The sequence below is a fragment of the Herbiconiux liukaitaii genome, from assembly GCF_041927495.1.
Taxonomy (GTDB): Bacteria; Actinomycetota; Actinomycetes; order Actinomycetales; family Microbacteriaceae; genus Herbiconiux; species Herbiconiux liukaitaii.
In genome coordinates this window covers 57672-286983 of the sequence record NZ_JBHFHG010000002.1, presented here as the reverse complement: position 1 = coordinate 286983, position 229312 = coordinate 57672, and the positions used below count along the sequence as shown (strand labels likewise).

Sequence of the window (229312 nt, the reverse complement as noted above, 5' to 3'; positions counted from 1 at the left end):
CGGGCGGGCGGGCCTCCACCGAGTACGACTCGATGTAGGGGAAGGCGGCGAGCTCGCGCTCGATGCTGCCGTAGTCCACGAGGGCGAGGGGGCGGCCGAGCTGATCGTCGAGGGCGGTCGAGACCGCGGCGGCGTCTAGGCGCTGGGCGCCCTCCACGGCGATGCTCCGCACGGCGAGGAGCGGCGAGTAGGCCGCGAGCAGCACCACGATCACGAGGCCGGCCACCGAGGCGCCCGCCACCATCCACGCGAGGCGGCGGCGGCGCGAGCGCTGCGTGAAGCGCTTGGCCTCTGCTCGCTCGTAGCGGCGGCGGGTGCGGGTCGCCCGGCGCAGCTCGCGCTTGGCGTCGGCGGAGCGCTTGCCCGACTTCTCGTCGCGGGCGGGGCGCTGCGGCTCACGCCGGGGCAGGTCGGTCTCGGTCAGTCGGGTGACCGGCTCCGTCGCATCCGCGTCGGGCCGACCCGGGCGCTCGGGGCGCTCTGCACGCTCCGCTCGCTGGGGTCGCTTCGTGGGGAGTCGTTCGATCGGCTCGGTGAGCTGCTCGTCAGCCCCGCGCGATGCCCGGGCGGCGGGCTTCGCAGCGGAGGCCTTCGACGCCGAAGCCTTCGGTGCAGCAGACTTCGGTGCAGCGGCCTTCGCGGCCGGCCGCACCTTCTTGGGTGCTCGCTTCTCGGGGGTCGGCGGCGGGGGCGGTGGGGCGGCCGGCGGCGCGGGAGGCGGGGTGATCCCTGGTGGTCGTTTCACTCGGCCGCCGTGCCCGCCTCCGCCGCCGAGCCGGCGCGCTCGAGCGATTCGAGCAGCTGGGGCACGATGAGGTTCACGTCGCCGCAGCCGAGCGTCACCACGAAGTCGCCGGGGCGGGCCACCTCGGCCAGGTGGTCGGCCGCGCGCTGCCAGTCGTCGATGTAGGCCACGTGGTCCTGGTCGCCGAAGCGCTCGGAGACGAGGGCGCCGGTGACACCGGGGATCGGATCCTCCCTGGCACCGCACACCTCGAGCACGATCGTGTAGTCGGCGGTGCGCTCGAGCGTCTCGGCGAACTCCCCGGCCATGAGCTGGGTGCGGCTGTAGAGGTGCGGCTGGTGCACCGCGATGATGCGGCCCTCGCCCACCACGGTGCGGGCCGCCGTGAGCGCGGCGTCGACCTCGGTGGGGTGGTGGGCGTAGTCGTCGTACACGCTCACGCCGTCGACGGTGCCGTGCAGCTCGAAGCGCCGCCCGGTGCCGCCGAACGCTCCGACAGCGGCCACGGCGGCGCCCGGCTCGAAGCCGAGGCCCACGAGCACGGCCACGGCTCCTGCCGCGTTGAGGGCGTTGTGGTGGCCGGGCACACGCAGCTCACCGGGGTAGTCGGTGCCCTGGTGGGCGATGGTGAACCGCACGGGGCCGTCGGTCACGACGGAGTGCACACGGAAGTCGGCGTCGGCCGCCTCGCCGAACGTGAGCACCCGCTCGTGCGCGAGTCGCGACGAGACGCGGAGCGCCCCCGCGTCGTCGGAGGAGATGACCACGAGCTCGCTCGAGGCGTCGGCGAACCGCACGAACGCGTCCTCCACCGCCTCCACGGATCCGTAGTGGTCGAGGTGGTCGGGGTCGACGTTCGTGATGAGCGAGACCGCGGTGTCGTAGAGCAGGAAGGAGCCGTCCGACTCGTCGGCCTCCACCACGAACAGCTCGCCGTCGCCGAGGGCCGAACTCGTGCCGAGGTCGGTGATGACGCCGCCGTTCACGAAGCTGGGCTCGGCGTCGAGCTCCCGCAGGGCCGTCACGATCATGCCCGTCGAGGTGGTCTTGCCGTGCGCTCCCGCCACGGCGATGAGCCGGCGTCGGTTGGTGAGCCAGGCGAGTGCCTGGGAGCGGTGAAGGATGGTGAGCCCCTGCTCCTTGGCGCGCAGGTACTCGGGGTTGTCGGGCCACAGGGCGCTCGTCACCACGAGGGTGTCTGCGGTGCCCACGTTCGCCGCGTCGTGGCCGACGGCCACGGGGATGCCGAGCGCACGCAGCTTCTCGGCCGTCTTCGAGTCGGTGCGATCCGAGCCGGTGACCGTCAGGCCGGAGGCGGCGAAGAGCCGGGCGATGCCGCTCATGCCCGCGCCGCCGATGCCCACGCAGTGCACGGCGCCGAGCGCCTCGGGGATCTCGATGTCGAGGTCGGGTTTGATCACGGGTTCACGCACTTTCACGATTCTCGGGGCGGCGGGGATCCGCCCGGCTACCACGTTACGCGCACCCGTGGCCGCAGACGCTCAGGCACGCCCCAGGAGGGCGGGGCAGTGCCTATGCGCGCCCCGCGAGCGCGGCGTCGACCAGCGTGGTGAGGCGGCTGGCGCCGTCGGGGATGCCGGCGGTGCGGGCGGCGGCGGCCATCGTCTCGATCCGCGCGGGGTCGGCGAGCAGCGGCAGCACCACCTGGGCGAGCCGCTCGGGCGTGAACGAGGCGTCGTCGATGAGCACCGCGCCGCCCGCGTCGAGCAGATCCCGGGCGTTGAAGCGCTGCTCCCCGTTGCCCACGGCGTAGGGCACGAGCACCGAGGGGATGCCCACGGCGCCGAACTCCGAGAGCGTCGAGGCGCCGGCCCGCGAGATGGCGAAGGTGGCCACGGCGAGAGCCAGATCCATGCGGTCGCAGTAGTCGAGGAACACGTAGCCGTCGATCCCCGGATCGGTGACCTCCGCCCGGTTGCCCGCGATGTGCAGCACGTTCCAGCCGGCACCCACGAGTTCCTTGGCCGAGGCGTGCACCGTGGCGTTGATGCGACGGGCTCCGAGCGATCCGCCGGTCACGAGCAGGGTCGGGCGCAAGGGATCGAGACCGAACAGCGTGTGGGCCGAGGCCGCGGCCAGTTCCCGCGCGGCCGGTGAGGCCAGCGCCGTCACCTCGGTGCGGAGCGGCATGCCCGTCACGGTCGCGTGCGGCAGCACCGTGCTCGCGAACGTCACGGCCACCCACGGCGAGAAGCGCGCACCGAGCCGGTTGGCGAGGCCCGGCTTCGCGTTGCCCTCGTGGATCACGAACGGCACGCCGGCCTTCCTGGCACCCAGGTAGCCGGGCGCCGAAGCGTAGCCGCCGAATCCCACCACCACGTCGACCCCGCGCTCGCGCACGATCTGGGCCACGCGGGCGACGGTGCGGCGGAGCCCACCGGGGAAGCGCAGTGCTGCGCCGTTCGGCCGGCGAGGGAAGGGCAGCTTCGGAATGGTGATGAGCTCGTAGCCGCGGTCGGGCACGAGTCGCGCCTCGAGGCCCTCTGCGGTACCGAGCACGAGCACGGTGCACGAGGGATCGCGGCGGCGCAGCTCGTCGGCGGTCGCGAGCAGCGGGTTGACGTGGCCGGCGGTGCCGCCGCCCGCCAGGAGGTAGGTGGTCACTCGGCGTTCTCCCTGGCCACCGCGAGCACCACTCCGATGGCGGCGAGCGTGGTGAGCAGGGCCGATCCGCCCGAGGAGATCAGCGGCAGCGGCACACCGAGCACCGGCAGCACCCCGAGCACCACGGCGATGTTCACGAAGGCCTGGCCGATCAGCCACACCATCACGGCGCCCGTCGCCACGCGCGAGAACATGTCGTTGGTCGAGCGGATGATCCGCACGAACGCGATGGCCAGGGCCACGAAGAGGATGAGCACCACGATCGCGCCCACGAGGCCGAGCTCCTCGCCGATGATGGCGAAGATGTAGTCGTTGTCGGCCGCGGGCAGCCACGACCACTTGGCGCGCGAGTTGCCGAGGCCCACGCCGAGCACTCCCCCGCTCGCGAGCGCCCACTCGCCGTGCTGCGCCTGCCAGTCGGTGCCCTCGTAGTCGGTGTTGGTGCCCGAGAGGAACGACATGATGCGTGTGGTGCGGCTCTCGCTCGAGAAGGCCACGACCACGGCGATGAGCCCGGCGGCGATGATCGGCAGGGCCAGCATCCTAAGCTTGACACCGGCGAAGAAGAGGGCGCCGAACACGAGGCCGGCCATGATCATGACGGTGCCGAGGTCGCCACCGACGAGCACGAGCAGGATCGCACCGCCCGCCACCGGCAGGATCGGGATGGCGACGTGAGCGAAGTTGCCGAGCAGCGGCTCCTTCCTCGTGAGGATCGAGCCCATCCACACCACGAGGGCGAGCTTGACGAGCTCGGAGGGCTGGAAGTTGACGCTGCCGACGCCGATCCAGTTGAGGTTGCCGCCCACCTCGATGCCGAGGGGTGTGAACACGAGCAGCTGCACACCCACGGCCACGAAGATCGCGAGCCAGGCCCAGCGCTTGAAGAAGCGGATGGGCAGCCGCGAGATCACGAGCATGAGAGGTATGCCGATGAGGGCGAACATGCCCTGCTTCCAGAACACGCCGAAGAAGCCCTGGCTGCCGTTGTAGGAGTCGATCGAGCTCGACGAGAGCACCATCACGAGCCCGAGCAGCACCAGGAAGAGCGTGGTGCCGAGCAGCAGGAAGTAGTTGCTCGACTCGGCGGTGAACGCCTGACCGAGCGAGATGCGCGCCGAGTGGGCGCGATCCGATGCCGACTTAGCCGAGGGCAGTCGGGTCGGGGGCCGGGAGGTCGTCGTCACCGTCACTGCCCTCCACGTGCTTCCGTACGGCCTCCGCGAATCGGTCTCCCCGATCGGCGTAGTCCGTGAACTGGTCCATCGAGGCCGCGGCGGGAGCCAGCAGCACGACGTCTCCTGGAGAGGCCGCCGCCGCTGCGAGGGCGACCGCGTCGGCCATCACATCCCTAGTCTCTTCGTGGTCGACCTCGAACAGGGGAACCCCGGGCGCGTGTCGCAGGATGGCGTCGCGGAGCTCCACCCGGTCGACACCGATCACCACGACCGCCCGCACCGGCGAGCTCGATCCGGCCAGCGACGACTGCACGAACGGGTCGACGTCGACGCCCTTCAGCAGGCCGCCCACGATCCAGACGATCGACGGGTAGGCGCGGAGCGACGCGGAGGCGGCGTGCGGATTGGTGGCCTTCGAGTCGTCGACCCAGGTGACTCCCCCGGCCGTCACGACGTGCTCGATGCGGTGCCTGTCGAGCGTGAACGAGGCGAGAGCCGCGCGCACGGCCTCCACCGAGACACCGTAGCTGCGAGCGAGGGCTGCCGCGGCGAGCACGTCGGCGACGGTGTGGGGGGCGCCGAGCCCTCGCGCACCGAGCTCGGCCAGGGTGGCGATCTCGAGGGCGGAGTCGCGGCGCTCCTCGAGGAACGCGCGGTCCACGAGGATGCCGTCGACCATGCCGAAGTCGCTCGGACCGGGCACTCCGAGCCCGAAGCCGATGGCTCGGGCGCCCTCGACCACCTCGGCCTCCTCCACCATCGTCATGGTGAGCGCGTCGGCCTTGTTGTAGACGCACGCGACCTGCACGGCGTCGTAGACCTTGGCCTTCGCGGCCGCGTAGGCCTCGAACGTGCCGTGCCAGTCGAGGTGGTCCTCCGCTACGTTGAGCACCACGGCCGAGTGGGCCGACACGCTCGAGGTGGAGTGCAGCTGGTAGCTCGAGAGCTCCACCACGAGCACGTCGAAGCCCTGCGGATCGCGGATGGCGTCGAGAACGGGGATGCCGATGTTGCCGCACGGCGCCACCCGGTGGCCGCCCGCGAGCAGCATCGAGGCCGTCAGCTGCACGGTGGTGGTCTTGCCGTTGGTGCCGGTCACGGCGATCCAATCGGCGGGGCGGCCCGTGACGGCGTTCACGACCTTGTCGCGCACGCGCCAGGCGAGCTCGACGTCGCCCCACACGGGGATGCCGCGCTCGGCGGCCCACACGAGCAGCGGATCGTCGGGTTGGTAACCGGGCGAGACCACCACGAGCTCCGGGTCGTGCGAGACGAGGGCCTCGGGGATCTCGCCGGCCGGGGCGAGCACGAGCGTCGCGCCGATCACGGGCACGAGGTCGGCGTACTTCTCGGGCGCCTTCTCGGCCACCACGAGCACCGAGGCGCGGAGCTCGGTGAGCGTGTCGGCCACCGAGAACCCGGTCATGCCGAGGCCGAGCACCGCCACGCGGAGCCCCGACCAGTCGGCGTGCCAGCTGGTGAGCGAAGCAGCGCGTGACACCTCGGGCCCGTCCGCCATCAGCGGGAGAGCCACTCGAGGTAGAACGAGCCCACGGCGCCCGCCACGAAGAGACCGGCGATGATCCAGAAGCGCACCACGATGGTGACCTCGGCCCAGCCCTTCATCTCGAAGTGGTGGTGCAGGGGGCTCGCCCGCCAGATGCGCTTGCCCTTGGTGAGCTTGAAGTAGGTGAGCTGCACGGCCACCTGGCCGGCCACGATCACGAAGATGCCACCGATGAGGATGAGCAGCAGCTCGGTGCGGGCGAGGATGGCGAGGGCGGCCAGCGCGCCGCCGAGGGCGAGCGATCCGGTGTCGCCGAGGAAGATCTTGGCGGGGTTGGTGTTCCACCACAGGAAGCCGATGAGCGCCCCCACGATCGTGGCGGCGACCACGGCGAGGTCGAGCGGATCGCGCACGTCGTAGCACTTGTCGAGCACGTCGGTGTCGAGCAGCTCGCTCGCGCACGACTGGTTGAACTGCCAGAAGCCGATGATCACGAACGAGCCGATCGCGAGGATCGACGATCCGGGGGCGAGGCCGTCGAGGCCGTCGGTGAGGTTGACGCCGTTGGAGGTGAACATCACCATGATGCAGATCCACACCACGAAGGCGATGACGCCGAGCACCACTCCCCAGGAGAGGAAGTCGAAGGGCAGGTCGCGGATGAACGAGACCTTGGTCGACGCGGGCGTCTCGCCCTGCGCGTTCGGGAACTGGATCGCGAGCAGCGCGAAGACGATGCCCACGAGCACCTGGCCCACGATCTTCGCCACGGGGCTCAGGCCGAGGCTGCGCTCCTTGTGCACCTTGAGGAAGTCGTCGATGAAGCCCACCACGCCGAGGCCGGTCATGAGGAACAGCACGAGCAGGCCGGAGACCGAGGGCATCTCCTGCGTCACGAGGGCCGAGACGAAGTAGCCGAAGAGCACCGCGAGGATGATGACGATGCCGCCCATCGTGGGCGTTCCGCGCTTGACGTGGTGCGCATCGGGGGTGTCGACGTTGATGAACTGGCCCCAGGCGAACCGCTTGAACATGCGGATGAAGACCGGGGTCAGGAAGAGCGTGAAGGCCAGCGAGAGCGAGGCGGAGGCGAGCAGGGTGATCATGAGTTCTGCCCCGCCGTCGAGTTGGCCTCGGCGATGCGGTCACCGAGAAAACGGAGTCCGGCCGAGTTCGACGACTTCACCAGGATGAGGTCGTCGGCGCGGGTGTCGGCTGCGATGAGCTCGAAGGCCTCGTCGGCCGTCTCGACGAAGAACGCCTCGTTGCCCCAGGATCCCTCGTGCTCGGCGGCCAGGTGCACCGCGCGGGCGCCCTCCCCCACCACGTAGAGCTTCTTGATGTCGAGGCGCACCACCATGCGGCCGATGCGGTCGTGCTCCTCCACCGAGTAGGGGCCGAGCTCGCTCATCTCGCCGAGCACGGCGATGGTGCGCTGCTCGGGCCGGGCGATCTGGGCCAGGGTCTTGAGGGCGGCGGCCATCGAGTCGGGGCTCGCGTTGTAGGCGTCGTTGATCACGTGCACGCCGTTCCTGCCGCCCATCACCTCCATGCGCCAGCGCTCGGCGCGCGTGACGGTCTCGAGCGCGGCCACGATCTCGTCGATCGACACGCCGAGCACGTGCGCCGACGCGGCGGCGGCGAGGGCGTTCATGACGTGGTGCTCGCCGAGCACGGCGAAGCGCACGGCCTTCGAGTGGCCTCCGGGCAGGTGCAGCACGAAGGCGGTGCCCTCCGCGGTCGCGTCGATCTCGGTGGCGCGCACCTCGGCGGCGTCGGAGAGACCGAACCAGAGCACGCGGGCCTTCGTCTTCGAGGCCATTCCCGCCACTCGCGGGTCGTCGATGTTGAGCACGGCCACGTCGGAGGGCAGGAGATCCTCGACCATCTCGGTCTTCGTGGCGAGGGTCGTCTCGATGCCGCCGAACTCACCGGCGTGGGCGAGGCCCACGGTGAGCACCACACCGACGTCGGGCTTCGCCATGCGGATGAGGCGCGTGATCTCGCCCTTGCCGCTCGCGCCCATCTCGGCCACGAGGAAGCGTGTGGTGGCGGTGAGCTTGAGCATGGTGAGAGGCGCGCCCACCTCGTTGTTGAACGAGTCGCGAGGGGCCACGGTCTCGCCCACACGCTCGAGCACGGCGCTCAGCAGGTTCTTGGTGGTCGTCTTGCCGTTGGATCCGGTGATCCCCACGACCCTCAGGTCGCCGCCGGCGCGCACGCGGGTCACCACGTCGGTCGCGAAGGCGCCGAGCGCGAGCACGGAGTCCTCCACCACCACCTGGGGCACGGCCAGCTCGCCGCCGTGCTCCCTGGCGAAGGCGTGCTCGATCACCACGAGAGCGGCGCCCGCGGCGACGGCGGGCTCCACGAAGCGGTGACCGTCGTCGAACTCACCGCGCTTGGCCACGAAGACGTCTCCCGTGCCGATGAGGCGGGAGTCGGTGTCGACGGTGCCGTTCACGATCGTCTCGGGAGTCCAGCCCGCGCGGGCGGCCTGGTCGGTGATCACGAGTTCGCCCTGCAGGGCCTCGGCGATCTCGGTCAGTGTGAGGTCGAGCATGTCTCAGAGCCATCCGTGTTCGTGCAGCGCATTGCGTGCGTCGTCGCGGGCGGAGTAGGCGATCCGCTCCCCCGCGACTTCGTGGTAGTCCTCATGGCCGGGTCCGGCGTAGAGGATGACGTCGCCCTCGTCGGCGATCGAGAGGGCGTGCCGGAACGCCGTGCGCGGGTCGGGGACCTCGTGCACCTCGCGTTCGGGCACGGCCGCGAGGGCCGCGTCGATGAGTGTGCGGCGGATCGAGGCCGCGTCTTCGTAGCGGGGGTGGAAATCGGTGACCACCACGACGTCGGAGAGGCGGGCGGCGATGGCGCCCATGTCCTCGCGCTTCGAGGGGTCCCGGTCGCCGTCGGCGCCGAACACCATGATGATGCGGCCCTCGGCCACCCGGCGGAGCGACTCGAGGATCGACACGAAGGCGTCGGGCGTGTGGGCGTAGTCGATGTAGACGATCGGGCCGCGGTCGCCCGAGACCTTCTCGGTGCGACCCGGGATGTAGACGTCGATGCCGGGGGTCCGCTCGGCGTCGAGATCGCGGTCGTCGCCGTCGTAGGGCTCGTTGAGCGCGTGCGCGATGGCGTCGAGGTCGAAGCCCGACTCCACGAGCATCACGATCGCGAGGGCCGCGTTGCCGGCCATGTAGCTGCCGACGAGCGGCACCGAGGTGGTGAGCGAGCGGTGGTCGGGGCCGTGCAGCGTGAACGTCGTGCGATCGAGGGTCTCCTCGTCGATCTGCAGGGTCCACTCGGCGTCGGCCGCCGCCGACGAGCTGATGGTCGTGAGCGGGATGCGGGACTCCTGCACGAGCCTGGTGCCCCAGTCGCCGTCGACCATCACCACGCCGCGCCTGGCCCTGTCGGGCTGGAACAGCTCGCGCTTGGCGGCGAAGTAGCCGTCCATCGTCTCGTAGTCGTCGAGGTGGTCGTGGCTGAGGTTGGTGAACCCCACCACGTCGAACACGATCCCGTCGACCCGGTGCTGCGTGATGGCCTGCGCCGAGACCTCGAGCACGACCGAGCGCACATCCGCTTCCCGCATGCGGGCGAGCATGGCGTGGATCTCGGTGGCCTCGGGCGTGGTGAGCTTCGCCACGATGGTCTCGTCGCCGATGCGGCGCTCGGCGGTGGTGCTGAGGCCCGCCACGATGCCGAGCTGGCGGAGGATGGCCTCGAGCAGGTACGCCACGCTCGTCTTGCCGTTGGTGCCGGTGACGGCGAACATCGTGGGCGGATCCTCGCGGGTGCGGTGGATCCAGGCGGCGACCTCGCCGAGAGCGAGCCTCGGGTCGGGCGTGATGATGACGGGGAGCCCCGCGCCCTCGGCGAGCTCGGCACCCTCCTCGTCGGTGAGCACGGCGACGGCGCCGCCCTCCTTGGCCGCCGCGGCGAACGAGGCGCCATGGAACCGTGCGCCCTTGAGGCCCACGTAGAGGTCACCAGGCACCACGTCTTTCGACGAGAGGGTGATGCCGCTCACCACGTCGGTCACGGGAGCACCACGGTGCGCGAAACCGAACTCCTCGACCAGGTGCGGGAGCGATCGCGCGATCGGATGCTCCGGTCTGAGTGCCGAAGAGCCGCGATCAGCCACAGGACTCCTTGTTCAAAACGTGGTCGGCATGTCTGGTGCGGGCACCGTGGACGGCAGAACCCGGTTCTGCTTCAGGACCTGCGACATGATCTTCTGGAAGACCGGTGCCGCGGCCAGAGCCGAGTCAATGGTAACCGGCTTCGCGATGGAGACCGAAACGACGTACTGCGGGTCCTCCGCGGGAGCGAGTCCGGCGACCGAGGTGATGTAGCTCGAGCTGTACGCTCCGCTGCCGTCGCTCATCTGCGCGGTACCGGTCTTCGCGGCCACCCGGTAGCCCGGGATCTCGAGGCTGGTCTTGGCGTAGCCGCCCGTCACGACGGTCTCGAGCATGTTGACCACGTCGGTCGAGACGCTGTCGGGCACGATCTGCTCGCCCGCCGAGTCGACCGTGTCGGTCATGGTGCCGTCGGCCTGGCGGCAGCCCTCCACGAGCTGCACGGGCAGACGCACACCGTGGTTGCCCAGGGTCTGGTAGAGGCTCGCGATCTGCACGGCCGTCGTCGAGACACCCTGCCCGAAGGTCGTCGTGAGGTTGGTCTGGTCGTCCCATTCCTCCCAGGGAGCGAGGATGCCGCCGGACTCGGCGGGGAAGCCGACCTCGCTCGGGGTGGTCATGTGGAACTTCTCCATGTACTGGTACCGCTGCTCGGAGGTGAGCAGTTCGCCGAGCATCGCGGTGCCGGTGTTGGAGGACTCCTGCATGACACCCGCGAACGTGAGGTTGAGCGGATCGGCGTGGAACGAGCTGTCCCTCGTGGAGGCGCCGTTGGCATCCGTGTAGATGTAGGGCGCCACGACCTGGGTCTGGGTGGTCGCGAGTCCGGCGTCGAGTACCGAGGCCGCGGTGAGCGCCTTGAAGGTCGATCCGGGCTCGAAGGGGGCCTGGAAGGCCTTGGAACCGCGGTCGGCCTCTGCCGTCGCATCCACGTTGTTGGGGTCGACGCTCGGGTAGTCGGCCACGGCCAGCAGCTTGCCGGTCTTGACCTCCTGCACCACCACGGTGCCCCACTCCGCGCCGACCTCGTTGATGCGGTCGAGCAGGGTCTGCTGGGCGAAGAACTGCAGGTCGCTGTCGATCGTGAGCACCGCGGTGCCACCGGGCTTCGCCTCGACCGCCGTCTCGGTGGTGCCGGGGATGGCCACGCCGTCGGCGCCGCGCTCGTAGGTCTCGAGCCCGTCGGTGCCCTCGAGGCAGTCGTTGTCGAGCTGCTCGACCCCCGCGAGTCCCTCGAGCCCGTTCTCGCCCGGCTCACCGGTGAAGCCCACGATGCTGCCGCCGACCGCGCCGTTGGGGTAGGTGCGCACGGGGTGCGACTCGTAGTAGAGCCAGGGGATGCCGAGGTCGCGGATGGAGCGGAACGCCTCCACGTCGATGCCCTGCGTGATGTAGGCGAAGTTCGACGACGGATCCGTGGTGAGCGCCGCGTACACCTCGTCGGCGGTCTGCCCCGTGATGGCGGCGATCTCGGCGGCGGCCTGGGTGGGGGTCACGTCGACGGTCTTGCCGTCGGCCCCCGTGCGCTCGAAGTCGGTGACCGACCGGGGCGAGGCGGTCACGTCGTAGCGCAGCACCGTGGTGGCGAGCACCGTGCCGTCGTTGTCGGTGATGTCGCCGCGGAGCCCGTAGACCGGGCTCTGCATCGAGAGCTTGTCGAGCGAGGCGGCGTTGAGGGTGTCGGCCTGCACGATCTGGATCGAGACGAGGCGCACGATGAAGACGATCACGACCGCCGCCACGAGGGCGACGGAGAAGGCCGCACGACGGCGGGTGCTGCGGGAGACGGCGGTCACGAGGCGCTAGCGCGTGGTCGGGGAGGGCAGTGCACCCTGCCACGGTACGTCGGCGGTCTGCTCGGCGGCGGGAGGCGCGCTCACGGCGCCGGTACCGGCATCTGCACCGGATGCCGCAGCCGCGGCACCGGCGGCCGGGGTCTCGGCGGCGGGAGCCTCGGCGGCCGGCGCCTCGGTGGCGGGTGCGGCAGCGGCGGGGGCCGCGGCAGCGGCGGCGGGAGGGGTGAGCAGCGAGTTGGGGATCTCCGCTCCCCCGGTGGCCGTGGCGCCCGCGGCGGCCGGGGAGCCGAGCACGGCGCCGTCCGACAGGCGGAGGTAGACGGGAGTGCTGTTGGCGACCATGCCGAGCGCGACGGCGCTCGCGGCGAGGTTCTGCGGCGACGAGAGCGTGTCGTACTGCTCGGTGAGCACCTGGTTGGTGCGGTCGAGCTCCTTCTGGGTCTGCTGCAGCGCCGAGATCTCGTAGGCGCCGTCGGAGAGCCCGACCGAGAGCAGCAGCTGGGTCACCACGATGGCGAGCACCCCGGTCACCACGACCGCGGCGTAGGCGATCCTCGGCCGAGCGCGCTTCTGCGCCCGACTCGGCACGATCTCGATGCGCGGTGCGATCGGCAGATCGATGTCGGGAAGCTCTCCCGGCGTCGACGGGAAGGGGGCACGGGAGGACGGCGACTTGAGCGCGGTGGAACCGAGTGTGCTGCTGGGGCGCGCCATGTAGGCGCCGGCCGCGTTCGTCACGCGATCCTCCTGATCTTCTCTGCGGCGCGGAGGCGCACGGGGATGGCACGGGGGTTGCGGGCGCGCTCGGCGTCGTCGGCGAGCTCGGCACCTCGCACGAGGAGCTTGAGCTCGGGCGTGTGGTCGGGGAGCTCGACGGGCAGCCCGGGGGGCGATGTGGAGACGGCCCGCTTCTGCAGCTCGCGCTTCACGATCCTGTCCTCGAGCGACTGGAACGCGAGCACCACGATCCGACCACCGAGCCGGAGGGCGTCGATGGCCTTCGGCAGCGCCTGCTCGAGCACGCTCAGCTCGGCGTTGACCTCGATGCGGAGGGCCTGGAAGACGCGCTTGGCGGGGTGCCCCTGGTTCGAGAACTTGGCGGGGGTCGCCGCCTGGATGATGTCGACGAGGTGCCCGGAGCGGAGCACAGGGCCGGCGTTCCTGGCCTCCACGATCTTGCGGGCGTAGCGGTCGGCGAGCTTCTCCTCGCCGTAGTCGCGGAAGATGCGGCGGAGGTCGGCTTCCGAGTAGGTGGCGATGATCTCCGCGGCAGCGAACTCCGCCGTGTCGTCCATGCGCATGTCGAGGGGTGCGTCCTTGGAGTAGGAGAAGCCGCGGTCGACCTCGTCGAGCTGCATCGACGAGACGCCGAGGTCGAACAGGATGCCGTCGACCTCCTCGATGCCGAGCCCCTCGAGGGCCTCGTCGATCTCGTCGTAGACGCAGTGCACGAGATCGATCCGGTTCGAGAAGCGCTCGAGGCGCTCCCCGGCGAGCCGGAGGGCGTTGGGGTCGCGGTCGAGCCCCACGAGGTGCAGGTCGGGGAAGGCCTCGAGGAAGGCTTCCGAGTGGCCGCCGAGGCCGAGGGTGCAGTCGACGAGCACGGCACCCGGTCGCTCGAGGGCGGGGCCGAGCAGCTCGAGGCTGCGCTCGAGGAGCACCGAGGTGTGACGCTCGGAGGCGAGACGCTCAGTCGCGTTCTCGGGAGCGTGGGGAGGGGTCTGGTCGTTGTCGGCCATGGCGTCCGGTTCCGGTTCGCAGTCCCTGATCCCCATCCATTCCGACCTGGCACCGGGGAAGTGTGTCAGGGCTTTCGACCTGGCACCGGGGAAGAGTGTCAGGGCGGATGAATGGCTGGGAGTCAGGGACGACGACTCAGAAGAGTCCGGGGATCACCTCCTCGTCGGTCTCGGAGAAGGCGGCCTCCTGGGCGGCCAGGTAGGTGTTCCAGGCCTCGGCGTCCCAGATCTCGGCGCGGGAGCCCGCACCGATCACCACGAGGTCGCGGTCGAGCTTGGCGTAGCCGCGGAGGGCGGCGGGAATGGTGACCCGGTGCTGCTTGTCGGGGGTCTCGGCGCTCGCGCCGGAGAGGAACACACGCAGGTAGTCGCGCGCCTGCTTGCTCGTGACGGGGGCCTGGCGGATCTTCTCGTGCAACTCCTCGAACTCGCGGGTGGAGAACACGTAGAGGCAGTTCTCCTGGCCGCGGGTCATCACGACGCCACCGGCCAGTTCGTCCCGGAACTTGGCGGGCAGGATGAGTCGCCCTTTTTCGTCGAGCTTGGGTGCGTAGGTGCCAAGGAACATCTACCTCCCCTTACTCTCCGGCCAGGAATCGTGGGCTTTCACTCCACTTTACTCCACTCCCCACCACAAACTTGGGAACATCGCCCATTCGACACGCAAAAGACCCTCCGGAGCCCCGTGAACACAGGGATCTGGAGGGTGGAGGGAAATGGAGGGCCAGGGATGCCCAGCGGCGATTCGCGGGCACGAAAAAAGACCGGCCCGAAGGCCGGTCTCGATTCGTGGAGCGGAGTGGAGGGAGGGGCTACTGCCCCCGGTCGTCGTCCCTGCGCTCCCAGCGGTCGTTCAAGCGGTCCATGAAGCCCGACTTGGTCGACGACGACGTGCTCCGACCGGCGGGGCCGGTGGTGGAGGTCGTGGGAGTCACGGGAGTGCCTGCGGTGCCCTTGGTGCGGCGGAGTGCGATGAGCACGCCGGCGAACATCGCCACGAAGCCCACGACACCGATGACCGGCTGTCTGAACACCACTCCGGCGATCACGACACCGAGGCCCACGATCGCCACGAGGATGCCGAGCACCAGGGCACCGTAATTCAGTCGTCCACGGCCACCGCTGACCGCCGACACGAAGTCGGCGTCATTGTGGTAGAGACTGCGCTCCATCTCATCGAGGAGTCTCTGTTCTTGCTCCGAAAGCGGCATCGTTGTTTCACCTCAGGCTCAGGACTGGTGCGTCACTGCCGATTGTAGTGAGCGCAGTCTAGCTAGGCTAGGCGAGTGATGGAAAGCCCGCGCCTAGTCAAACTCGTCGACACTCGGATCACTGAATTCCTTGCGTCGCGTGAGTCCATTCTCCGGCGCATAGCCCCAGAGCTAGCACCCTTCGCGACGTTCTCGCGGGATCTTCTCAGCGGCGGCAAGAGGTTCAGGGCGCAGTTCTGCTACTGGGGCTGGCGAGCGGTGTCTCCGGCGAACTCCGCCACCGCCGTGCCGCGCGAGAGCGAGCTCGATGCGCTCGTCGATCTGTGCGCGGGTCTCGAGCTGTTCCACGCCGCGGCCCTCGTGCACGACGACATCATCGACAACTCCGACACCCGCCGGGGGCTGCCCGCCGCGCACAAGCGCTTCGAGGCACTGCACGCCGAGCAGAACTGGCACGGCCCCGCCCGCAGCTTCGGGGAGGGCAGCGCCATCCTCCTGGGCGATCTCCTGCTCGCCTGGAGCGACGAGCTCATCTCGCGTGCCGTGCTGGGGGCACCGGCGCTCGACGCGCTCCTCGGCGCCCGCGAGGCCGTCGACATGATGCGCACCGAGGTGACCCTCGGCCAGTACCTCGACCTCATGGAGGAGAGGGCCTGGGCGGGTCTCGACTTCGCGCAGGCGCTCGAGCACGCGGAGCGCGTGATCGTCTACAAGTCGGCGAAGTACAGCGTGGAGGCTCCCCTGGTGATCGGTGCCTCGCTGCGCGGGGCCGACGACGATCAGCTCGACTCGCTGCGGCGGTTCGGGCTGCCGCTCGGCATCGCCTTCCAGCTGCGCGACGACGTGCTGGGCGTGTTCGGCGACTCTGCCCGCACCGGCAAGCCCTCCGGCGACGACCTGCGGGAGGGCAAGCGCACCGTGCTCGTGGCACTCACGCGTGCTCGCCTCGACCCGCCGGCCAGGCGCATCTTCGACGAACTGCTCGGCGATCCGGATCTCGGCGAGCAGCAGATCCGCATGATGCAGCAGACCATGGTGGAGACCGGAGCCGTCACCGAGGTCGAGCTCATGATCGGCGAGCGCGTGCGCACGGCCCTCGCCGAGCTCGAACGGGCTCCCCTCGGCGCCACGGCCAGGGCGGAGCTCTCCTCCCTCGCCCGCACCATAACCCAGCGCGAGAGCTGAGCGTCCGGGCCGGGAACGGCCGGGCTAGAGCGCCTGGGCGATCCGGCGCACCTCGGCCTTGCGCCCCGCGAGCAGCGCAGCGATGGGCGAGGTGTCGAGCAGGTCGTTGGGCGTGATGAGCCACTCCACGATCTCGTCGTCGGAGAAGCGCAGGTCGGTGAGCACCGTGATGGTGCCGCGGAGCTCGGTGAGCGGCTCGCCGTCGCGCACGAACACGGCGGGAACCGAGAGCACACCGCCTCGCCTCGTGGCCACGAGGTGCCTGTCCTCGATGAGCCGTCGCACCCTGCTGGGGGTGAGGTCGAGCAGCTCGACGAGGTCGGGAACGGTCAGCCATTCGATGGCGGGCAGATCAGTCACCTCTCCAGAGTGCCACGCCGAGGGGTGCCCGTGCGACCGGCGATGCTCGCTCACGTCACGAATGGATAAATTCCACCCGAATGAACGGTGCCCGGCAGTGTCTATGCGGGGAAGTGGATACGCCGCTCCCTAGACTCGGAGGCGTGACCAGCGCGCCCCCCGATCCCATGATCGGCCGTCTCATCGACGGCCGCTATCAGGTGAGGTCGCGCGTCGCCCGCGGCGGCATGGCCACGGTCTACCTCGCCACCGACCTGCGGCTCGAGCGCCAGGTCGCCATCAAGATCATGCACGGCCACCTCGCCGACGACGCCGCCTTCAAGGAGCGCTTCGTGCAGGAGGCCCGCTCGGCCGCACGCCTCGCGCATCCGAACGTCGTCAACGTCTTCGATCAGGGCCAGGACGCCGAGATCGCCTACCTCGTGATGGAGTACCTGCCGGGAGTCACCCTGCGGGATCTTCTCAAGGACTACGGCAAGCTCACCACCGAGCAGACCGTCGACGTCATGGATGCGGTGCTCGGCGGTCTCGCCGCGGCGCACAAGGCCGGCATCGTGCACCGCGACCTCAAGCCCGAGAACGTGCTGCTGGCCGATGACGGCCGCATCAAGATCAGCGACTTCGGTCTGGCCCGTGCCGTCTCGGCCAACACGGCCACCGGCCAGGCGCTGCTCGGCACCATCGCCTACCTCTCGCCCGAACTGCTCACGCGGGGCACGGCGGATGCCCGCAGCGACATCTACGCGGCCGGCATCATGCTCTACGAGATGCTCGTGGGCGCACAGCCCTACGTGGGCGAGCAGCCGATGGCGATCGCCTTCCAGCACGCCAACGACCAGATGCCCACGCCGAGCCACGCCAACCCGCAGGTGCCTCGGCAGCTCGACGCCCTCGTGCTGTGGGCCACCGCGAAGAACCCGGATGAGCGGCCCACCGACGCGCGCGAGATGCTCGAGCGACTGCGCTCGGCCGAGAACGAGCTCGTGGGCAAGCGCGCCACCAACCCGGCCACCTCGCGCACCGTCGTGATGCCGGCCGACAGCTTCGACGCCGATCTCGACCACGCCCAGACCCAGGTGCTCGAGGAGCGCAGGCGCACGGGCTCGATGGCCGCCGTGAACCAGGGCTCCCCCACTCCCTCCACCTCCGCGTACGGATCGGCCGGCCTGCCGCCCGCTCCCCCCGGCATGCGCCCTCCCGTGGCGAACGCCGGCGGCCCCGGAGCGGGCATGGCGCGCGGCGCCGGTGCCGAGACGCAGGCCAAGCTCGCGCAGAAGGCCTCCGGCCGGCGCAAGCGCGGGTTCTGGATCTTCGGCGTCGTCATCGTGATCGCCGCTCTGCTCGGCACGGCCGGCTGGTGGTTCGGTGCGGGCCCCGGCGCCATGACGAGCATCCCGGATGTCTCCACCATGTCGCCGGACGACGCGGTCAGCACGCTCACCGCCCTCGATCTCGAGGCCGCGCGGCAGGATGCGGCGAACCTCGACGTGCCCGCCGGCTCCGTGATCGGCACCGATCCCCCGGCCGGCAGCTCGGTGCGCAACGGCTCCGCGGTCACCGTGCTCGTCTCGATCGGGCCGGCCATGCTGCCCGTCCCCACGCTCACCGGCCTCGACGAGGCCGCAGCGCAGGCCGCCATCACCGAGGCCGGCTTCACCTACGCCTCCACCACCACGCAGTTCTCAGACGAGGCGGAGGCCGGCATCGTGCTGCAGGCCACGGGTGCCGACGGCGCCCCGCTCGGCGCGGAGTACGGCGAGATGCAGCCGATCTCCCTCGTGGTGTCGCTCGGATCGGTGCCCGGTGTGGTCGGCCAGACGCTCGAGGAGGCCACGGCCACGCTCGCCGCTGTCGGCCTCGTGGGGGTCGAGGGGTCTCAGGACTTCAACGACGAGTACCCCGAGGGTCAGGTCTACGACGCGATCCTGCCCGAGGGCACGATCGTGGAGGGCAGCTCGATCACCCTCAACATCTCGCGCGGCCCGGAGCCCGTGACGGTGCCGAGCGACCTCAACGGCAAGTCCTGGAGCGAGGTCAAGCCCGTGCTCGAGGAGCTCGGGTTCTCGCTGCAGTACAACGCGGTGGCCGACGCCTTCCCCGACACCTTCCGGGTGAGCGCCACCAACCCCGAGGCCGGCACGAGCGTGCCGAAGGGCTCCTCCATCACCGTCAGCTTCAGCGTCTTCTAGCCACCGTTGCCCGCCTGACGCACGACGAAGCCCCCGAGACCAGAGTCCCGGGGGCTTCGTCGTGTCTGGCGGTGGGCGGTCTAGGAGCGGCCGCCGCTCGTGGCCACGAGCTCCTCGGCCACCAGGAAGGCGAGCTCGAGCGACTGCATGTGGTTGAGACGCGGGTCGCAGAGGCTCTCGTAGCGGGTGGCGAGGGTGGCCTCGTCGATGTGCTCCGAGCCGCCGAGGCACTCGGTGACGTCGTCTCCCGTGAGCTCCACGTGGATGCCGCCCGGGTGCGTTCCCGCCGCGCGGTGCGCCTCGAAGAAGCCCTTGACCTCGTCGACCACGTCGTCGAAACGACGCGTCTTGTAGCCCGTGGGTGTCGTGAGACCGTTGCCGTGCATCGGGTCGGTGACCCAGAGCGGCAGCGCGTCGCTGGCCTTGATGGCCTCGAGCAGCGGCGGCAGCGCATCTCGGATCTTGCCCGCACCCATGCGCGTGATGAAGGTCAGGCGACCCGGCTCACGATCGGGGTCGAGCTTGTCGATGAGGCGCAGCATGTCGTCGGCGCTCGTGGTGGGGCCGAGCTTGACGCCGATGGGGTTGCGGGTGCGCGAGAGGAAGTCGACGTGCGCGCCGTCGAGGTCGCGCGTGCGCTCCCCGATCCACACGAAGTGGCTCGAGGTGTTGTACGGTGTGCCCGTGCGCGAGTCGATGCGCGTCATGGGGCGCTCGTAGTCGAACAGCAGCGCCTCGTGGCTCGTGTAGAACTCGGTGCGCTTGAGAGCTTCGAAGTCGGCGCCGCACGCCACCATGAACTTCACGGCGCGGTCGATCTCGCCGGCCAGCTGCTCGTAGCGCACATTCGCGGGGTTCGAGGTGAACCCCTTGTTCCAGGTGTGCACCTGGCGCAGGTCGGCGAAGCCCCCCTGGGTGAAGGCCCGGATGAGGTTGAGCGTCGACGCGGCCATGTGGTAGCCGTCGAGCAGTCGCTTGGGGTCTGCCGTGCGCGACTCCGGGGTGAAGTCGTAGCCGTTCACGATGTCGCCGCGGTAGGCGGGCAGCGTGACGCCGTTGCGGGTCTCGGTGTCGCTCGAGCGCGGCTTGGCGAACTGGCCCGCCATGCGGCCCATCTTGATGACCGGCGTGGAGGCACCGTAGGTGAGCACCACGGCCATCTGCAGGATGGTCTTGACGCGGTCGCGGATCTGGTCCGCGGTCGCCCCGGCGAAGGTCTCGGCGCAGTCGCCGCCCTGCAGCAGGAACGCCTCGCCCCTGGCTGCCGCCGCAAGACGGTCGCGCAGGTTGTCGACCTCGCCCGCGAAGACGAGCGGGGGGAGGTTCGCGATCTCGCGCGAGACGGCCTCGACGGCGTTCTGGTCGGGCCAGGAGGGCTGCTGCTTGACGGGCAGGGTGCGCCAATAGTCCAGACCCGCGATCACCGATTCATCCGCTTCGACGATGAGTTCTGTTGGATCGACCACTGGCTCTGTTCCCGTATCTATTTGGTGATGGTGGTTCGCACGGGTTTCGTGCGTTTCTCCTTGACTGAAGTCGCATACACGTCGGCGTATTCCTGGCCGCCGAGGCGGTGGAGCTCGTACATGATCTCGTCGGTCACGGAGCGGAGGATGAACCTGTCTGATTCCAGTCCTTCGAACCTAGAGAAATCTAGTGGCTCGCCGATGACGATGCCAATCCGGCGGATCTTGGGGAGCTTCGATCCGATCGGCATCACGCGCTCGGTGTCGATCATGGCGACCGGGATGATGGGCACGTGCGCCTCGAGCACCATGCGCGCCACGCCGGTGCGGCCGCGGTAGAGCTTGGCGTCGGGGCTGCGGGTGCCCTCGGGGTAGATGCCGAGCAGGTCGCCCCTCGCGAGCACGCGGAGGCCCGTGTTGAGCGAGGCCTCCGAGGCCTTGCCGCCCGCTCGGTCGATGGGGAGCTGGCCGGAGGCGGTGAAGAACAGCTTCACGAGGAAGCCCTTGATGCCCTTACCGGTGAAGTACTCGCTCTTCGCGAGGAACGAGACCTGCCTGTCGACCACGACGGGCAGGAACACGGAGTCGCTGAACGAGAGGTGGTTGGAGGCCAGGATGGCGCCGCCCTTGGCGGGGATGTTCTCGAGCCCGATCACCCAGGGGCGGAAAAGGGTCTTGAGCACCGGTGCGATGAGCAGGTACTTGGCGAGGAAGTAGAACATGCCGGTCAGACGATCCCTGCGTAGTGGCGGGCGAGGTCGGCGGCGCCCACCACACCGGCGTCGTTGACGAGCTCGGCGATGGCGAACTCGGGCTCCGGGTGGTAACCGCGGGCCGGCAGCGCGTCGAGGAAGGAGGCGCGGATGGGGTCGAGCAGCAGCGAGCCCGACTGGGCCACTCCTCCGCCGATCACGAAGAGCTGCGGGTCGAGCACCGCGGCGAGGCTCGCGCAGGCCTGGCCGAGCCACCCGCCGAGGGTGCGCACGGCGGCCTGGGCGCCGGGATCGCCGGCCTCCACGAGCTGGGCCACGTGCATGCCGGTGAGACCGCCGTCGCGGTCGCGGAGGGCGGCGAGCTCGCGGCCGATGCCGCCCGCATCCGCCAGCTCGCCCGCGATGCGGAGGAGCGCGCGACCCGATCCGTACTGCTCGATGCAGCCGTGCGCGCCGCAACCGCACGGCAGACCGCCTGGCACCATGCGCAGGTGGCCGAGCTCGGCGCCCGCGCCGAAGCCGCCGCGGAAGAGCTTGTCGCCGCTCACGATGGCGCCGCCCACACCCGTGCCGATGGTGAGGATGACCATGTCGCTCACGAGCCGGCCTGCACCGAAGCGGAACTCGGCCCATCCGGCGGCGTTGGCATCGTTCTCGATGATGATCGGCAGGTCGATGCGGCGTTCGAGCTTCTCGCGGAACGGTTCGTTGCGCCAGCTGATGTTGGGTGCGTAGTAGACCGTGGACTGCGAGGCGTCGATGAAGCCGGCCGCGGCCACTCCCACGGCGGCCACGCTCTCGCCCTTGGCGAGCTCCCCCGCCACGAGGTCGTTCACCATCTGCACGACGGTGTCCTCGATGAGCTGCGTGTCGGTCGCGCTCGTGGGGCGGCGGTCGTGGGCCACGATCGTGCCGAGCTCATCGACCACGGCGCCGGCGATCTTGGTGCCACCGATGTCGATTCCGATGGCGCGCATGAGCCGGATCCTCTCGCCGTGATGGGAAAGGTGCCAGGAGTTGCCGCCGGAGCACCAAGTAGAGTGTAGAGGAAGTGAACTCGACCGGTACCGAAGGAGCTGCCGTGGACCAGTATTTCGTTCCCCCCGTCGTCACCGCCGACCCCCAGGCGAATGCGACAGACCTCTTGATCGAGAGGGTCAGACTCACCCCTGACGACGCGCTCTTCGCCGTGCCCGACGGCGCCGGCTGGCGCGACATCACGGCGGCGGAGTTCCTCACTCAGGTGCGCGCCGTGGCCAAGGGCCTCATCGCCTCGGGCATCGAACCCGGCGACAAGATCGGGCTCATGTGCAAGACGCGCTACGAGTGGACCCTCATCGACTTCGCCACCTGGTTCGCCGGTGCCGTGCTCGTGCCGATCTACGAGACCTCATCGCCCGCGCAGGTGCAGTGGAACCTCTCCGACTCCGGTGCCACGGCGATCATCGTGGAGACCGCAGACCACTTCGCCAAGTTCGACGAGATCCGTCCCGACCTGCCCGACGTCACGCGCGCGTGGCAGGTCGACCTCGGCGATCTCGACAAGCTCGCCTCCTCGGGAGGTGCGGTGTCCGACGACGAGGTCGAGCGCCGTCGCAACCTGGCCGTGGGCAGCGACCTCGCCACCCTCATCTACACCTCGGGCACGACCGGCCGACCGAAGGGCTGCGTGCTCACGCACTCGAACTTCGTGGAGCTCAGCCGCAACGCCGCCGTGGTCATGAAGGACGTCGTGGCGCCGGGCGCCTCCACCCTGCTCTTCATCACGACCGCGCACGTGTTCGCGCGCTTCATCTCCATCCTCAGCGTGCACAGCGGTGTGAAGGTCGGCCACCAGGCCGACACCAAGCAGCTGCTCCCCGCGCTCGGCTCGTTCAAGCCCACGTTCCTGCTCGCGGTGCCGCGCGTGTTCGAGAAGGTCTACAACTCCTCCGAACAGAAGGCCGAGGGCGGAGGCAAGGGCAAGATCTTCCGCGCGGCCGCCAAGGTGGCCGTCGAGCACTCCGAGGCCCTCGACGCCGGGCACGTGCCGCTCGGCCTCAAGGTCAAGTTCAAGCTCTTCGACCGTCTCGTCTACTCCAAGCTGCGCGCGGCCCTCGGCGGCCGGGTGCAGCACGCGGTCTCCGGATCGGCTCCGCTCGGTCACCGTCTCGGGCACTTCTACCGCAGCCTCGGGGTCACCATCCTCGAGGGCTACGGTCTCACCGAGACCACGGCGCCCGCCACGGTCAACCTCACCGACAAGTTCAAGATCGGCACTGTGGGCCCCGCGCTCCCCGGCGTCGGTCTGCGGATCGCCGAGGACGGCGAGATCCAGGTGAAGGGCGTCAACGTCTTCGCCGGCTACTGGCAGAACGAGGAGGCCACCGCCGAGGTGATGGACGGCGAGTGGTTCAAGACCGGCGACATCGGCGCGATCGACTCGGACGGCTTCCTCACCATCACGGGCCGCAAGAAGGAGATCATCGTCACGGCCGGCGGCAAGAACGTCGCCCCAGCCGCGCTCGAGGATCCCATCCGCTCCAACCCCGTGGTGGGCCAGGTCGTCGTGGTCGGCGACCAGCGTCCCTTCATCTCGGCGCTCATCACGCTCGATGCCGAGATGCTCCCCGTGTGGCTCGGCAACAACGGGCAGAACGCCTCGATGACCGTGGCGGAGGCCGCCGAGAACCCGGCGGTGCTCGCCGAGGTGCAGCGCGCGGTCGACTCCGCCAACGCGCTCGTCTCGCGAGCCGAGTCGATCCGCAAGTTCGTGGTGATCACCGACGACTTCACCGAGGCCTCGGGCCACCTCACGCCGAAGCTCACGATCAAGCGCAACGTGATCCTCAAGGACTACGCCACCGTCATCGAGAACCTCTACAACGCGGCCCCGGCCACCGAGGGCCAGTCCCTGGTCCACTAGTCACGCGCGGACGCAAGAAGAACGCCCCTCCACCAGCTGGTGCGAGGGGCGTTCTTCTTCGGGTCGCGAGTCAGCAGGATCGAAGTGTCTCGACAGCCGACCCGATGGTGGCTGTTCCGCCGAGGATGATGATCTTCGCGGGCTCGAGCCGCACGATCTCCTGGAGCACGGAATTCGGGACGCAGTTCGGCTGAACGAGGTAGACCGGGTTCTTGTCGCGACCGGCGACGGGCGCGGCACTCAGTGCATCCGCGAAGGCGGTGCCGCTCGCGAGGTAGACCGTGGGTGAAGCGGCGAATGCCGACTTGTTGATCGCCACCGCCGCCTCATAGCGATCAGCCCCGCTCGATCGGCTCACCGAGAACGACCGAGCGAGCGAGGTCTCGAGGGACTGACCGATCGAGGAGGTGCCTCCCGCGATGCGGATCTCCTTCGTGCCCAGTGCGGTCAGCAGTGCGGACTCCTCGGTCGAGAGTGCCGGGGCGGCACCGTTGACCAGCAGCACAGGGCCTCCGGCCGTCACGGCTGCGGGGGACGACGACAGAGCATCTGGGAACGTGGTTCCCGTCGCCAGGTAGGCGGTCGATGCGGTCGGGATGCCGAACCGGGCATCGCTGATCAGAGCACGGGAGACGGCATAGCGGTCCGCACCGCCGATGCGGGTGAGGGAGGCATCGTCGATCTCGCGCTTCAGGGACTCGAGGACCTCGTCTGAGACGGAAGCGGGACCGCCGACCACGACCACGTGATCCGGATCGAGGCGGTCGATCTCTGCGAGGGTCGCCGCAGGGACGGCGCCGCTCGACACGAGCAGGAGTGGTGCGTCGTTGAAGCCCGCGACCGAGCCGGCGCTCAGCGCATCGGGGAACTTCTCCCCGCTGGCCAGGTAGACCGTCTCGGCCTCGGTGAAGGTGCGGGAGACTTCGACCGCCTGCGCGTAGCGGTCGGCACCGGCGATGCGGGACACCGAGCCCGGCGTGCCGACCGTCATGGTGCAGTCGATCGTCTTCGGCCAAGCGTCTTCGAACTCCGCCTTCACGGTGAAAGAGAAGGTGCCCGTCGCCTGCGGCACACCCTGGAACAGGTACGGCTTGCGATCGACATTGCTGCCGACGAGCTCGACCCCACGAGGGAGGGCGCCCGCGATGATCGAGACCCCGCCGTCGCGATCGTAGGGTGACATCGCCGGGGTCGGCGCGATCGCGAGGCCCTGAAGAGCTTTGGGCTGCGGGCAGGCAGGCTCGTAAGGGTTCGCGAGCTGGGTGGCGTGGGCCGGCGACGCCACGAGCAGACCCGCGGCGACGACAAGGCAGGCACACGCGCCTGCGACGGAAGGACGGAGGAGCGAGGACAGAGGACTTTTCACGGGAGCCGCTTTCAGAGGTGTCAGGGACAGATGACACTCTGCGGGGAGCTCGGGGACGGGTGTGAGGAGTAGTTGCTACTCAGAACCAGGGGGACTCGCGCACCTGGCGCATGGCCTCGCGGCGCGTGGGCTTGTCGAGGCGGTCGAGGTAGAGCAGGCCGTCGAGGTGGTCGGTCTCGTGCTGCAGGGCCTGCGCCATGAGGCCCGTGCCTGAGACCTCCACGGGGTTGCCGTCGAGGTCGATGCCGGTTGCGCGCGCGAACGGGTAGCGGCTCGTCTTGAACCACAGGTCGGGCACCGAGAGGCAGCCCTCGTCCACGAGCTCAGGCTCCCCCGAGAGCTCCACGAGCACGGGGTTGATGATGTAGCCCACCTCGCCGTCGACGTTGTAGCTGAAGGCCCTCAGGTTCACCCCGATCTGCGACGCGGCCACACCGGCGCGGCCGGGCACCTGCACGCTGTCGACGAGGTCCTCCACGAGGCCCCGCACCCGGTCGTCGATGTCGACGACCGGGTCGGAGACGGTCTTGAGCACGGGATCGCCGAAAATGCGGATCTCACGAACGGTCACTGCTGAACTGCCTTCTTCTTGTTCACGCGTCGGGGGTGACGACCACGAGGAGGTCACCTGCCTCGACCTGCTGGGTGCTGGGGATGGCGAGGCGCGAGACGGTGCCGGCCACGGGGGTGGTGATGGCGGCCTCCATCTTCATGGCCTCGATGGTCGCGACGCTGTCGCCGGCGGCCACGGTGGCGCCCTCGGCGACCTTGAGGGTCACGACGCCGGAGAACGGGGCGGCGACCTGGCCGGGCCGGTTCGCATCCGCCTTCTCGGCCGCCTTGGTCTCGACCTTCACGGAGCGGTCGCGCACGTTCACGGGGCGGAGCTGGCCGTTGAGGGTGGTCATGACGGTGCGCTCGCCCTTGGAGTCGACCTCGCCGATGGCCTCGAGGCCCACGAAGAGCCGCACACCCGTGGAGATCTCCACGACGTGCTCGACGCCCTGGGTGAGGCCGTAGAGGTAGTCGACGGTGTCGACCACCGAGAGGTCGCCGAACAGGTCGCGCTGCTGCTCGAAGGTGCTCGTGGGCGCGGGGAACAGCAACCGGTTGAGGGTCGACTGCCGGGTGCGGGAATCGCCGGCGAGGCCCTCGCGGTCGCGGTCGTCGAGAGGGGTGACCCCCACGTTCACGGTGCGGCCCTCGAGCACCTTGGAGCGGAACGGCTCGGGCCATCCGCCCGGCAGCTCGCCGAGCTCACCGGCCATGAACCCGATCACGGAATCGGGGATGTCGTAGTTCTGCGGGTTCTCCTCGAAGTCGGCCGGGTCGGCCTTGACCGCGGCCAGGTGCAGCGCGAGGTCGCCCACGACCTTGGAGGAGGGGGTGACCTTCGGGATGCGGCCGAGGATCCGGTTGGCCGCGGCGTAGAGATCCTCGATGAGCTCGAAGTCGTCGGCCAGGCCGAGCGCGATGGCCTGCTGGCGGAGGTTGGAGAGCTGACCTCCCGGGATCTCGTGCCGGTAGACGCGCCCCGTGGGGCCCGGCAGCCCGGACTCGAACGGGCGGTACACCTGCCGCACGGCCTCCCAGTACGGCTCGAGGTCGCTGACGGCCGTGAGCGAGAGGCCCGTGTCGCGATCGGTGTGGGCGAGCGCGGCGACGAGAGCGGATGCGCTCGGCTGGCTCGTGGTGCCGGCCATCGGCGCCGATGCGACATCGACGGCATCCGCACCGGCGGCACTCGCGGCCAGCAGAGCGGCGAGCTGGCCACCGGCGGTGTCGTGCGTGTGCACGTGCACGGGCAGGTCGAACTCGCTGCGGAACGCGGAGACGAGCTTCGCGGCGGCGGCGGGGCGGAGCAGCCCCGCCATGTCCTTGATGGCGAGCACGTGCGCGCCCGCGTCGACGATCTGCTCGGCGAGCGTGAGGTAGTACTCGAGGGTGTAGAGATCCTCGGCCGGGTCGAGCAGGTCACCCGTGTAGCAGACGGCGACCTCCGCCACCGTGGAACCGGTCGCGAGCACGGCGTCGATGGCCGGACGCATCTGGGACACGTCGTTGAGGGCGTCGAAGATGCGGAAGATGTCGACACCGGTGGCGGCGGCCTCCTGCACGAACGCCTCGGTGACCTCCGTGGGGTACGGCGTGTAGCCCACGGTGTTGCGGCCGCGCAGCAGCATCTGGATCGCCACGTTCGGCAGCGCCTCCCGCAGCGTGGCGAGCCGCTCCCAGGGGTCCTCGCCGAGGAAGCGGAGCGCCACGTCGTAGGTCGCACCGCCCCACGCCTCCACACTCAGCAGTTCGGGGGTCATCCGTGCCACGTACGGGGCGACCGCCACGAGGTCCTTGGTGCGCACGCGGGTGGCGAGCAGCGACTGGTGCGCATCCCGCATCGTGGTCTCGGTGACCGCCAGAGCGGTCTGCGCCCGCAGGGCCGAGGCGAACCCCACGGGACCGAGCTCGAGCAGCCGCTGCCGCGACCCCGCCGGCGCGGGCGCCTGCAGGTCGATCGCCGGCAGCTTGTCGACCGGGTCGACCCCGCCCACACGCGGGCCGTGGGGCTGATTGACCGTGACGTCGGCGAGCCAGTTGAGGATCTTCGTGCCGCGGTCCTTCGACTGGTGCCCGCCGAGCAGCTGGGGACGCTCGTCGATGAAGCTCGTGCTGAGATCGCCCGCCATGAAGTCGGGGTCGTCGAGCACACCCTGCAGGAACGGGATGTTCGTCGAGACCCCGCGGATGCGGAACTCGGCCAGAGCACGCCGGGCCCGTCGCACCGCGGCCGGGAAGTCACGGCCGCGGCACGTCATCTTGGCGAGCATCGAGTCGAAGTGCGGCGAGATCTGTGCTCCCACGTCGACCGTGCCGCCATCGAGCCGCACCCCCGCGCCACCGGGCGACCGGTAGGCGGCGATCTTGCCCGTGTCGGGCCGGAAGCCCGCCGTGGGGTCCTCCGTGGTGATGCGGCACTGCAGAGCGGCACCGTGCAGCACGATGCCCTCCTGGGTCAGCCCGAGGTCGGCGAACGTGGTGCCCGAGGCGATGAGCATCTGCGACTGCACGAGGTCGACGTCGGTGACCTCCTCGGTCACGGTGTGCTCGACCTGGATGCGCGGGTTCATCTCGATGAACACGTGCTCGCCCGCACGCGGGCCGACCGTGTCGACGAGGAACTCCACCGTTCCCGCATTGACGTAGGAGATGGACCTGGCGAACTTGATCGCATCCGCGTGCAGGGCCGCCCGCAGCTCGTCCGAGATGTTCGGGGCCGGCGCGATCTCGACCACCTTCTGGTTGCGGCGCTGCACCGAGCAGTCCCGCTCGTACAGGTGCAGCGTCTCCCCCGCACCATCGGCCAGGATCTGCACCTCGATGTGACGAGGCCGCAGCACGGCCTGCTCCAGGAACATGGTGGGATCGCCGAACGCGCTGTCGGCCTCCCGCATCGCCGCCTCCAGGGCGCCGCGCAGCTCCTCCTGGGTCTCGACCCGGCGCATCCCCCGCCCACCACCACCGGCGACGGCCTTCGCGAAGATCGGGAACCCGATCTCGGCCGCTCCCGCCAGCAGCTCCTCGATGTCGCGCGAGGCGGGTGTGGAGCGCAGCACGGGCACACCGGCCGCGATCGCGTGCTCCTTGGCGGTGACTTTGTTGCCCGCCATCTCGAGCACGTGCTCACCGGGGCCGATGAACGTGATGCCGTTCTCCGCCGCCGCCTTCGCGAGCTCAGGGTTCTCCGAGAGGAACCCGTAGCCCGGGTAGATGGCGTCGGCACCCGACTCGAGAGCCACCCGGATGATCTCCGACACATCGAGGTACGCCCGCACCGGATGCCCGACCTCACCGATCTGGTACGCCTCGTCGGCCTTCAACCGGTGCATGGAGTTGCGGTCCTCGTAGGGGAACACCGCGACCGTCTTCGCCCCCAGCTCGTACGCCGCCCTGAACGCCCTGATCGCGATCTCGCCACGGTTGGCCACAAGAATCTTCGTGAACATCGAGACCTTTCGGGTGCACACGCGTACAGCGAACAGTTAGGTTCTCCAAGCCTAGTGAAGGTAACGTTGTCGACTGTGCATGTACTCAGCGTCTCATCCCTCAAGGGAGGCGTGGGCAAGACCACAGTGACGCTCGGGCTCGCGTCCGCTGCGTTCGCCAAGGGCTTGCGCACTCTCGTCGTCGACCTCGACCCGCAGTCCGATGTCTCCACAGGCATGGACATCCGCGTCGCAGGTCACCTGAACGTCGCCGACGTTCTCGCTTCTCCCAAGGAGAAGGTGGTGCGGGCCGCGATCGCCCCCTCGGGGTGGACGAAGGATCGCGGCGGCAAGATCGACGTGCTCATCGGATCGCCCTCGGCTCTCAACTTCGACGGGCCGCACCCGTCGATCCGCGACATCTGGAAGCTCGAAGAGGCTCTCGCCACGGTCGAGAACGAGTACGACCTCGTGCTCATCGACTGCGCCCCGTCGCTCAATGCGCTCACCCGCACCGCGTGGGCGGCATCCGACCGCGTCACGGTGGTCACCGAGCCCGGCCTGTTCTCCGTGGCCGCCGCCGACCGTGCGCTCCGCGCCATCGAGGAGATCCGCCGCGGCCTCTCCCCCCGGCTGCAGCCGCTCGGCATCATCGTCAACCGCGTGCGGTCGCAGTCGCTCGAGCACCAGTTCCGCATCAAGGAGCTGCGTGACATGTTCGGCCCGCTCGTGCTCTCGCCCCAGCTGCCCGAGCGCACCTCGCTGCAGCAGGCTCAGGGTGCGGCGAAGCCCCTGCACGTCTGGCCGGGCGAGGGCGCCCAGGAGATGGCCCGCAACTTCGACCTCCTCCTGGAGCGCGTCATGCGCACAGGCCGCGTAGGCGAATACGCCGAACTGAAGAGCTAAGACCTCGAAACGACGAAACCGCTCAGGATCCGAAGATCCTGGGCGGTTTTCGTTGTTCTACGGGAGGACTTCAGACAGCCTTGCGGGTGGCGCGGCGGGCTGCGAGTTCGTCGGTGGGGTCGAGGGCTACCGAGTCGAGTTCTACCAGGGAGGTCTCGACCTCGCGGAGGACCTTGCCCACGGCGATGCCGAAGACACCCTGACCGCGGCTCACGAGGTCGATGACCTCGTCGTTGGAGGTGCAGAGGTAGACGCTCGCGCCATCCGACATGAGCGTGGTCTGGGCGAGGTCGTTGATGCCGGCCTCGCGCAGCTGGTTGATGGCGGTGCGGATCTGCTGCAGCGAGATGCCGGTGTCGAGCAGTCGCTTGACGAGCTTGAGCACGAGGATGTCGCGGAATCCGTAGAGCCGCTGCGAACCGGAACCGGCGGCACCGCGCACGGTGGGCTCCACGAGCGCCGTGCGGGCCCAGTAGTCGAGCTGACGGTAGGTGATGCCGGCCGCACGGGCCGCCACGGCACCGCGGTAGCCGCTCGCGTCATCGAGTTCGGGGAGGCCGTCTGTGAACAGCAGCCCCTGGTAACGAGAATCGTCGTCCTTGCCCAGGTTGCTGTGACCTGTGTCGCTCATCAGGACCCTTCATCGTCATGACACGGGAATCGGGGCATCCGTTCCGTGAGTGCTTCTTCCACGCTATCGACCGCGACACCCCTGAGCAACGACATCACCCTTTCCGGGTGCGGCGTGTCGCCGTGGGAACCGGATCGTTACCTCACGGGTCGATGCGACCGAGCGCCGAGCGGATGAGACTGGAGCGCACGATCTCGAGCTGCCCCGCGATCTCGACCGCCAGCTCGGCCACCTTCGCCCGGCTCGACGGATCGCGGCGCCGTGCCACGGGCATGAGCGCGCTCTCGATGAGCCCGAGCTCGCGTTCCGCCGTCTGGCGGAAGCCGCGCAGGTGCCGGGGCTCGATACCGGAGCGCTGGAGCTCCACGAGGGCCTTGAGCACCACGAGGGAATCCTCGCCGTAGCTGTCGGCGGGGATCAGCAGGGAGGAGGAGAAGGCGTCCTGCACGAGCATGGGGGTGGCCCCGGCCGCACGCGTGAGGTCGTCGCGGCTGAGCCGCCGACCCGTCTGCAGGATGGACGCACCGTTGGCCAGACCCGTGCCCGGCATCGGCGGGTTGAGCCCTGCATCGACATCGGCCAGGTAGTCCTTGATGACGGCGAGCGGCAGGTAGCAGTCCCGCTGCATGGTGAGGATGAGGCGCAGCCGACTCAGGTCGTTCTGCGAGAACTTGCGGTACCCGGAGGGGGTGCGGGCGGGGTGCACGAGCCCGCGCTCCTCGAGGAAGCGGAGCTTCGACGGGGTGAGGTCGGGGAACTCGGTGGTGAGCTTGGAGAGCACCTGACCGATGCCGAGCAGCGGCGCCGGGTTGGAACCGGTCGCCGGAGAAGCGGCTGCCACTACTCTCCCGCTGCGGTCACCACGTCGATGCGCGATGGGTAGAACGTGAGGCGGAACTTGCCGATCTGCACTTCGGCGCCGTCTTCGAGCAGCGCCTCGTCGACCCGCACGCCACCGACGTAGGTGCCGTTGAGCGAGCCGCGGTCGCGCACCGAGAAGCTGTGGCCGTGCCTGGTGAACTCGGCGTGCCGGCGCGAGACCGTGACGTCGTCGAGGAAGATGTCGGCATTGGGGTGACGGCCGACCGTCGAGACCGTGGTGTCGAGCAGGAAGCGGGCACCCGAGTTGGGGCCGCGTCGCACGATGAGCAGGGCGGAGCCCGAGGGAAGGGCGGCGATCGACTCGAGCTCCTCGCTCGTGACACCGCCTTCGAGCGCGGCGAGCTGCGCCGCGAACTCGCCCGTGAGCGACATCGTGGTGTCTGCCCCGGAGGGGGTGACGGGGATGCTCGTGGTGTGATCGTCGTTCGTGTCGTTCATCGTCCGGCTGCCCTCCTTGCTCCCTCCAGCGTAGCCGATGGGGGCACCGCTCCGAGCCGGGATTTCCGTCTCGGAGCGACGGGTGTGCCCTACACTTCCAGCATGCTTCCGTTGATGGCGTCGGTGTGGGTTCTCGCCGCGAGCTGCCTCGTGGTGTGGGTGCTCTCGCTCGTCACGAGGGAGTACTCCTGGGTCGACCGGATCTGGTCCATCATCCCCGTCGTCTACGTCTGGATCTTCGCGGGAGCGGCGGGCTTCACCGACCTCCGCCTCGACCTGCTCGCCGTGGTCGTCACGCTGTGGGGCGCCCGGCTCACCTTCAACTTCTCCCGCAAGGGCGGGTACGCGCCCGGCGGGGAGGACTACCGCTGGGCCGTGCTGCGCGGGCGCATGCCGAAGGGCGCGTTCCAGCTCTTCAACCTGTTCTTCATCACGATCTACCAGAGCGTCATCCTGTGGCTCATCGCCATGCCCGCGTACACGATGTTCGAGAACCGGGCCACGCCCTTCACCCTGCTTGACATCGCGCTCGTGGCGCTCTTCCTCGTGTTCCTGGTGGGCGAGACCGTGGCCGACCAGCAGCAGTGGGATTTCCACCAATGGAAGAAGAGGGAGGTCGCCGCCGGTCGCGAGCCCCACCCGCGCTTTCTGCAGACCGGCCTCTTCCGCTTCTCCCGGCACCCGAACTTCTTCTTCGAGCAGGCGCAGTGGTGGGTCGTGTTCCTGCTGGGGGCGAGCGCGGCCGGCTCCGTGCTGCAGTGGACGGCGGCGGGGCCCGTGCTGCTCACCCTGCTCTTCATCGGGTCGACGGCCTTCACCGAGAGCATCTCGCGTTCCAAGTACCCCGAGTACGCGGAGTACACGAGAAGGACGTCGGCGCTCATCCCCTGGTTTCCCGGGAGAAGGAGCGCCGACGTCCCCGTCGAGGCCTAGCGGCGGAGCCGCAGGAGCCTAGTTGACCTCGAGCGGGTCGGCGCCGTTGCGGCCATCGGCTCCGCGGTCGAGCGAGGCGATGCTCGCGATCTCGGAGGCGCTCAGCGAGAAGTCGAGCACGTCGAAGTTCTCGGCCATGCGCTCCTTGTTGTTGCTCTTCGGGATCACGATGTTGCCCACATCGAGGTGCCAGCGGATGATCGTCTGCGGCACCGACTTGCCGTGGGCCTCCGCGATGGCGGAGAGCTCGGGCGAGTCGTTGATGCGGCCCTGACCCAGGGGGCCCCACGCCTCGGTGGCGATGCCCTTGCCCGAGGCGAACGAGCGCAGCTCGGTCTGCTGGAAGTCGACGTGCAGCTCGACCTGGTTGACGGCGGGCACCACGTCGGTCTCGGCGATCAGCCGCTCGAGGTGGTCGATGTTGAAGTTCGAGACGCCGATGGCCTTGGCGCGACCGGATTCGAGGATTTTCTCGAGCGAGCGCCATGCGTCGAGGTAGGTGTCCTTCTCGGGGGTGGGCCAGTGGATGAGGTAGAGGTCGACGTAGTCGGTGCCGAGGCGCGAGAGGCTCTTGTCGAAGGCCGTGAGCGCATCCGTCTGGTCGTCGTTCCACAGCTTGGTGGTGATGAAGAGGTCGCCGCGGTCGATGCCCGACTCCTTGACGGCTCGGCCCACGCCCTCCTCGTTGTGGTAGATCTTCGCGGTGTCGAGGTGGCGGTAGCCCACCTCGAGGGCGTCGCGCACGACGCGGGTGGTCTTGTCGGGATCGACCTTGAAGACACCGAATCCGAGCTGGGGGATCTGGGTGCCGTTGTTGAGGCCGACCGTGGGGACTGCGTTTTCCGTCATGCCCCAACCCTATTCGGGGCGGCTGCCGAGCGGGCGGCTAGTGCTCAGGATCGTCGGCCACGAGGCTCTGCACGATGAGGTCGAGCACCGCTTCGGCGTAGGCGTCGACGGCGCTCTCCGCCTCGTACTGGCGCGTGCGCCCGCGGATCAGAGCCGTGACGACGTAGAGGGTGGTGGGCTCCCCCTCGTCGGGCTCGAGCGGTTCCGCGGTGAGCGAACGGAACCCGTCGCGGAGGATCTCGCGCAGCTGATCCTCCCTCGGGAGCCACAGGGTGTCGGCCAGATCCACCGAGTCGAGGGCCCACTCCGTGGTGCCGTTGAAGCCGATGAGCGAGCCCGTGGGGAACTCGTGCACCTCCGCCGTCATCTCGCTGACCGTGAAGACCTCGTCGGCGTCGACCGCCTCGATCACGAAGGCGTCGCCCGAGCGAGGGTGCCAGCGCAGCCCGGCGGTGCGGAGGGCCCTGGCGAGTTCGACGGCGATCATCAGCCCATCATTCCAGCGTTCCGCGCACCCGCCTGCGCGGAAAAGCGGATCGTTGGCTAACGTGGAGGTGATCGGCTCCCCGATCGTCCCCGACGACAGAGACGGCACCGCAGACTGTGGCAATCGCGCGACGCACCTTCCTGGCGGGAGCGGTCTCGGCGCTCTCGCTCTCGGCGCTGGCGGCCTGCACTCCCGACTCCCCCGTGCCGCCCACCCCCACGCTGACCCCCACCGAGCTGCCGCCTGGGCCCGTGCCGAACCCCTCCGCCTTCTTCCGCAGCGCCTGGGCCGACGATCCGTTCTCCCTCGGCTCGTTCAGCTCGATGCCGGTCGGGGCCACGCCGGCCTCGCGCACGACTCTGCGCGAGACGGTCGGCACCCGCCTGTTCTTCGCGGGAGAGGCGACATCGAGCGAGTTCCCCGGCACGGTCGTGGGAGCCGCCGCCTCGGGCGAGTCCGTGGCCGAGCGGGTCGCCGCCGTGGCGCAGCCGGAGGAGCGGATCGGCATCGTCGGTGCGGGCCTCGCCGGTGCGACGGCCGCTCGCCTGCTGAGGGAGCAGGGGTTCGACGTCGTGGTCATCGAGGCGCGCGACCGGGTGGGCGGGCGCATCGACACCCGCGAGGCCGACGGCTGGCCGTTCCCCGTGGAGCTCGGCGCGGCATCCGTCTCGGCCGAGGGCCTCGCCGAGCTGCTGCGCCTCAACGACATCGACACACTCTCGCTCGAGTCCGACGCCGAGACGCGCACGGCCTCGGGTCTCGTGGTGCCGCCGAGCAGTGTGGGGCCCGATGCCGTCGCCCAGGCCGTGGCGTGGTCGAAGCAGCAGGGCTCCGACGCCTCGCTCGCCTCGGCGCTCTCCGCCTCGGGGGCCGACGCGGTCTCCACCGAGCCCGGCGCATCCGGGGTCTCACCGGCCGACGAGCTCGTGCACTACCTCGACACCGCGGTGGCCAGCCGCTACGGAGCGAGCCCGTTCGAGCTCTCGGCGAGCTACGGTCTCGACCGCCAGAGCCAGGGCGGCGGAGGAGCCGGGGGCGCGGGTCTCGCGGAGGGCACCCGACTCATCGTGGGCGGGCTCGACACCGTCGTCTCCACCTCGCTCGAAGACGTCGACGTGCTGCTCTCGAGCACCGTCATCCGCATCTCGCACACCGACGACGGGGCGAGCCTGCGCCTCGGCACGGGTGAATCCCTCTCGGTCGCCCGCGTGATCGTGACCGTGCCGATCGGGGTGCTGCAAGCCGGCACCATCGAGTTCGCGCCGGAGCTGCCCGAGTCGACGACCTCGGCCATCGAGGAGCTCGGCATGGGCTCGCTCGAGCAGCTCTGGCTGCGGTTCGACGAGCCGTTCTGGTCGACCGAGGCGACCGTGCTCTCGGTGGTCGACGAGACCTCCGAGATCGCGGAGTGGATCAACCTCATGCCGGCGACCGGTCAGCCGATCCTCATCGGCCTCACGGCGGCGGACGACGTGGCGGTCGCCCTCAAGCAGAACGACCAGGAGTTCCTCGAAGCGGCGCTCCAGACGCTCGTGCCGTTCGTGGATCCGGAGGCGACGTCGACGCCCTCCCCCACGACTCGGCCCACGGTCGGCGCCGGCTGATCAGCACGAGCAGGGCCATGAGGCCCGCGAAGAGCCCCAGGGCGATGCCGGAGTAGAGCGCGAACTCGAGCGGTCCGCTCACCTGGGCGGGGTCGAGGAAGAAGTAGGGGTACCAGCCCACCTCGGCGCCGCGGAGAAGTGTGAAGATGCCCCACACCACGGGGAACACGAGCACCACGGCCACCGAGCGCCAGCGCAGGCGCTGCCTGCCCACACCGAACAGCCAGTCCGCCACCACGAGCGGCGGCAGGTAGAAGTGCAGCACCTGGCTCGGCCAGGGCACCTCGATGCGGTAGTTGTGGCTGCCCGCTTGCGACACGATGAGGCCGAAGACGATGCCGGAGACCACGACGTAGCAGATGGTGGCCGCGCGCACGTTGAGCAGCAGCCGGTTCACCTCGCGCCCCCGCAGCAGCAGGACCCCTGCGAGGGCGAGCACGAGCACGTTGAGGAGGTTGCTCTGGAAGGTGAAGTAGCTGAAGTAGTTGATGGTGGAGAAGGTGCTGAACCCGAGCACGTAGTCGAAGTCGAACACGAGGGCCACCGCCCCGATGAGCGCGATCACGAGGCGTGCGATGCCGACAGCGCGCTGCGTGCCGGTCGAGATCATTCCTCCGAGGGTAGTCGCATCGCCTCGGACCGCCTGCCTGGCCGCCTGCCGGTCCGTCCCGGTGTCCGCCCGCCGTTGGGGCCCGCCGCTCCGAACACCGGGCATGACCTCTGAGGCGCTCATCGCCGCGACCGTCCTCACCCCACTCGGGCCGGTGACCGTGCGCTGCTCGGCGCGCCGGCTCGGCGACGAGGCCGTGGTGCTGCTGCACGGTGCCGCCGGATCGTGGACGACCTGGCTGCCCCTCCTCGAGGCCGCTCGCCGGCGTGGCGAGCCCCTGCACGACGTGGTGCTGGTGGATCTGCCCGGCTGGGGTGCGACACCGCTGCCCCCGCACGGTCGCTCGGTCGATGCCTACGGGCGAGCGGTCGCCGAGGTGCTGCGCGCCCTGGGCTACGACAGGTGGCACGCGGTGGGCCACTCGCTCGGCGGGGTCATCGCGCTGCACCTGGCCTCGATCGAACCCGCCGCGACGCTCTCGGTGGGGCTCGTCTCCCCCACGACCTTCAGCATCGCCCGTGCGGCACGGCATCCGGTGCGTGGTCTCCGCAGGGCGGCTCCCTTCGTAGCGCTCCGGGCCGCCATGATCACGATGGCGGCGCTGTCGCCCACCGGCACGGGGACGGCGAGGGCACTGGCCGCCTTCCGTCGCCTCCACCTGCTGCGGCCGATCTTCGCCCCGCTCTTCGTGCGCCCCTCACAGGTGCCCGCCGCCGTGCTCGAGACGCTCGCCGCCGAGGTGCGGCCCGCGGCCTTCGCCGCAGCGGCACGGGCCCTCGCGGACTACCGGCCAGGCGCCAGGTGGGCGGGCATCCGCTGCCCCGTGGTCTCGGTGCGGGGTGCGCGCGACGTGTTCGTGTCGGCGGATGACGATCGGATGCTGCGACGCACGATCGAGGGCGCCGTCACGCGAGTGCTGCCCGATGCGGGCCACTTCGCCCACATCGAGTCGCCCGACGCCGTGCTCGACGCGCTCGGGGCTCCGCTCGGCGGGATCAGGAGCGGTCGCGCAGGAGCGTGCGCCCGAGCGCGAGGGTGACCGCAGCCGCCACCACGCACCCGACGGCCACGAGGAGCAGGGTCGTGAACAGACCGAACGCGGCCTGCACGAGCGGGAACGCGAAGACCCCGATGGCCGCACCCGCCTTGCCCGCCGCCGCGGCGAACCCGGCTCCCGCACCCCGCGAGATCGAGTCGAACGCCACCGTCGGCAGCGCGAACGTGGTGGAGTTGGGCCCCGCGTTCATGAAGAGGTTGAACGCCGCGAAGCCCACGAAGAGCAGCCCGAGCTGCACGGCCGACCCCTGCGGCAGCGTGATGCTGAAGGCGAGCACCACGAGGCCCGCCGCCATCACCACGAAACCCCCGACCTGCAGGGTGAGCAGTCCGAACCGTCGCACGAGCAGCAGGGCCGCGAGGAAGCCCACCACGAGGAAGAGGTCGAGGAACGCGGCCCCCTCGGTGGAGACGATGTCGGCGCCGACCGTCTTGTCGGCGTTCGCCGAGGAGAGGGCGATCGACGCGATGATGGTGGGCGTGAAGACGCCGACACCGTAGGTGGCGATGTCCATGAAGAACCAGGGAACGCTCGTGAGGATCGTGGCCCGGCGGAGCGGTCTCGAGAACAGCGAGGTCTTCGGGATGTCGCGCGGCGCATCCGCGGGCCGCACGACGCCGGAGATGACGGGGGCGGGCAGCGGCAGCGCCGTGACCTCCCCGCGCTCGAGCGCGTCGACCGCGATCTCGGCGGGCGTCGACATGATCTCCTCGACCTCGACCCGGCGGCCCACGAAGCTCTGCAGCGAGAGCGCCGCCTCCTCGTAGCGCGAGGTGGAGGCGAGCCACAGGGGGCTCTCGGGCACGCCACGGCGCAGGATGACGATCACGATCGCGGGCACGACGCCGGCGGCGAGCATCCACCGCCAGGCATCCGGTGACGGATCGAGCGTGAACACGAACAGGCCCACGAGGGCCCCGAGCAGCTGGCCGACCGCCTGGAAGCTGAACGCGCCGATGAGCAGTCGGGATCGCAGCCTCCGCGGGGCGATCTCGGAGACGTAGCTCGCGCTGATGGGGTAGTCGGCACCGATCCCGACCCCGAGGAGGAAGCGGAAGGCGATGAGCCACCACACGCCGGGCGCGAGCGCCGAGGCGAGCGCGAACACCACGAAGAGACCGAGGTCGATGCGGAAGGCGAGGCGCCGCCCTATGCGGTCCGAGAGCGGCCCCATCACCGCTGCACCGACGATGGCGCCCAGGATGGCGGCCGAGCTGATGAGGCCCGTCTCGAGCGGACTCGTCGACCACTCCGCCACGATGAGCGGGATGGCGACGCCCATCACGAAGAAGTCGAAGCCATCGAGCATGATGCCGAGGCTCGAGAGCAGCCAGACGCGACGATGCGACGAACCGAAGCTCAAGCCGTCGAGCAGTCGCTGCATCGAGGATTCCGCCATGGCTGGATTATGGTGCACGCGGGGGAAGCGTGGCGGGGGCGCCCGGTTAATGGGGGGTGAACTCGGCCGAGGTGCGACCTCGGCCGAGGGTGAGCCCCGTCACCGGTCCCCGCCGCCCGCCCCGGTCAGTCGGCCAGGAGGAGGTAGAGGGCCTTGCGGGCCTCGTCGATCTTCTCGGCCGCCTGCGCGCGCTGCTCGGCAGTGGCCGCGAAGCGGAACTGCTGCACGACCCCCAGGAACTTCGTCACGCTCGCGTGGAACTCGCCGTCGGCCTCGGACTGGCCGGCCGTGGCCTCCCAGGCGCTCGAGAGCTCCTCGGCGTGCTCGGCCACGTAGCCGCGGCCCGCCTCGGTGAGCTCGAACTCGGTGCGCTTGCCGTCTCCGGTGGGAGCGATGAGCTCCTCGTCGACGAGCTGCTGGAGCGTGGGGTAGATGGAGCCGGGGCTCGGGCGCCAGACCCCTCCGGTCTTCTCGGCGATGGCCTTGATGAGGCCGTAGCCGTTCGAGGGCGACTCGGCGAGCAGCGAGAGGATGGCCGAACGCACGTCTCCGCGGTTGGCCCTCCCCCGGCCGCCCGGGCCGAAACCGGGGCCGAAACCGCCGAACCCGGGGCCGAAGCCTCCGAAGCCGGGGCCGCCCTGTCGGCCTGCGCCGTGACCGCGGGGGCCGCGGCCGTAGGGGAAGAAGGGATGGTCGTGCTGGTTGTGGATCTCTGGATGGCGTTTCATGTCGCATCCGCCTTTCTGTCGTGAACGATAAGCCAACGATATATCGGCGCAAGTCATCTGTCAATAGGTCTGCGATATATCGTTGGGCTTTCCGAGAAGGAGATCTAGAATCGCCCCATGCACGAGGAATCCTGGGACCGCACGCCCATCGAGCCGCAGAGCGTCAACGCTCCCCTGTCACGCGCCGCCGTCTTCCTGGTGGTCACGATCGGCGACTCCGTCGAGGCCGCGGCGCGGGTGCGCTCGGTGATCGCCGACATCGGAGGGCTCGTGCGCGCGGTGGGCTTCCGCGACCTCGATGCTCACCTCTCGTGCAACGTGGGCATCGGATCCGACGCCTGGGACCGCTTGGGCCAGGAGGCCAGGCCCGCGCAGCTGCGACGGTTCTTCGAGGTGCGCGGTCCGGTGCACACCGCCCCCTCGACCCCGGGCGACCTGCTGTTCCACATCCGGAGCGAACGGGGCGACCTCACGTTCGAGCTCGAACGGCTGCTGCTGCAGAAGCTCGGCGATGCCGTGACGGTCGTCGACGAGGTGCAGGGCTTCCGCTACTTCGATGCGCGTGATCTGCTGGGCTTCGTCGACGGCACCGAGAACCCCACCGGGCCGGCCCTCGCGAACTCCTCGCTCGTGGGCGGCGAGGATCCGGCGTTCGCGGGCGGCAGCTATGTGGTGGTGCAGAAGTACCTGCACGACCTCACCGCGTGGGGTGCCCTCGGCACCGAGCAGCAGGAGCGCATCATCGGCCGCACGAAGGCCGACAACGTGGAGCTCGACGACGAGCCTGGCGAGCGCAAGTCACACAAGGCGCTCAACACCATCACGGATGCGAACGGCGTCGAGCACGACATCCTGCGCGACAACATGCCGTTCGGGCGGCCGGGTGCCGGCGAGTTCGGCACCTACTTCATCGGCTACGCGCGGGAACTCTGGGTGATCGAGCAGATGCTGCGGCACATGTTCGTGGGCGATCCGATCGGCTCGTACGACCGCATCCTGGACTTCTCGACGGCGGTCACCGGGTCGACGTTCTTCGTGCCCTCGAACGACGTGCTCGAGGCGCTCGACGACTGAGCGGCGGTCTCGGTGGCCCGGCTCAGCGGCCGGGCCCAGCGGCCGGACTCAGCGGCCGGACTCAGCGGCCGGGCTCAGCGGCCGGCGCGGAACCCGTGACCGCGGTGCGTCGCCGGCAGGTGCGGCCCACCCCCGGGGAACAGCCGCTCACGCAGCGTCGCGACCGGCTCGCCGTCCTCCGGTGCCGGAGCCGCGAGGCCCCGCTCCCGCAGCACGGGCAGCAGCAGGTCGATGAGGTCGTCGTAGGTGCCCGGGGTCATGTGCGGCTGGATCAGGTACCCGTCTACATCCGTCAGCTCGGCGAAGCGCTCGATCTGGTCGGCGACCTCCTCGGGCGATCCCACGAAGACGCTCCCGTTGATGCCCGTGCGACGGAAGTTCTCGAGGATGTCGCGCACGAGCGGCGCGGGCTTGCCGTCCTTGCCGAGATACCGCTCGAGGTTCGACTGGCCCATCTCGGTGCTCTTCTGCGGAATGGGCAGATCGGGATCGAGCGCGAGCAGATCGACCCCGGTGTTGCCCGCGTAGATGGCGGCGGCGCCCTCTGGGCTCGACATCGCGAGCATCTCGGCGTGCTTCTGCCAGGCCTCCTCGCTGGTCGGGGCCGTGATGAAGAGGGCGCCCACGAGGATCCTGATGGCATCGGCCGGTCGGCCCTCCTCCACGGCGCTCGCACGGATGCTCGCGACGTTCGCGGCCACGACCTCGGGCTCGCCGCCGCCCACGAACACGGCCTCGGCGTTGCGCCCGGCGAAGCGGCGGCCTCGACCCGAGGCGCCCGCCTGCACGAGCAGCGGGGTGCGCTGCGGTGACGGCGGCAGGTTGAGGATGCCGTCGGTGCGGTAGTACGGCCCCTCGTGGTGCACCATGTGCACCTTCGCGGGGTCGGCGTACACGCCCGTCGCCTTGTCGCGCACGAGGGCGTCGTCCTCCCACGAGCCCTCCCAGAGGGTGAGGTCGACGTCGACGTAGTCCTCCGCCATGTCGTAGCGCAGGTCGTGGGCGATGAGCTCCTTGCCCATGAGCGCGGCCGCGGTGGCTCCCGACGATCCCGTGACGATGTTCCAGCCGATCCTGCCGTCGGTGAAGTGGTCGAGGGTCGCGAAGCGCCGCGCATTGGCGGCGGGCGGCTCCACGGTGGTGGAGGTCGTGAGAATGAAGCCGAGGCGCTCGGTGGCGGCCGCGAGGGCCGAGATGAGGGGCATCGGATCGCCGTGCGGGATGCCGCGCCCCTCGCGCACGGCGGCCTCGAGCAGTTCGCCGTCGAGGGCCGGGAAGCCGTAGCTGTCGGCCAGGAAGAGGAAGTCGAGGCCGGCCTCGTCGAACTTCTTCGCGAGCGCGATCCAGTGCGAGAGCTTGGTGAAGTCGGCCGACCGGTCGTCCGGGTGCTGCCATGCCGACCCCACGGTGCCGTTGGGGCCGATGTACTGGAAGATGCCGAACGTCAATGCACTCATGCTGCAGTTATCCCACACCCACTTTTCGGGGGTGTTTCGAACGTGCGTCGCGCGCCCCCTCGGAGGCGCATCCGGGTGCTACGGGCAGCGGGCGAGGGTGCCCACGGCGGGGGTGAGCGAGGCGGTTCCGCCGAGCAGCGTGACCTTCGACACACCCCACTGCGAGAGCGCCTCCCTCGTGGTGGCCGGGACGCAGTCGCCCCGCACCACCAGCAGAGGGGCGCCCTTGCCCGCCGCGAGCACTCCGCCTGCGAGCGCATCCGGGAAGTTGAGCCCCGTGGCCAGGTAGGCCTCGGTCGCGGTGGAGAAGTACTGCTCGTTGATGTTCACGGACGCCTCGAACCGGTCTGCACCACCGAGCCTCGTCACGCGCGCCGAGCCGTACTTCGCCTTCAGCTGCGCTTCGATCGCCGGTGAGACGGAGTTGGGACCGCCGGTGATGGTGATGTCCGTGACACCGAGCTCGTCGAGCAGCGCGAGGGTCTTCGGGTCGACCGAGGGGTTCGTGCCCGGGATGAGCAGCACGGGTGCGTCGACGCTCGCGGCGGCGCTCGTGGCGCTCAGGGCATCGGGGAAGGTGGCACCGGTGGCGATGAAGGCGCGGGTGGCCGCGTCGAACTGGCCCTCGACGATCGCGCGGGAGGCCTCGTAGCGGTCGGCGCCGCCCTGCCGCACCACGTTCGGGGTGATGGTCCTGAGCTCGTCGAGCACCGCCGCCGAGACCGAGTTCGGGCCGCCGACGACCACGATCCGCGAGGGGGCCAGGGTCTGGATCGCCTGCTTCACCTCCGCCGGGAGCGCGTTCTGCGTGGTCAGGAGCAGGGGGCCGCCCGCGTCGGCCGCCGCGGCGCCCGCACTGAGCGCGTCGGGGTAGTTCTGGCCGGTCGCGACGTACACGACCTCCGCGGCCCCCGGATACGCCGCCTTCGCGATCTGCACCGCGTTGGAGTACCGATCGGGTGCCGAGATGCGGGCGGAGACGCCCACCGTGAGAGGGGCGTTGAGCAGGTGGTAGCTGATGGTCCTGGCGCCGGCCCAGAGACGGTACGAGCCCGGCGCGGTGCTCGACGGGAGGGAGACGCTGCCGGAGATGGTGCCGTTCGCGGCGGCGGTGAGGGTGCCGAGCTGCACGGCCCGGGCAGACGGCGAGTGGAGTGCCACCACGACGGTCTCGCCCGCTGCGTAGCCGCCGCCTGAGACCGTGATCGAACCGCCCGGGATCGCGAGACCGTCGGTGGTGAAGCCCAGCGAGGGGTCGCCGTTGAAAGGCTCGCCGTCGCCCGCCACGAGCAGGTACTTGCCGATGGCGCCCCCGGCCAGGATCCTGAGCACGTCGGTGGCAGCCCATCCCGAGGGCAGGGTGGCCGTGGTGGTGACGGCACCCTCGCCGTCTGCGACAGCGGTGACGGGTGCCGTGGCGGTGCCCGCGAAGTCGCCGCTGGAGTCGTAGCGGGTCTGGTTCGCGAGAGCGACGGTGACCGTCTCGCCTGGCGTGAAGCCCAGGGCGCTCACCGTGATCGGAGCGCCGGCGGTCAGGCCGCCCGGCGTGTACCACGTCCAGGCGGTGGGGCTGTTGTAGATCGTGGAGGGAGCGGAGGGTCTGACGGTCAGCGGCAGCTCGAAGGTGGGGCCCGAGGTGCAGCTCACGACCACGCGACCGGCGACGGGCGAGCCTGAGCCGAGCGGAAGCGGGTTGAAGTCCCTGTCGACGAAGGAGTACTCCCGCACCTCCCAGAAGTTCTCGCCGAACCCCGAGGTCTCGAGCGGGGTCCTCGTGCCCGTGGCAGTCTCGACGAATTCGACTCCGCTCACGGAGGTGCATCCGGTGGCTCCCACGAACTGCACGGCGATCTCTCCACCCGCCTTCACCCAGGGCGCGCCGAGGTAGACCCCCGCGGGGATCGGCGGCGGGGCGGGGGCCGCCTGAGCGGGCGCGGCGAGAAGAGTGCCGGCCACGATGAGGGCCGTCGTGAGCGCGATCGCCGATGCCCTCCGTGCGACCGTGCGGGTGAGAGCGTGGGCTCGGGAAGCGGACACGTGTGACCCCCTGGCGATGTTGACGTGCGGCACCTCGAGTGTTCCAGAACCCTCGCACCGTGCAGCATCCCCCTTAGAGGGGCCACCCTTCGGAAACGCACCGCGTTAAACGACGAAAGCCGCCCGGAGGCGGCCTTCGTGTGGTGGACCCGAGGGGATTCGAACCCCTGACCCCCTGCATGCCATGCAGGTGCGCTACCAGCTGCGCCACGGGCCCAGATGCTGTTTCATTTCTGGGTGTTTCTCCGCTCTCGCGGAAACAACTTGTTTAGATTACTACATCTCCGGAGTGGTTCTGAACACTCACGCGTCGGTCGCTGTGACCGACAGGGGAACGACCGGGCAGTCCTTCCAGAGGCGCTCGAGGGAGTAGTACAGGCGGTCCTCCTCGTGGAAGACGTGCACCACGAGGTCGCCGAAGTCGAGCAGCACCCAGCGGCCCTCGGAGAGCCCTTCGCGCCGGATGACCTTCGTGCCCGCGTCGGCGAGACGGTCGATGATCTCCTCGGCGATCGCCGTGACGTTGCGCTCGTTGCGACCGGAGGCGAGGAGGAACACGTCGGCGAGGGGCAGCGGGCCCGACACGTCGAGTGCCACCAGGTTCTCGGCCTGCTTGGAGTCGGCCGCCTCGGCGGCGAGCTGTGCAATGTCGATCGAGTGGGTTGTGGCGGTCACGAAGACTTTCTTGAGGTGGAGGGGAACCGTCGACGGAGGTCTAGAAGACCCGGAAGACGAACACGGCGAGGAGGAGGCTCACGACACCCACGGCGAGCACGCCGGCGGTGATGGCGAGCACGACGGGGGCGTTGGCCCTGGCGCGCTTCGGGGGCGCGATGAGCGAGGTCGACGAGGTGTTGGTGCTGATGGCGCGGCTCGCCGCGACGGGCGCGACATCCGACCCCTGCGTCTCGGTCTCGTTGCGCTCGAGCAGAGCGTCGAGATCGGTGGCCTCGAGGCCCGAGGCGGGCGCTCCCAGCGAGCCGAAGCTGGCGGGCAGGTCGATGGAGCCGGTGATGATGACCTCACCGGTCTCGTCGAGCGCGGTGCCGACGTCGTTCGAGCCGGGCACGGTCGGCAGCACGAGCGCGCTCGTGGTGGAGATCGAGTTGGTCGCCGCGTTGTTGCGGAGCGAGATGAGGTCGTCGAACGACGAGGGGAGCTGGTCGCTCGAGGTGCGGGTGCGCTCGGAGGGGCTCTGGAACATCGGGGCCAGGGTGGGAGCCGCTGCTTCGCGCTCCTCGGCGTCGACGTGGGCGGCCGCCTCGGCGGTGGGGTCGACGGTGGCGGCGATCGGGACGTCGATCACCATCTCCTCCACCACGGTCTCGCGGCCGGTCTCGGCGGAGGGAACGATCTCGATCACGGGCTGCGCGCGGGTGGCGTCGATGTCGTCGCCATCGCCCTCGTCGGCCGAGACGACCTCGGGCACGATGGTGTCTTCGGAGACGTTGTCGTCGTCGACCAGGATGGGTTCGCTCACGGCGGGGCCAGTGACGATGGGTTCAGCGACGATCGGCTCAGCGACGAGGGGTTCGGCAGCAGCCGGCCCGTTCTCGGGGGCCGCCTTGCGGGCCGCTTCGGCCTCGTCGGCCACCTTCGCGTCAGCGTCGCGCTCCTTGCGCGGCTTCTGGCGCTCCATCTCGCGCAACTGGCGCCGCGTCAGCGGCTGCTCACCTTGGGACGAACTCATTCAACACTCCGATATAGATGGTGCTTGGTGATGTACTGAACGACACCGTCGGGTACCAAGTACCACACCGGAAAACCCCGGCCGACCCGGCCGCGACAGTCAGTGGACGATATCGCAAGCGCCGGAACTTCCAAATAGCTTACGTCCTGGCGCGGCAAAGACGAAATGGCGAAGGTGTGACCCGGCCGGGAGACGGCCACGAAGTGGGCGAGAGCCCACAGCTCGTCGACGTCCTTCCAGCTCAGGATCTGGGCGATCGCATCCGCGCCCGAGATGAAGAACAGATCGGCATCCGGATGCGCGGCGGCAATGTCGCGCAGGGTGTCGATGGTGTAAGTGACGCCGCCGCGGTCGATGTCGACCCGGCTCACGGTGAAGCGGGGATTCGACGCCGTGGCGATCACGGTCATGAGGTAACGGTGCTCGGCGGGGGTGACCGGCTGCTTGTGCCAGGGCCTGCCCGTGGGCACGAAGACCACTTCATCGAGGTCGAACGAGGTGGCGACCTCGCTCGCGGCCACGAGGTGGCCGTGGTGGATGGGGTCGAACGTGCCGCCCATCACGCCGATGCGCCTCCGGGTACGCGCCTCTCCGGGCGTGCCCGTCGAGGGCGGATCGATCGTCATCCGGCCGGACTAGTGATCCGCGCCGGTGCGGTCGGCGTGGCCGTGCACATCGTGGGTGGACGCGTACTTGGCCGACTTCTGCGGGTGGCGGTTGGCCACGTCGCGGTAGCTCCAGGTCACGAAGCCCATGGCCGCGAAGATGACGGCGGCGATGATGCCGAAGATGATCGGGCTGAACGGAAGCTCCACCGGCACGTCGACCGCCGCGAGAACACTCACCAGACTTGACATTGCTTCTCCCAGGATGACGCGGAACGGATGGAACCCTCCTACGATACCGCTAACCGCGGGCTCTGCTATCCGCGGGACTGGCCCGAGCCGCGCACGATCCACTTGGTGCTCGTGAGCTCGGGGAGTCCCATCGGGCCGCGGGCGTGGAGCTTCTGGGTGGAGATGCCGACCTCGGCGCCGAAGCCGAACTCCCCTCCGTCGGTGAACCGCGTGGAGGCGTTGACCATGACCACGGCGGAATCCACCTCGTTGAGGAAGCGTTCGGCGTTGCCGAGGTCGTTCGTGATGATCGACTCGGTGTGGTGGGTGGAGTAGCGGCGGATGTGCTCCATGGCCTCGTCGACGTCGCGCACCACGCGCACCGCGAGGTCGAGGCTCATGTACTCGGTCTGCCAGTCCTCCTCAGTGGCCGCCACGGCATCCGGGAACAGCGCCCTGGTGGCCTCGTCGGCGTGCAGCACCACGCCGGCGGAGCGCAGGCGATCGAGCACGGCCGGCAGCAGCCGCTCGGCCGCGCGCTCGTGCACGAGCAGGGTCTCGAGGGCGTTGCAGACGCTCGGCCGCTGCACCTTGGCGTTGTGCACGATGTCGACGGCCCAGTCGAGGCGTGCCGACTCGTCGAGGAACACGTGCACGACTCCGGCGCCGGTCTCGATGACAGGCACCTTCGACTCGGTCACGACGGTCTCGATGAGCTGGGCGCTGCCGCGCGGGATGAGCACGTCGACCGCTCCCCTGGCCTGCATGAGTCGCTTGGCTCCGTCGCGGCCGAACTCGTCGATGGTCTGCACGCACTCGGCGGGGAGACCAACGCTCTCGAGCGCGCCCTGGATGAGCGCCACGAGCACGCGGTTGGTGTTCTCGGCGGCGGATCCGCCCCGGAGCACGACGGCGTTGCCGCTCTTGAGGGCGAGGGCTGCGATGTCGACGGTCACGTTGGGTCGGGCCTCGTAGATGGCTCCGACCACGCCGAAGGGCACTCGCACCTGGTCGATCCGCACGCCGTTCGGCAGGTTGCGCCCCTGCACGGCCTCGCCCACGGGATCGGTGAGGCCGATGATCTCGCGCACGGCGGCGGCGAGCGATTCGAGCCGGGCCGCGTCGAGCCGGAGCCTGTCCTGCAGCGCCTCGGAGAGGCCGTTCTCGCGCCCGTTGGCGAGGTCGAGGTCATTGGCGGGCACGACCTCGTCTGCGCCGGATTCGATGGCCTGCGCGATCGCCTCGAGCGCACGGTTCTTGACCTCGGTGGCCACGGTCGCGAGCACGATCGACGCCGCGCGAGCACCCCCGAGCTTCCCCTCGAACGACAGCTCCACCACAGCACTCTCAACCATCCCCCCACCCTACCGCCGCGATTGCGCACCTCGGCTGGGCATGCCATCCTGTGCTGAGTTTCCCTCAGCTCCATCGGAAGGCACTATCTCCATGCATCCATCCATCCGCAAGCTCGCACTGCTGGGCACCGTCACGGCGCTCCTCGCCGGCGTGCTCGTCTCGCAAGGCTCCCCTCCCGCCGAAGCACTCCCACCCGAGTGCCAACCGAAGATCGTCGGCTGGAACAGCGGCGGCTCAGTCCACTGGTTCGACGAGAAGGGCAACGAGCACATCACGGAGACGGGGATCTCGCCGATCTTCGATCGCGGCGGCTCCACCTGCGACGTCGTCTACACCCCTCCCGGCGACCCTGGTTCGGGCGGCGGTGACGGTTCGACGCCACCCGCCGCTCCCGCAGCACCCGGCCCCGCGCTGCCGGCACCTCCCCCGTCGATCCCCGCCGGAGCAGCGCCCAAGTGCGTGGCGGGCGCGAACAACGCCCCGAAGCCCGGAACCAGCGCCGACGGGGCGACAGGCACCGGGGCCATCGTCACGGAGAACGTGGAGGCCGGACGGAGCACGGGTGACCTCACCATCGGGACCCCTGGCCCCTCTCGCATCGTCTCGATCAATGTGAACATCGGTTCTCCCCAGAGCGGTGTACCGGGGTCGAACCCATACGAGGGGATGAGTGAGGCCGAGGCGGCCCAAGCCCTCCTGTGGGACGGCCAGGCCCCCGTGATCACCGAGGTCGGCGTGAGCTTGAAGCTCGTCAAGGCGGCGGTGCAGTCCGTGCTGCACGCTGCCCAGAACCCCGCAGCGCGCGCCAAGATGATCATGGCGATGAGGTCGGTCGATTCCCCGACCCGGACGGCCATCATCAACGAGCTCCTGCAGGTGGTCGAGCACACCGAGCGTTTCTACGCGCAGAGCGCCAAGGCCGTTCCGCCGGAGCTGCAGCCCATGCTCGACTTCATCATCGAATTCGTCGAGATGGCGATCGAGTTCCCCGGGCCGATCCTCGGTGCTCCTCCGGCTGACGTCGCACCCCTCTACGCCGCCGCTTCCGCGGCAGCGGCGGGCGCGGGCAAGCCGAGCGGAAGCGCGTGCGGCCAGGTGCTCAAGGCGGAGGTCACCTCCATGGCCGGCATCGCGCCGGGATCGAGGTGGATCACGGTCACCCTGACCAGCACCACGAACGGCACGCTCGTCGATTCCTTGAAGGCCATGGCGGCCGAAGCGCCGAGCATGTACTGCCCGCCCGTCGAGCTCACGGCGATCGCCGGCGTGGACACCATGCGGAACATGACGAGCGAGTGCACCGGCACCGTCACCGCTGCACGCCTGCTGGACCGTGACGAGATCGACGCGCTGTCGCCCTCGGAACGTCGTGCACTCACCGTCACCACCAAGGAATCGATCCCGACCGACGTCATGGCCATGGCGGTTCTCCGCAGCTTCGCCGACGGCGACTCCACCTCCTGGCTCGCCGAGGGCAACACGGCCTTCAACGGTCCGCGAGTGGGAGACCTCTACTACAAGCCCGACCACAGGGGTGGAGGACTGACGGATGCCCTGGTCGCCGCCGCCACCGACTCGGATGGAGTGGAGCACCCGTTCCTCATCAAGGTGGCCGTCAAGAAGCCGCCGACCTGCGTCTCCGAAGGCGTGCTGCACGGGCTCGACCCGAACGGCACCCACGGCATCCTCTCCGGTGGCGTGCTCACGCTGAATCGCGGTGTGCCCTTCGTCATCGACCTCAAGAGCCTGTGCTCGACCGATGCCCGGGACACCTATCGAGTCGATCTGCAGGGAACGATCGAAGGCACCGTTCGCGCCAAGGATGCCGACGGCAACTACGCCTACGACTGGACCGACGACGACATCGTCGGGCCGGTGGGCACCCTCACAGTCACGGCGTGGGATGAGGTGACGGGTGCGCCGAGCGCACCGGTGACGCTCAAGGTCGTGGTGCGGGACAGGGCGCCCGCGTGCGAGGACGTCGAGCTCGACTACGACCTCAGCGAGCTGAAGGGCGAGTCGATCACGGTTCCCCTCGAGTGCACGCTGCCCGACGGGCTCTCGCAGCTCACATCACCCGTCGCACGCTTGGCCGGGTCGGTCGACGGCACACGGATCGAGCAGCCCGAGGGCACGTTCACGGTGACCGGATCGGCGCTCACGTTCACGCCCGCGGCCGGCTTCACGGGAACGGCGACCGCCAGGGACACCGTGGCGTGGAGTTCGGACCCGGGTGGGCCACTGCTCCCCCGGAAGAGCGACCCGTTCTCCATCACGATCACCGTGAGCGAGTAGGAGGATGCGCATGACATCACGATCACGACGGGCCACGTACGTGCTCGCGGCCCTCGCCACCGTCGGGGTTGCCGTCACCGGTCTCCCCGCGGTAGCTGCAGCATCAACGACCGAGATCGATCCCGGAGGCTTCACTCCGTCGTCGGTAGCTGTGGACCCCAACACGGGCAGTTCATTCGCGCTCGACCCATCTGACGGCTCGATCACGATCATCGACACGGCGTCAGGCACGATCGAGGGCGAACTGGGCGGGTTCACCAGTCGAGACTACGACGAAGCGTTCCTCGCGATCGATCCCGTGCTCGGTCACATCTACACGGTGGGCGCCCGGGAAAAGTGGGGTGCCAGGAGCTACCTCATCGACGTCCAGGATCAAGAGCTCGGTGCCGGCTCGCTGGGCAGGACGTTCGAACTCGCGAATCAGGCCAGACCGACGGCGATCGCGATTGACCCATTCACGAACAGGGCGTTCGTCACCACCGTCCAGACCTCCGGGCCACTGGAGATCAGCAGGCTCATGAGGATTGATGGTGCCTACCCTGCCGACGAGACCCCAGCGCCCGTCGCAATCACGCGACTGCCCAACGGGGTCGTGGTCGATTCGATCGCGATCGATCCGCTGCTGCGCCAGGTGTACCTGGCCAACTCGGCGATCGGGTCGGTGTCGGTGATCGATGAGGTCACGGGTGGGTACAAGAGCGGCGACATCGCCGTCGGCGGGCGCCCGAAGGGGCTCGCGGTCGACACGTACACCCACGAGGTGTTCGTGGCGGATGCCGCCCGCGGCACGGTGCACGTCATCGACGGCTACACCCGCGCGGCCACCGGGTCGACGATCGCGGTCGGCGGCACACCCGACGAGGTCGACATCGATCAGCTCGCCGATCGGCTCTACGTGAAGCAGGACCCCGCAGAAGGCGGCGGCTCCGTCGGCGTTTACGTGAGCTCGACCCACGCGGAGGTCACGAAGGACCTCGGTCTAGGACCGGTCGGCGAGGTCGCCGTCGATCATCTCACCCACACCCTCGTGGCACCCCGCACCTCGGGGAGCTCGATCGCCGTCGTCAGGGAGTGACGATCGGCTGAGCGGGTCGGCTCACCGAGCCGGCCCGCCTGCCCGACGGCACGATCCACCCGGCCCGCCGACTCCGCACATCCCGTGCCGAGTTGGTGGGTCGGGTCAGTCGGCTAGGGCTATGGCGCCCGTGGGGAGGCGTTCTTCGGAGAGGGGGGACGGGGCGAACCAGGTGCCGATGGGGGCGCCCGTGAGGGCCTCGGCCACGAGGGTGGTGGAGGTCACGAGCACCGCGGTGCCCGAGGCGGCCGCGAGGCGCGCGGCGGAGACCTTGGTGGCCGCTCCCCCGGTGCCGACGCCCGCGGCACCGATGTCTCCGAAGGTCACTCCTGCGAGGTCGTCGCCCACGGGCACCTCGGTGATCTTGACGGCGCCCGGCTCGGCCGGCGGTCGCGTGTAGAGCGCGTCGACGTCGGAGAGGAGCACGAGCGCATCCGCCCCCACGAGCTGCGACACGAGGGCCGCGAGACGGTCGTTGTCGCCGAAGCGGATCTCGTGGGTGGCCACGGTGTCGTTCTCGTTGACGATGGGCAGGATGCGCAGGCCGAGCAGTCGATCCATGGCCCGCTGGGCGTTGGAGCGGTGAGTGGGGTTCTCGAGGTCGCCCGCCGTGAGCAGCACCTGGCCGGCCACGATGCCGTAGCGGTCGAGGCTCTCCTGGTAGCGGAAGATCAGCACGTTCTGGCCCACCGCCGCCGCCGCCTGCTGCGTGGCGAGATCGGTGGGGCGCGCCTCGAGCTGCAGATACGGGATGCCCGTGGCGATGGCGCCCGACGACACGAGGATGATCTCGGTGCCGCGCCCGTGCGCCGCCGCGAGAGCATCGACGAGGGGTGCGATCTGGCCGGCGTTCTCACCGCTGATCGACGACGATCCGACCTTCACGACCACACGACGGGCCGACGCGATCTCGGCGCGCTCCGCGAGCGGCCGGCGGGAGTGCTGGCCTCGGCTCACTTCTCGTCTTCCGCGTGCCAGAGACCCGCTTCCTTCTCGCGCACGAGCTCGGCGCGGGCCTCGGCCTTGGCGTCCATGAGCTCGTAGTACTCCTCGCGGCGCTGGTTGCTGGTGCGGCGACGAGGGCCGTCGAGCCGGTTGTCGGTGCCGCGGGGCGCCGTGACGAGCTCGGCGGTGGAGGTGAGGGTGGGCTCCCAGTCGAAGACCACGCCGTTGCCGGCACCGATGACCACGGCGGAACCGGAGACGGCCCCGGCCTTGAAGAGCTTCTCCTCCACGCCGAGCTTGGCGAGCCGGTCGGCGAGGAAGCCGACGGCCTCGTCGTTGGTGAAGTCGGTCTGCTGCACCCAGCGCTCGGGCTTGGTGCCGAGGATGCGGTACACGTTGCCGTGGGTGCCGCCCTCGACCTTGATGACGAAGTTGGCCTCGTCGACGGCACGCGGCCGCATGACGATGCGCGCGGCGGCGGGGGCTGCTGCTGCCGTCTTGCGGGCCTCCTCCACGAGCTGGGCGAGGGCGAACGAGAGCTGCCGGAGGCCCTCGTGGCTGGCCGTCGAGATCTCGAACACGCGGTAGCCGCGCTGCTCGAGCTCGGGCTTCACGAAGTCGGCGAGCTCGCGCGCCTCAGGCACGTCGATCTTGTTGAGCGCGATGAGCTGAGGACGCTCGAGCAGCGGGGTCTGGCCCTCGGGCACCGGGTACGCGCCCAGTTCGCCGAGGATGACCTCGAGGTCGCTGATCGGATCGCGGCCGGGCTCGAGCGTGGCGCAGTCGAGCACGTGCAGCAGAGCGCTGCAGCGCTCGACGTGGCGCAGGAACTCGAGGCCGAGCCCCTTGCCCTCGCTCGCGCCCTCAATGAGGCCGGGCACGTCGGCGATCGTGTAGCGGGTGCTGCCCGTCTCGACGACGCCGAGGTTGGGGTGCAAGGTGGTGAAGGGGTAGTCGGCGATCTTGGGCTTGGCGGCCGACATGGCGGCCACGAGGCTCGACTTGCCCGCCGACGGGTAGCCCACGAGGGCGATGTCGGCCACGGTCTTGAGCTCGAGCAGCACGTCGCCCGACCAGCCCTCGGTGCCGAGCAGTGCGAATCCGGGAGCCTTGCGCTTGGTGGTCGAGAGCGCGGCGTTGCCGAGACCACCCTGACCGCCCTCGGCCACGACGAACCGCATGCCGGATTCGACCATGTCGATGAGCTCGTTGCCCTCGTCGTCTTTGATGACCGTGCCGACGGGCACCGAGAGCACGAGCTCCTCACCATTGGCGCCCGCGCGGTGGTCGCCCATGCCGGGCCCGCCGTTCTGCGACGACTGGTGAGGGTGGCGGTGGAAGCCGAGCAGGGTGGTGGTGCCCGCGTCGCTCACGAGCACGATGTCGCCACCGTGGCCGCCGTTGCCGCCGTCGGGCCCCGCGAGGGGCTTGAACTTCTCGCGGCGCACCGAGACGCAGCCGTTGCCGCCGTTGCCGGCGCGGAGATGGAGGGTCACATGGTCGACGAAAGTCACCATTCCGGTTCCCTCATACCTTCTTCAGAATTGCTGTTGAAAAGACGAAGCAGGGGCGGGCGTTCAGCCCACCCCTGCTCGAAATGCTGGTGCCGAGGTTACTCGGCGGCCGCTGCGACGATGTTGACGACCTTGCGGCCGCCCTTGGCGCCGAACTCGACCGAGCCCGCCGCGAGGGCGAACAGCGTGTCGTCGCCGCCACGGCCGACGTTGATGCCGGGGTGGAAGTGGGTGCCGCGCTGGCGGACGATGATCTCGCCTGCGCCCACGACCTGGCCACCGAAGCGCTTCACGCCGAGGCGCTGCGCGTTGGAGTCACGACCGTTGCGAGTGGAGCTTGCGCCCTTTTTGTGTGCCATTAGCCCTGATCCTTACTTGATTCCGGTGACCTTGACACGGGTGAGCTCCTGGCGGTGGCCCTGGCGCTTCTTGTACCCGGTCTTGTTCTTGAACTTCTGGATGACGATCTTCGGGCCGCGGAGGTCACCGAGGACCTCAGCCGTCACCTTGACCTTGGCCAGCGACGAGGCGTCGGAGGTGATGTTCTCACCGTCGACGAGCAGCACGGCCGCCAGCTCGATGTTGCCGTTCTTGTCGGCCTTGATGCGGTCGAGGGTGACGATCGTGCCGACCTCGACCTTTTCCTGCCGACCACCGGCGCGCACAACTGCGTAAACCAATTTACGTACCTAACTCTTTTAGGGGCCCTCAAAAGCGCAATCTGCAACGCTTGGAAGTCTTGGCAAAAGCGAGAGAGGAACTCTACGCACGCCAGCGACCAAGCTTACTCGACGCGGGGATTCCGGTCAAACCGACGTCGGCTGTCCGACCCGGTGCCATACTCGGCTTCGTGACCGTGTTGATCGACGAGCCCATGTGGCCCGCCCACGGTACCATCTGGGGCCACCTCGTGAGCGACGAATCGCTGGAGGAGCTGCACTCCTTCGCCGCCCGCGCGGGGCTGCCGCCCAGGAGCTTCGACCTCGACCACTACGACGTGCCCGTGGAGCGCCACGCGGAGCTCGTGGCCGCCGGGGCACTGCCCGTGAGCTACCGCGACCTCGTGGTACGGCTGAGGCGGAGCGGCCTCCGCATTCGTGCGAAGGACCGCCCCGCCAAGTAGGCCTGGGGGCCGGATCAGGACTCGGGAGACTCCACGGGCGCGGAGACCGCAGCGGTGGAGACCCGGCGGCTGCGCGAGCGCCCCTGGCCGGGCTGCTTGGGCTCCGGGAGGGCGTCGAGCACCGAGTCGAGCAGGTGGCTCGCCTCGGGAGCCGTCACGCGCGGAGCACGGGACACCTTGGTGACGGGGATGTCGAGGATCTCGATCGCAGGCGGATCCGCCGGCGCAGGATCGGCCGACGCAGGATCGGCCGTGGCCTGTGCGGCCGAAGCCGCCTTCGACTCGTCGTCGCCCTTCGAGTGCCGCGACTTGCGGCGACGCGAGGACGCCGTGGACGCCTTCTCGGCACTGGGGGCCGACTGCTCGGAGACCTGGGGCTCCGCCGCTGCGGCCGACTGCTCGGGCTCGGGAGCCGTCTGCTGTGCGTCGGGAGCCGTCTCGACGGGTGCGGAAGCCGCATCCGTCGCCTCGGACTTCGCCGCGCCCTGCGGAGCGCCGGGCTGGAGGCCCGCCTGGGCGGCGGCGATGGTCGACGCGGCGATCTGCGCCAGGGCGTTCTTCGCGTCGTCGGTGATGGCGTGGGGAGCCACGGTGGGGTGCGCACCCGATCCGTTGCCCGATCCGTTCGACGAGCCGTTGGCGTAGCCGTTCGATCCGTTGCCCGACCCACCGCGACCACGGCGACCGCCGGCGCTGCCGCCGTTGCCGTTGCCGTTCGACCCGTTGCCGTTGCTGCCGCTGCCGCCGCCGTTCGACGACTGCGGGCCGCCGGACGAGCGGTGCTTCACCACGGGGTCGTGGTGCACGATGATGCCGCGCCCGGCGCACGTCTCGCACGGCTCGCTGAACGACTCGAGCAGGCCGAGCCCGAGCTTCTTGCGGGTCATCTGCACGAGCCCGAGCGAGGTGACCTCGGCCACCTGGTGCTTGGTGCGGTCGCGGCTGAGGCACTCGATCATGCGCCGCAGCACGAGATCGCGGTTGGTCTCGAGCACCATGTCGATGAAGTCGACCACGATGATGCCGCCGATGTCGCGGAGTCGCAGCTGTCGCACGATCTCCTCCGCGGCCTCGAGGTTGTTCTTGGTGACGGTCTCCTCGAGGTTGCCGCCCGAACCGACGAACTTGCCGGTGTTGACGTCGACGACCGTCATGGCCTCGGTGCGGTCGATCACGAGCGAGCCACCGGAGGGCAGCCAGACCTTGCGGTCGAGCGCCTTCTCGATCTGCTCCGAGATGCGGTACTCGTCGAAGGCATCCTTCTCGCCCTCGTACTTCTCGACGCGGTCGAGCAGGTCGGGGGCGACACCGGCGAGGTAGTTCTCGATGGTGGCCTGGGCCTCGTCGCCCGAGATGACCAGGCGGTGGAAGTCCTCGTTGAAGACGTCGCGCACGATCTTGATGAGCAGGTCGGGCTCGGAGTGCAGCAGGTGCGGGCCCTGCTGCTTCTTGACCTGCTCGGAGATGTGGGCCCACTGCGAGGTGAGGCGGTTGACGTCGAGCGTCAGCTGCTCCTCGGTGGCGCCCTCCGAGGCTGTGCGCACGATGACGCCCACGTTCTCCGGCAGCACCTCCTTGAGGATGCGCTTGAGGCGAGCACGCTCGGTGTCGGGGAGCTTGCGCGAGATGCCGTTCATCGAGCCGTTGGGCACGTAGACGAGGTAGCGGCCGGGCAGGCTCACCTGGCTCGTGAGACGGGCGCCCTTGTGGCCCACAGGATCTTTGGTGACCTGCACGAGCACGGTGTCGCCGGACTTGAGCGCGAGCTCGATGCGGCGCTGCTGCGCACCGCCCTTGCCGTCGGTGTTGCCCGCGGCGGCGGCCTCCCAGTCGACCTCGCCCGAGTAGAGCACGGCGTTGCGGCCGCGCCCGATGTCGACGAACGCCGCCTCCATGCTGGGGAGCACGTTCTGCACCCGGCCGAGGTAGACGTTGCCGATGAGCGAGGCATCCTGCGCCTTGGCGACGTAGTGCTCCACGAGCACGCCGTCTTCGAGCACGCCGATCTGGATCTTGTCGTGCTTGGCACGGACCACCATGACGCGGTCGACGGCCTCGCGGCGGGCGAGGAACTCGGCCTCGGTGACCACGGGACGGCGACGACCGGCATCGCGGCCGTCGCGGCGACGCTGCTTCTTGGCCTCGAGCCGAGTGGAGCCCTTGATGCGCTGCGGCTCGGTGATGAGCTCGGGCTCGCGGGGCGTGCGCACCTTGATGACGGTGTTGGCGGGATCGTTGTCTCCCCCGCGGCTCTCCTCGCCGGAGCGGCGGCGCGAGCGGCGGCGCACGGTGGACTCCTGCGCCTCGCCCTCGTCGCGCCCGTCGTCGTCGCGATCGCGGTCACGGTCGCGGCCCGCTCGGGCACTGCGATCCGTGCGGTCACCTCGCTCGCTGCGGTCACTTCGCTCGCCGCGCTCCCGCGTGGGGTGCTCCTCATGCGGGAGGTAGGGCGGAAGATCGGGCAGATCGGGGGCCTGGAAGAACAGCGACGTGGTGCTGAGCGCACGCACGGGCGGCTTCTCCTCGGCCACCGGCTCGGCCGGGGGCGCCTGGAAGGCGGGGGTGAACGGTGCGAGACCGGGCTCGTCGTCGTGCTGTTCGGCATCGAACCGCCCGGCCTGGTCGGGCTCGAACTGCTCGGGCTCCACCTGCTCGGCCTCGAACTGCTCGGGCTGCTGCGGCTCGTTCTTCTTCACGCCGCGGCGACCGCCGAACAAGCGCTTGCGCCGTGCTCCGCCCTCTCCGTTGTTTCCGCCATTGTCTGTGTCTGAAATTCTCTCCACCATCTCTGGTGCAACTCCTTGCCAGCCGCGGCTCTCGCCTGTCGGCAGGTACTCTCACGAGCGGGGCTCCACAGCTGCGGAGCGCCTCGCTGGTCTCGTTTCGCGAGCGCGGTTCGCGCTCTACCCGAATCCGGGAAGTCATCTAGGCGGCCCCCGCGTCATGAGCGGAGACCTGCGTCGATTATCGCATGCATTCCCAGAATGCTCTCCTAGGCCCCGTGCGACAATCGGTGCGTGCCCTCCGTAGAACGCCGTCCGCTCGGCCTCGCCCTGCTGCTCATCGTGGGTGGGATCGCCGGCTGGTACGCCGCTTTCGATCTCACGCTGGAGAAGATCCAGACGCTGATCAACCCGGATTACGTGCCCACCTGCAACATCTCGCCGCTCGTGACCTGCGGCCCCAACATGGCCAGTGAGCAGGGTTCGGTGTTCGGGTTCCCCAACCCGGTGATCGGTGTGGCCGCCTTCGTGGTGCCGATCCTCATCGGCTTCGCGATCCTCGCGGGAGCGCGCTTCGCGAAGTGGTTCTGGGTGCTGTTCAACCTGGGCCTGGCGGGCGGCATGGTGTTCGTCTGCTGGCTCATCGGCCAGAGCATCTTCGTGCTCGGAACGCTCTGCCCCTACTGCATGGTGGTGTGGGCGGCGATGATCCCGATGTTCCTCTACGTGACCGCGTTCAACCTCAAGCAGGGGCACTTCGGCAACGGTCGGGGCAGCCGCGAGATCGCGGCGCTGCTCTACCCGTTCGTGTGGGTGCTCGTGCTGCTCGGCTACCTGGCGATCGTGGTGATGGCGCAGCTGCGGCTGGACGCCATCACCTCGATCCTCTCGACGCTGTAGCGCCGGGCCGGGGAAGACCCGCTAGAACCAGAGGGCGAGCTCGCGCGCGGCCGACTCGGGCGAGTCGCTGCCGTGCACGAGGTTCTGCTGCACGGCGAGGCCCCAGTCGCGGCCGAGGTCGCCGCGGATGGTGCCGGGGGCCGCCGTGGTGGGGTCTGTGGTGCCGGCGAGCGAGCGGAAGCCCTCGATCACACGGTTGCCCGCCACGCGGATGGCGACGATGGGGCCGGACTCCATGAACTCCACGAGGGGCTCGTAGAAGGGCTTGCCCAGGTGCTCCTCGTAGTGCGCCGCGAGCAGCTCGCGGTCGGGCTCCACGAGCTTGAGGTCGACGAGCTGGTAGCCCTTGGCCTCGATGCGGCGGAGGATCTCGCCGGTGAGGTTGCGGGCCACTCCGTCCGGCTTCACGAGAACGAGGGTTTCTTCGACGTACGTGGTCACGGTGGTCCTTCCAGGGAGCCGCGGGAGCGCGGCTGAGGGCAGAGGGGGTGGTAGGGGCAGACTGTCGGCATTCACCCTAGCGGGCGTCGCCGACTACTCCGATTCGGCCTGGGCGGCGGCCCAGGCGGCTTTCTCGCGGTCGATCTGGGCTCCCTTGACCATCGAGTAGATCCAGAGTCCGATGAAGATGGCGGCGATGATGGCGAGGGTCGGCACGAGGAAGCAGGCCGCCACGATGACGCCCTGCAGCACCCACCCGAGCGCGTATCCCCAGCGGAATCTCAGCAGCACGACGTTCAGCAGCAGCAGCACGCACACGGCCGCGCCACCGCCGAGGGCGAGCGGTGCCGGCAGGGCCTTGAGGCCGAAGATCACGAGCGCCGCGAAGAACATGACGACCGCCTCGAAGGTGAGGATGATCGAGGCGAGGCTCTGGCGGACGGATCCGCCTCTCACTTCTCCTCGCCCTTCCAGCCCTCGGCGGCCGCGAGCGTGATGACCTCGCCCACGAGCGTGATCGAACCCGTCACGAGCACGGCGCCCTTCTCCGTCGACGACGCCGACTCGCGGGCCGCGTCGAGCGCATCCTCGAGCCTTGGCTCCACGAGCACCCGATCGGCGCCCGCGATGCCCACCACGATCGAGGCGAGCTCGTCGGGGTCGATGGCGCGATCGGAGGAGGACGAGGTGACCACGAACTCCGCGACCACGGGATCGAGGGCGCGCACGATGCCCGCCACGTCCTTGTCCTCGAGCACGGCGATGACGGCCACGACCCTGTCGAAGGTGAAGTACTCCCCCACGGCGGCGGCCAGAGCCTCTGCCCCGCCCGGGTTGTGCGCGGCGTCGACGAGCACGGTGGGTTCGATGCCCACGAGCTGCAGACGACCGGGAGAGGTGGCCGTGGCGAACCCCTCGGTGATCACGTCGTCGACGAGCGCCTGGTCGCCCCCGCCGAGGAACGACTCCACGGTCGCCACGGCGACCGCGGCGTTGTGCCCCTGGTGGTTGCCGTAGAGCGGGAGGAAGTGCTCGCGGTAGGTGCCCGCGAGCCCCTGGACGGAGACGAGCTGGCCGCCGACGGCCACCTTCGACTCGAGCAGACGGAAGGCCTCGCCCTCCACCGCGAAGGTCGACTCCGTGAGCTCGGCGGCCCGCGCGAGCTCCGTGAGCGCCTCGGCGGGCTGCTGCGCGGTGACCACCTGGGCGGCGGGCTTGATGATGCCCGACTTGGTGCGGGCGATCTCGGCCACGGTGTTGCCGAGGCGCGCGGTGTGGTCGAGCGAGATCGGCGTGATGACGGCCACCTGGCCGTCGGCGACGTTGGTGGAGTCCCACTCGCCGCCCATGCCGACCTCGATGACCGCCACGTCGACGGGCGCGTCGGCGAACGCCGCGAAGGCGAGCACCGAGAGGGCCTCGAAGAAGGTGATCCTCGGCTCACCCGCGGTCTCGAGCTCGCCGTCGACGAGCTCGAGGAACGGCTCGATGTCGCTCCAGTTGGCCGCGAGGGCCTCGTTGGAGATCGGCACGCCGTCGACCATGATGCGCTCGTTGAGCCGCTCGAGGTGGGGACTCGTGAAGAGTCCGGTGCGGAGGCCATAGGCCCGCAGGATGCTCTCGATGATGCGACTCGTGGACGTCTTGCCGTTGGTGCCCGTGACGTGGATGACGGGGTAGGAGCGCTGCGGGTCGCCGAGCAGCTCGACCACGCGGCGGGTAGCTGAGAGGCGAGGTTCGGGCGCCGCCTCACCGAGGCGCGCGAGCAGGGCCGCATAGACGGCGTCGCCCTGCTCCACGAACTCGTCGGGGGCGTCGAGACCCACCGAGTCGAAGTCGTCGGCCGGGCGCGGCATGTTGACGCCGTCGTTCTCGACCTCGTCCGGGTCGTCTGCGGGAGGACCGAAGTCGCCTCCGAAGAAGTTGTCAGACATCGTGGGTCACCGACTTCCGGCTCACGGCGATCAGCAGATCGTCCTGGTTGGCGTACTTGCCCGCGGCGATGCGCACGAAGTGCTCCGGTGCCTGCTGCGTGACACCACCGAGCCACTCCGAGGGCAGGGATCCGCGGCTCGATGCGATGGCGGGGGTGCTCGAGGGCGACAGGATGGAGAAGTCGGTCGCGAGGGTCTCCCCCGCGAGGTCGACTGCGCCGGCGGTGCTGCGCACGGCCTCGGCATCCTCGTCGGAGAAGAACACGAGGTCGAGCACGATGCGGTCGCTCACCTCGAAGCCCGCGGACTTGCGGGCGTCCTGCACCGCGCGGATGGCGTCGCGAGCGAAGCCCTCGGCGGCGAGCTCGGGGGTGATGCGGGTGTCGAGCAGCACGAAGCCGCCGCGCGGCAGCAGAGCGACGCCCACCGAGGGAGCGCCCTCGGGGCTCTCGGTGTCGTTGGAGGCCTCGAGCGTGAGCTCGTACTCGCCCTCGAGCAGCTGGATGCCGCCCGCCGTCACGACGCCGTTCTCCTCCGACCAGCCGCCCGTGCGCGTGGCCGCGATGGCCTTCTGCACGTCCTTGCCGAGGCGAGGGCCGGCGACCCGCGCGTTGACGGTGAGGCGGGAGGAGAGCCCGTACTCCGCGGCCGACGTCTCCGAGAGGCTCACTGTCTCGAGCGACTTGATGTTGAGCTCGTCGCGCAGGATGCCCTCGAAGCGGGCGAGCGCCTCGGCGCCATCCGTCACCACCGTGAGCTTCGCGAGCGGCAGTCGCACCCGCAGGCCGTTGAGCTTGCGGAGCGACAGCACGGTGGAGGAGATGGAGCGCACCTGGTCCATGGTGTGCACGAGCCCAGCATCCGCCGGGTAGTCGTTCTCGTCGGGCCAGTCGGCGAGGTGCACGCTGCGGCCGCCCGTGAGTCCCTTCCAGACCGCGTCGGAGACGAGCGGGAGGAGCGGAGCCGCCACGCGGGTGAAGGTCTCGAGCACCGTGTAGAGGGTGTCGAAGGCCTGCGTGTCGTCGCCCGACCAGAAGCGGTCGCGCGAGCGGCGCACGTACCAGTTGGTGAGCACGTCGGCGAAGTCGCGGAGCTTGGCGGCGGCGAGCGTGGCGTCGAGAGCGTCGAGATCGGCGGTGACGCTCTGCACGAGCTCGCGCGTCTTGGCGAGCAGGTAGCGGTCGAGCACATCCGTCGAGTCCGTGCGCCACTGGGCGTCGTATCCCCCCTCCTTCGCGCTGTTGGAGTAGAGGGTGAAGAAGTAATAGGTGCTCCAGAGGGGCAGGAGCACTTCGCGGACGCCCTGGCGGATGCCCTCCTCGGTGACCACGAGGTTGCCGCCGCGCAGCACCGAGCTCGACATGAGGAACCAGCGCATCGCATCCGAGCCGTCGCGGTCGAACACCTCCGAGACGTCGGGGTAGTTGCGCAGCGACTTCGACATCTTCTGCCCGTCGGAGCCCAGCACGATGCCGTGGCTGATGACGTTCGAGAACGCGGGGCGGTCGAACAGCGCGGTCGAGAGCACGTGCATGACGTAGAACCAGCCGCGGGTCTGCCCGATGTACTCCACGATGAAGTCGGCGGGGCTGTGGGTGCGGAACCAGTCCCTGTTCTCGAACGGGTAGTGCACTTGCGCGAACGGCATCGAGCCTGAGTCGAACCACACGTCGAAGACGTCCTCGATGCGGCGCATCGTGGAGCGCCCGGTGGGGTCGTCGGGGTTCGGCCGCGTGAGCTCGTCGATGAAGGGTCGGTGCAGATCGGGCTGGCCGTCGCGGTTCAGCGGCAGGCGGCCGAAGTCGGCCTCGAGCTCGGCGAGCGAGCCGTAGACATCGGTGCGCGGGTACTCGGGGTCGTCGCTCTTCCAGATGGGGATGGGCGAGCCCCAGTAGCGGTTGCGCGAGATCGACCAGTCGCGGGCTCCGGAGACCCACTTGCCGAACTGCCCGTCCTTGACGTTCTCGGGCACCCACTCGATCTGCTGGTTGAGCTCCTCCATGCGGTCGCGGATGGTCGTGACGCGCACGAACCAGCTCGAGACCGCCTTGTAGATGAGCGGGTTGCGGCAGCGCCAGCAGTGGGGGTAGCTGTGCTCGTAGCTCGCCTGGCGGAGGAGCCGCCCATCAGCCTTGAGCAGCTGGGTGAGCGGCTTGTTGGCGTCGAAGACCTGCAGGCCCTCGACATCTTTCACGGCGCTCAGGAAGCGGCCGCCGTCGTCGACCGAGATGATGATGGGGATGCCCGCGGCCTCGCAGACCTTCTGGTCCTCCTCGCCGTAGGCGGGGGCCTGGTGCACGATGCCGGTGCCGTCGGTGGTCGACACGTAGTCGGCCACGAGGATCTGCCACGCGTTCTGCGTGCCGTACTTCTCGGTGTCGGCGTAGTAGTCCCACAGCCGGTCGTAGGCCACGCCCTCGAGCTCGCGGCCCGTGATGGTGCGGCTGATGGCGGCCTTCGCCTCGTCGGGTGAGTCGTAGCCGAGGTCTTTGGCGTAGTTGCCCACGAGGTCGGCGGCGAGCAGGTACTCGGCGCCGAGCACGGTGAGCGATCCGGTGGCCCGGTCTGTGCGTGCGTCCGGGCTGCCTGCCGTGGCCGCCACGGTCTCACGGGCCACCTCGGTGTCGGCCGTGCCGTTGGGGCCGGCAGGCACCACGGCGTACTCGATGCCGGGGCCCACCGCGAGCGCGAGGTTGGTGGGCAGCGTCCAGGGCGTCGTCGTCCAGGCCAGCGCGCGCACGGCGGTGAGGCCGAGCGCCTCGGCGCGGGAGCCGACGAGCGGGAAGGTGACCGTGACGGTCTGGTCCTGCCGCATCTTGTAGACGTCGTCGTCCATGCGCAGCTCGTGGTTGGAGAGCGGCGTCTCGTCTTTCCAGCAGTAGGGCAGCACGCGATAGCCCTCGTAGGCGAGACCCTTGGTGTGCAGCTCCTTGAAGGCCCACAGCACGCTCTCCATGAACGTGATGTCGAGCGTCTTGTAGTCGTTGTCGAAGTCGACCCAGCGGGCCTGGCGGGTGACGTACTCCTGCCACTCCTTCGTGTACTGCAGCACGGAGCGGCGGGAGGCGTCGTTGAAGACCTCGACGCCCATCTCCTCGATCTGGCTCTTCTCAGTGATGCCGAGCTGCTTCATGGCCTCGAGCTCAGCGGGCAGACCGTGCGTGTCCCAGCCGAAGCGGCGGTCGACCTTCTTGCCGCGCATGGTCTGGAAGCGCGGGAAGACGTCTTTCGCGTAGCCGGTGAGGAGGTGGCCGTAGTGCGGGAGGCCGTTGGCGAAGGGCGGGCCGTCGTAGAAGACCCACTCGTCAGCTCCCTCGCGGTTCGCGAGGGAGGCGCGGAAGGTGTCGTCGCTCTTCCAGAACGCGAGCACCCCCTGCTCGACCTCGGGAAAGCTCGGGGAGGGGACGATGGTGGAGAACTCGTCGGAATCCTTGGGGTACGTCATGATGCTCCTGGACGGGCCGTGATGGTGTGCTGCCTGCTCCACGAGGACGGCCCGGAGCTCCTGCCCCTCACCGTGGTACCACCTCGCTGACCGATCGTGTCTCCACGGTCGACCGCTCGTTCTTAGGCTGTGACGGGCCCGACCCGTTCGGTTCTACCCGGTGCCAGGGCTCACGCCCGTGCACCGCTCTTCCGAAGGCTCCCCGGTGATCGCCGGTTCAGTGCCATGCTGGCCCCGATTCTACCGGATGCGGAAGCCCTCGAGCACGGGATGCACGACGCTCGCCACGTGCTCCTCGAGCGACGCGCGGCCGGGGCCCGCGGCGGCCCAGCTGCCGACCGCCGCCGCCGCCGCACCCACCACGGCGAGCGCGATGGCTCGCGAGCGGAACGCGACGTCGCCGCCCGCTCCCTCGTCGGCGAGGTGCACGGCGAGGTGGAGCTCGATCGCGTCGGCGTGCCGCAGGGCCCGCGAGAGGCCGGCGGCCGCGAGCTCGTCGTCGATTCCCATGACCTCGTGCTGGGTGAGCACGAGCGGGGTGCGCTCGGCTGCGAAGCCGCGGGCGGTCTCGAGCAGGGCGCTCTCGACGGCGTCGAGCGGATGCGTGCCGGGCGGGGTGGCGGCGAGCGCCTCGGTGAGGGCGGCGAGGCTCGCGTCGAGCTCGATCCAGAGCAGTTCGCTCTTCTGGCCGAAGTAGTTGAAGAAGGTGTTGCGGCTGACCCCGGCGCGCTGGGTGATCTGCTCGATCGTGGTCTTCGCGTAGCCCTGCTCGAGGAAGAGCTCCGAGGCGGCCTCCTCGAGCATGCGCTGCGACGAGGCGCGGGGACGACCCACCATGTCTCCCCCTCGCTCGGCACCGGATGCGGACGGTACGGGAATAAATAGTTCCCGTCCAACAATTAGACTCATGACGATCGCAGCAGATCGCATCCCACCCTTACACATCAGACAGGCTCCACCGTGTCACTCCGACCTCTTGCGCTCCTGGCCGTCACGGCCGCATCCGCTCTCGTCCTGGCCGGGTGCTCGGCCGCCGAACCCTCGGCCGTGCCCTCCACACCCGTGGCCGGCGGCACGCTCACCTACGCGACCGGGTTCGGCGAGCCCACGTGCCTCGATCCGCACGTGGGCGGCAACATGCCGCAGGCGCTCGTGGGCACCAACGTGCTCGAGTCCCTCTTCTCGCAGGACGAGGACGGCGCGATCGTGCCGTGGCTCGCCACCGGCGCCACCGTCTCCGACGACGGGCTCACGGTCGACGTGGCGCTGCGCGACGACGTGACCTTCACCGATGGCACGCCCTTCGACGCCGCGGCCGTGGTGGCGAACATCGAGCACATGCAGGATCCGGAGACGGCGTCGTCGACCGCCATCCTCGCGCTCGGCAAGGTGACGGGGGTCTCGGCCGTCGACGCCACGACCGCGCGCTTCACGCTCTCCGAGCCCGACAGCGCGCTGCAAGAGTCGCTCGCGCAGACCTGGCTCGCCATGGAGTCGCCCGCCGGGCTCGATCGCGGCATGGACGAGAACTGCGCCTCCCCCATCGGCACCGGGCCGTTCGTGTTCACGGAGTGGGTGAAGCAGGACCACGTGACGCTGACCCGCAACGAGAACTGGAACTCCGCCCCCGCCGGCGCCGAGAACACCGGGCCCGCCTACCTCTCCGAGATCGTCTGGCGCTTCATCCCCGACGCGGCCACGCGCTTCGCGGCGCTGCAGTCGGGCGAGGTCGACGTGATCGACGAGATGCAGCCCGACAACGTGGTGGCCGTGCAGGAGTCGGCCGCCTCCGACGGGGGCTTCGATGTGCTCGTGGGGGCGCTGCCCGGGGCGTCGATCCGGCTCGAGCTCAACTCGGGGTACGCGCCCTTCGACGACGAGCTCGTGCGGAAGGCGTTCATCCACGCCGCGGATGTGAACCCCGGCATCGAGAGCCTGTTCTTCGGCACGGTCGACCGCTCGTACTCGGTGCTGTCGTCGTCGACGCCGTTCGGCGCCTCGTTCGAGGGCGAGTACTCGATCGACTCCGACCTCGCCAACGAGCTGCTCGACGAGGCCGGGTGGACGACGCGGGACGCCGAGGGGTACCGCACGAAGGACGGCGAGCGCCTGACGGTCGACTTCCCGATCTCGACCAACCAGTCGATCCCCGCCGAGGTGTCGCTGTTCGAGCAGATCCAGGCCACCACGAAGGCCGTGGGCTTCGACGTGCAGCTGCACCCGATGGATCTCTCGAGCTGGTACGCGGCTCTCGGATCGTGGGACTTCGACCTGACGAGCGCGATCTACACGAAGAACTCGCCCGACGTTCTGCGGATCCTCTACCACTCCGACAACATCCAGCCCGCGCCGAGCGGCTACCACCCGAACCACTCGCACGTCTCGATCCCCGAGCTGGATGCCGCGCTCACCGAGGCCGGGCAGACGGCGGATGCCGACGAGCGGGCTGCGCTGTACGAGTCGGCCCAGCAGATCCTGGCCGAGGGCGCCTATGTGCTGCCGCTCTACGACCACTTCTCGAAGATCGGATACTCCACCTCGGTGCAGGGGATGACGCTGCTGCCGACGCTGCAGATCCCGTACTTCGGCGACACGTGGGTGCAGGAGTAGACGCCGCCGCACCCGGGCGCGGCGGTCGACGGAGTTCGGGCGGGGCGGACGGTTCAGGCTCCGTCGGATCCCCCCGAGGGGGCGGATCTCCGTCGTCTCCGACCCACATCGGGCGATTCCGGCGTCGTTCGCGGGCCGGGGGTGCCCTGTGAGCGGCGCTCGCACGGCCGGGCGCGTGGCGCTGCGGGTCGGCGGCGGGGTGTTCGTGCTGTGGGCCGCGGCGACGCTGACGTTCTTCGGGCTGCGGCTCATCCCGGGCGATCCGGCCCAGGCCATTCTGGGCGGGCCCGGGTCGCAAGCGAGTGCGGAGGCTCTCGCGCAGGTGCGCGCCGAGTACGGGCTCGACCAGCCGATCCTGGCGCAGTACGGGCTCTACCTGTCGCGGCTCCTGGGCGGGGACCTGGGTACCTCCTACTCGCTGCGGACACCTGTGGTCGACGTGATCGGGGCGCAGATCGGGGGCACGCTGCTGCTCGCCGTGCTCTCGTTGGCCGTGGCGTGGGCGATCGCGCTGGGGCTCGCCGTGTGGTCGACGCGGGGCGGGCGCGTGGCGGCTGCGGTGGCCTCCGGGCTCGAGATCGTGGCGGCCGCCGTGCCGCACTTCTGGCTCGCGACCGTGCTCGTGCTCGTGTTCAGCACCACGCTGCGATGGCTGCCCGCCGTCTCGACGCAGGGTCCCGAGGGGCTCGTGCTGCCGGTGCTCACGCTCGCACTGCCGCTCGCGGGGTTCCTGGGGCAGGTGATGCGCGAGTCGGTGCTCGACGCGCTCGACGCGCCGTTCGTGCTCTCGGCCCGCGCGCGTGGCGAGAGCGAGAGCGGTGTGCGGTGGAGGCACGTGCTGAGGCACGGGGCGCTTCCGGGCATCGCTCTCTCGGGGTGGGCGTTCGGGTGGCTCGTGTCGGGGGCGGTGGTGGTGGAGACGATCTTCGCCAGGCCCGGGCTCGGGCGCACGCTGCTGAACGCCGTGCAGCTTCGGGACGTGCCTGTCGTGATCGGGGTGGTGCTCGTGGTGGCGCTCGGCTACGTGCTCATGACGGTGCTGACGGATGCGGCGTCCCGCCTCGCCGACCCGCGGCTCGCGGTGCGCGAGCGCGAGCTGGAGCGGGTCGCATGACCGCGCTGGTGGGCGGTGCCGCGGAGCCCGGCAAGGGAGCGGGCGCCGGTGGACCCCTCGGGGCCGGAGTGGGCGCGGGTGGACCCCTCGGGGCCGGAGTCGGCGCGGGTGGGTCGCGCGGGGGCGGTGCTCGGCGGCGTGGGGGTGCTCGGGCGCTCGGGGTGGCTCAGTGGGTGGCTGTCGGTGTGCTCGGGGTGCTGCTGGTGGCCGCGGTGCTGCCGGGGGTGCTGGCGCCCGGTGATCCGCTGGCCATCGATCCCGCCGAGGCGTTCCTGGCACCGCAGTGGGGGCATCCGTTCGGCACCGACGAATCGGGGCGCGACATCTACACCCGCGTGGTGCACGGCGCGGCGCCCTCGCTGGTGATCGGGGTGGCGGCCACGGCGATCGGCATCGTGCTGGCGCTCGTGCTCGGGCTCGCGGCGGCGCTCGGCGGGCGGATCGTGGACTTCGGGGTGAGCCGGCTGCTCGAGGTGCTGTTCGCCTTTCCGGGGCTGCTGCTCGCGCTGCTCGTGATCACCGTCTACGGGCCGGGGATCGTGACGTCGACGATCGCCGTGGGGCTCGCGACGGCGCCGGGGTACGCGCGCATCATCCGGGCGCAGACCAGGGCGGTGGCGGCGTCGCCGTACGTGGAGGCGGCTGTGGTGCTGGGGCGGTCACGCACGCGCATCCTGGGGCGGCACATCCTGCCGAACGCCGTGGTGCCCGTGTTCGTGCTCGTGACGCTCGGGGTGGGGCAGGCGATCGTGTGGGCCGCCGCGCTCAGCTACCTCGGGCTCGGTGCGGAACCGCCGGCCGCGGAGTGGGGCGCGATGCTGTTCGCCGGCAAGAACTACCTGGTGACGGCTTGGTGGATGACGTTCTTCCCCGGACTGGCGATCGTGCTGAGCGCCGCCGCCACGACGGTGCTCGGGCGCGCCCTGCAGAAGCGGGGGCCGCGATGAGCGCGACTCCCCCGGGTGAGAGCACCCCGGGCACGACCCCTACCGGTGCGACTCCCGGGGGCGCGATCGCCCCGGGCGCGACTCCCCCGTGGGCGGGTGACGGTCCACGGAGGGAGGACGGCGGATCGGCCGTGGAGTCCGTCGATGGCGCCGCGGCGGCGGATTCTCCGTCGACCCCGCCGCTCGTGCGGGTTGAAGGGCTGCGGGTGGGGTTCGGCGCCGGTGGCCGAGGGCGCCGGGCGGGCGCTCGGGGGGACGAGTCGAGTTCTCGGGGGCGCGGGGCGGCTGTGGTGGATGGGGTGTCGTTCGAGGTGCGGGCCGGGCGGGCCGTGGCGATCGTGGGCGAGTCGGGATCGGGCAAGTCGGTGACCGCCCGGGCTCTCGTGGGGCTCGTGGGGGCGGGATCGTGGGTGACGGCCGACGTGCTCGAGGTGGGCGGAGAGTCCGTGCTCGGTGTGGCCCCGCAGAAGGGCTCAGCGCAGGGTGGCGGCAAGCAGGGTCGCGGCGCCCAGGGTGACGGCGCCCAGGAGCGCGGCGCCCAGGGTGACGGCGCCCAGGAGCGCGGCGCCCAGGGTGACGGCGCCCAGGAGCGCGGCGCCCAGGGTGACGGCGGTCAGAGTGGCGGCGGGCGGGGTGGCGGCGGACGGGAGATGTCGGCGGCGGGGTGGCGGCGCATCCGGGGTGGGCGGATCGGGCTCGTGGTGCAGGATGCGCTTGTGTCGCTCGACCCCCTGCGGCCCATCGGGCGCGAGATCGGCGACGCGCTGCGGCTGCACACGCGGCTCTCGGCTCCGGAGCGGCGGCAGCGCGTGCTCGAGCTGCTCGAGTCGGTGGGCATGCCGGAGCCGGCCGCGCGCATGCGCCAGCGCTCGGGCGAGCTGTCGGGTGGACTGCGGCAGCGGGCGCTCATCGCGTCGGCGCTCGCAGGTGACCCCGAGCTGCTGATCGCCGACGAGCCCACGACTGCGCTCGACAGCACGGTGCAGGCGCAGATCCTGAGCCTGTTCGAGAGCATCAAGGCTCGCGGCACCGGGCTGCTGTTCATCAGTCACGACCTCGCGGTGGTCTCGCGGATCGCCGACGAAGTGCTCGTGATGCGCGAGGGGCGCGTGGTGGAGTCGGGGCCGACGGCCGCGGTGCTCGGCGACCCCCAGCACGAGTACACGAAGGCGCTCCTCCGCGCGGTCCCCACGGGAGTACCCCGCGGAGTCTCCCTCGTGACGCGCCCCACCGACGGCCCCAGGGGGGCGGCTGGTGCGGAATCCGGGCGGAAGTCGGGTAGCGGGGGCGGGGTGCTCGAGGCCGTCGGGGTGGGGAAGCGGTTCGAGGCTCGGGTGGCTGTGGAGGATGCGTCGTTCGTGATCGAGGCGGGCCGCACGCTCGGGCTCGTGGGCGAGTCGGGGTCGGGCAAGACCACTCTCGCTCGCGTGGTGCTGGGGCTGACGGCTCCGGATGCGGGCACCGTGCGGCTCGACGGCGAGCCCTGGGCGCCCGGGCGGGAGCGCGATCGACGCGCCCGCCGACCGCTGCTCGGCGCGGTCTACCAGGATGCGCTCTCGTCGTTCGACCCGCGGCTCACCGTGCGGCAGATCCTCGCCGACGCGCTCGGCGGCGCCCCGCGGCCATCGCCCACCGCAAGCGCCCCCCGACCCTCCGACGCCGACGGCGGCCCCTCGGGGAGTGGACGCGGTGACGATGTGGTCACCAAAGGCCACCTCTCGGAGGGTGGGGGCAGTCACTACGGGATCGCCGACGGCGGCCCCTCGGGGGGCAGGCGCGGTGATCGCGGGGTCGACGGCGGCGGCTCGGGGGGTGGGCGCGGTGACGGGCGGGTGGAGGCGCTGCTGCGCGAGGTCGGGCTCGGCGCCGATGTGGCGGGGGCTCGGCCGCTTCAGCTCTCGGGCGGGCAGCGGCAGCGGGTGTCGATCGCGAGGGCGCTCGCTCCGCAGCCGCGTGTGATCGTGCTCGACGAGCCCGTGTCGGCGCTCGACGTGTCGATCCAGGCGCAGATCCTCGACCTCCTCGACCGGCTGCAGCGCGAGCGCGGCGTGGCCTACCTCTTCATCTCGCACGACCTCGGGGTGGTGCAGCACATGAGCGACGACCTCGCCGTGATGAAGGACGGCCGGATCGTGGAGCAGGGACCCGCCGCGCGCGTGTTCGCCGACCCCGCGCATCCGTACACCCGCGAGCTCCTCGCGGCCGCCCCGAGGCTCCACCTGCCCCACCGCGACTGAGCGCGAATCAGCCACACCCCACGAGCGTCACGCTGCCCGAGGCCCGCGGATGTCCTGCGCCACCCGTGCGGTGGAGGGTGGGGTTGCGGTCAGCCGCGGGAGGTGGGGTCTAGCGCGGGAGGTGGTCGATCGTGGTGGCGGCGGGGGTGGGATTGTCATACGATCGCGACTGCAGCGGCTTCGTTGCGGCGCTTCGAGTGGAGGACGATGACGTGCCTGCTTCCAGAGAACTCCAGGATTCCGTGGCCATCGTGACCGGTGCGGCCAGCGGCGTGGGGGCCGCGACCGTCGCACTGCTCCGCTCGAGGGGTGCGCGTGTCGTGGCCGTCGACGTCGACCCGGGCGTCGCGGCGCTGGAGGCGGACGACGTGGCCGCCGTGGTGGGCGACGTCTCGGAGCCCTCGACGGCGGAGGACGCCGCGGCCCGCGCACGGGAGCGGTTCGGGCGCATCGACATCCTCGTGAACAACGCCGCACGCTTCCTGCTCAAGCCGCTGGCCGACACGACGGTGGAGGACTGGGACGGGCTCATGTCCACCAACACCCGCAGCATGTTCCTGTTCTCCCGCGCGGTGCTGCCCTCGATGGTGGCGCAGGGGGGCGGTGCCGTGGTGAACGTGGCGTCGATCTCGGGCGTGGTGGGGCTCGCGGATCAGGCCGCGTACAGCGCCACTAAAGGCGCCATCGTGAGCTTCAGCAGGGCCCTCGCGATCGAGTACGCCCCCCACGCCGTGCGCGTCAACGCCATCGCGCCCGGCACCATCGACACCCCGTTCATCCGCCGACCGCTCGCCGCGCTCCCCGATCCGGAGGCCGTGCTCGCCGGGATCGCGGCGACACATCCGCTCAACCGCATCGCGCAGCCGGGCGAGATCGCCGACGCGATCGTGTTCCTCGCCTCCCCCGCCGCCGCCTTCATCACGGGAGTCACCCTGCCGGTCGACGGCGGCTACACCGCCGCGTGAGCCCCGCATCCGCACGACCCTGGCACCCGCGTCACCCGAGCACCCGGCTACAGTGAGCGGATGCTGACCGCCGGAGTCGACCTCGCCGCCGAGCCGAAGGGCACGGCCCTCGCGGTGATCGACTGGTCGGCGCCACGCGCGGTCGTGACCGAACTGCATCTGGGGGTGGCGGATCCGCTCGTCGTGGAGACAGCGCGGCGGGTGGACAAGCTCGGCATCGACTGCGCCCTCGGCTGGCCCGACGAGTTCGTGCGGTTCGTGAGCCAGCACTCCCGACTCGGCGACGAAGCCACGGGAGGGGCGGCGGATGGCGGAGTGGTGGACGGCGGCATGGACTGGCGGCGGACGCTGGCGTATCGGGAGACGGATCGGGAGGTGCGGAGGGTGACCGGGCGCTGGCCGCTCAGTGTGTCGACCGATCGGCTGGGCCTCACCGCCCTGCGCTGCGCCGGACTACTCGGGCGGCTCGAAGCCGCCGATATGCCCGTAGACCGCTCGGGCGCCGGCCTCGTGGCCGAGGTCTACCCCGGCGCCTCCCTGCGCCTCTGGGGCTTCGACACCACCGGCTACCGCGTGGACCCCACGAAACGGCGCACACTGCTCGTCGCCCTCCTCGAAGCGGCCCCGTGGCTCGACCTCGGAGCGTTCGACGACCTCATGGTCACCTCGTGCGACGCCTTCGACGCGGTGATCGCCGCTCTCTCGGCCCGCGCCTGCGCCCTCGAGCTCACGACAGCACCGCCGACGGCCGCTGGCCAGAGAGCCCGCCGCGAGGGCTGGGTTCACCTGCCGACGACCCCGCTCACCGCCTTGGCCCCGACAGCAGTCTGAAGCCGACCGGGAAGACCCCTCAGCGGCAGAGGACGAGGATGTCCATGCGGCCCGACTGCACGGTCTCGCCGCGCTGGTTGCGCAGCTCGATCCGCCGCTCCACCACACCCGTGGTGCCCGAGGAGGTGAGCCGAAGTCCGAGGATCTCGACCTGCGCGGTGAGCGTGTCGCCGATGAAGACCGGCTCGGTGAAGCGCCAGTCGTCGATGCCCAGCAGGGCCACGGCGCTGCCCTCGAAGACCCCCGTGCGCGCGATGAGCCCGAGGCTCAGCGAGGTGCCGAAGAGCCCGTGCACCACACGCTGCCCGTAGCGCGTGCCCGCGGCGAACTCCACGTCGGTGTGCACCTGGTTGTTGTCGTTCGTGAGGGCGGCGAACATCACCACATCCGTCTCGGTCACGGTCTTGCCCGGTGTGGTGAAGACCTGTCCGGTCTCGAAGTCCTCGAAGTAGTGCGGCACGCGCGTAAGGCTAGCCTCTGTCGAGGTTCTTGGTCGACGGGCGGAAGCCGGGAGTCGGGCCGGGGAACCCGAGCCGCTCGCGCAGCGTGAGCGAGCGGTCGGGCTTCTGCCAGGCGCCGCGCGCCTCGAGCTCGGGCAGCACGAGCTCGATGAACTCCTCATAGGCGCCGCTGTCGCCGAACGTGGGCTCGAGCAGGTAGCCGTCGAGATCCGCGATCTCGGCCGTCTCGATGAGCTCCTCGGCGACCTCCTGCGGCGATCCGGTGATCACGAAGCCGCGCTCCTGCACGCGGAACGCATCAAGCACGTCCTGCACGGTCTCGACCCCGGGCACCGAGCGGTAGCGGTCGAGCGGGGTGTGGCCCTGGTTCGTGTCGGCGATCTCCTCGATGCGCATCGTGCGGTCGAGCGCCCGCAGGTCGATCCCGGTGAAGCCCGCGAAGAGCACGGCCGCGTCCTCCATGGAGAACTGCTCCTCGAGCTCCCGCCGCTTGGCGAGCGCCTCGTCGCGAGTGGGGGCGACGGTGACCGTGACACCGCTGATGATGCGGAGGTCGTGCGGGTCGCGGCCCGCGGCGGCCACTCTGGCACGGATGTCGGTCGACGCCGTCTTCGCCTGCTCCGCGGTCTGCCCCTGGATGAACATCGCCTCGGCGTTGCGCGCGCCGAAGTCCCGCCCGCGCCCCGACATGCCGGCCTGGAACAGCACCGGGGTGCGCTGACGCCCTGGCGGCACCTTGAACAGGCCGTGACTGCTGAAGTGCTCCCCGCGGTAGGCGAGGGGGCGGATGCGCGTGGGGTCGATGAGCGTGTTCGACTCCCGGTCGAACACCACGGCGTCGTCGTCCCAGACGTCTTCGAGCAGGCTCCTGGTGAGGTCGACGAACTCGTCGGCCACGTCGTAGCGCTTGTCGTGGTCGAAGTGGGTGATGCCGAACAGCTGCTCGGTGACCTGCGCCGTGCTCCCGGTCACGACGTTCCACCCGATGTGGCCGTCGGTGAAGGCGTCGAGCGTGGCGAACCGCCTGGCGGTGGGCAACGGCTGCTCGAGCGAGGTCGACGAGGTGACCACCACGCCGAGGCTGGGCGCGGCCTGCGCGATGGCGCTCACGAGCATCATCGGGTCGTAGCCGGGGAACAGGATGCCGTGGGTGAGCACCTCCTCGGGCACCTCGCCGTCGATCTGCGGATACCCGTAGCTGTCGGCGAACAGGATGAAGTCGAACCCCGCGTCGTCGAGCGTCTTCGCAAGTCCCGTCCAGTACGCGGGGCTGCCGTAGCGGTCACCCCGACCCCGGGGGTGTCGCCAGGTCGGGACACCGTTCGACGGGGTCAGGATCTCGAAGACGCCAAGGGAGAGAGGTGTGCGCATGCCTCCAGCATGTCCGACGCCGGCGGCGATCCCGGGGTCGATCTAAAACGTTTTACACAGCCGTAACGCGCCGCGTCGACTCGCGAGGCATGAGCGTCACCGGGAAGACCGAGACCCTCGGGCTGCCGCCCTTCGTGATCATGTCGATGAGCATCGTGAACGCGCTCGACGCCATGCCAGCGGCATCCTGCCGCAGCGTGGTGAGCGACGGCGCGATGCGCGACGCCCAGCTGATGTCGTCGAAGCCGCACACGAGGAGGTCGTCCGGCACGACCCTGCCCAGGTCGTGCGCCTCGAAAGTCGCGCCGATCGCCTGGTTGTCGGTGCAGGCGAACAGGGCGTCGACCTGCGGGTGCTCGGCGAGCAGGCGGCGGACCCCCTCGCGCCCTCCCTCGAACGAGTACGGCGCGACGACGCGGTGGATGCGGCTCGGATCGACCCCCCGCGACTCGAGCCCGACGAGGAAACCGGCGCTCCGCTCCGTGGCCGTCGTGAGCTGCGCCGGCCCCTCGAGCAGGCCGAACGTGGTGCCACCGCTCTCGAGCAGGTGGGCAGCTGCCGCCTCGGCACCTCCACGGTTGTCGGAGTACACCCCGCCGAGACCCTCGAGCGCGAACGCCTCGTCGACCGCGACCATGGGCATGCCGAGGTCGAGCAGCGGCTTGACCGCGGTGCCGTCGGGGTAGGTGGAGAACAGCAGGATGCCGTCGACCGAGCCCATGAGCCTGGCGAGCGACGCGGCCTCGCGCTGGGCGTCGAAGCCCGTGTTGCAGAGCGTCAGCTGGAAGCCGAGCTCATCCGTGAGGCGCTCGATGACCCCCACCATGCCGGCCCAGAACGGATTCGTGACATCGGGGATGACGAGCCCGATGGCGCGATGCAGGCCTGGACTGGTCGACCCTGAGCTGTTCGACCCCGTGCTGTCCGATCCGGTGCGCAGCGAGCGGGCGATCTCGTTGGGCCGGTAGCCGAGCTCGGCGGCCGATCGCAGCACCTTCTCGATCGAGGCGGCGCTCACCGTGCGCGCACCCGTGAGGGCGTTGCTCGCGGTCGAGATGCTCACCGCCGCGTGCCGGGCGACGTCTTTCAAGGTCACCGCCGTGCGCTTGGGAGAGGCAGCGTGCATGGGGCCAATCCTGCCTCATCGGTGAGCGACCGGTGCTACCAGCGCACGACCAGTCGCTCGATGAGCCCGATGATGCCGAGCAGCAGCAGCGTGGTGACGGCCGAGAAGAAGATCGCCGCCCACATCTGCGGCAGGTTGAGGTACGTGGTCGCCATCACGATGACCGCGCCGATGCCTTTGCTCGAGCCCGTGAACTCGGAGACGATCGCACCGATCATGGCCGCCGCCATCGACAGTCGCGCCCCCGCGAAGAGGTACGGCAGGCTCGACGGCACCCTCAGCCGGAAGAACACCTCCACCCGGCTCGCCGACATCGCGTCGAAGACCTCGAGGGCCTGCGGATCGACCGAGCGCAGACCCGTGATGGCGTTGATGAGCGTGGGGAAGAACGCACTGAGCGCCGCCACGATGATGTGCGGGATCTGGTTGAAGCCGAACGCCACCACGAGCGCGGGCGAGATCGCCACGATGGGCGTGACGTTGAGCAGGAGCGCCACCGGCATGATGGCCGCCCGCAGGAAGCGGAAGTGCACGATCGCCGCCGCCAGCACGACGGCCACCACGACTCCGAAGGCGAAGCCGAGCAGCGCGGCCTCGAGGGTCACACCGAGGTTGGTGAGGTAGAAGTCGGGCCGCCCGGCGATGTCGACGACGATCTCCTGGATGGGCGGCAGCACGCTCTTGAAGGTCGACGCAGCCCACTGCCAGACGACGGCGAGCACCGCGAAGAGGGTGAGCGGGGCCACCACGGTGAGGAGCATCCCGCCCGTGCGGGACGACAGGCGGGGGCGCCGACGAGCCGGCGCGAGGGGATCGATTCCGACGCTCATTCGTCGCCCTTCCATGCACTCCAGAGGATGTGTTTGACCTGGGCGACCTTCGCCACGAACTCCGGCGTCTCGGTGAGCTCCCACGTGCGCGGACGCGGCAGATCCACATCGACGACCTCACGGATGCGCCCGGGCCGCGGGCTCATCACGACCACGCGGTCCGAGAGCAGCACCGCCTCCATGGCGGAGTGGGTGACGAACACGATCGTCTTCTTGTGGTGCTCCCAGAGCTCGAGCAGCCGCAGGCGCAGGGTGTCGCGCGTGAGCTCGTCGAGGGCGGAGAACGGCTCGTCCATGAGCATGAGCGGAGCACCCTGCGCGAATCCGCGCGCGATGGAGGCCCGCTGCCGCATGCCGCCGGAGAGCTGATCCGGGCGGGAGGAGCGGAAGTCGCCGAGCCCCACCTCGTCGAGGATCGACACCGCGGATTCCGGCCGCCTCGTGGTGGCGCCACTGCGGTCGGCCTTCTTGTTGACCACCGACGAGAGCGAGGCGTTCGCCTCGATGTCGAGCCACGGCAGGAGGGCGGACGACTGCGGGATCCACGCGATGTCCTTGCGCGCCGAGGCCTTCTTCGGGGTGGCGCCGAAGACCGAGATCTCGCCCGTGGTCTGCTCGTCGAGCCCTGCGATGAGGCGGAGGAGGGTCGACTTGCCGCAACCGGAGGGGCCGAAGAGGGTCACGAACTCGCCCTGGCGGATGGAGAGGTCGACCCCGACCAGTGCCTGGACGGTGCTCTTGCCCCTCGTGTAGGTGCGCCCTACCCCGCGGAGGTCGATGGTGGAGGTGTCTGTCATGCTGCGCTCTCGGTCGGAGTGACGGTGCTGGGGCTGATGGTGGAGCGGATGCCGGCGCCGGCTGTCGTCGTGCTGCTGGCCGCGTCCTCCGCGGAGAACGACGGGCCGAGCACCACGATCTTGCCGAAGAACTCGTTCGACTCGAGTCTGGCCTCCGCGGCGGGGAGCTGCTCGAACGGCCACACGCTGTCGATGGCGAGCGGGAACCCGCCCGGCGAGAACGCCGCGACGGCGGCGGCCATGTCGGCGCGGCTGTAGCTGCCGTGGCCGATGATGCTGCGGCCGGGCTGGTAGAGATCGGGCAGGTGGAGGGCTGCGTCGAGCCCGTCGGTGGTGCCCGAGAGCACGACCCGGCCGCCCGGCCTCGTGGCGCGGAGGGCCTGGCCGAGGAAGCGGCCGCCCACGTGGTCCCACACCAGATCGGCACCGCGCCCGCCGGTGAGCGCGAGCACCTCGTCGACCCACTCCCCCGCGGCGGAGCGGTCGAGGCGGTCGATCACGTGGTGCGCACCCGCGAGCTCCGCGCGCGCCTTCTTCTCCGCGCCGGAGACGAGGGTGATGACGGTCGCGCCCTGCGCGAGCGCGATCTGCACCCCGGCCGCCCCGAGGCCCGATCCCGCCCCCGGGATCACGACGGTCTCGCCCGCCCGGAGCCGACCGGCCGAGAGCAGTCCGCGCCAGGCCGTGGCACCGGCCACGGGCACGGCGGCGAGCTCGGTGAGCCGGTCGCGGTCGCTCTCCGACGCCTCCACGATCGTGCAGTTGCGGGCCGGGACCGCCACGAACTCGGCCATGCCGCCGTCGCGCGTGGATCCGATGGTCTGGAACCGGGCGCAGTAGGTGGGGGTCTCCGCCTCGCAGTACTCGCAGTGGCCGCAGCTCACGACGGGATCGACGAGCACCACACGATCGGTGAGCTCACCTGGCACGTCGGCGCCGCTCGACACGACCTGGCCCACCAGATCCATGCCCGCGATGTGCGGCACGGCCATGCCGGGCACGACCGGTTCGTGCCGCTGCAGCACGTCGAGCCGATTCAGCGCGAGTGCCAGCACCCGCACGATCACCTCGTCGGCCTCCGGCGCGGGCGCGGCGACCTCGAGCAGCCGCCGCACCTCCGATCCGCCGAAGCCCGTCTGCACCCAAGCTCTCACGGAGCCGGCCAGATGAGCTCGGTCCCGTCGTAGATCGCCTCGATGAAGCTCGGATCGATGGCCGCCTCGACGTCGGGCTCGGAGCCCACGAGCTCGAACTGCACGAGCATGTCGGCCTCAGGGGTCCACTGCTCGACGGTCTCGCCGCCGATGGGCAGACCCTCCGGCTGGCTGGACTCGACGAGCGAGACCTCCTCGGCCCACCTGGCCTTGCTCGACTCGAGGTCGTAGCCGGCGTCGGAGAGCGCCTCCGCGTAGCCGAGCGCCTCGTCGAGGTTCGCATCCGACTCGTTGATCCAGTTGTAGGTGTAGAGGCTCGCGCGCAGGAAGTCCTCCACCGCGGTGGGGTGCTCCTCCTTGAACGTGTTGTTGACGATCTGGGTGTTGAACGCCGACTCGATGCCGTACTCGGCCGGATCCCACTCGGTGATGTCGTAGTCCTGCGCCTTGAGTGCGAGCGGCTCGTTCGACTTGTAGCCGGTGAGAGCCTGCACCTGGTCGTTGGGCAGGATGGTGGGGTCGTAGCCCACCGAGACCCAGTTGATGGTGCTGGGGTCGACGCCCTCCTCGAGGAACATCGCCGAGATCTGGGGCGGGATGGCGCCCTTGAAGCCGGCGGTCAGACCTGCGAAGTCCTCGAACGAGGCGGGGCCGCCGTCGGTCATGGTCATGAGGGTGATGGCCACCGTGTTGCCGTAGGTGGCGATGCCGGAGATGTCGGCGCCGTTGTCGATGGCGACGAGCGCATCCGAGGGGCTGCCGAGACCGGCGAACTGGGCGGTGCCCGCGCTCACGAGCTGGGCGTTGTTCGAGCCAGGCTCGATCGTGACGTCGAGGCAGAGGTCGTCGAAGATCCCCATCTCCTTGGCGGCGACCACGTCGAGCAGGCCCACGGAGGCCGCGTAGGAGAACGAGGTGAGGAAGGTGATGGGGCCCGCCGCCTCGTTCTCGGCGCAGCGCTCGGCGCTGATGAGATCGGATCCGCCTGCCGGCGTGGTGCTCGTCTCGGCGGCCGTGCTGTTGCTCGAGCAGCCGGCGAGCAGCAGCAGGGAGGCCGCCGAGGCGGCCACGAGGGCGGTGGTGGTCTTCTTCGGGCGGGGCTGTGCAGGGAACATGCGGAACCTTCCAGGATGAGCCGGGGGTTCCCGGCTGACTGAGGTGGATCATGATGTGGAGCCGGCTTGCCCGTGATGGAGCGGCACGATGCAGCGCGTGTTCGGCATGCTAACAAGCTGATGAGTCACGATCTAAATCGTTTTATTTCCGGCGTGTAAAAGGTTCCGGATCCGCCGTCCCGGCCCGGCGGCCCCTGGCATCCTGGACCTCGAGACATCCGCGCGTGCAAGGAGACCAGGTGTGATCGAGACGTCTACGGGCCCCAGGGTCGTCATCACGGGCGGCGCCCGCGGCATCGGCGCCCGCATCGCCGAGCGGTTCCGGGAGGCGGGGGCCGCTGTCGCGATCCTCGACCGGCTGAGCGATCCGGGGCGGGCCAAGGCCGCCGAGATCGGCGCCTGGTTCAGCGAGGTCGACCTCTCCGACGTCGAGGATGCGCGGTCGGCGACCACGGCGGCCGTGGAGGCGCTCGGCGGCGTCGACGTGCTCGTGAACTGCGCAGGCGTGCTCGAGTTCTCCTCCCTGCTCGAGACGTCGCCGGAGGCCTGGGACCGGGCCTTCGCCGTCAACACCCGATCGATGCTGCTCACCACCCAGGTCGCGGCGCGCTCGATGATCGAGGGGGGAACGGGCGGATCGATCGTGAACCTCGCGTCGATGGCCGGCAAGTCGGGCGGTGCGGGCGAGGGGGCCTACGCGGCGTCGAAGGCGGCCGTGATCGCGCTGACCCGCGTGACGGCGCTCGAGCTGGGCGTGCACGGCATCAGGGCGAATGCGCTCTGCCCCGGCTACATCCTCACCGAGATGGGCGCCGCGACCCGCACCGAGGAGAAGGTGGCGCTGTGGTCGAGCTACTCGCCGCTCGGGCGACTGGGCTCCCCCGACGACGTCGCGGGGCTCGCGCTGTTCCTCGCCTCGGCCGACGGCGCCTACCTCACCGGGCAGGCGTTCAACGTCACCGGTGGCATGATCATGCACTGACGTCATCGTGCACTGAGGTCATCGTGCACTGACGTGATCTGGCACTGAGAGAATCAGAGCATGCAGGAGACGGGCAGCGAGCGCTTCGGCCCGGGAACCCCCGAGGCCGCCGCGGCGGCGGCTCTCGGCGCACACCTGGGCACCGAGCTGCGCCCGAGACGGCTCACCCTCCCCGACGGCACCTCGGTGGAGCTCGAGGGCCTGGACCCGCAGGGCCGTTGGATCGTGCAGTTCGTGCTCAACGGCGGGGCCATGCGCTCGGCGCTCCGCAACAAGGTGGCCGCCGACCTCTTCAAGCTCGTCTGGGTGCGCCACGCCCTCCTGCCCGAGGCGCGACCCGTGCTGTGCGTCAGTCCCACCGTCGCCACGATCCTCGCCGGTCGGGGCTGGCTGGCCGCCGCGGCGAAGGATCTGGGGGTCACGGTGTTCGTGGCGCACCCGGGAGGCGCCGTGGAGGAGCTCGGCGCGCTCCTCGACCGCGCGTCATCCGCGGGGCCCACCACCTCCCTATAATCGAAGCCAGGTTGGACTCCGCGACTCAACCCCCGGTTCGCGTCGCACGCTCTCCGCCTCGCATGCCCGCGCGCGCCGGCATGCTCGACGAGAGGGAGCGATCATGATGACAGGACCCCGGGAGTACGGCGTCTTCCTGCCCAACGCGGCGGGCGGATGGCTCGTCTCCAGCACGGCACCGTATCCGCCGGCCAGATACGACCACAACAAGCGGATCGCGCTGCTCGCCGAGGAGATCGGCCTCGACTTCGTGATGGCGATGTCGAAGTGGCGCGGCTTCGGTGGCGAGACCGACCACTGGGGCGAGACCATCGAGTCGATGACCATGATGGCCGGCATCGCCGAGGCCACCGAGCGCGTGAAGATCTGGGCCACGGTGCACGCCAACATGCAGCACCCCGCCTTCGCGGCCAAGGTCTTCACCACGCTGCAGCAGATCAGCGGGGGCCGGGCCGGCATGAACATCGTGAACGGCTCGTACGCCGACGAGTTCGAGCAGATGGGGCTCTGGAACCCCGACATGACCAAGGCCGAGCGCTACCGCATGACCACGGAGTGGGCCGAGCTCGTGAGCCGCCTGTGGTCGGAGGACTCGGTGACCCACGCGGGCGAGTTCTTCACGCTCGACGACTGCCAGTCCCGCCCGCACCCCGAGCCGCGGCCGCTGGTCATCAACGCCGGCACCTCCCCCGCCGGGCGCGCGTTCCAGGCCGCGCACACCGACGGCGCCTTCCTCGGCGCCGACACCCTCGAGGACATGCGCGACTCCTCGCGCGACGTGCACGATCGCGCCGAGGCGCTCGGCCGCCAGGTGCGCACCTACTCGATGCTCACGGTCGTGCTCGACGAGACGGATGCGCTCGCCACGAAGCGGGCTCAGGAGTACGGGCGCGGCATCGATCGGGTGGCGCTCGCGAACATGCGGCGATCCTGGGGCATGCCCGAGGAGCGCGCCCTCGCCTGGGCGGAGGGCGCCGACGGCGAGCAGGCGTTCCAGACCGTGTACGTGGCCGGGGGGCCCGAGCGCGTGGTCGAGCACATCCGCACCGTGGTGGAGACGGCCGAGCTCGATGGGCTCATGCTCATCTTCCCGGACTACCTCGCCGACCTGCCGGCGTTCGGTGAGGCCGTGCTGCCGCAGCTCCGCCTCCTCGACGAGCAGGTGCAGCGGTGAGCGACCTCGCCGCCGACCGCGCTGCGGGGCTGCTCGCCGCCGGCCGGCCCGCGCTCGTGGTGGTCGACGTGCAGCGCGACTTCGCCGACCCCGAGCTGCTCGCCGGCTGGGGTGTCGACGAGTCGGGCCTCGCCGCCGTCGCCTCCGCCGTGGCCCGCTGCGGCGAGCTCGTCGCCGCGGCACGGGCCTCCGGTGTTCCGGTGGTCTGGGTCGAACTGGCCTACGACCCCTCGCGGCCGTGGCGTGCGAGCGCGTGGCTCCGCTCCGGATCGTTCGACACCGAGACCTCCGACTTCCCGTGCGTGGCCGGCAGCCCGGGCGCCGCCTGGTGGCGGCTCGAGCCTCTGCCCGACGAGACCCGGGTGCGCAAGCGCTTCTACAGCGGCTTCGCGGGCACCGACCTGGCCGAGCAGCTCGAGCGGCTGGGGGTGGGCTGGATCACCGTGGCCGGTCTCACGACCGAGTGCTGCATCCTCGCCACGGTGACGGATGCGGCCCAGCACGACCTGCCCGTGGTGCTGGCCGAGGACGCCACCGCCGCGTACTCGCCCGAGCTGCACCGCGCATCCGTCGAGAGCATGGCCCTCAACTCGGCCGACGTGCGCTCGGTGCACGACGTGGCCACGCTGTGGCAGGGGGCCGCGGCATGAGCGGCATGCACACCGCCTTCGACCTGTCGTTCGCCCACACCGAGGGCCGCTGGGCCCGACAGGGATCGTGGGTGGGCGCCACCTACCCCGACGTGCGCATCTACCAGGAGATCGCGCGCACCGCCGAGCGCGCGGGTGTGGACCTGCTGTTCTTCGGCGACGGCAGCGGCATCCCCGACACCTGGCGCGGATCGATGGACGCCGCCGTGGAGTGGGGCATCCAGTGGCCGCGCCACGACATGAGCCCCGTGGTCACCTCGATGGCCGCGGTCACCGAGCACATCGGCTTCGGGCTCACGTACTCCTCGACCTTCCTGCACCCCTTCACCGTCGCGCGGCTGCTCAACTCGATCGACCACGTCACGAACGGCCGCCTGGCCTTCAACGTCGTGGCGTCGGCCCGGGGGGGCGGATGCGGCGAACTACGGCTTCGCGGAGCGCATGGACCACGACGAACGCTACGACCGCATGAGCGAGTTCATGGCCGTGTGCCGGGCGCTCTGGCGATCGGTGCCCGCCGAGGCCATCCTCGCCGACCGTGAGACAGGGCGCTTCGCGGATCCGTCGCTCGTGCATCCGATCGATCACGTGGGCACGCACTTCCGGGTGAAGGGGCCGCTCGCCTCGATGCCGAGCCCGCAAGGCAGCCCCGTGCTCATCCAGGCGGGCAACTCGCCCAAGGGGATCGCGACGTCGGCCGAGTTCGTGGAGCTCGTCTTCGGCTTCGGCGGGTCGGTGGCCGGGCAGCTGCGGCACCGCGAGGCCCTCGACACCGCCCTGCGGGCCGCCGGGCGCGATGCCGACGCCGTGGGCATCCTCTGGGCCACCCAGGTGATCGTGGCCCGCTCGGCGAGGGAAGCCGCGGAACGTCGCGACGAGGTCGCGGGGTTCTGGAACGACGAGGCCGTGGGGGCGTACCTCTCGCACAACGTGGGCTTCGACTTCGCCTCGCTGCCCGAGCGGTTCACCCTCGACGAGCTCGTGGAGGAGGTGCGCCGCGTGCAGGGTGCTCAAGGCGCCTTCATCGGTGCCCTCGTGCAGCAGCTCGGAGGGGCGACAGCGCTCACCCGCTCAGAGCTGTTCGAGCACGGCTGGCGCCACGCCACGGGCCTCGACCACACACTGTGCGGCACGGCCGAGCAGGTGGCCGACGAGCTCGAGGAGAACTTCGCCGCGGTGGGCGGGCGAGGCGGTTACATGTTCGCCAGCCCGCTCGCCGCGCCCTCGGGCTTCGGCGACGTCTCGGAGCTGCTCGTTCCCGAGCTGCGCCGGCGCGGAGCCCTCGCACCCAGGTACCCAGGCAGCACCCTCCGCGAGAACCTCGCGGTCTGACCTCCAGGACGTACCCCTCAGGATCAGGCGGTGACGGGCTGGATCAGACGGTGACGACCGCGATCAGACGGTGACGACCTCGGGCGAACCGATCTCGCCGGCGGGCATCTCGGCGGCGAGGCGGTTGGCCTCCTCGATGAGGGTCGAGACGATCTCCGACTCGGGCACGGTCTTGATGACCTCGCCCTTCACGAAGATCTGACCCTTGCCGTTGCCGGAGGCCACGCCGAGGTCGGCCTCGCGGGCCTCGCCCGGGCCGTTCACGACGCAGCCCATGACGGCCACGCGCAGCGGCACGGTCATGCCCTCGAGCCCGTCGGTCACGTCGTTCGCGAGCTTGTAGACATCCACCTGGGCGCGCCCGCACGACGGGCACGAGACGATCTCGAGCTTGCGCTCGCGGAGGTTGAGCGACTGCAGGATCTGCAGACCCACCTTGACCTCCTCAGCGGGAGGCGCCGAGAGCGAGACGCGGATGGTGTCTCCGATGCCCTCGGAGAGCAGGATGCCGAAGGCCGTCGCGCTCTTGATGGTGCCCTGGAAGGACGGGCCGGCCTCGGTGACACCGAGGTGCAGGGGCCAGTCGCCGCGCTCGGCGAGCAGCCGGTAGGCCTTGACCATGATGATGGGGTCGTTGTGCTTGACCGAGATCTTGAAGTCGTGGAAGCCGTGCTCCTCGAAGAGCGAGGCCTCCCACACGGCGCTCTCGACGAGCGCCTCGGGGGTGGCCCTGCCGTACTTCTGCATGATCGAGGGCTCGAGCGATCCGGCGTTGACACCGATGCGGATGGAGACCCCGGCGGCGGCCGCCGCGGCGGCGATCTTGCCCACCTGGTCGTCGAACTTGCGGATGTTGCCCGGGTTCACACGCACAGCGGCGCACCCGGCGTCGATGGCCGCGAACACGTAGTTGGGCTGGAAGTGGATGTCGGCGATCACGGGGATCTGCGACTTCTTGGCGATGATGGGCAGCGCCTCGGCGTCGTCGCGCGAGGGCACGGCCACACGCACGATGTCGCAACCGGAGGCCGTGAGCTCGGCGATCTGCTGCAGGGTGGCGTTGATGTTGGGGGTGGGCGTGGTGGTCATCGACTGCACGCTCACGGGGGCGTCGCCGCCCACGAGCACCTTGCCCACCTTGATCTGCCGTGACTTGCGGCGAGGGGCGAGGGTTTCGGGCGGGGGCTTGGGCATCCCGAGGTTGACTGCTGGCACGTCATCAGTCTAGAACCGGTGGCTGGACGCGCGGTCAGCGCCCGGTGAATTCCTGGCCTACCGGCCGGGGATCAGCCAGCGATCACCCGAAGATGTTGACGGGCTTCACGATGTCGGCGTAGACGAGCAGCGCCGTCATACCGCCGAACAGGATGACGACCGCGAAGGTGAGCGGCATGAGCTTGGCCGCGTCGACCGGCCCCGGATCCTTGCGCTTGAAGAGCTTCGCGAAGAACCGGCGGATGCCCTCCCAGGCGGCCGCGACCACGTGCCCGCCATCGAGCGGCGTGAGCGGCACGAGGTTGATCACGAGCAGCGCCACGTTGAGCGATCCGAGCAGCCCGAGCAGGCTCGCGGCCTTGGCCTCGACCGAGATGGAGTCGAGGGCGGCGATCTCACCCGCCACCCGGCCCACACCCACCACGCTGATGGGGCCGTTGGGGTCGCGCTCCCCCGGCCCGAAGGCCGCCTGCGCCACGTCGTAGAGACGCTGCGGGAGGTTGAGCACGATGCCCATGGTGTGCACGATGTTGTCGCCCACGAAGGCGGGCACGGCGGTGATGGGCTGCGGCGTGAGCTGCTCGAGCGAGCCCATGCCCACGAAGCCCACCTCCTGGGTGAGCTCGGCGCCCGAGGCGTCGGTGACGACCTGGCCGGCGTCGTCGACCACGTAGCGCTCGGTGAGCAGCGGCGTGAGCGTGAGGTCGAGCTGCTCGCCGTCGCGCTCCACCACGACCGGCAGCTGGTCGCCGGCGGAGTCGCGGATGATCTCGGTCGACTGGTCCCAGCTCGTGATGGCGGTGCCGTCGATGCTCACGAGCTCGTCGCCCGGCTGGAGGCCCGCGGCGGCGCCCGGCGACTCCTGGTCGCCCGTCTCGCAGGTCTGCCGCTCGCTCGTGGCCGGCAGCACGCACGCGCTCACGCTGCCCACGGTCGTGGAGGGCTGCAGCGTGCCGAAGCCCACGAGCACGATCGAGAAGAAGACCACGGCGAGCACGAGGTTCATGAACGGACCGCCGAGCATCACGATCATGCGCTGCCACACGGGCTTGCGGTAGAACGCGCGATCCTCGTCGACGCCGATCGAGAGCTGCGACTGCGCCCTCGCATCCGTGACCATCTGCTGGAAGAAGCCCGTGCTGTTGGAGGCGGCCCGCTCGTTCGCGCCACGAGGCGGAAACATGCCGATCATCGAGATGTAGCCGCCGAGCGGGATGGCCTTGAGGCCGTACTCCGTCTCGCCGCGCCGCCTCGAGAACACGGTGGGCCCGAAGCCGATCATGTACTGGGTGACCTTGATGCCGAAGAGCTTGGCGGGCACGAGGTGCCCGACCTCATGGAGGCCGATGGAGACCGCGACCCCCACGGCGACGATGAGCACGCCGAGCACGAATTGAAGGACCGTTTCCACACGAGGACACTACCCGCAGGGCCCCCGGGCGCGCTGATGGTTGGCTGTGCGGGAGTGAAGAGTGTTCTGGGCGCGCCGAGGCGGTCAGATCGCGGCGAGCAGCCGATCCGCCGCCGCGCGAGCCCAGAGCTCGGTCTCGGCGAGCGACTCGCGGATGACCGGCAGGGAGTCGCTCTCGTGCAGGTCGACGACGCGGCGCACGGTGTCGACGATGTCGAGGAACCCGATCCGCCCCTCGTGGAACGCCGCGACGGCCTGCTCGTTGGCCGCGTTGAAGACGGCCGGGTAACCGCCGCCGGCCCTGCCCACCTGCTTGGCGAGGGCCACGGCGGGGAACGCGACCTCGTCGAGCGGCTCGAAGCTCCAGGTGTGCGAGGCGGTCCAGTCGATCGGCACCCCGACACCCGCCACGCGGGAGGGCCAGTCGAGGCCGAGGGCGATGGGCAGCCGCATGTCGGGCGGCGAGGCCTGCGCCAGCGTGGAGCCGTCGCAGAACTCGACCATCGAGTGCACCACCGACTGCGGATGCACGGTGACCTCGATGTCGGAGTACGGCACATCGAAGAGCAGGTGCGCCTCGATGACCTCGAGGCCCTTGTTGACGAGGGTCGCGGAGTTCGTGGTGACCACGAGCCCCATGTCCCACGTGGGATGCGCGAGCGCCTCCCGCGGCGTGACGGCCGTCATCGACTCCCGGCTGCGGCCTCGGAAGGGGCCGCCCGAGGCGGTGAGCACGAGCCGGGACACCTCGCCCGCCGTGCCCGAGCGGAGGGCCTGGGCGATGGCGGAGTGCTCGGAGTCGACCGGCACGATCTGGCCGGGAGCCGCGGCCCGCTTCACGAGGTCGCCGCCCACGATGAGGCTCTCCTTGTTGGCGAGCGCGAGGGTGCGGCCGGCCTCGAGCGCGGCGAGGGTGGGGCCGAGCCCCACCGAGCCGGTGATGCCGTTGAGCACCACGTCGGCCTCGACATCGCGCACGAGCTGCTCGGCCTCGACCGCTCCGAGGCCTGTGTCGTCGACCCCGAACTCGGCGGCCTGGGCGTCGAGCGCCTCGCGGTTGCGGCCGGCCACGAGCCCCACCACGTCGAAGCGGTCGGGGTTCCGGCGGATGACGTCGAGCGCCTGAACGCCGATGGAGCCGGTGGAACCGAGGATGATGACGCGTCTCACCGCTTCATCATGCCACTGTTCTCACCGGCTCCATCGGGGCTGGCTGGCGTTCCGGCCTGTCGACCGGAACCGCCTCTGCTATCCGGCCGAGGCGGTCGCGAGGATGTCGATCACGAACACGAGAGTGTCGGTGCCCGCGATGCCGGCGGCCTCGTTGCCCTCGGTGCCGTAGCCGAGCTCCGGCGGGATGACCACGAGCACCTGCGAGCCGACGGTCTGGCCCACCATGGCGGCCGAGAAGCCCTGAACGACTCCGGTGGTCTGGAAGGTGCGCGGGCCACCGTTGCCCCAGCTCTGGTCGAACACCGCTCCGGTGCCGTAGATCGAGCCCTGGTACTGCACGGTCACGCTGTCGCCCTCGCCGACCACGGCGCCGTCGCCCTTCTTGAGCACCTCGAGCTGCAGCTCGGTGGGTGCTGCGCCCTCGGGCATGGTCACGGTGGGGGCGCCGTCGTCATCGAGCTCCACGGTGGGGAAGCCCTCCTGCGCCGGCTGGTCCTCGCCGTCGGCGCGGAGCGGCACGATGCCCTCGACGTCGGCGACCATCACCATGGTGTCGGAGGCCCCGATGCCGAGCGACTCGTTGCCGGTGTCGCCGAACGCGTCGGCGGGCGGGATGACGGCCACCACGCGCGAGCCCACGGGAGCGCAGGCCACGGCGTTGACGATGCCGGGGATGTACTGGGTGGCGTCGACGGTGAGCTGCAGCTGCGTGCCGCCCTCGTCGAGGGTGGAGAACACCTCGTCGCCCGTGTTGCCGTTGTAGATGGTGAAGTCGATGGTGGCGACGTCGCCGAAGGCCACCTCGGCGCCGTCACCCTCGGTCACGATGGTGCGCTCGGTGCTGTCGACCGTGAGCGGGCCCTGGAATGCCGTGGTGGGCTTGGCCCCCAGGTCTCCCGTGACGGTGACCGCGTCGGAGGCGGTGCCGGACTCGGCGCACTCGTTGGTGGGGGTCGCACCGGCGTCGGGAGACGACGTGGCGGAGCTCTCGTCTGGGGTCGCGGTGCAGCCCGCGAGCAGGAGGGTCGCGGCGAGTGCTGCGGCGGCGACGGCCGGAATTGAACGCATGAGTCCTCTTCGTAAGGGGGTGGGGATCGCGGCCAGTCTGGCTCAGTCGCCTTGGGTCAAGCTGGTGACCCGCTGGGAGCGGGAGAAGACTCCGCCTCGCGGGGCGGGTTGCGGATGCCCGCGAACGCCACGATGCCCCCGGCCACGAAGAACACGGCCGTCACGAGCACCACCCGGTGGAACCCCGCCAGATCGAGCACGGCCGTGCCCGCGATGAGGCTCGCGAGCGCCACCGCGATGAGACCGGCCACGCGCGAGACCGCGTTGTTGACCGCCGAGGCGATGCCGGAGCGCGACGAGTCGATGGCGCCGAGGATGGCGGCGGTGAGCGGCGCGACCGTGATGGCCATGCCGAGCCCGAACACCACCACGGCCGGCAGCACCTGGGTGAGGTAGTCGGCGCTCTCGTCGAACCGCAGCATGAGCAGGAACCCGGCGCCCGCCAGCAGCGGGCCGACCGTCATGAACAGGCGCGGCCCGATCCGACCGCTCCACCGACCGAACAGGCTCGAGAGACCGATGAGGAGGATGCTCGTGGGGATCATTGCGAACCCGGCGAAGGTGGCGCTGTAGCCGGCCACCTGCTGCAGGAACACGGCCACGCTGAAGAAGCCCAGCGAGAGCGCTCCGTAGATGAGGAACGTCGAGACGTTGCCCACCGAGAAGTTGCGCACCCGGAACAGCTCGAGCGGCAGCATCGGCTGCGCGGTGCGCCGCTCGTGCAGGAGGAACGCCACGAGCGCCACGAGGCCCACGATGAGCGGCACGAGCACGACGGGCGATCCCCACCCGAAGTTCGCCTGCTCGATGAGCGCGAACACCGGCAGACCGAGGCCGAGCATGCCGAGCACGGCACCCGGGTAGTCGATGCGCGCGCCCGGAGCGTGGTGCGCATCCGTCTCCATGCGGAGCAGCAGGACGACCGTGATCACGATCGGCAGCACGTTGATGCCGAAGATGAGGCGCCACGACACCTGGTCGACGAGCACACCACCGAGGATGGGGCCCGCGATGTTGGCCACGCTCGTGAAGGCCGTCCAGGTGCCGATGGCCCGGCTCTGCGCGGATCCCTTGAACGTGGCGATGATGAGGGCGAGCGAGGAGGGCACGAGCAGCGCACCCGCGATGCCCTGCAGGGCCCGCGCCACGATGAGGAACTCCACCGTGGGGGCTGCGGCGCAGAGCAGCGAGGCCACGCCGAAGCCGATGAGGCCGATCAGGAGGATCTTCCTGCGCCCGTAGACGTCGCTGAGCGAGCCCGCGAGCAGGATGACGGAGCCGAGGGTGATGAGGTAGGCGTCGACCACCCACTGCTGGGTCGAGAGCTCACCACCGAGCTCGCGGCTGATGGCGGGGAGCGCCACGTTGATGACGGTGGCGTCGAGGAAGGAGACGAACGCCGCGAGGATGGCGACGACGAGCACGAGGCGCTGCTGCCGGGTCATCGCTCTGCTCGCTCGGAGAGCGGGGTCTTCTCGGAGTGCGGGGTCGTGATCACCGGATCAGGCCACGACGAGTCGCGGCTCGTGGGCCACGGGGAAGTTCACCGAGTTGGCGATGAAGCACTTCTGGGCGGCCTCGTGGTGGAGGGCCCTGAAGTCCTGCTCGGAGATGGTGGATGCCCCCTCGGGCACCTGGACGGTGACGACGGGGTGCAGCTCGGCGCTCGTGAAGTGGCCGCCGTCGCCCTGCTGCACCATGGTGCCCGTCGCGGCATCCGTGTACGCCGTCACCACGAGACCGTGCAGCACGGCCACGTGGAGGAACGAGAGCATGTGGCACTCGGCGAGGGCGGCGAGCAGCAGCTCCTCGGGGTTCCAGCGGTCGCGGTCGCCGTGGAAGGTCTTGTCGGCCGAGACCTCGACGTCGTGCTTGCCCTCGGCGGTGAGGAGGCCCTGCCTGCCGTAGTCGCGGTAGTGGCTGGTGCCGGTGCCCCGATTGCCAAGCCACTCGACACCGACGCTGTAGTGATGCTCAGGAGTCACCCGGCCATGCTAACCCGGGTGCGGTGGCGGCTGGCCTAAACTGGAGACCACTATGACTGACACCCTCGACGCCCCGGTCTACACGGTTCCCCAGGAGCGGAAGGTCGTCACGGCGATTCCCGGCCCGCGGTCGCAGGAGCTGCACCAGCGACGCCTGGCCGTCGTGCCCCCCGGTGTCACGGCCGCGCTGCCCGTCTACGTCGCCAAGGCGAGCGGCGCCGTGCTGGTCGACGTCGACGGCAACCAGTTCATCGACCTCGGTGCGGGCATCGGTGTGACCACCATCGGCCACACCAACGCCGCCGTGGTGGAGGCGGCTTCCGCCCAGCTGGCCGACCTGACGCACACGCTGTTCACCATCACCCCCTACGAGTCGTACGTGCGGGTGGCCGAGCTCCTCGCCGAGCACACCCCCGGCGACTTCGCCAAGCGCACCGTGCTCGTCAACTCGGGCGCCGAGGCCGTGGAGAACGGCGTGAAGATCGCCCGCAAGTTCACCGGCCGCAACGGCGTGGCGGTGCTCGACCACGCCTACCACGGGCGCACCAACCTCACGATGGCCATGAACTTCAAGGCCGCGCCCTACGCGACGGGCTTCGGGCCGCTCGCGGGCGACGTCTACCGCGCCCCGAACTCGTACCCGTACCACGACGGTCTCTCGGGGGCCGAGGCCGCCGCCCGCACCATCTCGTACCTCGAGAAGACCGTCGGCGCGGCCGACCTGGCGTGCCTCGTGGTGGAGCCCATCCAGGGCGAGGGCGGTTTCGTGGTGCCGGCCGACGGCTTCCTGCCCGCGCTGCAGGAGTGGTGCACGGCGAACGGCGTCGTCTTCATCGCCGACGAGATCCAGAGCGGCATGGCGCGCACCGGATCGTACTTCGCCTCGTCGCACTTCGGGCTCGTGCCCGACATGGTGCTCTCGGCCAAGGGCATCGCGGGCGGACTGCCACTCGCCGGTGTCACGGGGCGCGCGAGCATCATGGACTCCGCTCAGCCCGGTGGGCTCGGCGGCACCTTCGGTGGCAACCCGGTGGCCTCGGCCGCGGCAGTCGCCGTGTTCTCCGAGATCGAGTCGCGCGGGCTCCTCGCCGAGGCCGATCGCATCGGTGCCACGCTGCTCTCGGGGCTGACCGCCCTGCAGGAGAAGTACGACGTGATCGGAGACGTGCGCGGCATCGGCGCCATGATCGCGATCGAGCTCGTGGAGTCGGGCACGGGCTCGACCACCAAGGTGCCGAACGCCGACGCCGTGAACGCGATCGTGGCCTACTGCGCCCAGCAGGGAGTGCTCGCGCTCACCGCCGGGACGTACGGCAACGTGCTGCGGTTCCTGCCCTCGCTCGTCATCTCGGACGAGCTGCTCACCGAGGCCCTCTCGGTGATCGACGACGCGCTCGCGCAGCTCTCGGCGTGAGCCTCGAGCCGGGCACGGCGGGGGTCGGCGGGTCGGCCGGCGCTCCGGAGCCGGGCACGGCGGGGGTCGGCGAGTCGGCCGAGCTCGCGGTGGTCGACCGCAGCGGGTTCGTGGAGTCGCGGCACATCGGCTCCGCCGTGGTGCTCTCCGCCGACGGCTCGGTGGCGCTCAGCGTGGGGTCTCCCTCGCTGCCCGTGTACCCGCGTTCGTGCATGAAGCCGTTCCAGGCGCTCGCGGTGCTCGAATCCGGGGTCGAGCTCGACCCCGTGCAGACCGTGCTGGCCACGGCGAGCCACGCCGCCACCCCCGCGCACCTCGAGGTCGTCTCGTCGATCCTGGCCCTCGCCGGGCTGCCCGCATCCGCTCTCGGGTGCCCGCCGGACTGGCCGGGAGCGTCGAGCGCACGCGACGAGGTCATCCGCGCGCACGGCGGGCGCGAGCGCCTCTACATGAACTGCTCGGGCAAGCACGCCGCGATGCTGCTGGCCTGCGTGCAGAACGGGTGGGAGACCGCCTCGTATCTCGACCCGTCGCATCCGCTGCAGCAGCGCATCCTCGCCGTGGTCGAGCGCGAGACGGGCTCACCCGTGGCGCACTCGGGTGTCGACGGATGCGGCGCCCCTGTGCACGCTCTCTCGCTCGAGGCGCTGGCGCGCGGCATCGGCCGCATCCGCCGTGCCACGTCGGGGCCCGCGGCGTACCTGACCTCGAGCATCCTCGCGAACGGCTGGGCCATCGACGGGCCGGGGCGGGCGAACACCGTGGTGATCGACCGCCTCGGCGTGGTGGCGAAGCTCGGTGCGGAGGGCGTGATGGTGATGGCGACGCCGGATGGCGCGTCGGTGGCGGTGAAGGTGCTCGACGGCAGCCTGCGGGCGGCGTCGCTCGTGGCGCTCACCCTCCTCGCCCGCCACGGCTCCCTCACGCCATCCCAGGTCGCCGACCTCCTGCCCGACCTCGACCTCACCATCCACGGCGGCACCACCCCCGTCGGCACCATCCGAGTCTCCCCCACCCTCTGACCTCACCCGGCGTAGGAGGTTCCGATGTTGCGGATCATCGTGTGCCCGCTGCTGCCGAACACGACGCTCCGGGGGTAGCGATCAGGCGTGAGGTTGGTCGCGCTCGTGGACCAGACCACGTAGCGCCCATCTGCAGACAGCATGGGCGAGAACGACGGACCATTGCCCGGGTCGACCGAGCGGGAGACGCTCAGGATGCCCGTTGCTCCCGTGGCACGGGATCTCACGTGCACCTGCCCGCCGGAGGAATAGGCGATCGCGACCCCGTTCGACGACAGGGTCGGGTTCGTCGCCTGCACGACAGCTCCAGCGGAGTTCCTGCTCTCGATCGCGGTCCTTCCGGCGCCGCGATCGCGGACATAGATGTAGCTGCCGTGAACGAACTCGGGAACCAGGTTGGTCGCACTGCTCGAGAAGGCCACCGAGCGGCCGGCACCGGAGATCGTCGGTTCCCCGGCATCCGCGTCGCTCGAGCGGGTGAGGGCTGAATCCGCGCTGATGAGCTCCGTGGTGCTGAGAGCTGTGTCGCGCACATAGACCTGCTGAACACCAGCGGTACCGATGGCGGTGTGGGCGTCTCGGGAGACGAAAGCCACGAACCGACCATCATCGGATACCGACGGCTTGTCCGCACTGAGTACCGGATCGTAGGCGACATGCGTGGTCTCCCCCGCCGCGTCCACCTTGTAGACGCGGGTGCGCGGCACCACATAGGGGTCGCCGGGAAGCACGTCGGTCGCGGAGGTCGCATAGACGATCGTGCTGCCGTTGCCGGAGAGGTCGAATGAGGTGATCCTGTCATTGACGGGCTGGGTGGGCGATTCCCACCCCGCGCTCACGAGCCTGGTGAGACCGGTGGAGAGCGACCAGGCGACGACCTGTGGCCGCGTAGGAAGGACACCGGGAACGATGTTCGTCGCCGCTGTGAGGTACATCACGACGCTTCCGTCGTCGGAGATCTTGGGGTGGAGCGACTGATGGTCGCCGACGACTCCCCCCGCCGCACTGATGACTCTGGTCGTGCTCGACACCGTGTCGCGCAGATAGATCTGTTCGAAGTCGTCCCGTTCCGCCGGCCTCGGAGAGACGATGTCCTGAGAGCGCGAGCTGAAGACGACGTATCGCCCGTCGGCCGACACCGACGGCTGGAAGTCCGACCTCTCGTTGTCGGTCGAGGCGACGCCCGGAGTGGCGGAGACGTCGACGAGTTGAGTGGTACCGGAAGGGGGCGGCGCGGCGTGCACGGCTGCGGAGCCGGCGAAGAGGGTGAGGATCGTCGCCAGGGCGACGACGGGGGGCAGGGTTCGGATGGGTCTCATACCTGAGATAATCTCATCCCGGGCTGAGGATCAGCCGAGCTGGCGGGAGAGGCGTTTGGCTCGGGAGGCTCGGGAGACTTGGGCCACGATGACGAGGATGATGGCGAAGAGGAAGACTGCTGAGGCTATGACGTTGACCTGGGCCGGGATGCCGCGGGCCGCTGCGATGTAGATGAACTTGGGGAAGGTGTCGACCGAGCCCGAGTTGAAGTTGGTGATGATGAAGTCGTCGAAGCTCAGGGCGAACGACAGCAGCGCGGCCGCGGCGATGCCCGGGAGCAGCAGCGGGAACGTGATGCGCCAGAACACCTGGCCCGGTGAGCCGTAGAGGTCGCGGCCGGCCTCCTCGAGCGCAGGGTCGAGCGAGGCCACCCGCGCCTTGACGGTGACCACCACGAAGCTGATGCAGAACATCGTGTGCGCCAGGATGATGGTGCCGAGCCCCTTCTGGGCGCCCACGGTGAGGAACTGCGCCGCGAGCCCCGCTCCCAGCACCACCTCGGGTGTGGCCATCGGCAGGAACAGCAGCAGGCTGATCGCCGAGCGAGCCCTGAACCGGTAGCGCACGAGCGCCACCGCGATGAGGGTGCCGAGGGCCGTGGCGAGCACCGTGGCCGTGATCCCCACGAGCACACTGTTGGCGAACGACTCGCAGAGCCCCTGCACGCTGCACACCGTGGCCCACTTCTCGAGCGTGAACCCCTGCCAGGCGATGTTGAGCTTGCCGGAGTCGTTGAACGAGAACACGAACGTGTAGATGATCGGGATGAGCAGGAAGGCGAGGGCGATGAAGGTGTAGACCCAGAGCCCGAGACCCCGCGTGCGCCGCCTCATACGAGCTCCTCCGTTCCCGTGCGCTTCACGTAGACGCCCACGATCACGAGGATCACGCCCATGAGCACGATCGACAGCGACGCCGCGGCCGGATAGTTCTGCAGCACCAGGAAGTTCGCCTCGATCGCGTTGCCCACCATGGCGGTCGACGACGAGCCGAGGAAGTCGCGACTCGCGTTGATGTAGTCGCCGGCGGCCGGGATGAAGGTCAGCAGGGTCCCCGAGACGATCCCGGGCATGCTGAGCGGCACCGTGACGGTGCGGAACACCGTGAACGGGCTCGCGTACAGATCCGACCCCGCCTCGAGGTAGCGGGTGTCGAGCCGCTCGAGCGTGGCGTAGAGCGGCAGAGTCATGAACGGGATGAAGTTGTAGGTGAGACCGAAGATCACCGAGAACGCCGTGCCCGTGAGGTGCCCGTCGGAGGGCAGCACGGCGATCGACTTGAGGAAGACGACGACCGGCCCCTCATCCGACATGATCTGCTTCCAGGCCAGGGTGCGCAGCAGGAAGCTGATGAAGAACGGCGCGATCACGAGCGTGAGCAGCAGGCTCTGCAGCAGCGGGAACCGACGGGCCTTCACCCCGATGAAGTACGCGATGGGGTAGCTGATGACGAGCGCGAGCACCGTGGCCACGAGCGCGTAGCCGAAGGCGCGCAGGATGAGCGGCCAGTACTCCCCCACGGCATCGACGTAGTTCTCCCAGCGGAACGCCGTGACGTAGTCGCCGATGTCGCCGTAGAGATCCGGCTCCTGGAACGACGTGATGATGAGCGAGATGAGCGGCGCGAGGAAGAACAGCAGGAGGTAGGCGATGCCGGGCAGGAGCAGCACGAGCGCCACGAAGCTGCGCTTCTTCGGCACCGGGCCCTGCGGCTGCTGCCCGGGGGCGGCGGTGGGCGAGGCGAAGGCGGTGAAGGCCACGGGTGCTACGCCTGCTCAGGAACGTCGTCGAGACCGAAGCCGTGGTCGGCGTTCCACGACAGCCACACCTCGGCCCCCACCTGCACGACGGGCCCGAACACCATGTTCTGCGCGAACACCACGAGCTCGCCCGCCCCCGGCACGTCGACGAGGTACTGCGTGCTCACGCCCGAGAACGAGACGTCGGTGACCCGCCCGGGGCCGAACACGTTGCGCCCGGCCTGCGCATCCGGTGCCTCGGTGAGCAGCGTCACCTTCTCGGGGCGCACCCCGATGGCCACCTGGCCGGAGTGCCGCCGGCTCCGCGAGCGGGGCACCACCACCGGGACCCCCGCCACGTCGACCGTGATCGCCTCGGCCGTGGACGAGATGACCTCGCCCGCGAAGAGGTTCGACTGCCCGAGGAAGTTCGCCACGAACGCCGTGCGGGGCAGCTCGTAGAGCTCCTCGGGGGCGCCCATCTGCTCGATCCGGCCCTTGTTCATCACCGCGACCGTGTCGGCCATGGTCATGGCCTCCTCCTGGTCGTGCGTGACGTGCAGGAAGGTGAGGCCCACCTCGGTCTGGATGGCCTTGAGCTCGAGCTGCATCTGCCGCCGCAGCTTGAGGTCGAGGGCGCCGAGCGGTTCGTCGAGCAGCAGCAGGGCCGGCCGGTTCACGATGGCGCGGGCGAGGGCGACGCGCTGCTGCTGACCGCCGGAGAGCTGGGCGGGCCGTCGGGAGGCGACGTGGTCGAGCTCGACGAGCTTCAGCGCCTCGTGCGCCTTGGCCGTGGCATCCGTGATGCGTCGACGGCGGAGCCCGAAGGCCACGTTCTCGAGGATCGTCATGTGCGGGAACAGCGCGTACGACTGGAACACCGTGTTGACGGGCCGCTGGAACGACTTCGTGTCGGTCACGTCCTTGCCGCCGATGAGGATGCGCCCCGCCGTGGGCTCCTCGAGCCCCGCCACGAGCCGCAGCGTGGTGGTCTTGCCGCAGCCGGAGGGTCCGAGCAGCGCGAAGAACGAGCCGGCCGGGATCTGCAGGTCGAGGGACTCGATGGCGGTGAAGCCGGGGAAGCGCTTCGAGATGCCGACGAGCTCGAGGTCGGCACCGCTCTCGGCGAAGGATGCGCGGGCGGATGCGCCGGTGGATGCGCCGGTGGTGGTCGTCTTCGTGATCGCCATCAGCTGCCCAGCAGCACCTTCTGGAACTGGGCCTGGTAGTCGTTCTCCTCCTGCGGGGTCAGCGTGCGGAACACGTTGACGGTGCTCAGCGTCGTCTCGTCGGGGAAGATGAGCTGGTTGGAGGCGAGCTCGGGGTCGATCGCGTCCATCGCCTCCTTGGCGCCCACGACGGGGGTGACGTAGTTGACCCAGGCGGCGAGCTCGGCGGCGACCTCCGGCTCGTAGTAGTAGTCCATGACGGCCTCGGCGTTGGCCTTGTGCGCCGACCCCATGGGCACCACGAAGGTGTCGTTCCAGAGCGTGCCGCCCGCCTCCGGGATCACGAACTCCCACTTGTCGCCGGCCGTGGCGTTGAGGCTCGTGATGTCGCCCGACCAGCAGATGGCGGCGAAGGTGTCTTCGCTCTGCAGGTCGTTGAGGTAGGCGTTGCCCTTGATGTTGCGGATCTGGCCGTCCTCGACCTGCTTCGTGAAGGCGTCCATGGCATCCGCGAACTGGTCGTCGCCCCACTCCCCCGTGATGTCGGTGCCCTGGGCGAGCATGATGAGCCCCATCGTGTCGCGCATCTCGGAGAGCACGCCCACGCGGCCTTTGAGTGCGGGATCCCAGAGGTCGTCCACGCTCTTGAGGCCTGCGGGCACCTTCTCCTTGTTCCAGCAGATGCCGGCGAAGCCGCCCTGCCACGGCAGCGAGAACCTGCGGCCCTCGTCGAAGTCGGGGTTGGCGAACGACTCGCTGAGGTTGGCGATGTTGGGGATGTTCGCGTGGTCGAGCTCCTGCACGTAGCCCTGGCGCACGAGGCGCGCCACCATCCAGTCGGTGAGGCACACGGTGTCGGCGCCGATGTCCTGGCCGAGGGCGAGCTGATCCTTGACCTTGGCGTAGTAGCTGTTGTTGTCGTCGACGTCGACGTCGTAGGAGACCGTGATGCCGCTCTCCTCCTGGAAGCGCATGAGCGTGGGGTAGTTGCCGTCGTCGTCCTCGTCCATGTAGGCGGGCCAGTTGCTCCAGGCGAGGGTCTTCTCGGTCGCGGAGAGATCCTTCGCGGCGGTGAGGGCCTCGCGCTGGCCGGGGGCGCACGCCGCGAGGGCCAGGGCGGTGGCGCCGAGACCCATGGCGCCGAGGAATCCGCGCCGGCTGAGGGTCGTGGCTCTCGCCTTCTGGAGCGCCTGGGTGTGTTGGATGGCCTGGAGGATCATCGGATCTTGGGGTGCGCGCACGGTCGGCCTCTCGGTCACGGAAAAACTGTGATCCCGATAGTGGCACAGCGCTCAGAAGGCGCGACAGTCAGAACGACGAAGTACACATGATCGAAACATACCTTTTACGAAATCGGTGCCGTTTCTCGCATCCGACAGTCCATCTCGTCTGTTTCGGCGATTCTCAGTGGAGGTCGAAGTACTGGTCGGCGATGCCCACCCTTGTGCCCCTCGGAATGCGGATGCGCTCTCCCGGGGTGAGCTCCACGGGGTCGACGAGGTCGAGGCCGAGGCGGGTGCCGTTGGAGGAGCCGCGGTCGGCCACCCAGAACTCGCCGTTCTCGAGGCCGAAGACCAGGTGGGTCTTGGAGACGCTGCGGGCGGGGTCGACGATCTGCACGAGGTAGTCGACGTGCTCGCCGGGGAGCGGCGTGGGGTTGCGGCCGACGAGGCCGCTGCCGGAGACGCGCACGCTCTCGCCTGTGCTGAAGACGAGGCTGTAGAGGGGGCGGGAGGGGTCGTGCTTCTGGGGGGCGGCGTGGCGGGGGGTCGCGGGCTGGGGCTCGGGCGCTTGGTCTGGGTTCAACCCTCGGTTCGACTCTGGCGCGATCGCCGGGTCGTGCTCTGGCGCGACGGTGGGCTCGTGCTCTGGCGCGACGGCGGATGCGAGGGCCGCTGCTGCGGCGGCGGGGGAATCGGTCGCCGGGATCGATGGGGTGAGCGGATCCCGTTCGGGGGCGACCTGGGTGGGGATCGCGGCGGTGGAGTCGTCGGAGGTCTCGTCAACCGGCGGCGCGGTCCAGCGGGCTACGGCGGGCGTGATCGGGCGGGCCGAGGTGTGCGGGGGCCTGCCTGCCGAGGCCGTCGCGGACTGGCGGGCGGCGGCGGCTCGGCGCTGCTCGCGGAGGATGGTGTCGAGGAGGGCCTTGCGGTCGAAGCGGGCCGTGTCGCCGAGGGTGGGTCGTGGCGCGATGGCCGAGGTTCCGCACTCTCCGCAGAGCAGGGCTCCGGCGCTCAGAGTCGTGCCGCACGTTCTGCACTTCACTGCTTGTCCTGCCTGTCGTCGTCACTCCCATGATACGGGCGCAGCGACCTGGTCGACAGCCGGGCCCGCAGCCGAGCGAGCCGCCCGCGCCCGGCCAGCAGCCTGCGGCGCTCGGCATCCGAGGCCGCCCAGAGGGCGTCGAGCTCGCTCGGTGCGGGCTCGCCGGGGCCGTACAGCGCACCGTCGACCCGCACGGCGAGGGCCGTCGCTCCCCCGCCGCCGAGCGCTCTGGCCGTCTCGCGCCGCGTGGCCGAGCGAGGGGTCGCCACCTCGGCATCGCGTGCGGCGTCGACGAGCTCAGCCCAGCTGCCCGCCGCCCGACCCCGCACCCCGCCGAGGGTGCGGCGCCGGCGTCGGCGCCGGCTCTTCGCCGCGAGCACGAGGAGGAACGGGGCGAGGGCCACCGCGATCACGGCCAGCACGATGCCCACCGTGAGGGCGATCTGCAGCAGCTGGGCCGGGAGCGGGTCGGCGGGCGGCGGGTCGGCGTCGTCCTGGGTGAGCGGGGCCGTGGCGGTCGTCTCCTCCGCGTCGTCGTCGGCGGGCGGCACCACGTCGGGCGGGCGCACGGCCGTGCTGCTGTCCTCCTCGGCGGCGTCGGGCACGGGACCGGGGTCCGGCGTGACGTCGAGCGCCACCCAGCCCGCTTCGGCGGTGAGCACCTCGACCCACGCGGTGGCATCGCTGCCCCGCACCGCGATCGGTGTGTCGGCGGCGGCGGACGGGTCCGATCCGGCCGGTGATGTGTCGGATCCGGCCGGCGTCGTCTCGTCGCCTGCCGCGGTGGACTGCGCGTCGGTGGATTGCGCGTCGGTGGAGGCACCGGCGGGCGCGGACGGGTCTGCGGGCACGGTGAAGCCGAGGGCCACGCGTGACGGGAAGCCTGCGGCCTCGGCGAGGAGGGCCGCGGCGGCCGCGTACTGCTCGGCGTCGCCCACCATGGGGGAGGCGGTGAGCAGCTCCTGCAGTCGGTCCGAGCCGTGGCCGGAGCGGGAGAAGACCTCGCCCTCCCTGCTGCTCGAGAGGTAGCCCGAGCGCAGTCCCGCCACGATGCCGGCGAGGCGCTCACCCGGCGAACGCGACTCCGGGGCCCACTCGGCCAGTCGCACGGCGACGGCATCCGGAACCTCGTCGGTCTGCACCCGCACAGCGGCGCCCGGCGTGGCGGCGGCCGCGTCGGAGGGGCTCGAGGGGGTGAGGGATCCGCGGACGTCGAGGCTGTAGGTGTCGCCCTCGGTGAGGGTCTCGAGGTCGGCGGCGGTGGCGAGGCCCTCGCTGTAGAAGAGGGAGTTCTGCAGGGGCTCGGCGTGCGGGCCGTCGAAGCGGATGGCCGCGGGCTCGCCGGCCGTGGGCACCCAGAGGCCGCTGTACGCGCCGACCGTGACCTCGAGCGTGCGCTCGGACGCGCCGGCGGACCGCGGACCGCCGGCGGATGCGGCGACGGCGTCGGATGCGGCGGCGGACGGGTTGTCGGCACCGGAAGAGGTGGCGGTATCGGATGCGCTGGCGGCACCGGCACCGGCACCGGCACCGGCATCGGCTTCGGATGCGGCTGCGGCTGCGGCGGGCAGGGTGTCGGCTGTCGCGCTCCCGGCGGATGCGGCACCGCCTCGGGTGGTGCCGAGGCGTTCGGGGACTCGGCGGAAGAGGGAGTCGGCGGTGGTGGATCCGACGGTGAAGACCACTCCGTCGTAGTCGTCCATGCGCGCGACGACCAGGCGCTCACCCGGCTGCGCGCCCTCGATGGTGAGCATGACGGCGGAGTCGGCCGGGGCCGAGACGTAGGCCCGGTAGGCGGAGAACGGGCTGGACTGCTCTCGCGCGTCGAACGGCTGCTCGACGGCGTCGCGGAGCACCGCGCGGGAGGCACCGGGCAGGGACTCGGCGGCGAGCAGGCCACCCACCACCCCACCCGCCCCAGCATCCGCCCCTTCACTTGCTCCGGACCCGTCTCCCGACCCGGCACCCGCCCCGGCTCCGGACCCGGCACCGGCACCGGCACCGGCACCGGCACCGGATGCCACCAGGCCTACGGCGAGCGCGGCGGCGACGCCCGTCGCGAGCATGCCGAAGGCCCCGGCGACCGCTCGCCCCCGCCGGCGGGGTGCGCCTCGGTCGGGTGCGGAGGTCGCGTTCAGGAGGCCGAGCCACACCACCACGACCACGCAGAACGCTCCGCCGACGAGCAGCGGTGCGAGGGCCTGTGCCCCGCCGAAGGCGATCCCGGCCACGAGGATCGCCGCGGGGAAGGCCACGCCCGCCACGGGCACTCGCGTGCGGAGGGCCACGGAGACGCCGCCGAGGGAGGCGACGAGCAGCAGGGTGAAGACCGGGACGAGCAGTGCCTGGTAGTCGCCCACGGGGAGGGCGATGGTGAGCAGCTGGCGCCATCCGGTGGCGGTGGTCACGACGAGGTCGGCGAGGCCGCCGGGCGTGGGCAGCACTCCCCACAGCGCTTTCGAGGGCACCGCGAGCGGCACACCGAGCAGCAGCCAGGCGAGCACGCCGGCCCCGAGCACCGCGGGGCCCGGCCAGCGCAGCACAGCACCGGCCGTGCCGAGCAGCACCCCCGCGGAGACGGTCACCACGGCCAGCACCACGAACGAGCCCGACACGTACACGGGCCACCACGCAGCCGCCGCCACGAGCACGAGCACCTCGAACACCACCGCGGCCAGCACCACCCGCCCATCCCCACCCCGCACACCGCCGCCACTGCCCGCGCCGGTCCTGCGTGCGCCGGCCCGGCTCACCTCAGCCACGAGCGCCTCCGCCCCGACCACGGGCCAGAGTGCGGGAGCATCGGTGCGCATACGTGTCGGCGCATCAGGTGCCTGCCGCTCGGGTGAGGGTGCGGGCTAGGTCGTCGAGGTAGCCGATGCGGGTGATGCGGAGCGCGTCGATGCGCACGAGGGCGGGCGGCGACTCGGGCTCGGCGACGACCGCGATCACCTCGACCCCGGTGGGGAAGTGCGACGCCGCGGCCCGCACCTGACGCGCCGTCACCGGGCTGCCGCACGCGAGGAACACCACCGACGCGTCGGAGGCCGCTTCGCCCACCGACCTCGCCAGCGCGGTGAGCCGCGGCGCCCCCGACAGCTCCTCCACGCCGCTCAGGTCGTCGAGCAGATCGCGCGGCGCCCGGGTGCGCAACCGCCCACCGCTGCGGGCCGCGCGCTCCTTCCCGCCGAAACGCGCGCCGATCCGCGCCTCGGTGCCGGATGGTGCCCCGCCACTCGCTGTCGCGGCCCGCGTGGACTTCGCGCCATCAGCAGCCGTCGCACCGTAGGCCGAAGTGATGCCATTGCGCGGCGACCCGCCACGGGTGGATCTCGCGAACGCGCCCGCCGTCGCGGCGGGGGTGGGGACGGGGCCGCGGGCTCCGCCGGCGTAGACGGAGACGGTAGCGCCGTCGGCTATGGCGCGCACCCCGATGGAGGCCACCACGCTCACGGCTAGCTCGAACTCCTCCGCCGAGGCGTAGTCCTCGGGCGCTTGCGACTGCACCACGATGAGGTGGCTGCGGCGCGTCTGCTCGAACTGGCGCACGAGGAAGGCACCGGCACGCGCGGTGCTCTTCCAGTGGATGTGCCGGCGGTCGTCACCCGGCACGTACGGCCTGAGCGCGTGGAACGACATGTCGCTGTCGGTGAGGTCGCTCGTGGGAGTGCCCTCGAGGTCGCGGAGGAGTCCGGTGCTGCGCACGGCCAGCGGCACGGTGGCGGGGTGCACGTAGAGCTCGCCCGTGCCGGAGAGCACGGACTCCCTCCTGGCCAGCCCGAGCGGATCCCGCCGCACCACCACGACCGGCCCGAGCGCGATGATCCCCCGCCGGAGCGCAGGCACGAGCACCTCCACCTCCCGGGTGACACCCCGAGGCACCGCGGGCAGCTCGATTAGCCGGGTGAACGACGCCCCCGCCCCGCCACCCGGCGCCGAGGCGAAAGACGACCCCGCGGCGCCACTCGACGCCGAGGTGAACGACGACCCCGCGCCACCCGGTGCCGAGGTCGACCCCGACACCGGACGAACCGTCAGCTCGACCGTGCGTGCCCGGATCCGCGAGCCCGAATCGTTGAACGCCCGCACGGCCACGACGGCCGTGCCACCCGCCACGACGTGCCTGTCGACAACGGCGATCTCGACGCGCCCACTGGTGCGCCCCACGATGAACAGCCCGGCCGCGACAGCCACCCCCAGTGCGACTGCCCCGAGCGCGACGAGCTCCAGCCACCCCAGCAGCAGACCACCCCCGATGCCCAGCACGACCATGGCCACCACGAGCCACCCGCCCGCCGAGACCGTCACGGCAGCCGGCGCGGGGGCCGCGGGGCGCGCCGGGGGCCGGGGGGTGCTCATGACGACGGGGCGTCCCCGGGCGGCGGCACGTCGAGGAGGATGCGCGAGATCACGCTCGACGCCGTGACCCCGTCGAACTCCGCCTCGGGGTCGAGCACGAGCCGGTGGGCGAGCACGGGGCCCGCGAGCGCCTTCACGTCGTCGGGCACCACGTAGTGCCGCCCATCCGACGCCGCGAACGTCTTGGCGGTGCGGATGAGCGCGAGCGCCGCCCGCACACTGGCCCCGAGGCGCGTCTCGGGGGCGTCGCGCGTGGCCTGCACGAGCCGCGAGACGTAGTCGTTGAGCGTGGGGTCGACGTGCACGGTGCGCGCCTCGGCGGCCAGCAGCGTGACGCCCTCGGCCGTGATGATGGGGGGACGGGATGCGCCGTGGGCCCGTTCGGTGGCCCCCTCGAGGATGCGCAGGGTCGTGGCGTGGTCGGGGTACCCGATGGAGGTCTTGAGCAGGAAGCGGTCGAGCTGGGCCTCGGGCAGACGGTACGTTCCGGCCTGCTCGATGGGGTTCTGCGTGGCGATGACCATGAACGGCTCCCCCACCGGATGCGAGCTGCCGTCGACCGTGACCGTGCCCTCCTCCATGACCTCGAGCAGGGCGGCCTGGGTCTTCGGGCTCGCCCGGTTGATCTCGTCGGCGAGAACGACGTTGGCGAACACCGGACCAGGGTGGAACGTGAAGTCGCCCGTGCGCTGGTCGTAGACGCTCACGCCCGTGATGTCGCCCGGCAGCAGGTCCGGCGTGAACTGGATGCGGCTGCTCGTGCCGCGCACGCTGTCGGCGATGGCCCTGGCGAGCGAGGTCTTGCCCGTGCCAGGCGCATCCTCCAGCAGCAGGTGCCCCTCGCTGAACAGGGCGGTGAGCGCGAGCCGCACCACATGCGCCTTGCCGTGCAGGGTCTGCTCGATGTTCGCGGTCAGCTTGTCGAAGACATCGGCGAACCTCGTCGCCTGCTCCGTGGTCATCGTCATCGTGGCCGCACCTCTTCCGTCATCCAAAGTACACATACCGGTGGTCGCCGATGGTCAGCTGCAGCCACGCGTCGCCCTCCGCCACGGCCGTGTCCGGAGTGCACGTCGTGCCGACGACGACGCCGGTTCCGGGCGACGGATCGCCGGCCACGACCGAGCCGCAGCTGTACTGCGGCACGATGGCGCCGTTCGGCGGATCGTTGAGCCAGCTCCAGCTCGTGCCGTCGTAGGCGGGAGGCACCTCGAAGTCGAAGGTGAGCGAGGGCTCGGGCGCGCTGATCGGCGCCGAGTACGGCGTGCACACCTCGAGACCGATCGAGAGGTCGCACACCCGCACGGTGTAGCGGTAGACCTCCCCGAAGGCACCATTGGTGACCGCGCGCGGGTACCCGCCGAGGGTGAACGACTGGGCGACCCCCACCGGTGCGCCGCTGCCGTCGACCTGCTGCACCCAGTAGCGCGGAGCGAGCACGGGCAGCCCGGAGGTGACGGGCACACCCCGCAGCTGCAGGTCGACGACCCTCCCCTGCACCTCCATGGAGGCATCGATGCCGTTCACGTCCACGGATCCCGGACTCGGCACGGTGACCGCCGAGACCACGGCCGAGGGCGTGCAGCCCGCCGCGTTGTAGCCCCACACCACGAACGCGTAGCTCGTGTCGACGGCGTCGAGCCCCGTGAAGACCGCCGACCGGGCGCCCTGTCCGAGCGCGACCTGCTCGGCGACGGCTCCTCCAGGCACGGGTGCGACGACACGACCGGGGGCGGGCGACGTGACTGCACAGGCCTGAGAACCCGAGGGGACCCCGGTGGTGCCCGGCGCGAGACGCTGCACGAAGTAACCGGCGACCGCATCGCCGTTGCCCGGGAACTCCGGCCAGGTGAGGGTGACCGTCCCCGCGGCGGATCCGCTGCCGGCGAGCGCCGACACCGTGGAGGCGGCGGGGGCTCCGAAGGGTGTGCCGGTGGCGGAGGACGAGGCCCACACGGCGAGCGCCGGGTAGGCGTCGTTGCGGGCGGTGACGGTGACCGTGGTGGAGGAGCCGTTCGAGAGGCCGCGCACGACGGTGGCGCATCCGGAGCCGCAGCTGCCCGCGTCGACGGTCTCGACGAGCTGCCCGCCCGCGCTCACGTCATAGTGCCGCACGGGCGATCCGCCCGCCCCCACGCCCGCCGCCGACCAGCGCACCTCGAGCGCTCCGTCGAGAGGAGCGAGCTCGACGGCTCCCGGCGCCGACGGGAGCAGATCGGACCACACGGATGACGCGTAGACCGTGGGCACCGAGGATCCGATGGCGTTCTCGGCGGTCACGCTGATGGTCACCGCCTCCCCCGGACCGTTGCCCGCCGTGCGCACGGCGCAGCGCGTGCTCGCGCACGGCGTCGTGACCGTGCTCCCCGAGGCTGATTGCGCCGTGGCCGTGAAGCCCGTGATCGCCGAGTTGTTGGAGGCTCCTGGCGAGAATACGACGTCGACCGTGCGGTCGCCGAAGCCCGTGACGGCCAGCCCGCCCACCTGCCCCGGTCGGTCCTGCACGGCGATGCGCACGGTGCCCCAGGCAGCGCGCTGCGGATCACCGGTCGCATCCTGCACCTGGTACTGCACGGTCACATCCGAGGGCGGGGCGTCGGCCGCCGCGGTGATGCGCAGCTGCCGGCGGTCGGCGCTCGGTTCGACCGTGAGCCCGGCGGGCAGGGAGGCCGCATCGGCGCCGCGCACCGCGGTGACGACGAGCGGGGTCTGCGGGAAGGGATTGGTGGCCGAGTCGTTCGCGAGCACGTCGATCGTGGTGGTGGTGCCGCGGGGTGCGACGACGGAGTCGGGGGCGGGCACCGCGAGCGGCCGCGTGGAGGGCACCACCGAGAGCTCGATCCGCCCCGCCTTGCCCTGCACGGGGGCTGCGCCCGCGGCACCTCCCGAGCTCACACCGATGGAGAGGGAGGAGGAGGCGCCGATGCGGGTGCCGGGGTCGGCCGTGATGGTGAGGGTCTGCCCGAGCAGCACCGTGCTGAACCCCGCTGGCCTCGGCTCGAGCACCTGGAAGGCGAGGGGGCCCGCTCCCTCGGGGGCGGAGGTGAGTCTGGCGAGGTCGACGACGCGCTGCGAACCCGGCTCGAGCTCGAGCACGGCCCCCGTGAAGACGGGCGGCTGGTTCTCGCGCGGCGTGACGGTGATGGGCAGCACGAGGGTGGAGGTGCGCGCATCGGGGCCCGTGCCGTCGGCGACCTCGAACGAGAGCGAGGCCGGCCCGAAGTAGCCCTCCGCGCTGCGGTACACGAGCGTGTCGGAGCCCGCCGTGAGCGAGCTGCCGTCGGCATGGGTGGCACGCACGGAGTTGGGGTCGGCGATCACCACGTTGCGGCCCCCGACGGCCACGACCTGCTCGTCGAGCGGGATGCGCAGGGTGCGGCCCGACTCGACCATGAGGCGCGGCGCTCCCTTGCGCAGCTGCGGCAGGGCGTCGTCGCTCCCCGGTACCCACAAGAACCCGGTGGAGCGCACCGTCGGGTCGTCCGGATGCGCGACCGTGAACGGGATGACCTGCCGCTGCCGCTCCACAGCCACCTGCACCCGGCCGTCGACGACCTTCGCCGTGCCCGCGTAGGCCGACGGCACGGCGAGACGCAGCTCGCGGGTGCCGCCCTCGGCGAAGAAGACGTTCTCGAGCACGTCGGCGTCGACCGTGTCGGTGTCGAGGATGTCGCTCAGCGAGAGCACGGTGTCGCTCACCTGCGGGCGGGCCAGTGGTGCATCCTCGCGCACGTCGACCGTGGCGAAGCTCGAGCTCGTGCCTCCTCGCTCGTTGGCGATGGAGTAGAGGAAGCCGTAGCGGCCGGGAACCTGCGGGGTCTGCACCGAGAGGAGGCCGCCCTCGAGGATCGTGGCGGTCGCGCCCTCTCCCTCACCGAGCGCGGCCACGTCGGTGACCGTGAGCGCCGATCCGTCGGGATCGGAGTCGTTCTCGAGCACCTGCAGCAGAACGGTCCTGCCCGGCCGCACGAGCACCTCGTCCGGGGTCGCGACCGGGTTGCGCGCGCCCTCGAGGCGGGGGCTCACCCCCACCCGCACGGTGCCGGAGGCTCGAGCGCCCAGCCTGTCCACCACGGTGTAGCCGAAGCTGTCCGTTCCCGTGGAGTACTCACCGGCGGTGTAGTCGATCCAGTCGGAGCCCGTCTCGGCCACAGCACCCTTCTCGGGTGCGGAGTCGGCACCGAGGAACTGCACGGAGTCGCCATCCGGATCGATCCCGGCGAGGGGCACGGAGATGCGCACGGTCTCGCCGGCGATGACGCGGGCGGTCACGAGCTGAGGCACGGGCGACGCGTTGGCGGTGGCATCGGCCTCGCGCACGCTGATGGTGACGGTCGCCGTCGACCACTGGCCGTCCGGCGCATCCACGCGGTACTCGGCCGTGAAGTCGCCCGGCGTCTCCGGCGCGAGGTAGCGCAGCACCGATCCCGACGTGAAGAGCAGCCCGGCGTCGTCGGCGAGGGGCTTCACGAGCTCGGGATGCAGCGAGAGCGAGTCGCCGTCGGGATGCGTGTCGTTGCCGAGCACGGGGATGTCGACCACGTCGCCCACGCGCACCGAGGCGGTGTCGGCGACCGCGACGGGCGGCTGCCGCACGGCCGGCTCGGGGATCTCGACCACCGTCACCGATCCCGTGGCGTCGGCGAGGCCGTTCGTCACCCCGTACGAGAACGTCGCGCTCCCGGTCTCGAGCGGGCGCGTGAGGGTGACCCGCAGCAGGCGCTGCTCGATGACCTCCACCCGCAGACCGTCGGATTCCGCCTCCGCAGCGCCCTCGGACGTGCCCGCGCCCTCGGCTCCTGTGACGATGAGCACCCCGCCCGCCGGATCGAAGTCGCCGGCCAGCACATCGACGTCGACGCTCGTGCCCTGCCGCGCGAACGAGGCGTGCGGCACGGTCACCGGGCGGGTGTCGGCGTCAGGGGGCAGTGTGGCGATCACGCGGATGACCCCCGAGGCGGTCTTCGTGCCGTCCGTGACCGCGTAGTCGAGGAGACCCTCGCCCGCCGAGGTCGCCGTGATGCGCACGGTGCCCCCGGCGAAGTCGGGGAGCAGCCCGAAGCCCTCGCGGGCGGGCACACCCGAGAGCCTCAGGGCGCTGCCGCCGCCCGTGACGTGGACGAGCGGATCGACCTCGAGCTCCTGACCCACGTGCACGAGCGCCACGAAGCCCTCGGCCACGAGCGGCACGTCGGCCGGTTCGTGCACGTCGACCACGACCGTGCCCACGGTCGAGGCGACACCGTCGCTCACCGTGACGGAGATCTCCTTGCGCCCGGTGCCCTGGCCGGAATCGGTGAGGGTGAGCACACCCTCGGGTGTGAACGACACGACGTCGGGGGCGGCGATGCCCGCGGACTGCAGGTAGAAGGCGTCTCCGTCGGGGTCGAACCAGTCGGCGCGGATGTCGACCTCGCCGCGCCCGCCGAGCGCCACGTCGAGCCGCGGGGTCGTGCTCTGCACGGGCGCCGCGTTCTCCTCGTCGGGGCGCACCTGCACACGCACGGTCGCGTCGTCGGTGCCGCCGCGACCGTCGGAGACGGTGTACCCGAAGGTCAACTCGCCCACGGCGTCGGCGGGCAGGGTGAGCTGCAGCTGCTGGGAGTCGGCGATGGCGTCGACGGTCCAGCCGGACTCCGGTGGCACTCCCGCACCGTCGATCACGATCACGTCGCCGTTGGGGTCGTAGTCGTTGAGCAGCACGGGCAGCACGGTGGTGCGGCCGGCTCTCGCGCCCAGCTCGTCGTCGGTGGCGACCGGCGGGCGCTGGGCGGGGTCGACCTCGACGGGCTCGTCGGTGACGGCATCCTGGGACTCCTGGTCGGCGGCGGGATCGGGCAGCAGCTCCTCCCAGCCGTCGATGAGGGCGTTCTCGCGCGTCACGTCCCAGGCCCGGCCCGAGATGCGGTCGGAGAGCAGCACGGCGCCGCGGCCGTCGGTGCGGAACACGAGCTCGTCGGCGCTCGAGGCCGCCTGCCGGGAGGACTCGGTGCCGACGGTGGCGGCACTGTCGGTGCCGACGGTGCCGGTGCCGTCGGTGCTGGTGCCGTCGGCGCAGTGCGACCACGAGCGGCCGTCGCTCCAGGCGGCGTAGCGGCACGCGCCGACCTGCATCGGCCGCACCGAGGTGCCGGAGTGGCCGTCGGAGAGGGTGGTGACGACCCCGTCCGACGGCGAGACCTCGAGCAGCGCACCACCCGTGGCGAGCAGCACCGAGTCGGTCGACCCGGCACCGGATGACGCCGAGCCCGAAGCGACGGCCCCGGACTCCACCGACGGCTCCTGCAGCCACACCCGGTCCTCGGCCCCCACCGAGTCGGCGAGGTCGATCGTGCCCTCGCGGGTCAGCAGTCGCCGCTGGTCGTGGTCGTAGACCACCCACCGGTCGCCCACCGCGGTGAGCGAGAGCTCGTCGTCCTGCTCCACGTCGAGGGAGTCGCTCGAGGAGCCCGCACCCCCAGCCGATCCGCCGACCGACCCCATCGCCGCCGAGGAGGCGGCGTCGGCGAGGGTGAGCACGGTGCCCGTCGCCGCGGAGGCGGCGAACAGCTCGCCCCCGCCGCCCAGCGCGACGCGACCCCCGGCCCCCAGAGTGAGGTCGGGTGGGCTCTCGGGATCGAAGGCGGCGAGCGACTCGGGATCGGCGAGCCACACATCGCCCGAGGTGAGCGAGGACACGAGCGCCACGCCGTCGCCGAGGTGCACCTCGGCCTCCCCCACCGGCAGCGGGAACGTGTCGGCCACCTCGGCGCGCGCGGTGTCGAGGATCCTGGCCTCGGCGCCACCCAGGTCGCTCACCACGACCATGCGCCCGTTCTGAGCCACGTCGAGCGAGCCCGACTCCATGCGCACGGCGGCATTGAGCAGCCCGACCTGCGGATTCGCCCGCCCCGCCGCCTGGTGCAGATCGCTCGTGAGCCAGACCGCCCCGTCGTCGAGCTCGACCTTCTGCGCCGGGTAGCCCGTGGAGACGAACGCCGTCGTGGTGACGAGCGCGAGGAGCGCCGCACTGCCGACGAGGGTGGAGAGGAGGGAGCGATGGCTGCGCGCCCAGGCTCCGGGGCGCCTGATCATCCGATCTCCGCGCACTTCTCCGAGCTCGCCTCGCCCGCGGTGCCCGAGCGCACCACGGAGACCGTGATGCACACCTGCTCGCCGTCCGCGGGGAAGGCGGCGAACTCACGGCCCTGCTGCAGCGATCCCGAGCCCTCTGCCGTGCTCACGCGGTAGCTGTCGCCCTCGGCGAGCCCCGGATCGTTCCAGCTGAACAGGATGCGGCCGTCGCTCGTGCTCGCCGCGATCTCACCGACCCGGGGGATCGCACTGTCGGATCGGGTGAGCGCGAACGCCGCGATGCCCGCACCGGCGAGGAGGGCCACTCCGGCGATCGCCGCGGTGACCACGACGGTGCGCCGCCCGGATCGGGGGGAAGCGGGCCGGCGGCCATCGGGCCCGCGGCGCCCGGTCAGGCGGGGATCGGCCAGATGGGGATCGGAATGCTGGGGATCGGAATAGCGGGGATCGGCCAGGCGGGAATCGGACCGCCCGTCGGAGCCTGCGCGGGTGCTGGGCCGGGTTCGCGTGCCGCCACCACCCGGCGCGCCGCTGAGGCGGGTGCGATCCGCGTCGTCGGACCCGGTGAACGAATGCGGATCCTCTGCGGACCCGTCCGACATTCCAGACCCCGAACCGTACCCAGAACCGCCGCCCGGCGCCCGCCGTCGCAAGCGGCCCCGCGTCGGGGCAGCGGCAGTCGGCGGGGTCTCGGCCCGCAGCGCGGTGCGCGCCTCCGCGTCGCGGCCGAAACCGCTCGCCCACTCCGCCATCGCGATGTCGGCCGGGGTCTGGCCGAGGCCGAGCTGCGACTCTATGCCCTGCAGTTCTCGCAGCAGGTCGAGCACGCTCGCCGGCCGCTGCTCCGGCTTCTTCGAGAGAGCCCCCGCGAGCACGCGCTCGAGCGAGTCCGGCACATCGTCTCTGCCGATCGGTGCGAGCTTCGCCTTCACGATGCGGCGCGCGAGATCACCGGGCGCCGATGCGGCCCCCGGTGTCTCGAACGGCGAACGACCCGCCAGCAACGAGTAGAGGGTCGCCGCGAGCGACCAGACCTCCGAGGCCACGGTGCCCTGCGTCTCCTCCGAGACCACCTCGGGAGCCGACCAGGGGATGGAGAGGCCGACCGCCTGCGCGGCCGCCGATCCGCGGGTCGTGGAGGAGATGCCGAAGTCGGAGAGCACGGGGGCGCCGTAGGCGGTGAGCAGGATGTTCGAGGGCTTCACATCGCGATGCAGGATGCCCTGCTGGTGAGCGGTGTGCAGGGCGCCGCCGATCTTGACGCCGATGCGGAGCACCTCGGCGACGGGCAGCGGCTGCCGCCGGTAGGTCTGCCCGAGCGACGACGAGCAGAGCTCCATGACGAGGTAGGGGCGGCCGTCGGAGGAGACCCCGGCCTCATAGACGGTGAGGATGGAGGGATGCGCGCTGAGCGTGGCCATGAGGTCGGCCTCGACCTGGAACATGCGCCGCACCTGGTCGTTGACGACCTCGGGGAGCATGACCTTGACCGCCACCTGGCGGCGCGGCATGTTCTGCTCGAAGAGGAACACGTCGGCGAAGCCACCCGCCCCGAGCACCCGCACCGCGGTGAAACCCGGGAGCGGTGGAGGGGACGAGGGAAGACGCCGGGCCATCGGCCTCAGGACCGGTCGCTGCCGTCGTCGGTCTCCACGTCGACCACCACGACCGTGACGTTGTCGCGACCACCGTTGGCCAGCGACGCCGTGACGAGCTCCTTGGCGGCGGTCTCCGCATCGGGGGTGGTGGAGAGGTAGTGGCGGATGCCGAAGTCGGTGAGCTCCTTCGTGAGGCCGTCGGAGCACACGAGGATGCGCTGGCCGGCCACCACGGGGAGGGTCGAGTAGTCGGGGACGGGCTTCTCGTGGAAGCCGACGGCGCGGGTGATGACGTTGCTGTCGGGGTGGTGCTCGGCCTGCTCGCGCGTGATGAGCCCCGCGTCGATGAGCTCCTGCACCACCGAGTGGTCGATGGTGAGCTGGCGGAGCTCGCCGTCTTGGTAGAGGTACACGCGGGAGTCGCCGATGTTGAAGACCAGCCACGCCAGGTCGTCGTCGACCTCGGCGAGCGCCACACCCGTGACCGTGGTGCCGGTGCCGAGCACCGACTCGTCTCCCACCTTGTCGATGTCGGCGAGGGCCTTGGCGAGAGCCACCTCGAGGGAGTCGGCATCGGTGACGGCCGCGGCGATCTCGCCCAGGCGCTCCACCACGGCCGCGCTCGCGAGGTCGCCCGCGGAGTGGCCGCCCATGCCGTCGGCCACCGCGAAGATCGGCACGTCGGAGATCGAGCTGTCTTCGTTGCCTGCGCGCTTGTTGCCCACATCGCTGAGGGCGGCCCACGACAGGGTGACGCGCCGGGGCTCTGCACCCTCGCGGGTGACGCTCACGCGCGCGCTCGTTCGACCGATCTGGGTCACGGGACCATCTCCTGACAGCTCTCGAGGAATCCTAAGCGGTCGGTACGGTCTTTCCGCGGTCTCGCGACGAGATGTGGATAACGTTTCCGTCGCCGATTTCGACGATAGCCGACCCCGTGGCCACGAACGAATCCCCCTGCCGCAGGCGCACCGGCGCAGCGCCCTCGGGGCGCACGATCGTGCCGTTGGTGGAGCGCAGGTCGGTCACCACGATGGTGCGACCGCTCGGTGCGATCTCGACGTGGTTCGACGACACCTCGCGGGTGGGCGAGGCGACCGTGACGAGGTGCTGCGGGAGGGAGGAGAGGGTGCGCCGCTCGCGGGGGCTGCGGCCGATGACGAGGGGGCCTGAGAGGTCGACGGGGGCGGAGTCGTTCACGCTCACCGTGAAGTGGGGCTCGGGGGCGGCGGGCTGGGTGGGATCGGAGCCCTCTGCCCGGGCGGATTCCGGTTCCGGTTCTTGCTCGGGTTCTGCTTCCGGCTCCCCTGCCGGATCGGCCGGGGCCTGGGGCTGTCTGAGCAGGGTGTCGTCTGCGACGGCTTCATCGTGAGCCGGGGCGAGCTGGGGCGCGACCTGGGCGAGGTCGTCGGCGTCGGCGGCCCAGACGATGCTCGAGGCGTGGGCGATCCCGCGGTCGTGCCGTCGGGCTCCGATCGGCACGACGGGAGCCGACTCCGGCACGGGAGGGAGCCTGCCCGCCGTGATGCCCACGATGTCGGAGAACTCGGCTAGCGCCCACGGTTCGGCGCCCCGGGAGCCGAACCGCCTCGCCCCTCCGATCGAGAGGAGGTCGACGACGGCCGAGCCGCGCACGACTCCGGTGACGCGCTGGGCGGGGGCGTTCCACGGATCCTCGAAGTGCAGCACGGCGAACGAGGGCACGGCGTCCGTGCCGCGCACGGGGATGGCGGAGACGACCGCCTCGATGCCGGCGGCGCCCTGCAGCGCGTTCCAGATCGCCTGCTCGAGCGCATCCTGGGCCGTCTGGGCAGCCGCGGGGATCAGCACCAGGCCGGGCCAGTCGGCGAGCACGAGCCACTCCCCCTCGCCGGGAACGATCCGCAGTCCACCCATCCCGACACGCTACCGCGCGTGGCAGCCACCTCTCCTCCGATGACGGTTTCAGCACTCGCACTGCCGGATCGCTACGGATCCGCTTGCCGGGGGCATCCCCACATGACAGGATCGGAGGCATGAGCAGCAGATCACGCCCACCCGGGCTCGACGACACGTCGAAGGCCATCATCGAGCAGCTGCAGGATGACGGCCGTCGTTCGTACGCCGAGATCGGCAAGGCCGTCGGCCTCAGCGAGGCCGCGGTGCGGCAGCGCGTGCAGAAGCTCACGGACGCGGGGGTCATGCAGATCGTCGCGGTGACGGATCCGCTTCAGCTCGGTTTCCACCGACAGGCGATGATCGGCCTCAAGGTCTCGGGAGACACGCGCCTCGTGGCCGACGCGCTCGCCCGTATGCCGGCGGTCGACTACGTGGTGCTCACAGCGGGCACCTTCGACATCCTGGCCGAGGTCGTCTGCGAGGACGACGACGACCTCATCGCTCTTCTCAACTCGGAGATCCGCGCGCTCGAGGGCGTGCTCGCCACCGAGACCTTCGTCTATCTCAAGCTGCACAAGCAGCTCTACAACTGGGGAACACGATGACAACCACCGAACAGCCCGTCTCCTCGTCCGCCGCCAGGGCCTCCCGCTCCGAGGTCGAGCTGCAGCAGATGGCGAAGGACCACCTGTGGATGCACTTCTCCCGCCAGTCGGTGATGGAGTCGGGCGCCGGTGTGCCCATCATCACCAAGGGCGAGGGCCACCACATCTGGGACTCGACGGGCAAGAAGTACATCGACGGCCTCTCCGGCCTGTTCGTGGTGAACGCCGGGCACGGTCGTCGCCGGCTGGCGGAGGTGGCGGCGAAGCAGGCCGAGGAGCTGGCGTTCTTCCCCATCTGGTCGTACGCGCACCCCTCGGCGATCGAGCTCGCCGACCGGCTGGCCGATCTCGCCCCCGGCGACCTCAACCGGGTGTTCTTCTCCACCGGCGGTGGCGAGGCCGTGGAGACCGCGTTCAAGCTCGCCAAGTACTACTGGAAGCTGCAGGGGCGGCCCACCAAGCACAAGGTGATCTCGCGTGCCGTCGCCTACCACGGCACCCCTCAGGGCGCCCTCGCCATCACGGGCATCCCCGCCATGAAGGAGATGTTCGAGCCCGTGACCCCCGGTGGCTTCCGGGTGCCCAACACGAACTACTACCGCGCCAAGGAGATGGGCTTCGAGGGCACAGAGGAGGCCTTCGGGCTGTGGGCGGCGAACCGCATCGAGGAGATGATCCAGTTCGAGGGCCCCGAGACGGTGGCCGCGGTCTTCCTCGAGCCGGTGCAGAACTCGGGCGGCTGCTTCCCGCCCCCTCCCGGCTACTTCCAGCGGGTGCGCGAGATCTGCGACCAGTACGACGTGCTGCTCGTGAGCGACGAGGTGATCTGCGCCTTCGGCCGCATCGGCAACTACTTCGCCTGCGACACCTACGGCTTCGAGCCCGACATGATCACGTGCGCGAAGGCCATGACGAGCGGGTACTCGCCCATCGGCGCGACCATCGTGAACGAGCGCGTCTACGAGCCGTTCAAGCACGGCCAGACGTCGTTCTACCACGGCTACACCTTCGCCGGGCACCCCGTTTCGGCCGCCGTGGCGCTCGAGAACCTCGACATCTTCGAGGAGGAGGGCCTCAACGCCCACGTGCGGGAGAACTCGCCCGTGTTCCGCCAGACGCTCGAGCGGCTCACCGATCTGCCGATCGTGGGAGACGTGCGCGGCGACGGCTACTTCTTCGGCATCGAGCTCGTGAAGGACAAGGCCACTCGCGAGACCTTCGACGACGACGAGTCGGAGCGACTGCTCCGCGGCTTCCTCTCGAAGGCGCTGTTCGAGGCGGGGCTGTACTGCCGCGCCGACGACCGGGGCGACCCCGTCATCCAGCTCGCTCCCCCGCTCACCATCGGTCCGAGCGAGTTCGACGAGATCGAGCAGATCCTGCGCGGGGTGCTCTCCGAGGCCTGGACGAGGCTCTAGGGGCCTCGGGCGGTATGAGCGAGCTGCGTGAGACCTCCTTCTGGTTCGATTCCCTGGTGCGGTCGGGTGCCGACGATCTGGCGCCTCGACCGCCGCTGACGGGTGACCTGAGCACGGGCGTGTGCATCGTGGGCGGCGGGCTCACGGGGCTGTGGACGGCGTACTACCTCAAGAAGGCCGATCCGACGCTCGAGATCACGGTCGTGGAGAAGCACATCGCCGGCCACGGTGCCTCGGGGCGGAACGGCGGGTGGTGCTCGGCGCTCTTCCCGAAGTCGACCTCCGGGCTCCGTCGCCTGTACGGCGACGAGGCGGCAGCCGACCTGCGGCGGGCCATGATCGACACGGTCGACGAGGTGGGGCGGGTGACCGCCGCCGAGGGCATCAACTGCGACTTCGTGAAGGGCGGCACCCTCACCTTCGCGCGCGATGCTGTGCAGCGGGGCGCTGCGGTCGACGAGGTCGACGAGGCTCGCGCCTTCGGGGTGGATCCGCTGGAGCTCGTGACGCCCTCGACCCAGGACGACAGCCGCGCCAGGGCCCTCGCCGCCACGTCGTCGCTCGCCGCGGCGTTCGATCCGTCGTGCGCCCGCCTGCACCCCGCCAAGCTCGTGCGCGGGCTCGCCCGGGTCGTGGAGGCGCTCGGTGTGGTGATCGCCGAGCAGACCGAGGTGGTGGAGTGGGCGCCGCACCAGGTGCTGTACAGCGGACCGCGAGGTGATGGCCTCGTGACGTGCGACCAGGTGGTGCTGGCGGTCGAGGGCTACGGCGCTCAGCTGCCGGGGGTCGGCAGGCGGATCCTGCCGCTGTACTCGCTCATGGTCGCGACCGAGCCGCTGCCCGCCGAGCTGTGGGACGAGCTCGGGATCGAGCATGGCACCACCTTCTCCGACTTCCGGCATCTGCTGGTCTACGGTCAGCGCACGGCCGACGATCGGATCGCCTTCGGTGGCCGCGGTGCTCGCTACCACTGGGGCTCCTCGATCACGCCTGATCACGACAGGGACGAGCGGGTCTTCGGGCACCTCGAGCGCACTCTCGCCGATCTGTTCCCAGCCGCTCGGAACGCCGCCATCACGCACCGCTGGGGCGGGCCGCTCGGCGTTCCCCGCGACTGGCACGCCACGGCGAGCTTCAACCCGCGCACCCAGGTGGCGTACGCGGGCGGGTATGTGGGCGACGGGCTGAGCACCACCAACCTGGCCGGTCGCACTCTCGCCGATCTGATCACCGGCCGGAGCACTCCGCTCACACGGCTGCCGTGGGTGAATCACCTCTCGCCCAAGTGGGAGCCAGAGCCGCTGCGCTTCGTCGGCGCCAACCTCGGCCTCGTGGGCACGAGCGCCGCCGACGTGGAGGAGTCCGTCACAGGCCGCCGCTCCCTCACCGCACGCCTCCTCGCCCCCCTCACCGGCCACTGACCCACCCCACCCCCACTCCACCGCCCGCACAAAGCCGAGCTCGGACCGAGGACAGCGCCCGAACCGCGCGGGGTGGCCGGAGCGGGCGGAAGGGCCGGTGGGGTGGAATGGCCTCTACGGGTGGAATGGCCGGCTCGGGTGGGGCAGGCGGGGTGGACGGGTGGGTCAGCGGGCGCCGCACCAGTCGGGGAGGCGGCCGGAGTCGATGAGGCGGCGGAAGAGCCGCGCGAGCGTGTAGTCGGGGTCGGCCGACGAGCAGGCTTCCAGGTAGCCCGCCGCCGCCGAACCCCGGCCGCGGCTCCACTCGAGCCACGCCAGCAGCACGAGCGGCGGCCCCGCGAGCGACGCGGGAACGCACTCGGCCACACGGCGCAGCACCTCCACGGCACGCCGCACCCGCTCCTCCGTGGGCGCCTCTCCCCCGTGCCCGGTGAATGTCGCCACCACCGACGACGTCGGCCCGGACGACGCCCTACCCAGTCCTGCCCGCTCGCCGCCGCCACGGAAGGAGTCGGCGACGGCGCGGTAGGCGGCGTCGGGGCCCCAGGCCGCGAGCATGAGCGCGGCGTCGCGCGTGAGCCTGTCGCGGAGAGACCAGGCGAGGCGGATGGCGAGCGGATCCGAATCGAAGGTCGACCCGAGCTCGAGTGCCGACGTCCACGCCTCGAGGTCGGCCACGATGTCACGTGTGCGGGGCTGCTGGGCCTCGAGCACGGCGAGCGCAGCCGCCTGCCGATCCGGAGCGGCAGGTTCGATCGGTACGAACCGCCCGCGATGGGGATCCCCCACGACGGCCGACCGCGAGCCGAGCACAGCCGGCGGCAGCGGCCGCCACCGCCCACCCCCCTGCCGCAGCCCCGACACCCACGCGGCAGAAGCCGCAGCCCCCGATGCGGGCGCGGGGTGCGACCGGGGTTCGGGGGGTGGGGTCGCGCGGCTGGGGGTGCTTGTGAGGGCTAGGGAGCACCAGTGCTCGTCTGTGACGAGGTAGGCGCCGTGCGAGATGCGCCCGACGAGGACGAGGCGGGTCGTGACCGCATCCACTGCACGCCGCACCACCGGCATCGGGCCGTAGCCCACGACGTCGAAGCCCGTGGCGCCCACTATGCGCCCCACGCGCTCCTCGACCACGTCGCCGAGCGCGTCGAGCAGCTCATCGGACGCGTCGAGATCGACCAGGCGGTGTTGGCCTGACGATCGCAGTCGCGGCAGATCGACGCGCAGCACCGCGAACGGCCGCCTTCGCCGGCGCACCCGCAGGGCGACAGAATCGGCCGGGCGATAACCGAGCACCGACTCGATGTCTCGGAGCACGGGCGGCAGGGACGGAAGTGGGGAGTGCGCGGCGGCACGCGCTCGGGATGGTGCGGAGATCGTGGTCATGCGCCCAGTGTCGCGACCACGCACGAGACGCAGGGCGGCCCGGAGCGATCTGTGGAGGCGACCCCACCGCATCCGCTCTGTGCAGGACCGGCCACGAGCGCCGCCAGACTCATCATCAGCCGCCAGCGCCGCCTGACGTGGGGACAGGTAGGTAAGCGGCAGAACGCAGGGCCAGGGAGAGCGGGGCAGGACGCGCGAACGCCGGCCGGGTGGGGCCGGCCGGCGTTCGGTGGTGCGGGGCGAGAGCGCACCGAGGGTGGCTGCTCGCGGAGGGCGTGAGCCCGGGAGACTACGCCTGCAGCGCGGCCTGCACGTCGAGCGTGATGGTGACCTTGTCGCCCACCAGCACGCCGCCGCTCTCGAGGGCTGCGTTCCAGTTGACACCGAAGTCGTTGCGGTCGATCTCGGTCTTCGCCTCGAAGCCGGCCTTGTAGTTGCCGTAGGCGTCGGCGCCGAAGCCACCGAACTCGAAGTCGAAGGTCACGGGCTTGGTGACACCCTTGATGGTCAGGTCGCCGTCGACCTTGAAGTCGCCGCCCTCGTTGCGCACGCCGGTGGAGACGAAGGTGATCTGGGGGTGGTTGGGGGCGTCGAAGAAGTCGTTCGTGGCGAGGTGGCCGTCGCGGTTCTTGTCGTTGGTGTTCACCGAGGCGACCTCGGCGGTGGCGGTGACCTTGGTGTCGAGAGGGTTCTCACCGGTCACGAAGGTGGCGTCGAAGGTCTCGAACTTGCCCTTGACCTTGCTGATCAGCATGTGACGCACGCTGAAGCCGACCTCGGAGTGCGAGGGGTCGATGGTCCAGGTGCCGGCCTTGTAGCCGGGGATCTCGATGGTGTCGGTCATGTTCTCTCTCTTCATTCAGGGCAGTAGATGGCGGAGCGGAGTGAGCCCCACGGTCAATTCAAATGCATCGACCTGGGACATTATTCCGAACCGAGGTGAACGAGCGATGCTCTCGAGAGCGGACGCGCGCAGTCTCTTCTTCACAACTTTCACTTTCGTCACATACTCTGGAGGTCATGAGGAAGCGTTCAGCGTACGGCTGGAGCGTGGTGACCCTCGTCGCCGCGCTCGTCACCCTGCCCGCCCTCACGGCCACAGCAGGCACGGCCGCGGCCCCCACGGCATCCGTTCCGACCGTCGACTACCCCTCCTGGGACGAGGTCAACGCCGCCAAGAACAACGAGGCCGCCAAGCAGGCCGAGGTCGACAACATCCGCGGCCTCCTCTCCGACCTGCAGACCCGCGCCGCCGAGCTCGAGAACATCGCCTTCGACCGCGGCCAGGAGTACCAGGAGGCGAGCTACGCCGCCCAGGTCGCGGCCGAGTACGCCGGCACCCTGCAGACCCAGGCCGACGCCGCCACCGAACGCGCCACCGCCGCCAACACCCAGGTGGGCCTGCTCGCCGCCCAGCTCTACCGCAGCGGCGGCGACCACACCATGAACCTCCTGCTCGACCAGGACGACTCCGATTCGCTGCTCTACCGCCTCGGCGCCATGTCGAAGCTCACCGAGCAGACCGCGGGCGTGCGGAACGCCGCCGTGGCCGCGCAGAACACCGCCGATGCCCTCACCGAACAGGCCACCAAGGCCACCACCGAGCGCCAGCGTCTCGAGCAGGAGGCCGCCGACCGCAAGGCCGAGGCCGAGGATCTGCAGGCGGATGCGGTGGAGCAGGTCATCGAGACGCAGTCCCGCACCGCCGAACTCACCGCCCAGCTCGCATCCCTCGACGCGGCCGCGGCCGAGGTCGAGGCCCAGTACCAGAAGGGCAAAGAGGAAGAGGACCGGCGTCGAGCTGCCGAAGCCGCGACCGAGGCCCCCGGCAGCACCTGGGTACCCGGGGGCGACGAGATCATGAGCCCCGACGAGTCGAAGGCCTACGCCGAGAGCATCATGCCCGAGTACGGGTGGGGCAACGACCAGTACCAGTGCCTCGTGCGGCTCTGGATCGGCGAATCCGGATGGCGCGCCAACGCCTACAACGAGTCGAGCGGCGCCTACGGCATCCCCCAATCGCTCCCCGCCTCGAAGATGGCCTCGGCCGGTGCCGACTACGTGACCAACGCGATGACGCAGATCCGCTGGGGACTCACCTACATCGAGGGCCGCTACGACACCCCATGCGGTGCCCTCTCGTTCTGGAACAACCAGAGCCCGCACTGGTACTGATCCGCGGGGCTCAGTGCCCGCGGTGATCCTGGATCGTCATGCGCGGTCCGAGCCGCGGCGGCGCCACTCCCGTGGCCAGCACGAGCCGCACGATGCGCTGCCGGTGACCGGCCCACGGCTCGAGCAGTTCGGCCAGCGCGTCGTCGTCGAGCTTCTCGCCCACCAGGGCCCAGGTCACGGTCGCCGCGACGTGGAAGTCGCCGAAGCTCACCGCATCGGGATCGCCGAGCGCACGCTGGGCCGTCTCGGCCGCCGTCCACGGGCCGACTCCCCTGACCGTCTGCAGCAGACGCCTCGCCTCGGGGCCCGGCTGCGGATGCGTGCGGTGCAGGTGGGCCGTGCGCTCGAGCCCGCGCGCCACCGCCGACGCCCGCACGAGCGTGGCCGAGCGGCGCGGATCGACGCCCGCACGATGCCACTCCCACGAGGGGATGCGACGCCAGCGCTCGGCCGTGGGCGGCACACGCATGCTCGCGGGGGCGGGGCCGGGCGCGGGATCGCCATGCGCGGTCACGAGGATGCGCCAGGCCCGGAACGCCTCCTGGGAGGTGATCTTCTGCTCGATGATCGCGGGAGCGAGAGCGTCGAAGACGCGACCGGTGCGGGTGAGGCGGAGGCCCGGATTGCGGTGCAGCGCGGTGCCCAGCAGCTCGAAGCCGCCCGGCCCGAACGCGCTCGTGTCGAGGTCGCTCCAGTCGTCGTGCTCGCCGAGCAGCTCGGGCACGGTGCCGAGGGCCGCCTCGGCGCCATCACCCCAGGCACGCACCCGCACGGCTCCGCGAGCGACGGGTGTCGCGCGGGAGATGTGGAGCGTGGCGGTGAGGTGCTCGGCCTCGGGCGGGCGGAGCGTGAGCCAGATGCCCGACTCGTCGAAGCGCACGCACGGGTCGTGCGGGCCGCGGCGGAGCGGACCGAGGGTGGCGCGCAGATCGAGGGGACGCGACGACTCGTGCAGCCGCTCGAGCGCGGGGGCGGCGGTGTCGGCGATCATGGTGCGAGGAGACTAACCGTCGCCTCGGACATCGGGATGCGCATCGCTCGCAGGATCCGCGTCGGGCACTGCTGTACCCACGCCGGGCGCCGCAGCATCCGCCAGCGCCAGAAGCCAACCCGGCCCGCGCACCCCCGCCCCCACCGCGGTCACACGCTCGCGCAGCTCCCGATCGGCCGTCACCACGAGCACCCGCTGCCCTGAGGAAACGGCCGCAGCCGCCTCCTCCACGATCGTGTCGTCGCCCTCACCGGCGGCGATCGAGACGTCGACCGCCCCGGGTGCGAGCAGCAGCGACCCGCCGAGCTGCCGAGGCTGGGCCGCCCGAGCCCGCTTGGCCTGCCCCTCCAGCACGACGGTGACCGAGGGCCACGAACGCGCCTCGGTGCCGTCCGACAGGACAACAGGGACGGCGTCCCGGACGGCGTCGGGGTCGGAGCCTGGGCCAGCTTCGGAGTCAGCCGCGCCAGGCTCGCCCAGTGCCGACATCGCGACACCAGCCGCACCCAGCACCGTCAACCGCTCGAGCAGCGCCTCGTTAGCGCCCACCCTGTCCTTCCACCAGCCATCCGGCCGAGACCCCACCACGTTCGCCGCATCCACGACGATCCGCACCCGATCGTCGAGCCGCTCCCGAAGAGCCGGCCACGACGATCCGAAAGCCGGATGCAGCGGAAGGCCATCGACCTCATCGACCGGCACCCACCGCAGCTCGAGGCTCTCGGCGTCGCCGATCCGCGGGGTGAAGGGTCGCAGCGTGCGCGTGACGACGGTGACGTACGACCAGTAGCCCAGGTCGAGGGTGGAGGTGAACGCGAGATCGAGCGCGTCGATGGGCACGCCCGCCTCCTCGCCGGCCTCGCGGATGGCGCCGTCGATGGCGGACTCCCCCTCGTGCCGCGCGCCCCCCGGAAGACCCCAGGTGCCGCCGAAGTGGCTCCACTCCGCCCGGTGCTGCAGCAGGATGCCGGCCTCGGCGTCGTGCACGAGCAGCCCGGCCGCACCGTAGCGGCCCCAGTGCCTGCCGCCGTCGGGCCCCTCCACCCAGGCGTCACCGCTGTCGCGCGGATGCTGGTGGGGCGGGACCACGGTCATGCCTCCAGCTTCTCATGCCTGCATGATGGAACGATGCAGATCGTCCGCCCTCCGCTCACCGATCCGGTGCGCCGCTTCGGTCGCCGTGAGATCGACTTCGACCGTCGGATCGCGGTGATGGCGATCGTCAACCGCACCCCCGACTCGTTCTTCGACCGGGGCGCCACCTTCGCCCTCGACCGTGCCGTCGAGGCCGCCCTGCAGGCAGCGGCCGACGGCGCCGACTGGGTCGACATCGGTGGGGCCAAGTTCGCTCCCGGCCCGGAGATCGGTGCCGAGGAGGAGCTCGACCGCGTGCTGCCCGTGGTGCGCGAGGTGGCCGCCGCGAGCGATGTGGCGATCTCGGTCGACACCTTCCGCGCCTCGGTGGCCGCGGCGTGCCTCGAGGCGGGGGCGCACATCGTCAACGACACCACGGGGCTGAGCGACCCCGACATGGCCGCCGTCGTGGCCGCATCCGGCGCCTCTCTCGTGATCACGCACAGCCTCGCCGCTCCCCGGCAGCCGTACCCGCGCCCGCGCTACGACGATGTGGCGGGCGAGGTGCGTGCCTTCCTCGAGCGCCGCATCGACGCCGCGGTCGCCGCCGGCATCCCGCTCGAACGGCTCTTCGTCGATCCCGGGCACGACCTCAACAAGAACACCGTGCAGAGCCTCGAGCTCACGAGGCGCCTGGCGGAGATCACCTCGCTCGGGCTGCCCACGCTCGCGGCGGTGTCGAACAAGGACTTCATCGGCGAGAGCCTCGGCGCCCCGAAGGGCGAGAGGCGCGAGGGATCGATCGTGGCGGCGACCGTGTGCGCACTGCTGGGGGCGCGCGTGGTGCGCATGCACGACGTCCCGACAGCCGTGTCGTCGATGCGGATGCTCGAAGCCGTTCTCGGATTCCGGGCGCCCGTGGAGGCGGTCCACAATGTCTGATGCGCCCATCCGCTCCCTGGTCGCGAGCACTCGAGAGCTCCGGCCGTCCGACCTGCGGGAGCTCTACGCTCCCGAGCCCCGCGACGTGCCCAGGCTCCGGGTGAACTTCGTGCAGAGCCTCGACGGATCCGCCACGGTGCAGGGCCTCTCCGGCGGCCTCGGTGGGCCTGCCGACAAGCTCGTCTTCGACACCCTGCGCGGGCTCGCCGACGTGGTGCTCGTGGGTGCGGGGACGGCCCGCGCGGAGGGCTACGGGGCCCTCACCGTGAGCGACGACCACATGGCGCACCGGAGGTCGCTCGGCCTGCCCGACCACCCGGCCATGGCGCTCGTGAGCGGCCGGCTCGACCTCGACCCCGCGAGCGCGCTCTTCACGGCCGCCCCTCGCCGACCGCTCGTCTTCACGAGCCGCTCGGCCCCTGCCGAGGCGCGGAGGCGGCTCTCCGAGGTGGCCGACGTCATCGACGCGGGCGACGAGCACGTCGACCCGGCCGCCGTGGTGCGGCACCTGCACACGAGGGGCCTGCTGCAGACGCTCTGCGAGGGCGGGCCGTCGCTCTTCGGCGACCTCATCGCCGCCGACCTCGTCGACGAGCTCTGCCTCACCATCAGCCCCGTTCTGGAAGGCGGCTCAGGCCCGCGCATCGCCCGCGCCCCTGGTGATCGAGTCGATCCCTCGATGCCGCTCGGCTTCGAGCTCGCCCACGCACTGGCGAGCGGGAGCCTCCTGCTGACCCGCTGGCTGCGCAGCGCTCGTGACGAGGACGGCACGGCGTCGGCGTGAGCGCTCCCCCGCTGGTCGGCAGGTGGCCGGGTGCGCCGTTCGCCGCGGATGCATCGGGGTTCTCGAGGCTGCTGCTGGAGTACCACCTCTGGACCGAGGAGGGCAAGGGCGGCCCGGCCACGGCGGTCGAGGAGCTGGCGGCCCGCTACCGCACCGAGATCGACGACCCGGCGCGCGCCTTCGCCCGCGACACCGTGCTGCTGGGCGCCCTCCCTGCGCCCACGGCCACGACGGATGCGCCGCTCGAGCCAGTCGGCTGCGTGGTGCTCTCGGGCGCCGGCGAGGTGAAGCGGCTCTGGGTCGATCCCGCTGCCCGCGGCCACGGCCTCGGCACGGCCCTGGTGCGAGCGGCGACCGAAGCCGCCGTGGCGCGCGGCCTCACCGCCGTGCGTCTCTCGGTGTGGGAGTGGCAGACGACCGCCCTCACCCTCGCCGAACGCCTCGAGTTCGCCGTCGTGCAGCCGTGGGACACCCGCCCCGGCCTCGTCGCCCTGCGCTGGGACGCGCCGGCGCCGACCTCCACCCCGGCCTAGACCGAAGCAGCGGAGCACAGGGGCCGCGCGGCCAGCGCTACAGCTGGTCGACCGCCAGCACCCGCACCACGGCAACGCCCGCCTCGTTCGAGGCCGCGAGGTCGATCTCGGCCGTGATGCCCCAGTCGTGGTCGCCGGCCGGATCGTCGAAGATCTGCCGCGCCCGCCACAGCCCCGCCCCGGCCACCGCCTCGTCCTCCTCGAGGATCAGCAGCGCGGCACTCCGCGCGTGCGGCCCGATGCCGAGCGAGTCGTGCTCGTCGTAGTAGTCGTCCATGGCGGCCTGCCAGCGGTCGGCGCCGAAGCCGGCCGCCGCATCCAGCTCGCCGAGCTCGTCGAACGCATCGCGGGCGGCGAGCGACACCCGCCGGAACAGCTCGTTGCGCACGAGGATGCGGAACGCCCGCGGGTTCGAGGTGAGCAGCCGGGGCGCGGGCGGCACCACGGCCTGCTCGTCGTCGAGAGCCTCAAGCACCGCATCCGGGTTGATGAGCGACTCCCACTCGTCGAGCACACTCGAGTCGGTCTGCCGCACGAGCTCGCCGAGCCACTCGATGAGGTCGAGCAGGTCGTCGTTCTTCAGCTCGTCGGGCACCGTGGAGCGCAGCGTGCGGTAGGCATCGGAGAGGTAGCGCAGCACGAGGCCCTCGGAGCGCGCGAGCTTGTAGAACGCGATGTACTCGCCGAACGACATCGCCCGCTCGTACATGTCGCGCACGACCGACTTGGGCGAGATGTCGAAGTCCCCGATCCACGGCTGCGAGGCACGATACGTGTCGAACGCCTCACCCAGCAGGCCCTCGAGGGGCTTGGGGTGGGTGACCTCCTCGAGCAGCTCCATGCGCTGCTCGTACTCGATCCCCTCCGCCTTCATGGCCTGCACGGCCTCGCCGCGCGCCACGAACTTCTGCGCCGAGAGCACCGGTCGCGGGTCGTCGAGGATGGCCTCGGTGACCGACACCACATCGAGGGCGAAGGCGGGCGACTCCTCGTCGAGCAGGTCGTAGACGGCGAGCGCGAACGGCGACAGCGGCTGGTTGAGCGCGAAGTTCGGCTGCAGGTCGACCATGAGGCGGATGGAGACCTCACCCGTGGAGTCGTCGGTGATCTGCCGCACGATGCCCGCCGTGCGCAGGGTGCGGTAGATGGCGAGCGCCTGCCGCACGAGCTCGCGCTGCCTGGCCCGCGGCTCGTGGTTGTCCTCGAGCAAGGCGCGCATGTTCGCGAACACGTCGCCGCCCCGCGCGATGGTGTTGAGCACCATGGCGTGCGTGACCGTGAGCTGCGAGACGAGCTTCTCGGGATCGGCCGCGATGAGCTTGCCGAAGCTCGGCTCCCCCCACGACACGAAGCCCTCCGGCGCCTTCTTGCGCATGAACTTGCGCTTCTTCTTGGGGTCGTCGCCGATCTTCGAGAGCGCCTTGATGTTCTCGGTCTCGTGCTCCGGCGCCTGCACCACCACCGTGCCCGCGGTGTCGAACCCCGCACGGCCGGCCCGACCGGCGATCTGGTGGAACTCGCGCGCGGTGAGCTGGCGCATCCGGATGCCGTCGTACTTCGTGAGGGCCGAGAGCAGCACGGTGCGGATGGGCACGTTGATGCCCACCCCGAGCGTGTCGGTGCCGCAGATGACCTTGAGCAGCCCGCGCTGCGCGAGGCGCTCCACGAGCCGCCGGTACTTCGGCAGCATGCCCGCGTGGTGCACACCGATGCCCATGCGCAGGAGCCTCGAGAGGGTCTTGCCGAAGGCCGTGGTGAAGCGGAACGGGCCGATGAGCTCGGCGATCTCGTCGCGCAGCTCGCGCGAGGCCACCTTGATGCTCGAGAGCGCCTGCGCGCGCTCGACGGCCGCCAGCTGGGAGAAGTGCACGATGTAGACGGGGGCGCGCTGGGTCTGCAGCAGCTCCTCCACGGTCTCCTGGATGGGCGTCGTGGCGTAGCTGTAGCTGAGCGGCACGGGCCGGTCGACACCCGTGATGACGGTCGTCTCGCGGCGGGTGCGGCGGGAGAGGTCGGTGGCGAGCCAGTCGACGTCGCCGAGCGTGGCCGACATGAGCACGAACTGCACGTTCGGCAGGGTGAGGATGGGCACCTGCCAGGCCCAGCCGCGGTCGGGCTCGGCGTAGAAGTGGAACTCGTCCATGACGACCTGGCCCACCGGCGTCTCGGCCCCCTCGCGGAGGGCGAGGTTGGCCAGGATCTCGGCCGTGGCGCAGATGATGGGCGCGTCGGGGTTCACCGACGAGTCGCCCGTGACCATGCCGACGTTCTCGGCGCCGAAGATGCCCACGAGGTCGAAGAACTTCTCCGAGACGAGCGCCTTGATGGGGGCCGTGTAGTAGGTGCGCAGGCCCTGGGCGAGCGCCACGGCGTGCGCGCCGACCGCCACGAGCGACTTGCCGGTGCCCGTGGGGGTGGAGAGGATGACGTTCTCGCCCGCGACGATCGCCATGATCGACTCGTCCTGCGCCGGGTAGAGAGGGGTTCCGCGCTCGGCGGCCCACGTGGCGAAGGCGTCGTAGGCGGCATCCGGATCGAACGGGGTCGGCATCGCCGGGCGGGTGGCGGCGGCGATGGCTGGGCTCGGCATCCCTCAAGACTAGGTGGAGCAGGTGTGACAGGCTGGGTGGATGGCCGAGTCCGTGCGCATCGACAGCTGGCTCTGGGCCGCGCGGGTCTACAAGACCAGGTCGCTCGCCACCGCCGCCTGTCGCGCCGGTCACGTGCGGTTGAACGGGGAACGCGCCAAGGCCGCGCAGAACGTGCGACCCGGCGACGAGGTACGGGCGCGCATCAGCGGCTTCGACCGCATCCTGAAGGTGGCCGGGCTCGGTGTGAAGCGCGGATCGGCGAGCGTGGCCGCCGAGTACTTCGTCGATCTCACTCCCCCGCCGCCCCCGCGGGAGACCGTAGCCGCCGTGCCCGTGCGCGATCGGGGCGCAGGTCGACCCACCAAGCGCGACCGCCGCGAGATCGAGAAGCTGCGCGGCCTCGACATCGATCGGTGACCCGGGGCACTGCCGGACTGTCAGGGTCGACTACTAACCTGGGATCCGACGAGCCGCGATGACCCGCGGCAGCCACCCGCTACCAGGCCAGTAGGAGCAACATGTCCGACGCCACGACGACCGGCGCCACGAACCAGCCCCGCGACCCCGAGAACCGGGGTGCGCTGAACGACACCGGCGAGAACGGCCTGCAGGCCCTCGGGCTCCAGGCTCGCGACGAGACCGGCCCCACCGAGACCTACGCGCCCACCGAGAGCTACGGCCCCGGCGCCTTCGAGGCCCCGACCGAGCAGTTCGCCGCAGGCGAGCAGCAGGGTCAGCAGGCGCAGCCCGAGTACCCGGCGCAGCCCGAGGAGCCGGTGCAGCCGGAGGGCTACCAGCTCACCGGCCGCGACCGCACGGCGCTCAAGTTCGTGGGCGCCTCGCTCGCCATCGGAACCACGGAGTTCCGCGCGCGCTACGAAGCCGCCATCGACGACCTCTACCGCCACCACTTCATCGATCCCAAGGCGCGCCCGGCCTACGTGCCGCCGGAGATCGTGCCCGCCGCCGACGTGGAGGGCGAGAACGACCCGCTCGAGATCATCCGCTCGCAGCTCGGCCTCGTGATCGACGACCGCCGTGTGCGCGACACCGCGCGCACCGACGCCGAGCGCGAGCTCGCCGACACCTCGGCGCGCCTGGCCGAGATGACCGCTCGCTACGAAGACACGCAGGCCAGGCTCGACGCCACGGCGGCCGCCCTCGCGGCGCGCGAGGCCGAGCTCATCGCCCTGCACGAGCGCCTGGTCGGCGAGACCTCGGCCCTGCAGCAGCAGCTCGCCGCCGAGACCGCCGCCGCCGAGGAGCGCCGCGTCGCCGAGACGGGCGGGCTGCAGGCCCTCCTGGTGGCCGAGGCCGCCGCTCACGAGGAGCGCCGCCTGGCCGAGACGGGAGCGCTGCACGCCCAGCTGCTCGATGAGACGGGCCGGCTGCAGGCCGACCTGCAGGCCACCATCTCGGGCTACCAGAACCAGATCGCCGGTCTGCACGCCGCGCACGCCTCCCAGCTCGAGGAGCTCACAGCGTCGCACGCCTACCAGACCGAGCAGATCACGGCCTCGCACGCCGCCCAGCTGGGCGAGCTGCGGGCCGCGCACGCCACCGAGACCGAGCAGCTGCGCACCGGGCACGCCTCCGAGTCCGACCAGCTGCGCGCTCAGGACGAGCGCCTGCGCGCCGAGCACGAGTCGGCCCTCGAGCAGCTGCGTGTGCAGCACGAGGCCGCCCTCGAGCAGCTCCGCACCGAGCATGACGCCGAGACGGCCCAGCTGCGTGCCGAGCACGACGCCGAGGTCGAGCGACTCACGGGCGAAGCGGATGCGCTGCGCTCCGAGAACGCGAGCCTCGAGGCCGCACACGAGGCGCAGACCGCCGAGATGCTGCGCGAGCACGAGAGCGCCCTCGCGGCTCTCGGCCAGGGCAACGAGGCGGCCATCGCCACGCTGACCGAGCAGAACGAGGCGGCCCTCGCCGAGCTCGCCCGCGAGCACGACCAGGCGGCTGCCGACGCAGCAGCCGAGACCGAGGCCGTCGCACACGCCGAGCCCGTGGTCGAGCAGGTCGTCGTGGTCGAGGAGGTCGCCGACCCCGCCGAGCTCGATCGGGCGCAGGCCCGTCTGGCGGAGCTCGAGTCCGAGCTCGCCGAGGCGCGCGCCGAGATCGACGCCGTCACCGCGGCCAGGGATGCGGCAGAAGTCGACGCCGCCGGTGCCGCGGAGTCGAACGCCGCGGAGGTCGCGAAGACTCGCGAGATGGTCGTGGACGCCGACGTCACCGAGACGCTTCTCTTCGCCGACGACGGTGCGCTCCGGGCCGCCGAGGCCCGCGTGGTCGAGCTCGAGCAGGAGCTCGTGGATGCCCGCACCGAGATCAGCATCCTCTCGGAGGAGCGCGATCGCGCCCTCTCCGACTCGGCGATCTCGCTCGAGGACCGCGAGCGCCTGAGCGATGCCCTCTCGGTGCTGCAGGCCGAGCGCCGCATGGGCGGCCCCACGGTGGAGCTGCAGGCGCAGCTGTCGAGCGCCAAGGGGCTCATCGACGAGATCGAGGAGATCGCCACCGGCCAGCTGTGCGCCGAGGACGAGACGAGCGAGTACGCCATCGGCGCCAACGACTCCGCCGTGCTCGTCCTGAACGCCATCGCCGGCGCCGAGTAGCGGACCCGGCAGCCACCGGTTCGTCGGGCGGTCACGCCCGACGAACCGGGATAACGTGGGAGCTCCACGAGGGCGCACCCGGATGTGTACACTGTCCACTACCCCGGTGCCCCAGCACGACCTTGAGAGCACAGATGAGTGACGAACCCGAACTACCCGGTCGCACGACGTATCGGCACGGCGACCTGCGCGGTGCGCTCATCGAGGCCGGGGTGGAGATGGCGCGCGAGGGCGGACCGCGAGCGGTCGTGCTGCGCGAGACCACCAGGCGGGCGGGTGTCTCCCCCAACGCCGCGTACCGCCACTTCGCCGATCGCGAGGCACTGCTCAAGGCGGTCTCCGACACGTGCCTCGGCTTCGCGGCCGACCGCATCGACGAGGAGTGGGCCGCGCAGCCGCGGAGCGGTGACGCGGCCGCCGACGCGCGGCTGCAGCTGCGCTCCGTGGGCAGCGGCTACATCGCCTTCGCCCGCGAGGAGCCCGGGCTCTTCCGCACGGCGTTCTCGGTGCCCGACGACCTGCGTCAGGCCCTCTCCCCCGCCAAAGCCGGAAAAAGCGGCCGCACTCCCTTCGAGCTCCTGGCGCTCGCTCTCGATGCGCTCGTGGCGGCCGACGTGCTCCCCGCCGAACGCCGGGAGAACGCCGAGTTCCTCGCCTGGGCCACGGTGCACGGCCTCGGCATGCTCGTGATCGACGGGCCCCTCCGCGGCCTCACCGACCCCATGATCGACTTCGCCACGGCACGCCTGCTCGACATGGTCGATCGAGGCCTCTGACCATCGTTCGAGACGGTCGGTCGCACCATCCCCGCATTCGCCGCGAGGCCGGGGCAGGAGCACCTCGACTGGCTAGACTCGAGCCATGACCGACCGCGCCGTCGACCACCCCGAGCACCCCGCGGGAGCCGACGAGCGCATCGTGCAGGCCACCCTGCAGCTCCTGCGCGACCGCGGGCCCGCCGGCGTGAACGTCGAGGCCGTCGCCGCCGCCTCCGGGGTGGCGAAGACCACCATCTACCGTCGCTACGAGGACCGCGAGGCCCTGCTCACCGCGGCCATCGACGCGGCCACCACCGAGGTCACGCTGCCGAGCGGCATGTCGACCTACGACACCCTGCACTGGCTCCTGGGTGCCGCTCGCGTGAGGGTGCAGGACATCGTGGGGCGCGGCACGGTCGCCGCCATCCTCATCGACGACGACGCGCCCTTCACCGAGCAGCTGCGCGACATGATCCGCATGCGAAGCCACCAGCTCGTGGCGTTCCTCGACGAGGCCGTCGCCCGCGGAGACCTCCGCGAGGGCCTCGACGTCAAGCTCGTGGTGAGCGTGCTCCTGGGCTCGGCCGTCGGCCACGTCATCCGCGGCGGTGAGCCCGACGAGGTCTGGGCGGACCGCCTCCTCACCCTCCTCTGGCCGGCCCTCACGCCCCCCTCCTGACGACCGGAGTCGCCAGGACAGGGGCGGTGGGTCAGACCTTGGCGGGCGCGGTGGAGGGTGCTGGGGTGTCGCGCGGGGCGGCGGCCACGAGGGCCTCCACGTCGGCGCGAGTGACCTGGGTCGGGCCGAGCACCTTGCCGGGGTTGAACTGCGCGTCGGGATCGGCGGCGTCGAAGAGGCCCTGCATGAGCGCCACCCCGCCCTCCGAGATGTCCTGCGCCATCCACGGCGCGTGCTCCACACCCACACCGTGGTGGTGCGAGAGCGTGCCTCCGTGCTTCATGAAGGCCTGCTGCACTGACGACTTGACCACCTCGTACTGCGCCACGGGGTCGTCACCGTGCACGAACGCGAACGTGAAGTAGAGGCACGCCCCCGACTTGTACGAGTGCGAGAGGTGGCACATGATCCAGCCGTGGATGCCGAGCGCCTTGTAGGCGCCCTCGGCCGCGGCGACCGTGTCGTCGTAGACCTGCTGCAGCTTCGACCAGGGCGCCGCCGTCTCCGACACGTCGGCCGCTGCGCCGTGGTCGAGCAGGAAGTCGCGCAGGTACGGGGTGTCGAACTTCTTCTGGTCGTAGAGCGCGCCGGGGCCCTTGCCCACGCCGAGGCCGCCGTGCTTCTTCACGATGGCGCCCACGAGCTTCTTCTCGTAGGAGACGTGCGAGGCGGATCCCTCGAAGCCGATGAAAGACAGGCACATCTCGTCGAGATCCCAGCCGCGGCGCTTGAGCACCGACATCAGCACGTTCTGCGCGGCACCCGAGACACCCTTCGATGCCTTGCGGGTCGACAGCGAGAAGCCGCTCTCGCGCGCATCCGACACCCGCGTGATCGAGGGGGCCGCGTCGGACTCCGAGATCGCGTGCATGGCGGCGAGGCCGGCCTTCCAGTTGGGGAAGAAGTAGGCCTGCACCTCGCGCACGGCGGGCTGACGGTGCACCTGCACGGTGACCTCTGTGATGACGCCGAGGCGACCCTCGGAGCCGATGATCATCTCGCGCACCGACGGGCCGGTGGAGGTCGAGGGCAGCGGGCGCAGCTCCACGATCGTGCCGGGCCGCACCATGCGGAGGCCGCGCGCGATGTCGGCGATGTCGCCGTACTTGTCGCTCTGCATGCCCGAGGAGCGGGTGGCCACCCAGCCGCCGAGCGTGGAGTGCGTGAAGCTGTCGGGGAAGTGCCCCATGGTCCAGCCCTTGGCGTTCAGCTGCTCCTCGATGTCGGGGCCCTGGGCACCGGCCTGGATGCGGGCGAGGCCCGATCCCTCGTCGATGTCGAGCACCCGGTCGAGCCGGCCGAGGTCGAGCGACACGATCGTGCGCTGCTCATCGGCGAGCGGCTCGAGGCTGCCGGCGATGTTGCTGCCACCGCCGAAGGGGATGATCACGGCGCCCGCGGCGACCGCGGCGTCGACGATCTGCTGCACGGCGTGCTCGTCGCCCGGGTAGACCACCACGTCGGGAACACGTGCGATCTCGTTGCGACGGATGCGCAGGAGGTCGCGGATCGACTTGCCGTAGGTGTGCACCACACGCGTCATGTCGTCGGTGAACGCGTTCTCCTCGCCGACGATCGCCACGAGCTCGGCCTCGAACGAGGGCGAGATGCGCGAGGGGGCCACGGTGAGCTCGTCGAAGGCCAGCGGCGGAATGGCCGGGGTGCTCAGATCGAGCCCGACGGCCTTCTTCACGAACGGCGCGAACGCGGGCTTGTCCTCGAAGTGGAAGCCGACACCTTCGAGGCCCCAGCCCCACCACTTCATGTGCTTGACGTCGGTCATGCGGCTCCTCTCGTGGTGCTTCGGCCCTGCTGACGCGAGAACATGACGGGCAGTGCCGGGATCTCGTCGGTCTCGGCCGCCGTGGAATGCAGTCGACGCACCTCGTGTGCGATGCGTCGGGAGAACTGTTCGGGCGTCTCACCCGGGAGGCCCAGCATGGGCTCACCGAAGATGACGGCCACGGGAGGGCGGCCGGGGATGGGCCAGTTGCGCCCGCGCGGCATGGCGAGGCTCGCCCCCACGAGCGCCACGGGCACGCACGGCACGTCGCAGGCCATCGAGAGCGCGGCGGCACCGGCCTTGAACGGCGCCATCTCGCCCGTCTTCGAGCGCGTGCCCTCGGGGAAGACCAGCAGAGGCACGCCCCGCGCGAGCAGCTTCTTCGACACGCCCTGCTTCTGGGCGGTGCCGGTGCGGTCGATCGGGAAGGCGTTGAAGAACAGGGCGGTGAGGATGCGCCGCCACCAGATGTCGAAGAAGTAGTCTGCGGCGGCCCCCGCGGCGAGGTAGCGGCCGAGGCGGCGGGGCAGCGCGCACATGATGAGCGGGGCGTCGAGGTGGCTGGAGTGGTTGGCCACGGCGATGAACGCGCCCTGCACACCCTTGACGGCGTCGTGGCCGCGCACGCTCACGCGCGTGATCGACCAGACCACGGGCTTGAGCAGCATGCGCTGGGCGACGAACCGCATGGCGGCCATCGTGCTCGAGGTGAAGCGGTCCTTCGGACCCTGCAGCAGGCTGGGGTGCTGTTCGTTCATCGGGCCTCGACCTTCGTGTCGCGACTGGAGGAGATGCGCCCCGAGATCCAGCGGATCCCCCGCCGCGGGATGTGCCGGGTGAGGAAGTAGAGGAACTTGAAGCGCACCGACGGGATCGAGAGCACGGCACCGCGGGCCACGTCGTGCAGGCACTCCTCCACGAGCGCATCGGCGTCGAGCCACAGCGAGTCGGGGATGGAGCGGGTGCGGATTCCCGCCCGGTCGTGGAACTCGGTGCGCACCCACCCTGGCAGCACGGCGGAGACCTGCACGTTCGTGTGGCGGAGCTCCACGGCGAGCGACTCGGTGTAGGCCGTCGTCCACGCCTTGACGGCGGAGTAGTCGCCCGTGGCGATGGTGCCCGCCACGCTCGAGACGTTGAGGATGGTGCCCTTGCGCCTCGCGGTCATGGCGCGACCGGCCGCTCCGCCGAGCACGAGCACGGCGAGGCACATCACGGCGAGCGCCCGCTCGTGGATGGAGACGTCGCGCTCGAGCAGCGAGCCGTGGATGCCGAAGCCGGCGTTGTTGACGAGGAAGTCGATGGGGTCGTCGGTCGACTCGAGGCGCTCGGCCACACGGTCGACGTCGGCGCGCACGGCCAGGTCGGCGGAGATGGTCTCGACGCGCGTGGCGCCGTCTCTCTCGAGCTCGGCGGCCATCTCGGCGAGCCGCAGCTCGTCGCGCGCCACGAGCACGATGTCGTAGCCGCGGAGCGACAGAGCACGGGCGAAGGCCGCTCCGATCCCGGAGGTGCCACCGGTCACAAGAGCAGTCGCCATGATCCTTAGGATACGCTACGGAGTGCGTAGCGCGAGACGTTCGCACCCATCCAGCACCCCATGTACACCGCCCACGCGGAGGGAATCCGTTGTGAGGAGAGCATTCGATGTCTGACGAGAGCACCGCTGCGAGCACGGCTCCGGCGAGCACCGCGCCACGTTTCGACGTGCGCGATTTCGCGCGCACCGCGGTGGGCAGCCACCGCAGCGAGATGGACCTCTCGGTGTTCAACGAGAACCCGCTGCCCCACACGGTCGTGCAGCTCCTGGCCTACGCCCGCGAGCTCGAGCGCTCCACCATGACCTACCTGCGCAACGTGCTCGTGACCCCGACCCACAAAGACGCGAGGGTCACGGCGTTCCTCACCACGTGGGCGTACGAGAAGTACTGGATCGCCGACTCGTTCGAGGTCGTCGTGCGGGCCCACGGCGTCGACCCCGCCGAGGCGGAGACGCTCTCGCGCTTCCGCGCCTTCGCGCTCGAGGTGGCCGAGCGCGCCACCCCCATCGTGGAGTCGTTCCGCGCCAACGCCATCGGCACCGACGTGATCGGGCTGCACATGGCGAGCGTGGCCGTCGACGAGTGGATCACCGAGGCGGCCTACACCCGGCTCATCGCCGAGGCCCCGCATCCGGTGCTCACCCCCCTGCTCGAGCACGTGCTCGAGGTGAAGGCCAGGCACCGGCTCTTCGTGGAGCCCGATGCCCGTCGCCGCCTCGCCGAGTCGCCCAAGGCCAGGTCGCTGGCCCGCCGCGCGCTCCCCCGCATCGACTGGCCGATCGGCGCCGCGAGCCTCGCCCGATCCGACACGGCGCTCTTCTACGAAGAACTCATCGACGAGGGCCTCGCCGAGGCCATCGACGCGAAGGCCGGCGCTCTGCCCGGGCTGGAGTCGCTGCACCTCGTGACGAACGCCAGGCGGGCGGCCCTCACCGGACCGCACAGCTCCGGCTCATCTGGTTCCGGATCACGCAGCTCCGGCTCGACCTCCACCATGGGCCGTCGCCTCGGCCGCCTCGCGGCCGGCCTCGCCCACACCCTCCGCTCCACCACGAAAGGCGGTACGAACGGATGACCGACTCGGCCCCGAACGACCAGACCACGCCCGCCTTCCCCGATTTCACCCTCGGTTCGTCGCACGTGCTGCTGACGGGCGCCACCGGGTTCGTGGGGCAGGCCGTGCTCGAGCGCCTGCTGTCGACGCATCCCGACACCCGGATCTCGCTCTTGATCCGACCGAAGTCGTCGAGCGGCGAATCGCGGCTCGGCACGCTGCTCAAGAAGCCCGTGTTCCGCGCCTGGCGCGAGACGGTGGGCGAGGAGGGTGTGGCGCAGGCGATCGCCGAGCGGCTGAACGTGGTTCAGGGCGACCTCGCGAACCCGGGCGAGCTGCCGGGCGACCTCGACGTGGTCATCCACGGCGCTTCCACGGTGAGCTTCGACCCACCCATCGACGAGGCCTTCCAGACCAACGTCGACGGCGCCACGGGCATCTACGGTGCCCTGCTGGCCTCGGGCAGCGATCCGCACGTCGTGCACGTCTCGACCGCCTACGTGGGCGGCATGCGCAAGGGTGTGCGCCTCGAGGCCTCGCTCGAGCACACCATCGACTGGCGGGCCGAGAACGCGGCCGCGAAGTCGGCCAGGCGCCGTGTGGAGATGGCCTCGCGCCAGCCCGAGGTGCTGCGCCGGCTGCTCGCCGAGTCGCGCGCCGAGCTCGGCAAGGTGGGCCCGCAGGCGGTGGCGCAGGCCGCAGAGGCCGCTCGCATCGACTGGGTCACCAAGCGGCTCATCGACCACGGTCGCATCCGCGCGGAGTCGCTCGGCTGGACCGACGTCTACACGCTCACCAAGGCCTTCGCCGAGCGCGCCGCCGAGGAGCTGTGGGGAACGGCTGGGCACCGGCTGTCGATCGTGCGCCCCTCGATCATCGAGAGCGCGCTGCGCCATCCGTTCCCCGGCTGGCTCGACGGCTTCAAGGTGGCCGACCCGCTCATCATGGCCTACGGCCGCGGCCAGCTGCCCGAGTTCCCCGGTGTTCCCGACTCGATCCTCGATGTCATCCCCGTCGACTTCGTGGTCAACGCCATCCTCGCCGCCGCCGTCACGCCCGCGACCGTCGACGAGCCGAACTACTACCAGATCACCTCCGGTGCTCGGAACCCGCTCCCGTTCCACACCATGTACGAGAACGTGAAGGAGTTCTTCACGAAGACGCCCATGCCGATGCCCGACGAGGGCGGAGACATCGAGGTGCCCTCGTGGCGCTTCCCCGGCGGCCGTTCGGTGGAGCGCACGCTGCGCCTGCAGGAGCGGCTCACCTCGGTGGCCGATCGCGGTGTGGCGCGCATGCCGTCGACCCCGCGCACGCGGGAGTGGACGAAGTCGCTCTACCGCAGGCAGAGCGGTCTCACCCAGCTGCGCTACTTCGCCGAGCTCTACCGCGCCTACGTGCAGACCGAGCTCATCTTCGACGACCGCAACGCCCTCGCGCTGCACAACTCGATCCCGGAGGAGCTCAAGGCCGATCGCGGCTTCGACGTGGCGGAGATCGACTGGCACGAGTACTTCCAGACCGTGCACTTCCCCTCCATCACGGGGCTCACCAAGGCGTTCGCCAAGCGGCCCGCCGGCAAGGTGCGCGCCAAGCGGGCCCTGCCGGTGTGCAGCGACGTGCTCGCGGTCTTCGACTTCGAGGGCACCGTGGTGGAGTCGAACCTCGTGGAGCAGTACCTCTGGGTGCGGCTCGCCATGCTGCCCAAGGCGCAGTGGCCGCAGGAGCTCGCGAGCCTCATGCTCTCGGTGCCCAAGTTCCTGCGCGTCGACCGCCGCGACCGCGGCGAGTTCATCCGCACCCTCGTGCGCCGCTACAAGGGCATCAGGGTCGACGAGCTGCAGCAGCTCGTGGAGGGCCGCTACGGCGCCGCCATGCTCAGCAGGGCTATTCCGGATGCGCTCGACCGCGTGGCGCAGCACCGCGCAGCCGGCCACCGCACCGTGCTCGTGACGGGGGCGACCCGCTCGGCCGCCGAGCCCTTCGCCGCGTTCTTCGACGACGTCGTGGCGGGTGAGATGCACTCCTCGAAGGGCGTGCTCACGGGCTACCTCGCGACTCCCCCGCTCGTGGACGAGTCGCGGGCGGCGTGGCTCCGCGAGTACGCGAGCGCGCACGGCGCCAACCTCACGCAGTCCTACGGCTACGGCGACTCGCTCGCCGACGTGGCGTGGCTGCAGCTGCTGGGAAACGCCACAGTGGTCAATCCCGACACCGATCTGTATCGGCACGCGCAACGAACCAAGTGGACGGTCGAGGATTGGACACGTCGTTCATCCGAACGGTCGTCTTCGCCCGCTACTCTGTCCCTGCTGCCTGACCCGCAACGCGCCGCACCCGAGGAAGGAGACCGGTCACGAGGCTCTGAGCCCCGCTGACCGACATCTGCCATGGCATTCGATATCGACAAGTACACCGAGACCTCCGAGAAGGTCGCCTGGCAGGATCTCGACTTCTCCGAGTTCCGCACCAACCCGCTGCCCGAGGGCACGCTGCGATCGCTCCGCTACATGTGCGACATCGAGTACCACACGGTCTGCTACCTGCGCGACATGCTCGTGACCCCGTCGCACAAGGACGAGGACGTGACGGCGTTCATGACCATGTGGAACCGCGAGGAGTTCTGGCACGGCGAGGCCCTCGCGGCCGTGCTCGCCGAGCACGACGTGATCGTGGACTTCGACGAGCTCAAGGCCACGCGCCTCAAGCTCGGCTGGAAGGACCGCCTCGACCCCGTGAAGCAGTCGCTGCTCGGCAACATCGTGGGCGAGGGCTTCATCGCCGTGCACATGGTGTGGGGCGCGGCCAACGAGTGGTCGGCCGTGGCCGCCTACAACCGGCTCGCCGACCTCGAGCAGCACCCCGTGCTGGCCGAGCTGCTGCGCCGGATCGCCAAGCAGGAGGCGCGTCACGTGGCCTTCTACGCCACGCAGGCCCGCGAGCGCCTCGGCAAGTCGAAGCGCGCCCAGGTGCTCGCGCGGTTCGCGCTCAAGAACTTCTGGGGCCCTGTGGGCTCCGGTGTCATGAGCGACGCCGAGGTCAAACACGTGATGGGCCACCTCATGGGTGGGCCGGAGGGTCGTCGCGAGGCCGCGAAGATCGATGCGCACATCGCCCGCATGCCCGGCCTCGACGGCCTCACCATCGTGCAGGACGCCCTCGACGCGCGCGGCGTCGCCGCCTGATCGACGTCGCGGGCGTCACTGCCCGATAATCGCCTCATGGAGTTCACGACCACGATCCTGGCGAGCGGTAAGAACAACACCGGCATCCCGGTTCCTGAGAGCGTGGTGACGGCGCTGGATGCCGGCAAGCGCGTGCCCGTGGTCGTGACGCTCGGCGGGCACAGCTACCGCAGCTCGATCGTGGTCTACGGCGGGCGGTTCCTCATCGCCCTGAGTGCGGAGAACCGCACCGCGGCGGGGGTCGCCGCGGGCGACGAGGTCGCGGTGCAGGTGGAGCTCGACGACCAGCCGCGCGAGGTGGAGGTGCCCGCCGATCTGGCGGAGGCCCTCGCGAAGGACTCGGATGCGGCATCCGCCTTCGCGGCGCTCAGCTACAGCAGGAAGCGTGCCCTCGTGCTCTCGATCGAGGGTGCGAAGACGCAGGAGACGCGCGACCGGCGCGTGCAGAAGGCCCTCGCGGACCTCATCTGACCGCTCGAGCGGTCAGTGGCGGCGCTGCGTGGGGAGCAGCGAGAAGGCGACGGCGAGCGACGCCGAGACGCACAGGATCCCCCCGAAGAACACGAAGGCCTCGGTGTGGATGCCGAAGAGGAAGATTCCCAGCATGAACAGGGCGATGGCACCGACTGCGGCGAGCACGTTCAAGGGGGATCCTCCAGTTCTGTTGCTTCCCCAATACTAGAGGGTGTGAGCGATGGACCGGTGATCGGGGAGGACGGCCTGGCGCGCCCCGCGTGGGCCGCGGTCGATCCGCTGCTCCGTGAGTACTACGACACCGAGTGGGGCATGCCCGTCCAGGACGAGCAGGGCCTGTTCGAGCGGATCAGCCTCGAGTGCTTCCAGTCCGGTCTCTCCTGGGCCACCATCCTGCGCAAGCGACCGGCGTTCCGGGCCGCGTTCGACGGGTTCGATCCGGATGCCGTGGCCCGCTACGGCGGGGCGGACATCGACAGGCTGCTGGGCGACACCGGCATCGTGCGCAACCGCGCCAAGATCGTGGCCACGATCGGCAACGCCCGCGCCACGGTGGCGCTCCGCGACGACCCCGCCGTCGAGGGCGGGCTCGTCGGGCTGGTGTGGTCGTTCCGACCCGAGGTCACGCCGGAGCCGGTGAGTCACGCCGACATCCCCACGAGCTCCCCCGCATCCGCCGCTCTCGCCGCCGCCCTGCGCGCGAAAGGGTTCCGGTTCGTGGGGCCCACCACGATGTTCGCGCTCATGGAGGCCGTGGGCATCGTCGACACGCACCTCGTGGGCAGCCACCGCCGGAGCAGTTCGGGCGTCTGGCCCTCCTGAATCGCGGCCTCTGCTACGAGATGACGGGCGCCTGACGTGCCCGGCGTAGGGTGAAGCCATGAGCGAGAACGAGAACCAGGTCGTCACCCACGAGCCCGCCGAGAACCGCTACGTGCTGACGGTCGACGGCGAGCAGGTGGGCTTCGCCGCCTACACCGACCAGGGCGGCGAGCGCGTCTTCACCCACACCGAGATCGACCCCGCGCAGGGCGGCAAGGGCTACGGCAGCATCCTCGTCGCCGGCGCGCTCGGCCAGGTGCGCGAGGAGGGCCTCACGGTCGTCCCGGAGTGCCCGTTCGTGGCGAAGTACGTGGAGAAGCACCACGACTTCGACGACATCATCACTCCTGCAGCAGGCCGATGATGTTGCCGGAGGGGTCGAGGAACCACGCGATGTCGGGCCCCATGTCGTGCTCTGAGCCCCGCATCACGCCCCTCGCGTCCTGAGGCATGCCCTCGTAGCGCTCGAACGTCACACCCGCGGCCGTGAGGTCGTCGATGGCGCTGTCGATGTCGGTCACCATGAGATTGAGCACGGTGTAGACCGCGGGCTCGTGGTCCTCCTTCGGGTAGACCATCACGAGTGAGCCTCCGGGCAGGGTGATGGTGAGGATGCCCATGCCGCTCACCTCCGTCTCGAGCCCGAGCGTCTCGCCGTAGAAGGCCTTCGCCGCGTCGATGTCGCGCACGCTGAACCCGCTGAAGCCGTGGGTGTACTCCATGATCGTCTCCTCCTCGTCGTCAAGCGGCCGCGTGCCGCCCCGTCTTCGCGCGCAGATCCTTGCGCAGGATCTTGCCCGACGCCGATTTCGGCACGACGTCGATGAACTCCACGAGCCGCACCTTCTCGTGCGGCGCCACCCTCTCCTGCACCCAGGCGATCACGGCCTCCTCGCCGAGCTGCGCCCCCGCACCGGGCCCCTCCCCCTGACCGGGATCGGCCTGCGCGGTGCGCACCACGAAGGCCTTCGGCACCTCCTGGCCGTCGTCGTCCGGCACGCCCACCACGGCGGCGTCGGCGATCTGCGGATGCGCGAGCAGCACGGCCTCGAGCACCGCGGGGGCCACCTGGTAGCCCTTGTACTTGATGAGCTCCTTGAGCCGGTCCACGATGGTGAAGACCCCGGTGGCGTCGACCGTGGCGATGTCGCCCGTGTGCAGCCAGCCGTCGGCGTCGAGGGTGCGCCTGGTGGCCTCCTCGTCGTGCAGGTAACCCGGCATCACCTGCGGCCCGCGCACGAGCAGTTCGCCCCTGGCGCTCTGTCCGTCCTCCGGCAGGCCCACGTCGAGGCCTGTCTCGACGTCGACCAGGCGGCACTCGGTGCCCGGAACGGTCCTGCCGATCGACGAGCGGTCGATGGCGGACTCCCCGGTGGGGATGACGTGCGTCACGGGGCTCGTCTCGGTCATGCCGTAGCCCTGGCAGACCTCGCAGCCGATCCGATCCGCCACCGCACCGGCGAGAGTGCCGTCGAGCGGCGCCGCCCCGGAGAACACGACCTTGACGCTCGAGAGGTCGTAGTCGTCGACGAGCGGATGCTTCGCGAGCGCCACCGCGATGGGCGGGGCGATGAACACCCAGGTGCAGCGGTGCTCGCTCACGGTGCGCAGGAACTCGGCCAGGTCGAACTTGGGCATGGTCACGAGAGCGGCGCGCGTGAGGAGCGCGAAGTCGAGCAGCACCGACATGCCGTAGATGTGGAAGAACGGCAGCACCGCGAGCACCCTGTCGTCGCGCTCGAGCGAGATGGCGCGCTCGCACTGCAGCACGTTGGCCACGAGGTTGCGGTGCGTGAGCATGACGCCCTTGGGGTGACCCGTGGTGCCTGAGGAGTAGGGCAGCACGGCGAGGTGGGTGGCCGGATCGAACCGCACGGTCGGGGGTGCGGCGCGATCGAAGAGCAGGTCGCGGAGCGACGGGTGGCCGTGGGCGCCGTCGATCACCACGAGGCGCTCTGCCGGGATGCCCACCGCCTCGGCCGCCGCTCTGGCCTGCGGGTAGAGCGGCGAGACGGTGAACAGCCAGCCGGCCTCGGCGCTCCGCAGCTGGTTGGCGATCTCGTCGGTGGTGTAGAGCGAGTTCACGGTGGTGGCGGTGCCTCCCGCGCGGAGCACACCGTGGAACACCGTGGCGAACGCGGGGATGTTGGGGCACAGGATGCCCACGCGGTCGCCCACGGCGAGGCCGCGCGCGGCGAGCGAGCCGGCGAGGGCGTCGATCTGGGCCACGAGCTGGCGATAGCTCGTCTCGTCGCCCGAGGCGCCGTCGACGAGGGCAACGCGATCGAGGTCGTCGTCGGCCAGGTCGGAGAAGAGGAGGTCGTAGACGCTGAGGGGCGGGATCTCGAGGGGCTCGCCGGCGGTGGGGAGCGGGAGTGGGGCCGGGGTCTGTGGGGCCGGGGCCTGCGCTTCCGGTGCCTCGGCTGCTTCCGGTCTGTCCGGCGCCTCGGTGGAGTCGGCGCGATGGAGACGGCGGGAGAGGAACGAGCGGGCCATGGGCTATCTCCTTCGATAGACGTGCCGCTATTTGACTACCGTCTCACCGTCCACCGCAAGGGGCGGGGCCCTCCGACGCCCCGCCGACTCGCTTTCAGGCCAGGCGGATGCCGTTCTGCAGCCGGGTGCGCAGGTCGAACACGCGGTCGATGCTCTCGCGCCCGCCCTCTCGAGAGTTCTCGCGGCCGCGACCGGCACCGGATCCGTTGCGCAGCAGCTGCGGCAGCAGCGAGCGACGCACGAGCACCGCGCCGGCCAGCCGCCCGCGACCGACCACCTCCATGGGGTCGGCGAGGGCCGCATCCGGAACCACCACCACGAGAGCGGTGAACTTGACGCCGAGCGAGCGGCCGAGCGCCTTGGTGCCGCGGTAGAGCTCGTGCAGGGGCTCCTCGTCGGGGTGGATGCCGTCGCCCACGATCTCGTCCTTGCGCAGGCGCACGTGGCCGCCGCGATCCTCGGACTGCACGGCGAAGAGGCCGGCGGGGCCGAGCACGAGGTGGTCGATGGTCTCGGGCACGCCGTCGAGCTGACGGCCCGTGAGCACGTTGTTCCAGATGGTGTAGCCGAGGCCGAGGCCGCCCACCACACCGGCGGTCGCCTCCTCGGCGAGCGCCTTCGCGAGCCACGCCCGGATCTCGCGGGGGGCCGACCGCACGAGCGCGGGGTCATAGGGGTCCTGGACCGGCACTCCACGGCCGACCCACTCGCGGAGAAGGCGGTTGTAGATCTCGCGCTCCTGGCCGCCCGGGTGGCCGTAGGTGCGGGCGCGCACCTCCGAGCTGCGGGAGCGCGTGCCGGCCGGCGAGGCGTGCGAGGGCGGACCGAAGCCGGCGCCCGAGGTCGAGGCGGAGCCGGTGGCACCGGCGGCGTGGGCCGATCCGCTGCTCGCACCCCGGCCGTGGCCGCGGTCGTAGGCCGCGCGATCCTCCGGCGTGCCGATGAGCTCCCAGGCGTGCTGCACGGCTACGAAGCGGGCCGAGTCTCCCCCGGTGTCGGGGTGGGTCTCGCGGAGCAGGCGGCGGTAGGCCTTCCGCAGCTCGTCGTGCGACACGGAGGCCTCGACACCGAAGACCTCGTAGGGGGTTCTCGCGGAGGGGCTCTCGGACACCCGCTCCACGATACCGGGCCGTCGCGGGGAGCCCGCTGGCAGCGAGGGCGGCGGGGTCGGCGTCAGCGTGGGCGGCGGCCCGACGGAATACTGGACGGAGCGCGGCGTTGACGATTACATACGTTCGCATGGAACCAACCAGGAGATCACGATGACACAGCAGCTCGAACTCGGCCTCGACACCTTCGGAGACGTGACCGCCGACGACGCGGGGCAGCCGCTGCCCGCCGCCCAGGTGCTGCGCAACCTCGTGGAGCAGGGTGTGCTCGCCGACGAGGTCGGCATCGACTTCATCGGCTTCGGTGAGCACCACCGCGACGACTTCGCCGTGTCGGCCCCCGAGGTCGCCCTCGCCGCCGTGGCCGCGCGCACCTCGCGCATCCACCTCGGATCGGCCGTGACGGTGCTCTCGTCGGACGACCCCATCCGTGTGTTCCAGCGCTTCTCCACCCTCGACGCGATCTCGAACGGGCGCGCGGAGGTCATCCTGGGCCGCGGCTCGTTCACCGAGTCGTTCCCGCTGTTCGGGTTCGAGCTGGGCGACTACGAGACGCTGTTCGAGGAGAAGCTCAACCTCTTCGCCGCCGTGCGCGAGCAGAAGCCGATCAGCTGGGAGGGCACCACGCGGGCCCCCCTGGTCAACCAGAGCGTGTATCCGGCCGTGGAGAACGGGCTGCTGAAGACGTGGGTGGGCGTGGGCGGCAGCCCCGAGTCGGTGGTGCGCACGGCGCGCTACGGGTTCCCGCTCATGCTCGCGATCATCGGCGGCGACCCCGCCAGGTTCGCTCCCTACTCCGACCTGTACCGGCGGGCGCTCGACCAGTTCGAGCTGCCGCTGCAGCCGATCGGCGTGCACTCCCCCGGGCACGTCGCGCCCACCGACGAGGAGGCGCGCGAGCAGCTGTGGCCGCACTACCAGGCGCAGATGAACCGGATCGGCCGCGAGCGCGGCTGGTCGCCCATGGGGCGCGCGCACTTCGAGCAGGAGGCGGGGCCGCACGGGTCGCTCTACGTGGGGTCGCCTGAGACGGTGGCGCAGAAGATCGCCGCGACCGTGCGCACCGTGGGCCTGCAGCGGTTCGACCTCAAGTACGGCAACGGGCCGCTGCCGCACTCGGCGCTCATGCGCAGCGTGGAGCTGTACGGCACCCAGGTCATCCCGCGCGTGCGCGAGCTCCTCGCCTAGGCCCCCGCCGACCCGCACCACCCACCCCCACCCCACGCGGCGGCACCCCGCGCCTTGCCCCGCCCAACTCCACTCCGCCCACCCCACCCCGCCCCACCGCCAGTGAGTCGCGGCTAAGTGCTGCTTCAGGGCCGGTTTCGTGGGTTTTGGGGACAGTTGGACGCGACTCAGTGCGTGTGCGCGGGGGCGGTGAGGTGGGCGGCGAACTCTCGGGCGAGGAGGGAGCGCTTGACCTCCACCCCCCACGCGAAGCCGCCCATCGTGCCGTCGCCGCGGAGCACGCGGTGGCACGGCACGAAGAGGGCGGGGGCGTTCTTGGCGCAGGCGCTCGCGGCGGCTCTGACCGCCGTGGGGCGGCCGAGCTCTGCCGCGAACTGCTGGTAGGTGAGGGGGTGGCCTGGCTCGATGTGCCTGAGCTTCTGCCAGCCCTGGCTGTGGAACTTCCCGCCGTGCTGGCGGACCTCGACGGTGTCGATGGCGGCGATGTCTCCGCTGTAGTAGGCCTGCACCGCTTGCACGGCTCTCGACTCCGCTCCCGTCGCCGGCACGAGGGCGGCGGGGCGGATGCTCGGGGTGAGGCGGGCCAGGAGGGCGTGGGGGGCGTCTGTCCAGCCTGAGGCGAGCACTCTGTGGTCGTCGTCCTCGATGATGCCGAAGGGGCCGTCTGGGGTGTCTACGAACTGGACTGTGGCGGTCATCTCTTGTCCTTTGGTGGTGGCGTTCGTTTGTTGGCTTGCGCTGGGCGGGGTGGGCTGGATGTCCTGGTCGTGTCACGTCCCGCGTCGGCTGCGCCGACGCCTGCCAGGCCCACCTGTGACTCGACCAGGACATCCAGCCCACCCCGCCCACGGGTTGTGGGGCGGACTTGGGTTCTGCCGCTCTTGGTGGCGGGTTTCTTGGGGGCTGAGGCCGACCAGAGGTGGAGGGAGAGGTAGGTGCGCCAGGGGGTGAAGGCGGCCGACCAGGCGGTGAGGGTCGCGGGGGTCGCAGGGAGGCCCAGGGTGCGGGCGCCGGTGCGGAGCGCGACGTCGCCGGTGAGGAGGATGTCGGGGTGGTTGAGGATGCGCATGGCGAGGTAGCCGGCCGTCCAGGGGCCTATGCCGGGGAGGGCTGTGAGACGCGTGTGGAGGTCGTCGGGGTCGGCACCGAACGAGAGCTCGAGGTCGCCGGTGGCGAGTGCTCTCGCCACCTCGACGACCGTGCGGATCTTGGCGCGTGGGCCGGTGAGCACCGCCTCGGCGTGCTCGGCCACCTGGGCCGGCGTGGGGAAGAGGAGGGTGGGTGGGGTGCTGTCGGTCGGGTGGCTCGTGGGCGGCATCGGGGAGCCTGCTGCGTGCGCGAGGCGGTGGAGGAGGGTTCGGGCGGCGGCCACGGTGATCTGCTGGCCGATGATGGCGCGGAACAGCATCTCGTCGGGATCCACGGCCCCCGGCATCCGGATGCCCGGGGTCGCGCGGATGCGCTCCGAAAGTGCCTCGAACCCCGCACTCTCCGCAGCCCCGCCCGCCGCGGCGGCCCCGCCCTGCGCGGCTGCGGCCTCGCCCTGCGCGGCTGCGGCTTCGAGGAGGGCTGTGTCGATGGCGGTGGGGTCGGCGTCGAGGTCGAAGAGGCGACGGACACGCGCGACGAGCACGGGGAGATCCGAGAGGGCGGTGAGGTGGGCCTCGAGGGTGAGCACGCCCCGCGCGGTGGAGTCGTGACGCACCGTGAACCACGCGGCACCGTTCGGCAGCCGCAGCGACCGGGTGTACGTGGCCACCCCGGCCGCCGCGCCGGCGGTACTGGTGGGCGGGGCGTCGGGGGCGAAAGTGACGTGCTCGATGCCGGGGATGGCTCGGGCCATCAGCCAGGTGAAGACACCCAGGGCGTCGTAGGGCTCGCGGTACGGGAGGGTGAGCGTGATGGTGCCGGGAGCCGGCGCAGGTGCGGCGGCCGTGGCGGGGGCGGTGGCCGCCCCAGGAGCGGCGGCGCTGGCGGGGGTGGACGCTGGTGCGGGGGGTCGGCGGTGGCGGGTGCGGATGTCGGTGGGGGTGAGTTGGAAGACCTCCGCGACGCTGTCGTTGAACTGGCGGATGCTGCGGAATCCCGCGGCGAACGCGATGTCGGCCATCGAGAGCTCCGTGGAGGTGAGGAGGGTGCGCGCCGTCTGGGCACGGTGCGCCCTGGCGAGGGCGAGCGGGCCCGCGCCGAGCTCCTGCGTGAGCACCCGCGTGAGGTGCCGGGGCGAGTAGCCGAGGCGGAGGGCGAGACCGTCCACGCCCTCGCGCTCCACGAGGCCGTCGCCGATGAGGCGCATGGCGCGCGCGGTGAGGTCGTGGCGGAGGTTCCAGGCGGGGGTTCCGGGCACCGCCTCGGGCAGGCAGCGCTTGCACGCCCGGTAGCCGGCCTCATGGGCCGCGGCGCTCGTGTCGTAGAACGCCACGTTGGCCGGCTTGGGGGTGCGGGCGGGGCAGCTCGGCCGGCAGTAGATGCCCGTGGAACTCACGGCGGTGATGAACTGCCCGTCGAACCGGGCGTCGCGCGACTGGATGATGCGGTAGCGCGCCTCGAAGTCCATGCCACGAGTCTCACACGCCCCGCGCGCCGTCTCTAGCGGGAATCGGACACTGCGGTGGGCGGCGGGGTGGGGGGCGGGGTGGGGTGGCGGGGCGGCGGGGTGGGGGATGTCGGGGGGTCCACGTAGGGTCGGGGCCATGGCGCACTCCATTGTTCCCCCGTATCTGCTCGCCCGTCTCGCCGAGACCGAGGCCGAGGGGCTGCAGGGGGCCGCGGCCGCCGCGCGGCGCTCGCTGGCGGCCGATCCCCCGCTGCGTGCCGAGCGCCGCCGCGAAGGAGTGTTCACCCCGAGCTCGGTGCTGCTCGAGGCCGTCGACCCCCTCCAGGCCGCCTTCACGGGCCTCGTGGGCATCACCGAGCCCGATCGCTCCGTGTTCGACGCCGAGGGGCGCGAGAACCTCCCGGGCACGCTCGTGCGCGCCGAGACCGATCCGCCGGTCGACGACGTGGCGGTGAACGAGGCGTTCGACGGCCTCGGCGCCACCCACGCACTGCTGTTCGAGGCGTTCGGGCGTGCATCGATCGACGGCGTCGGCCTGCCGCTCCTCGCCACCGTGCACTACGGCGAGGCCTACGACAACGCGTTCTGGGACGGCGAGCGCATGGTGTTCGGCGATGGCGACGGCGAGGTGTTCGGGCGGTTCACGGCCTCCCTCTCGGTCATCGGTCACGAGCTCGCGCACGGCGTGACGCAGTACACGGCCGGTCTCGTCTACGAGGGCCAGTCGGGGGCGCTCAACGAGTCGTTCTCCGACGTGATCGGTGCCCTCGTGGAGCAGTACAGCCTCGAGCAGACGGCGGAGGAGGCGACCTGGTTGATCGGCGAGGGCCTCTTCACCGACGCGGTGCAGGGCCGGGCCCTCCGCTCCATGCTCGAGCCGGGAACGGCCTACGACGACGACGTGCTCGGCCTCGACCCCCAGCCCGGAGACATGGCGGGCTACATCGAGACGACGGATGACGACGGGGGTGTGCACCTCAACTCCGGCATCCCCAACCGCGCCTTCGCCCTGGCGGCGCGCGCCGTGGGCGGATTCGCGTGGGAGGGCGTGGGAGTCGTCTGGTACGACGCCATGACGGGTCCGCTCGATGAGAAGGCCGACTTCGCGGCCTTCGCCGAGGCCACGATCGCTGCATCCGGAGCTCGCTTCGGCGACGACTCCGAGGTGACGAGCGCGATCGCCGAGGCCTGGCGTACGGTGGGCGTGAGGAGCGATGACCGAGCACACTGACCACGACCCTGCGCCGCACGACGACACAGCCGGCGCAGTCTCGCGCGCGCTCAAGATCACGGTCGCGCGGTCGGGTGGAGTGGCGGGCATGGCACCGACCTGGACGGTGACGGCGGAGGGCGAGCCCGACGTCGACGACTGGCTCGACCTCGTGGACTCCTGTCCCTGGAACGCCGACGATCCCTCGAACACCGACAGCGACACTGGCACCGGCTCGGCGGCTGGCACGAGCACCAGCTCCGGCGGCTCGGGCGGCCACGGTGGCGATCGGTTCGTCTACACGATCCGGGTGCTCGTGGAGGCCCCGGATGCGACGGCTCGCGACGCCCGGGTGCCCGAGCGCGAGCTCACCGGCCCGTGGCGCGACCTCGTCGACCGCGTGAAGGCCGAAGCCAAGCCACGGCCCCGCCGCGCCCGCCGCTGACGCGACCGCCCGCCCGCCCCGAGACCACCCGTCGTCGAAACCACCCGTCGTCGAAACCACCCGAGTCCGCGCCCAGCTCCAGCTCCAGCGAGGCGAGCGCGCGGATCAGCCGAAGACGCCGTTGACGTAGTCGAAGGTGCGGGAATCGATGGGGTTGGAGAACATCGCCTCGGTGCTGCCGTGCTCCACGATCGCGCCAGGCTGCCCCTGCGAGGCGAGGAAGAACGCGCACTGCGTGGAGACGCGCTGCGCCTGCTGCATGTTGTGCGTGACGATCACGATGGTGACGTCGTTGACGAGCTCGAGCATCGTCTCCTCGATCACGCGGGTCGAGGTGGGGTCGAGAGCCGAGCACGGCTCGTCCATGAGCAGCACCCGCGGAGTCACGGCGAGCGACCGCGCGATGCACAGCCGCTGCTGCTGACCACCGGAGAGACCTCCGCCCGGAGCACGCAGACGATCGCGCACCTCCTTCCAGAGGCCCGCCTTCACGAGGCACGACTCCACGAGGTAGTCCTTGTGGTCGCGGCTCGACTTGGTGCCCGTGAGCTTGAGGCCCGCCAGCACGTTGTCGTAGATCGACATGGCGGGGAACGGGTTCGGCTTCTGGAACACCATGCCGATGCTCTTGCGCGCCTCGACGAGCTTGCGCGACGGGTCGTAGATGTCGCTGCCGTCGATGAGCACCTCGCCGGCGAGACTCGCCGAGGGGATGAGCTCGTGCATGCGGTTCAGGATGCGCAGGAACGTCGACTTGCCGCAGCCCGAGGGCCCGATCAGCGAGGTGATGACCCCGGCGGGCATGGTGAGCGACACCCGGTCGAGCACCTGGTGATCCCCGAACCAGGCCGAGATGTTGCGAGCGTCGAGCTCGGCCAGCGGCGGCCGGTCGTCGAGCCCGAGCACCTGCTGCTCGAAGGAGACCGCCGACGCCGCTCCCGCCACCGAGTACTGCATGGTGGGCGCGTACCCGGCTGCGGGCGCGGGCGACAGCACCTGCGGCTCGTCGACGGGCGGAGTCCAGTCGCGGGGGCCTGCCGTCGCGCCTTTCATGATGCGACGCTGGTCGCGCCGGCTGAGGGAGGGCAGAACCGTCGTCACATCGTCGGCGGGATCGACGGCAGCGGGAGCAGCGGCAGCGTCAGCGGGAGCAGCTGCGGCAGGAGCGTCAGCAGCGGCAGGAGCATCAGCAGGAGCAGAAGCAGGAGCAGAAGCAGCAGCGGGAGACCCCTCGACGGGATCGATGTCGGCAGGATTGCGGTCGGTCATGACTTGTTCCGATTCTCAGAGCAGGTTGGGCAGGAGGCGGGTGATCTGGTCGGCCACCACGAGGCCGGACAGCACCATCACCGGGACGAAGACCACCCAGGTCTTCTGGGCTCCGATGCGGCGATACGACCACACGGCCGCGATCTCCGCGATCACGAAGAACTGCAGGGCGAACACGAGAGCCCACACCGTGGTGGTGTCGGTGGCGAGCTCGGTGGCCTGGGGCGGGAGCAGGTTGTAGGTGCTCTGGCGGGCACCGGCCGGCTGCACCTCGGAGACCAGCTGGGCGTCGACCCTCGCGACCCCGCTGGGGATGAACGCCGGACCGCGGGCCGTCTCGAGGATGAGCCTGCTCTCCCCCGCGATAGGGCTCGGCGGAGACGGATCGCCGGCGTAGCGCACACCGATGACCTCGTACTGCTGCAGCCCCTGGCCGGTGAGCACGGAGAAGGTCTCGCCCGGCGCGAGCTCCTGGATGCGACCGAACGGCCCGCCGTACGCGGCGGCCCGACCCATGATGACGCTCACGCCCGCCTGACCGGGCAGCACGGTGTCGCGGCGATGACCGGGGCCGGACTTGAGCTCGCCGCCCGAGGTGCCTTCGACGATCACCTGGCTCACGCCGATCGAGGGGATCTCGATGATCCCCACGGGCGCACCGCCCACCAGCAGCGTGTCGTCGAACGCCCCTTCGCTCACGGGAGCCGTGCCGGCCGAGAGCTGTTCCCGGTAGGTGTCCATGAGCTGCTGCTGCGCCACGACGTGCTGCAGGTGGCTCAGCACCATCAGGTTGAAGGCGAACGCGAAGAACACGGCGGCCACCAGCGCGAGGCTGCTGCGGGCGATCACCTGGGGGATGCTGAGCGGCGCCACGGGCATCATCGACCGCGGCATGCGCTTGGGCATGCGGGGCGGCTTGGGCGGCTGCGTCGCCGGGGCGATCAACGGTGACGCGAGGGGCCCGGGCTGGGTGGGAGGAGAGGCCGGGCGATCCGGATCGGAGTCGGACTCCGAGGTCGTGGGATCGGAGATGATCGTGGTCACGCGGTCGACTCCTGCGGCCCCGTGCTCACGATGACCGGCGCGGACTGAGCCCGCACCACTCGCACGACGGCGTAGGCGACTCCCGCGAGAGCGAGGAGGATCAACAGGAACCACGGCGGCAGGAACACGAAGGCGTCGCGCGTCATCGGTTCGAGCGGCACACCGTCGACGACGTCGGGCGGAGTGATCGTGACGTGCGCGGTGGCGAACGTCCACTGCCCCACACCGGTGAGGGTGGCGCTCACGACCGTGGTCTCATCCGGGTTCAGCCCATCGATCTCGACCGGATCGACGGCGCTCAGCTCGGCGCCGAACGGCCCAGACACCCAGAACCGCGCGCTGCTGTCGATGGTGGAGCTCGACACGTTGCGCACGGTGAAGGAGGTCACGAGCTCACCGGCGAGCGGATCGATCGACGGCCGGTACTCGGTGCTGAGGCCGCTGATGTAGAGGATGCCGCCGAGGCTGTACTCCCCCTCCTCGAGAGGCGGGGCCGACACCGGGCCGGTGACGACCGTCGAGCCGCCCTCCGTCGTGGTGGTGGTGCGGGAGCCGCCGGGCGCGGTGGCCGCGGGAGGGGGTGCGGTGGGCGCCTTGGTGCTCGGCGCCACGGTGACCTGGAGGTTGATCCCGGCGGGAGGCGGCGGGGCGTCGGCGGCTGCACGGGATCCGGATGCGTGCGCCGCTGAACCTGTCGCTCCACCGGCCATCCCCGTCACGAGCGCCGCGAGCGTGAGGGCTGCGGCGGCCGCTGCGAGGGATCCCGCCCGTCGAGCGCGCCTCACCGTGACCCGTTCACGGCGGCGGGCTTCTCGGCCTCTTCGCGCGCCTTCCGACGCGCCTCGGCCTCGGTGTAGGCGATCCAGTCGCGGGCCGTCTTCTCATCCCGCGCCCGGCGGATGCGGAAGAACAGCAGCACCCCGGCGGCGATCACGAGCACGGCCAGGAAGAGCCACGGGATGGCGAAGGTGATCGTGTCGCGGTTGACCTGGCCGAGGGCGCCCGGGTCGAGGGCGTCGTCGTCGACGGTGGGCTGCAGGCTCACGTAGGGGTTGAGGTAGCCCCACTGCCCGGTGCCCGGAACGGTGAGGGTGACCGTGCGGGTGCTGCCTGGCAGCATCTCGGCCAGCTCCTGCCGCACCTGGCCCGCCGCACCGATTCCGAAGTAGGTGTTGACACCCGCCACCATGGTGGCGCCCAGGGCGACGTTGCCCGAGTTCTGCACGGTGAACGTGATGGTGGTCTGGCCGTCGAGGGGGTTGAACTCCCCCTGGTAGTCGGCGGCGATGCTCGAGATCGTGAGGGCCGGCTGGAGGTCACCGGGAACGCGCACGTAGAGTCGCGTCGCCACCCGCCGGTCGACGAGGATCTGGCCCTCCACACCCGTCACGGAGATCACCATTCCGGCTGCGTGGTCTCCGGGCCGGGCGTCGGCGGGCACATCCAGAGTGAACGGGACGACCTGCGAGCCCCCGGGATCGAGCGGGATGTCGAGCTGCTTGGCGCCATCGGCGAAGGTGACCCAGCTGCCCGCGTCGGTCGGGGCCACGCCGGTGTCGAGCAGCCCGAAGGCGCCGTCCTCGGTGTTGTACGCATCCGTCGCGTAGACCTTCATGGTCTTCGCCGTGGTGCCCGTGTTGCGCACGATGAGGTTGTCGGTGAGCTGCTGCCCAGGGCTCGCCTCGTAGCTGTAGCGGCTGCGGCCGTCGGCGCCCGTCTCGGAGGAGGGAGCACCGGAGATGCCGTCGGTGTCGTCGGCGGAGGCGGACGACAGCGGGCTCGCAACGAGCAGACCGCCCGTGAGAGCGGCAGCCACGAGGGTCAGCGCGAGCGCACGGCGGGAGATGCGATTCAGAGCGGGGATGAGAAGCACAGTTGATTTATCCAGAGTGAGTTGGCGGGATGGTGACGGAGACGTGAACGACGGGGGCGCATCCGTCACACACCCGGGAAGAGGGGGGCCGCGACAGGCGCGACCCCCCTCTCGGGGACTACTTCGAGGTCAGCGTGAGCGTGAGCTTCGAGTTGTAGGTACCGGCCGGCATGTCCGCGGGAGCCACGAACGTGAGGTCGGCGTCGAACTTCGACGACGGCACTGCAGCGCTGTCGCCCGCCTGCGCGAACAGGTTGCCCTGGACGGTCGCCGGGGTCGTGGTGGCGACGTGGTTCGCCGATCCCGCGATCTGCTCGTTGGCCAGCGTGACGATCGGGCTGAGGGTGGTGCCCTCGGCGGCGAGCGGCTTGAGGCCGAGCTGCGAGCTGGAGATGATCTTCGTGGCGTCGAGCGCGTTCACGAAGTTGTCGACCTTCGTGGTGACGGTCCACCCCTTGTGGGTCACGACGCGCGTGTCCTGCACCTCGAAGACGCCGAGCTTGCCCTTCGACGTGGAGAGGCCGTTGACGAGCGTCGGGTCCTTGATCTGCGCGGTGCCGAGCGACGGTGCCACGAGGTTGAGCGTGCCGTCTTCTGCAGCCATGGTGATGGCCTGCAGGTTGACGTCAGCGGAACCGACGGGCGGGTCCACCGGCGGGACGACGGTGTCGTCGGGAGCGAACTCCCAGGTGGGCAGCGCGTTGCCGACGCCCGGCGTGACGGTGATGTACTTGAAGTACACGCCGTCGGTCGAGACGTTGAGGCCGTTGTTGTTCATGAACGCGAAGCCGACGCTCCAGTTGCCACCCGCACGCACGGCGGAGAGCGAACCGATGGTCTGGCCGTCGAGGGCCAGGTTCGGGTAGCTCACGTTCTTGGTGCCGTTGACGAATCCGTTGTAGGCGTAGGCCACCCAGGCGCTGGGGGTCGCCTCGGAGCCACGCGGCGAGATGAAGGTGCGCACCTCGGTCGAGTCGTCCGAGCCGATGAACAGGGCCTCGAGGTCGGTGTCGCTGGCTCGGGCGATGACGGACTCGTCGAACGGGAGGATGGTGCCCGGTGCGATGAGCGATCCGTCGAGGGCCGAAGCCATGTAGATCGGGCCCTTGGAGCCGACCGTGGGGTCGACGGCCGCCTGAGCGGTGCCGGCCGTCACCGCGACCAGGGCGGCGGCGACCACGCCGACCACCGAGGCGCGGAGGAGGTTCTTCTTGAACATGTCTGCTGTCTTCCGATTCTCTGGTGAGCGCTACAGCGTCGCGTAGGCGCGGATGGGGTCGAGGTTCGACGGCGCGAGGAAGCCGAACTTGAGCTTCACGGCACCGGAGGTGCTCGAGAAGGTTCCGTTGTTGGTGAGGGAGGTGGCGCGGCTCGCGTTGACGAGGTTGGCCAGGTTGACGTCGTACTTGGCGTCAGACGGGTTGACACGGGCGAACTCGACCACGAGGTAGGTGTCGCGGCCGAAGCTGCTCGAGTAGAAGGCGGAGTTCGCGGCCAGGGCGGTGCCGGTGCCGGTGAACGGCGCGATGCCGTTGATCGAACCGAGCTTCACGTTCGAGGTGCCGATCGTGTTGAGGCCGGAGGCGTTGTTCGACTGAGCGATCCAGCTGGCGGCCGAGAACGGGATGATCTCGTTCGCGGCGAGCACGCTGGCGTCGTTCTCCGGGGTGGTGTTGGCGGAGCTGTCACCCACGGTGGAGCCCAGCGTGGTGACACCGATCGCACCGAGGAAGAAGCTGCGCGTGCCGGAGGCCCCCTGCGGGATGCGCGGCTTGACGACGGTCGAGCCGATGGTGACGGGGGTGTTCGACTCGTAGATCTGCTTGAGCTGAGCCGTGGTGAGGTTGGCGAGGTCGGAGTTCGTACCGTTGTAGGCGTACGAGACCGCGTCACGGGCGAACGGCACGTAGCTGAGCAGGCCGGCCGAGTTGGCGTTGCTGCCGGGGCCGCTCGAGGAACGGGCGATGTCGACCTGGTTGGCGACGTTGCGGGCAGGGATGGTGGCGTTGGGCGTGTAGGTGGTGCCCTTGATCGAGGCGCGGAGAGCGCTCACACCGGCACTGGAGCCGCCCGGACGCCCGAAGAAGGGTCCGTTCGACTTGGTCTGGATGACGGCCGAGCCGAATGCGTCGAACGACGCGATGTTGGCACCGCCGGCCACGACGCGCACGTTCGAGCCACTGATGGTGGTTCCGTTCGAGAGCGCGTTCGAGACATCCTGCAGGGTGTCGGAACCGACGAGCACGTAGCTCGACGAGACCGGCTCGGCGCTTGCCGGAGCGGCGAGCGCGATGCCCGCGAGTGCGACGCCCAGGGCGGCGCCCATCGCGACTACCTTCTTGATCTTCACTGGTGAGTGATCCTTTCGGGATGTTGTTCCGAGCGTCCGCGGCGCGGCAGCTTCGACTTGGTGCAGACCCGGGGTGTTTCCGCGGGACCGGCGGGTCCAAGAGTGTGGGGCATCAGAGTCGCCTTCTGATGCGGGTGATGATCGGCACGGCGATGGCGGCGAGCAGCCCGGCGAGGATCGATCCGGGAACGGCGGCCGAGATGGCGCCGATCTTCTGGTCAGCGGGCGTCGCCTTGCCCACGAGCGAGCCGGCAACCTGGCCCGTGGCGCCCGGATCGACCACAGGTGGCGTGACCGGTGGCGCCGCGGCGGCAGGAACCGGCGGGGCGGCCACCTTGACCGGAGCCGCAGGAGCAGCCGGGGCCGGAGCGGGGGTGGGAGTGGGCGTGGCTTGAGCTGGACCGTTCGCGATGACGTCGGCCGCGTCGAGCGCCTGCTGCTGCCACCCGGCCGGGATGGGTGCGTAGCCCTCGGGCAGCTGGCCGAGCGCGGTGCCGCGATCCTGCCCCACGGTGGCGGCGTAGGTGATGAAGTCGGCGTAGTCCGCTCGCGCCGCGGTGTCGGTCATCTTGGGATTGACCGCTGCGTAGACGGGCATCGCGAGCGGATAGGCGCCCTGGGCCGCCTGCGCCTCGGCCGAGCTCGGGTCGAACCGGTACACCTGGGACTGGGCGGGGTCGACCGTCATCGCCGCGGCGGCCGCCGTGAGCGACTCCTCCGTGGGCGGCACGAACGCGCCGGCCGGGTTGCGCAGGTTGGCCTCGAACACCTGGTACTTGGCGGAGGCCCCCGTGTCGGTGATGCCGATCACGCGCTGCAGGCCGGGCAGGCTCCGCGAGGTCTTCGTGTACTTCGGTGTCGAGGCGACCGAGTCCCAGGGCCCCAGGATCTGGCCGTCGCCGCGGAGCACCAGGTAGGCGCTCGTCGACAGGTCGTTGGTGTACGGGCGCCAGGTCACCACGTTGACGGGGGCTGCGCCACCCTCGACTCCGGGCTGTTCGGTGGGGTCGGCCTTCGGGAAGTCGTCACGGGGCAGCGTGAGCTCTCCGCCGCTCGTGCCCACGCCGCCGTACACGTCGGGGTTGGGCGAGCTCCAGGGGTTCACGATCATGTTCCACTCGTCGGGCTTGCCGTTGAGGAAGTCGACGGCCTCCTGGTCCGACATCACGTAGCTCCACAGCGCCCAGGCCGCGTCGGATCGGCCCTGCGGGGAGAGGAGGTCGGCGAGCGACGGCGAGTTGATGGACTGGTACTTCCACTCCTCGTCGTTGATCGCGAGGAAGTCGGGATCGCTCGTGAGGTTGCGGGCGTTCGACCCGGGACTCTCGGGGCTCGTGTAGCCGAGGTGCGTCTTGTCGGCCCCCGTGGGGAGCGAGTCGATGTAGGAGTTCGTGAGCAGCTTCGCCACCAGTCGCGGCGTGAGGTTCAAGCTCGTGAAGGGCAATCGCGCGCGATCGGTCGCCTCGGGAGGGACGTTGCCCAGGGCGTTCGGTTCCCTGTCGATGGCGAACGCTATGGAGATGCCCGTGAGGGCGACGGGTGCGTAGGTGAGGGAGTCGGTCACATCCGGCACCGAGAGCGCACGGGAGGTCAGCGCGAGAGGGGCCGGGGTCGTGCCGTTGGCGGCCAGGGCCGCATCCGACTCCGCTCCGGTGATCGTGGTGTAGACCGCGCCGCCCTGCGCGCTGCAGAGGCTGGGCTGCCAGGAGGCGATCGCCACGCCGGCGAGCTCGCTGCCCGAGAGCTGACGCTCCTTGGCACCGATCGAGCAGCGTGCGCCGTCGGGCAGGAAGTCGAGCTTGACCGCGAGACGGTGCTTCCAGGCCTCCCAGAAGAGACCGGGGCGGATGATGTCTGTCGCGCCCGCGTCGGCCTCGCCTCGGGGGATGATCACGAGCCAGCACGAGCTGCCGCTGGTGCTGCCGTCGGGGTTGGTCACGGGCGTGCCGCAGCCGAGACCGGGAGACTGCGCCACGGTCTGGACCTCGAACTTCACGGATCCCTCGCCGTTCGAGCCTGATCCCGCCCACGAGACCTCGTTGGTGGTGAGGCGCGTGAAGAACGGGTTCGTGTTCACATCGACGTTGACCTTCTTGCCGTCGACGACCGAGGCCACGACGTCGCCGGTCTTCGACCGGAACGGGATCGACGTGTACGTCGGGTTGAAGAAGTCCGTGCCGATGGCGGTGTAGGCCGCATCCTGCTCGGGCACCACGGCGGTCGTGCCCACGGTGGAGTCGCGCGTGGCCCCCGGGGTGTTGAAGCCTCCGTACTGGCAGGTCGAGCGGTCGGGCTGGCCGGGGTTCTGGGGGTCGTCGCCCCAGCACTGCATGATCTGCAGGAAGTTCTTGCCACCGGTCTGACCGCTGGGGACCTCCGACTTGACTCCGCCCTTCCAGGTGATCTCGATTCCCTGGGCCTGCAGGTCGCGGGTCTGCGAGACCGTGACCTCGAGGTCGGGCATGGGGGCCGAGTCGAGATCGGTGTCCTGCTGGTTCGCGGCGACGGTCACGGCCGAGGAGTCAGCTCCCTGCGCGGTGGACACCGGATCCGCGATGCCCGTCACGATCAGGAGCGCCCCGACCGCGATCCCCGTGGCCACTCCCGAGACCATCGAGGTCACCCACTGACGCCGCGGACGGCGGCGGGCGTTGGCATGACGAGACAAGGCGAACTCCAAGCTGAATTACATGAGATTTTCGGGATCAAGCATTAAAATACGCGCGCTCGATGTCGTCAGGATGAACAGAGCGCGAAGGAGAATTCGCAGGTAGCCGTCGCGCCGACGTCAGGTCGGTCAGGCTCCCCCTCGAACGGGTGACGTCAGGAACCGCCGCCGTGCTTCAGGCGACGGGACACCAGCGGTGGCACCACGACGGCCACGAGCAGGAGCACTCCCGCCGCCACCATGAGCCACTGCTGCGGGCCCATGCCGGAGTCGGCGAGCGTGAACGGGCTCGACACCGCGGCTCCTGCGACAGCGGTGCCGCCGGAGATGAGTGCTCCGTTCTCGTCGTAGACGGGGGCCGTGCCGGCGGCCGCAGCTGCACCCGCGGTTGCTCCTGCCGCAGCCCCCGCACCCGCTGAAGCCCCGGCTGCGCCCGGCGCGTCCGACGACGAGCCGCCGGAGCCGGTGCCGGTCACGGGAGTCTCCTCGACCGCTCCGCCGGTGCCCGTGGTGCACTGGTTCGGGCCCTGCTTGTCGCACTCGGCGGGCTGGGGGGCGGTCGCCGCGAGCTGGTTGCTCGACGGGGAGTCGCCCGGGCTGAACGTGGGGTTGTTGCAGGCGTTCGGGTCGATTCCGCTCGAGCCCGCCCCGGGGATGCGCGCGATCTGCGCCGATCCGGCGAGCACGAGGTTCATGGGCAGCGGCGAGTAGCCGAGCGTGTCGGCCTGCTGCTGCCCCTCGCACAGCATGTACCGCGCGAAGGCGCCGAGGGTTCTCCCCTTCTCCTCGGTGAAGATGCCCGCCACCGCGGTCGGCACGATCATGTAGGAGTAGCTCGACAGGGGGTACGAGCGGGCGTCGGCGTTGTTGTAGACCCCATCGAGGATCTGGGTGAGGTAGTCGGGTGACCCCACTTGCTCGTTGATCTGCGCCTGGAGGAGCGCGACGGCCACCGAGGTCGCCTTGGGCTCGACGTAGTACCCGGCGGTGTTGAGCACCTTCGCCACGGGGAAGCCGGAGTTCTTGGCGTAGGAGTACTCCACGTAGGTGATGGAGCCCTCGCCGTAGCCCTGGGAGACGTAGCCGGCGACTCCGAGCGATCCGTTCTGCGACTTCATGGTCGACGTCGCCGGGTACTGGGAGGTCAGGCCGGTGCGGCCGCTGTAGGCCGACCAGAGAGCGGGGTACTGCTTCGACATCCACAGGGTGAACTGGGCGGTCGAGCCGGAGCCGTCGGAGCGCACCACGGGCACGATGCCCTGGTCGGGCATGGCGAGACCGGGGTTGTCGGCCACGAGTGCCGGGTCGTTCCACTTGGTGATGGCACCCGTGAAAATCTTGGTGATGTTCTCGCCGGAGAGCCGCAGGTTCGTCACCCGCTTGCCGCCGATCTTGAGGTTGTACATGAACGAGGTGCCGCCCGCCACGATCGGCATGTAGGCGTAGCCATTCGGCGGCGTCTCGGCGGGCGACCCGTCCTCGGGGGCGGGCTGGAACGGGATCTCGCTCACGGCGAAGTCGACCGTGCCATTGATGAAGTCCTGCCGGCCGGCGGAGGAGCCGACACCGGAGTAGTTCACGGTCATGCCGTAGTTCGAGGCCACGTTCTTGCGCCACTGGTCCAGGGCGTTCTGCGACCAGGTCGAGCCGGTGCCGGAGATGCTGACGTAGGGGTCCTCGGCGAAGGCGGGTGCGGCGGCACCCGTACCGGTTGCGACGACCGCCACGAGGGCAGCGGCGATCATCATGAGTGCTGCTCGCGCGGCACGGAACTTCGGCGTCACGGAGACGTCTCCTCGGGGTCGGAGGTGGATCGGGTGGGCTGGGTGGTCGAGTTCGCAGAAGCGGAGCCGGTGGCCGACTGAGGCAGGTAGTGCCCTTGGGCGACGCGGTCGTCGAGCATCGTGATGCGCTGCAGGTCGCGCATCGACTCCGCTCGCGCGGCACGGCGCTGGCGGTCGGACTGCTGCCCTGGGCCGCGGCCACCGATCATGCGGGCCACGATGAAGAGGCCCAGCACGAGGAGGATCAGCACCGCCGCGGTGCCGAAGCCCCTGGCGATCATGTTCGGCTCGGGCGAGCGCACGAAGTCGAACACCTGGAGCGGCAGCGAGATCATCGGGCCGGAGAACGGGTTCACGTTCATGACGGCGGTGATGCCCGAGGTGAGGAGCACGGGCGACGTCTCGCCGATCCCGCGAGCGGTGCCCAGGATGACGGCGGTGACGAGACCGGAACGGGCCGTCGGCAGCACCACGTGCCACACGGTGCGCCAGCGGGTGGTCCCGAGCGCGTACGACGCCTCGCGGAGGTTCTGCGGCACCAGCCGGAGCACCACGTCCGAGGCCCGGATGACGATGGGGAGCATCATCACCGTGATCGCCATCGCGGCGGCGAACCCTGAACGCTGCTGCGTGACGAGCTGGATGATGGCGGCGTAGACGAAGAGCCCCGCGACGATCGAGGGCAGCGCCGTCATCGCATCCGCGATCGTGCGCACGAAGCGGGCGAAGCGGCCGCCGATCTCGTTGAGGAAGACCGCGGTGGTGATGCCGAGCGGCACCGTGATGGCCAGAGCGATCGAGATCTGGATGAGCGTGCCCACGATGGCGTGCAGGATGCCGCCGGAGGAGAGCGGGTCGAGGGGGCCGGTGAGCTCCATCGTCTCGGTGAAGAAGTTGACGAACGGCAGGGCCTCGGAACCACGCACGAGCGTGTAGATCACGATGAAGACGAGCGAGCCGAAGAGGAGCACTCCCGCGCTGATCATGAGCACCGTGACGACCTTGTCCTTCACCTCCTGCCAGTCCGAGCGCAGTGAGACGAGGAACACGTAGAGGCCGAGGAAGGCGAAGAACGCCACGATGACCCAGCCGATGATCCCCGTGAGCGGGCCGATCCAGCCGAACAGCAGCGTGGAGATGGCGAGGCCGCCCGCGAGCGAGCCGACCACGTTGAAGCGCTCGTCCACGGTGGCGGAGCGCACCGTGCGGCGGGGACCGACCTCGATGCCGTCGGCCGAGGGGATGCGGGTGGGCGCGTCTTCGGTGTCGGGGTCGACCGGCAGAGTCGTCGTCATGGCTCAGAGGCTCTCTGCGCCGGAGCGCGATCGGGCGACGATCGACGACGCCGTGAAGTTCACGACGAGGGTGATCAGGAAGAGCACGAGGCCTGCGGCCATGAGCGCCGAGAGGCCGAACTCGCTCGCCTCGCCGTAGCGGAGGGCGATGAGGGCCGAGACGGAGTTGGTGCCCGTCTTCAGCACCTCCCAGTTGATGACGAAGATCGGCGAGATGATCATGTAGACCGCGATGGTCTCGCCGAGCGCGCGGCCGAGGCCGAGCATGGTGCCGCCGATGATGCCGCCGCGGCCGAACGGCAGCACGACCGTGGAGATCATGCCCCAGCGGGTGGCGCCGAGGGCGAAGGCGCCCTCGCGCTCCCCCACCGGCGCCTGCGAGAACGCCTCGCGCATGACCGAGGCCTGGGTGGGGACGACCATGAGCCCCACCACGATGCCCGCGATGAAGGCGGAGGAGGTGAAGGCGCTCGCCTCGGTGAGGGTCGAGCCGTCTTCTCCGGTGACCGCGAAGATCGGGATCCAGGCGAAGTAGTGCGAGATCCACTCGGCCACGGGGATGATGTTCTCCTGCAGGAAGAACACGCCCCACAGACCGAAGACGATGCTCGGCACGGCCGCCATGAGGTCGACGAGCGACACGAGGAACGAGCGCAGGCCGCCCCGGACGACCTCCGAGAGCAGCAGAGCGGTGCCGAGGGCGAGCGGGAAGCCCACGATGAGGGCGATGATCGCGATCGTGACGGTGCCGAACAGCACGGCCGCGATGCCGAACTGCTGGGTCTCCGGCGACCACTCCTGCGTGAACAGGAAGCCGATGCCTGCCACCTCGAGCGCCGAGCCCGCACGGATCGACAGGAACAGACCCACCGCGAGCATGATGCCCACCGTGGTCGCTCCGGCCGTGAACGCGACAACGCGGAACACGGTGTCGGAGGTCGAACGGCGTGACGCGAGCGAACGCCTCTCAGGCGATCCGCTGCCCCCGTTGCCAGGCACCTCGCCGTTCGACCCCCCGGCGCCACCCGCACCAGGGGCGCCGTCACCACCGTCCTCCGCGACGGGGGTCAGGATGTCCGTCCGCTCGTGCTCGATCAAGACGTCGTCGATCGTCTGAAAGACGTCGTCCTGCTTCACGATTCACCGGCCATGGGCTGATCGTGGGCCGTGCAGGTGAACTCCTGGAGGCCTCGATCTGAAGTCGACATGGACGAGATGTGGAGAGATCGCCCAGGAGACTTTAAGGCGCTCGATCGGATCTGGGTGTAGTGGCCTGAGGAGCGGTCGTCGGGGCGGGAACCGGCGCTGTCGGCTCCGGGGTGGGGATGGGCGTTGCGGTCGGATCGGGGTCGGGGCCGCCGCCGTCTCCCCCGCCCGTGCCGTCTCCGTCGCCGCTTCCCGTCCGCGGCACGGCCAGCACGAGGGTGACGGTGGAGCCGACCGGCGCCGTGGCACCCTCCGCCGGCGTGGAGGCGAGCACCGTGCCGGGGGCCGCGTCGTCCTCCCGCGTGGTGATGGCGGTGTCGAAGCCGGCGGCGCGGAGCGTGGTGACCGCCTCGACCTGGTGCCCGCCGATCGCGCGGGGCACGAGGTTCGAGCCCGAGGCCACCACGAGGTCGACCGCGGTGCCCGCCGTCACGGCGGTGCCGGCCGCCGGGGTGGTGCGCAGCACGGTGTCGAGCTGACGCGGCGAGTTCTCGGCCACCACGACACCGGGCACGAGGCCGAGCGCGGCGAGGGAGTCCCTGGCCGCCGCCAGCGTGCCGTCGGCGAGGGCGGGCACCGGGATGTCGGCGGAGACGAGCGCCGCTTGGCTGGGGGCCGCCGCCGCGGGTGTGGCGGTCGGGGTGTCGCTCGCGGTGGGGGCGGCGGAGGGGCTGAGCGCTAATGGCAGCGGGGAGGTGGTGCCCGACGCGGCTAGTGCCCAGGCGACTACCACTACGGCCGCGAGCAGCAGGGCGACCAGGCCGAGCACGAAGGCCGGGCGCGAGGCGGCGGGCTCGAGCGGCGCGGCGGCGGCGGATGCGGATGCGGATCCGGATGCGGCGCGCGGCGCCACGGGCACGCCACCGGTGCGTGGCCTCTGGGCCGGAGTGGGGCGGGGGGTTGCGATCACCACTCGTCGAGGGGCGGGAGTCGGGGCGGGCATGATCGCGGTGGCGGGGAGATCGGGGGTCGATCCTGCGTGGCGGCCCGGGGCCGATCCGTCGAGGTGCTGCAGGGCGGCGCGCACGGCGACCTGCATCTCGGCGGCGTTCCGGAACCGGGCATCCGGATCCTTGAGGAGCGCGCGCACGATCATCCGGTCGACGGCACGCGGTACACCCGGGCGCACGACCGACACCACGGGGGGCGGAGCCTGCAGGTGGGCGATCATGGTGGACCGCGCCGAGTCGCGCACGAAGGGCGGGGTGCCGAGCAGGGCGAAGTGCAGCACGGCGCCGAGCTGGTAGAGGTCGCCGCGGGCGTCGACGGCGTCGCCTCGGGCCTGCTCGGGCGAGAGGTAGTGGGCGTTGCCGAGGATGCCGAGGGCCTCTGGCGCTTCCGGGGCGTCCGTCGTGCCTGGCGCCTCCGAATCGGGCGCATCCGCATCCGCGTCCGGCGCATCGGCGTCCGGGGAGTCCGCATCCGCATCCGCATCCGGGGAGTCCTTCTCATCCGTCGCATCAGCCGTGCGGAGCAGGTCGCGGCCCACGGCGGCGCGGCCGGCTGCATCCGCCAGCCCGAAGTCGAGCAGGCGCACCCCGGCGGGCTCGAGGGGTGCGTCGGGGCGCCGTTCGATCATGATGTTCGAGGGCGAGACATCGCGGTGCACGAGACCCGCCGCGTGCGCGTGCTCGAGGGCGGCGAGCACGCCGTCCGCCACCACGAGCGACTCGCGCACGGTGAGCGGTCCGCCCTGCTCGACCGCCTCGGCGAGGCTCGTGCCCGGGGCGTGCTCGAGGGCGATCCAGGCCTGGGGGTCGGCCCCGGTCTCGTGCACCCCCACGCCCAGCACCCCCACGATGTTGGGGTGCTTCAGGGCCCCAGCCGCGCGGGCCTCGCGGAAGAACGCCGTGCGGGCCGCCTCCGACCGCGAGAGGTGCGGGTGCAGGATCTTGAGGGCGACCGACTCCCCCGTCTCGGTGTCGAGGGCGCTGAACACAGAGGCCGATCCGCCCGTGCCGAGCAGCTCGACCAGGCGGTAGCGGTGGGAGATGAGGCCGACGTCAGCCATTCGTGCCCGGTGTGCCGGCTGCTCTGGCCGCGTAGTCGTTGGCGGTCGCGGCCACAAGGTCGACGTAGCTCTCCACGTGGTTGTAGGCGAACACGGCGGTGCGCCAGGTCGCCGGGTCGGTGAGGGTGCCGTAGTGGCAGAGGTAGCGGCCGGCGGCGAGGGCGGCGTCGTCGATCTGCTGCGGATCGGCGAGGGCGTCGCCGCTGCCGTCTGCGCCCCACTCGGCCCAGGTGCCGGGGATGAACTGCAGCGGCCCGACCGCACGGTCGCCACCGGCGTCGCCGTCGAGTCGGCCGCCGTCGGTGTCGTCGATGCGGTCGTAGACGGTGCCGTCGAGATCCGGGCCGAGGATGGCGGGTGCGGTGCCTCCGTCGGAGGCGATGGCGGAGCCGCCGTGCGTGCCGTGGCCCGACTCGACGGCGCCGAGGGCCGCGAGGGTGTTCCAGCCGACTCCGCAGTCGGGGTCGGCGGCGCTCAGGGCGAGGGATGCGCCGGCGTAGCCGAGGAGGGCGCGGTTCGGGATGCCGGTGGCTCTCGAGACGGTGTCGGCCCAGGCGGGGTCGACTAGGAGGGAGATCTCCTGGCCTCGGGGCACGGGGGTGGGCGATGTGGGCGTGCCTTGCTCCTGGGCGGTCGCGGATCCCTGTGCGGCGGACTCCGGGGTGGTCGCGGTGCTCTGCTCGGGTGCGGTCGCTGAGGGGTCTGTCGCTGACGGGTCGATCGCTGTCGGGTCTGTCACGGCCGGTGGAGCTGCGGGCGAGCCGGCGACCGCCGGTCCGAGCTGGGTCGCGGAGGAGGTGCCCGCTGTCGCGGCGAGGGGCACGCGGGAGTCGGCCGTCGCCGCCCCGATCGTCAGCCAGGCGGCGAGGACCACCATTCCGGAGACGACGACTCCGAATCCCACGCGGGCACTCATGCCCGAACACTCCCGCTGCGGGATGACGTCGAGGCAGACGCCGTGTGAACCGGTGGTGACTCCAAGGCGTCGCGATGGGCGCCGTCGGAGCGGTGAGAATGGGGGGATGCGTTCCTTCCCCGAGGCCGTCGGTGCCGCCGATGCCCCCTCCGCCGCCCCCGTGCTCGAGCTGCGGGGCGTGCGGTTCGTGCGGGGTGGGCGGGTCATCCTCGACCACGTCGACCTCACGGTGGGCCCGGGTGAGCACTGGGCGCTCATCGGGCCGAACGGGGCGGGCAAGAGCACCATCCTGAGTCTGTGCGGGGCCGTGCAGCATCCGACGAGCGGTGAGGTGCACGTGCTGGGCGAGCGGATCGGGCGGGTCGAGCTGCAGAGGCTGCGCCGGTCGATCGGGCATGTGAATCCGCGGCATCCGCTGAACTCGGCGCTCAGCATCCGGGAGGTGGTGCTCACGGGGCTCACCGGGTCGGTCGAGGTGGTGCCGCGGTGGGAGGCCTCCGCGGCCGAGCTCGCCAGGGCGTCGGAGCTGCTGGAGCTGCTGGGGCTCGGCGCGAAGGCGGGTGAGCGCTGGCCGACCCTGTCGCAGGGTGAGCGCGGGCGCACACTCATCGCGCGGGCGCTCGTGACGCGTCCGCGGCTGATCCTGCTCGACGAGCCGTCCACGGGGCTCGACGTGGCGGCGCGCGAGCAGCTGCTCACCACACTCGACACGGTGCGCCGGGCTCATCCGTCGCTCGCGACCGTGCTCGTGACGCATCACCTCGAGGAGCTCCCCGTCTCCACCTCGCACGCCGCCCTCATCGCCGACGGCCGCATCACGGCGGTGGGGGCGGCCGCCGACGTGCTCACCACCGCCGCCGTGAGCGCGTGCTTCGCCCACCCCATCTCGATCGAGCACCGCCACGGCCGCTGGTCAGCCCGAGCCTCCCCCGCCTGACACCCCGCGCGGGCGGGCGGGTGCGCGGGTGGGCGGCTCAGGCGGGGCGGGGGCGGGCGGGTGCGTCGGAGGCCGCCCGGAGCTTGGCGAGGTAGTGACGCTGCGGAGCCTGGCGGATTCGCGCCGGGAGCACCCGGTAGACGGGGGCCACCACGCGCAGGAGTCGCCGGAAGCGGCGTTCGCGACCGGCGCTCCAGGTGTACCCGAACTCGCATCGGAGGCGCGCGGGCAGCAGGGCGACGGTCGCGAAGCGGGCGAGCGGCATGCCGAGGCGGATCGGCAGCGGCGCCTTCTCGGCGGCGAGCAGGGCCTTGGCCACGCCGCGCACGGTGTCGTCGACGGTGAGGGTCTGCACGGTGCGGTCGAAGTAGCGGCGGAAGGCGGCGCGGTCGGCGGGCCAGAGCTCCTCGGGCATCTGCAGCGCGGTACCGAGGACGGCGTACTCGCGGTAGACGTGATCGGCCGACTCCTCGTCGAGCGGCCCGTAGACGAGCTCGTACACCGTCACCGCCGTGTCGTAGAGCGTTGCCGCCACCCACAACTGCAGCCCCGGATCCCGAGCGTCGTACGCCGGATCCCCTCCCCCAGGCCGCGCCGCCTCAGCGCGCCCCGCCTCCGCAGCTCCACGCTCAGAGGCCACCCCCTCCGACCCACCCTCTCCCCCAGCGCTACCCACCGGCGAAGCGCCACCCGCGGTCGACATCGGCGCGGTGGCATCCGCACTCCCCATCGGCACCGTGGCACCCGCGACAGCTACCAGCGGCTCGACATCCCCGGTGGCCACCCGCGGCTCGGCAACTCCCGTTGCCACCCGCGGCTCGCCATCTCCCGTCGCCACCTGCGGCTCGGCATCCCCCGTCGCCACCTGCGGCTTGGCATTTGCGGTGGACGGACGGGTGGCGGGAGGCGGCGGCGGGTTGCGGACCGGGGCGTGGGCTAGGTTGACTGCTCGGCGCACGGCGCGGATGTCGGCCTCGGAGCCGGTGGAGAGGGCGTAGATGTAGCTGAGGGTGCCGTTCAGCCGATCCATTGGCCGGTTCGCGAAGTCGCTGTGCCTGGCCACCCCGTAGCCGATCGCCGGATGCGCGATCTGCAGCAGGATCGCCCTCCCGGCCCCACCGAGCAGCACACTCTCGGGGGCGATGTCGGCCATGGTCAGCATGCCGTCGACGCTAACCCACCCGCCCGCCATCCGCCCCCACATGATCCGTCCCGGTGGGCGGCGGTAGCCTGGGGGCATGACGAGCGAGGGTGAGGCGGGCCCTCGTGAGAGCGGGGCTGGGGAGCTCGACGGGACTTCGTGGGACGTCGTGGTGGTGGGCGCCGGGCCCGCCGGAGCGAGCGCTGCCCGCGCCGCGGCTCGTGGAGGCGCTTCGGTGCTGCTGCTGGATCGCGCCGCCTTCCCGCGCTACAAGACGTGCGGCGGCGGGCTGCTCGGCGAGTCGCTGTCGCTGATCCCCGAGGGCGCTCGCTCCACGATCGAGTCGCGGGTGCGTGAGACCGTCGTGACCGACCGCTTCCGTCGCCGCTTCCGCCTGCGCACCACCGAGCCGCACCTCGCCCTCGTGCGCCGCTCCGAGTTCGACGCCGCCCTCGTGCGAGCGGCCCAGGATGCCGGCGCACGCTTCGCGGACGGCGTGGCAGTCCGCGAGATCCTCGCCCCCACCGAGACCGACACCTCCCGCGACACCGCCGCCGGCACCGACACCGGCGCCATCGCAGGGAGAGCCACCGACGCTGGCGGGGTCAACGACGCAGGCAGAGTCGTCGGCACAGGCAGAGCCACCGGTGAAGGCACGGAGGATGGCGGGGTCACCGGCGGAAGGACTGAGGCTGGCACGGGAACCCGCACGGGCGTAGGCGGCGGGGACGCCGCTCCGGTGTCTCTGCGGGGCGACCTCCCGGCATCCGTGAGCCAGGAGGGGCGGACTGCGCTGCGGACGAGTGCGGGGATCGTGAGCGCTCGGGTCGTGGTGGGGGCGGATGGCTCCGGCGGGCGCGTGGGGCGGCACGTCGGCGTGGTGGCTGGCGGGGTCGACCTCGGGCTCGAAGACGAAGTGGGGATGCCCGGCGACGAGGGCGAGTGGCGCGACGTGGTGCACCTCGACTGGGGCGGCGCGCCCGGCAGCTACGCGTGGGTGTTCCCGAAGCGCGACTCGCTCACCGTGGGCGTCATCCAGAAGAAGGGATCGCCCGACGAGACGCGCGAGTACCTCGCCGCCTGGCGCCGCCATCTCGGGCTCGACGAGCAGACCGCGCCCACCCTCCACTCCTCGGGGCACCTCACACAGTGGCGCACCCCGGACTCCCCGCTCCGCCGCGGCGGTGTGATCGTGGCGGGCGACGCCGCCGGACTCCTCGAACCCTGGACCCGCGAGGGCATCTCGTTCGCCCTCCGCTCCGGCACCTGGGCGGGCGAAGCCGCGGCCACGGGCGCGCTCGACGGCTACGTGCGCCGCGTCGAGGCCGTGCTCGCCTCCGAGCAGCGCACCGGCGCCGAGCTCCTCCGCACCTTCGAACGCCGGCGCGCCCTCGTGCACACGCTCCTGCGCACCCGCTCGGGCGCCCGCTGGTTCGTGCGCTTCTGCCGCGGCGAGACCCACCTCTCCCGCCTCACCCACCACCGCCTCACCATGCACCTCGCCCGAGCCCTGGGCCGCCCGACCGCACCGCGCTCCCGCCCACCCGTCTCGTAGCCCCGCTCTCCCCGATCAGTACGGCACCACCTGCCTGACGGCTCGCGGGACGCCGACGGCTCGCGGTGGATCCAGCGGGCGCAATGAGGGCAGCCTCAGCGAGCGGATCGGGTGGACTCAGCGGGCGCAGCGGGTGGACTCAGCGAGCGGTGAGGGTGGGGTCAGTGGGCGCAATGAGGGTGGGTCAGCGGGCGGTGAGGGTGGTCGCGGGGGTGCCGGGAGGTGTCGTGGAGGCCACCTGCACTCCGGCCGTGACGGTCTGGCCGGTGCCCACGAAGGCCGCCCACTGGACGCCGCGACACGTCACCGTTCCCGCGGCCACCGAGCAGTCCATGCCCCACGCGCTCACGATCGACGTCGCTCCCGCATCCGGCCACGAGATGCTCCACGCCGAGGAGGCACCGCTGTTCGTGACCGAGATCTCGGTCACATAGCCCTCGCCCCACTCGCTCTGCAGCGCCCAGGTCGCCGACAGCGACGCGGCGGATCCACCGCCCGGTGCCCCCGGCCGCGCGGTGCCGGTCGCGCCTGTGCCCGTGCCGGAGCCCGGGCGGCCGGATGGGGACCCGGGGGACGCCGAGGCAGTGCCGGAGCCGGAGCCGGCGCCGGTTCCGGGAGCCCGCGGCCCCGGCGTGCCGGGCGCGGCGGTGCCGCGGATGCGATCGCTCGGGCGCAACCACGGCGACCCGGAGTCACGACTCGGTGCAGCGGTCGACGACCCGGATCCGCCCGAGGCAGACGGCGCCGGGGTGGGCGTCGGCGACGAAGGCTCCGCGGCAGGCACCTCCACCGCCGTCCCGGTGCCGATGAGCGGCGACAGCGCAGCGATCTTCTCCGCCTGAGGCGTCGTCCAGTCGTCCTGCACCAACCCACCCGTGTCACCACTGTTTGGGTTGAACGACCAGTACGAGAAGCTCATGCCCGTCTCGGCCAGGTACGCCACGATGTTCTCGAACCACGCGCGATCCCCGTCGGTCTGCAGCTTCGACCCGAACTCCCCCACGAGCACCGGCGCGATGCCCTCCTTGGCGAGGTAGCCCCAGTTCGAATCCCACACCGCGGGCAGGTTGGCCGGGTAGTCGGCCGAGGTGAACCACTCCTGCGGGTAGATCGACGCCGGGTAGTCGTGCGGCGAATAGACGACACGATCGGGCACCGCGAGCGTGACCGGGTCGGAGCCCGCATCCGCCAGCCCCCCGCCCCACCACGTGTAGCTCCCGTCGCCCTGGACCTCGACGCCCTCCACGATGATGAGCAGCTCCGGATTGACCGCCAGCACGGCGTCACCCGCACGCGTGGCCGCCGCTTGCCAGTCGACCGAGGGATCATCGCAGCCCCAGCACGCGGTGCCGTGCGGCTCGTTGTGCAGGTCGAACCCGATGACGGAGGGCTCGGCGGCGTAGCGCTGCGCCAGCATCTGCCAGTCGGAGATCCACGTCGCCTCCGGGAAGCGATCGGTGTACCAGAGCTCGGACTGGGCGGCGGAGTCGGGCCGGTGCCTGTCGAGGATGACGTTGAGTCCGTAGGCCTTCGCGCGCTGCACGAACTCGTCCATGAGCTGCAGCGGCGTGAGCGAGGCGAGCGTGGGGTTGGCGTAGGCGTTGATCGAGGTGCTCGCGGGCGCGGCGAGGCACTCGTTGGAGTACGGCAGGCGGATGGTGTTGAACCCCCACCCCGCGATCTGCGCGAGCCCGGCATCGAGGCTGATCGACCACAGCCCGTGAGGTGCGCAGTTGCCGGTCTCGAGCCCGAACCACGACACCGCCTTGATGACGTAGGGCGAGCCGTCGGCCGTCACGATGGTGCCGCCGTCGGTGTGCAGCCAACCGGGCAGGGCGGCCTGCGGATCGCCGGTGCTCGGCGCGGGTGCGACCGCGGGGCCGGCATCGGTGGCTGCTCCCCCGGCCTGATCATCACCGTCGGGAGTCGAGGGCGCAGTGGGCACGGGCGAACCTCCGATGGGGCCGGAACCTGCAGCGCCCGAGTGCTTGGGCCCCGGTGTCGAGTCGGCGGAGAGCGCTGACGGTGCAGACGCCACCGACGCGGCGGACGCCACGGACGCCGTGGTCACGACCCCGGCCACGAGAGCGAACGCGGCGAGAAGGGACCCCCACCGGCGCACCCGCACACGACCCTCCACCTCGCGACCCTCCCATCCATCCCTCGTACGACTGATCGCACAGTACCAGCGCCCGCCGACACCCTCCGCATGCCGCCGCCGCGCTCTCCCCGCACCGACCCGAGCCCACGCATCCGCACCCCACCGCGCGCACCCCCGCCGCTATCGTGGACCCATGGCCCGCAGCCCCCGCCCCGCCAGAGCCACGCGCCGCTTCTCGGTCAACGCGCTGCTCGACAACCTCTTCTTCGTGGTGGCGGGCGTCGCAGCGGTCTGGCTCGCCTACCTCGTTCTCTCCGAGGGCTTCTCGTCGGGCTGGGCGCAGCTCTGGTTCTACCTCGTCTTCTGGCTGCTCGTGGCCTACATCGCCCTCCCCCGGCTCCACCGCATCCTCACCAACATCTACGTGCCCAACTACTTCATCGGTCGCACCCGCACGAGCGACGGCCTGCTCGGCGATCCGGTCAACCTCGGTCTGCTGGGCAGCGAGGAGCAGCTGCACACCACGATGGCCGCGGCGGGCTGGACTCGCGCCGACGACCTCACCTTCCGCAGCGCCCTCATGATCGTGGTCTCGACAGTGCTTCGCCGCAGCTACAACGAGGCCCCCGTGAGCCCCCTCATGCTCTTCGGCCGCAACCAGGACTTCGCCTACCAGCAGGAGGTCAAGGGCAACCCGGCCAAGCGGCACCACGTGCGCTTCTGGCGCTGCCCAGAGGGCTGGCTGCTGCCCGGCGGCCACGCCACCGACTGGCTCGCGGCCGGCACCTACGACCGCGCCGTGGGCTTCTCGCTCTTCACCCTGCAGATCACGCACAAGATCGACGAGAACACCGACATCGAGCGCGACCACATCGTCGAGACGATGCAGACGGCGGATGCCGCGGTGTCGGTCACCGTGCTCGAGGACTTCGCCACCGGCTACCACTCCAGGAACGGCGGCGGCGACTCCATCGCGACCGACGGCGACCTCCCGGTGATCGACCTGCGAGCGGTGACTCCCACGACGGGCAGCCTGCACGAGGTCGAGGCCCCCGTGCCCACTCCGCACACGATCGGTGCCACGAGCCCGGCCCCCGACAAGGTCGTGCGACGGCCGGCCCCCACGCTCTTCGGCTCGATCGTGGTGATGCTGAGCGCCCTCACCCCCGTGGTGATCGCACTGCTGGTGCTGACCGACTGGGCGGGAGCGCGGGAGACGATCTCGGTCGATCTGGACACCGCCGTGCCCGCGAGCGGAGACCAGCGCGACATCGCGCTGTGGGTGATCCTCGGCCTCATCGTCGTGCTCGCACTCGTTGAACTGCTGCTCGGGATCTTCGTGTTCCTCGGCAGCAACATCGCCCGCATCGCCGTGCTCACGTTCAGCGTGATCGGCATCGTGGTGTCGGCGATCGACCACATCCAGGGGCACCAGGCGATCACACTCGGCACCAACCTCGTCAGCCTGTCGCTCGACATCCTGATCCTCATCGCCCTCTCGAGCGATCGCGCCCGCGACTACGCGCGGCGGCCCAGATCGAAGAAGGCCGAGCTCACGCGCTCGACGTCATGACCGCTCAGGCGTCGGCGGGCACCTTCACCACGAGGCCGCCGGCGTCGACCCAGGTCTTGAGCCCGATCGCCTTGCCGAAGCCGTCGCCGTCGAGCTCGATCTCCTCGGGGCGCTGCAGGCGCAGCACGAGCTCCTTGCCCTTGAGGTAGTTGAGCGCCCGCACCTCCTTGGTGAGTCCCATGAGCTTGCGGCCCACGGTGGTGCGGCGCAGCACGCCGTTCTCCCAGAACACCTTCACCATGATCTGCACCCAGCCGATGAACCCCTCGGGCCGCAGCACCACGATGTCGAACTCGCCGTCGTCGACAGCGGCATCCGGCAGCAGCAGGATGTTGGCGGGCAGCGATCCGCAGTTGCCGATCATGATGGTGTGGGCGCGCACGGTGCGGTTGCCCTTGCCGTCGAGGTTGTAGCGCATGCGCAGCTGGTTCTTGTCGCGCAGCACCTGACCGATGGCCTTCACGTAGGCGAGCCAGCCCACCTTGGCCTTGAGCTCGTCGTCGGTCGCGGCGAGCATCTTGGCGTCGAGGCCGAGGCCCGCCATCACGAGGTAGGCGTGCTGGGTCACCTTGTCGTCTTCGTGACGGATGCGGATGATGCCGAGGTCGATGGCCCGCTCGCCGCCGCGGAACGCCGTCTCGAGGGCGTTCTCCACGTCGTCGAGCGTGAGGTCGAGGTTGCGTGCGAGCAGGTTGCCGGTGCCGGAGGGCAGCAGTGCGATGGGCACACCGGATCCGTGCAGGCCCTCGGCGACCGCGCGCACCGTGCCGTCGCCGCCCGCCGCGATCACGAGGTCGACCTTCTCGGCGAGGGCCTCCTTGACCATGCCCTGACCGTTGTCCTCCGCCGTGGTCTCGATCCACAGCGTCTCCTGCCAGCCCGATTCGGCCTCTTCGGCCGTGACGGCGAGTCGGAGAGCGTCGAGGTCGACCTTGGTGGGGTTGTAGATGAGGGCAGCGCGTTTGTCGGTCACCCGTGCGACCGTACCAGGGGCACCGATGTGCGGAAGAGGGTTGCGCCCGGCCCCTGGACGGTCCACTCGGAAACGCGGATCGGCGGATCGGCGGCCCTGGATCGGGTAGCGCGGCTCAGAATCCGGGGAAGTCCGCTCCGAAGATCATCCGCAGGTACGCGCCCGAGGTCTCGAGGTCGCCGTCGATGTAGGCGTTCACGGCGGCACGCGCGCTCGTGGCAGCCCGCTCGATCGGGTACTGCGCCTCCACGGCCCCCGCCAGCGTGGCCGCGGCGCGCACGGACTGCTTCTCCCCGGGTGCGGTGGGGTCGGGCAGGCGGGTGAGCCCGTCGAGCCGCAGCCGCTCCCACACCCAGCAGGCATCCCAGAGCACGCTGAACGAGGGCTGCTGCAGAGCTTGGCGCACGGCCGCCGTCTCGAGGTAGTACGACGAGATGGGCACCTCCTGCCGATGCTTCCAGGCGAGCAGCAGGCGGATGAGCCGGCGCACGCTGCCGTCATCGTCGAGCCTCGAGAGCAGCACCGAGCGCGCGGCCGGCTTGTGGCGCACCCAGCGGCCCGCCGCATCCGGGACCCGCAGCACGGTCGCTCCCCCTGCCTCCCCCGCGTCGTCGGGGTGGTCAGACGGGAGGGCGGGCACGAGCCTCAGCCCGGGGGTGCCGAGCCGTTCGAGCACGAGGGATCCGTTGCTCTGCGGTGAGACGAGCAGGTCGGCGGGGAGCAGCGGGGCGAGGGCAGCGGAGATCCTGGCGGCCGGCCTCGTGCGACCGGTGACCTGAACGAAGAGATCCGGTCGGCTCCGGCCCTGCACCGCGGTGCCGTTCAGGTACGAGCCACCTTCGACGGTGCCCACGACCAGCGGATCCGCCAGCAGCAGCGCGGTGACCTCGTGGCGGAGGGCACGGGCTCCCGCGAGATCGTCGGCGCCGGGTCGCAGCTCTGCGTCGAAGACCTCGAACGCGATTCCGATCTCATCGTCCACGAGCGCTCCTCCACCGCCGAATCTACTCCTCAGCGGCGGGCCCGGCGGCGGCCGTAGTTCTGATCGGCCAGGTGCCACAGGTCGAACTCGCGCAGGCGCCGCATCCGCTCGTCGCGATCGCGCAGGTACTCGTCGTCGACCACCACCGTGGCCGCTGTGCGTGCATCGTCGAGGCGGGCATCGATCTCGCGGCTGATGTCGTCCCAGGCCTTGACCCTGGCCTCCTCCACGAGCCCCGCCACGTACTCGGGGTCGGCGGCGTCGAGCCGCAGCCGCTCCGCCACCTCGCGGTACACCCGCCGTCGGGCGTTGAGCAGCTCGAGGTCGCGCATCTTGTAGTCGTGCTCGTGCCGCGCGGCCCCCGAGTCCGACTCCGCGAAGCCGATCACGTCGACGGTGTGGTCGGTGTTCTCGTCCTGCTCGGCGGCGATGGCCTCGAGCACCTCCTGGGCGAGGCGAGCGGCGTTCTCCGGTTCGAAGGGGACCTCGTCGCGGATCGAGGCGACGATGAGCCGGTTCTTGAGGGTCAGCACGGCCGAGAACCGGGCGATCAGCACGCCGTCGGCGATCGCCGCCTCGACCTCGTGCTCGGGGAGCGGAGCGGGCGGCTCGACAGCCTTGCCGGTCGCCAGCCACCGTGGACCGCGCCCGCGCCGTCGTGCCATGGTGACCTCCTGCTCTCCAGGATATCCGGGTCGGGTAACGACTCGCCCGGCTCGAAAACTTCACATTGAGAAAACTTTCGTGGTGTGAAACAATTTCTGCATGTCCGAGACCACCTCCACCGAGCACCTCGGTCTGCGCGAACGCAAGAAGCGCGAGACCGCCAGGGCCATCGAGGTCGCGGCTCTCGAACTCGTCTCCGAATCCTCGCTCGTCGAGGTGACCATCGAGGCCATCAGCCAGAGGGCCGACGTGACCAGCCGCACGTTCTTCAACTACTACGCCGGCAAGGAGGACGCGGTGCTCGGCAACTCCCGCGCCTTCCCGCCGCCCGACCTGCACGACCTCACGGTCGAGCCGGGCGGATCCGTCGTCGACGCGGTGCTCGATGCCGTGCTCGCCGACTTCGAGGCCTTCGACCTGGGGCGCCCCGATCTCGAGAAGCGCAAACGCGCCATCATGATCGAGAACCCCGACCTGCTGGCCAAGAGCTTCCGCACCCTCGGCGACCTCGAGGAGAACCTCGCACGGCAGGTCTCCCGCGTGCTCGCCCAGGAGGCGGCCGCGCCCGAGCCCCTGCCCGATCCCGAGCGCGAGAACCGCGCCTGGGCCGTCGTCTTCCTCGTGGGCGCCGTGATGCGCCTCGCCCTCCGCAACTGGAGTCTCGACTCCGACACCACGCATCCCGTTGCCCACCACATCGCCGAAGCCCGGCAGACCCTGCTCGCCGCCGCCGGCCGCTGAGCATCCCGACCCACCCCACCCTGCGAGGAACGATCATGTCCACCACCCCCAAGGCCGGCCTGCCCACGGGCCCTGCCACCGGTTCTGTGCCCGCTTCTGGGCCCGCTTCTGGGCCCGCGGTGCCGAGTAGCGAGGCGCCCAAGCTCGGCGTCAAGCAGGTCAACCTCATCTTCGCGGCCCTGCTCGTGGCGATGCTGCTCTCCGCGCTCGATCAGACGATCCTCGGCACCGCCCTCCCCACGATCGTGGGCGAGCTCGACGGCGTGAACCACATGCTCTGGGTCGCGACGGCGTACATCCTGGCCTCCACGATCGTCATGCCCGTCTACGGCAAGGTCGGCGACCTGATCGGCCGCAAGTCGCTCTTCGTCATCGCGCTGTCGATCTTCGTGTTCGGCTCCATCGTGGGCGGGTTCGCGGCCTCGATGGAGTGGCTCATCGTGGGCCGCGCCATCCAGGGACTCGGTGGCGGTGGGCTCATGATCCTGTCGCAGGCCATCATCGCCGACGTCATCCCCGCCCGCCAGCGCGGCAAGTACATGGGCTTCGTGGGTGTGGTCTTCGGGCTCGCCTCGGTGGCCGGGCCCCTGCTGGGCGGGCTCTTCACCGACGTGCTCAGCTGGCGGCTCGCGTTCTGGATCAACGTGCCCCTCGGCATCGCGGCCATCGTGGCGGCCGTCGTGTTCATCAAGCTGCCGAAGATCGAGACCGTCGGCCGGCCCAAGATCGACGTGGCCGGCATGATCACCCTCGCGATCGCCGCGTCGAGCCTCGTGCTCACCGCGTCGTGGGGCGGCACGGAGTACGACTGGAACTCCCCCGTGATCATCGGGCTCATCGTGGTCACCGTCGTCGCAGCCGTGGCCTTCGTGCTCATCGAGCGCCGCAGCGCCGAGCCGGTCATCCCGATGTCGCTGTTCAAGAACCGCAACTTCACGCTCACGACCCTCGGCGGGCTCGCGGTCGGCATCTCGATGTTCGGTGCCCTCGGCTACATGCCGACGTTCCTGCAGATCGTCAACAACGTCAACGCAACCCAGTCGGGCTTCATGCTGCTCCCCATGCTCGCGGGCCTCATGATCACGGGCATCGGCGGCGGCTTCCTCATCTCGAAGACGGGTCGCTACAAGTGGATGCCGATCGCCGGCACGGTGGTGGTGGCCGGGGCGCTCGTGCTGTTCTCGACCATGCGGGCCGATACTCCGCTGTGGCTCATCCTCGCGTACCTCACGGTGCTCGGGCTCGGCATCGGACTCGCGCTGCAGGTGCTCGTGCTCATCGTGCAGAACTCGGTGCCGCACAGCATGGTGGGAACGGCCACGGCGGGCAACAACTTCTTCCGCGAGATCGGGGCGTCGCTCGGATCGGCCATCGTGGGCTCGCTCTTCGTGGCGCGGCTCACCGAGCAGCTGGCCTCGCTGGGGTCGGCCGGTGGTGGAAGCCTTCCCACCGACACGAACGCGCTCACCCCTGCGGCCATCAACGCGCTGCCGCCCGAGGTGCACTCGCTCATCGTGGAGGCGTACTCCAACGCGCTCAGCCCGGTGTACCTGTATCTGGTGCCGCTCATGCTCGTGGCCGCGGTGCTGCTGTGCTTCGTGAAGGAGATCCCGCTCGAGACCACCGTGGTGCAGCAGGAGCACTGAGCGGATCCAGTCCCGGTCTCGGCCCCTGTCGCGGACCGGACCGGGTCCGGGTCACGGTCCCCGTCCCGTCCGGGTCACGCGGACGCGGCCCAGTGGGGGTCGCGCCCGATGAAGCCGATGAGGCGCTCCTGCACGGAGGCCCCTGCGGGCACCTCGACGCGGGCGCCGTACTGGCCCGAGGCGCGGATGACCTCCTCCATCTGCTCCATCCCGCCGAGGAGCTGTGCCGCGAAGGCGGGGTCGAGGTGAAGCTCCTGCCCGGTGGCGATCGCGAGATCCCAGCCGTGCATGAAGACATCGGCGGTGTAGAAGCGATCGATCGCATCGGCCAGGGGCATCTCGCCCACGTGCGGATGCCGGAACATCAGCCCGGCGGTCCGCGGGTCGTCGAGCACGGACTGCACCCCGGCGGCGTGCACGCGCCAGGCCTCGGCGGGCTCGTCGTCGACCGAGGGGCCCGCGAGGAGCACGACGTCGCTGCCGCCGGCGAGGAACCCCGGCAGCCAGTTCACGAGGTGCCGCACCACATCTCGGGCGCGCCATCCCTCCACGGGGGTGGGCGCATCCCAACCCGACGTATCGGTGCTGTCCTCTGGCTCGACGCCCTCGACGAGGGCGGTGAAGGTGTCGGCGATGCGGCGGTGGCGTTCGGCCGGATCGACGGTGATCAGGTCCTGGGATTCCATGGCGACATGGTAGCGAGCGGATGCGCCACCGTCACCCCTCGCGCTGATCCCGTGGGCCCTAGGGCGGAGGCGCGGTGAGCAGCTCGGCACGCTCGCGCAGGTAGGACTCCAGCGGTGCGTAGCCGGTGCTGCCCGCCTGCAGGTTCCACCGCACGAGCACCGTTCCGTCGTCACCGAGCGCGAGCATGCGCTCGCCTGCTCCCGGTCCGCTGCCCATGATGCTCGCAGCGTCGAGCGGGACCGGCGTCGTGTCGAAGTTCACGGTGTCGCCCTCGGCGAACTTGGCGTGGAAGGCGGCCCGCCGATGGTCCCGGCGGATCTCGGCGCGCTCGGACTGGTTCGTCACGCGCCCCGGATCCACGGCCCGCGTCACGGTGCCGACGGTGTGCAGCCCACCGTCCTCGTCGAGCAGCAGCACCCCGAGCCGCCACACCCGCCCCTTCGGCACCATCACGGGCGACCGCGCAATACCCAGGATCGCCTTGCGCTGCACGAACTCGGCGAGCGCCTCACTCCGCGCCCCCGACTCCCGCAGCAGCTCGACAGTCTGTAGCAGCACTTCCCGCACCCGCCCCTCGAGCGCGGCACCACCCCCGCCGCCACCCGCACCCCCGCCATCCATGCCCCCGACGCTACCCGCCCGTGATCAGATCTCGGCGAGCCACACGAGCACCATCTCGCGTGCACTTCCTTTGAGCATGCAGAGCGCCACGACAGCGATGCCGACCACCGGTCCGAGTGCTCTTGTCCACGAGAGGACCTCAGGGCGCACGCTCGTAGAATCGCGCACCCATCGCGACCACTCTCCGCCCCATCCATTCGAGGAGAAAAACCCCAGCGCCCAGCTGAGGAGCACCCATCAGTGCGAGAAGTACGATCTCCCAATCATCGACGAACCACAGGATCATCACTCCGACGGTGACGAGCACCCCAAGTGCCGAGACGAGCACAGCGCCGGACCAACCGAGCCGACCCGATCTCCACGATAGAGCGAGCCCGCCCGCAACCACCCCACCGACGACTGCCCCCAGAGCCGATCCGAAGAACGATCCCACGACCACGGCGATGAGCGCGACAGCCGGGTTGCCGACGCCTCCGTTGATGCTGGGATCCGTGAAGACCGGAACGACGAATTCACGCCCCACAAGGCAGAGAGCGATCGATGCACTCACCACCGCGCCGCCGGGAACAGCGAGCAGCGCAGTGGTGAGCGGAGGTCGAGCCAACCGTGGTCTCACGAGCGTTGAGATCCAGGACGCTCGGTGTGTTCGACTGCCCGCCAACTGCGGGCGGACATGCGTGCATCCTTCTGCGCGGTCATGGAGCAGACGAGCGACTGACGGTGTGCACGATCACAGCACACCTGATGAATCATCGTTTCTGTCGCAGATGTCGCGCAGGTGCGAACCAGAGGATGAGCAGCAGCCCCCCGAACGCACCGATACCAGACCACAGGGCGAGGATCAGGGTGTCTTGGATCTGGAGGCCGATGGCGCCGAGCAGTACCAGGACCAGGGCGGACGTCGTCATCCCACCCGCCACGGCCGCGGGCAGGACGGCCTGGTGCACGAGAAGCACCAGCCAGGCCACCAGGGCCACCGCAGCCCCGACGACCAACCCCGCCCCCATTCCTGCAACTGCGCCGATGACCGCTCCGCTGCCGAACAGCCCGCCCAGGCCGCCCAGCGCCATCTCGGGAGAGGACATGAAGCTGGTTGCGAGAGTCACGATCCCGAATTCGAAGCCGTTCAGTGCACCCAGGGCAACGCCGCCAGGAATGGCGAGGAACGGACTGAACCCCTCAATAGGACGGGCGCCCGAAAGCGCCCACCGCTCCTCAGTCATCGATCTCACACCCTCCAATTTCGCAGGCACGTTCGGCCACACGCTGCCAAGTAGCCGCGATCCAGATGGCACTTGCCACTGGGACTCATCGTAGACCAGTACCTGACTTTATCTCATGTTACAGCTCTGAAATCCAGACGATCAGCACCAGACCGGCACATCCCTCGACAGCGCCGAGACCCACGACGGCTGCCCACAAAGGGTCGAATGGCACCTCAGAAAGTGGAACGATCATCACGATCGCCATGGCGGTGACAGCAAGAACTCCGGCGATGAGTACCGCCCGTGGCCGAAGACCGATCCGCCAGGAGAGCGCTAGAACCAGGCTGATCATCGCCCCCGCTGCCGCGCCGAGCGCGAGTCCTACCGCCCCACCGATCAGTGAACTGACGTGGGCATAACCAAGAGTGCTCGCGCTCGGTGTGCTGATGAAGTGGCCGAGACCGACCACAAGGGGCAACAGAACCCCGGATCTCACTCCGATGAGCGCGCCGCCGAAGACCGCCAGAGCAGAGACGCGCGTTCGCTTCTTCATCACTGATGGCGCGCCCCTACTCTTCATTCACACCCCCGTGACGAATGCGTTGTCGGCGACCCGCTTCCAGTAGTTCAGCCAGTTCGCGCCCGCGGCTGTCGAGTTGAGGATATTGAGGTGGGGGCCATTGTCCTTCACCACCATCGCGTGCACGTAGAGATGGATGTATCCACTCGGATCGTTGTACCAGGAGAACGTGATGAGCGATCCGGCACCATCGAAGTGTCCCGGCAGGGCCAGGAACTGCATAGCGCCTCCCATTGCCGTCCGGACTCCGACCGGAGCCGGGATCGTGACGATGGTGAAGGGGCTTGCATTGAGATTGATCACATCCCCGCCGGCCGGGTACGCGCGAGGTGCACCGTTGATCGGGAAGTAACAGTTGAAGCAGCTGTGGAGCAACCGGGAGACCGCACTCGCGGTTGCCTTGGGGTAGCGCACGGACAACGTGGGCTTGTTGAGGGCGGAGAAGTCGTAGGCGTAGTACCAGGTGGGGTCGAGGAGGACGGGGAAGGGGGTGTCGTCGGCGAGGTCGACGTGCTGGGTGAGGGTGTCGCCCTCCCAGGTGTAGCGGGTGGGGAGAGGCGCGCCCGTGGCGTCTCGGGCCCAGGCCGGCTCGAGGGTGCCGATGTAGTTGTGCTCGGCGTCGGAGAGGAGGGTCTGGCCCGTGGGGAGCACGGTGCTGTAGGCGCCTTCGGGGAGGTCGAAGGTGTAGTAGAAGGCATCTCCGGCCGCCGGGGCCGCCAGAGCCGTGAGGAGGCGGACGCCGTTCTGCAGGGGCTGGATGTAGGCGGCCGCATCTGGGCGATCGGCATCTGCGGGATCCGCGTTCGCGGGGGCCGGGCCGTCGGTGGTTGCGGCGGCATCCCCTTCGAGGTCGAAGGCGGTGATGCCGGCGTGGGTGCGGGGCTGGCCCGTGGCGCCGTCGATCGAGAAGGTGATGGGCTGGCCCGCGCCCTCGACCTGCACCGGGGAGAGCACGAGCGGGTCGGCGGCCGTGGCGGGGAGCTGCAGGCGGAACGGATCCGTGCCGGTCTGCGCCCTGAGCGAGTCGGCTTCGGCGGGGGTCGGCGGGGTGCTGGTCTGGGCGAGCTCCTCGGGTGCGAGGGCCTGCAGCAGGCCGATCGGATCGTGGATGTCGAGACTCCCGCCCCGGCCGGGATCGGCGAAAGAGGCGCTTGCGGGAGCGAGCAGAGCGGCGCAGAGGCTCGTCGCAGCCACGGCCACAACGACAGGAGCAAGCCGCGGCTTGGATCGGTGGAATGTGGGCATGGGGCGACCTTTCGTAGTCCGTCGACCGTTCCCAGGGCCTTCCGCTGCAGACAGCATAAACACATGTGGTGTTGGATGCGCATGCTTTGCGAGTATTTCTCATCGTGTCGGATCCGAAGCACCGCGCGTCGTCGATCGCGGGGTGGTGCGATGTCGGTGGTGGGGTGCAGAGTCGGGGCATGACCGATTCGTCTGCCGCCCCCACCGATCCGCCGTCCGGCCGCGCCGCCGACCTCGAGATGATGCACGGCTACCTCAAGCTCAGGCGGTCGGATCTGCTCGGCAAGCTCGATGGACTCGGCGAATACGACGTGCGGCGACCGCTCACGGCCTCCGGCACGAACCTGCTGGGGCTCGTCAAGCACGTGGCGAGCGTCGAGCTCGGCTACTTCGGCCTGGTCTTCGGCCAGCACCGGCGGGAGACCCCGTGGATGGGCTTCGACGCTCCACCCGACGCCGACATGTGGGCGACGGCCGACGAGTCACGGGCATCGATCATCGACCTGCACCACTACTCGGCCGCGGAGAGCGACGCCACCATCGAGCTGCTGGGGTGGGATGCGCGGGGCGAGGTCCCGTGGTGGCCGGCTGAGCGTCGGGTCGTCACGATGCAGCAGATGCTCACGCACATGTGCGTCGAGACGGCACGGCATGCCGGCCACGCCGACATCCTGCGCGAGCAGCTCGACGGCTCGATCGGGCAGCGTCAGGCCGATCCGAACATCCCGCAGCGCACGCCCGACGAGCTCGCCGCCCATGTCGCCCGCATCGAGGAGGCCGCGCGGGCGGCCGCTGACGCTTCGCGATAGAAGAGCTGCGGGTGGCGAGAGCTGCTTGTAGCGAGAGCAGCATGTGGCGAGAGCTGCAGGCGGCGGGAGCTGCGGTAGCGAGAATTGCAGGCGGCTAGTCGGTGAGCGGCGTCACTCGGGGTCGCACTTCGTGAGGTCGGTCTCGGCGAGGGGATCGCCCTGCGGGATCACGTAGGTCACGAGCAGCACCACGTCATCGGTGCCCTCGTTCTTGCCCTCGTGCACGTAACCGGGGCCCTCCTCGATGGCGTCACCCGTCTCGTAGACGTGCACGCCCTCGGGGTAGATGGGAGCGTAGTGCGTGAGCGCTCCCGCCTCCACCACAGCGATGAGCCGCCCATCGTGGCAGTGCTTGCCCGTGCCGGCGCCTGGCTTGATCGTGATGCGTCGGAACGCCACCTGCACCGGTCCGTCGACCTCCACGTCGACCGCCGCATCCTGCTCGCCCTTGCCGAGCTCCTCCACCACGACCGGCGCGTCGGTGGCCGGCGCGGTGGGAGTGGCGGAGGCGGGCGCGGCGGCCTCGGCGGGTGCCGCGGCGGCAGAGGTGGCGGCGTCGGTGGGCATCACCGCGGTGGCCGTGACGGCGGCGTCGACCGATCCGCCGCCCGCGCACCCGGCGAGCAGCAGGGTCGACGCGACCCCCAGAGCCAGCGCGGCCCGCGACACCGCACCGCGACGGCGGGAACGAGGATCGATCTGACGTTCGGGGAGCTGGTGACGACGGTGCATGGTCCTGACCTCTTCGCTACCGGGGCTGCGTGTGCTGTCACGTTGCGCGACCGCGCCCCGTCGATCTCGGCGATCGGCGGAACCCCCGCGCGGGCCACCCCGCCTGAGCCGCCTCCATCGTCCCAGAGCGCGAGGCCCCACGGCAGGCGGTGCGCACCCCCACTTCGGGGCCGCGTGCGCCCCCGGATCGGCGCGTTCCCGCGTCGTTCCGCGGAACCTCGGCACCGCCGTCGATCACGCTTCGGCCACGACCACGAGATTCCCCGCGTCGGGTCGACGGATGTCGGAGGGGCTCCCCTATCCTGATCGCGGATGCGGGCCGGAGCCGCCGACCGCTCACCCCCAGAGCACGACGAGGGCACCTCCATGACCACCCGCGAGAGACTCGACCGTCGGCGATCGCCGCTGCGCCTCGTGCTCGTGGGCTCGTTGGCCGCGGTGCTCGGCGTGGCGGCGGCCGTCGCAGTCGTCGCGCTGCCGCCGGTGCTGGCCGAGACCCCTCGCGAGCGGATCGCGGTGGAGGCGCGGGAGAGCATCCTCGGTCCTGCCGGTTCGGCGTCGATCGTGGCCCCGGTCGGCTGGGTGGTGCTCGGCGTCGGCCCCTTCCTCGACGAGAGCAGACTCACGCTCGTCTCCCCCGATGACGCCTACCGTGCCGAGTTCGCTCTCGGTGACGATGGAGACGATCTTCTGGCGGCGCACGACCTCACGGTGGCGGTCGAGGAGGCCGCCTGGAACTCGGAGACCCTCCCGTCGGGCAATCGAGTGCGGTGGGCCGAGCTCTCCCCCGAGGCCTCCGCCGATCCGCGGGTCGACACCTCGGCAGGTGCCCCCATCCGGGCACCCCGCGACGACGAGCAGACCCTCACGGTCGTGGCGTTCGTCACCGCGGCCGACCCGTCCGAGTCGGGTCGGCTGACACTCGTCGCCACCATCACCGCCGCCGGTCCGACTGCCTACCGCACGGTCACCGCCGACCTCCTCGACGCAGCCACCCTCACCCCCGCCGGCATCACCACCTCGACGCCACCCCCAACCCCGACCTCGACACCCACCCCGCCGTCGTCGCCATCTCCCCCGCCGACCCCCACCCCGGCAGCGGCAGCCGCGGCAGCCCCCACCCCGACGATCGCACCCGCTACAGCCCACGCTCGAGCGGTGGCGCCTGCTTCGGTTGCGGGCAGCGGCCGGGCGGGAGGTGGCGCGTGGACGGCCTGATGCGGCACCGCCCGCGCAGGTGGGCGGTGGTGCTCGCGCTGGGTGTGGTGGTCCTGCTCGCGGGGTGTGCGAGCATCCCGCCGGCCCCCGAGTGGGCGCCTCCAGCACCCGCTGCTCCGATCGTGAGCATCTCCGACGGCTCCACTCCGGAATCCGGCGACCCAGACACAAATCCCACTGCCGACCCGACCTCGGCCGGCACGCCCGCCACCTCGCCCAGCGCCCCGGGGCTCGATGCGCGGCTGCTGTTCCGCGACGATCCCGCGTCCGCGGTCGGCGCGCGCTGGGGCGAGATCCCCGGCAACGCGGTGTTCACCGACACCCTCCGCGGTCGGGTCACCACCGCCCTCCGCGATCTCGAAGCGGTCACGGGCATCCCGTACACCCCCGCCGCCGACGCCCCAGACCTCGCGCCGCAGGATCGCGGCTGCACCCCGGGATCCTCCATACGGCCCGCCGCCGAGCTCATAGCCGATGCGGCATACACACCCCAGGGTGCCGCCGCGAGCCTCACCGTGACGTGCGAGGTCATCGCCGCCGCGGGCACCGTGCTGGTCGAGGCCCTGCGCATCACGACAGCGGCCGGCGGCCAGGTCACCGGCGACACCACCACCGTCTACTACGCCGACACCATGGGCGCCTTCCTCACCACGAGCGACACCTTCCTCACCGAGGAGGGCCTTCGCACCCTGCTGGTGGAGATCGTGCAGTCGCTGAAGGCCGAGGCCGGCGCCCTCGTGCCCGACATGGTGCAGAGCCCGGATGACTACCCGGTCGAGCAGCTGCGCTCCTGGTTCTCGCGGTTCTCGTTCCAACCGGGCGGATCGCTCGCGCTCACGATCCCCTCCGACTTCTCCGTTCCCGAGCTCGAGGCACTGGGCAGCCTGCAGGTGCCCGATCCGCTCGTCGTCACCGTGCCGCCCGAGGTCGCCTCGCCCCTGCTCAGCGACACGGGCAGGCTCGTGCAATCGGCACTCGGCTCGGGTACCGCCTTCACCGTGCCCCCGGCTCCCACACGGGGCCAGGAGAATGTGGACTGCCGCTTGTTCGCGTGCGTCGCCGTGACCTTCGACGACGGCCCGGGCACCTACACCGACCAGGTGCTCGACGATCTCGACGCCCGCCGCGCCGCCGCCACCTTCTACGTGCAGGGGTATCGCAGCGCGAACAACCCGTCGGTGCTGCGGCGCATGCTGGCGACCGGCCACCAGATCGGCAACCACACCTGGGACCACCCTGACCTCACCAAACTGACCGACGAGCAGATCAAGGCCCAGCTCGACCGCACGAGCCAGGCGGTGCAGGATGCGACGGGCTCCCGCCCGTCGACCTTCCGACCGCCCTACGGCGCGGTCGACGAGCGCGTGCTCCTGCAGACCGAGCTGCCCGCCATCCTCTGGACCGTCGACACGAACGACTGGCGACTCCCCGATGACGACGTGCTGCTCGAGCGCGCCGTCCAGCAACCGAGCCCCGGCGGGATCGTGCTGCTGCACGACATCCACGAGAACACGGCCCGCATGACGCCCGCCGTGCTCGACGGCCTGCTCGGCCGCGGCTTCACCCTCGTCACGGTGCAGCAGCTGCTCGGCACGCCTGCACCGCGCACCACCACGACCCGCGGGTGACCTGACGGCCGCTGAGCTCACGCGGCCTCTTGCGCTCCCGGATCGGACTGCGTAACGTACAACCACATGGTGGTACAAGAGCTCAGCGAAACCGAGGCGGATGCGATGTTCCGTGCTCTGGCCGACTCGACCCGTCGCGACATCCTGAGGCGGGCCATCCGGCACGAGCAGTCCATCTCGGCGATCGCCGCGAGCTACCCGATGAGCTGGGCGGCGGTGCAGAAGCATGTGAGTGTGCTCGAGCGGGCCGCCCTCATCAGCAAGGAGCGCAGGGGCAAGGAGCAGATCGTGAGGGCGAACCTCGACTCGGTGCGCCGGGCGTCACTGCTCCTCGACCGGTTCGAGCAGCTGTGGCGCGATCGCGTCAGCCGCATCGACGACCTGCTCGGCGAGACCACCACCACTCCGCAGCACGACCGATCGGAAGGCCAAGACCGATGCCCGTCATCGATGTGAAGAAGGACACCGAAGCACTCACCCTCACCTTCGTGGCCGAGTTCCCGGCGCCGCCCGAGCGCGTGTGGCTTGTGTGGGAGGATCCGCGTCAGCTCGAGCGCTGGTGGGGCCCGCCCACCTGGCCCGCCACCTTCGACCGGCACGAGTTCGTGGCGGGCGGCGAGTCCCGCTACGACATGACCGGGCCCGAGGGCGACAAGGCCGGCGGATGGTGGCGCAACGAGGTCGTGGAGGCCCCGACCCGCTTCGAGTTCACCGACGGTTTCGCCGACGAGGCGGGTGAACCGAACGACGAACTGCCCACCACGAGGGCGGTCGTGACCCTCGAGGCGATCGAGGGAGGCACCCGGATGACGACGGTGTCGTCGTTCGGTTCGCTCGAGCATCTCGACCAGCTCGTGGAGATGGGCATGGAAGACGGCATGCGCCTCGCCATGGCCCAGATCGACGACCTCCTCGCCGCCTGACGGCTCGGGCGATGGCCGCCGGGAGCGCCGGCCGGGCGTTCAGGGTCAGTCGCAGAGGCTCGCGGTGGCTGCGGGGAGCGCGGCCTGGCCGACGGCGCTTGCGGGCGGAGTGGCTGCGGCGATGCCGGCGGCGAGCGCCTCGGCGCATCCGGGGTCGTCGCGATACTCCTGCACCTCGCCGAGCGCGGGCACGAGTTCTGCCGTGATGCGGTCGAGGATCGGGCGCACCTCGGTCGCGAGGTCGGGCGCCGATGCCGGCGGAGTCGCGGATCCCGCCGCCCACTCATCCAGCAGCTGCTGCTGGATCTGCTTGCTCGCTGTGATCTGGTCGGCGAAGACGGCGGCCACGTAGCCGGCATCAGCACCCACCTCGGACGCTCGCGCCGCCGCCGCGTCGAGCACGGCGGCCTCGCGCGCCTCGTCGGTGACGGGCTGCCCGCTGAAGAACTTCGACGCCGCGACGGTGTCCCCCGTGTCGAGCCGCTCCACGACGAGCGCGAGCACCGCCGTGAAAGCATCGTCGGGCACGGAGAAGGCGGCATCGCCTTCCGCGTCGCCGGGAGATGCCGTGCTGGACGCGGTAGATGTCGCCGCGGCATCGGCGGTGGGAGGAGTGTCCGTGACCGTTGCCGAGCATCCGGCGAGCACCCCGGCAGCGATGAGAAGACCGGCCATGGCCCCCAGGGATCGGGTCGAACGGACGGCTCGCAGTCGCATCATGCTCACAGGGTAGCGGTCGGTCTTGTGTACGCTGTCCACATGACCGATGCTGCCCCAGAGCCCTCCCGCACGCGGGTGTGGGTGTCAGAACCCGAGTTCCCCGACCGGTCCGTCTTCGAGAGCACAGGCAAGCACTGGGACGAGTGGGTCGACCTCATCGACGCCGGCCCAGGTCGCGAGGCCGGGCACACCGCGATCGCCGCCTGGGTGCTCGCCGAGCACGGCCTCGGCGGGTGGTGGGGGCAGGGCGTGGTGGTGGGTTACGAGCGCATCACGGGCATCCGACTGCCGGGGCAGATGCCCGACGGCACCTTCTCGATCAGTCGCTCCAAGATCGTCGACCTGGAGGCGGATGAGCTGCGCGCGGCCCTCGTCGACGACGGCCGGCGGGCCGCACTCGTACCCGGCCTGCTCTCCGCGCTCCGGTCGAAGCCCGGATCGAAGTCACCCCGCTTCACCGTCGCGAACGAGGGCGGCGAGCCCCTCGGGGTCATCCTCGTGACCCTCGATCCTGCGCCGAAGGAGCGCCTGCGCGTCACGGTCACCCACGAGAAGCTCCCGACCCCCGAGGCGGGCGCGCAGTGGAAAGAGCGGTGGGGTGAGTGGCTCGACGACCTCGAGCCCACCGTGCGAGCCCAGCAGGAATAGGGACCGCGATTCCGATCCGGACCCGGCAATGCGATCCGGCCCAGCCATCCCGATCAGGACGCGGCCTCCCCGCCAGGAAGCGGGTGCCGGTCGGGGCGCGGCATCCCGGTCAGGGTGCGGTCGGGTTCTTGCGGCTCTTGCTGCGGGCTCTGGCGTCCTTCGCCGCTCCGAAGGCCTTCTTGGCGGCGCTCTCCGCGGTGTTGCGCACCTTCTTGGCGCCGTCGAACTCGGTCGACAGGATGCCGAGGCCGCCGAGCGCGATCAGAGCACCCGGGCCGGGCAACGGCATCATCACCACACCGAGCGCGACCGTGCCGCCACCCACCACACCCACACCCGTGCGGTAGACGGAGTTCGCGGTGGGGTTCTTGCGGATCCCCTCCCGCGCTCCCTGCGCCGCCTTGCCCGCCGTGCGTCCGGCGGCGCGACCCACGGTGCGGCCGATGTTCTTGGCGGTGGTCACGCGGTCGCTCCGGGGTGTGGTCATGCCTCCAGCATAGGAATCGCCCCGCGTGACGCCAGGGATCCCGGCCACCCTCCCGGGGATTCACAGCCCATCCCGCCCCACGCTGACATCCCGGCCTGCGGGGCGCGATAGCGTCGAAGGTGAACCATCCGGTCCCCCGATGTGTCCACCACCGTCGCCGGCGGCCCGCACCGCCCGCACGGCCCAGCCGCGAACCGCTCCACCCCCGACCACCCGTTCCGCCCAGGAGTTCCATGTCAGACGCCACCCCCATCTCCCCCACCACCCGTCCGGCCGCCGGCCCCGGCACGAGCCCCGGCCCCACCGCCGGCCGCCCCGCCCGCCCCCCGCAGCCGCAGCGGGTGCTCACGATCGCGCGCGTCGAGCAGCTCTCCCCCCACCTCGTGCGCATCATCGCCACGGGCGAAGCGGTCCACACCATCCCCGACGCCCCGCACACCGACCGCTACGCCAAGATGCTCTTCGCCCCGGCGGGCTCGGCGCTGATCCCCCCGTACGACCTGGCCACCCTGCGCGAGACGCATCCGCTCGCCGAGCTCCCCGCTCAGCGCACCTACACGCTGCGGCGCATCGACAAGGCGGCGGGCGAGGTCTGGATCGACTTCGTGGTGCACGGCGACACGGGTGTGGCCGGCCCGTGGGCAGCGGCGGCGCAGCCCGGGGATGCGGTGGTGCTCGCGGGCATCGGGGGCGGCTACGAACCCGATCCGCTCGCCGACCACCACGTGCTCGCCGGCGACGAGTCCGCCCTCCCGGCGATCGCCGCCTCGCTTGAGGCGATGTCGCGCGTCACACACGGCACGGTGCTGATCGAGGTCGACGGCGCCGCCGACGAGATCGCGCTGACCGCGCCGGAGGGCGTGACCGTGCAGTGGGTGCACCGGTCGGGAGTCGAGGCCGGTGTGAGCACGGCGCTGGTGGAGGCGCTCCGCGCTCTGCCCGCGCCCGCCGGTGACACGCAGGCCTTCGTGCACGGCGAGCGCGGCGCGATGAAGGCGCTGCGGCCTCTGCTGCTCGAGCAGTGGGGCATCCCGCGCGCCCGACTCTCGCTCTCGGCCTACTGGGCCCACGGGCGCATCGAAGACGCCTTCCAGGCGGAGAAGCGGGAGCCCGTCGGCCAGATCTTCACCGACTGACGGCCCGACCGCAACCCCCACCCCGGATCGCCTGCTTCACGCGGAACGCTCATGCAATCCGCGTACGGTGGAACCATGCCCCGACGACGACCCGAGCCCGTCTACACCGTCGCCATCGGCGTCGGTCGAGCCCTCTTCGCCTCCTGGCGTCTCAAGCACCGTGCCACCGGTGCGGAGAACATCCCCGACGTCGGCGGCGCCGTGTTCGCCATGACCCACTTCGGCTATCTCGAGTTCGCCCTGGTGGAGTGGCAGACCTGGCTGCACAACCGTCGCCGGGTGCGCTTCATGGCCACCAAGCGGGCGTTCGACAAGCCGATCGTGGGCAGCCTCATGCGCGGCATGAAGCACATCCCCGTCGACATGGCGGCGGGCGCGGACGCGTACGCGCAGGCTGTCGCGGCCCTTCGGCGTGGCGAGATCATCGGCGTGTTCCCCGAGGCGGGGGTGAGTGCGAGCTTCACGGTGCGCGACCTCAAGTCCGGTGCCGTGCGGCTGGCCGCGGAGGCCGGCGTGCCGATCATCCCGGTCGCCGTCTGGGGCGGTCACCGCCTGCTCACGAAGAACCGCAAGGTGCGCATGCGCGAGCGCTTCGGTGTGCCCGTGCACTTCGCCTTCGGCCCTGCGCAGCACATCGCGCCGGATGACGACGTGGCAGCCGCCACCGCCGAGCTCCGCACCACTCTGCAGAGCCTCACCGACGACCTGCAGCGCGACTACCCCGTCGACGGCGACGGGCAGTGGTGGCAGCCGGTGCACCTCGGCGGAACAGCCCCCACGGTCGAGCAGGCCGCGGCCGCCGACGCCGAGCGCGACCGCCGCCGCGCCGCCCTGCAGAAGAACTGACCCGAATCCGCCCGCGCGCGGATCCGTTCACGGTCAGAGGATGTAGACCTTCCGCAGCGTCTCGGTGATCGTCCACCGCGTGCGGGTTCCCGCGGCGAGGCGCCCGACCGTGCCGGGCTTGAGGTCGAGCGGCGCGGGCAGGGTCACGGCGTCCACCCCACCGCCGGCCCCGTCGCCGGCATCGTCGACCGCCCCGAGGAACTCCACCCGCCCACGCCCGCTCAGCACCACGAACACCTCATCGGCCTCCGTGTCGGTCACCACGCCGGGCGTGATCTCCCACAACCCGATCCGCGAACCCCCTTCGCCGACCAGCTCGACCGACGCGGTCGTGGGCGACCCGGCCACCACGTCCTCCGCCGCGACGGCCTCGTGCACGAGACCCACATCGGCCGCCTGCACGGCGGCATCGGCTACGAGGGCGGATCGGGTCTCGGTCATGCTGGCTCCTCCGTGGTCAATGCGGGATCTTCATTCTGGCCGAACGTCGCCGGCTCCCAGTCGCGCAGTTCGTCCCGCGTCATCGGCCGCAGCGTCTCCGGCAGAGGCCAGGAGAGCGCGAACTCCCGCACGGGTGCCCGCATGTCGCCGAAGTCGTCTTTCTTCACCAGGATCCGGGCCGTGCTCACCTCGACGATCCGCACCCGCATCCCCTCACTCCCTGGCCCGAGGAGGTGCGCATCCTGCAGCAGGTAGGCGTCGGCCAGGTAGCCGATGCCGAGGTCGTCGAGCAGCTCCTCCGCCTCCAACCAGTCGACCGCACCGGCACGTGAACGCCCGAGGAGGTCCACCGGCACGAACCCGTCGCCAGAGGGCCGCATCCAGCCGACGAGCTCGCCATCCTGCCGCCGATGCTCGATCCACCCGTCCCGCAGTGGCGACACCGAAATCGCCGAAGACCCAGCCTCGGGCTCGACCCCAGGCACCGGGCTCGCGGCGTCGCCGCTCATCGCTCCTCGACCTGCCCCGCGTCGACGTGCCAGTGCCGGTTGAGGCGCACGGTGTCGAGCATCCGCCTGTCGTGGGTCACGAGCAGCAGCGTGCCCGTGTACGACTCGAGGGCCTCCTCGAGCTGCTCGATGGCCACGAGGTCGAGGTGGTTCGTCGGCTCGTCGAGCACGAGCAGGTTCACCCCACGCGCCTGCAGCAGAGCGAGACCCGCGCGCGTGCGCTCACCGGGCGAGAGCTCGTCGACGGGGCGCGCCACATGGTCGGCCTTGAGTCCGAACTTGGCGAGCAGCGTGCGCACCTCTGCCACGGGCCAGTCGGGCACCTGCTCCTCGAAACGGGTGGCGAGCGGCGCGGATCCGGCCAGCACCGCCCGCGCCTGATCGATCTCGCCGACCGCCACCGAGGTGCCCTGCGAGGCCGTGCCCGACGTGGGATCGACCCTTCCGAGCAGCAGCCGCAGCAGCGTGGACTTGCCGGCTCCGTTCGGCCCTGTGATGCCGATGCGGTCCCCCGCATCCACCTGCAGCGACACGGGCCCGAGCGTGAACGCCCCTTGTGACACCACGGCCTCCGACACCGTCGCCACGACTCCCGACGAGCGCGGTGCCGACCCGATGGTGAACTGCAGCTGCCACTCCTTGCGCGGCTCCTCCACCTCGTCGAGGCGTGCGATGCGGCTCTCCATCTGCCGCACCTTCTGGGCCTGCTTCTCGCTCGACTCGGCCGCGGCCTTGCGCCGGATCTTGTCGTTGTCGGGCGACTTCTTCATCGCGTTCCGCACACCCTGGCTCGACCATTCACGCTGCACGCGGGCTCGCGAGACGAGGTCGTCCTTCTTCGAGGCGAATTCGTCGTACTCCTCACGGGCGTGCCGCTTGGCCGTCGCCCGTTCCTCGAGGAAGGCGTCGTACCCGCCGCCGTAGACGCGGTTGGTGCCCTGCGCGAGGTCCAGCTCGAGAACTCGCGTGACGCTCCCGGCCAGGAACTCGCGGTCGTGACTGACGAGCACGACTCCCCCGCGGAGGCCCCGGATGAACGCTTCGAGGCGCTCCAGCCCGTCGAGGTCGAGGTCGTTCGTCGGCTCGTCGAGCAGCACGATGTCGAAGCGGGAGAGCAGCAGGGTGGCGAGTCCCACTCGGGCGGCCTGGCCGCCGGAGAGTGAGGTCATGAGCGCATCGCCGGCCACCTCGAGACCGAGCTCGGCGAGCACCACGGGCAGCCGTTCGTCGAGGTCGGCGGCTCCGCTGGCGAGCCAGCGCTCGAGCGCGGTCGAGTACACGTCGGCGGGATCGGGGGCACCCGGGGTGGTCGGCGCTGCATCGCCCAGGGCGTCGGCCGCGGCATCCATCTCGGCCGTCGCTTCGGTGGTGCCGGTGCGTCGCCCGACGTACTCGGCCACGGTCTCGCCGGCCACCCGCTCGTGCTCCTGGGGCAGGAAGCCCACGAACGCATCCGTCGGAGCGAGCGAGACGCTCCCCTCGAGAGGCGCGTCGATACCCGCGAGGATGCGCAGGAGCGTCGACTTGCCGGCGCCGTTCGCCCCCACGACACCCACGACGTCTCCGGGCGCCACAACGAGGTCGAGCGAGCTGAACAGGGTGCGGTGGTCATGCCCACCGGCGACCCCCTTGGCGACGAGCGTTGCGGTCATCCCCCCATGCTCTCGCACCACCCACCCCTCCCAGAAATCCCTACGACGCCTCCGCCAGAGTCACGTCGGCCAGATCGACAGTCATCCGGATCGGATCGGCGCCCTCGACCGTCATCAGCACTTCCACTCGGCCGTTACGCGGCTGGATGACCGTGGCCGGCAGCATTCGGGTACCGAAAGGTACGACAACCGCTGTGCCGAACTTGGGGACCCGCGTCAAACCCCTCGTGCCCATGTCACCCCTCCTCGCCTCACCAAGGCATACCGCCCGTTCTGATACTCAAATATACCTCAACTAAGGCATCCAACGCTGAGGCGAACCCGCTCACGGCCCGTCGCGCTCTCCGGAACGTCGCGAGGGTCAATGGATGCTCGACGTGGGCGGTCAGGAGCTTTTCGGGATCATTGTGGGCGATCCCGTTGCGAGCAGTATTGAGCCACTCGATCCAGTCATGCCAATGCCGACCCGCAACTGGGTGGAGCGCATGGATGTCCGGCCACAGCGCTAGCCCCAACCTGAGAAAATCATTACCGAGATTTCCTGCGTTCGCATTCCCAACATCGAGTTTGCGGCCCTGCTCCATCCTCACCCGCACGATCGCACGGATGTGCTCGTCGGGGACTGTTGCCTCTGTCAGGAGCGCATCCGCCGCCTGGTCGTGGAGGTCGCGGGCGAAGCCCTGCAGCTCCGAGGCCAGGCGTGCGATGAGGGCGTGGTTGAGCTCGGTGGTCAGGCTCGGCCGGCCCGGCAGCCCGCGCGTGACCGCCTGATGCGCCCCCACGAGCGCATCGAGGTTCGCCGATCGAGTGGTGTCCCACTCCCGGAGCGCTCTCGAGACCATGGCCGAAGAGTAGATCCTGCTATCCGGGCGGCTGGGCGTCGTTCGGACATCGGTGGAGAAAGCCCCTCTCCACAACCCCACAGCTGCACGAGCGGTGGCGGGCAGGGTGACCGCGAGGGTCGGCTACTCGAGGAGGTCGCTGCCACTCGCTGTGCAGCTCGCCGTGGCGTAGGGGCCCGAGGCCGTCTGCTCCACGAGGATGCGGCTGTCGAGGATGATGCGGCAGGTCACGTCTCCGTCGTTGTCGCCGTTGGTGGCCGTGATCGTGTAGCTGTTGTAGGTGTCGGCGCCGCCGAACGAGACGTCGAAGTCCTCCTCGAACGGCAGCCGCTGCGCGGTCTCCTGCTCGGTGACCGAGATCCCGTCGTCGTAGGCGGAGTACGAGATGTCGACATCGGATCCGGTGCCGTCGACCTGGTAGACGAGCGGGATCTCGGTGCCCTCGCCGCCGTCGAACCCGTTCGATCCGTTGAGGCCGTCAGCGCCGCCCGCCGCCCCGATCAGGTGCCCGAAGAACACGAAGGTGTAGACGATCGAGAGGATGGACGCGATCACGAGCGCGAAGAACCCCAGGATGGCGCCGGCGATGGCCGCACCCTTCGAGCCGGGGCGGATGAGCGCGATGATCCCGAGCACGACGGCCGCGAGCGCGATGAGCACGGCGAGGTAGCTGAAGAGGGGCACGAAGGCACCGATGAACGCCACGATGCCGACGATCAGGGCGATGAGACCGATCCGGTTGCGCCGCGGCGGCACGGGCGGGGCCGACGGATGCTGCGGCTGTGCGTACGGGTGCTGCGGCGGCTGATAGCTCATGCCCCGATGATGGCACAGGGCGCCCGCGGCCGAAACGACTCCTCAGAGGGAGTCCGGTGCACCGCAGGCGCTCAGGAGACCGCGGTCGCCCGGGAGCCGGCGGTCGCCAGGTGCCACAGCACGTCGCGGAAGGTGTCCCGATCCGCGGGCGCCACGCCCTCCAGCAACCGGTCGACCGTACTGTCCCTCGACTGATCGATCGCCACCTGGATCGCTCGCCCGGCCGCCGTCGGCTCCGGGATGCGCACGCGGCGATCGCTCGCCGACGAGGTGCGCACGATCAACCCAGCGCGCTCGAGACGGTCGAGGATGAGCACCATCGTGCTCTTGTCGATGCCGAGCTGGGTGGCGATCTCGAGCTGGGTACGCTGCGTTCCGTCGCCCGCGAGGTTGAGCACGAGCCAATCGCGCAGGTCGGCGAGACCGTGCTCCACGGCGAGGGCGTCGAACGACGAGGCGACCGAAGCGGTGGCCCGCTGCGACAGCCACGCGAGGTCGGCCGTGCGCGCACCGTCGGTGACCTCGCAGAAGGTCGCGGCGGGTGCCGGACACGTCGTGGGCTCGGAGGTCATCCCCACAGTCTAGCGATCGCACGTCAATCTGTCTTGCCTCAAATGATCTTGTATTAGACGATCTGATCATCTACGGTGGATCAGGTGCGTCACGACGCATCACCACCGAACTCCCCCGCGCATCCCGCAGGGCCCTCGAGAGGAACTCCACCATGTCCGACCTCCGCATCGCCGTCATCCTCGGCAGCACCCGTCCCGGCCGCAACGGCGAAGCCGTCGCCAAGTGGGTGCTCGAGCAGGCCGCCGGCCGCTCCGCGAGCTACGAGCTCATCGACCTCGCCGACTTCCCGCTGCCCCACCTCGACGAGGCCATGCCCCCGGCCTACGGCCAGTACGCCAATGACCACACCAAGAAGTGGGCGGCCACGATCGCCGGCTTCGACGGCTTCATCTTCGTGACCCCCGAGTACAACCACTCCACGTCGGGCGTGCTCAAGAACGCCATCGACTACCTCTACGCCGAGTGGAACAACAAGGCCGCCGGCTTCGTGAGCTACGGCAGCCTCGGCGGATCGCGCGCCATCGAGCACCTGCGCGGCATCTCGGCCGAGCTGCAGATCGCCGACGTGCGCCAGCAGCTGAGCTTCTCGCTCTTCACCGACTTCGAGAACTTCTCGACCTTCACCCCCGGCCCCCAGTTCACCGACGCCGCCGGCGTGCTGTTCGACCAGGTCGAGGCCTGGGCGGGTGCGCTCAAGCCCCTCCGCGGCTGAGCCTGAGCCATTCGCAGCCGGCGCCGGCACCCCTCGACCTTCGAGGCGGTGTCGGCGCCGTCCGTTTAAGTGTTGCCGACTCCGGCGTAGTGCTCGGCCAGGCGCTCGAATCCCTCATCGAGGGGCACGGATGGCGCCCACTGCAGCATGCGCCGCGTCTCGCGCTGGTCGAACCAGTGCGAGGTCGAGAGCTGCTCTGCGAGGAACCGGGTCATCGGCGGTTCGCCGCTGAACAACGCGGGTCGCAGGCGCGCGGCGACACCCCACACGCGCTCGACCGCCGACCCCGCGGCCTGCCCCACCCGTGCCGGCACGCGCCAGCGCGGCGCCGGTACGCCGGCCGCGGCGCAGATGCGCGTCATGAGCTCGGCGACCGTGCGGGGCTCCCCGTTCGTCACCACGAAGGCCCGCCCGTGGGCGTCCTCGGCGCGGTCCAGCGCAGCGGCGATCGCCTCGGCCGCGTTGTCGATGTAGGTGGTGTCGATGAGGGCGGTGCCGTCGCCGAGCAGCGGCAGCGTGCCGCGGCGGGCGCGGTCGACGACCCGCTCGATGAGCTGCGTGTCGCCCGGGCCCCACACGACGTGCGGGCGGATGGCCACGACCGGCATCCCGGAGTCGTCGCGCGAGAGCGCCAGCAGTTCGGCGGCAGCCTTCGTGCGCGCGTAGTCGCCCCTGGCGGCGAGGGGGTCGGCCGGATCGGCGCCCACTCCCGCGAGCGATCGGCCCGCGTGAGCGACCGACGGCGAGGAGATGTGCACGAAGCGGGTCACCCCTGCGTCTCGGGCGGCGTCGAGCACGATGCGCGTGCCCTCAACATTGATGCGATCGAAGTCGCGCGGATCCCCCGCCAGCGACACCTTCGCCGCGAGGTGCACGACGGCGTCCCTGCCGGCCGTCGCGCGCCGCACGGCGGCTTCGTCGGTGACGGTCCCGAGCACATCCTCGACCCCCGCGACGGTGGAGGGCCGCCGCTGCAGCGTGCGCACCTCGTGCCCGCCGTCCCGCAGCACCTCCGCAACCGCCCGCCCGAGGTACCCGCTCGCCCCGGTCACCAGCACCTTCATCGCGCAGCCTCCGAGTGACGGAGGTGGTGGTCGGCCACACCGCAACTCGCGCGATCGACCTGACGGCGCCCGGCGTCGACGTGGCCATCAAGAGTCGCGGTCATCGGCGGATCGGAGGCGTCGAGGTGAACGCGGCTCGGTGGGCGGCCGGGGGCGTCAGTCGACCACCGGAGAGGGCTTCGGCGGCCCAGGCGGCGAGGGCCGTGCGGTCGATCTTCGAGTTGTGGCGGATGTCGGTGGGCAGCTCGGGCACGACGAACACGGCCACGAGCGGCTCGGTCGAGTGCCGCCGCACCTCGTCGGCGAGCGCCGTGTCGGCGAGCTGGGCGCGGGAGGCGCGATCCGTCGTCTCGACGACCGCCACGATCTGCTGCACGCCGGCCGGGCCTACGCCCACAGCGGCCGCCCGGCGGATGCTCGGCACGCCCTCGATGGCCTGCTCCACACCCACGGGCGCGCGGAGGCCGCGATCCGTGGTCATCACGTGCCGGATCCGCCCCTCGATCCACACCCGACCCGCCTCATCGAGGTGCCCGATGTCCCCCGTGCGGTGCCACCGCATCCCAGCGCCATCGCCCGCAGTCGCGCTCTCGAGATCCATCGCGGTGGTGGCGGTGCCCACGGCGGCATCGGTGGTCGTCGCGGTGGCAGGGCTCGTCGCAGTGGCGAGGTTCGCGGCGTCATCTTGGCCGGTTGGCACGGCGCCGCCGGTGGTGCCCGCGGTGGGGGCGGCGCTTGCGGTGTCGCGGACGGCCTCGCGGTCGGCTCGCCAGAGGCGGTCGTAGCCCTTCTTGAGGTGGGGGGCCGAGATCACGATCTCACCCAGCACACCCGGCGTAGCGGACGGCGCACCCGTGGCGGCGCCCGACGCATCCAATGCGCTGATGAGCACTCGGTTGCCCGCGATGGGCGAGCCGACGCACACCCCCACGTCGGGCCGGTCGGCCGCCTCGATGATGCCCTCGCGCGTGATGTCGGTCACCAGCAGGCACTCCGTCATGCCGTACGGGGTGTGGGCGCGCGCGTTCGGCATGAGGTCGGCGACCGCGTCGAGCAGCGGCCGCCCGATGGGCGCCCCGGTGGAGAGGAAGCGGCGGATGGCGCGCAGCTCGTCGCGATCGTCGGTGGTGAGCGCATCCGCCGACCCGGTGACGCCGAGGATGGCGGCCGGCGAGAGGAACGCGATGCGCGCACCCGAGGCGCGGGTGGCGTCGGCCATGGCCTGCGCGGTGAGGGTGCGCGGTGAGGTGTGGTTCATGCGCGGCGAGACGGATCGGGTTCCGAGGGCCGGACCGAGCAGCGCGAACGGCGCGAAACCGGTGACCAGGCCGGGGTCGTCGGTCACGTCGTAGGCCGCGGCGAGGGTGTCGCGCACGGCCGAGAGCTGGCGGTGCGTGTAGACGACGCCCTTGGCGGGGCCGGTGGAGCCCGAGGTGAAGAGCACGGCGGCATCGTCGTCGGCGCGCGGAGGGGTGGGCAGGCGGTCGCCGTGCTTCGGGGCCACGAGCTCGGGCAGGGTGTGCCGCACGCCGAGTGCCCAGCGGGCGCTCGGGGGCAGCTGCCGCACCGAGATGCGCTGGCCCGGCCAGCCTCCGGCGCGCGCGGCGGCGAGCCCCGGGGTGTCGGCGATCACGTAGTCGGGCCAGGCACCGCGGATGGCGCGACCGAGGCCCTTGAGGCCGAGACCGGCATCGGCCACCACCACGACCGCGCCGATGCGCAGGCACGCGTAGACGACGGCGGTGAGGGTGGCACCCGGTTGCACGAGGAGCGAGACGCGGTCGCCCTTGGTCACGCCGATGCGGCCGAGGCCGGTGGCGATGCGGTCGACCCGATCGGCGAGCGTGCGCCAGCTGACGCGGAGGGGCTCGCCGTCGGCACCGACCGCCGACATGTCGATGACGGCATCGGCGCGATCCTGAGCCCGCGCATCGAGCGCAGCCCACAGGGGCACGTGCGCGTCGTCGGCGGGCACAGCAGCGTGCCGACCGGATGCGGGCTGCGGTGCTGCGGACGCCGGAGCGGAGGCTCCCTCGGGCGTGCCGGGGCGGAGCGCCGGAGCGGGGAGGGTGGCGAGCCAGTCGAGGACGGTCTCGGCGTAGGGGGTGTCTTCGGCGATGAGGTGGCCTGCGCCCTCGAAGCGGTGCACGTCGGCGTGCGGCAGGCGGTCGAGGAGGTCGTTGAGGTAGCGGTCGGAGAAGATCGGATCCTCCGGCCCCCACAGGAACAGAGCGGGCACCTCGAGGTCACGCAGCCCCTCGGCCACCGACACGAGAGCCGCATAGCTGCGGTGCGAGGGGCCGACGGGGATGTCCTCGACGAAGGCATCGATGCCCCGCCGGTCGCTCGCGCGGGCGTAGGGGGCGCGGTAGGCGTCGCGCACGCCTCGCGGCAGGGCGGGCTTCGCGAGAGCGAGAGTGGTGTCGAGGAACGCGGTCGTGAGCGCGGTCGCGGGCGTGCGCACGCCCCGGGCGCGGGCGAGCGTGAGCGGCGCGGGGATGGGCAGCCCCTCCGGCTGCCACACCGCGGTGTTGAGCGCGGCGACGGCCACGAGCGACTCCGGATGACGCACGGCCCAGCCGAGCGAGACCACTCCGCCCCAGTCGTGCCCGAGCGTCACCACGGGTCCGTCGATCCCGAGCGCCTCACTCAGCGCCCCGAGATCCCGGATCCGCTGCTCGAGCCCGCGATCGTGCCCCGTGCGCTCCGAGAACCCCATCTCGAGCTGATCGACGGCCACGACCCGCCAGACAGCAGCCGAAGCCGCATCGGTCGCGGCCGCATCCGTCGCCGCCGCTACCAGGCGGCGCCACAGGTACGACCACGTCGGGTTGCCGTGCACCGCCAGGATCGTGCCGGTCGGCTCCACCCCGAGCGCGTCGAGCGCAGCCGCGTTGTCGAGCACATGCCACGTGCGCACGCTCCCGACATCCACCCCCACTCCCTCGGTGGAGACGAGGCGGCTGAACCGCGGCTCGTACTCGGCGAGCGAGGCCGGGGGTAGCGAAGCGGGCTTCACCAGGCGAGTTCCATCATGGCGGTGTTGAGTCCCGATCCCACACCCATGAGCAGCACCCGGTCGCCGCGCTGCAGCTTCGACTCCTCGGCGGCGAGCGTGAGCGGGATCGACGCGGGCCCCACGTTGCCCCAGGTCGGGTACGTCACCGGCACCACGGCCTTGTCGAGCCCCACGGCATCCACGATCGCGTTGGTGTGCACACGCGAGACCTGGTGGGTGATGTAGCGGTCCATCTTCGACCAGTTCCAGTCTTCGGAAGCGTCGCGCCAGGCGGAGGTCACGAGCTCGAGGCCGCCCTTGAGCAGCGCCCGAGCATCTGTGAACATGCCCTGCACGCTGCCCACGCACAGCTCGTGGAATTCGGTCGCGGCACGCGTGACCCCGCCCAGGATGCGGTGACCCTCCGGGTGCTCGTCGGCGCGCCCCAGCACGGCGGCGGCGCTGCCGGAGCCCAGCGTGAGCGAGGCGAACTCGCTCATGAACTCCTTGCGCTTGATGTCGCCGCTCAGCAGCCGCTCGATGGTGTTGGTCTGGATCTGGTCGGCGTCTTCGCCGTTGATGATCATGGCGTAGCGGATCTGGCCCGACTGGATCATCCCCGCCGCGAGCGACATGCCGTTCACGAAGCCGAGGCACGCGTTGGCGACGTCGAAGTTGACGGCCGAGCTCGGCAGCCCGAGACCGTGGTGCAGACCGACGGCCACCGAGGGCTCGAGCTGCATGCGGGTGACGGAGGTGTTGATGAGCAGACCGATGTCGGATGCCTTCACGCCCGCCTTGGCGAGAGCGTCGTTGCCGGCCTCGATGGTGGCGTCGATGCAGTTCTCGTCGCTCGCCCAGTTGCGGCGCTCGAGCACGCCGGCCACACGTTCGAGCAGGCGCGGCGGCAGGCGGAGGCGGGAGAGCACGGAGGACAGGCGATCCTCGAGCTCGGACGACAGGGTGACCCGCGAGGGCATGCGGCCCGCGACCGAGAGGAGGGCGACATTGTCGAAGTGGGTGGTGGCGTTTCCTGACATCATTCGTCTTTCGGTGCGCCGGAGCGCGGAAGTGTAGAGGTGACCGATCGGGCATCGGCGTCACGGCATGTCAAACAACCTACTCGCCCTCGCCGTGAATCGGCGGCGCGAGAGCAGTGGTCACTCCACCCTAGAAGACACCCCATGCACCTCGCGGCATGAACGGTGCCCGTGCATGCCCGCGCCGTCTCTGGTCCGACGTGGTCTCAGCGGGGCACCTTGACCGTCTCGTTCGGATGCCCGGTGGTCACGCGCTCCAGGATCACCCGCCCCGCCACCTTCGACGCCGGAACCACCGCGTACCAGATCCGAGCACCCCCACGCGCCTTGTACTGCCACCGCTCGCAGTTCACCCCCTCGACCACGACGATGCCCAGGTCGCCGCGCAGCCGGTAGCATCCCGCACCCGCGGCGGTGGGTGTGCTCGTGAGGAACTCCCACGCCTCGACGGCGGAGTTGCGAGCCGTGGCCCTGAGGTCCGACCAGCCCTTCTCGGCCTCCCTCGTCCCGAACGTGATCTCGTACTCCGTGGACCTCAGCGGGCGGCCGACCGTCGAACCGCGTGGCATCGCTACGGCCGGTCGACGGGTGGCGCGGGATCGAGCCACTGAAGGCCTTCGCCCCGTCCACGAGGGAGCCCAGCGGCGTAGGCCTCAGCTGTCCCGCGCCACGCTGCCTGCACCGCCAGCAGCCCTTCGTACTCGCCGAGCTCGGCGGCCGACCACACATGGCGGTCGATCTCCTGCGCATAGGCCTGGACCTCGTCGTCAGTCAGCAGCGCGGTCCACGCGAACAGCTCGGAGAGCACGGTGGTGAGCTCACGCGTTCGGAGGAGACTTCGCATGATGCGACTCGCCAGTGCGATGCCCTCCTGCTGCTGCTCCAGATCTTCAGCCCGGAGCAGCACAAGGTCGGCTGCGTCTCGTCGGGTGATGCGCACGGCACCCTCTTCGGCGCGTGCCGCGACCTCCTTCGGGGTGCGGAGGAAATTCGTGAAGGTCGCTTCAGACATCATTCCTCCACTCTACATCTGATAAACATCTGACAACTTCGCCAGACCAGTATGACGGGGAATCAGGAGGGGGTCGCGTGAGTAGTTGTCACCTAGGAGGCGACGGCGTCTGCTAGTGAGAAGTTGCGAGGAAGCGGTCGGCTGTGCGGAGGGACATCGCCATGATGGTGAGGGCCGGGTTGGCGATGAGGGAGCTGGCGAAGGTGGAGTTGTCGGCGATCCAGAGGTTGGGGATGTCGTGCGAGCGCCCGTCGGGGTCGACCACCGAGCGGCCGGCATCCGTGCCCATGCGGCACGCCCCCACCGTGTGGGCCGTGCGGGCCAGCACCCGGGTGCTCGTGGCGCCCGCGGCCTCGACGATCGCCGTCATCGTGGCGATGGCGTGCTCGTCGATCGCCTTCTCGTTCTCGCCGGCGGAAAAGAGGATGCGGGCCTCCGGGATGCCGAACTCGTCGAGCTCGGTCGACAGCTCGAGGTAGTTCGAGTCCGACGGCAGGCACTCGGCGTTGATGCCCACGCCCGCGGAGAAGGGGTAGTCGTCGAGCGCGTGCATGAGCTCCTGCCCCCACAGTCCGCCGCCGCGAGTGAGCGCGGAGGCGTAGGTGAGGGGCATGACGCCGAGGCTCTGCATGAGGTAGCCCCCGGCGAAGCCGGCATCCGCTGGTCGCACCATGTCCTCGCTGATGATCGACGACGGGTAGCCGCGGTAGCCGCGCATCTCGGTGTCGAAGGTGCCCCAGACCTGCGTGGCGCCGTGCACCATGAAGTTGCGGCCCACCTGGCCGCTGCTGTTGGCGAGGCCCGTGTGCAGCAGCAGGCGCGGGGTCTCCACGCCGCCGCCGCAGAGGAAGAGGTTGGCGCAGCGCTGGCGGTGCTCCACGCCGTCCTGCCGGTAGACAACGGCGGTCACGCGACCCGTGCTGTCGGTCTCGATGCCGTGCACCATCGCGTTCGCGCGGATCTCGGCTCCCGCGGTCACGGCGGCCGGCAGGTAGGTGGTGTCCATGCTGGTCTTGGCGGTGGTGCGGCAGCCCTGGTGGCAGTTGCCGCACGAGGTGCAGGACTGCCGGACGCCGTGGTCCGGCTGGTGGCGGTCGCGCGTGAGTACGGCGGCGGGGGCGTCGGTGGCGCGGATGCCGAGGGCCTCGCAGCCGCGCATCATCATGTCGGATGAGGCGTTGCGGCGCGTGGGCGGGAGGTCGTAGCGGCGGTCGGGATCCCACGGGTAGTGGGCGGGGCCCGAGACGCCGATGAAGCGCTCGACGCCCTCGATGTAGCGGGTGAGCTCGTCGAAGTCGACGGGCCAGTCCTCGCCCTTGCCCGAGTCGGTGCGCAGGCCGATGTCCTCGCGGGTGGGGCGCGGGGTGAACGCGCCCCAGTGCAGGGTGGACCCGCCCACGCCGCGGCCGCTGTTGTTCTGGCCGAAGGCGGTGGGGTCGCTGCCGCCGCTCAAGCGCTCGGCCATCCAGTTAATCTCGGTGGCCTCGGTCTCGTCGGGCGTGTGGCCGTCGGGCTCGAAGTGGGGGCCGGCCTCGAGGGCGACCACGCGCAGGCCGCGGGCGGCGAGGGCGGCGAGGATCGGGGCGCCACCGGCGCCCGTGCCGATCACGACGGCGTCGACGATCTCGTGCTCGGAGTGGCGCTGCATGCCGCTGAGGTTCACGCGGAGGCTCCTGCCTGGTCGGTGCTGCTGAGCGGAGTGGTGGCGGCGGCCGGAGCGGCGGCGGATGGGCTGGCGCCCGCTCCGGCAGCCGGGTCGGTGGCGGATGGGCTGGCGCCGCGGGTGGGCGCGGGCTGCGGGGCCGGCTCCCAGGTCTCGCGCTGGCCCGCGGCGAGGAGCTGGAAGCCCTGCTTGCGCTCGCCATCGCCGCCCGTGGCGAACCCGTCGAAGCCCACGCGGGCGAGCGACGCCGGGTGCGCGAGCCAGATGCGCACCAGGTCGGTGCGCGCATCCTCGAACCACGTTGCCAGCTGCGACGGAGTCAGCCGCGATGCCGCGGGCGCATCCACGCGTCGACCACCTCCCCCGCGCTCGGCGTCGCCGCCCTCGGCCCCACCGTCGGTGCTGGTGGTGGCATCGGCGGTCGCAGTGTGAGGGTCGGCGAGGGTGTGGAGGCGGATGTCCTGTTCGGGCGCCGGGAGGTTCGCGAACCCACTGAGGGCCTGCAGGCCTAGCCGGTAGGCCTCTGTGTCAGCGGGGAGGTCGGCGTTGCGCCAGCCGTCGCCCTTGCCTGCGGCGAGCTGGGCGTCGACGCGCGCGGCGAGGTCGATGCGGGGGCCGTCCTGCGGGACCACGCGATCCGCCACGGCCCGGAGGGTCTCCAGGGCGGCGGGCGTCAGGGACTGCGGCGCGTAGCGGGGATCGTCGGCGAGGGCTCGGCGGGCGAGGATGCCGCGCGTGCGGGCGCTCGTGTGCGCGGAGGCGATGACCGCCGCCGTGTCGCGGGGAACGACGGGAGCCGTTCCGGCCTCGTCGCGCCAGAAGTTGCGGATGAGATCAGCGACCACCGTGGGCTTCTCGAGCGGCAGGAGATGCGCTGCGCCGTCGACGACCGCGAAGGTCGCCCGCGGATACAGTGCCCCGTTGAGCCGTTGCTGCGCACCCTCGCCGAGATCGCCGTCCTCGCGACCACTCACGATGAGCGCGGGGACCTCCATCGTCTCGGTGGTCGCACTCCAATCCTCGAGACTCCCCCGGTTGAACCACGCCGTCCATGCCTCGGGCGCAGTGCGCGCCAGATCACGGAGCATGAGCGCGTCGGCGGCCGGTGCGAGCGGCCCCGCAATGTTCGCGTCGATGAAGGTGCGCGCATCCTGAGGCCCGATCCCGCCACCATCGCTGCCATGGGCCCACCCGAGCATCTCGGCGCGCCTGGCCTCGTCCATGGGCTCGGGTGAGACGGGCGACCCCGCGAGCAGCACGACCCCGCACAGCCCGAAGAGCGGCGCGGTGCCCGCCAGCACGCGCGACGCCACGAGGCTCGCGATCTTCCCACCCATCGAGTGCCCCACGAGGATCCACCGGTGGGGAGCCGCGAACGCCAGCTTCGCGATCACGAACTGCACGGTCTCCTCGACGGTCGCGGCCCCCTTCGCCGCTTCGTCGCCGAACCCCGGCAGATCGATGCCCAGCACGTCGAACTCGCCCGAGAGCAGAGCCCCGACGTCGGCGAACGCCTCGCGGCTGGATCCGAGTGCGTGCAGGTAGACCAGAGTGGGCAGGTCGCGAGACCCTGCCGCAGGAGAAGTATCGATCGTCGTGCTCTTTCGTTCGGGCTGAGCCATCACTCGCCAACCTAGTCAGATCGCCCCCATCGGCAAGCCACCGCCGGGGTCACTCGTCACGCAGGGCGGCGTCAGGCGCCGCGTCGGCCCGAGAAGACGGCGTGCAGGGCCGGGATGATCGACGCGACCATGAGCACGGTGCCGAACACTGCGTCGTCGGGGCGCAGGATGGCCCCCGTCACGAGCAGCGCCCCGAACAGCAGCGCCGAGACCACACGCCCCGCCGCCCGCTCCAGCCGAGCGACCCGCCGTTCGAGCGCGGGGCTCGACACAGCGACCGACCCGTCCTCGAAGCGCGTGATGAGCCCGTCGAGGCGCTTCGGCAGTCGCCAGGCGAGCGCGAGGTTCTCGAGCGCCTGCTTGCCGACATCCGACGCCACGTTGCCCCGCTCCTCGCGGATGAGCTGCTGCGCGTAGGGCTCGACGGAGTCCCACAGGTTGAACGACGGCTCGAGAGCGCTGCACACCCCCGACGTGAGCGACATCGCCCGGATGATGAGCAGGAAGTTCTCGGGCAGCTGGAACGGCAGCGAGCGGATGACGTCGCCGAACTGCACGGCGAACTCGCGGAACTCCCGCGGATCCACCTCCCGCAGCTCCGCGAACCCCATGCCGCCGAATCGCGCGAAGAGCTGCGTGAGCGCGCGCTCGAGCTCGTTGGTCTCGGCCGACTGCAGCAGCACACCCAGCTCGCGCGCCGCATCCACGAGCCCCTTGCCGTCGCGCGAGGCGGCGGCGATGAGCATCTTGCGGAGGCCGGCGCGAGTGGAGGGGCCGACCTCGCCCATCATGCCGAAGTCGATGAAGGTGAGCTTCCAGGCGCGCGCGCCCACGGTGTCCGACGCGCCGGTGGCGGCGACCGCCGACGGGTCGACGGGCAGCGGGGTCACGAAGATGTTGCCGGGATGCGGATCGGCGTGGAAGAACCCGTTCGTGAAGAGCTGGTCGAACATGACGGCGGCGAACACCGGCGCCACCTCGGCGGGATCGATCCCGGCCGCCAGCAGCCCGGCGTGGTCGTTGATCTTGATCGCGGTGACGTCTTCGAGCGTCAGCACACGCCGAGTGCTGCGCGGCCACACCACGGCGGGAACGCTCACCCGTGCGTCGCCCGCGAACTGCTCGGCGAACCGCTCCGAGCTCGCGGCCTCGTGCAGGTAGTCGATCTCCTCGAGCGAGGTCTGCGCGAACTCCTCCACGAGCGCGGGCGCATCCACGCGCGAGTAGACGAGGCGCACGTGGCTCAGCCAGCCGCCCACCTTGCGGAGCGCCGCGAGGTCGACCTCGACGATGGCGTCGATCCCGGGCCGCTGCACCTTGAGCACGACGCCTTCCATGCCGGCGTCGATCGCCTCGAGGGGCAGCAGTCGAGCCCGGTGCGCCTGCCCCAGTGAGGCGGCGGCGACGGGTGTCGGATCGACCCACGCGAACGCCTGGGAGAGGGGAACACCCAGTTCGGCCTCGGCCAGTGCCCGGATCGCCTCGAACGGCACGGCGGGCACCTCATCCTGCAGACCCTCGAGCTCTTTCGTGATCTCGGGCGGCAGCACGTCGAGGCGCGACGACATGAACTGGCCGACCTTGATCATGAGACCGCCGAGGTCGACGGCGAGCACGTGGAACTTGCGGGCGAACCGCTGCATCCGCTTGGTGCGGGTGCGCTCGGCGATCTTGACGAGGCCGATGCGCGGCAGGGCGAGCTCGAAGAACCACGTGACCGCCAGGTTCCAGCCGGCGAAACGCAGGATGCGACGGTAGCGCGCGCGAGCTTCTCGGGGGCTGGGGACCGAGTCGCCGCGATCGGGTCTAACCGATGTCACTCCCGTCAGGCCTGGGCGAGGATGCCGTACAGGCGACGACGTGCGTCTTCGAGCTCCGTGACGGCCTGCTTGATCTGCTCGGGCGTTCCGGTGCGGCCGATCTGGGCGGCGGCCTGAGCGAGCTCGAAACCGGCCTTGGGAAGGGCACCGAAGTCGCTCTTCTCGTCTTCGTCGTCCATGGCCCACGGCGAGGTGGAGCCCGTGGCGGCGACCTCGGCGCGACCGGCCTCGGTGAGGGCGTAGGTCTTGCGACCGTTCGACTCCTCGGCCGCGATCAGGCCCTCGTCGGCGAGCAGCTGCAGGGTGGGGTAGACGCTGCCGGGGCTGGGCTTCCAGCTGCCGCCGCTGCGCTCCTCGATCTCACGGATGATCTGGTAGCCGTGCATGGCGCGCTCGGCCAGAACGGCGAGCACGGCGGCGCGCACGTCGCCACGGCCCACGCGGGAGCCGGTCTTCTTCTCGAAGCGGGCCTTGAACTGCTCCATGGCCTGGAAGATGGCGTCGGGGTTGAAGCTCGCGCCGTTGTTGCCGTTGCCGCCGAACGCGCTGCCGAAGCCGCCGCCGAATCCGCTGCCGGGGAATGAGTTGCCCATGATGACCTCCGTTGTGTGTCGCGAACGATACTTAACGATACGTCTGACCGACACTCACCGACACACCCAACGACACACCCACAGTCAACCGTCAGTTCGGGGTTCCTGTGCTGCTCATCCGCAGGCGATGCCGTTGGCGTCGCGGTCGAGATGGGGGCCGAAACCGGGGTCGCCGGCGCGGAGGGGGGCTGCGCCGGCCTGGCGGACCGCGTCGCAGTTCGCGTAGGTCGGCGTGGGCGCTGTGCCGTCGGTGTCGGGCGTGGCGGCCTGCAGCGGGGAGTCGAGGGCGGGTTCGGACGGGCAGGTGTCGAGGATGCGGTCGAGTGCGTCTTTCTCGGGTGCCGTCACCCACAGGCCGTAGGCGGCCTTCACCGAGACCTGGCGCGCGGCGTACTCGCAGCGGAAGGCCTTGTTCGATGGCAGCCAGGTGGCCGCGTTGCCGGCACCCTTCTGCGAGTTCGCGGGCCCGTCGACGGCGTAAAGGTTGAGCGGATCGTTCGCGAACGCCACCCGCTCCTCCTGCGTGAGCTGCTGCGCCCCCGACTGCCAGGCGTCCAAGAGTGCCACCACGTGGTCGATCTGCACGGCTGGCGACGTCGCCTCGCCTCTCACAAACGCGATGGTGGCACCGGTGTACGGATCGCTGAGCGTGCCGCTCAGCACCCTGCAGGATCCCGCCATCGTCAGGTCGACGAGGTCCCGGACGAGGATGTCGTTGCGGGTGTCGCACCCGTTCCGGTCGACGTCGATCCACGCCTCCCCGAACCGCCCCTCGCGCTCGTACCCCGTCTTCGGCGCCCGCCCCTTCACGGGCAGCGTCTCGAGCACGGCCGCCGCGCTCAGCCCGGCCCGAGAGCCGAGGTGACCATCGTCCCCACCACCGATCACCAGAGTCCCCGCAGCACCGACGGCCAGCACCCCCGCGAGTACCGCGGCCACGGTCACCGCCCGCCATCGCCGCCGCACTCGCTGCACACTCCCCCTCGGACTCGAAGGCACAACCCTACCCGCGAGCCACCACCCACCCGCCCAGGCGCGGCCGCCACCCCCGAACGCACGAACTGCGGCGCCGGTGTCCCGGCGCCGCAGTCGTGTCGTGCGGTGGTGCGTGTCGTGCGGTGGTGCGGCTTAGCCCGCGGCGCAGACCGTGAGGTTCTCCACGGCCGGCGACAGCGTCTTCTCGCCACCGAGCAGCGTCACCCGAGAGGCACCCAGGGCGAGGATCTGCTCGAGCGTCTCGGCGGGCACGCAGTCACCGGGAACGGTGAACAGCGGCGCGTCGATCCGGGGAGCCAGCGCCGAGCCCGAGAGGGCGTCGGGGAAGTTGGCTCCCGTGGCGAGCAGCACGCGGTCGGCCGTCTCGAAGAAGTACTCGTTGATCGAGCGCGACGCCTCGTAGCGGTCGGCACCGCCGAGACGCACGGTCGTAGCGATCCGCGATGCGTCGTCGAAGACACCGGCCGAGACCGAGCTCTCGCCACCGGCGACCACGATCTCCGCCACGCCGAGACGTGCCATGAGCGCGACCGTGGCGTCGTCGAGGCCGGAGGCCGATCCGTCGACGAGGATCAGCGGACCGGTGCCGTCGAGCGCTGCTCCCGCCGACAGGGCGTCGGGGAACGTCGCACCTGCCGCCAGCACGGCGACCGGCGCTCCGTCCGGGAACGCGTCAGCCGCGACGGCACGGGAGGCCGCGAAGCGGTCGGCGCCACCGAGACGGCTCACGGGAGCCACCTTCTCGAGGGCCGTCTGCACAGCCGGCGTGACACTCGAGGTGCCACCCACGACCACGATCGACGACGGGTCGAGCCGCTCGAGCTCCGCCAGCACGACCGGCGGCAGCGAGGCCGCGGTGGTCAGCAGGATGGGCGCGTCGTCCGTCGCCGCCGCGGGAGCAGCGGAGAGGGCGTCGGGGAACTTCTCGCCCGAGACCACGTAGACGGTGTCCGCCCCGTCGGGGAAGCCCTCCTTCGACGTGTTCACCGAGACCTCGTAGCGGTCGGCGCCGGCGATGCGGTCGGCATCGAGTGCCACCGTGAGCGTGGCGGTCGCGGTGCGACCCGATCCGTAGCCCGTGGCGACCAGCTCGAGGGGTCCGCGCGCCGCGTCAGCGGGAACGGTGACCTCGAACGAGACGGTGCCGTCGGTGCTCACGACGCTGCCGGCACTGGTGCCGCCCACGGTGAGCTCGACCGACTCGCCCACGCGGAATCCGGATCCGGTGACCGTCACGGTGTCGCCGGGCGAGACCGAATCGGCCGACAGCGTCAGCGCATCCGGAGCGGCCTGCGCCTCGGCGCACGCGTCGCCCTGCGCACCCACCTCGGGCAGCGACGGCAGCACGGCACCCGCGCGGTCGACGACCCCGTCGTCCTCCCGCACCACGATGCGGCCGAAGCTGTCACCGATGGTGACGCCCTGCTGCGTGTTCGTGGTGTTGGTGATGAACGAGGTGGAGGCGGAGGTCGAGGTGCTCGCATCGCCCTGCAGCGGCACGGTGATGACCTTGCAGACCTCACCGACCGAGAACGACAGCTCCTGCATCGAGGAGAGCACGCGGGTGTTGCCGTTCACCGGGATGGAGCTCACGTAGACCGTGGCGGCCTGCTCGGCGGGGCGGGAGAGCACGACGGGAACGTCGACCGAGCCGACACCCGAACCCTCTTCGACCTTCACGTCGGGCATCGACGCCACCGGGAGGGTGGAGGTGGCCGGCGAACCGAGGGTGGCACCCGACTGCAGCGCGAGGTCCGAGAGCAGCACGCCGCCCGTCTCACGGGGAGCGGTGAAGCGCACCTGGGTGACGTCGGCCAGGTTGACACCCGTGAACGCCGTGGTGGGCACGGCGATCTGCTGCAGCAGCACCTTGCGCAGCGGGTTCGTGGAACCCGGCAGCACGGTGAGCGCGTCGCCGTACTCCGAGGCGGTGACGGAGGCCGATCCGCCCGTGGAGTCGAGCAGCGTCACGGTGAGGTCGGTGCTTCCACCGATCGCGACCGAGTCGTCGGGCGAGACGCGGAACGACAGGGTCTCGGCGGTCGTGAAGTCGCTCGCCTCTGCCGGCACCTGCACGCGGAGCTCGCCGGGGGCGGCGCTCCCTGCGGGCTCAGTGTAGGTGAAGTGCAGCGACGGGGTCGACGGCACCGAGGTGGCGCGGCCGTTGCCGTAGGTGGCGCTGAGGAACCCGTAGTCGGGAGCCTGGGCGAACCCGAGCTCGGTGACGCAGTACGGCATGGTGGCCGGCACGTCGAGCGGGCTCATGCTCTCGCAGTACTGGTAGGTCCCGGATCCCACGACCTGCGTGGTGGTCTCGGGCTCGGCGAACGTGTTGATGTCGACACGGTCGGAGGGCGCGAGGGTCGAGCTGACCCGCACGTCGGCGCGGCCGGCCGAGGCGGGCTTGGCGTCGGATCCATCGAAGAGCGGCATGAACTGCTCGTCGCCGCCGAGGGTGAGGCGGAAGAAGCCGGCGATGTAGGCGTTGCCCACGGCGTACTGCTCGGCCGCGTTCAGACGGCTCGGCGCGGACTCGCCGCACGTGGGGTCGGTCTGGTCGCGATCCATGATCGCCCAGTCGTCGCTCGTGGCGACGGGGTAGAGGCCGGGGGTCCACGCGGTGTTGAAGAAGTTGTGGTTCGTGCCCATCACGAGCACCGACGAGCGGAACACGTCGTCGCCGTAGGCGTGACGCGAGTCGTCGATGTACTTCTGACCCATCTGGTCCTCGACGTCGCCGTCGCAGTACGGCAGGATGACCGCGGTCGGCACACCGGGAACGGTCATGCGCGTGTAGTCGGTCGGGGCGAGCGGCAGCACACCCGTGATGCCGTAGGGCTCACCCTGCTCGGAGTTGAGCAGAGCGGCGCGCATCACGCCCTCTCCACCTCGCGAGTGCCCCATGAGGCCCACGTTGTCGAGGTCGAGGCGGCCGGTGAGCGCGGTGCCGAAGCCCACGTCGGTGCCGGCGTTGGCCTGGCGCAGCAGGTTGAGGTGATCCATCACGAGCTGGCCGCGGGCGGCTGCTCCGGTGTCGTCGGCGAGCGAGCCGTCGAGCGCGTTGATGGCGTTGGCCGAGATCGAGACGACCACGTAGCCCTGGCTGGCCAGGATCTCCGCGGCCTCGTTGTAGCCGAGGTAGCTCTCGACGTCGACCTGGTCGGGGTTGCAGGGCCAGGCGGCGGGGTTGCGGGTTCCGCCGGCGCACGAGGTGTGGCGGCCGTGCAGGAACACGGCGACGGGGCGCTCGCCCTCGGCGCCCTCGGGCAGGAACACCGCGGCGCGGATCTCGCCCTTGCGGCCGAAGTCGCGGATGTCGACGGCTTCGTCTCCGAGGTCGTAATCGGCGCGCGTCACGGCGTACTCGCCGCGTGCGGAGGGGTCGTCGGCGAGGATCGGCGCGTCAGCAGCGGCCGGCGGCACCTCCTCGGCGAAGCGGCGGGCGGCGTCGCCCTGGTCCTCGACCTCGACGGCCGGGTCGCCCGCGCCCGACCAGCCCTGGTCGATCACGGTGGCGTCGGCGACCGCGGGATCGGTGGTCACCACGGTGAGGGTCAGCCCGTCGAGCGACTCCTTCGCGATGCCGAGCTCGACGCCGTCAGCCCAGAGGGTGGCCGCATCGCTGCGGATCTCGAGGGGCTCGGCGAGGGTCTTGGTGACTTCGTAGCCACCGGGGATCTCCTCGACCGTCCAGTCGTCGCCGGTGGCGATGGGTGCGGTGGCGGTGAGGGGGGCGGATGCGGCGGGTGCGGTGGTCGTGCTCGCCGCGAAGGCGGGGACTCCCACCAGGGCCGGCGAGACGGCCACGAGGAGTGCGGTGGCGATGGCCGCCGCCCTCCAGCGCTCGGTTGATCTGGGCACAGTGCTCCTGAGTGTGAAGGTGACGGATGGCCGTGCACCGACCGTGAGGAGTCCCGCGGGGTGTGCAGGAGCCGCACGGCCCGCGTTGGCCGAGTCTTCACGCTAGCTGTGAGCCGACCCCGGATCCGGTGGGGAAACACGATGGAAACGGGATGTTTACACCCGTGTGCCCGGGCTCAGGTCTGGCTCAGATCTGGTCGGGCAGACCCGCTCTGCGGAGGAAGGCGGACTGGTCCGAGCCGCGCGGGAGGGGGCGCGTCGCCGCGGTTCCGGCGGGGCGCTCCGGGGCCGTCGAGCGACCGAGCTCGGCGGGCAGCACGTCGGTGTCGGCGAACAGATCGGCGAGCTCATCCGTCGCATCCGCCGCCTCCGGAGACGCCGACGACTCCACTGCGGGACGGCCCGGCGCGTTGCGTGAGCCGGGTGCGTTCCTGGACCACACCCAGTCGCGCTTGCTCGCGCCGCGCTGAGGGGTCGCCTCCTTCGAGGGCACCGCCGCACGCACATCGCTCGCCCCGGCGCCGGCACCGGCACCGGCTGCGACGCCGGCAGCGGACCCGGCACCGGCGGCCTCCTCGGCCTCCAGCGCGCGCTCCCACTCCCCCATCCGCGCCTCGGCGCGGGCGCCGGCGTAGCCGCCCCACACCTCGAGCGCCCGCGAGATCACGGCCTCCTGCTGCGCCAGCACGGCCTTGTTCACCCGTTTGCCGTGCTTCACCTGCCGCTCAGCACGATCCTCCGCCACGGCCACCTGCACCCCGGCCTCGACCGCGATGGCGCGCGACCGCTCGGCGGCCCAGATCGCACCACCCGAGACCTCGCCGTCCTCGCGCACGTCGAGGATCCGGTCGTAGGCGGTCTGCCCGCCGAGGTTGCCGAGCACCTTCACGATCACGGGCAGCAGCTCGATGCAGATGAACAGCAGCGCGATCATGATGTGCGCGAAGTTCAGCAGCGCATTCGTCTCACCGAGCCGGAACAGCGCATCAAGGCGCGAGAGCAGCCCCGCACTGTTGTCGACGGCGCTCTCGTAGGCGGCCTGCTCTGCGGCGCGTTGATCCTGCGCCGTCGCGAGCTGCTCCTTGTCGGCCGCTAGCTGCTCGGTGGCCGCATCGAGCCGGCTCTGAGCGGATGCCTCGAGGTTGGTCGTCGCGGCCTCCTCCGCCGCCTGCTGCGCGGCCTGGGCCGCGGTGAGCCGGGCCTCGGCGGTCTCGAGCGCGACCTGCTTCGACTCCGTCACGGGGCCGTCGCCGCGCACACCGGTGCCCCCGCTGCCGTCGATCTCGGCGAGGTACGCGGCCTGGGCGGTGTCGTACGCGGCCTGGGCCGCGGCCGTGGCGGCCACTGCGGCGGCGTAGTTGGGGTCGGAGGCGAGGTCGGTCTGCAGCCCCTGGTCGACGATCGCCTGGTTCGAGGCGATCGAGGCCTGGAGGTCGGGGATGGCGGCGTACCGCGGATCCTCGGCGATGCGCTGCTCGAACGCGGCCTTGTCCTCGGCCTGCATCACCTGGATCTCGGAGTTGATCTCGGCCTGGAAGATCTGCAGCGTGAGCGGGGTCGAGATGACCGTGCCGATGATGAGGGCCAGCGCCACACGCGGGATCGCGAGCGCGATGTTGCGCCACACGCCCTTCTGCTTCGCCATCCCGATGATCAGCAGCCGGTCGAGGTTGAGGATGATGACGCCCCAGAAGACGCCCACGATGATCGCCACCGCGAGCGGAGCCCCCACGGCCATCACGAGCGCGAAGGTCGCCGACACCGCCGAGAGGAAGGCCGTGCTGAGGATGACGCCGCCCATGGCGACGAACCGCGCGCGGTCGCCGGGCGCATCCGCCAGCACGTCGAGGCGGGCGCCGCCCAGCCAGGCCATGAAGTTCGAGACGGGGTTGGAGTTGTAGCGACGGGCCATTCAGCGGCGCCCTTTCAGGGAGGTGGCATCGATCACGGCGTCGGATGCGCGCTCGAGCGCGAGCAGACGTCTGACACGAGGAGCGAAGCTACCCCATCCGCATCCGCACTCCCTGGCACACCCCTGTGCGCCCGCCGTCACCCCCGACCTGACTGCGCGAGCGCTGGAGCGGGTCGGAGCCGACTCCGGGCTCACGATCCGGATGCCTGCGGGCGGTCCTTCGAGGAGGTGATGTCGGTGAGGAAGTCTTCGAAGGAGGGGAGGTGGCGGTCTCGGGAGACGCGCTCGGCGTCGAGGCCGATACGAAGGACGTCATTGAGCGGGAGGGCGTCGGCAGCGATGCGCTCGCGCAGCTCTGCGACCCGCTCGAACGGCGATCCGGAGCCTGAACCGGTTCCAGTGCCGTCCGAGCCACTGGCGTCGGAGGCGATGCCCAGAGCGGCCTGCAGCGGCGCCAGGTCCGGGAGGACCCCGAGCACGCCCGGCACCTCCGGCGAGGCCACCGCGATGCGCGACGGCGCGGGCACCGGGAGCACCCGCACGAGGTTCGACAGCGCCGCGGTCTCGCCGTGCTCGTTCGCGGCGCGCACGCCGATGCGTCCGCTCTGGCGTGCGGTGAACCGCTCGCTCACCGAACGCCCGCTGATCTCGCGCGTGATGTCGGCGCGCCCCGGCATCTCGATCGTCAGCCGCTGGGCACCGGAGAGGCTCACGTCGAGCCGCACCTCATCCCCCTCGGCCACGAGCGCCGGGCTCACCACGACGCTCAGGATGACGGGCGCCTCGAGGTTCTCCACGATCACGCCGCGCAAGTACCGGTACCAGGCGGCGGCGCTTGGCCGCACCGAGGGGTCGTCGCCGAGGGCCTCGCGCATCATCCGGTGCCCGGTGTCGTCGACCACACCCCGGATGCGGTCGGCATCGCGACTCCGCTCGAGCCCGTCGCCGGCGGGCGCGAGCACCCGGAGGATCAGCAACCCCAGCTTGTATCGATCGCTCTCGACCGTCTGCACCGATGGCTCGCGCGACATCGAGGCATCCGTTACCGCACCGGCCCCGCGACCCCGGCCACTGTCGGTGACATCGCCATCACCACTTTCACCGCCGCCGCCATCATCGTCGCCGCCAAACGCCTCGGGTGCCGCCCACCCGGCACTGTTCCGCTGCAGCACGCCGTCCTTTGCGAACGCCGCCCCCTCCCCGCCCACCACGAACGCCTCGGCCACCTCGCCGACCCCGAACAGCACCGATCGATCCGACAGATCCCCGAACACGACCCCCTGCCGATGCAACAGCCCGAGCAGCAGACACACCCGCGCCAGCACGGTCGCCCGCGCCACGAGATCCCGCTCCCCCACCGCGACCGCCCCGGCCCGCCGAGCCCGCTTCGGCGCGTTCACGAGCCACTTCGCCGGCTGGGGCACCTTGCGATGGGTCTTGTCGCCAGCGGGCAGGTAGTAGAACGGATGCGCCGCCAACGGCACGAGGCACCCCACGACCTCCCCGTCGTCACCCTCCACCACGGCCAGCGGCCACGCGGCCAGCCCATCGAGCACCGCCCGCTCGCGGGCATCGAGCCCCCACCGCAGTGCGATGAGCTTCGACAGCGTCGCAGGATCCCAGCCGATCGCGTCCCGGCCAGTCGAGTCCCTGCCAGTCGTGTCCCGGCGATCGGCGTCACGCTCCCGCAGGCGCACGAACGCCAGCCCACCCGGATGCCCGGGCACGGTGAACGCATCGAGCCGGAAGACCTCGGTGACCGCCCCGCTGCCGATCGCAGCCCTCGACCCGAGGTCGGCCTCCCGCACCCGGATCCCCGCAGCCCGCGACACGCGCTGCCCCTCAACCTGCTCCACACCCTCTGCCACGAGCACCGAAGCTACCCCACCCGCATCCGCGTTCCCTGGAGCGGCGCTCAGGCCACGTGCACGCTGCCGTCGCCGTGCTCGGGGTACTGGTCGAGCGCCTCCAGGATCCGGTCGGCGATCCGCCCGAGAACCTCCGTGGTGACAGCGAGCTCGTGCGCATCCGTCGTGGTGGTCGCGGCGCCGACCATGGCGAGGAACTCCTCGTGGATGCGATCCATCACCGCGACCCCGTGAGGGGTCAGCTCGAGCTGGATGCTCCGTCGATCCTCGGGATGCTCGACCCGGTGGATCAGCGATGCCGCGACGAGCCGGGTGGAGACCCCGGTGACCGCACCCGAGGTCAACGAGAGCCGCTCGGCGAGCCGCTTGGGCGTGATCCCGGGTTCTGCGGCGATGCGGAAGAGGGCTCGCAGTTCCATCGGGGAGACCCCCTCGTCGGCCGCGATGCGAGCCCGGTTGTGATCGAGAGCGCGCTGCAGACGCAGGGCCGCTTGCGGGAACCCGCTGAGCGCGTAGGCCGCCACCTCGTCATCGGCCATGGTCTCTCCGCTCCTCGCGCAGGCACTTTCTGCACCCGTGCAGATTTTACGGCCGAAGGCAGAGAACCGAGAATCCACTATTTATTTTAAGAGCTAAATCATTTAGCGTCTAAAGCAGATGCGATCGCCGCCTCCGGAGCGCCGCTCCACTCCGATCGCACGGAGGAGATTCTCGTGATTCCCGACGCATTGACGCAGGGCCAATACGACACCGTCTACAACTTCCTCTCGCTGGTGATCGCGTCCCAGCTGTTCGCCGCGCTGTTCATGCTGATCTCGTTGCCGAGGCTGCTGCCGCGCTACCGGCAGGCGATCACCGTGGCCATCATCGTCTGCGGCATCGCGGCGTATCACTACTTCCGCATCTTCGATTCGTTCAAGGAGGCGTTCGTCAGCTCGGAAGCCGGAGGCACGGGCGACTACGTGCAGGCGATCGGCGCCTCCTTCAACGAGGGATACCGCTACGTCGACTGGCTGCTCACCGTGCCGCTGCTGCTCGTGGAGCTCATCGCGGTGCTCGCCCTCGCCCGCTCGGTGCAGCGTTCGCTGCTACTCAAGCTCGTGCCGGCTGCGATCCTGATGATCGCCCTCGGCTACCCGGGCGAGATCAGCGACGACAACGCCGTGCGCGGCATCTTCGGGATCCTGTCGACCCTCCCGTTCCTCTACATCCTGTTCGTGCTCTTCACCCAGCTGAGCAAGTCGCTCAAGAACCAGCCGGCCTCGGTGCGCAAGACGCTCGGCCGTCTCCGGTACCTCCTGCTGCTGAGCTGGGGTGTCTACCCGATCGCGTACCTGCTGCCGCTGCTGAACATCGAAGGGGCGGATGCGTGGGTCGGCAAGCAGATCGGCTACTCCATCGCCGACATCGTCGCCAAGGCGGTCTACGGACTGATCATCTTCTTCGTCGCCCGCCGCAAGTCCCACGAGGACGACCCGCAGTTCGCGGCCCTCGAAAGCTCCACGGAAGACCGCCCCCGCCCCTGACCCCGCCCGCATCACCCCCCTAAAGTGATCCGGATCCCGCGCTGATCGCTTCGACTTTTCGCTCGAGCACGTGGTCGATGCGCTGCGCCTCTCGAATCAGTCGCGCGGCATCCGGATGCACGCACCCGGCGATGGCGATCAGATCGTCGCGCAGCTGCTCCAGCGGTGCGCGGAAGATCGGCTCGTGGTGCGCGAGCCGATTTCGGAACCGCCTCACGTCGTCGAGTTCACGGTGGAGCTGCTTGCGGCGTCGAACGCCAAGGTGCGGGAAGGCATGGACCAGCCGCGGTTGCCACAGCGCAGTCTCATAGCTGAGCAACGGGTCGCGGGGGCGTCCCGCATCGGTGAGTCCGACCCACAGGCCGAGACTCGTTGCGGCGACCACCTGACCAGCGCTGGGAGCATGCACGCCTCTGCGCGAGAGATCGGAGTGCGCAGTGTCGATCATCGATCTTTCGCGACGCATGAGGTGAACCGACGGATCGTTCCACCAGTCATCAGCTCGGCCGCGACGGAGCGCATCGTGAACGGCGTTCCGCAAGACGACCTCGAGAATGCTGATGGGCCCCCAGAACGCTGAGGTCAGTTCTGCGTTCCAGAGGTACAGCCTTGCGGCCAGCCGTGCGTCACCTTGGTAGTGCGCCAGATAAGCGCCGAACCGTGGCTCACTGACCAGCACCGGCAACTCCGACAACGAACTGGGATCTAGCACCGAGCACCCGTTAAAGACGTTCGCCCCAGGAGTCCGGAGAACCGAATGGTCACTGGGGCGTTACCTCCTTATTCTCACTCACGGGGAACGATTTTCAAAGCCTGCAGAGCATCACAGGGGAATCGAACCGAATATTTCTCATGACTATAGTGCGTTCGGCCTCAGGGGTGGATGTCTGTTGAGCGGGGCAGCATGCAACTCCTCCGCGCGGGGGACGGCGTTCAGTCCCGGGCCGGATTCGGGGCGGCGGGGCGCTCGGGAGGATGGGAGGGCCGCATCAGCCGGGCGGCGCTGCTCGAACGATCGGTTCCCGTGAAGAAGCCCCTCAAGATCACTCTCATCACCCTCGCCTCCCTCGCCGGAGCCCTCACGCTCAGCCTCGTCGCGACGACGACCGTCAACGCCGTCGCCACCGCATCCGAGGCCGCCGAGCTGCAGCCCTACGGCCAGCGCGTGCCGGTGGACGGCAGGAACATGAACGTGGTGGTGAGCGAGGAGGCGCCCGCCGACGCCGAGACGATCGTGCTGCTCCCCGGCCTCGGCACGGCGTCGCCGGCGCTCGACTTCGCGCCGCTCGTGCGCGAGCTCGACGACGACTACCGCGTGGTGGTGGTCGAGCCCTTCGGGTACGGCCTGAGCGACCAGACCGACGAGCCCCGCACCTCCGCCGCCATCGCCGCCGAGGTGCACGAGGCCCTGCAGGTTCTGGGTGTCGACCGCTACGTGCTCGCGGGCCATTCGATCGCGGGCATCTACGCCCTCGAGTACCTCACCCACTACCGCGACGAGGTGACGGCGTTCGTGGGCATCGACACGAGCGTTCCGGGCCAGCCGGGCAGCGACGAGCCGACCTCGGTCGAGGGCGTCGACACCCTGAAGCAACTGGGCATCCTCCGCCTGCTCACGGCACTCTCCCCCGGTGCCTACGACGGCCTCCCCGCCTACGACGACGTCGCCCGCCGCCAGCTCGCCATCCTGAGCAACCGCAACACGATGAGCCCGACCCTCCTCGACGAGCTCTCCCGCACCCCCGAGAACTTCGCCGCCGCCGGCTCCCTCACGTTCCCGCGCGACCTCCCGGTGCTCCTCTTCGTGGTGGGCGCGGATGCCGAGGTGCCGGGCTGGGTGCAGCTCCACGAGTCCCAGCTCACCCAGGTCGACCGCGGTGAGTTGAAGACCCTCGACGGCGCGCACTACCTCCACCACACGCACTCCGCGGAGATCGCCGAGGCGACGCGCACGTTCCTAGAGCCCTGAACAAAGCCCCGCCCTATCGGTCGCCTCCGCCGCCGCCCGCGCCCCCATGAGAGAGCCCGCCGAGGTGACCGAGGTGCCGGCGCAGGGCCCCCGTCACGTCCTCGACCGCGCCCAGGCCAGGCGCATCCGAGTCCCCCGCCCGCCCGAAGGCCTGCACGAAGAGCTCCTGCACCGCCCGCAGATGAGCCGCCGATGCCCGCCGGAACTGCGAGGCACCGACTGCTGTCAGCACCACCTCGGCCCCTCGCCCGTCGGCCACCGAGGCCTCCCGCACCACGAGCCCCCGCCCCTCCATCCGCCCCAGATGATGCGACAGCCGGCTCCGCTCCCAGTCGATCACCGCGGCCAGCTCCGACGATCGCAGTCGTCTCTCCGAGGCCTCGGAGAGCGCGAGCAGCACCGAGTAGTCCCCCGTCGACAAGCCCGACTCCGCCTGCAACCGGGCGGCGAGCAGAGAGCGGATGCGATCACCGGTCTCCACATAGTCACGCCAGGCCCGCAGCTCGTGCGCCGTGGGTGACCGCCGCCCACCCGCTTGGGAATCTTTCACGCATCCTCCTAGTTGACATGTCAATAGTACGAGCGACAGAGGAGCACGCATGCCCACCACCCCGATCGAATTCGGTCTGAACTCCTTCGGCGACGTCCCGACCGACGGCACCCGCACACTCTCCGACGCCGAGACAGTGCGCCTGGTCGTCGACGAGGCGAAGCAGGCGGAGGCCGTGGGCCTCGACGTCTTCAGCCTCGGCGAGCACTACCGAGAGGGCTACGTCGACTCGGCCACCCCGGTCCTCCTGGCCGGCATCGCCACGGCGACCGAGCGCATCCGCCTCGGCACCGCCGTCACCGTGCTCAGCACCAACGACCCTGTGCGCCTCTACCACGAGTTCTCCACCCTCGACGCCCTCTCGAACGGCCGCGCGCAGCTCGTGCTGGGCCGCGCCTCGCAGACCCAGTCGTTCCCCCTCTTCGGCTACAACCTCGAGGACTACGAGACCCTCTTCGAGGAGAAGCTCGACCTCTTCATGAAGCTCCAGCGCGAGATGCCCGTGACCTGGCAGGGCACCGTGCGCGCACCCCTTACCGACCAGACCCTGCACCCCACCATGCGCCCGGGCGGCATCCCCACCTGGATCGGCGTCGGCGGCAGCCCCGACTCGGTCATCCGAGCCGCCCGCTACGGCCTGCCCCTCATGCTCGCCATCATCGGCGGTGAGCCCCACCGCTTCGCCGGCCACGTCGACCTCTACCACCGCGCGCTCGACCAGTTCGGCCAGCCCCGGCAGCCCGTGGGCCAGCACGCCCTCGGCCTCATCGTTGACACCGACGAGGAGGCCGCCGAGACCTGGTGGCGGTCGTGGGAGCCCCTCGTCACGCAGATGGGCCGCGAGCGCGGCTTCTACCCGCCCACGCGCGAGCGCTACGAGCTCGAACTCGGCACGGGCGCCCTCTTCGTGGGCTCACCCGAGACCGTCGCGCAGAAGATCGTGCGCATGACCCACGAGCTCCACATCGACCGCTTCGACCTCAAGTACGACATCGGCGGCCTGCCGGTCGACGCCCGCGCCCGCACCATCGAGCTCTTCGGCACGAAGGTCGCGCCCCGCGTGCGCGAGCTGCTGGCCGCCGAGCGCGACCAGCCGCAGCCCGACGAGCACGAGACCCACGCCCTGCACCAGATCGGATCGACCCATGCCTGAGACCCAGCACACCCAGAACCCCCGGCTCACCCAGCCCGGTGACGCCCCCACGTACTCCGACGCCGCCCTCCCCACCATCGGCATCCTCGGCGCCGGCAAGGTCGGCACCGTGCTCAGCCGCCTCCTCCTCGCCGCCGGCTACCCCGTGCTCATCGCGGGCTCCGGCAGCGCCGACAGGATCGCCCTCATCATCGACGTCCTGGCCCCCGGCGCGGTAGCGATGACGGCGGATGAGGTGGCTCGCGACGCCGACATCGTCATCCTCGCCCTCCCCCTCGGCAAGTACCGCACCATCCCCGCCGACCTCCTCGCCGGCAAGCTCGTGCTCGACGCCATGAACTACTGGTGGGAGATCGACGGCCACCGCGCTGACCTCAACGACCCCCGCGCCTCCACGAGCGAACTCGTGCAGTCCTTCCTCCCCACCTCCCGCGTGGTGAAGGCCTTCAACCACATGGGCTACCACGACCTCGACGAGGGCCCCGCACCCGAGGGCACCCCGGCCCGCAAGGCCATCGGCATCGCGGGCGACCACGACGCAGACCTCACCGCCGTCGCCACCCTCGTGAACGCCGCCGGCTTCGACCCTGTGCGCGTGGGCACCCTCCGCGACAGCATCCTCCTCGAACCCGGCAGCGACCTCTTCGGCGCCAACCTCCCGGCCGACGGCGTAGCGGATGCGGTAACCCGCTTCCCGACAACCGCCCGCGGCCAGGCGGTCGCAGCAGCCCGCTTCCCGACGACCGACCGCGGCCAGACGGTCGCCTCAGCCCGCGCCGGCTACCTCACCGAGGAGGATGCCGCCTAGCGCCCCATCCGCACCGCCCATGCGACCCGACGGCAAAGCCGAGTAGCGTGACACCCATGACAAGCAGAGCCGGGCGCACGACCCTCATCATCGTCGGTATCGCGGCCCTGCTCCTCGGAGCCCTCTTCGCAGGCCAGGGCGCGAACCTGATCCCGGGCAGCTCCATGACCGGCGACCCCACCTGGCTCTACATAGGCCTGGCCCTAGCGGTCGTAGGCGCAGTCCTCCTAGTCCTCGGCCTCCGCCGCCGCAGGGATAGCCGCTGATTCTCGACCACCTTGTGATCGAGCATGGGAACGGTCCGATCACCCCGCGCACGTGAGCCTCCGTGTCGTTGTCAGACGCGCGGAATAGAATCGCCCACCAGGAGGACTTCGATGACAATCACCGAAACGCGCGCCCTGCAGGTGGAGGCGGCGATCCACAGTGCCGAGATCGAAGGGCTGACCGTGACGTCAGACACCCGGGCGGACGCGGAGTCCTACGTGGCAGGCGAGATCGACTCGAGCGAGCTCGTCGATCGAGTTCGCGCTCGCTATGGCCTCACCTGATTTCGTTGACCCCTATCTGATACCCGGCACACCGGTCCTCCGCAACATCGTCGGGGCAGTTTCGGTGTCGGAGTTGGCCGCTGCAGAAGCGGATCTCTCCTTCGCACGCGCGCTGGAGCTTCTCGACAACCCGGTCGCGTCGACGAACGATCTCCGCGAGCTCAAGGAGATCCATCGACGCCTCTTCCAGGACGTTTTTGACTGGGCAGGACAGGTGCGCTCCGTGGATGTTCGAAAGGACGTGCCGGGCGCGGAGTTCTTCATGCCCGTCGGATTCATCGAGTCGGCTGCCGAGATCTGTTTCCGCGAGCTAGCCGAAGAGGACTACCTCACAGGGCTGGGTCGCGCCGACTTCATTCAACGGCTCGCTGTCCACTACGAGAAGATCAATTACATCCACCCGTTTCGAGAAGGAAACGGCAGGACGCAGCGGATCTTCTGGAACAGGATCGCCCTCGAAGCCGGCTGGCAGCTCGACTGGCGCCCCGTCCACGGTGAAGAGAACCATGCTGCTGCGCGTGCGGGTTCCGACGACGGCAACCTCGAGCCTCTGATCGCGATGTTCGACAAGGTCGTGGCACGGCCCCAAGATCGTCCGGCCCGCGAGTGGATCGCGACGGAGATCGAACGGCTTTCCATCAACCCTGCGGATGCGCCTTAGCGGCGACCCGTCGGATGGCGCCTACGAGCGCGGGGGCGGCTGGTACGTCTCGCCCAGGACCGACGACAGCCCCACGAAGATGCGCACCGCCGACACCTGGCAGATCTCATCTCCCGGGTCGTCCTGCAGCGTGGGCGAGTTCTCGCACCCACCGGAGGCGACGTCGCTGTTCGTCTGCACGACCACCGTCGTATCCGTGGCCGTGTCGTAGAACTGCGTGGTGTTGTACCCCGACAGCTCCCCCGCGTGCCCCACCCACCCCTGACCGCATCCCATCTGCAGCCCGTATCCACCGGCACCGGGCGCAGGCGGACTCTGCGACGGGTCGAGGAAGCTCTCGAGCCGCACCCTCTGCGTCGCATCGTCGAGGATGCCCCGACCGGTCCCCAGCGCACGCCCCATGGTCAGCAGGTCGTCGGTGGTCGAGATGATCTCGCCGGCCGTCCAGGCCCACGACGGGTTCCAGTCGGTCGAGTCCGTGGGCACACCCGTGCCCGCCGCATCCACGTTCAGGGTGAACCCCCGCGCGAACGGCTCCGGCAGCGCAGCCGATGACTCGGGCCACACCGTCGCCGTCAGCTCCAACGGGTCCAGGATGCGCGACTGCAACTCGTCGGCAATCGCGTTCCCGGTGACCTCCTCGATGATCTCGCCGAGGATGACCGAGTTGCCGTTGGAGTAGAGGAACCGCTCCCCCGGCTCGGCAGCCGGTGACACCTCGACGGTCGCCTCGACGAGCTCCGAGGGCGTGAAGCCGGCCGTCGGATCGGCGAAGTACTGCGTGATGAACTCGTCGTTGGCCGTGTAGGTGTTGACCCCGCTCGTCATGTTCGCGAGCTGACGGAGCGTGATGCGATCGCCGTTCGGGATGCCGTCGACGTACGTGTCGACCGTGTCGTCGAGCGACACCTCCCCCTCCTGCACCAGCTGCAGCAGGATCGTGCCGGTGTACATCTTCGTCAGCGAGGCGATGCGGGTGCGCATGCCGACGGCCATCGGAGTGCCGGCCGCCGGATCGGCGAGCCCGTACGCCTTCTCCCACCGCCCCTCCGGCGTCTGCACCCCCACGATGGCGCCGGGCGAGGCCCCGAGATCGAACGCGGCCTGAGCCGCGGCGTCCAGCGAGCTCACCAGTTCGGCGGGCAGCTCGCCCGTCGGCTGATCGGTCTTGCCCGCCGCGATCGCCGCATCGGGATCCGCCACGCAGGTCGATGCGGTGAGCGCAGCACCCGCGGTCGACGTGGAGGACGGGGTGGAGGTGGATCCGGCCGGATCCGCGGGCGTCGAGCCGGTGCAGCCGGCCAGCAGCAGCACTCCGGCCACCAGAGCGGCGGCACGGGCGGCGGTCGTGGGAGCGATCACGGTGGTCCTTCGATCGGGGGGTCGTGGCGGCCGCGCAGGCCTTCCCGGACGCGCAACGCGAGGCGTCGCGCACGACTAGGGAGTGCGGCGACGCCAGTCTGAACGCGGCGCGGCAAGCCGTCCATAGACCCAGGTCATGTCCCTCCCGCCAGAGGGGACTCAGGTCCATGGTGCCGCCTCGGCTCGCACGCCACAGTTGTCGTGGAGGCAGCCGAGCCGGCCTCCGCGGACCGTCCCGCACACACCACCACCACCCGTCTTCGTCGGGCCGAACATCGGAGTCGCCATGCGTCGCACCCCCCTCAGCTCACCGCGTGCGGCCACCGCAACCGCACTCACGCTGGGGCTCGCCGGCCTCCTGCTTCTGACGGGCTGCACGGCCGGCAGCCCCGCATCGGAGACACCTGCAGCAACGCCCGCGGCCGGCGCGAAGACCCCGACACCCGTCGCCGACGGCGAAGACCTCACGCCCGACACCTCGTTCACCCCCCTCATGGCCTCGACGACCACGACCCCGGCCCCCGTGCTCGGCACCGACGGCAAGGTGCACCTCGCCTACGAGCTGTTCCTCACCAACGCCGTCTCGCTGCCCTACGCCGTCGATTCGCTCGACATCGCCGACGCCGAGACCGGCGACACACTGCTCACCATCGGACCCGACGACATCCAGAGCGCCATCACCCGCCTGGGAGACGACGCCGAGGGCACCGACGAGACCGGCCCCATCACGATCGACCAGTCCGAGACGTGGATCGCCTGGATCGACGTCGCCGTCGACCCCGACGCCGTGCCCGAGCGCCTGCAGCACACCGCGAACGGAGCCATCCAGCGCCCCGACGGTCAGGCCATCCCGGTCGACGCCGTCATCAACACCACCACGATCAGCGACGCGGATGCGCAGGTGGTCTCCTCCCCCGTGGCGGCGGGAGACTGGCTGATGAGCGAGGGATGCTGCAGCAACTTCACCCACCACCGCAACGGCTTCGCGCCGATCAACGGCCAGGGCCTCGTGCCGCAGCGCTTCGCCGTGGACTTCTACAAGGTGGATGCCGAGGGCGTCACCTGGGAGGGCGACCCGAGCAAGCCGGAGAGCTACTTCTCCTACCGCCAGCCGATCGTGTCGGCCACATCCGGAACCGTCGTGCGAGCGGTCGACGAGTTCGACAACAGCACCTCGCTCCCCGAGCCGCCGCCCATCCCGCCGATCATCGAGACCGTCGGCAACCACGTCGTCGTCGAGATCGAGCCCGGCCGCTACCTGCTCTACGGGCACATGGACCCCGGGTCGGTGAGGGTGAAGGTCGGCGAC

204 protein-coding genes and 1 tRNA gene (2 of these 205 only partly in view) are annotated in these 229312 nt (G+C 70.5%); 68 read left to right on the top strand and 137 right to left on the bottom strand.

Features of this window, described 5'->3' with window-relative positions; translation table 11 throughout:
- From ACEXQC_RS01810 to ACEXQC_RS01750, 13 genes are all read right to left on the bottom strand, one after another.
- Positions 1-745, bottom strand: the 5' portion of a protein-coding gene (locus tag ACEXQC_RS01810; protein ID WP_374817747.1) for a cell division protein FtsQ/DivIB. 416 nt of this gene lie to the left of the window's left edge; only the first 745 of its 1161 coding nucleotides appear in the window; the start codon lies at positions 743-745; the stop codon falls past the left edge of the window.
- On the bottom strand, positions 742-2166 hold the full coding sequence (murC, locus tag ACEXQC_RS01805; RefSeq protein ID WP_374818836.1) for a UDP-N-acetylmuramate--L-alanine ligase: 1425 nt from the start codon (positions 2164-2166) through the stop codon (positions 742-744). Before murC ends, ACEXQC_RS01810 begins: the two co-directional genes overlap by 4 nt.
- A gap of 112 nt (positions 2167-2278) precedes the next feature.
- Positions 2279-3370: a UDP-N-acetylglucosamine--N-acetylmuramyl-(pentapeptide) pyrophosphoryl-undecaprenol N-acetylglucosamine transferase gene (locus ACEXQC_RS01800; protein WP_374817745.1), complete on the bottom strand. Its 1092-nt coding sequence runs from the start codon at positions 3368-3370 to the stop codon at positions 2279-2281.
- Positions 3367-4557 carry a putative lipid II flippase FtsW gene (gene ftsW, locus ACEXQC_RS01795; RefSeq protein WP_374817743.1) on the bottom strand — a complete coding sequence of 397 codons (1191 nt, stop codon included), beginning with the start codon at positions 4555-4557 and terminating at the stop codon, positions 3367-3369. Before ftsW ends, ACEXQC_RS01800 begins: the two co-directional genes overlap by 4 nt.
- Positions 4514-6049, bottom strand: a complete 1536-nt coding sequence (gene murD, locus ACEXQC_RS01790) for a UDP-N-acetylmuramoyl-L-alanine--D-glutamate ligase (RefSeq protein WP_374817741.1) — start codon at positions 6047-6049, stop codon at positions 4514-4516. The genes ftsW and murD overlap by 44 nt, the downstream gene beginning before the upstream one ends.
- Positions 6050-6066: 17 nt before the next feature.
- Entirely contained in the window at positions 6067-7161 is a 1095-nt protein-coding gene (gene mraY, locus ACEXQC_RS01785) for a phospho-N-acetylmuramoyl-pentapeptide-transferase (RefSeq protein ID WP_374817740.1), read from the bottom strand.
- The gene (locus ACEXQC_RS01780; protein ID WP_374817738.1) at positions 7158-8618 is read right to left on the bottom strand and encodes a UDP-N-acetylmuramoyl-tripeptide--D-alanyl-D-alanine ligase; all 1461 of its coding nucleotides are present in this window, start codon (positions 8616-8618) and stop codon (positions 7158-7160) included. The genes mraY and ACEXQC_RS01780 overlap by 4 nt, the downstream gene beginning before the upstream one ends.
- Positions 8619-8621: 3 nt before the next feature.
- Positions 8622-10205 (bottom strand): Mur ligase family protein, encoded by a 1584-nt coding sequence (locus ACEXQC_RS01775; protein ID WP_374817736.1) that lies wholly within the window; start codon positions 10203-10205, stop codon positions 8622-8624.
- Between the two features lie 12 nt (positions 10206-10217).
- On the bottom strand, positions 10218-11999 hold the full coding sequence (locus ACEXQC_RS01770; RefSeq protein WP_374817734.1) for a peptidoglycan D,D-transpeptidase FtsI family protein: 1782 nt from the start codon (positions 11997-11999) through the stop codon (positions 10218-10220).
- 6 nt (positions 12000-12005) lie between these two features.
- Positions 12006-12737 (bottom strand): cell division protein FtsL, encoded by a 732-nt coding sequence (ftsL, locus tag ACEXQC_RS01765; protein WP_374817732.1) that lies wholly within the window; start codon positions 12735-12737, stop codon positions 12006-12008.
- On the bottom strand, positions 12734-13738 hold the full coding sequence (gene rsmH / locus ACEXQC_RS01760; protein ID WP_374817730.1) for a 16S rRNA (cytosine(1402)-N(4))-methyltransferase RsmH: 1005 nt from the start codon (positions 13736-13738) through the stop codon (positions 12734-12736). The genes ftsL and rsmH overlap by 4 nt, the downstream gene beginning before the upstream one ends.
- A 136-nt stretch (positions 13739-13874) precedes the next feature.
- On the bottom strand, positions 13875-14306 hold the full coding sequence (mraZ, locus tag ACEXQC_RS01755) for a division/cell wall cluster transcriptional repressor MraZ (RefSeq protein WP_374817728.1): 432 nt from the start codon (positions 14304-14306) through the stop codon (positions 13875-13877).
- 244 nt (positions 14307-14550) lie between these two features.
- A complete protein-coding gene (locus ACEXQC_RS01750) occupies positions 14551-14949 on the bottom strand; it encodes an SCO2097 family morphological protein (protein WP_374817726.1) in 399 nt (132 codons plus the stop codon).
- A 75-nt stretch (positions 14950-15024) separates the two neighbouring features.
- Between ACEXQC_RS01750 and ACEXQC_RS01745 the strand changes: the two genes are divergently transcribed.
- Positions 15025-16134, top strand: coding sequence for a polyprenyl synthetase family protein (locus tag ACEXQC_RS01745; protein WP_374817725.1), 1110 nt, complete (start codon positions 15025-15027; stop codon positions 16132-16134).
- 24 nt (positions 16135-16158) lie between these two features.
- Here ACEXQC_RS01745 and ACEXQC_RS01740 read toward each other — a convergent pair whose 3' ends face one another.
- On the bottom strand, positions 16159-16494 hold the full coding sequence (locus tag ACEXQC_RS01740) for an Rv2175c family DNA-binding protein (RefSeq protein WP_374817723.1): 336 nt from the start codon (positions 16492-16494) through the stop codon (positions 16159-16161).
- A gap of 143 nt (positions 16495-16637) precedes the next feature.
- On the opposite strand from ACEXQC_RS01740, the gene pknB reads away from it, so the two are divergent.
- Positions 16638-18683 (top strand): Stk1 family PASTA domain-containing Ser/Thr kinase, encoded by a 2046-nt coding sequence (gene pknB, locus ACEXQC_RS01735; RefSeq protein ID WP_445451964.1) that lies wholly within the window; start codon positions 16638-16640, stop codon positions 18681-18683.
- An 80-nt stretch (positions 18684-18763) separates the two neighbouring features.
- Here the strand turns inward: pknB and ACEXQC_RS01730 are convergent, their stop codons facing one another.
- The 3 genes from ACEXQC_RS01730 to ACEXQC_RS01720 are packed head-to-tail and all read right to left on the bottom strand — an operon-like array spanning position 18764 to position 21839.
- The gene (locus ACEXQC_RS01730) at positions 18764-20107 is read right to left on the bottom strand and encodes a class II 3-deoxy-7-phosphoheptulonate synthase (RefSeq protein WP_374817722.1); all 1344 of its coding nucleotides are present in this window, start codon (positions 20105-20107) and stop codon (positions 18764-18766) included.
- Positions 20108-20166: 59 nt separating this feature from the next.
- On the bottom strand, positions 20167-20871 hold the full coding sequence (locus tag ACEXQC_RS01725) for a lysophospholipid acyltransferase family protein (RefSeq protein WP_374817720.1): 705 nt from the start codon (positions 20869-20871) through the stop codon (positions 20167-20169).
- A 5-nt stretch (positions 20872-20876) separates the two neighbouring features.
- Positions 20877-21839 (bottom strand): ROK family glucokinase, encoded by a 963-nt coding sequence (locus ACEXQC_RS01720; protein ID WP_374817719.1) that lies wholly within the window; start codon positions 21837-21839, stop codon positions 20877-20879.
- Positions 21840-21943: 104 nt separating this feature from the next.
- On the opposite strand from ACEXQC_RS01720, the gene ACEXQC_RS01715 reads away from it, so the two are divergent.
- Positions 21944-23767: an AMP-dependent synthetase/ligase gene (locus ACEXQC_RS01715; protein ID WP_374817717.1), complete on the top strand. Its 1824-nt coding sequence runs from the start codon at positions 21944-21946 to the stop codon at positions 23765-23767.
- Between the two features lie 70 nt (positions 23768-23837).
- Here ACEXQC_RS01715 and ACEXQC_RS01710 read toward each other — a convergent pair whose 3' ends face one another.
- The 3 genes from ACEXQC_RS01710 to ACEXQC_RS01700 form a co-directional block, all read right to left on the bottom strand.
- The gene (locus ACEXQC_RS01710) at positions 23838-24950 is read right to left on the bottom strand and encodes a cell wall-binding repeat-containing protein (protein WP_374817715.1); all 1113 of its coding nucleotides are present in this window, start codon (positions 24948-24950) and stop codon (positions 23838-23840) included.
- A gap of 262 nt (positions 24951-25212) precedes the next feature.
- On the bottom strand, positions 25213-25704 hold the full coding sequence (def, locus tag ACEXQC_RS01705) for a peptide deformylase (RefSeq protein ID WP_374817713.1): 492 nt from the start codon (positions 25702-25704) through the stop codon (positions 25213-25215).
- Between the two features lie 22 nt (positions 25705-25726).
- Positions 25727-29134, bottom strand: coding sequence for a pyruvate carboxylase (locus tag ACEXQC_RS01700; RefSeq protein ID WP_374818830.1), 3408 nt, complete (start codon positions 29132-29134; stop codon positions 25727-25729).
- Between the two features lie 75 nt (positions 29135-29209).
- On the opposite strand from ACEXQC_RS01700, the gene ACEXQC_RS01695 reads away from it, so the two are divergent.
- Positions 29210-30019 carry a ParA family protein gene (locus ACEXQC_RS01695; protein WP_374817711.1) on the top strand — a complete coding sequence of 270 codons (810 nt, stop codon included), beginning with the start codon at positions 29210-29212 and terminating at the stop codon, positions 30017-30019.
- A gap of 70 nt (positions 30020-30089) precedes the next feature.
- Here the strand turns inward: ACEXQC_RS01695 and ACEXQC_RS01690 are convergent, their stop codons facing one another.
- From ACEXQC_RS01690 to ACEXQC_RS01680, 3 genes are all read right to left on the bottom strand, one after another.
- Complete coding sequence (locus ACEXQC_RS01690) at positions 30090-30650, bottom strand: MerR family transcriptional regulator (RefSeq protein ID WP_374817709.1); 561 nt, start codon at positions 30648-30650, stop codon at positions 30090-30092.
- A 142-nt stretch (positions 30651-30792) separates the two neighbouring features.
- Positions 30793-31491 carry a transcriptional regulator FtsR gene (ftsR, locus tag ACEXQC_RS01685; RefSeq protein ID WP_374817707.1) on the bottom strand — a complete coding sequence of 233 codons (699 nt, stop codon included), beginning with the start codon at positions 31489-31491 and terminating at the stop codon, positions 30793-30795.
- Complete coding sequence (locus ACEXQC_RS01680; protein ID WP_374817705.1) at positions 31491-31970, bottom strand: FHA domain-containing protein; 480 nt, start codon at positions 31968-31970, stop codon at positions 31491-31493. Before ACEXQC_RS01680 ends, ftsR begins: the two co-directional genes overlap by 1 nt.
- Positions 31971-32072: 102 nt before the next feature.
- Here ACEXQC_RS01680 and ACEXQC_RS01675 point away from each other — a divergent pair, with 102 nt between their 5' ends.
- Positions 32073-32903, top strand: a complete 831-nt coding sequence (locus ACEXQC_RS01675) for a DUF1295 domain-containing protein (protein ID WP_374817703.1) — start codon at positions 32073-32075, stop codon at positions 32901-32903.
- Between the two features lie 18 nt (positions 32904-32921).
- On the opposite strand, the gene ACEXQC_RS01670 is transcribed toward ACEXQC_RS01675, so the two are convergent.
- Together ACEXQC_RS01670 and ACEXQC_RS01665 are read right to left on the bottom strand one after the other, a co-directional pair.
- Positions 32922-33752 carry an aldo/keto reductase gene (locus ACEXQC_RS01670; RefSeq protein ID WP_374817701.1) on the bottom strand — a complete coding sequence of 277 codons (831 nt, stop codon included), beginning with the start codon at positions 33750-33752 and terminating at the stop codon, positions 32922-32924.
- Positions 33753-33789: 37 nt separating this feature from the next.
- Positions 33790-34239 carry a pilus assembly protein CpaE gene (locus ACEXQC_RS01665; RefSeq protein ID WP_374817699.1) on the bottom strand — a complete coding sequence of 150 codons (450 nt, stop codon included), beginning with the start codon at positions 34237-34239 and terminating at the stop codon, positions 33790-33792.
- A 116-nt stretch (positions 34240-34355) separates the two neighbouring features.
- On the opposite strand from ACEXQC_RS01665, the gene ACEXQC_RS01660 reads away from it, so the two are divergent.
- The gene (locus ACEXQC_RS01660) at positions 34356-35843 is read left to right on the top strand and encodes a flavin monoamine oxidase family protein (RefSeq protein WP_374817697.1); all 1488 of its coding nucleotides are present in this window, start codon (positions 34356-34358) and stop codon (positions 35841-35843) included.
- Here the strand turns inward: ACEXQC_RS01660 and ACEXQC_RS01655 are convergent.
- On the bottom strand, positions 35725-36453 hold the full coding sequence (locus ACEXQC_RS01655; protein WP_374817695.1) for a Pr6Pr family membrane protein: 729 nt from the start codon (positions 36451-36453) through the stop codon (positions 35725-35727). The two genes, ACEXQC_RS01660 and ACEXQC_RS01655, sit on opposite strands and share 119 nt — an antisense overlap.
- A 103-nt stretch (positions 36454-36556) precedes the next feature.
- Here ACEXQC_RS01655 and ACEXQC_RS01650 point away from each other — a divergent pair, with 103 nt between their 5' ends.
- Positions 36557-37492 carry an alpha/beta fold hydrolase gene (locus ACEXQC_RS01650; protein WP_374817693.1) on the top strand — a complete coding sequence of 312 codons (936 nt, stop codon included), beginning with the start codon at positions 36557-36559 and terminating at the stop codon, positions 37490-37492.
- Here the strand turns inward: ACEXQC_RS01650 and ACEXQC_RS01645 are convergent.
- Together ACEXQC_RS01645 and ACEXQC_RS01640 are read right to left on the bottom strand one after the other, a co-directional pair.
- Positions 37449-38909, bottom strand: a complete 1461-nt coding sequence (locus ACEXQC_RS01645) for an MFS transporter (protein ID WP_374817689.1) — start codon at positions 38907-38909, stop codon at positions 37449-37451. The two genes, ACEXQC_RS01650 and ACEXQC_RS01645, sit on opposite strands and share 44 nt — an antisense overlap.
- A 125-nt stretch (positions 38910-39034) precedes the next feature.
- Positions 39035-39637, bottom strand: a complete 603-nt coding sequence (locus ACEXQC_RS01640) for a PadR family transcriptional regulator (protein WP_374817686.1) — start codon at positions 39635-39637, stop codon at positions 39035-39037.
- 117 nt (positions 39638-39754) lie between these two features.
- On the opposite strand from ACEXQC_RS01640, the gene ACEXQC_RS01635 reads away from it, so the two are divergent.
- A complete protein-coding gene (locus ACEXQC_RS01635) occupies positions 39755-40711 on the top strand; it encodes a Dyp-type peroxidase (RefSeq protein ID WP_374817684.1) in 957 nt (318 codons plus the stop codon).
- A 74-nt stretch (positions 40712-40785) separates the two neighbouring features.
- Here the strand turns inward: ACEXQC_RS01635 and ACEXQC_RS01630 are convergent, their stop codons facing one another.
- The 8 genes from ACEXQC_RS01630 to ACEXQC_RS01595 all read right to left on the bottom strand — a co-directional run bounded on the left by ACEXQC_RS01630 (position 40786) and on the right by ACEXQC_RS01595 (position 48086).
- Positions 40786-42168, bottom strand: coding sequence for an NtaA/DmoA family FMN-dependent monooxygenase (locus ACEXQC_RS01630; RefSeq protein WP_374817682.1), 1383 nt, complete (start codon positions 42166-42168; stop codon positions 40786-40788).
- A 78-nt stretch (positions 42169-42246) separates the two neighbouring features.
- Positions 42247-44205 carry a cell wall-binding repeat-containing protein gene (locus tag ACEXQC_RS01625; RefSeq protein ID WP_374817680.1) on the bottom strand — a complete coding sequence of 653 codons (1959 nt, stop codon included), beginning with the start codon at positions 44203-44205 and terminating at the stop codon, positions 42247-42249.
- A 141-nt stretch (positions 44206-44346) separates the two neighbouring features.
- Positions 44347-44422: transfer RNA gene (locus ACEXQC_RS01620), tRNA-Ala, on the bottom strand.
- Positions 44423-44508: 86 nt separating this feature from the next.
- On the bottom strand, positions 44509-44880 hold the full coding sequence (rsfS, locus tag ACEXQC_RS01615) for a ribosome silencing factor (RefSeq protein ID WP_374817677.1): 372 nt from the start codon (positions 44878-44880) through the stop codon (positions 44509-44511).
- A gap of 40 nt (positions 44881-44920) precedes the next feature.
- Positions 44921-45895: a hypothetical protein gene (locus ACEXQC_RS01610; RefSeq protein ID WP_374817675.1), complete on the bottom strand. Its 975-nt coding sequence runs from the start codon at positions 45893-45895 to the stop codon at positions 44921-44923.
- The gene (gene nadD, locus ACEXQC_RS01605) at positions 45892-46521 is read right to left on the bottom strand and encodes a nicotinate-nucleotide adenylyltransferase (protein ID WP_374817673.1); all 630 of its coding nucleotides are present in this window, start codon (positions 46519-46521) and stop codon (positions 45892-45894) included. The genes ACEXQC_RS01610 and nadD overlap by 4 nt, the downstream gene beginning before the upstream one ends.
- Positions 46522-46530: 9 nt before the next feature.
- Positions 46531-46752, bottom strand: a complete 222-nt coding sequence (locus ACEXQC_RS01600) for a hypothetical protein (RefSeq protein WP_374817671.1) — start codon at positions 46750-46752, stop codon at positions 46531-46533.
- 65 nt (positions 46753-46817) lie between these two features.
- Positions 46818-48086, bottom strand: a complete 1269-nt coding sequence (locus tag ACEXQC_RS01595; protein ID WP_374817669.1) for a glutamate-5-semialdehyde dehydrogenase — start codon at positions 48084-48086, stop codon at positions 46818-46820.
- A 91-nt stretch (positions 48087-48177) separates the two neighbouring features.
- Between ACEXQC_RS01595 and ACEXQC_RS01590 the strand changes: the two genes are divergently transcribed.
- Both ACEXQC_RS01590 and ACEXQC_RS01585 read left to right on the top strand, forming a co-directional pair.
- Positions 48178-50382: a hypothetical protein gene (locus ACEXQC_RS01590; RefSeq protein ID WP_374817667.1), complete on the top strand. Its 2205-nt coding sequence runs from the start codon at positions 48178-48180 to the stop codon at positions 50380-50382.
- A gap of 10 nt (positions 50383-50392) precedes the next feature.
- A complete protein-coding gene (locus ACEXQC_RS01585) occupies positions 50393-51457 on the top strand; it encodes a YncE family protein (RefSeq protein WP_374817665.1) in 1065 nt (354 codons plus the stop codon).
- A gap of 105 nt (positions 51458-51562) precedes the next feature.
- Here ACEXQC_RS01585 and proB read toward each other — a convergent pair whose 3' ends face one another.
- The 4 genes from proB to rplU form a co-directional block, all read right to left on the bottom strand.
- The gene (proB, locus tag ACEXQC_RS01580; RefSeq protein WP_374817663.1) at positions 51563-52414 is read right to left on the bottom strand and encodes a glutamate 5-kinase; all 852 of its coding nucleotides are present in this window, start codon (positions 52412-52414) and stop codon (positions 51563-51565) included.
- Positions 52411-53919, bottom strand: coding sequence for a GTPase ObgE (gene obgE, locus ACEXQC_RS01575; protein ID WP_374817661.1), 1509 nt, complete (start codon positions 53917-53919; stop codon positions 52411-52413). The genes proB and obgE overlap by 4 nt, the downstream gene beginning before the upstream one ends.
- Before the next feature lie 95 nt (positions 53920-54014).
- The gene (gene rpmA, locus ACEXQC_RS01570) at positions 54015-54275 is read right to left on the bottom strand and encodes a 50S ribosomal protein L27 (RefSeq protein WP_374817659.1); all 261 of its coding nucleotides are present in this window, start codon (positions 54273-54275) and stop codon (positions 54015-54017) included.
- Between the two features lie 12 nt (positions 54276-54287).
- Positions 54288-54596, bottom strand: coding sequence for a 50S ribosomal protein L21 (gene rplU / locus ACEXQC_RS01565; protein ID WP_374817657.1), 309 nt, complete (start codon positions 54594-54596; stop codon positions 54288-54290).
- A gap of 170 nt (positions 54597-54766) precedes the next feature.
- On the opposite strand from rplU, the gene ACEXQC_RS01560 reads away from it, so the two are divergent.
- Complete coding sequence (locus tag ACEXQC_RS01560; protein ID WP_374817655.1) at positions 54767-55039, top strand: DUF4031 domain-containing protein; 273 nt, start codon at positions 54767-54769, stop codon at positions 55037-55039.
- A gap of 14 nt (positions 55040-55053) precedes the next feature.
- Here ACEXQC_RS01560 and ACEXQC_RS01555 read toward each other — a convergent pair whose 3' ends face one another.
- Entirely contained in the window at positions 55054-57825 is a 2772-nt protein-coding gene (locus tag ACEXQC_RS01555) for an Rne/Rng family ribonuclease (RefSeq protein WP_374817653.1), read from the bottom strand.
- Positions 57826-58056: 231 nt separating this feature from the next.
- Between ACEXQC_RS01555 and ACEXQC_RS01550 the strand changes: the two genes are divergently transcribed.
- Positions 58057-58662 carry a vitamin K epoxide reductase family protein gene (locus tag ACEXQC_RS01550; protein ID WP_374817651.1) on the top strand — a complete coding sequence of 202 codons (606 nt, stop codon included), beginning with the start codon at positions 58057-58059 and terminating at the stop codon, positions 58660-58662.
- Between the two features lie 21 nt (positions 58663-58683).
- Here ACEXQC_RS01550 and ndk read toward each other — a convergent pair whose 3' ends face one another.
- The 5 genes from ndk to ACEXQC_RS01525 all read right to left on the bottom strand — a co-directional run bounded on the left by ndk (position 58684) and on the right by ACEXQC_RS01525 (position 65319).
- On the bottom strand, positions 58684-59103 hold the full coding sequence (gene ndk / locus ACEXQC_RS01545) for a nucleoside-diphosphate kinase (RefSeq protein ID WP_374817649.1): 420 nt from the start codon (positions 59101-59103) through the stop codon (positions 58684-58686).
- A 93-nt stretch (positions 59104-59196) separates the two neighbouring features.
- Positions 59197-59559, bottom strand: coding sequence for a DUF4233 domain-containing protein (locus tag ACEXQC_RS01540; protein WP_374817647.1), 363 nt, complete (start codon positions 59557-59559; stop codon positions 59197-59199).
- Positions 59556-60959 (bottom strand): bifunctional folylpolyglutamate synthase/dihydrofolate synthase, encoded by a 1404-nt coding sequence (locus ACEXQC_RS01535; RefSeq protein ID WP_374818827.1) that lies wholly within the window; start codon positions 60957-60959, stop codon positions 59556-59558. The genes ACEXQC_RS01540 and ACEXQC_RS01535 overlap by 4 nt, the downstream gene beginning before the upstream one ends.
- 70 nt (positions 60960-61029) lie before the next feature.
- Positions 61030-64482 (bottom strand): isoleucine--tRNA ligase, encoded by a 3453-nt coding sequence (locus ACEXQC_RS01530; RefSeq protein ID WP_374817645.1) that lies wholly within the window; start codon positions 64480-64482, stop codon positions 61030-61032.
- A 240-nt stretch (positions 64483-64722) separates the two neighbouring features.
- The gene (locus tag ACEXQC_RS01525) at positions 64723-65319 is read right to left on the bottom strand and encodes a TetR/AcrR family transcriptional regulator (protein WP_374817643.1); all 597 of its coding nucleotides are present in this window, start codon (positions 65317-65319) and stop codon (positions 64723-64725) included.
- A 123-nt stretch (positions 65320-65442) separates the two neighbouring features.
- Here ACEXQC_RS01525 and ACEXQC_RS01520 point away from each other — a divergent pair, with 123 nt between their 5' ends.
- The 6 genes from ACEXQC_RS01520 to ACEXQC_RS01495 all read left to right on the top strand — a co-directional run bounded on the left by ACEXQC_RS01520 (position 65443) and on the right by ACEXQC_RS01495 (position 73186).
- Positions 65443-67092 (top strand): ABC transporter substrate-binding protein, encoded by a 1650-nt coding sequence (locus ACEXQC_RS01520; protein WP_374817641.1) that lies wholly within the window; start codon positions 65443-65445, stop codon positions 67090-67092.
- Between the two features lie 148 nt (positions 67093-67240).
- Positions 67241-68206 (top strand): ABC transporter permease, encoded by a 966-nt coding sequence (locus tag ACEXQC_RS01515; protein WP_374817639.1) that lies wholly within the window; start codon positions 67241-67243, stop codon positions 68204-68206.
- A complete protein-coding gene (locus ACEXQC_RS01510; protein WP_374817637.1) occupies positions 68203-69153 on the top strand; it encodes an ABC transporter permease in 951 nt (316 codons plus the stop codon). The genes ACEXQC_RS01515 and ACEXQC_RS01510 overlap by 4 nt, the downstream gene beginning before the upstream one ends.
- Positions 69150-71390, top strand: a complete 2241-nt coding sequence (locus tag ACEXQC_RS01505; protein ID WP_374817634.1) for a dipeptide ABC transporter ATP-binding protein — start codon at positions 69150-69152, stop codon at positions 71388-71390. Before ACEXQC_RS01510 ends, ACEXQC_RS01505 begins: the two co-directional genes overlap by 4 nt.
- Before the next feature lie 212 nt (positions 71391-71602).
- Entirely contained in the window at positions 71603-72355 is a 753-nt protein-coding gene (locus ACEXQC_RS01500) for an SDR family NAD(P)-dependent oxidoreductase (protein ID WP_374817632.1), read from the top strand.
- Positions 72356-72415: 60 nt separating this feature from the next.
- The gene (locus tag ACEXQC_RS01495; protein WP_374817630.1) at positions 72416-73186 is read left to right on the top strand and encodes a DUF429 domain-containing protein; all 771 of its coding nucleotides are present in this window, start codon (positions 72416-72418) and stop codon (positions 73184-73186) included.
- 19 nt (positions 73187-73205) lie between these two features.
- On the opposite strand, the gene ACEXQC_RS01490 is transcribed toward ACEXQC_RS01495, so the two are convergent.
- Genes ACEXQC_RS01490 through ACEXQC_RS01460 form a run of 7 tightly spaced genes read right to left on the bottom strand, consistent with a single transcriptional unit; the run spans position 73206 to position 80040 of the window.
- The gene (locus ACEXQC_RS01490; protein ID WP_374817628.1) at positions 73206-73646 is read right to left on the bottom strand and encodes a MaoC/PaaZ C-terminal domain-containing protein; all 441 of its coding nucleotides are present in this window, start codon (positions 73644-73646) and stop codon (positions 73206-73208) included.
- A 10-nt stretch (positions 73647-73656) separates the two neighbouring features.
- Positions 73657-75018 (bottom strand): NtaA/DmoA family FMN-dependent monooxygenase, encoded by a 1362-nt coding sequence (locus ACEXQC_RS01485; protein WP_374817626.1) that lies wholly within the window; start codon positions 75016-75018, stop codon positions 73657-73659.
- Positions 75019-75070: 52 nt separating this feature from the next.
- Positions 75071-76144: a LacI family DNA-binding transcriptional regulator gene (locus ACEXQC_RS01480; RefSeq protein ID WP_374817624.1), complete on the bottom strand. Its 1074-nt coding sequence runs from the start codon at positions 76142-76144 to the stop codon at positions 75071-75073.
- 35 nt (positions 76145-76179) lie between these two features.
- Positions 76180-76974, bottom strand: a complete 795-nt coding sequence (locus ACEXQC_RS01475) for an ABC transporter permease (protein WP_374817622.1) — start codon at positions 76972-76974, stop codon at positions 76180-76182.
- Positions 76971-77771 carry an ABC transporter ATP-binding protein gene (locus ACEXQC_RS01470; RefSeq protein ID WP_374817621.1) on the bottom strand — a complete coding sequence of 267 codons (801 nt, stop codon included), beginning with the start codon at positions 77769-77771 and terminating at the stop codon, positions 76971-76973. Before ACEXQC_RS01470 ends, ACEXQC_RS01475 begins: the two co-directional genes overlap by 4 nt.
- Positions 77768-78925, bottom strand: a complete 1158-nt coding sequence (locus ACEXQC_RS01465) for a zinc-binding dehydrogenase (protein WP_374817619.1) — start codon at positions 78923-78925, stop codon at positions 77768-77770. The genes ACEXQC_RS01470 and ACEXQC_RS01465 overlap by 4 nt, the downstream gene beginning before the upstream one ends.
- Positions 78922-80040, bottom strand: a complete 1119-nt coding sequence (locus ACEXQC_RS01460; RefSeq protein ID WP_374817617.1) for an ABC transporter substrate-binding protein — start codon at positions 80038-80040, stop codon at positions 78922-78924. The genes ACEXQC_RS01465 and ACEXQC_RS01460 overlap by 4 nt, the downstream gene beginning before the upstream one ends.
- 241 nt (positions 80041-80281) lie before the next feature.
- Between ACEXQC_RS01460 and ACEXQC_RS01455 the strand changes: the two genes are divergently transcribed.
- The 6 genes from ACEXQC_RS01455 (at position 80282) to ACEXQC_RS01430 (ending at position 84691) form a co-directional block, all read left to right on the top strand.
- The gene (locus tag ACEXQC_RS01455) at positions 80282-81022 is read left to right on the top strand and encodes an SDR family NAD(P)-dependent oxidoreductase (RefSeq protein ID WP_374817615.1); all 741 of its coding nucleotides are present in this window, start codon (positions 80282-80284) and stop codon (positions 81020-81022) included.
- A gap of 60 nt (positions 81023-81082) precedes the next feature.
- Entirely contained in the window at positions 81083-81535 is a 453-nt protein-coding gene (locus ACEXQC_RS01450; RefSeq protein WP_374817613.1) for a hypothetical protein, read from the top strand.
- Between the two features lie 103 nt (positions 81536-81638).
- Positions 81639-82709: an LLM class flavin-dependent oxidoreductase gene (locus ACEXQC_RS01445; RefSeq protein WP_374817611.1), complete on the top strand. Its 1071-nt coding sequence runs from the start codon at positions 81639-81641 to the stop codon at positions 82707-82709.
- Positions 82706-83359, top strand: coding sequence for a cysteine hydrolase family protein (locus ACEXQC_RS01440; protein WP_374817609.1), 654 nt, complete (start codon positions 82706-82708; stop codon positions 83357-83359). The genes ACEXQC_RS01445 and ACEXQC_RS01440 overlap by 4 nt, the downstream gene beginning before the upstream one ends.
- Positions 83356-83901 (top strand): LLM class flavin-dependent oxidoreductase, encoded by a 546-nt coding sequence (locus ACEXQC_RS01435; protein WP_374817607.1) that lies wholly within the window; start codon positions 83356-83358, stop codon positions 83899-83901. Before ACEXQC_RS01440 ends, ACEXQC_RS01435 begins: the two co-directional genes overlap by 4 nt.
- Entirely contained in the window at positions 83801-84691 is an 891-nt protein-coding gene (locus ACEXQC_RS01430; RefSeq protein WP_374817604.1) for an LLM class flavin-dependent oxidoreductase, read from the top strand. Before ACEXQC_RS01435 ends, ACEXQC_RS01430 begins: the two co-directional genes overlap by 101 nt.
- Positions 84692-84754: 63 nt before the next feature.
- Here the strand turns inward: ACEXQC_RS01430 and ispG are convergent, their stop codons facing one another.
- The 6 genes from ispG to ACEXQC_RS01400 all read right to left on the bottom strand — a co-directional run bounded on the left by ispG (position 84755) and on the right by ACEXQC_RS01400 (position 91543).
- Entirely contained in the window at positions 84755-85906 is a 1152-nt protein-coding gene (ispG, locus tag ACEXQC_RS01425) for a flavodoxin-dependent (E)-4-hydroxy-3-methylbut-2-enyl-diphosphate synthase (protein WP_374817602.1), read from the bottom strand.
- Between the two features lie 82 nt (positions 85907-85988).
- Positions 85989-87317, bottom strand: coding sequence for a M50 family metallopeptidase (locus ACEXQC_RS01420; protein ID WP_374817600.1), 1329 nt, complete (start codon positions 87315-87317; stop codon positions 85989-85991).
- Positions 87318-87401: 84 nt separating this feature from the next.
- Positions 87402-88487, bottom strand: a complete 1086-nt coding sequence (locus tag ACEXQC_RS01415; RefSeq protein ID WP_374817598.1) for a 1-deoxy-D-xylulose-5-phosphate reductoisomerase — start codon at positions 88485-88487, stop codon at positions 87402-87404.
- A gap of 78 nt (positions 88488-88565) precedes the next feature.
- Positions 88566-89558 (bottom strand): FKBP-type peptidyl-prolyl cis-trans isomerase, encoded by a 993-nt coding sequence (locus ACEXQC_RS01410; RefSeq protein WP_374817596.1) that lies wholly within the window; start codon positions 89556-89558, stop codon positions 88566-88568.
- A gap of 56 nt (positions 89559-89614) precedes the next feature.
- Positions 89615-91003, bottom strand: coding sequence for a DHA2 family efflux MFS transporter permease subunit (locus ACEXQC_RS01405; protein ID WP_374817594.1), 1389 nt, complete (start codon positions 91001-91003; stop codon positions 89615-89617).
- A 57-nt stretch (positions 91004-91060) separates the two neighbouring features.
- Entirely contained in the window at positions 91061-91543 is a 483-nt protein-coding gene (locus tag ACEXQC_RS01400) for an OsmC family protein (protein ID WP_374817592.1), read from the bottom strand.
- 52 nt (positions 91544-91595) lie between these two features.
- On the opposite strand from ACEXQC_RS01400, the gene gabT reads away from it, so the two are divergent.
- Positions 91596-92957 (top strand): 4-aminobutyrate--2-oxoglutarate transaminase, encoded by a 1362-nt coding sequence (gabT, locus tag ACEXQC_RS01395; protein ID WP_374817590.1) that lies wholly within the window; start codon positions 91596-91598, stop codon positions 92955-92957.
- Entirely contained in the window at positions 92954-93979 is a 1026-nt protein-coding gene (locus ACEXQC_RS01390; protein ID WP_374817588.1) for an asparaginase, read from the top strand. Before gabT ends, ACEXQC_RS01390 begins: the two co-directional genes overlap by 4 nt.
- Before the next feature lie 2 nt (positions 93980-93981).
- On the opposite strand, the gene ACEXQC_RS01385 is transcribed toward ACEXQC_RS01390, so the two are convergent.
- The 13 genes from ACEXQC_RS01385 to ACEXQC_RS01325 form a co-directional block, all read right to left on the bottom strand.
- Complete coding sequence (locus ACEXQC_RS01385; protein WP_374817586.1) at positions 93982-95298, bottom strand: TolB family protein; 1317 nt, start codon at positions 95296-95298, stop codon at positions 93982-93984.
- A gap of 30 nt (positions 95299-95328) precedes the next feature.
- The gene (locus ACEXQC_RS01380; RefSeq protein WP_374817584.1) at positions 95329-96132 is read right to left on the bottom strand and encodes an ABC transporter permease; all 804 of its coding nucleotides are present in this window, start codon (positions 96130-96132) and stop codon (positions 95329-95331) included.
- A complete protein-coding gene (locus ACEXQC_RS01375; RefSeq protein WP_374817582.1) occupies positions 96129-97058 on the bottom strand; it encodes an ABC transporter permease in 930 nt (309 codons plus the stop codon). The genes ACEXQC_RS01380 and ACEXQC_RS01375 overlap by 4 nt, the downstream gene beginning before the upstream one ends.
- Positions 97059-97063: 5 nt before the next feature.
- Positions 97064-98227: an ABC transporter ATP-binding protein gene (locus ACEXQC_RS01370; protein ID WP_374817580.1), complete on the bottom strand. Its 1164-nt coding sequence runs from the start codon at positions 98225-98227 to the stop codon at positions 97064-97066.
- Complete coding sequence (locus ACEXQC_RS01365) at positions 98227-99426, bottom strand: ABC transporter substrate-binding protein (protein WP_374818824.1); 1200 nt, start codon at positions 99424-99426, stop codon at positions 98227-98229. Before ACEXQC_RS01365 ends, ACEXQC_RS01370 begins: the two co-directional genes overlap by 1 nt.
- 184 nt (positions 99427-99610) lie before the next feature.
- Entirely contained in the window at positions 99611-100471 is an 861-nt protein-coding gene (locus ACEXQC_RS01360; protein WP_374817578.1) for an FHA domain-containing protein, read from the bottom strand.
- Positions 100468-103284, bottom strand: coding sequence for a transglutaminase domain-containing protein (locus ACEXQC_RS01355; RefSeq protein WP_374817576.1), 2817 nt, complete (start codon positions 103282-103284; stop codon positions 100468-100470). Before ACEXQC_RS01355 ends, ACEXQC_RS01360 begins: the two co-directional genes overlap by 4 nt.
- Before the next feature lie 13 nt (positions 103285-103297).
- Positions 103298-104830: a DUF58 domain-containing protein gene (locus tag ACEXQC_RS01350; protein ID WP_374817573.1), complete on the bottom strand. Its 1533-nt coding sequence runs from the start codon at positions 104828-104830 to the stop codon at positions 103298-103300.
- On the bottom strand, positions 104827-105798 hold the full coding sequence (locus ACEXQC_RS01345) for an AAA family ATPase (protein WP_374817571.1): 972 nt from the start codon (positions 105796-105798) through the stop codon (positions 104827-104829). The genes ACEXQC_RS01350 and ACEXQC_RS01345 overlap by 4 nt, the downstream gene beginning before the upstream one ends.
- Before the next feature lie 19 nt (positions 105799-105817).
- The gene (locus tag ACEXQC_RS01340) at positions 105818-111904 is read right to left on the bottom strand and encodes an Ig-like domain-containing protein (RefSeq protein ID WP_374817569.1); all 6087 of its coding nucleotides are present in this window, start codon (positions 111902-111904) and stop codon (positions 105818-105820) included.
- Positions 111901-113463 carry a serine/threonine-protein kinase gene (locus ACEXQC_RS01335; protein WP_374817567.1) on the bottom strand — a complete coding sequence of 521 codons (1563 nt, stop codon included), beginning with the start codon at positions 113461-113463 and terminating at the stop codon, positions 111901-111903. The genes ACEXQC_RS01340 and ACEXQC_RS01335 overlap by 4 nt, the downstream gene beginning before the upstream one ends.
- 62 nt (positions 113464-113525) lie before the next feature.
- Positions 113526-114293, bottom strand: a complete 768-nt coding sequence (locus tag ACEXQC_RS01330) for a protein phosphatase 2C domain-containing protein (protein ID WP_374817565.1) — start codon at positions 114291-114293, stop codon at positions 113526-113528.
- A 61-nt stretch (positions 114294-114354) separates the two neighbouring features.
- Positions 114355-115398, bottom strand: a complete 1044-nt coding sequence (locus ACEXQC_RS01325) for an FHA domain-containing protein (RefSeq protein ID WP_374817563.1) — start codon at positions 115396-115398, stop codon at positions 114355-114357.
- A 119-nt stretch (positions 115399-115517) separates the two neighbouring features.
- On the opposite strand from ACEXQC_RS01325, the gene ACEXQC_RS01320 reads away from it, so the two are divergent.
- Genes ACEXQC_RS01320 through ACEXQC_RS01310 form a run of 3 tightly spaced genes read left to right on the top strand, consistent with a single transcriptional unit; the run spans position 115518 to position 118824 of the window.
- Entirely contained in the window at positions 115518-115985 is a 468-nt protein-coding gene (locus tag ACEXQC_RS01320) for an Lrp/AsnC family transcriptional regulator (protein ID WP_374817561.1), read from the top strand.
- On the top strand, positions 115982-117403 hold the full coding sequence (locus tag ACEXQC_RS01315; RefSeq protein ID WP_374817559.1) for an aspartate aminotransferase family protein: 1422 nt from the start codon (positions 115982-115984) through the stop codon (positions 117401-117403). The genes ACEXQC_RS01320 and ACEXQC_RS01315 overlap by 4 nt, the downstream gene beginning before the upstream one ends.
- A 14-nt stretch (positions 117404-117417) precedes the next feature.
- A complete protein-coding gene (locus tag ACEXQC_RS01310) occupies positions 117418-118824 on the top strand; it encodes an NAD(P)/FAD-dependent oxidoreductase (protein ID WP_374817557.1) in 1407 nt (468 codons plus the stop codon).
- Between the two features lie 165 nt (positions 118825-118989).
- Here ACEXQC_RS01310 and ACEXQC_RS01305 read toward each other — a convergent pair whose 3' ends face one another.
- Both ACEXQC_RS01305 and ACEXQC_RS01300 read right to left on the bottom strand, forming a co-directional pair.
- Positions 118990-120207, bottom strand: coding sequence for a DUF4192 family protein (locus ACEXQC_RS01305; protein WP_374817555.1), 1218 nt, complete (start codon positions 120205-120207; stop codon positions 118990-118992).
- Between the two features lie 289 nt (positions 120208-120496).
- Positions 120497-121051 (bottom strand): YceI family protein, encoded by a 555-nt coding sequence (locus ACEXQC_RS01300; protein ID WP_374817553.1) that lies wholly within the window; start codon positions 121049-121051, stop codon positions 120497-120499.
- 176 nt (positions 121052-121227) lie between these two features.
- On the opposite strand from ACEXQC_RS01300, the gene ACEXQC_RS01295 reads away from it, so the two are divergent.
- Positions 121228-122382 carry a coiled-coil domain-containing protein gene (locus ACEXQC_RS01295; protein ID WP_374817551.1) on the top strand — a complete coding sequence of 385 codons (1155 nt, stop codon included), beginning with the start codon at positions 121228-121230 and terminating at the stop codon, positions 122380-122382.
- A gap of 10 nt (positions 122383-122392) precedes the next feature.
- Here the strand turns inward: ACEXQC_RS01295 and ACEXQC_RS01290 are convergent, their stop codons facing one another.
- Both ACEXQC_RS01290 and ACEXQC_RS01285 read right to left on the bottom strand, forming a co-directional pair.
- Entirely contained in the window at positions 122393-123373 is a 981-nt protein-coding gene (locus ACEXQC_RS01290; protein WP_374817549.1) for a DNA-3-methyladenine glycosylase family protein, read from the bottom strand.
- A 12-nt stretch (positions 123374-123385) separates the two neighbouring features.
- Positions 123386-124468 carry an NUDIX domain-containing protein gene (locus ACEXQC_RS01285; protein WP_374817546.1) on the bottom strand — a complete coding sequence of 361 codons (1083 nt, stop codon included), beginning with the start codon at positions 124466-124468 and terminating at the stop codon, positions 123386-123388.
- Positions 124469-124501: 33 nt separating this feature from the next.
- On the opposite strand from ACEXQC_RS01285, the gene folP reads away from it, so the two are divergent.
- Genes folP through ACEXQC_RS01270 form a run of 3 tightly spaced genes read left to right on the top strand, consistent with a single transcriptional unit; the run spans position 124502 to position 126706 of the window.
- The gene (folP, locus tag ACEXQC_RS01280; protein ID WP_374817544.1) at positions 124502-125389 is read left to right on the top strand and encodes a dihydropteroate synthase; all 888 of its coding nucleotides are present in this window, start codon (positions 124502-124504) and stop codon (positions 125387-125389) included.
- Positions 125382-126173, top strand: a complete 792-nt coding sequence (locus tag ACEXQC_RS01275) for a pyrimidine reductase family protein (RefSeq protein ID WP_374817542.1) — start codon at positions 125382-125384, stop codon at positions 126171-126173. Before folP ends, ACEXQC_RS01275 begins: the two co-directional genes overlap by 8 nt.
- Positions 126170-126706 carry a GNAT family N-acetyltransferase gene (locus tag ACEXQC_RS01270; protein ID WP_374817541.1) on the top strand — a complete coding sequence of 179 codons (537 nt, stop codon included), beginning with the start codon at positions 126170-126172 and terminating at the stop codon, positions 126704-126706. Before ACEXQC_RS01275 ends, ACEXQC_RS01270 begins: the two co-directional genes overlap by 4 nt.
- A 37-nt stretch (positions 126707-126743) precedes the next feature.
- Here the strand turns inward: ACEXQC_RS01270 and ACEXQC_RS01265 are convergent, their stop codons facing one another.
- Entirely contained in the window at positions 126744-129296 is a 2553-nt protein-coding gene (locus tag ACEXQC_RS01265; protein WP_374817539.1) for a DEAD/DEAH box helicase, read from the bottom strand.
- A 40-nt stretch (positions 129297-129336) separates the two neighbouring features.
- Here ACEXQC_RS01265 and ACEXQC_RS01260 point away from each other — a divergent pair, with 40 nt between their 5' ends.
- The 4 genes from ACEXQC_RS01260 to ACEXQC_RS01245 all read left to right on the top strand — a co-directional run bounded on the left by ACEXQC_RS01260 (position 129337) and on the right by ACEXQC_RS01245 (position 133349).
- The gene (locus ACEXQC_RS01260) at positions 129337-129714 is read left to right on the top strand and encodes an Hsp15 family ribosome-associated heat shock protein (RefSeq protein ID WP_374817536.1); all 378 of its coding nucleotides are present in this window, start codon (positions 129337-129339) and stop codon (positions 129712-129714) included.
- Between the two features lie 101 nt (positions 129715-129815).
- Positions 129816-131912 (top strand): coiled-coil domain-containing protein, encoded by a 2097-nt coding sequence (locus ACEXQC_RS01255; protein ID WP_374817534.1) that lies wholly within the window; start codon positions 129816-129818, stop codon positions 131910-131912.
- A 134-nt stretch (positions 131913-132046) separates the two neighbouring features.
- Entirely contained in the window at positions 132047-132688 is a 642-nt protein-coding gene (locus ACEXQC_RS01250; protein WP_374817532.1) for a TetR/AcrR family transcriptional regulator, read from the top strand.
- Positions 132689-132773: 85 nt separating this feature from the next.
- Complete coding sequence (locus ACEXQC_RS01245) at positions 132774-133349, top strand: TetR/AcrR family transcriptional regulator (protein WP_374817529.1); 576 nt, start codon at positions 132774-132776, stop codon at positions 133347-133349.
- 31 nt (positions 133350-133380) lie between these two features.
- On the opposite strand, the gene ACEXQC_RS01240 is transcribed toward ACEXQC_RS01245, so the two are convergent.
- The 3 genes from ACEXQC_RS01240 to ACEXQC_RS01230 are packed head-to-tail and all read right to left on the bottom strand — an operon-like array spanning position 133381 to position 136672.
- Positions 133381-135132 carry an FAD-binding oxidoreductase gene (locus ACEXQC_RS01240; protein ID WP_374817527.1) on the bottom strand — a complete coding sequence of 584 codons (1752 nt, stop codon included), beginning with the start codon at positions 135130-135132 and terminating at the stop codon, positions 133381-133383.
- Positions 135129-135890, bottom strand: a complete 762-nt coding sequence (locus tag ACEXQC_RS01235) for a lysophospholipid acyltransferase family protein (protein ID WP_374817525.1) — start codon at positions 135888-135890, stop codon at positions 135129-135131. The genes ACEXQC_RS01240 and ACEXQC_RS01235 overlap by 4 nt, the downstream gene beginning before the upstream one ends.
- Positions 135887-136672: an SDR family NAD(P)-dependent oxidoreductase gene (locus tag ACEXQC_RS01230; RefSeq protein WP_374817524.1), complete on the bottom strand. Its 786-nt coding sequence runs from the start codon at positions 136670-136672 to the stop codon at positions 135887-135889. Before ACEXQC_RS01230 ends, ACEXQC_RS01235 begins: the two co-directional genes overlap by 4 nt.
- Positions 136673-136779: 107 nt before the next feature.
- On the opposite strand from ACEXQC_RS01230, the gene ACEXQC_RS01225 reads away from it, so the two are divergent.
- Genes ACEXQC_RS01225 through ACEXQC_RS01210 form a run of 4 tightly spaced genes read left to right on the top strand, consistent with a single transcriptional unit; the run spans position 136780 to position 141383 of the window.
- The gene (locus ACEXQC_RS01225) at positions 136780-137748 is read left to right on the top strand and encodes a hypothetical protein (protein ID WP_374817521.1); all 969 of its coding nucleotides are present in this window, start codon (positions 136780-136782) and stop codon (positions 137746-137748) included.
- Positions 137745-140105 (top strand): SDR family oxidoreductase, encoded by a 2361-nt coding sequence (locus tag ACEXQC_RS01220; RefSeq protein WP_374817519.1) that lies wholly within the window; start codon positions 137745-137747, stop codon positions 140103-140105. The genes ACEXQC_RS01225 and ACEXQC_RS01220 overlap by 4 nt, the downstream gene beginning before the upstream one ends.
- Positions 140106-140117: 12 nt before the next feature.
- Positions 140118-140912 (top strand): ferritin-like domain-containing protein, encoded by a 795-nt coding sequence (locus ACEXQC_RS01215; RefSeq protein ID WP_374817517.1) that lies wholly within the window; start codon positions 140118-140120, stop codon positions 140910-140912.
- 36 nt (positions 140913-140948) lie between these two features.
- A complete protein-coding gene (locus ACEXQC_RS01210) occupies positions 140949-141383 on the top strand; it encodes a DUF1905 domain-containing protein (protein ID WP_374817515.1) in 435 nt (144 codons plus the stop codon).
- A 12-nt stretch (positions 141384-141395) separates the two neighbouring features.
- Here the strand turns inward: ACEXQC_RS01210 and ACEXQC_RS01205 are convergent, their stop codons facing one another.
- Positions 141396-141557 (bottom strand): hypothetical protein, encoded by a 162-nt coding sequence (locus tag ACEXQC_RS01205; protein WP_374817513.1) that lies wholly within the window; start codon positions 141555-141557, stop codon positions 141396-141398.
- Positions 141558-141599: 42 nt separating this feature from the next.
- Between ACEXQC_RS01205 and ACEXQC_RS01200 the strand changes: the two genes are divergently transcribed.
- Both ACEXQC_RS01200 and ACEXQC_RS01195 read left to right on the top strand, forming a co-directional pair.
- Positions 141600-142208, top strand: coding sequence for a DNA-3-methyladenine glycosylase I (locus ACEXQC_RS01200; protein ID WP_374817511.1), 609 nt, complete (start codon positions 141600-141602; stop codon positions 142206-142208).
- 58 nt (positions 142209-142266) lie between these two features.
- Positions 142267-142572 (top strand): GNAT family N-acetyltransferase, encoded by a 306-nt coding sequence (locus ACEXQC_RS01195; RefSeq protein ID WP_374817509.1) that lies wholly within the window; start codon positions 142267-142269, stop codon positions 142570-142572.
- On the opposite strand, the gene ACEXQC_RS01190 is transcribed toward ACEXQC_RS01195, so the two are convergent.
- The 3 genes from ACEXQC_RS01190 to ACEXQC_RS01180 form a co-directional block, all read right to left on the bottom strand.
- Entirely contained in the window at positions 142550-142930 is a 381-nt protein-coding gene (locus ACEXQC_RS01190) for a VOC family protein (protein ID WP_374817508.1), read from the bottom strand. The two genes, ACEXQC_RS01195 and ACEXQC_RS01190, sit on opposite strands and share 23 nt — an antisense overlap.
- A 19-nt stretch (positions 142931-142949) precedes the next feature.
- Positions 142950-144704, bottom strand: coding sequence for an AMP-binding protein (locus tag ACEXQC_RS01185; protein WP_374817506.1), 1755 nt, complete (start codon positions 144702-144704; stop codon positions 142950-142952).
- Positions 144705-144798: 94 nt separating this feature from the next.
- Entirely contained in the window at positions 144799-145815 is a 1017-nt protein-coding gene (locus tag ACEXQC_RS01180; protein WP_374817504.1) for a DnaJ domain-containing protein, read from the bottom strand.
- Positions 145816-145966: 151 nt separating this feature from the next.
- Here ACEXQC_RS01180 and ACEXQC_RS01175 point away from each other — a divergent pair, with 151 nt between their 5' ends.
- Positions 145967-147001 carry an LLM class flavin-dependent oxidoreductase gene (locus ACEXQC_RS01175; RefSeq protein ID WP_374817502.1) on the top strand — a complete coding sequence of 345 codons (1035 nt, stop codon included), beginning with the start codon at positions 145967-145969 and terminating at the stop codon, positions 146999-147001.
- A 167-nt stretch (positions 147002-147168) separates the two neighbouring features.
- Here the strand turns inward: ACEXQC_RS01175 and ACEXQC_RS01170 are convergent, their stop codons facing one another.
- On the bottom strand, positions 147169-147699 hold the full coding sequence (locus ACEXQC_RS01170) for a methylated-DNA--[protein]-cysteine S-methyltransferase (RefSeq protein WP_374817499.1): 531 nt from the start codon (positions 147697-147699) through the stop codon (positions 147169-147171).
- Positions 147696-149558 carry a DNA-3-methyladenine glycosylase 2 family protein gene (locus ACEXQC_RS01165; RefSeq protein WP_374817497.1) on the bottom strand — a complete coding sequence of 621 codons (1863 nt, stop codon included), beginning with the start codon at positions 149556-149558 and terminating at the stop codon, positions 147696-147698. The genes ACEXQC_RS01170 and ACEXQC_RS01165 overlap by 4 nt, the downstream gene beginning before the upstream one ends.
- A 136-nt stretch (positions 149559-149694) precedes the next feature.
- Here ACEXQC_RS01165 and ACEXQC_RS01160 point away from each other — a divergent pair, with 136 nt between their 5' ends.
- Both ACEXQC_RS01160 and ACEXQC_RS01155 read left to right on the top strand, forming a co-directional pair.
- Complete coding sequence (locus ACEXQC_RS01160) at positions 149695-150789, top strand: M4 family metallopeptidase (protein ID WP_374817495.1); 1095 nt, start codon at positions 149695-149697, stop codon at positions 150787-150789.
- On the top strand, positions 150773-151213 hold the full coding sequence (locus ACEXQC_RS01155; RefSeq protein WP_374817494.1) for a hypothetical protein: 441 nt from the start codon (positions 150773-150775) through the stop codon (positions 151211-151213). The genes ACEXQC_RS01160 and ACEXQC_RS01155 overlap by 17 nt, the downstream gene beginning before the upstream one ends.
- 105 nt (positions 151214-151318) lie before the next feature.
- Here ACEXQC_RS01155 and ACEXQC_RS01150 read toward each other — a convergent pair whose 3' ends face one another.
- The 12 genes from ACEXQC_RS01150 to ACEXQC_RS01095 form a co-directional block, all read right to left on the bottom strand.
- Entirely contained in the window at positions 151319-152092 is a 774-nt protein-coding gene (locus ACEXQC_RS01150) for a phosphate ABC transporter ATP-binding protein (protein WP_374818821.1), read from the bottom strand.
- A 405-nt stretch (positions 152093-152497) separates the two neighbouring features.
- Positions 152498-153526, bottom strand: a complete 1029-nt coding sequence (locus tag ACEXQC_RS01145) for a sortase (protein WP_374817492.1) — start codon at positions 153524-153526, stop codon at positions 152498-152500.
- A complete protein-coding gene (locus ACEXQC_RS01140; RefSeq protein WP_374817490.1) occupies positions 153523-154311 on the bottom strand; it encodes a hypothetical protein in 789 nt (262 codons plus the stop codon). The genes ACEXQC_RS01145 and ACEXQC_RS01140 overlap by 4 nt, the downstream gene beginning before the upstream one ends.
- Complete coding sequence (locus tag ACEXQC_RS01135; protein ID WP_374817488.1) at positions 154308-155399, bottom strand: COG1361 family protein; 1092 nt, start codon at positions 155397-155399, stop codon at positions 154308-154310. Before ACEXQC_RS01135 ends, ACEXQC_RS01140 begins: the two co-directional genes overlap by 4 nt.
- A 118-nt stretch (positions 155400-155517) precedes the next feature.
- Complete coding sequence (locus tag ACEXQC_RS01130) at positions 155518-156618, bottom strand: hypothetical protein (RefSeq protein WP_374817486.1); 1101 nt, start codon at positions 156616-156618, stop codon at positions 155518-155520.
- Positions 156619-156648: 30 nt separating this feature from the next.
- The gene (locus tag ACEXQC_RS01125; protein WP_374817484.1) at positions 156649-157749 is read right to left on the bottom strand and encodes a type 2 periplasmic-binding domain-containing protein; all 1101 of its coding nucleotides are present in this window, start codon (positions 157747-157749) and stop codon (positions 156649-156651) included.
- Positions 157750-157861: 112 nt separating this feature from the next.
- Positions 157862-160417 carry a hypothetical protein gene (locus ACEXQC_RS01120; protein WP_374817482.1) on the bottom strand — a complete coding sequence of 852 codons (2556 nt, stop codon included), beginning with the start codon at positions 160415-160417 and terminating at the stop codon, positions 157862-157864.
- A gap of 155 nt (positions 160418-160572) precedes the next feature.
- On the bottom strand, positions 160573-162201 hold the full coding sequence (gene pstS / locus ACEXQC_RS01115; protein WP_374817480.1) for a phosphate ABC transporter substrate-binding protein PstS: 1629 nt from the start codon (positions 162199-162201) through the stop codon (positions 160573-160575).
- Positions 162198-163496 (bottom strand): phosphate ABC transporter permease PstA, encoded by a 1299-nt coding sequence (gene pstA / locus ACEXQC_RS01110; protein ID WP_374817478.1) that lies wholly within the window; start codon positions 163494-163496, stop codon positions 162198-162200. The genes pstS and pstA overlap by 4 nt, the downstream gene beginning before the upstream one ends.
- A 3-nt stretch (positions 163497-163499) precedes the next feature.
- Positions 163500-164633: a phosphate ABC transporter permease subunit PstC gene (gene pstC / locus ACEXQC_RS01105; protein ID WP_374817476.1), complete on the bottom strand. Its 1134-nt coding sequence runs from the start codon at positions 164631-164633 to the stop codon at positions 163500-163502.
- 103 nt (positions 164634-164736) lie between these two features.
- Complete coding sequence (locus tag ACEXQC_RS01100) at positions 164737-166713, bottom strand: protein kinase domain-containing protein (RefSeq protein ID WP_374817474.1); 1977 nt, start codon at positions 166711-166713, stop codon at positions 164737-164739.
- Positions 166706-167629, bottom strand: a complete 924-nt coding sequence (locus ACEXQC_RS01095; protein ID WP_374817472.1) for a lytic transglycosylase domain-containing protein — start codon at positions 167627-167629, stop codon at positions 166706-166708. The genes ACEXQC_RS01100 and ACEXQC_RS01095 overlap by 8 nt, the downstream gene beginning before the upstream one ends.
- A gap of 106 nt (positions 167630-167735) precedes the next feature.
- Between ACEXQC_RS01095 and ACEXQC_RS01090 the strand changes: the two genes are divergently transcribed.
- Entirely contained in the window at positions 167736-168566 is an 831-nt protein-coding gene (locus tag ACEXQC_RS01090; RefSeq protein WP_374817470.1) for an ABC transporter ATP-binding protein, read from the top strand.
- A gap of 37 nt (positions 168567-168603) precedes the next feature.
- Here ACEXQC_RS01090 and ACEXQC_RS01085 read toward each other — a convergent pair whose 3' ends face one another.
- Positions 168604-169728 (bottom strand): oxygenase MpaB family protein, encoded by a 1125-nt coding sequence (locus tag ACEXQC_RS01085; RefSeq protein WP_374817468.1) that lies wholly within the window; start codon positions 169726-169728, stop codon positions 168604-168606.
- Positions 169729-169804: 76 nt separating this feature from the next.
- Here ACEXQC_RS01085 and ACEXQC_RS01080 point away from each other — a divergent pair, with 76 nt between their 5' ends.
- The gene (locus ACEXQC_RS01080) at positions 169805-171262 is read left to right on the top strand and encodes an FAD-dependent monooxygenase (protein ID WP_374817466.1); all 1458 of its coding nucleotides are present in this window, start codon (positions 169805-169807) and stop codon (positions 171260-171262) included.
- A gap of 184 nt (positions 171263-171446) precedes the next feature.
- Here ACEXQC_RS01080 and ACEXQC_RS01075 read toward each other — a convergent pair whose 3' ends face one another.
- Positions 171447-173402: a cellulase family glycosylhydrolase gene (locus ACEXQC_RS01075; RefSeq protein ID WP_374817464.1), complete on the bottom strand. Its 1956-nt coding sequence runs from the start codon at positions 173400-173402 to the stop codon at positions 171447-171449.
- A 154-nt stretch (positions 173403-173556) separates the two neighbouring features.
- On the opposite strand from ACEXQC_RS01075, the gene ACEXQC_RS01070 reads away from it, so the two are divergent.
- Complete coding sequence (locus ACEXQC_RS01070) at positions 173557-174936, top strand: LssY C-terminal domain-containing protein (protein WP_374817462.1); 1380 nt, start codon at positions 173557-173559, stop codon at positions 174934-174936.
- A 4-nt stretch (positions 174937-174940) separates the two neighbouring features.
- Here the strand turns inward: ACEXQC_RS01070 and ACEXQC_RS01065 are convergent, their stop codons facing one another.
- The 3 genes from ACEXQC_RS01065 to ACEXQC_RS01055 form a co-directional block, all read right to left on the bottom strand.
- Positions 174941-175909, bottom strand: coding sequence for a diacylglycerol/lipid kinase family protein (locus ACEXQC_RS01065; RefSeq protein WP_374817460.1), 969 nt, complete (start codon positions 175907-175909; stop codon positions 174941-174943).
- A gap of 115 nt (positions 175910-176024) precedes the next feature.
- On the bottom strand, positions 176025-176891 hold the full coding sequence (locus ACEXQC_RS01060) for a hypothetical protein (protein WP_374817458.1): 867 nt from the start codon (positions 176889-176891) through the stop codon (positions 176025-176027).
- 29 nt (positions 176892-176920) lie between these two features.
- Positions 176921-177556: a hypothetical protein gene (locus ACEXQC_RS01055; protein WP_374817456.1), complete on the bottom strand. Its 636-nt coding sequence runs from the start codon at positions 177554-177556 to the stop codon at positions 176921-176923.
- Positions 177557-177656: 100 nt separating this feature from the next.
- Here ACEXQC_RS01055 and ACEXQC_RS01050 point away from each other — a divergent pair, with 100 nt between their 5' ends.
- Both ACEXQC_RS01050 and ACEXQC_RS01045 read left to right on the top strand, forming a co-directional pair.
- On the top strand, positions 177657-178298 hold the full coding sequence (locus tag ACEXQC_RS01050) for a TetR/AcrR family transcriptional regulator (protein ID WP_374817454.1): 642 nt from the start codon (positions 177657-177659) through the stop codon (positions 178296-178298).
- A gap of 35 nt (positions 178299-178333) precedes the next feature.
- The gene (locus tag ACEXQC_RS01045) at positions 178334-179944 is read left to right on the top strand and encodes an MDR family MFS transporter (protein ID WP_374817452.1); all 1611 of its coding nucleotides are present in this window, start codon (positions 178334-178336) and stop codon (positions 179942-179944) included.
- Positions 179945-180018: 74 nt separating this feature from the next.
- Here the strand turns inward: ACEXQC_RS01045 and ACEXQC_RS01040 are convergent, their stop codons facing one another.
- The 7 genes from ACEXQC_RS01040 to ACEXQC_RS01010 form a co-directional block, all read right to left on the bottom strand.
- The gene (locus ACEXQC_RS01040) at positions 180019-180630 is read right to left on the bottom strand and encodes a TIGR03086 family metal-binding protein (RefSeq protein ID WP_374817450.1); all 612 of its coding nucleotides are present in this window, start codon (positions 180628-180630) and stop codon (positions 180019-180021) included.
- A 58-nt stretch (positions 180631-180688) separates the two neighbouring features.
- Positions 180689-181252, bottom strand: a complete 564-nt coding sequence (locus ACEXQC_RS01035; protein ID WP_374817448.1) for a hypothetical protein — start codon at positions 181250-181252, stop codon at positions 180689-180691.
- Positions 181253-181276: 24 nt separating this feature from the next.
- Complete coding sequence (locus ACEXQC_RS01030) at positions 181277-181402, bottom strand: hypothetical protein (protein WP_374817446.1); 126 nt, start codon at positions 181400-181402, stop codon at positions 181277-181279.
- Complete coding sequence (locus ACEXQC_RS01025; RefSeq protein ID WP_374817444.1) at positions 181392-181802, bottom strand: hypothetical protein; 411 nt, start codon at positions 181800-181802, stop codon at positions 181392-181394. Before ACEXQC_RS01025 ends, ACEXQC_RS01030 begins: the two co-directional genes overlap by 11 nt.
- Positions 181803-182001: 199 nt before the next feature.
- On the bottom strand, positions 182002-182475 hold the full coding sequence (locus tag ACEXQC_RS01020) for a hypothetical protein (protein ID WP_374817442.1): 474 nt from the start codon (positions 182473-182475) through the stop codon (positions 182002-182004).
- 118 nt (positions 182476-182593) lie between these two features.
- Positions 182594-183013, bottom strand: a complete 420-nt coding sequence (locus ACEXQC_RS01015; RefSeq protein ID WP_374817440.1) for a hypothetical protein — start codon at positions 183011-183013, stop codon at positions 182594-182596.
- 24 nt (positions 183014-183037) lie between these two features.
- Positions 183038-184231, bottom strand: coding sequence for a hypothetical protein (locus ACEXQC_RS01010; RefSeq protein ID WP_374817438.1), 1194 nt, complete (start codon positions 184229-184231; stop codon positions 183038-183040).
- Between the two features lie 230 nt (positions 184232-184461).
- On the opposite strand from ACEXQC_RS01010, the gene ACEXQC_RS01005 reads away from it, so the two are divergent.
- On the top strand, positions 184462-185091 hold the full coding sequence (locus ACEXQC_RS01005) for a DinB family protein (protein WP_374817436.1): 630 nt from the start codon (positions 184462-184464) through the stop codon (positions 185089-185091).
- Between the two features lie 111 nt (positions 185092-185202).
- Here ACEXQC_RS01005 and ACEXQC_RS01000 read toward each other — a convergent pair whose 3' ends face one another.
- Complete coding sequence (locus ACEXQC_RS01000; RefSeq protein ID WP_374817434.1) at positions 185203-185823, bottom strand: cupin domain-containing protein; 621 nt, start codon at positions 185821-185823, stop codon at positions 185203-185205.
- 366 nt (positions 185824-186189) lie between these two features.
- Between ACEXQC_RS01000 and ACEXQC_RS00995 the strand changes: the two genes are divergently transcribed.
- From ACEXQC_RS00995 to ACEXQC_RS00980, 4 genes are all read left to right on the top strand, one after another.
- On the top strand, positions 186190-187041 hold the full coding sequence (locus ACEXQC_RS00995; protein WP_374817432.1) for a hypothetical protein: 852 nt from the start codon (positions 186190-186192) through the stop codon (positions 187039-187041).
- A complete protein-coding gene (locus ACEXQC_RS00990; RefSeq protein ID WP_374817430.1) occupies positions 187029-188669 on the top strand; it encodes a polysaccharide deacetylase family protein in 1641 nt (546 codons plus the stop codon). The genes ACEXQC_RS00995 and ACEXQC_RS00990 overlap by 13 nt, the downstream gene beginning before the upstream one ends.
- Before the next feature lie 66 nt (positions 188670-188735).
- Positions 188736-189125, top strand: coding sequence for an ArsR/SmtB family transcription factor (locus ACEXQC_RS00985; RefSeq protein ID WP_374817428.1), 390 nt, complete (start codon positions 188736-188738; stop codon positions 189123-189125).
- Positions 189107-189592, top strand: a complete 486-nt coding sequence (locus ACEXQC_RS00980; protein WP_374817426.1) for an SRPBCC family protein — start codon at positions 189107-189109, stop codon at positions 189590-189592. Before ACEXQC_RS00985 ends, ACEXQC_RS00980 begins: the two co-directional genes overlap by 19 nt.
- A 45-nt stretch (positions 189593-189637) precedes the next feature.
- On the opposite strand, the gene aroQ is transcribed toward ACEXQC_RS00980, so the two are convergent.
- Positions 189638-190312: a gamma subclass chorismate mutase AroQ gene (gene aroQ / locus ACEXQC_RS00975; protein ID WP_374817424.1), complete on the bottom strand. Its 675-nt coding sequence runs from the start codon at positions 190310-190312 to the stop codon at positions 189638-189640.
- A gap of 39 nt (positions 190313-190351) precedes the next feature.
- On the opposite strand from aroQ, the gene ACEXQC_RS00970 reads away from it, so the two are divergent.
- Positions 190352-190960: a DUF4287 domain-containing protein gene (locus ACEXQC_RS00970; protein WP_374817422.1), complete on the top strand. Its 609-nt coding sequence runs from the start codon at positions 190352-190354 to the stop codon at positions 190958-190960.
- A gap of 109 nt (positions 190961-191069) precedes the next feature.
- Here the strand turns inward: ACEXQC_RS00970 and ACEXQC_RS00965 are convergent, their stop codons facing one another.
- Positions 191070-191447: a PGPGW domain-containing protein gene (locus ACEXQC_RS00965; RefSeq protein WP_374817420.1), complete on the bottom strand. Its 378-nt coding sequence runs from the start codon at positions 191445-191447 to the stop codon at positions 191070-191072.
- Between the two features lie 233 nt (positions 191448-191680).
- Here ACEXQC_RS00965 and ACEXQC_RS00960 point away from each other — a divergent pair, with 233 nt between their 5' ends.
- Positions 191681-192583, top strand: coding sequence for a siderophore-interacting protein (locus ACEXQC_RS00960; RefSeq protein WP_374817418.1), 903 nt, complete (start codon positions 191681-191683; stop codon positions 192581-192583).
- A 75-nt stretch (positions 192584-192658) separates the two neighbouring features.
- Entirely contained in the window at positions 192659-193429 is a 771-nt protein-coding gene (locus tag ACEXQC_RS00955) for a lysophospholipid acyltransferase family protein (protein WP_374817416.1), read from the top strand.
- 33 nt (positions 193430-193462) lie between these two features.
- On the opposite strand, the gene ACEXQC_RS00950 is transcribed toward ACEXQC_RS00955, so the two are convergent.
- From ACEXQC_RS00950 to ACEXQC_RS00920, 7 genes are all read right to left on the bottom strand, one after another.
- Positions 193463-193870 (bottom strand): cupin domain-containing protein, encoded by a 408-nt coding sequence (locus ACEXQC_RS00950; RefSeq protein WP_374817414.1) that lies wholly within the window; start codon positions 193868-193870, stop codon positions 193463-193465.
- Positions 193867-194379, bottom strand: coding sequence for a hypothetical protein (locus ACEXQC_RS00945; RefSeq protein ID WP_374817412.1), 513 nt, complete (start codon positions 194377-194379; stop codon positions 193867-193869). The genes ACEXQC_RS00950 and ACEXQC_RS00945 overlap by 4 nt, the downstream gene beginning before the upstream one ends.
- A complete protein-coding gene (locus ACEXQC_RS00940) occupies positions 194376-196031 on the bottom strand; it encodes an ABC-F family ATP-binding cassette domain-containing protein (RefSeq protein ID WP_374817410.1) in 1656 nt (551 codons plus the stop codon). Before ACEXQC_RS00940 ends, ACEXQC_RS00945 begins: the two co-directional genes overlap by 4 nt.
- 40 nt (positions 196032-196071) lie before the next feature.
- The gene (locus ACEXQC_RS00935; protein ID WP_374817408.1) at positions 196072-196197 is read right to left on the bottom strand and encodes a hypothetical protein; all 126 of its coding nucleotides are present in this window, start codon (positions 196195-196197) and stop codon (positions 196072-196074) included.
- A gap of 85 nt (positions 196198-196282) precedes the next feature.
- Positions 196283-196873 carry a hypothetical protein gene (locus ACEXQC_RS00930; protein ID WP_374817406.1) on the bottom strand — a complete coding sequence of 197 codons (591 nt, stop codon included), beginning with the start codon at positions 196871-196873 and terminating at the stop codon, positions 196283-196285.
- Positions 196874-196996: 123 nt separating this feature from the next.
- The gene (locus ACEXQC_RS00925) at positions 196997-197689 is read right to left on the bottom strand and encodes a hypothetical protein (protein ID WP_374817404.1); all 693 of its coding nucleotides are present in this window, start codon (positions 197687-197689) and stop codon (positions 196997-196999) included.
- Between the two features lie 71 nt (positions 197690-197760).
- Positions 197761-198261, bottom strand: a complete 501-nt coding sequence (locus ACEXQC_RS00920) for a MarR family winged helix-turn-helix transcriptional regulator (protein ID WP_374817402.1) — start codon at positions 198259-198261, stop codon at positions 197761-197763.
- A gap of 152 nt (positions 198262-198413) precedes the next feature.
- Between ACEXQC_RS00920 and ACEXQC_RS00915 the strand changes: the two genes are divergently transcribed.
- Entirely contained in the window at positions 198414-198974 is a 561-nt protein-coding gene (locus ACEXQC_RS00915; RefSeq protein ID WP_374817400.1) for an NADPH-dependent FMN reductase, read from the top strand.
- 65 nt (positions 198975-199039) lie between these two features.
- On the opposite strand, the gene ACEXQC_RS00910 is transcribed toward ACEXQC_RS00915, so the two are convergent.
- The 14 genes from ACEXQC_RS00910 to ACEXQC_RS00845 form a co-directional block, all read right to left on the bottom strand.
- Positions 199040-200038: an NAD-dependent epimerase/dehydratase family protein gene (locus tag ACEXQC_RS00910; RefSeq protein ID WP_374817398.1), complete on the bottom strand. Its 999-nt coding sequence runs from the start codon at positions 200036-200038 to the stop codon at positions 199040-199042.
- 100 nt (positions 200039-200138) lie between these two features.
- Positions 200139-203057 (bottom strand): alpha/beta fold hydrolase, encoded by a 2919-nt coding sequence (locus ACEXQC_RS00905; RefSeq protein WP_374817396.1) that lies wholly within the window; start codon positions 203055-203057, stop codon positions 200139-200141.
- Complete coding sequence (locus tag ACEXQC_RS00900; RefSeq protein WP_374818818.1) at positions 203054-204076, bottom strand: 3-oxoacyl-ACP synthase III; 1023 nt, start codon at positions 204074-204076, stop codon at positions 203054-203056. The genes ACEXQC_RS00905 and ACEXQC_RS00900 overlap by 4 nt, the downstream gene beginning before the upstream one ends.
- 206 nt (positions 204077-204282) lie before the next feature.
- Positions 204283-204645: a hypothetical protein gene (locus ACEXQC_RS00895; RefSeq protein ID WP_374817394.1), complete on the bottom strand. Its 363-nt coding sequence runs from the start codon at positions 204643-204645 to the stop codon at positions 204283-204285.
- A gap of 2 nt (positions 204646-204647) precedes the next feature.
- Positions 204648-205091: a type II toxin-antitoxin system Phd/YefM family antitoxin gene (locus ACEXQC_RS00890; protein WP_374817391.1), complete on the bottom strand. Its 444-nt coding sequence runs from the start codon at positions 205089-205091 to the stop codon at positions 204648-204650.
- A 109-nt stretch (positions 205092-205200) separates the two neighbouring features.
- A complete protein-coding gene (locus tag ACEXQC_RS00885) occupies positions 205201-206751 on the bottom strand; it encodes a GMC family oxidoreductase (protein ID WP_374817389.1) in 1551 nt (516 codons plus the stop codon).
- Complete coding sequence (locus tag ACEXQC_RS00880) at positions 206748-208373, bottom strand: alpha/beta hydrolase (protein WP_374817387.1); 1626 nt, start codon at positions 208371-208373, stop codon at positions 206748-206750. The genes ACEXQC_RS00885 and ACEXQC_RS00880 overlap by 4 nt, the downstream gene beginning before the upstream one ends.
- A 71-nt stretch (positions 208374-208444) precedes the next feature.
- Complete coding sequence (locus ACEXQC_RS00875; protein ID WP_374817385.1) at positions 208445-210193, bottom strand: ABC1 kinase family protein; 1749 nt, start codon at positions 210191-210193, stop codon at positions 208445-208447.
- Between the two features lie 5 nt (positions 210194-210198).
- Complete coding sequence (locus ACEXQC_RS00870) at positions 210199-210786, bottom strand: PadR family transcriptional regulator (RefSeq protein ID WP_374817383.1); 588 nt, start codon at positions 210784-210786, stop codon at positions 210199-210201.
- A gap of 114 nt (positions 210787-210900) precedes the next feature.
- On the bottom strand, positions 210901-211725 hold the full coding sequence (locus ACEXQC_RS00865; protein WP_374817381.1) for a GmrSD restriction endonuclease domain-containing protein: 825 nt from the start codon (positions 211723-211725) through the stop codon (positions 210901-210903).
- A 189-nt stretch (positions 211726-211914) separates the two neighbouring features.
- On the bottom strand, positions 211915-215643 hold the full coding sequence (locus ACEXQC_RS00860; RefSeq protein ID WP_374817379.1) for a cell wall-binding repeat-containing protein: 3729 nt from the start codon (positions 215641-215643) through the stop codon (positions 211915-211917).
- A 187-nt stretch (positions 215644-215830) separates the two neighbouring features.
- Positions 215831-217555, bottom strand: a complete 1725-nt coding sequence (locus ACEXQC_RS00855) for a DUF4407 domain-containing protein (protein WP_374817377.1) — start codon at positions 217553-217555, stop codon at positions 215831-215833.
- A gap of 191 nt (positions 217556-217746) precedes the next feature.
- Positions 217747-219429, bottom strand: coding sequence for a hypothetical protein (locus ACEXQC_RS00850; protein WP_374817376.1), 1683 nt, complete (start codon positions 219427-219429; stop codon positions 217747-217749).
- A gap of 41 nt (positions 219430-219470) precedes the next feature.
- Positions 219471-219962 carry a MarR family winged helix-turn-helix transcriptional regulator gene (locus ACEXQC_RS00845; RefSeq protein ID WP_374817374.1) on the bottom strand — a complete coding sequence of 164 codons (492 nt, stop codon included), beginning with the start codon at positions 219960-219962 and terminating at the stop codon, positions 219471-219473.
- Positions 219963-220136: 174 nt separating this feature from the next.
- Between ACEXQC_RS00845 and ACEXQC_RS00840 the strand changes: the two genes are divergently transcribed.
- Entirely contained in the window at positions 220137-220949 is an 813-nt protein-coding gene (locus ACEXQC_RS00840) for a bacteriorhodopsin-like (RefSeq protein ID WP_374817372.1), read from the top strand.
- Between the two features lie 19 nt (positions 220950-220968).
- Here the strand turns inward: ACEXQC_RS00840 and ACEXQC_RS00835 are convergent, their stop codons facing one another.
- Positions 220969-221628 (bottom strand): hypothetical protein, encoded by a 660-nt coding sequence (locus tag ACEXQC_RS00835; protein WP_374817370.1) that lies wholly within the window; start codon positions 221626-221628, stop codon positions 220969-220971.
- Between the two features lie 225 nt (positions 221629-221853).
- On the opposite strand from ACEXQC_RS00835, the gene ACEXQC_RS00830 reads away from it, so the two are divergent.
- Positions 221854-222918, top strand: coding sequence for an alpha/beta fold hydrolase (locus tag ACEXQC_RS00830; protein WP_374817369.1), 1065 nt, complete (start codon positions 221854-221856; stop codon positions 222916-222918).
- Between the two features lie 13 nt (positions 222919-222931).
- Here ACEXQC_RS00830 and ACEXQC_RS00825 read toward each other — a convergent pair whose 3' ends face one another.
- A complete protein-coding gene (locus tag ACEXQC_RS00825; protein WP_374817368.1) occupies positions 222932-223468 on the bottom strand; it encodes a MarR family winged helix-turn-helix transcriptional regulator in 537 nt (178 codons plus the stop codon).
- Between the two features lie 49 nt (positions 223469-223517).
- Here ACEXQC_RS00825 and ACEXQC_RS00820 point away from each other — a divergent pair, with 49 nt between their 5' ends.
- From ACEXQC_RS00820 to ACEXQC_RS00800, 5 genes are all read left to right on the top strand, one after another.
- Entirely contained in the window at positions 223518-224621 is a 1104-nt protein-coding gene (locus ACEXQC_RS00820) for an LLM class flavin-dependent oxidoreductase (RefSeq protein ID WP_374817367.1), read from the top strand.
- On the top strand, positions 224614-225429 hold the full coding sequence (locus ACEXQC_RS00815; RefSeq protein WP_374817365.1) for an NADPH-dependent F420 reductase: 816 nt from the start codon (positions 224614-224616) through the stop codon (positions 225427-225429). Before ACEXQC_RS00820 ends, ACEXQC_RS00815 begins: the two co-directional genes overlap by 8 nt.
- Positions 225430-225485: 56 nt before the next feature.
- Entirely contained in the window at positions 225486-225695 is a 210-nt protein-coding gene (locus ACEXQC_RS00810) for a hypothetical protein (protein WP_374817364.1), read from the top strand.
- A 111-nt stretch (positions 225696-225806) separates the two neighbouring features.
- Entirely contained in the window at positions 225807-225980 is a 174-nt protein-coding gene (locus tag ACEXQC_RS00805) for an antitoxin VbhA family protein (RefSeq protein ID WP_374817362.1), read from the top strand.
- On the top strand, positions 225967-226641 hold the full coding sequence (locus tag ACEXQC_RS00800) for a Fic/DOC family protein (RefSeq protein ID WP_374817359.1): 675 nt from the start codon (positions 225967-225969) through the stop codon (positions 226639-226641). The genes ACEXQC_RS00805 and ACEXQC_RS00800 overlap by 14 nt, the downstream gene beginning before the upstream one ends.
- 21 nt (positions 226642-226662) lie before the next feature.
- Here the strand turns inward: ACEXQC_RS00800 and ACEXQC_RS00795 are convergent, their stop codons facing one another.
- The gene (locus ACEXQC_RS00795) at positions 226663-228003 is read right to left on the bottom strand and encodes a serine hydrolase domain-containing protein (RefSeq protein WP_374817357.1); all 1341 of its coding nucleotides are present in this window, start codon (positions 228001-228003) and stop codon (positions 226663-226665) included.
- Between the two features lie 286 nt (positions 228004-228289).
- Here ACEXQC_RS00795 and ACEXQC_RS00790 point away from each other — a divergent pair, with 286 nt between their 5' ends.
- Positions 228290-229312: the 5' portion of a M23 family metallopeptidase gene (locus ACEXQC_RS00790; RefSeq protein ID WP_374817354.1), read on the top strand. 279 nt of this gene lie beyond the right edge of the window; the window shows 1023 of its 1302 coding nt (coding positions 1-1023); its start codon is at positions 228290-228292; its stop codon lies beyond the right edge, outside the window.

Bases quoted from the DNA above. Each gene is read 5' to 3' on its own strand.
- mraY (WP_374817740.1), bottom strand. From the start codon at position 7,161: ATGATCACCCTGCTCGCCTCCGCCTCGCTCTCGCTGGCCTTCACGCTC.
- ACEXQC_RS01780 (WP_374817738.1), bottom strand. From the start codon at position 8,618: ATGCTCGACCTCACACTGACCGAGATCGCCGAGGCCCTGCAGGGCGAA.
- rsmH (WP_374817730.1), bottom strand. From the start codon at position 13,738: ATGGCCGACAACGACCAGACCCCTCCCCACGCTCCCGAGAACGCGACT.
- mraZ (WP_374817728.1), bottom strand. From the start codon at position 14,306: ATGTTCCTTGGCACCTACGCACCCAAGCTCGACGAAAAAGGGCGACTC.
- ACEXQC_RS01750 (WP_374817726.1), bottom strand. From the start codon at position 14,949: ATGCCGCTTTCGGAGCAAGAACAGAGACTCCTCGATGAGATGGAGCGC.
- ACEXQC_RS01725 (WP_374817720.1), bottom strand. From the start codon at position 20,871: ATGTTCTACTTCCTCGCCAAGTACCTGCTCATCGCACCGGTGCTCAAG.
- ACEXQC_RS01720 (WP_374817719.1), bottom strand. From the start codon at position 21,839: ATGCGCGCCATCGGAATCGACATCGGTGGCACCAAGATCGCCGGCGCC.
- ACEXQC_RS01710 (WP_374817715.1), bottom strand. From the start codon at position 24,950: ATGTCACCCTACGATCGCGACGGCGGGGTCTCGATCATCGCGGGCGCC.
- ACEXQC_RS01700 (WP_374818830.1), bottom strand. From the start codon at position 29,134: ATGTTCACGAAGATTCTTGTGGCCAACCGTGGCGAGATCGCGATCAGG.
- ACEXQC_RS01690 (WP_374817709.1), bottom strand. From the start codon at position 30,650: ATGAGCGACACAGGTCACAGCAACCTGGGCAAGGACGACGATTCTCGT.
- ACEXQC_RS01680 (WP_374817705.1), bottom strand. From the start codon at position 31,970: ATGAACGACACGAACGACGATCACACCACGAGCATCCCCGTCACCCCC.
- ACEXQC_RS01675 (WP_374817703.1), top strand. From the start codon at position 32,073: ATGCTTCCGTTGATGGCGTCGGTGTGGGTTCTCGCCGCGAGCTGCCTC.
- ACEXQC_RS01670 (WP_374817701.1), bottom strand. From the start codon at position 33,752: ATGACGGAAAACGCAGTCCCCACGGTCGGCCTCAACAACGGCACCCAG.
- ACEXQC_RS01665 (WP_374817699.1), bottom strand. From the start codon at position 34,239: ATGATCGCCGTCGAACTCGCCAGGGCCCTCCGCACCGCCGGGCTGCGC.
- ACEXQC_RS01655 (WP_374817695.1), bottom strand. From the start codon at position 36,453: ATGATCTCGACCGGCACGCAGCGCGCTGTCGGCATCGCACGCCTCGTG.
- ACEXQC_RS01650 (WP_374817693.1), top strand. From the start codon at position 36,557: ATGACCTCTGAGGCGCTCATCGCCGCGACCGTCCTCACCCCACTCGGG.
- ACEXQC_RS01645 (WP_374817689.1), bottom strand. From the start codon at position 38,909: ATGGCGGAATCCTCGATGCAGCGACTGCTCGACGGCTTGAGCTTCGGT.
- ACEXQC_RS01640 (WP_374817686.1), bottom strand. From the start codon at position 39,637: ATGAAACGCCATCCAGAGATCCACAACCAGCACGACCATCCCTTCTTC.
- ACEXQC_RS01635 (WP_374817684.1), top strand. From the start codon at position 39,755: ATGCACGAGGAATCCTGGGACCGCACGCCCATCGAGCCGCAGAGCGTC.
- ACEXQC_RS01630 (WP_374817682.1), bottom strand. From the start codon at position 42,168: ATGAGTGCATTGACGTTCGGCATCTTCCAGTACATCGGCCCCAACGGC.
- ACEXQC_RS01610 (WP_374817675.1), bottom strand. From the start codon at position 45,895: ATGAGTTCGTCCCAAGGTGAGCAGCCGCTGACGCGGCGCCAGTTGCGC.
- nadD (WP_374817673.1), bottom strand. From the start codon at position 46,521: ATGACGATCGATCCGCCCTCGACGGGCACGCCCGGAGAGGCGCGTACC.
- ACEXQC_RS01600 (WP_374817671.1), bottom strand. From the start codon at position 46,752: ATGTCAAGTCTGGTGAGTGTTCTCGCGGCGGTCGACGTGCCGGTGGAG.
- ACEXQC_RS01595 (WP_374817669.1), bottom strand. From the start codon at position 48,086: ATGGTTGAGAGTGCTGTGGTGGAGCTGTCGTTCGAGGGGAAGCTCGGG.
- ACEXQC_RS01590 (WP_374817667.1), top strand. From the start codon at position 48,178: ATGCATCCATCCATCCGCAAGCTCGCACTGCTGGGCACCGTCACGGCG.
- ACEXQC_RS01585 (WP_374817665.1), top strand. From the start codon at position 50,393: ATGACATCACGATCACGACGGGCCACGTACGTGCTCGCGGCCCTCGCC.
- obgE (WP_374817661.1), bottom strand. From the start codon at position 53,919: ATGGTGACTTTCGTCGACCATGTGACCCTCCATCTCCGCGCCGGCAAC.
- rpmA (WP_374817659.1), bottom strand. From the start codon at position 54,275: ATGGCACACAAAAAGGGCGCAAGCTCCACTCGCAACGGTCGTGACTCC.
- ACEXQC_RS01555 (WP_374817653.1), bottom strand. From the start codon at position 57,825: ATGGTGGAGAGAATTTCAGACACAGACAATGGCGGAAACAACGGAGAG.
- ACEXQC_RS01535 (WP_374818827.1), bottom strand. From the start codon at position 60,959: ATGCCGCGCCCGGCCGACGACTTCGACTCGGTGGGTCTCGACGCCCCC.
- ACEXQC_RS01530 (WP_374817645.1), bottom strand. From the start codon at position 64,482: ATGACGTACCCCAAGGATTCCGACGAGTTCTCCACCATCGTCCCCTCC.
- ACEXQC_RS01525 (WP_374817643.1), bottom strand. From the start codon at position 65,319: ATGGTGGGTCGTCCCCGCGCCTCGTCGCAGCGCATGCTCGAGGAGGCC.
- ACEXQC_RS01510 (WP_374817637.1), top strand. From the start codon at position 68,203: ATGACCGCGCTGGTGGGCGGTGCCGCGGAGCCCGGCAAGGGAGCGGGC.
- ACEXQC_RS01505 (WP_374817634.1), top strand. From the start codon at position 69,150: ATGAGCGCGACTCCCCCGGGTGAGAGCACCCCGGGCACGACCCCTACC.
- ACEXQC_RS01495 (WP_374817630.1), top strand. From the start codon at position 72,416: ATGCTGACCGCCGGAGTCGACCTCGCCGCCGAGCCGAAGGGCACGGCC.
- ACEXQC_RS01485 (WP_374817626.1), bottom strand. From the start codon at position 75,018: ATGCGCACACCTCTCTCCCTTGGCGTCTTCGAGATCCTGACCCCGTCG.
- ACEXQC_RS01480 (WP_374817624.1), bottom strand. From the start codon at position 76,144: ATGCACGCTGCCTCTCCCAAGCGCACGGCGGTGACCTTGAAAGACGTC.
- ACEXQC_RS01475 (WP_374817622.1), bottom strand. From the start codon at position 76,974: ATGAGCGTCGGAATCGATCCCCTCGCGCCGGCTCGTCGGCGCCCCCGC.
- ACEXQC_RS01470 (WP_374817621.1), bottom strand. From the start codon at position 77,771: ATGACAGACACCTCCACCATCGACCTCCGCGGGGTAGGGCGCACCTAC.
- ACEXQC_RS01460 (WP_374817617.1), bottom strand. From the start codon at position 80,040: ATGTTCCCTGCACAGCCCCGCCCGAAGAAGACCACCACCGCCCTCGTG.
- ACEXQC_RS01450 (WP_374817613.1), top strand. From the start codon at position 81,083: ATGCAGGAGACGGGCAGCGAGCGCTTCGGCCCGGGAACCCCCGAGGCC.
- ACEXQC_RS01445 (WP_374817611.1), top strand. From the start codon at position 81,639: ATGATGACAGGACCCCGGGAGTACGGCGTCTTCCTGCCCAACGCGGCG.
- ACEXQC_RS01435 (WP_374817607.1), top strand. From the start codon at position 83,356: ATGAGCGGCATGCACACCGCCTTCGACCTGTCGTTCGCCCACACCGAG.
- ACEXQC_RS01430 (WP_374817604.1), top strand. From the start codon at position 83,801: ATGGACCACGACGAACGCTACGACCGCATGAGCGAGTTCATGGCCGTG.
- ACEXQC_RS01410 (WP_374817596.1), bottom strand. From the start codon at position 89,558: ATGCGTTCAATTCCGGCCGTCGCCGCCGCAGCACTCGCCGCGACCCTC.
- ACEXQC_RS01405 (WP_374817594.1), bottom strand. From the start codon at position 91,003: ATGACCCGGCAGCAGCGCCTCGTGCTCGTCGTCGCCATCCTCGCGGCG.
- gabT (WP_374817590.1), top strand. From the start codon at position 91,596: ATGACTGACACCCTCGACGCCCCGGTCTACACGGTTCCCCAGGAGCGG.
- ACEXQC_RS01385 (WP_374817586.1), bottom strand. From the start codon at position 95,298: ATGAGACCCATCCGAACCCTGCCCCCCGTCGTCGCCCTGGCGACGATC.
- ACEXQC_RS01380 (WP_374817584.1), bottom strand. From the start codon at position 96,132: ATGAGGCGGCGCACGCGGGGTCTCGGGCTCTGGGTCTACACCTTCATC.
- ACEXQC_RS01370 (WP_374817580.1), bottom strand. From the start codon at position 98,227: ATGGCGATCACGAAGACGACCACCACCGGCGCATCCACCGGCGCATCC.
- ACEXQC_RS01365 (WP_374818824.1), bottom strand. From the start codon at position 99,426: ATGATCCTCCAGGCCATCCAACACACCCAGGCGCTCCAGAAGGCGAGA.
- ACEXQC_RS01355 (WP_374817576.1), bottom strand. From the start codon at position 103,284: ATGCGCACCGATGCTCCCGCACTCTGGCCCGTGGTCGGGGCGGAGGCG.
- ACEXQC_RS01350 (WP_374817573.1), bottom strand. From the start codon at position 104,830: ATGAGCACCCCCCGGCCCCCGGCGCGCCCCGCGGCCCCCGCGCCGGCT.
- ACEXQC_RS01345 (WP_374817571.1), bottom strand. From the start codon at position 105,798: ATGACGATGACCACGGAGCAGGCGACGAGGTTCGCCGATGTCTTCGAC.
- ACEXQC_RS01340 (WP_374817569.1), bottom strand. From the start codon at position 111,904: ATGATCAGGCGCCCCGGAGCCTGGGCGCGCAGCCATCGCTCCCTCCTC.
- ACEXQC_RS01325 (WP_374817563.1), bottom strand. From the start codon at position 115,398: ATGGGTGGACTGCGGATCGTTCCCGGCGAGGGGGAGTGGCTCGTGCTC.
- ACEXQC_RS01320 (WP_374817561.1), top strand. From the start codon at position 115,518: ATGAGCAGCAGATCACGCCCACCCGGGCTCGACGACACGTCGAAGGCC.
- ACEXQC_RS01315 (WP_374817559.1), top strand. From the start codon at position 115,982: ATGACAACCACCGAACAGCCCGTCTCCTCGTCCGCCGCCAGGGCCTCC.
- ACEXQC_RS01310 (WP_374817557.1), top strand. From the start codon at position 117,418: ATGAGCGAGCTGCGTGAGACCTCCTTCTGGTTCGATTCCCTGGTGCGG.
- ACEXQC_RS01305 (WP_374817555.1), bottom strand. From the start codon at position 120,207: ATGACCACGATCTCCGCACCATCCCGAGCGCGTGCCGCCGCGCACTCC.
- ACEXQC_RS01300 (WP_374817553.1), bottom strand. From the start codon at position 121,051: ATGACCGACACCATCGAGATCCCCGGCTACAAGGCCGGCACCTGGACC.
- ACEXQC_RS01295 (WP_374817551.1), top strand. From the start codon at position 121,228: ATGAGGAAGCGTTCAGCGTACGGCTGGAGCGTGGTGACCCTCGTCGCC.
- ACEXQC_RS01290 (WP_374817549.1), bottom strand. From the start codon at position 123,373: ATGATCGCCGACACCGCCGCCCCCGCGCTCGAGCGGCTGCACGAGTCG.
- ACEXQC_RS01285 (WP_374817546.1), bottom strand. From the start codon at position 124,468: ATGACCGTGGTCCCGCCCCACCAGCATCCGCGCGACAGCGGTGACGCC.
- folP (WP_374817544.1), top strand. From the start codon at position 124,502: ATGCAGATCGTCCGCCCTCCGCTCACCGATCCGGTGCGCCGCTTCGGT.
- ACEXQC_RS01275 (WP_374817542.1), top strand. From the start codon at position 125,382: ATGTCTGATGCGCCCATCCGCTCCCTGGTCGCGAGCACTCGAGAGCTC.
- ACEXQC_RS01265 (WP_374817539.1), bottom strand. From the start codon at position 129,296: ATGCCGAGCCCAGCCATCGCCGCCGCCACCCGCCCGGCGATGCCGACC.
- ACEXQC_RS01260 (WP_374817536.1), top strand. From the start codon at position 129,337: ATGGCCGAGTCCGTGCGCATCGACAGCTGGCTCTGGGCCGCGCGGGTC.
- ACEXQC_RS01255 (WP_374817534.1), top strand. From the start codon at position 129,816: ATGTCCGACGCCACGACGACCGGCGCCACGAACCAGCCCCGCGACCCC.
- ACEXQC_RS01250 (WP_374817532.1), top strand. From the start codon at position 132,047: ATGAGTGACGAACCCGAACTACCCGGTCGCACGACGTATCGGCACGGC.
- ACEXQC_RS01245 (WP_374817529.1), top strand. From the start codon at position 132,774: ATGACCGACCGCGCCGTCGACCACCCCGAGCACCCCGCGGGAGCCGAC.
- ACEXQC_RS01240 (WP_374817527.1), bottom strand. From the start codon at position 135,132: ATGACCGACGTCAAGCACATGAAGTGGTGGGGCTGGGGCCTCGAAGGT.
- ACEXQC_RS01235 (WP_374817525.1), bottom strand. From the start codon at position 135,890: ATGAACGAACAGCACCCCAGCCTGCTGCAGGGTCCGAAGGACCGCTTC.
- ACEXQC_RS01230 (WP_374817524.1), bottom strand. From the start codon at position 136,672: ATGGCGACTGCTCTTGTGACCGGTGGCACCTCCGGGATCGGAGCGGCC.
- ACEXQC_RS01225 (WP_374817521.1), top strand. From the start codon at position 136,780: ATGTCTGACGAGAGCACCGCTGCGAGCACGGCTCCGGCGAGCACCGCG.
- ACEXQC_RS01220 (WP_374817519.1), top strand. From the start codon at position 137,745: ATGACCGACTCGGCCCCGAACGACCAGACCACGCCCGCCTTCCCCGAT.
- ACEXQC_RS01215 (WP_374817517.1), top strand. From the start codon at position 140,118: ATGGCATTCGATATCGACAAGTACACCGAGACCTCCGAGAAGGTCGCC.
- ACEXQC_RS01210 (WP_374817515.1), top strand. From the start codon at position 140,949: ATGGAGTTCACGACCACGATCCTGGCGAGCGGTAAGAACAACACCGGC.
- ACEXQC_RS01195 (WP_374817509.1), top strand. From the start codon at position 142,267: ATGAGCGAGAACGAGAACCAGGTCGTCACCCACGAGCCCGCCGAGAAC.
- ACEXQC_RS01190 (WP_374817508.1), bottom strand. From the start codon at position 142,930: ATGGAGTACACCCACGGCTTCAGCGGGTTCAGCGTGCGCGACATCGAC.
- ACEXQC_RS01185 (WP_374817506.1), bottom strand. From the start codon at position 144,704: ATGGCCCGCTCGTTCCTCTCCCGCCGTCTCCATCGCGCCGACTCCACC.
- ACEXQC_RS01175 (WP_374817502.1), top strand. From the start codon at position 145,967: ATGACACAGCAGCTCGAACTCGGCCTCGACACCTTCGGAGACGTGACC.
- ACEXQC_RS01170 (WP_374817499.1), bottom strand. From the start codon at position 147,699: ATGACCGCCACAGTCCAGTTCGTAGACACCCCAGACGGCCCCTTCGGC.
- ACEXQC_RS01165 (WP_374817497.1), bottom strand. From the start codon at position 149,558: ATGGACTTCGAGGCGCGCTACCGCATCATCCAGTCGCGCGACGCCCGG.
- ACEXQC_RS01160 (WP_374817495.1), top strand. From the start codon at position 149,695: ATGGCGCACTCCATTGTTCCCCCGTATCTGCTCGCCCGTCTCGCCGAG.
- ACEXQC_RS01155 (WP_374817494.1), top strand. From the start codon at position 150,773: ATGACCGAGCACACTGACCACGACCCTGCGCCGCACGACGACACAGCC.
- ACEXQC_RS01130 (WP_374817486.1), bottom strand. From the start codon at position 156,618: ATGTTCAAGAAGAACCTCCTCCGCGCCTCGGTGGTCGGCGTGGTCGCC.
- pstA (WP_374817478.1), bottom strand. From the start codon at position 163,496: ATGACGACGACTCTGCCGGTCGACCCCGACACCGAAGACGCGCCCACC.
- ACEXQC_RS01100 (WP_374817474.1), bottom strand. From the start codon at position 166,713: ATGGCTGACGTCGGCCTCATCTCCCACCGCTACCGCCTGGTCGAGCTG.
- ACEXQC_RS01095 (WP_374817472.1), bottom strand. From the start codon at position 167,629: ATGAGTGCCCGCGTGGGATTCGGAGTCGTCGTCTCCGGAATGGTGGTC.
- ACEXQC_RS01090 (WP_374817470.1), top strand. From the start codon at position 167,736: ATGCGTTCCTTCCCCGAGGCCGTCGGTGCCGCCGATGCCCCCTCCGCC.
- ACEXQC_RS01085 (WP_374817468.1), bottom strand. From the start codon at position 169,728: ATGCTGACCATGGCCGACATCGCCCCCGAGAGTGTGCTGCTCGGTGGG.
- ACEXQC_RS01080 (WP_374817466.1), top strand. From the start codon at position 169,805: ATGACGAGCGAGGGTGAGGCGGGCCCTCGTGAGAGCGGGGCTGGGGAG.
- ACEXQC_RS01070 (WP_374817462.1), top strand. From the start codon at position 173,557: ATGGCCCGCAGCCCCCGCCCCGCCAGAGCCACGCGCCGCTTCTCGGTC.
- ACEXQC_RS01055 (WP_374817456.1), bottom strand. From the start codon at position 177,556: ATGGCACGACGGCGCGGGCGCGGTCCACGGTGGCTGGCGACCGGCAAG.
- ACEXQC_RS01050 (WP_374817454.1), top strand. From the start codon at position 177,657: ATGTCCGAGACCACCTCCACCGAGCACCTCGGTCTGCGCGAACGCAAG.
- ACEXQC_RS01045 (WP_374817452.1), top strand. From the start codon at position 178,334: ATGTCCACCACCCCCAAGGCCGGCCTGCCCACGGGCCCTGCCACCGGT.
- ACEXQC_RS01040 (WP_374817450.1), bottom strand. From the start codon at position 180,630: ATGGAATCCCAGGACCTGATCACCGTCGATCCGGCCGAACGCCACCGC.
- ACEXQC_RS01035 (WP_374817448.1), bottom strand. From the start codon at position 181,252: ATGGATGGCGGGGGTGCGGGTGGCGGCGGGGGTGGTGCCGCGCTCGAG.
- ACEXQC_RS01020 (WP_374817442.1), bottom strand. From the start codon at position 182,475: ATGACTGAGGAGCGGTGGGCGCTTTCGGGCGCCCGTCCTATTGAGGGG.
- ACEXQC_RS01005 (WP_374817436.1), top strand. From the start codon at position 184,462: ATGACCGATTCGTCTGCCGCCCCCACCGATCCGCCGTCCGGCCGCGCC.
- ACEXQC_RS01000 (WP_374817434.1), bottom strand. From the start codon at position 185,823: ATGCACCGTCGTCACCAGCTCCCCGAACGTCAGATCGATCCTCGTTCC.
- ACEXQC_RS00995 (WP_374817432.1), top strand. From the start codon at position 186,190: ATGACCACCCGCGAGAGACTCGACCGTCGGCGATCGCCGCTGCGCCTC.
- ACEXQC_RS00985 (WP_374817428.1), top strand. From the start codon at position 188,736: ATGGTGGTACAAGAGCTCAGCGAAACCGAGGCGGATGCGATGTTCCGT.
- ACEXQC_RS00980 (WP_374817426.1), top strand. From the start codon at position 189,107: ATGCCCGTCATCGATGTGAAGAAGGACACCGAAGCACTCACCCTCACC.
- aroQ (WP_374817424.1), bottom strand. From the start codon at position 190,312: ATGATGCGACTGCGAGCCGTCCGTTCGACCCGATCCCTGGGGGCCATG.
- ACEXQC_RS00970 (WP_374817422.1), top strand. From the start codon at position 190,352: ATGACCGATGCTGCCCCAGAGCCCTCCCGCACGCGGGTGTGGGTGTCA.
- ACEXQC_RS00965 (WP_374817420.1), bottom strand. From the start codon at position 191,447: ATGACCACACCCCGGAGCGACCGCGTGACCACCGCCAAGAACATCGGC.
- ACEXQC_RS00960 (WP_374817418.1), top strand. From the start codon at position 191,681: ATGTCAGACGCCACCCCCATCTCCCCCACCACCCGTCCGGCCGCCGGC.
- ACEXQC_RS00955 (WP_374817416.1), top strand. From the start codon at position 192,659: ATGCCCCGACGACGACCCGAGCCCGTCTACACCGTCGCCATCGGCGTC.
- ACEXQC_RS00950 (WP_374817414.1), bottom strand. From the start codon at position 193,870: ATGACCGAGACCCGATCCGCCCTCGTAGCCGATGCCGCCGTGCAGGCG.
- ACEXQC_RS00945 (WP_374817412.1), bottom strand. From the start codon at position 194,379: ATGAGCGGCGACGCCGCGAGCCCGGTGCCTGGGGTCGAGCCCGAGGCT.
- ACEXQC_RS00940 (WP_374817410.1), bottom strand. From the start codon at position 196,031: ATGACCGCAACGCTCGTCGCCAAGGGGGTCGCCGGTGGGCATGACCAC.
- ACEXQC_RS00935 (WP_374817408.1), bottom strand. From the start codon at position 196,197: ATGCTGCCGGCCACGGTCATCCAGCCGCGTAACGGCCGAGTGGAAGTG.
- ACEXQC_RS00930 (WP_374817406.1), bottom strand. From the start codon at position 196,873: ATGGTCTCGAGAGCGCTCCGGGAGTGGGACACCACTCGATCGGCGAAC.
- ACEXQC_RS00925 (WP_374817404.1), bottom strand. From the start codon at position 197,689: ATGAGCTATCAGCCGCCGCAGCACCCGTACGCACAGCCGCAGCATCCG.
- ACEXQC_RS00920 (WP_374817402.1), bottom strand. From the start codon at position 198,261: ATGACCTCCGAGCCCACGACGTGTCCGGCACCCGCCGCGACCTTCTGC.
- ACEXQC_RS00915 (WP_374817400.1), top strand. From the start codon at position 198,414: ATGTCCGACCTCCGCATCGCCGTCATCCTCGGCAGCACCCGTCCCGGC.
- ACEXQC_RS00910 (WP_374817398.1), bottom strand. From the start codon at position 200,038: ATGAAGGTGCTGGTGACCGGGGCGAGCGGGTACCTCGGGCGGGCGGTT.
- ACEXQC_RS00900 (WP_374818818.1), bottom strand. From the start codon at position 204,076: ATGTCAGGAAACGCCACCACCCACTTCGACAATGTCGCCCTCCTCTCG.
- ACEXQC_RS00895 (WP_374817394.1), bottom strand. From the start codon at position 204,645: ATGCCACGCGGTTCGACGGTCGGCCGCCCGCTGAGGTCCACGGAGTAC.
- ACEXQC_RS00890 (WP_374817391.1), bottom strand. From the start codon at position 205,091: ATGATGTCTGAAGCGACCTTCACGAATTTCCTCCGCACCCCGAAGGAG.
- ACEXQC_RS00880 (WP_374817387.1), bottom strand. From the start codon at position 208,373: ATGGCTCAGCCCGAACGAAAGAGCACGACGATCGATACTTCTCCTGCG.
- ACEXQC_RS00870 (WP_374817383.1), bottom strand. From the start codon at position 210,786: ATGGGCAACTCATTCCCCGGCAGCGGATTCGGCGGCGGCTTCGGCAGC.
- ACEXQC_RS00855 (WP_374817377.1), bottom strand. From the start codon at position 217,555: ATGGCCCGTCGCTACAACTCCAACCCCGTCTCGAACTTCATGGCCTGG.
- ACEXQC_RS00845 (WP_374817374.1), bottom strand. From the start codon at position 219,962: ATGGCCGATGACGAGGTGGCGGCCTACGCGCTCAGCGGGTTCCCGCAA.
- ACEXQC_RS00830 (WP_374817369.1), top strand. From the start codon at position 221,854: ATGCAACTCCTCCGCGCGGGGGACGGCGTTCAGTCCCGGGCCGGATTC.
- ACEXQC_RS00820 (WP_374817367.1), top strand. From the start codon at position 223,518: ATGCCCACCACCCCGATCGAATTCGGTCTGAACTCCTTCGGCGACGTC.
- ACEXQC_RS00815 (WP_374817365.1), top strand. From the start codon at position 224,614: ATGCCTGAGACCCAGCACACCCAGAACCCCCGGCTCACCCAGCCCGGT.
- ACEXQC_RS00810 (WP_374817364.1), top strand. From the start codon at position 225,486: ATGACAAGCAGAGCCGGGCGCACGACCCTCATCATCGTCGGTATCGCG.
- ACEXQC_RS00805 (WP_374817362.1), top strand. From the start codon at position 225,807: ATGACAATCACCGAAACGCGCGCCCTGCAGGTGGAGGCGGCGATCCAC.
- ACEXQC_RS00800 (WP_374817359.1), top strand. From the start codon at position 225,967: ATGGCCTCACCTGATTTCGTTGACCCCTATCTGATACCCGGCACACCG.